This is a genomic window from Chitinophaga sp. NPDC101104, from assembly GCF_050277495.1.
Classification (GTDB): Bacteria; Bacteroidota; Bacteroidia; order Chitinophagales; family Chitinophagaceae; genus Chitinophaga.
In genome coordinates this window covers 3,261,743-3,492,428 of sequence record NZ_JBNNSF010000001.1, presented here as the reverse complement: position 1 = coordinate 3,492,428, position 230,686 = coordinate 3,261,743, and the positions used below count along the sequence as shown (strand labels likewise).

General features: G+C 56.2%; 169 protein-coding genes, 3 tRNA genes, 1 other RNA gene and 1 riboswitch (2 of these 174 cut by a window edge). Of the genes, 83 read left to right on the top strand and 90 right to left on the bottom strand.

Annotated elements, in window-relative coordinates; genetic code table 11:
• Both ACQKLP_RS13950 and ACQKLP_RS13945 read right to left on the bottom strand, forming a co-directional pair.
• Nucleotides 1-991: the 5' portion of a TonB-dependent receptor gene (locus tag ACQKLP_RS13950; RefSeq protein ID WP_427323358.1), read on the bottom strand. The gene continues 1,004 nt to the left of window position 1, outside the view; only the first 991 of its 1,995 coding nucleotides appear in the window; the start codon lies at nucleotides 989-991; its stop codon lies off the left edge, out of view.
• A 2-nt stretch (nucleotides 992-993) separates the two neighbouring features.
• Nucleotides 994-2,310 carry a DUF5074 domain-containing protein gene (locus ACQKLP_RS13945; protein WP_427323357.1) on the bottom strand — a complete coding sequence of 439 codons (1,317 nt, stop codon included), beginning with the start codon at nucleotides 2,308-2,310 and terminating at the stop codon, nucleotides 994-996.
• 173 nt (nucleotides 2,311-2,483) lie between these two features.
• A riboswitch (cobalamin riboswitch) is annotated at nucleotides 2,484-2,685 on the bottom strand.
• 80 nt (nucleotides 2,686-2,765) lie between these two features.
• Between ACQKLP_RS13945 and ACQKLP_RS13940 the strand changes: the two genes are divergently transcribed.
• Nucleotides 2,766-3,602 (top strand): lysophospholipase, encoded by an 837-nt coding sequence (locus tag ACQKLP_RS13940; RefSeq protein ID WP_427323356.1) that lies wholly within the window; start codon nucleotides 2,766-2,768, stop codon nucleotides 3,600-3,602.
• 76 nt (nucleotides 3,603-3,678) lie between these two features.
• On the opposite strand, the gene ACQKLP_RS13935 is transcribed toward ACQKLP_RS13940, so the two are convergent.
• Both ACQKLP_RS13935 and ACQKLP_RS13930 read right to left on the bottom strand, forming a co-directional pair.
• Nucleotides 3,679-4,965 carry an acetyl-CoA hydrolase/transferase family protein gene (locus tag ACQKLP_RS13935; RefSeq protein ID WP_427323355.1) on the bottom strand — a complete coding sequence of 429 codons (1,287 nt, stop codon included), beginning with the start codon at nucleotides 4,963-4,965 and terminating at the stop codon, nucleotides 3,679-3,681.
• Nucleotides 4,966-5,113: 148 nt separating this feature from the next.
• Nucleotides 5,114-6,157 carry an NAD(P)-dependent alcohol dehydrogenase gene (locus tag ACQKLP_RS13930; protein ID WP_427323354.1) on the bottom strand — a complete coding sequence of 348 codons (1,044 nt, stop codon included), beginning with the start codon at nucleotides 6,155-6,157 and terminating at the stop codon, nucleotides 5,114-5,116.
• A gap of 84 nt (nucleotides 6,158-6,241) precedes the next feature.
• On the opposite strand from ACQKLP_RS13930, the gene ACQKLP_RS13925 reads away from it, so the two are divergent.
• Nucleotides 6,242-8,665: a cation-translocating P-type ATPase gene (locus tag ACQKLP_RS13925; protein WP_427323353.1), complete on the top strand. Its 2,424-nt coding sequence runs from the start codon at nucleotides 6,242-6,244 to the stop codon at nucleotides 8,663-8,665.
• 26 nt (nucleotides 8,666-8,691) lie between these two features.
• Here the strand turns inward: ACQKLP_RS13925 and ACQKLP_RS13920 are convergent, their stop codons facing one another.
• Together ACQKLP_RS13920 and ACQKLP_RS13915 are read right to left on the bottom strand one after the other, a co-directional pair.
• Entirely contained in the window at nucleotides 8,692-9,465 is a 774-nt protein-coding gene (locus tag ACQKLP_RS13920; protein WP_427323352.1) for a DUF2490 domain-containing protein, read from the bottom strand.
• Between the two features lie 92 nt (nucleotides 9,466-9,557).
• A complete protein-coding gene (locus ACQKLP_RS13915; RefSeq protein WP_427323351.1) occupies nucleotides 9,558-9,989 on the bottom strand; it encodes a DUF2141 domain-containing protein in 432 nt (143 codons plus the stop codon).
• Between the two features lie 82 nt (nucleotides 9,990-10,071).
• On the opposite strand from ACQKLP_RS13915, the gene ACQKLP_RS13910 reads away from it, so the two are divergent.
• A complete protein-coding gene (locus tag ACQKLP_RS13910; RefSeq protein ID WP_427323350.1) occupies nucleotides 10,072-10,476 on the top strand; it encodes a DUF6496 domain-containing protein in 405 nt (134 codons plus the stop codon).
• Nucleotides 10,477-10,552: 76 nt separating this feature from the next.
• On the opposite strand, the gene ACQKLP_RS13905 is transcribed toward ACQKLP_RS13910, so the two are convergent.
• The 3 genes from ACQKLP_RS13905 to ACQKLP_RS13895 all read right to left on the bottom strand — a co-directional run bounded on the left by ACQKLP_RS13905 (nucleotide 10,553) and on the right by ACQKLP_RS13895 (nucleotide 13,603).
• Nucleotides 10,553-10,735, bottom strand: a complete 183-nt coding sequence (locus ACQKLP_RS13905) for a YtxH domain-containing protein (protein WP_427323349.1) — start codon at nucleotides 10,733-10,735, stop codon at nucleotides 10,553-10,555.
• Between the two features lie 93 nt (nucleotides 10,736-10,828).
• Nucleotides 10,829-11,737, bottom strand: a complete 909-nt coding sequence (locus tag ACQKLP_RS13900; RefSeq protein ID WP_427323348.1) for a UbiA family prenyltransferase — start codon at nucleotides 11,735-11,737, stop codon at nucleotides 10,829-10,831.
• A 93-nt stretch (nucleotides 11,738-11,830) separates the two neighbouring features.
• Nucleotides 11,831-13,603: a response regulator gene (locus tag ACQKLP_RS13895; protein ID WP_427323347.1), complete on the bottom strand. Its 1,773-nt coding sequence runs from the start codon at nucleotides 13,601-13,603 to the stop codon at nucleotides 11,831-11,833.
• A gap of 154 nt (nucleotides 13,604-13,757) precedes the next feature.
• On the opposite strand from ACQKLP_RS13895, the gene ACQKLP_RS13890 reads away from it, so the two are divergent.
• The 8 genes from ACQKLP_RS13890 to ACQKLP_RS13855 all read left to right on the top strand — a co-directional run bounded on the left by ACQKLP_RS13890 (nucleotide 13,758) and on the right by ACQKLP_RS13855 (nucleotide 24,480).
• A complete protein-coding gene (locus ACQKLP_RS13890) occupies nucleotides 13,758-16,247 on the top strand; it encodes a hypothetical protein (RefSeq protein WP_427323346.1) in 2,490 nt (829 codons plus the stop codon).
• 3 nt (nucleotides 16,248-16,250) lie between these two features.
• Nucleotides 16,251-20,738, top strand: a complete 4,488-nt coding sequence (locus ACQKLP_RS13885) for a TonB-dependent receptor plug domain-containing protein (protein ID WP_427323345.1) — start codon at nucleotides 16,251-16,253, stop codon at nucleotides 20,736-20,738.
• A 338-nt stretch (nucleotides 20,739-21,076) separates the two neighbouring features.
• Nucleotides 21,077-21,538, top strand: a complete 462-nt coding sequence (locus tag ACQKLP_RS13880; protein ID WP_427323344.1) for a DUF2589 domain-containing protein — start codon at nucleotides 21,077-21,079, stop codon at nucleotides 21,536-21,538.
• Between the two features lie 47 nt (nucleotides 21,539-21,585).
• Complete coding sequence (locus ACQKLP_RS13875) at nucleotides 21,586-22,299, top strand: DUF2589 domain-containing protein (protein WP_427323343.1); 714 nt, start codon at nucleotides 21,586-21,588, stop codon at nucleotides 22,297-22,299.
• Nucleotides 22,300-22,379: 80 nt separating this feature from the next.
• A complete protein-coding gene (locus tag ACQKLP_RS13870) occupies nucleotides 22,380-23,207 on the top strand; it encodes a hypothetical protein (RefSeq protein ID WP_427323342.1) in 828 nt (275 codons plus the stop codon).
• A 9-nt stretch (nucleotides 23,208-23,216) separates the two neighbouring features.
• The gene (locus tag ACQKLP_RS13865) at nucleotides 23,217-23,810 is read left to right on the top strand and encodes a hypothetical protein (RefSeq protein WP_427323341.1); all 594 of its coding nucleotides are present in this window, start codon (nucleotides 23,217-23,219) and stop codon (nucleotides 23,808-23,810) included.
• Nucleotides 23,811-24,029: 219 nt separating this feature from the next.
• Entirely contained in the window at nucleotides 24,030-24,182 is a 153-nt protein-coding gene (locus ACQKLP_RS13860) for a hypothetical protein (protein WP_427323340.1), read from the top strand.
• Between the two features lie 55 nt (nucleotides 24,183-24,237).
• A complete protein-coding gene (locus ACQKLP_RS13855) occupies nucleotides 24,238-24,480 on the top strand; it encodes a hypothetical protein (protein WP_427323339.1) in 243 nt (80 codons plus the stop codon).
• 128 nt (nucleotides 24,481-24,608) lie between these two features.
• On the opposite strand, the gene ACQKLP_RS13850 is transcribed toward ACQKLP_RS13855, so the two are convergent.
• Nucleotides 24,609-24,682 (bottom strand) — tRNA-Arg (locus ACQKLP_RS13850).
• A 347-nt stretch (nucleotides 24,683-25,029) separates the two neighbouring features.
• On the opposite strand from ACQKLP_RS13850, the gene ACQKLP_RS13845 reads away from it, so the two are divergent.
• The 7 genes from ACQKLP_RS13845 (at nucleotide 25,030) to ACQKLP_RS13815 (ending at nucleotide 35,355) form a co-directional block, all read left to right on the top strand.
• A complete protein-coding gene (locus tag ACQKLP_RS13845; protein WP_427323338.1) occupies nucleotides 25,030-26,994 on the top strand; it encodes a sensor histidine kinase in 1,965 nt (654 codons plus the stop codon).
• Complete coding sequence (locus ACQKLP_RS13840) at nucleotides 26,975-27,616, top strand: response regulator transcription factor (RefSeq protein WP_427323337.1); 642 nt, start codon at nucleotides 26,975-26,977, stop codon at nucleotides 27,614-27,616. Before ACQKLP_RS13845 ends, ACQKLP_RS13840 begins: the two co-directional genes overlap by 20 nt.
• 163 nt (nucleotides 27,617-27,779) lie before the next feature.
• Nucleotides 27,780-28,349, top strand: coding sequence for an RNA polymerase sigma factor (locus tag ACQKLP_RS13835; protein ID WP_427323336.1), 570 nt, complete (start codon nucleotides 27,780-27,782; stop codon nucleotides 28,347-28,349).
• 77 nt (nucleotides 28,350-28,426) lie between these two features.
• Nucleotides 28,427-29,491, top strand: a complete 1,065-nt coding sequence (locus ACQKLP_RS13830) for a FecR family protein (RefSeq protein WP_427323335.1) — start codon at nucleotides 28,427-28,429, stop codon at nucleotides 29,489-29,491.
• A gap of 185 nt (nucleotides 29,492-29,676) precedes the next feature.
• The gene (locus tag ACQKLP_RS13825) at nucleotides 29,677-32,967 is read left to right on the top strand and encodes a TonB-dependent receptor (RefSeq protein ID WP_427323334.1); all 3,291 of its coding nucleotides are present in this window, start codon (nucleotides 29,677-29,679) and stop codon (nucleotides 32,965-32,967) included.
• Nucleotides 32,968-32,994: 27 nt separating this feature from the next.
• Entirely contained in the window at nucleotides 32,995-34,860 is a 1,866-nt protein-coding gene (locus tag ACQKLP_RS13820; protein ID WP_427323333.1) for a RagB/SusD family nutrient uptake outer membrane protein, read from the top strand.
• Nucleotides 34,861-34,884: 24 nt separating this feature from the next.
• On the top strand, nucleotides 34,885-35,355 hold the full coding sequence (locus ACQKLP_RS13815; protein WP_427323332.1) for a DUF5018-related domain-containing protein: 471 nt from the start codon (nucleotides 34,885-34,887) through the stop codon (nucleotides 35,353-35,355).
• A 141-nt stretch (nucleotides 35,356-35,496) separates the two neighbouring features.
• On the opposite strand, the gene ACQKLP_RS13810 is transcribed toward ACQKLP_RS13815, so the two are convergent.
• Nucleotides 35,497-35,570 (bottom strand) — tRNA-Arg (locus tag ACQKLP_RS13810).
• Between the two features lie 129 nt (nucleotides 35,571-35,699).
• On the opposite strand from ACQKLP_RS13810, the gene ACQKLP_RS13805 reads away from it, so the two are divergent.
• Both ACQKLP_RS13805 and ACQKLP_RS13800 read left to right on the top strand, forming a co-directional pair.
• Nucleotides 35,700-36,173, top strand: coding sequence for a 23S rRNA (pseudouridine(1915)-N(3))-methyltransferase RlmH (locus tag ACQKLP_RS13805; protein ID WP_427323331.1), 474 nt, complete (start codon nucleotides 35,700-35,702; stop codon nucleotides 36,171-36,173).
• Nucleotides 36,151-36,810 (top strand): rhomboid family intramembrane serine protease, encoded by a 660-nt coding sequence (locus tag ACQKLP_RS13800; protein WP_427323330.1) that lies wholly within the window; start codon nucleotides 36,151-36,153, stop codon nucleotides 36,808-36,810. Before ACQKLP_RS13805 ends, ACQKLP_RS13800 begins: the two co-directional genes overlap by 23 nt.
• Here ACQKLP_RS13800 and tilS read toward each other — a convergent pair whose 3' ends face one another.
• A complete protein-coding gene (gene tilS / locus ACQKLP_RS13795) occupies nucleotides 36,811-38,175 on the bottom strand; it encodes a tRNA lysidine(34) synthetase TilS (protein WP_427323329.1) in 1,365 nt (454 codons plus the stop codon).
• Complete coding sequence (locus ACQKLP_RS13790) at nucleotides 38,162-38,467, bottom strand: tetratricopeptide repeat protein (RefSeq protein WP_427323328.1); 306 nt, start codon at nucleotides 38,465-38,467, stop codon at nucleotides 38,162-38,164. Before ACQKLP_RS13790 ends, tilS begins: the two co-directional genes overlap by 14 nt.
• Before the next feature lie 111 nt (nucleotides 38,468-38,578).
• Here ACQKLP_RS13790 and ACQKLP_RS13785 point away from each other — a divergent pair, with 111 nt between their 5' ends.
• From ACQKLP_RS13785 to ispE, 4 genes are all read left to right on the top strand, one after another.
• Nucleotides 38,579-39,319, top strand: coding sequence for an electron transfer flavoprotein subunit beta/FixA family protein (locus tag ACQKLP_RS13785; protein WP_427323327.1), 741 nt, complete (start codon nucleotides 38,579-38,581; stop codon nucleotides 39,317-39,319).
• A 45-nt stretch (nucleotides 39,320-39,364) separates the two neighbouring features.
• The gene (locus ACQKLP_RS13780) at nucleotides 39,365-40,336 is read left to right on the top strand and encodes an electron transfer flavoprotein subunit alpha/FixB family protein (RefSeq protein WP_427323326.1); all 972 of its coding nucleotides are present in this window, start codon (nucleotides 39,365-39,367) and stop codon (nucleotides 40,334-40,336) included.
• A gap of 160 nt (nucleotides 40,337-40,496) precedes the next feature.
• Nucleotides 40,497-41,096: a bifunctional nuclease family protein gene (locus ACQKLP_RS13775; protein ID WP_427323325.1), complete on the top strand. Its 600-nt coding sequence runs from the start codon at nucleotides 40,497-40,499 to the stop codon at nucleotides 41,094-41,096.
• A gap of 6 nt (nucleotides 41,097-41,102) precedes the next feature.
• A complete protein-coding gene (gene ispE, locus ACQKLP_RS13770) occupies nucleotides 41,103-41,909 on the top strand; it encodes a 4-(cytidine 5'-diphospho)-2-C-methyl-D-erythritol kinase (protein WP_427323324.1) in 807 nt (268 codons plus the stop codon).
• Between the two features lie 560 nt (nucleotides 41,910-42,469).
• Here the strand turns inward: ispE and rplT are convergent.
• Nucleotides 42,470-42,814, bottom strand: coding sequence for a 50S ribosomal protein L20 (rplT, locus tag ACQKLP_RS13765; RefSeq protein ID WP_126243624.1), 345 nt, complete (start codon nucleotides 42,812-42,814; stop codon nucleotides 42,470-42,472).
• Nucleotides 42,815-42,853: 39 nt separating this feature from the next.
• The gene (gene rpmI / locus ACQKLP_RS13760) at nucleotides 42,854-43,051 is read right to left on the bottom strand and encodes a 50S ribosomal protein L35 (protein WP_109700507.1); all 198 of its coding nucleotides are present in this window, start codon (nucleotides 43,049-43,051) and stop codon (nucleotides 42,854-42,856) included.
• A 456-nt stretch (nucleotides 43,052-43,507) separates the two neighbouring features.
• On the opposite strand from rpmI, the gene ACQKLP_RS13755 reads away from it, so the two are divergent.
• The 3 genes from ACQKLP_RS13755 (at nucleotide 43,508) to ACQKLP_RS13745 (ending at nucleotide 63,016) form a co-directional block, all read left to right on the top strand.
• Complete coding sequence (locus tag ACQKLP_RS13755) at nucleotides 43,508-62,080, top strand: gliding motility-associated C-terminal domain-containing protein (RefSeq protein WP_427323323.1); 18,573 nt, start codon at nucleotides 43,508-43,510, stop codon at nucleotides 62,078-62,080.
• Nucleotides 62,081-62,191: 111 nt separating this feature from the next.
• The gene (locus ACQKLP_RS13750) at nucleotides 62,192-62,590 is read left to right on the top strand and encodes a hypothetical protein (protein WP_427323322.1); all 399 of its coding nucleotides are present in this window, start codon (nucleotides 62,192-62,194) and stop codon (nucleotides 62,588-62,590) included.
• Nucleotides 62,591-62,620: 30 nt separating this feature from the next.
• Nucleotides 62,621-63,016, top strand: coding sequence for a hypothetical protein (locus ACQKLP_RS13745; protein WP_427323321.1), 396 nt, complete (start codon nucleotides 62,621-62,623; stop codon nucleotides 63,014-63,016).
• Nucleotides 63,017-63,062: 46 nt separating this feature from the next.
• Here ACQKLP_RS13745 and ACQKLP_RS13740 read toward each other — a convergent pair whose 3' ends face one another.
• Both ACQKLP_RS13740 and serA read right to left on the bottom strand, forming a co-directional pair.
• A complete protein-coding gene (locus ACQKLP_RS13740) occupies nucleotides 63,063-63,419 on the bottom strand; it encodes a DUF4260 domain-containing protein (RefSeq protein ID WP_427323320.1) in 357 nt (118 codons plus the stop codon).
• Nucleotides 63,420-63,536: 117 nt separating this feature from the next.
• Nucleotides 63,537-64,775 carry a phosphoglycerate dehydrogenase gene (gene serA / locus ACQKLP_RS13735; protein ID WP_427323319.1) on the bottom strand — a complete coding sequence of 413 codons (1,239 nt, stop codon included), beginning with the start codon at nucleotides 64,773-64,775 and terminating at the stop codon, nucleotides 63,537-63,539.
• A 268-nt stretch (nucleotides 64,776-65,043) separates the two neighbouring features.
• Between serA and ACQKLP_RS13730 the strand changes: the two genes are divergently transcribed.
• Nucleotides 65,044-66,228, top strand: coding sequence for a serine hydrolase domain-containing protein (locus tag ACQKLP_RS13730; protein WP_427323318.1), 1,185 nt, complete (start codon nucleotides 65,044-65,046; stop codon nucleotides 66,226-66,228).
• 118 nt (nucleotides 66,229-66,346) lie between these two features.
• On the opposite strand, the gene ACQKLP_RS13725 is transcribed toward ACQKLP_RS13730, so the two are convergent.
• From ACQKLP_RS13725 to ACQKLP_RS13660, 14 genes are all read right to left on the bottom strand, one after another.
• Nucleotides 66,347-67,693: an alpha-L-fucosidase gene (locus tag ACQKLP_RS13725; protein ID WP_427323317.1), complete on the bottom strand. Its 1,347-nt coding sequence runs from the start codon at nucleotides 67,691-67,693 to the stop codon at nucleotides 66,347-66,349.
• 13 nt (nucleotides 67,694-67,706) lie between these two features.
• A complete protein-coding gene (locus ACQKLP_RS13720) occupies nucleotides 67,707-68,900 on the bottom strand; it encodes a DUF4998 domain-containing protein (RefSeq protein ID WP_427323316.1) in 1,194 nt (397 codons plus the stop codon).
• An 18-nt stretch (nucleotides 68,901-68,918) separates the two neighbouring features.
• Complete coding sequence (locus ACQKLP_RS13715) at nucleotides 68,919-70,079, bottom strand: DUF5000 domain-containing lipoprotein (RefSeq protein ID WP_427323315.1); 1,161 nt, start codon at nucleotides 70,077-70,079, stop codon at nucleotides 68,919-68,921.
• 20 nt (nucleotides 70,080-70,099) lie between these two features.
• Nucleotides 70,100-71,956: a RagB/SusD family nutrient uptake outer membrane protein gene (locus ACQKLP_RS13710; RefSeq protein ID WP_427323314.1), complete on the bottom strand. Its 1,857-nt coding sequence runs from the start codon at nucleotides 71,954-71,956 to the stop codon at nucleotides 70,100-70,102.
• Between the two features lie 22 nt (nucleotides 71,957-71,978).
• Complete coding sequence (locus tag ACQKLP_RS13705) at nucleotides 71,979-75,392, bottom strand: TonB-dependent receptor (RefSeq protein ID WP_427323313.1); 3,414 nt, start codon at nucleotides 75,390-75,392, stop codon at nucleotides 71,979-71,981.
• Nucleotides 75,393-75,524: 132 nt separating this feature from the next.
• On the bottom strand, nucleotides 75,525-76,667 hold the full coding sequence (locus tag ACQKLP_RS13700) for a FecR family protein (protein WP_427323312.1): 1,143 nt from the start codon (nucleotides 76,665-76,667) through the stop codon (nucleotides 75,525-75,527).
• 47 nt (nucleotides 76,668-76,714) lie between these two features.
• Nucleotides 76,715-77,317, bottom strand: a complete 603-nt coding sequence (locus ACQKLP_RS13695; protein WP_427323311.1) for an RNA polymerase sigma factor — start codon at nucleotides 77,315-77,317, stop codon at nucleotides 76,715-76,717.
• A 210-nt stretch (nucleotides 77,318-77,527) separates the two neighbouring features.
• On the bottom strand, nucleotides 77,528-77,725 hold the full coding sequence (locus ACQKLP_RS13690; protein ID WP_427323310.1) for a hypothetical protein: 198 nt from the start codon (nucleotides 77,723-77,725) through the stop codon (nucleotides 77,528-77,530).
• Nucleotides 77,726-77,755: 30 nt separating this feature from the next.
• Nucleotides 77,756-80,857 carry an efflux RND transporter permease subunit gene (locus ACQKLP_RS13685; RefSeq protein WP_427323309.1) on the bottom strand — a complete coding sequence of 1,034 codons (3,102 nt, stop codon included), beginning with the start codon at nucleotides 80,855-80,857 and terminating at the stop codon, nucleotides 77,756-77,758.
• A 4-nt stretch (nucleotides 80,858-80,861) separates the two neighbouring features.
• Nucleotides 80,862-81,947, bottom strand: a complete 1,086-nt coding sequence (locus ACQKLP_RS13680; RefSeq protein WP_427323308.1) for an efflux RND transporter periplasmic adaptor subunit — start codon at nucleotides 81,945-81,947, stop codon at nucleotides 80,862-80,864.
• A gap of 5 nt (nucleotides 81,948-81,952) precedes the next feature.
• Entirely contained in the window at nucleotides 81,953-83,194 is a 1,242-nt protein-coding gene (locus ACQKLP_RS13675) for a TolC family protein (RefSeq protein WP_427323307.1), read from the bottom strand.
• 92 nt (nucleotides 83,195-83,286) lie between these two features.
• Complete coding sequence (locus tag ACQKLP_RS13670) at nucleotides 83,287-84,663, bottom strand: sensor histidine kinase (protein ID WP_427323306.1); 1,377 nt, start codon at nucleotides 84,661-84,663, stop codon at nucleotides 83,287-83,289.
• Nucleotides 84,664-84,669: 6 nt separating this feature from the next.
• Nucleotides 84,670-85,359 carry a response regulator transcription factor gene (locus tag ACQKLP_RS13665; protein ID WP_341839575.1) on the bottom strand — a complete coding sequence of 230 codons (690 nt, stop codon included), beginning with the start codon at nucleotides 85,357-85,359 and terminating at the stop codon, nucleotides 84,670-84,672.
• A 30-nt stretch (nucleotides 85,360-85,389) separates the two neighbouring features.
• Nucleotides 85,390-86,364 (bottom strand): cation diffusion facilitator family transporter, encoded by a 975-nt coding sequence (locus ACQKLP_RS13660; RefSeq protein ID WP_427323305.1) that lies wholly within the window; start codon nucleotides 86,362-86,364, stop codon nucleotides 85,390-85,392.
• Nucleotides 86,365-86,437: 73 nt separating this feature from the next.
• On the opposite strand from ACQKLP_RS13660, the gene ACQKLP_RS13655 reads away from it, so the two are divergent.
• Nucleotides 86,438-86,974, top strand: coding sequence for a hypothetical protein (locus ACQKLP_RS13655; protein WP_427323304.1), 537 nt, complete (start codon nucleotides 86,438-86,440; stop codon nucleotides 86,972-86,974).
• Nucleotides 86,975-87,153: 179 nt separating this feature from the next.
• Here ACQKLP_RS13655 and infC read toward each other — a convergent pair whose 3' ends face one another.
• Nucleotides 87,154-87,912 (bottom strand): translation initiation factor IF-3, encoded by a 759-nt coding sequence (gene infC / locus ACQKLP_RS13650; RefSeq protein WP_427323303.1) that lies wholly within the window; start codon nucleotides 87,910-87,912, stop codon nucleotides 87,154-87,156.
• Nucleotides 87,913-88,011: 99 nt separating this feature from the next.
• Nucleotides 88,012-89,955 (bottom strand): threonine--tRNA ligase, encoded by a 1,944-nt coding sequence (thrS, locus tag ACQKLP_RS13645; RefSeq protein WP_427323302.1) that lies wholly within the window; start codon nucleotides 89,953-89,955, stop codon nucleotides 88,012-88,014.
• 201 nt (nucleotides 89,956-90,156) lie between these two features.
• Between thrS and ACQKLP_RS13640 the strand changes: the two genes are divergently transcribed.
• Nucleotides 90,157-90,846, top strand: a complete 690-nt coding sequence (locus tag ACQKLP_RS13640) for an SMUG2 DNA glycosylase family protein (protein WP_427323301.1) — start codon at nucleotides 90,157-90,159, stop codon at nucleotides 90,844-90,846.
• A 3-nt stretch (nucleotides 90,847-90,849) separates the two neighbouring features.
• Here ACQKLP_RS13640 and ACQKLP_RS13635 read toward each other — a convergent pair whose 3' ends face one another.
• Entirely contained in the window at nucleotides 90,850-91,434 is a 585-nt protein-coding gene (locus ACQKLP_RS13635; protein ID WP_427323300.1) for a hypothetical protein, read from the bottom strand.
• A 71-nt stretch (nucleotides 91,435-91,505) separates the two neighbouring features.
• Here ACQKLP_RS13635 and ACQKLP_RS13630 point away from each other — a divergent pair, with 71 nt between their 5' ends.
• The 3 genes from ACQKLP_RS13630 to ACQKLP_RS13620 all read left to right on the top strand — a co-directional run bounded on the left by ACQKLP_RS13630 (nucleotide 91,506) and on the right by ACQKLP_RS13620 (nucleotide 95,440).
• A complete protein-coding gene (locus ACQKLP_RS13630; protein WP_427323299.1) occupies nucleotides 91,506-93,443 on the top strand; it encodes an ABC-F family ATP-binding cassette domain-containing protein in 1,938 nt (645 codons plus the stop codon).
• A 285-nt stretch (nucleotides 93,444-93,728) separates the two neighbouring features.
• Nucleotides 93,729-94,751: a sensor histidine kinase gene (locus ACQKLP_RS13625; RefSeq protein WP_427323298.1), complete on the top strand. Its 1,023-nt coding sequence runs from the start codon at nucleotides 93,729-93,731 to the stop codon at nucleotides 94,749-94,751.
• A complete protein-coding gene (locus ACQKLP_RS13620; RefSeq protein ID WP_427323297.1) occupies nucleotides 94,748-95,440 on the top strand; it encodes a LytR/AlgR family response regulator transcription factor in 693 nt (230 codons plus the stop codon). Before ACQKLP_RS13625 ends, ACQKLP_RS13620 begins: the two co-directional genes overlap by 4 nt.
• Here the strand turns inward: ACQKLP_RS13620 and ACQKLP_RS13615 are convergent.
• The 5 genes from ACQKLP_RS13615 to ACQKLP_RS13595 form a co-directional block, all read right to left on the bottom strand.
• On the bottom strand, nucleotides 95,429-96,469 hold the full coding sequence (locus tag ACQKLP_RS13615) for a rhodanese-related sulfurtransferase (RefSeq protein WP_427323296.1): 1,041 nt from the start codon (nucleotides 96,467-96,469) through the stop codon (nucleotides 95,429-95,431). The genes ACQKLP_RS13620 and ACQKLP_RS13615 overlap by 12 nt on opposite strands.
• Nucleotides 96,470-97,015: 546 nt before the next feature.
• A complete protein-coding gene (locus tag ACQKLP_RS13610) occupies nucleotides 97,016-99,511 on the bottom strand; it encodes a DUF5686 and carboxypeptidase regulatory-like domain-containing protein (protein WP_427323295.1) in 2,496 nt (831 codons plus the stop codon).
• Nucleotides 99,512-99,590: 79 nt separating this feature from the next.
• The gene (locus ACQKLP_RS13605; protein ID WP_427323294.1) at nucleotides 99,591-99,947 is read right to left on the bottom strand and encodes a hypothetical protein; all 357 of its coding nucleotides are present in this window, start codon (nucleotides 99,945-99,947) and stop codon (nucleotides 99,591-99,593) included.
• A gap of 125 nt (nucleotides 99,948-100,072) precedes the next feature.
• On the bottom strand, nucleotides 100,073-101,266 hold the full coding sequence (locus ACQKLP_RS13600; RefSeq protein ID WP_427323293.1) for a trans-sulfuration enzyme family protein: 1,194 nt from the start codon (nucleotides 101,264-101,266) through the stop codon (nucleotides 100,073-100,075).
• Between the two features lie 13 nt (nucleotides 101,267-101,279).
• On the bottom strand, nucleotides 101,280-101,699 hold the full coding sequence (locus tag ACQKLP_RS13595; protein WP_427323292.1) for an OsmC family protein: 420 nt from the start codon (nucleotides 101,697-101,699) through the stop codon (nucleotides 101,280-101,282).
• 160 nt (nucleotides 101,700-101,859) lie between these two features.
• Here ACQKLP_RS13595 and metX point away from each other — a divergent pair, with 160 nt between their 5' ends.
• Together metX and ACQKLP_RS13585 are read left to right on the top strand one after the other, a co-directional pair.
• Nucleotides 101,860-102,882 (top strand): homoserine O-acetyltransferase MetX, encoded by a 1,023-nt coding sequence (gene metX, locus ACQKLP_RS13590; protein WP_427323291.1) that lies wholly within the window; start codon nucleotides 101,860-101,862, stop codon nucleotides 102,880-102,882.
• Between the two features lie 218 nt (nucleotides 102,883-103,100).
• On the top strand, nucleotides 103,101-105,980 hold the full coding sequence (locus tag ACQKLP_RS13585) for a TonB-dependent receptor domain-containing protein (protein ID WP_427323290.1): 2,880 nt from the start codon (nucleotides 103,101-103,103) through the stop codon (nucleotides 105,978-105,980).
• 90 nt (nucleotides 105,981-106,070) lie between these two features.
• On the opposite strand, the gene ychF is transcribed toward ACQKLP_RS13585, so the two are convergent.
• The gene (gene ychF / locus ACQKLP_RS13580; RefSeq protein ID WP_427323289.1) at nucleotides 106,071-107,174 is read right to left on the bottom strand and encodes a redox-regulated ATPase YchF; all 1,104 of its coding nucleotides are present in this window, start codon (nucleotides 107,172-107,174) and stop codon (nucleotides 106,071-106,073) included.
• A 158-nt stretch (nucleotides 107,175-107,332) separates the two neighbouring features.
• Here ychF and ACQKLP_RS13575 point away from each other — a divergent pair, with 158 nt between their 5' ends.
• The 3 genes from ACQKLP_RS13575 to ACQKLP_RS13565 all read left to right on the top strand — a co-directional run bounded on the left by ACQKLP_RS13575 (nucleotide 107,333) and on the right by ACQKLP_RS13565 (nucleotide 110,966).
• Entirely contained in the window at nucleotides 107,333-108,565 is a 1,233-nt protein-coding gene (locus tag ACQKLP_RS13575; RefSeq protein WP_427323288.1) for a nucleoside recognition domain-containing protein, read from the top strand.
• 29 nt (nucleotides 108,566-108,594) lie between these two features.
• On the top strand, nucleotides 108,595-109,854 hold the full coding sequence (locus ACQKLP_RS13570; protein WP_427323287.1) for a YeiH family protein: 1,260 nt from the start codon (nucleotides 108,595-108,597) through the stop codon (nucleotides 109,852-109,854).
• Nucleotides 109,855-110,138: 284 nt separating this feature from the next.
• Nucleotides 110,139-110,966 carry a hypothetical protein gene (locus ACQKLP_RS13565; RefSeq protein ID WP_427323286.1) on the top strand — a complete coding sequence of 276 codons (828 nt, stop codon included), beginning with the start codon at nucleotides 110,139-110,141 and terminating at the stop codon, nucleotides 110,964-110,966.
• Between the two features lie 104 nt (nucleotides 110,967-111,070).
• Here the strand turns inward: ACQKLP_RS13565 and ACQKLP_RS13560 are convergent, their stop codons facing one another.
• Complete coding sequence (locus ACQKLP_RS13560; RefSeq protein WP_427323285.1) at nucleotides 111,071-111,436, bottom strand: winged helix-turn-helix transcriptional regulator; 366 nt, start codon at nucleotides 111,434-111,436, stop codon at nucleotides 111,071-111,073.
• 120 nt (nucleotides 111,437-111,556) lie between these two features.
• Here ACQKLP_RS13560 and ACQKLP_RS13555 point away from each other — a divergent pair, with 120 nt between their 5' ends.
• A complete protein-coding gene (locus ACQKLP_RS13555) occupies nucleotides 111,557-112,204 on the top strand; it encodes a DUF2306 domain-containing protein (protein ID WP_427323284.1) in 648 nt (215 codons plus the stop codon).
• Between the two features lies 1 nt (nucleotide 112,205).
• Here the strand turns inward: ACQKLP_RS13555 and ACQKLP_RS13550 are convergent, their stop codons facing one another.
• The 9 genes from ACQKLP_RS13550 to ACQKLP_RS13510 form a co-directional block, all read right to left on the bottom strand.
• The gene (locus ACQKLP_RS13550; protein ID WP_427323283.1) at nucleotides 112,206-112,502 is read right to left on the bottom strand and encodes a thiamine-binding protein; all 297 of its coding nucleotides are present in this window, start codon (nucleotides 112,500-112,502) and stop codon (nucleotides 112,206-112,208) included.
• 3 nt (nucleotides 112,503-112,505) lie between these two features.
• Nucleotides 112,506-114,029: a GNAT family N-acetyltransferase gene (locus tag ACQKLP_RS13545; protein WP_427323282.1), complete on the bottom strand. Its 1,524-nt coding sequence runs from the start codon at nucleotides 114,027-114,029 to the stop codon at nucleotides 112,506-112,508.
• Nucleotides 114,030-114,167: 138 nt separating this feature from the next.
• Nucleotides 114,168-115,373: a glycosyltransferase family 2 protein gene (locus ACQKLP_RS13540; RefSeq protein WP_427323281.1), complete on the bottom strand. Its 1,206-nt coding sequence runs from the start codon at nucleotides 115,371-115,373 to the stop codon at nucleotides 114,168-114,170.
• Between the two features lie 6 nt (nucleotides 115,374-115,379).
• On the bottom strand, nucleotides 115,380-116,144 hold the full coding sequence (locus tag ACQKLP_RS13535) for a class I SAM-dependent methyltransferase (protein WP_427323280.1): 765 nt from the start codon (nucleotides 116,142-116,144) through the stop codon (nucleotides 115,380-115,382).
• The gene (locus ACQKLP_RS13530; protein ID WP_427323279.1) at nucleotides 116,119-117,324 is read right to left on the bottom strand and encodes a glycosyltransferase; all 1,206 of its coding nucleotides are present in this window, start codon (nucleotides 117,322-117,324) and stop codon (nucleotides 116,119-116,121) included. The genes ACQKLP_RS13535 and ACQKLP_RS13530 overlap by 26 nt, the downstream gene beginning before the upstream one ends.
• On the bottom strand, nucleotides 117,285-118,310 hold the full coding sequence (locus ACQKLP_RS13525) for an NAD-dependent epimerase/dehydratase family protein (RefSeq protein ID WP_427323278.1): 1,026 nt from the start codon (nucleotides 118,308-118,310) through the stop codon (nucleotides 117,285-117,287). The genes ACQKLP_RS13530 and ACQKLP_RS13525 overlap by 40 nt, the downstream gene beginning before the upstream one ends.
• 41 nt (nucleotides 118,311-118,351) lie before the next feature.
• Entirely contained in the window at nucleotides 118,352-119,263 is a 912-nt protein-coding gene (locus ACQKLP_RS13520) for a glycosyltransferase family 2 protein (RefSeq protein WP_427323277.1), read from the bottom strand.
• Between the two features lie 111 nt (nucleotides 119,264-119,374).
• A complete protein-coding gene (locus tag ACQKLP_RS13515) occupies nucleotides 119,375-120,394 on the bottom strand; it encodes a sugar transferase (protein WP_427323276.1) in 1,020 nt (339 codons plus the stop codon).
• Between the two features lie 169 nt (nucleotides 120,395-120,563).
• Nucleotides 120,564-120,950 carry a response regulator gene (locus ACQKLP_RS13510; protein WP_427323275.1) on the bottom strand — a complete coding sequence of 129 codons (387 nt, stop codon included), beginning with the start codon at nucleotides 120,948-120,950 and terminating at the stop codon, nucleotides 120,564-120,566.
• A gap of 518 nt (nucleotides 120,951-121,468) precedes the next feature.
• Here ACQKLP_RS13510 and ACQKLP_RS13505 point away from each other — a divergent pair.
• The 11 genes from ACQKLP_RS13505 to ACQKLP_RS13455 all read left to right on the top strand — a co-directional run bounded on the left by ACQKLP_RS13505 (nucleotide 121,469) and on the right by ACQKLP_RS13455 (nucleotide 141,075).
• Entirely contained in the window at nucleotides 121,469-122,653 is a 1,185-nt protein-coding gene (locus ACQKLP_RS13505) for a glycosyltransferase family 2 protein (protein ID WP_427323274.1), read from the top strand.
• Complete coding sequence (locus ACQKLP_RS13500) at nucleotides 122,650-123,867, top strand: acyltransferase family protein (protein WP_427323273.1); 1,218 nt, start codon at nucleotides 122,650-122,652, stop codon at nucleotides 123,865-123,867. The genes ACQKLP_RS13505 and ACQKLP_RS13500 overlap by 4 nt, the downstream gene beginning before the upstream one ends.
• Nucleotides 123,868-124,089: 222 nt before the next feature.
• Nucleotides 124,090-130,842 carry a fibronectin type III domain-containing protein gene (locus tag ACQKLP_RS13495; RefSeq protein WP_427323272.1) on the top strand — a complete coding sequence of 2,251 codons (6,753 nt, stop codon included), beginning with the start codon at nucleotides 124,090-124,092 and terminating at the stop codon, nucleotides 130,840-130,842.
• Between the two features lie 102 nt (nucleotides 130,843-130,944).
• A complete protein-coding gene (locus ACQKLP_RS13490) occupies nucleotides 130,945-133,131 on the top strand; it encodes a GumC family protein (protein ID WP_427323271.1) in 2,187 nt (728 codons plus the stop codon).
• On the top strand, nucleotides 133,131-134,228 hold the full coding sequence (locus ACQKLP_RS13485) for an acyltransferase family protein (RefSeq protein WP_427323270.1): 1,098 nt from the start codon (nucleotides 133,131-133,133) through the stop codon (nucleotides 134,226-134,228). The genes ACQKLP_RS13490 and ACQKLP_RS13485 overlap by 1 nt, the downstream gene beginning before the upstream one ends.
• A gap of 12 nt (nucleotides 134,229-134,240) precedes the next feature.
• Nucleotides 134,241-135,590 (top strand): oligosaccharide flippase family protein, encoded by a 1,350-nt coding sequence (locus ACQKLP_RS13480; protein ID WP_427323269.1) that lies wholly within the window; start codon nucleotides 134,241-134,243, stop codon nucleotides 135,588-135,590.
• On the top strand, nucleotides 135,587-136,798 hold the full coding sequence (locus tag ACQKLP_RS13475) for a glycosyltransferase (RefSeq protein ID WP_427323268.1): 1,212 nt from the start codon (nucleotides 135,587-135,589) through the stop codon (nucleotides 136,796-136,798). The genes ACQKLP_RS13480 and ACQKLP_RS13475 overlap by 4 nt, the downstream gene beginning before the upstream one ends.
• A 96-nt stretch (nucleotides 136,799-136,894) precedes the next feature.
• The gene (locus ACQKLP_RS13470) at nucleotides 136,895-138,394 is read left to right on the top strand and encodes an O-antigen ligase family protein (RefSeq protein WP_427323267.1); all 1,500 of its coding nucleotides are present in this window, start codon (nucleotides 136,895-136,897) and stop codon (nucleotides 138,392-138,394) included.
• Complete coding sequence (locus ACQKLP_RS13465; protein ID WP_427323266.1) at nucleotides 138,391-139,092, top strand: TolC family protein; 702 nt, start codon at nucleotides 138,391-138,393, stop codon at nucleotides 139,090-139,092. Before ACQKLP_RS13470 ends, ACQKLP_RS13465 begins: the two co-directional genes overlap by 4 nt.
• 11 nt (nucleotides 139,093-139,103) lie before the next feature.
• Entirely contained in the window at nucleotides 139,104-139,901 is a 798-nt protein-coding gene (locus tag ACQKLP_RS13460) for a prolyl oligopeptidase family serine peptidase (RefSeq protein WP_427323265.1), read from the top strand.
• A 16-nt stretch (nucleotides 139,902-139,917) separates the two neighbouring features.
• A complete protein-coding gene (locus ACQKLP_RS13455) occupies nucleotides 139,918-141,075 on the top strand; it encodes an acyltransferase family protein (RefSeq protein ID WP_427323264.1) in 1,158 nt (385 codons plus the stop codon).
• A 53-nt stretch (nucleotides 141,076-141,128) separates the two neighbouring features.
• Here the strand turns inward: ACQKLP_RS13455 and ACQKLP_RS13450 are convergent, their stop codons facing one another.
• The 5 genes from ACQKLP_RS13450 to ACQKLP_RS13430 form a co-directional block, all read right to left on the bottom strand.
• The gene (locus ACQKLP_RS13450) at nucleotides 141,129-146,849 is read right to left on the bottom strand and encodes a PKD domain-containing protein (protein WP_427323263.1); all 5,721 of its coding nucleotides are present in this window, start codon (nucleotides 146,847-146,849) and stop codon (nucleotides 141,129-141,131) included.
• A gap of 348 nt (nucleotides 146,850-147,197) precedes the next feature.
• Complete coding sequence (locus ACQKLP_RS13445; RefSeq protein ID WP_427323262.1) at nucleotides 147,198-148,214, bottom strand: polysaccharide deacetylase family protein; 1,017 nt, start codon at nucleotides 148,212-148,214, stop codon at nucleotides 147,198-147,200.
• An 81-nt stretch (nucleotides 148,215-148,295) separates the two neighbouring features.
• Nucleotides 148,296-149,549 carry a methionine adenosyltransferase gene (gene metK / locus ACQKLP_RS13440; protein WP_427323261.1) on the bottom strand — a complete coding sequence of 418 codons (1,254 nt, stop codon included), beginning with the start codon at nucleotides 149,547-149,549 and terminating at the stop codon, nucleotides 148,296-148,298.
• Between the two features lie 10 nt (nucleotides 149,550-149,559).
• Nucleotides 149,560-150,927 carry a DUF4270 family protein gene (locus tag ACQKLP_RS13435; protein ID WP_427323260.1) on the bottom strand — a complete coding sequence of 456 codons (1,368 nt, stop codon included), beginning with the start codon at nucleotides 150,925-150,927 and terminating at the stop codon, nucleotides 149,560-149,562.
• Between the two features lie 119 nt (nucleotides 150,928-151,046).
• On the bottom strand, nucleotides 151,047-151,868 hold the full coding sequence (locus ACQKLP_RS13430) for a glycogen/starch synthase (RefSeq protein WP_427323259.1): 822 nt from the start codon (nucleotides 151,866-151,868) through the stop codon (nucleotides 151,047-151,049).
• Nucleotides 151,869-151,978: 110 nt separating this feature from the next.
• Here ACQKLP_RS13430 and panC point away from each other — a divergent pair, with 110 nt between their 5' ends.
• The 7 genes from panC (at nucleotide 151,979) to ACQKLP_RS13395 (ending at nucleotide 159,651) form a co-directional block, all read left to right on the top strand.
• The gene (gene panC, locus ACQKLP_RS13425; protein ID WP_427323258.1) at nucleotides 151,979-152,827 is read left to right on the top strand and encodes a pantoate--beta-alanine ligase; all 849 of its coding nucleotides are present in this window, start codon (nucleotides 151,979-151,981) and stop codon (nucleotides 152,825-152,827) included.
• Between the two features lie 46 nt (nucleotides 152,828-152,873).
• Nucleotides 152,874-153,218 carry an aspartate 1-decarboxylase gene (gene panD, locus ACQKLP_RS13420; RefSeq protein WP_341839520.1) on the top strand — a complete coding sequence of 115 codons (345 nt, stop codon included), beginning with the start codon at nucleotides 152,874-152,876 and terminating at the stop codon, nucleotides 153,216-153,218.
• A 29-nt stretch (nucleotides 153,219-153,247) separates the two neighbouring features.
• Nucleotides 153,248-154,264 (top strand): lysylphosphatidylglycerol synthase transmembrane domain-containing protein, encoded by a 1,017-nt coding sequence (locus ACQKLP_RS13415; protein WP_427323257.1) that lies wholly within the window; start codon nucleotides 153,248-153,250, stop codon nucleotides 154,262-154,264.
• Between the two features lie 240 nt (nucleotides 154,265-154,504).
• Entirely contained in the window at nucleotides 154,505-156,655 is a 2,151-nt protein-coding gene (gene ppk1 / locus ACQKLP_RS13410; protein ID WP_427323256.1) for a polyphosphate kinase 1, read from the top strand.
• A 73-nt stretch (nucleotides 156,656-156,728) separates the two neighbouring features.
• Nucleotides 156,729-157,622, top strand: coding sequence for an exopolyphosphatase (locus ACQKLP_RS13405; protein ID WP_427323255.1), 894 nt, complete (start codon nucleotides 156,729-156,731; stop codon nucleotides 157,620-157,622).
• 84 nt (nucleotides 157,623-157,706) lie between these two features.
• Nucleotides 157,707-158,525 (top strand): 3-methyl-2-oxobutanoate hydroxymethyltransferase, encoded by an 819-nt coding sequence (gene panB / locus ACQKLP_RS13400; protein WP_126243552.1) that lies wholly within the window; start codon nucleotides 157,707-157,709, stop codon nucleotides 158,523-158,525.
• A gap of 229 nt (nucleotides 158,526-158,754) precedes the next feature.
• Nucleotides 158,755-159,651 carry a DUF1338 domain-containing protein gene (locus tag ACQKLP_RS13395; protein ID WP_427323254.1) on the top strand — a complete coding sequence of 299 codons (897 nt, stop codon included), beginning with the start codon at nucleotides 158,755-158,757 and terminating at the stop codon, nucleotides 159,649-159,651.
• Nucleotides 159,652-159,658: 7 nt separating this feature from the next.
• Here ACQKLP_RS13395 and ACQKLP_RS13390 read toward each other — a convergent pair whose 3' ends face one another.
• Both ACQKLP_RS13390 and ACQKLP_RS13385 read right to left on the bottom strand, forming a co-directional pair.
• Nucleotides 159,659-160,069: a DUF6691 family protein gene (locus ACQKLP_RS13390; RefSeq protein ID WP_427323253.1), complete on the bottom strand. Its 411-nt coding sequence runs from the start codon at nucleotides 160,067-160,069 to the stop codon at nucleotides 159,659-159,661.
• Entirely contained in the window at nucleotides 160,066-160,635 is a 570-nt protein-coding gene (locus ACQKLP_RS13385) for a YeeE/YedE family protein (protein WP_427323252.1), read from the bottom strand. The genes ACQKLP_RS13390 and ACQKLP_RS13385 overlap by 4 nt, the downstream gene beginning before the upstream one ends.
• A gap of 29 nt (nucleotides 160,636-160,664) precedes the next feature.
• On the opposite strand from ACQKLP_RS13385, the gene amaB reads away from it, so the two are divergent.
• Entirely contained in the window at nucleotides 160,665-162,191 is a 1,527-nt protein-coding gene (amaB, locus tag ACQKLP_RS13380; protein ID WP_427323251.1) for an L-piperidine-6-carboxylate dehydrogenase, read from the top strand.
• Nucleotides 162,192-162,491: 300 nt separating this feature from the next.
• On the opposite strand, the gene ACQKLP_RS13375 is transcribed toward amaB, so the two are convergent.
• The gene (locus ACQKLP_RS13375; protein WP_427323250.1) at nucleotides 162,492-162,995 is read right to left on the bottom strand and encodes a hypothetical protein; all 504 of its coding nucleotides are present in this window, start codon (nucleotides 162,993-162,995) and stop codon (nucleotides 162,492-162,494) included.
• Nucleotides 162,996-163,420: 425 nt separating this feature from the next.
• On the opposite strand from ACQKLP_RS13375, the gene ACQKLP_RS13370 reads away from it, so the two are divergent.
• Nucleotides 163,421-165,049 (top strand): S8 family peptidase, encoded by a 1,629-nt coding sequence (locus ACQKLP_RS13370; protein ID WP_427323249.1) that lies wholly within the window; start codon nucleotides 163,421-163,423, stop codon nucleotides 165,047-165,049.
• A gap of 71 nt (nucleotides 165,050-165,120) precedes the next feature.
• On the opposite strand, the gene rnpB is transcribed toward ACQKLP_RS13370, so the two are convergent.
• The 9 genes from rnpB to bioD all read right to left on the bottom strand — a co-directional run bounded on the left by rnpB (nucleotide 165,121) and on the right by bioD (nucleotide 174,309).
• An RNA gene (gene rnpB / locus ACQKLP_RS13365) (RNase P RNA component class A) lies at nucleotides 165,121-165,491 on the bottom strand.
• 24 nt (nucleotides 165,492-165,515) lie between these two features.
• On the bottom strand, nucleotides 165,516-166,535 hold the full coding sequence (locus ACQKLP_RS13360) for a Smr/MutS family protein (protein ID WP_427323248.1): 1,020 nt from the start codon (nucleotides 166,533-166,535) through the stop codon (nucleotides 165,516-165,518).
• A 36-nt stretch (nucleotides 166,536-166,571) separates the two neighbouring features.
• Nucleotides 166,572-167,021, bottom strand: coding sequence for a DoxX family protein (locus ACQKLP_RS13355; RefSeq protein WP_427323247.1), 450 nt, complete (start codon nucleotides 167,019-167,021; stop codon nucleotides 166,572-166,574).
• Nucleotides 167,022-167,177: 156 nt separating this feature from the next.
• Nucleotides 167,178-168,812, bottom strand: a complete 1,635-nt coding sequence (locus tag ACQKLP_RS13350; RefSeq protein ID WP_427323246.1) for an amino acid permease — start codon at nucleotides 168,810-168,812, stop codon at nucleotides 167,178-167,180.
• An 87-nt stretch (nucleotides 168,813-168,899) separates the two neighbouring features.
• Complete coding sequence (locus ACQKLP_RS13345) at nucleotides 168,900-169,871, bottom strand: polyprenyl synthetase family protein (protein WP_427323245.1); 972 nt, start codon at nucleotides 169,869-169,871, stop codon at nucleotides 168,900-168,902.
• Nucleotide 169,872: 1 nt separating this feature from the next.
• A complete protein-coding gene (rnr, locus tag ACQKLP_RS13340; RefSeq protein WP_427323244.1) occupies nucleotides 169,873-171,945 on the bottom strand; it encodes a ribonuclease R in 2,073 nt (690 codons plus the stop codon).
• Nucleotides 171,946-171,974: 29 nt separating this feature from the next.
• On the bottom strand, nucleotides 171,975-173,075 hold the full coding sequence (lpxK, locus tag ACQKLP_RS13335; RefSeq protein WP_427323243.1) for a tetraacyldisaccharide 4'-kinase: 1,101 nt from the start codon (nucleotides 173,073-173,075) through the stop codon (nucleotides 171,975-171,977).
• Nucleotides 173,072-173,671 carry a 5-formyltetrahydrofolate cyclo-ligase gene (locus ACQKLP_RS13330; RefSeq protein WP_427323242.1) on the bottom strand — a complete coding sequence of 200 codons (600 nt, stop codon included), beginning with the start codon at nucleotides 173,669-173,671 and terminating at the stop codon, nucleotides 173,072-173,074. The genes lpxK and ACQKLP_RS13330 overlap by 4 nt, the downstream gene beginning before the upstream one ends.
• Nucleotides 173,668-174,309: a dethiobiotin synthase gene (gene bioD / locus ACQKLP_RS13325; RefSeq protein ID WP_427323241.1), complete on the bottom strand. Its 642-nt coding sequence runs from the start codon at nucleotides 174,307-174,309 to the stop codon at nucleotides 173,668-173,670. Before bioD ends, ACQKLP_RS13330 begins: the two co-directional genes overlap by 4 nt.
• A gap of 63 nt (nucleotides 174,310-174,372) precedes the next feature.
• Between bioD and ACQKLP_RS13320 the strand changes: the two genes are divergently transcribed.
• The 8 genes from ACQKLP_RS13320 (at nucleotide 174,373) to ACQKLP_RS13285 (ending at nucleotide 181,561) form a co-directional block, all read left to right on the top strand.
• The gene (locus ACQKLP_RS13320; protein ID WP_427323240.1) at nucleotides 174,373-175,731 is read left to right on the top strand and encodes a pyridoxal-phosphate dependent enzyme; all 1,359 of its coding nucleotides are present in this window, start codon (nucleotides 174,373-174,375) and stop codon (nucleotides 175,729-175,731) included.
• Between the two features lies 1 nt (nucleotide 175,732).
• Nucleotides 175,733-176,509, top strand: coding sequence for a helical backbone metal receptor (locus tag ACQKLP_RS13315; RefSeq protein ID WP_427323239.1), 777 nt, complete (start codon nucleotides 175,733-175,735; stop codon nucleotides 176,507-176,509).
• 163 nt (nucleotides 176,510-176,672) lie between these two features.
• A complete protein-coding gene (locus ACQKLP_RS13310) occupies nucleotides 176,673-177,113 on the top strand; it encodes a ubiquinol-cytochrome c reductase iron-sulfur subunit (protein ID WP_427323238.1) in 441 nt (146 codons plus the stop codon).
• 175 nt (nucleotides 177,114-177,288) lie between these two features.
• On the top strand, nucleotides 177,289-178,356 hold the full coding sequence (fbaA, locus tag ACQKLP_RS13305) for a class II fructose-bisphosphate aldolase (RefSeq protein ID WP_427323237.1): 1,068 nt from the start codon (nucleotides 177,289-177,291) through the stop codon (nucleotides 178,354-178,356).
• 128 nt (nucleotides 178,357-178,484) lie between these two features.
• A complete protein-coding gene (gene accD, locus ACQKLP_RS13300; RefSeq protein WP_427323236.1) occupies nucleotides 178,485-179,330 on the top strand; it encodes an acetyl-CoA carboxylase, carboxyltransferase subunit beta in 846 nt (281 codons plus the stop codon).
• A gap of 55 nt (nucleotides 179,331-179,385) precedes the next feature.
• Nucleotides 179,386-179,826 carry an SsrA-binding protein SmpB gene (gene smpB, locus ACQKLP_RS13295; RefSeq protein ID WP_341839496.1) on the top strand — a complete coding sequence of 147 codons (441 nt, stop codon included), beginning with the start codon at nucleotides 179,386-179,388 and terminating at the stop codon, nucleotides 179,824-179,826.
• Between the two features lie 96 nt (nucleotides 179,827-179,922).
• Entirely contained in the window at nucleotides 179,923-181,068 is a 1,146-nt protein-coding gene (locus tag ACQKLP_RS13290) for a tetratricopeptide repeat protein (RefSeq protein ID WP_427323235.1), read from the top strand.
• Between the two features lie 52 nt (nucleotides 181,069-181,120).
• On the top strand, nucleotides 181,121-181,561 hold the full coding sequence (locus tag ACQKLP_RS13285) for an META domain-containing protein (RefSeq protein ID WP_427323234.1): 441 nt from the start codon (nucleotides 181,121-181,123) through the stop codon (nucleotides 181,559-181,561).
• 80 nt (nucleotides 181,562-181,641) lie between these two features.
• Here ACQKLP_RS13285 and ACQKLP_RS13280 read toward each other — a convergent pair whose 3' ends face one another.
• The 5 genes from ACQKLP_RS13280 to ACQKLP_RS13260 form a co-directional block, all read right to left on the bottom strand.
• Nucleotides 181,642-183,819, bottom strand: coding sequence for a peptidase domain-containing ABC transporter (locus tag ACQKLP_RS13280; RefSeq protein WP_427323233.1), 2,178 nt, complete (start codon nucleotides 183,817-183,819; stop codon nucleotides 181,642-181,644).
• A gap of 52 nt (nucleotides 183,820-183,871) precedes the next feature.
• Nucleotides 183,872-185,017 carry an HlyD family secretion protein gene (locus ACQKLP_RS13275; RefSeq protein WP_427323232.1) on the bottom strand — a complete coding sequence of 382 codons (1,146 nt, stop codon included), beginning with the start codon at nucleotides 185,015-185,017 and terminating at the stop codon, nucleotides 183,872-183,874.
• Nucleotides 185,018-185,105: 88 nt separating this feature from the next.
• Nucleotides 185,106-185,570, bottom strand: coding sequence for a ribonuclease HI (gene rnhA / locus ACQKLP_RS13270; protein WP_427323231.1), 465 nt, complete (start codon nucleotides 185,568-185,570; stop codon nucleotides 185,106-185,108).
• 83 nt (nucleotides 185,571-185,653) lie between these two features.
• Nucleotides 185,654-187,291 (bottom strand): acyl-CoA carboxylase subunit beta, encoded by a 1,638-nt coding sequence (locus tag ACQKLP_RS13265; protein WP_427323230.1) that lies wholly within the window; start codon nucleotides 187,289-187,291, stop codon nucleotides 185,654-185,656.
• 26 nt (nucleotides 187,292-187,317) lie between these two features.
• A complete protein-coding gene (locus ACQKLP_RS13260; RefSeq protein ID WP_427323229.1) occupies nucleotides 187,318-187,821 on the bottom strand; it encodes a hypothetical protein in 504 nt (167 codons plus the stop codon).
• A gap of 75 nt (nucleotides 187,822-187,896) precedes the next feature.
• On the opposite strand from ACQKLP_RS13260, the gene ACQKLP_RS13255 reads away from it, so the two are divergent.
• Nucleotides 187,897-188,292 carry a hypothetical protein gene (locus ACQKLP_RS13255; RefSeq protein WP_427323228.1) on the top strand — a complete coding sequence of 132 codons (396 nt, stop codon included), beginning with the start codon at nucleotides 187,897-187,899 and terminating at the stop codon, nucleotides 188,290-188,292.
• A 42-nt stretch (nucleotides 188,293-188,334) separates the two neighbouring features.
• On the opposite strand, the gene ACQKLP_RS13250 is transcribed toward ACQKLP_RS13255, so the two are convergent.
• The gene (locus ACQKLP_RS13250) at nucleotides 188,335-188,655 is read right to left on the bottom strand and encodes a hypothetical protein (protein WP_427323227.1); all 321 of its coding nucleotides are present in this window, start codon (nucleotides 188,653-188,655) and stop codon (nucleotides 188,335-188,337) included.
• A 276-nt stretch (nucleotides 188,656-188,931) separates the two neighbouring features.
• On the opposite strand from ACQKLP_RS13250, the gene ACQKLP_RS13245 reads away from it, so the two are divergent.
• Nucleotides 188,932-189,399, top strand: a complete 468-nt coding sequence (locus tag ACQKLP_RS13245; protein ID WP_427323226.1) for a DinB family protein — start codon at nucleotides 188,932-188,934, stop codon at nucleotides 189,397-189,399.
• A gap of 148 nt (nucleotides 189,400-189,547) precedes the next feature.
• Nucleotides 189,548-190,735 carry a DUF1624 domain-containing protein gene (locus tag ACQKLP_RS13240; protein WP_427323225.1) on the top strand — a complete coding sequence of 396 codons (1,188 nt, stop codon included), beginning with the start codon at nucleotides 189,548-189,550 and terminating at the stop codon, nucleotides 190,733-190,735.
• 3 nt (nucleotides 190,736-190,738) lie between these two features.
• Here the strand turns inward: ACQKLP_RS13240 and ACQKLP_RS13235 are convergent, their stop codons facing one another.
• Together ACQKLP_RS13235 and ACQKLP_RS13230 are read right to left on the bottom strand one after the other, a co-directional pair.
• On the bottom strand, nucleotides 190,739-191,668 hold the full coding sequence (locus ACQKLP_RS13235) for a bifunctional helix-turn-helix transcriptional regulator/GNAT family N-acetyltransferase (RefSeq protein WP_427323224.1): 930 nt from the start codon (nucleotides 191,666-191,668) through the stop codon (nucleotides 190,739-190,741).
• A gap of 247 nt (nucleotides 191,669-191,915) precedes the next feature.
• Entirely contained in the window at nucleotides 191,916-193,016 is a 1,101-nt protein-coding gene (locus tag ACQKLP_RS13230; protein WP_427323223.1) for a helix-turn-helix domain-containing protein, read from the bottom strand.
• A 112-nt stretch (nucleotides 193,017-193,128) separates the two neighbouring features.
• Here ACQKLP_RS13230 and ACQKLP_RS13225 point away from each other — a divergent pair, with 112 nt between their 5' ends.
• From ACQKLP_RS13225 to ACQKLP_RS13205, 5 genes are read left to right on the top strand one after another with little or no spacing between them, the layout of a single operon-like run.
• The gene (locus ACQKLP_RS13225; RefSeq protein WP_427323222.1) at nucleotides 193,129-193,983 is read left to right on the top strand and encodes a pirin family protein; all 855 of its coding nucleotides are present in this window, start codon (nucleotides 193,129-193,131) and stop codon (nucleotides 193,981-193,983) included.
• Nucleotides 193,984-194,003: 20 nt separating this feature from the next.
• Complete coding sequence (locus ACQKLP_RS13220; RefSeq protein WP_427323221.1) at nucleotides 194,004-194,999, top strand: DUF2157 domain-containing protein; 996 nt, start codon at nucleotides 194,004-194,006, stop codon at nucleotides 194,997-194,999.
• A complete protein-coding gene (locus tag ACQKLP_RS13215; protein WP_427323220.1) occupies nucleotides 194,986-196,134 on the top strand; it encodes a hypothetical protein in 1,149 nt (382 codons plus the stop codon). The genes ACQKLP_RS13220 and ACQKLP_RS13215 overlap by 14 nt, the downstream gene beginning before the upstream one ends.
• A 21-nt stretch (nucleotides 196,135-196,155) precedes the next feature.
• Complete coding sequence (locus ACQKLP_RS13210; protein ID WP_427323219.1) at nucleotides 196,156-196,950, top strand: SDR family NAD(P)-dependent oxidoreductase; 795 nt, start codon at nucleotides 196,156-196,158, stop codon at nucleotides 196,948-196,950.
• 58 nt (nucleotides 196,951-197,008) lie between these two features.
• Complete coding sequence (locus tag ACQKLP_RS13205) at nucleotides 197,009-197,683, top strand: SGNH/GDSL hydrolase family protein (protein WP_427323218.1); 675 nt, start codon at nucleotides 197,009-197,011, stop codon at nucleotides 197,681-197,683.
• Nucleotides 197,684-197,766: 83 nt separating this feature from the next.
• Here ACQKLP_RS13205 and ACQKLP_RS13200 read toward each other — a convergent pair whose 3' ends face one another.
• The gene (locus tag ACQKLP_RS13200; protein WP_427323217.1) at nucleotides 197,767-198,774 is read right to left on the bottom strand and encodes a glycoside hydrolase family 43 protein; all 1,008 of its coding nucleotides are present in this window, start codon (nucleotides 198,772-198,774) and stop codon (nucleotides 197,767-197,769) included.
• Here ACQKLP_RS13200 and ACQKLP_RS13195 point away from each other — a divergent pair.
• A complete protein-coding gene (locus ACQKLP_RS13195; protein WP_427323216.1) occupies nucleotides 198,773-199,909 on the top strand; it encodes a substrate-binding domain-containing protein in 1,137 nt (378 codons plus the stop codon). The two genes, ACQKLP_RS13200 and ACQKLP_RS13195, sit on opposite strands and share 2 nt — an antisense overlap.
• Here ACQKLP_RS13195 and ACQKLP_RS13190 read toward each other — a convergent pair.
• The 5 genes from ACQKLP_RS13190 to ACQKLP_RS13170 all read right to left on the bottom strand — a co-directional run bounded on the left by ACQKLP_RS13190 (nucleotide 199,906) and on the right by ACQKLP_RS13170 (nucleotide 205,716).
• Nucleotides 199,906-200,655 (bottom strand): 6-phosphogluconolactonase, encoded by a 750-nt coding sequence (locus ACQKLP_RS13190; RefSeq protein WP_427323215.1) that lies wholly within the window; start codon nucleotides 200,653-200,655, stop codon nucleotides 199,906-199,908. The two genes, ACQKLP_RS13195 and ACQKLP_RS13190, sit on opposite strands and share 4 nt — an antisense overlap.
• Nucleotides 200,656-200,723: 68 nt before the next feature.
• Nucleotides 200,724-201,950 carry an N-acetylglucosamine-6-phosphate deacetylase gene (gene nagA, locus ACQKLP_RS13185; protein ID WP_427323214.1) on the bottom strand — a complete coding sequence of 409 codons (1,227 nt, stop codon included), beginning with the start codon at nucleotides 201,948-201,950 and terminating at the stop codon, nucleotides 200,724-200,726.
• Nucleotides 201,922-203,301 (bottom strand): sugar MFS transporter, encoded by a 1,380-nt coding sequence (locus tag ACQKLP_RS13180; protein ID WP_427323213.1) that lies wholly within the window; start codon nucleotides 203,299-203,301, stop codon nucleotides 201,922-201,924. Before ACQKLP_RS13180 ends, nagA begins: the two co-directional genes overlap by 29 nt.
• A gap of 17 nt (nucleotides 203,302-203,318) precedes the next feature.
• Nucleotides 203,319-204,659 (bottom strand): Gfo/Idh/MocA family protein, encoded by a 1,341-nt coding sequence (locus ACQKLP_RS13175; RefSeq protein ID WP_427323212.1) that lies wholly within the window; start codon nucleotides 204,657-204,659, stop codon nucleotides 203,319-203,321.
• 10 nt (nucleotides 204,660-204,669) lie between these two features.
• On the bottom strand, nucleotides 204,670-205,716 hold the full coding sequence (locus ACQKLP_RS13170; protein ID WP_427323211.1) for a Gfo/Idh/MocA family protein: 1,047 nt from the start codon (nucleotides 205,714-205,716) through the stop codon (nucleotides 204,670-204,672).
• Nucleotides 205,717-206,138: 422 nt separating this feature from the next.
• Between ACQKLP_RS13170 and ACQKLP_RS13165 the strand changes: the two genes are divergently transcribed.
• From ACQKLP_RS13165 to ACQKLP_RS13150, 4 genes are read left to right on the top strand one after another with little or no spacing between them, the layout of a single operon-like run.
• Entirely contained in the window at nucleotides 206,139-207,392 is a 1,254-nt protein-coding gene (locus tag ACQKLP_RS13165) for an Nramp family divalent metal transporter (RefSeq protein ID WP_427323210.1), read from the top strand.
• A 21-nt stretch (nucleotides 207,393-207,413) separates the two neighbouring features.
• Nucleotides 207,414-208,430: an NAD-dependent epimerase/dehydratase family protein gene (locus ACQKLP_RS13160; protein ID WP_427323209.1), complete on the top strand. Its 1,017-nt coding sequence runs from the start codon at nucleotides 207,414-207,416 to the stop codon at nucleotides 208,428-208,430.
• Between the two features lie 26 nt (nucleotides 208,431-208,456).
• On the top strand, nucleotides 208,457-209,494 hold the full coding sequence (locus ACQKLP_RS13155; protein ID WP_427323208.1) for a dihydrodipicolinate synthase family protein: 1,038 nt from the start codon (nucleotides 208,457-208,459) through the stop codon (nucleotides 209,492-209,494).
• Nucleotides 209,495-209,501: 7 nt separating this feature from the next.
• Nucleotides 209,502-210,692, top strand: coding sequence for a M20 metallopeptidase family protein (locus tag ACQKLP_RS13150; protein WP_427323207.1), 1,191 nt, complete (start codon nucleotides 209,502-209,504; stop codon nucleotides 210,690-210,692).
• A gap of 162 nt (nucleotides 210,693-210,854) precedes the next feature.
• Here ACQKLP_RS13150 and ACQKLP_RS13145 read toward each other — a convergent pair whose 3' ends face one another.
• Nucleotides 210,855-211,082 carry a helix-turn-helix domain-containing protein gene (locus ACQKLP_RS13145; RefSeq protein ID WP_341839463.1) on the bottom strand — a complete coding sequence of 76 codons (228 nt, stop codon included), beginning with the start codon at nucleotides 211,080-211,082 and terminating at the stop codon, nucleotides 210,855-210,857.
• 161 nt (nucleotides 211,083-211,243) lie between these two features.
• On the opposite strand from ACQKLP_RS13145, the gene ACQKLP_RS13140 reads away from it, so the two are divergent.
• A complete protein-coding gene (locus ACQKLP_RS13140) occupies nucleotides 211,244-211,480 on the top strand; it encodes a hypothetical protein (protein WP_427323206.1) in 237 nt (78 codons plus the stop codon).
• Nucleotides 211,481-211,636: 156 nt separating this feature from the next.
• On the opposite strand, the gene ACQKLP_RS13135 is transcribed toward ACQKLP_RS13140, so the two are convergent.
• The 6 genes from ACQKLP_RS13135 to ACQKLP_RS13110 all read right to left on the bottom strand — a co-directional run bounded on the left by ACQKLP_RS13135 (nucleotide 211,637) and on the right by ACQKLP_RS13110 (nucleotide 227,363).
• Nucleotides 211,637-212,371, bottom strand: coding sequence for a hypothetical protein (locus ACQKLP_RS13135; protein ID WP_427323205.1), 735 nt, complete (start codon nucleotides 212,369-212,371; stop codon nucleotides 211,637-211,639).
• A 78-nt stretch (nucleotides 212,372-212,449) separates the two neighbouring features.
• On the bottom strand, nucleotides 212,450-224,968 hold the full coding sequence (locus ACQKLP_RS13130) for a gliding motility-associated C-terminal domain-containing protein (protein ID WP_427323204.1): 12,519 nt from the start codon (nucleotides 224,966-224,968) through the stop codon (nucleotides 212,450-212,452).
• 363 nt (nucleotides 224,969-225,331) lie between these two features.
• Nucleotides 225,332-225,712: a nuclear transport factor 2 family protein gene (locus ACQKLP_RS13125; RefSeq protein WP_427323203.1), complete on the bottom strand. Its 381-nt coding sequence runs from the start codon at nucleotides 225,710-225,712 to the stop codon at nucleotides 225,332-225,334.
• Nucleotides 225,713-225,796: 84 nt separating this feature from the next.
• Entirely contained in the window at nucleotides 225,797-226,690 is an 894-nt protein-coding gene (locus ACQKLP_RS13120; RefSeq protein WP_427323202.1) for a helix-turn-helix domain-containing protein, read from the bottom strand.
• Nucleotides 226,691-226,851: 161 nt separating this feature from the next.
• Nucleotides 226,852-226,938: transfer RNA gene (locus ACQKLP_RS13115), tRNA-Leu, on the bottom strand.
• 11 nt (nucleotides 226,939-226,949) lie between these two features.
• Nucleotides 226,950-227,363, bottom strand: a complete 414-nt coding sequence (locus tag ACQKLP_RS13110; RefSeq protein WP_427323201.1) for an iron-sulfur cluster co-chaperone HscB C-terminal domain-containing protein — start codon at nucleotides 227,361-227,363, stop codon at nucleotides 226,950-226,952.
• Between ACQKLP_RS13110 and ACQKLP_RS13105 the strand changes: the two genes are divergently transcribed.
• Nucleotides 227,353-228,564: an NAD(P)-dependent oxidoreductase gene (locus tag ACQKLP_RS13105; RefSeq protein ID WP_427323200.1), complete on the top strand. Its 1,212-nt coding sequence runs from the start codon at nucleotides 227,353-227,355 to the stop codon at nucleotides 228,562-228,564. The genes ACQKLP_RS13110 and ACQKLP_RS13105 overlap by 11 nt on opposite strands.
• A gap of 68 nt (nucleotides 228,565-228,632) precedes the next feature.
• On the opposite strand, the gene ACQKLP_RS13100 is transcribed toward ACQKLP_RS13105, so the two are convergent.
• Nucleotides 228,633-229,190 carry a dihydrofolate reductase family protein gene (locus ACQKLP_RS13100; protein WP_427323199.1) on the bottom strand — a complete coding sequence of 186 codons (558 nt, stop codon included), beginning with the start codon at nucleotides 229,188-229,190 and terminating at the stop codon, nucleotides 228,633-228,635.
• Nucleotides 229,191-229,452: 262 nt separating this feature from the next.
• Between ACQKLP_RS13100 and ACQKLP_RS13095 the strand changes: the two genes are divergently transcribed.
• A complete protein-coding gene (locus tag ACQKLP_RS13095; RefSeq protein WP_427323198.1) occupies nucleotides 229,453-230,283 on the top strand; it encodes a hypothetical protein in 831 nt (276 codons plus the stop codon).
• A 69-nt stretch (nucleotides 230,284-230,352) separates the two neighbouring features.
• Here ACQKLP_RS13095 and ACQKLP_RS13090 read toward each other — a convergent pair whose 3' ends face one another.
• Nucleotides 230,353-230,686, bottom strand: the 3' portion of a protein-coding gene (locus ACQKLP_RS13090; RefSeq protein WP_427323197.1) for a DUF6194 family protein. 80 nt of this gene lie beyond the right edge of the window; only the last 334 of its 414 coding nucleotides appear in the window; its start codon lies beyond the right edge, outside the window — the gene reads right to left on this strand; its stop codon occupies nucleotides 230,353-230,355.

The window sequence follows — 230,686 nt, the reverse complement described above, 5'->3', positions numbered from 1 at the left end:
CCTGTTGGCGGTACCGGTTGTCGATGCGCAACAGTTGCGTATCCGGCGCCAGGTACCGCGTAAAATCCTTTGCGTATTTCGCATTGAGGAGCAGGCTGTAGCGCCGGGAAAGGTCTTTGCGCAATTGCCCCTGCCAGAAAAAGTTGCGGTCCCACTGCCGGTCGATATGCCCGAACACCCCGTTCACCACGAACCCTGGCAATCCGCGTTCGGAACCATAATAATAGAGCCGCGTATGCCATTCGCCGGAAGGCATGCGCCCGTGCAGCGAGGCTTCCAGGCGCAGGGCGTCTACATCGCCGTTCCTGCGCATGGCCGTGGTATCGTAGCCGTTCTCTTTCCGGTACCGGAATTTGTATTGACCGCCGGCATGTACCCATTCCGAGCTCAGCGAAAGCGTTGCACGGTCCGATAATTTCCGATGGTACAGCAAAGATGGATCGAACAGGCCGAACGATCCTCCCTTTATCGTTCCTTTCAAGTGGAAACGCTCACCCGGCTTGAATTCCGGGCGGAGCGGCGTGAGATAAATGGCGGCGGAGGCGCTGTAGTCTTTCGCGGGTTGGAACGTATTGCTTTTTTGCCCGTTATAGAGCGAAACGGCCTGCATGTTCTCCATGGAAAATTTGCCCAGGTCGATCTGGCCGTTCTGCGCATTCCCCAGTTGGATGCCGTCGTAAAACACGGCGGTGTGATTGGTGCCCATCCCGCGGACGTCCACCGTTTTCAAACCGCCCACGCCTCCGTAATCCTTGATCTGCAATCCCGAAAAAAAGCGGATGGCATCGGCGACCGATTGCGCGCCGAGTTTTTGCAAAGCCGCGCCCTGCAGCGTCTGGCCCGGTGAAATCTCGCGGACGGGCCGCGGCGCGGTGATGTGGACTTCCCTTAACTCGCGGACCTTCGCTGAATCCATGCCCTGCTGCGCGGTAGCACTGCCTGCAAGCAGCAGGCAGGCTCCGGTACAGCGGATTTTCCAGTAGGATTTCATGGCTATGGTTGAATAACGGTCATGGCAGGGAAGTACCATCCGTCGTATCGGATCGTTTTCTTCAAGGCGCCGGTTTGGGCGTTGTAGAACAGCACGCGGTTCTCGCTCCCGGTATACGGTCCGTTGATCGTCGTGATCACGAGCTCATCGGTATGATGGTCGTAATTCACGCCGGAGCCGTAGAAATATTGACCGGCGGGCAGGGTGATGAAAGGCGTGGCCAGCGAAGCGGCGTTGCCCACCACATATCGGTACAATTTAGTGCCGTATTGCCAGTTGGCGGCGGGCTGGATGATGAAAATGTGGTCGTTGACGGTGGATGCCGCCATTTGTACGCTTCTCCACGCGCCGAAAGGGTTCACCGAAGCGAACGGCATTTTCACGGAATCTTTTACGAAAGTGGTGGGGTGAACGGACATGAGGAGGGAATCCTTCGCGCCGTAAATCCTCCCGTACTTTCCCGTCACAAAACCGACCGTAGCCTTGAAAGGCTTGCCTGCCACGACATACGTGGTGGCGTTGAGGACGATCATGCCGTCGTTATTGCTATGTGCGAACACGTAGTTCCCGGATTTTACCATGTTGCCGATGGCGCCCGATACGCCGGCGATCTTGCTGCCGATGGCGAGCGACGTGAGGTTGATGGGATAAATGCCGTCGTCTGCCCCGATGAGGCCACGCGTAGCGTCGAGCCCTACGAATGACATCGCTTTGCCGGAAACAGCGTTCTCCACGCGGCCGGTTTCCACGAGCGTGGAAGCGTCTGTCACCACCAGCGGGCCGCCGGCTTTCACGACCAGGTACAGTTTACCGTTATGGATGGCGCCGTATTGCAGGGTGTTCATCACGCCGCCGAGGCTTTTGCCAATGTTTGCGGCATGATATACCCAGGGCACGAGCGTATCCGCGCCGTATTTGTAAAACCATACGCTGCCGGATTGCGTGCCGAACCAGCCTTCGTTGAGGACGAGCACGCCGTTGGCGTATTGCCCGAGCACGGTGATGTTGTATACCGCGGAGTCTTTACCGTGGGGTGTGGAAGCGGCGAAAGTGATTTTATAGTCGCCATGCGCGCGGGGTTTGAAGGTGTAGGTGGCCTTATCGCCGATGGTTTCGCCGTTGAGGGACCAGCGGAAGGAAATCCCCGGGTCCTGCGTGAACTCGGGTTTCAGCTCGAGCTCCTGGCCAACGGCGATGGTTTGTTCCGGTTTGGCGATGTGGACGCTGGGGCCGGAGGGCCTTACATCGTCCGATTTGTTACAGGCGGCTACGGTAGCCATGAAGGCGAGGCCGAGCAGAATGCGTACATGTTGTTTCATATGTTGGTTTATTTGTTTTGAAACAACCATCCGGGAAGCACGCATCATACCCGCAAACAAGTTTGCAAGAGCACGACGCGGGACGATCCCAACGCGCATGGAGGGTTATACGAATAAGAATATAAATACCTGGTAAAAGGCTTTACATCCCTGGCTTTTCACCCGAAAGCGTTGAATGGTAAATACATGAGGCAGGTCTTCTGGCTCTCCTGCTTTACCGGCGTGCCTTCCCTTCTTTTGGAAAGTGGCATGCAGTGATGCCGGTAAATGCGAATGCAGGATTACAGCTACGGGGATAGCTCCGGTTTTGCACCGGATTCCCTTTTAATGCGCGCCCCTGGTGAGGGGTCTGCAACCAAATGCGATGCAAACCTACGGTGTTGGTGGGAATAAAACAAATGATTCGTATCATCGGGGTGTCCAACAAATTTGACTATTGCCCGTTATTAGTGAGTATGCAACATGATTTCACCTGGGAATTCAAGGGCCGGCGGTTCCACGGCATTACCTGGCAGCGGGAGCATTACGATCGGGTTATGGTCGTGATCCACGGCATCGGCGAGCACGTGGAGCGCTACGCGCCGCTGGCGGAATTTTTCAATAAGGAAGGGTACCTGGTAACGGGGATCGATCATTACGGCCATGGCAAAAGCGACGGCAAGCGCGGCGATGCGCTGAAGCTGGAAGAAATTTTCGATTACCTCGAAGCGTTCCTGCAATTTACGTGGGACGCGCACCCCGCGCCCATGGTACTTTACGGGCATTCCATGGGCGGTGGGCTCTTGACGGGCCTGCTTCTCCACCGTCAGCCCGATGTGCAGGCCGCCGTCATATCCGCTCCCGCGCTCCTCCTTCCGCAAAAGCCCAACGCATTCCTGCGGGGTATTTTGAAAACAGGCGCATCCCTCCTGCCCCATTTACGCGTCAAAACCCCGCTCGATATCCAAAAGATCTCGCACGATGCGAACGAAGTGGCGAAGTTTGAAAACGATCCGCTGCGCCACCCTTTCGCCAGTTTGCGCCTCATGCATATTATAGTGAGCAATGGAAGGTGGTGCCTCCGTCACGCCGATCGCCTTCAGATTCCTTCACTGCTCATGCACGGCAATGCCGATAGCTTCACGAGCGTAGACGGCTCTCGCCGGTTCGCGGAGATGGCCCCGAAAAAACTTATCACTTACAAAGAATGGGACGGCCTCTACCACGAAATGCACAACGAGCCCCAGCGCCCGGAAATCTTCCAGTTCATGGCAGGCTGGCTCAGCGCCGTGCAGTTACGTCCGTTGGATTAACATGCCGTTCCCGCAAATAAAAAAGGTGAAAACGGCCCGTTTTCACCTTCTGGTGTTATACCGAAAAATGATTGTTTCAACCCTTCCCCTTCAGGAACCGGTCGAAGTACGCACGGTCCAGCGCCTCCCGGTGGTCCGGGTGCGCGAGGCCGATGAGCGCCCTGGCGCGTTGTTTCAGGTTCTTCCCGAAAAGGTCTGCCGATCCGTATTCCGTCACCACCCAATGCATGTGCCCGCGGGTCGTTACCACGCCCGCTCCTTCCTTGAGGAACGGCGTAATGCGGGAAATCCCCTTGTTGGTGACAGACGGCAGCGCGATGATGGGCTTGCCGCCTTCCGACAGCGATGCGCCGCGGATGAAATCCATTTGCCCACCAATCCCCGAATACTGGTAAGTGCCGATGGAATCCGCGCACACCTGCCCCGTAATATCGATTTCGATGGCGCTGTTCACCGCTGCCACCTTGGGGTTCCGGCGGATGATCGAGGTATCGTTCACATAACTGATGTCCATGACGCGGATGGAGGGATTGTCGTGCACGAATTTGTACAGCTTTTCCGTACCCGTCATGAACGCTGTCACGGTTTTCCCGGTATTGATCTTTTTCCGCGCGTTATTGATGACGCCGCTTTCGATCAGCGGGATCACGCCGTCAGACATCATTTCCGTATGCAAACCCAGGTCTTTGTGGCCCGCCAGGTTGCGCAGCACCATATCGGGAATGGTACCGATGCCTAATTGCAGGGTGGCGCCGTCTTCGATGAGCGCCGCCACATGTTTCCCGATCGCTTCCACCGCAGGTGTAGCCCCGGATGAATAGTCGACCACCGGCAGCGGGGCTTCGTGCCACACCAGCGCGTGGATCCGGCTGATATGGATGAACCCGTCGCCATGCGTGCGCGGCATATTCGGGTTTACCTGCGCCACTACGTATTTTGCCGTATCCACCGCCGCACGGGCAATGTCTACCGAAGTACCGAGGCTTACATACCCGTGCGCATCCGGCGGGGAAACCTGTATGAAGGCCGCATCCAGCGGGAGAATGTTGCGATAGAAAAGTTGGGGGATTTCGCTGAGGAAGATCGGCACGTAATCGCCCGATTCGCTGTTGGACACGGCGCGTGTAGCCGCCGATACGAAAAGGGAATTGAAGTAGAAAGCCTTCCTGCATGCCGGGGCGTCGAAATTGACGTTGCCGAGCGTGGTGATGCTGACCAGTTCCACATTTTTCAGTGCTTCCGCACGGTTTTGCAAGGCCTGTACGAGCAGTTCCGGGGTGGCGGCGCTGCCATGCACGAATACGCGTTGTCCGGATTGAATATGGGCCACGGCCGTGGCGGCGTCTATGTATCGTAATTCCATGAATGGGTTGCGGTTTTGAACAAAATTACCGGAGGAAGGCCCCCGGCGCAATGATCCCCATCGCCGGATACCGTTCCGGGATCATGGGTCGACCTGACAAAAAACAGCCCGGTCCGCCGAAAGCGCCACCGGGCTGCATATTGCCATCTTACAATGTAGCCATATCGATCACGAAACGGTACCGCACATCGCCTTTCAGCATCCGCTCGTACGCTTCGTTGACATAATTCATGTTGATGACTTCCACGTCTGACACGATGTTATGTTCCGCGCAGAAATCCAGCATTTCCTGCGTTTCCGCGATCCCCCCGATCATGGACCCCGCGATGCTGCGGCGGTTCCCGATCAGGCTGAAACCGGCTATCTCCAACGGCGTCGGCGGTACGCCCACGCAAATCTGCACCCCGTTCGTCCGCAGGAGGCTTTGCGCCATATTATAGTCGTGCGGTGCGGAAACGGTATCGAGGATGAAATCGAAGTAATTCCGGACGGATTTAAGCTGCGCCTTGTCGGTCGTGAGCACGAACTTATGCGCCCCGAGCGCCTTGGCATCGGCTTCCTTTTTCGGGCTGGTGCTGAGCATCGTCACTTCTGCACCGAATGCGGCAGCGAATTTCACGGCCATGTGCCCCAATCCGCCAAGCCCCATCACCGCTACTTTATGCCCTTTCCCCACTTTCCAGTGGCGCAGCGGCGAATAGGTAGTGATACCGGCGCAAAGGAGCGGCGCTACGTTGGCCAGCGGCAGTTTGTCGGACACTTTCAGCACAAATGCTTCGTCTGTCACGATCATACTGGAATATCCGCCGTAAGTCGGCGTTTTATGGTCCTGCTCATAGGAATTATACGTGCCGGAAGAGCCGTTTTCGCAATATTGTTCGTTCCCGTCGTTGCAGTTCGAACATTTGCGGCAGCTGTCGACCAGGCAGCCCACCGCGGCCAGGTCTCCCGGTTTGAATTTCGTTACCTTGTCGCCCACACGGGTCACGCGGCCCACGATCTCATGACCGGGCACCATGGGGTAAATGGAATTGCCCCACTCGTCGCGGATCTGGTGAAGGTCGGAATGACACACGCCGCAATAGAGGATATCGAACTCCACATCGTGCGGACCGGGATCGCGGCGTTCGAACGACCAGGGAGCTACGGCAGATTTTGCGTCTTGCGCGGCATAAGCTTTTACTGTTGTCATAATATTTGGATTAGCTTTAAGTTAACAATGTGCCCGACAGGATTGTTGAAGAAGCGCGGGTAAAGGTAACGAAATATCAAATCGATGAAACAGGTTCCACAGACAGATCAGTTTACCGGACTTTCGGCCGCGGAAGCGGAATCGAGGCTCCGGCAGTATGGCAAAAACGTTTTCCGCGTGAAGCAGGTGCCGCGGTTTTTGGTGATCATCTGGAATATGGTCCGCGAGCCCATGTTCCTGCTGCTCCTCACGGCATGTCTGCTGTATTTCATATTGGGGAGCGTTTCCGAAGGATTGCTCATGCTCGCCGCGATTTTGCTCGTGTCGGCCATCGAATTTTTCGAAGAAGCCCGGAGCAACAAGGCCATGAAAGCGCTGCAGGCGTTCACCGCTCCCCGGGCACGCGTGCTGCGCGACGGGAAGTTGCAGGAGGTGGACACGGAAAACATCGTTCCGGGGGATATCCTCGTGCTCAGCGAGGGCGACCTTGTGCCGGCAGACGCAACGCTCCTGCTGGCCAACGACCTTTCCGTGAACGAATCCGTTATTACGGGAGAATCGATGCCGGCGGCCAGGATGGCTGATCAGTCCGTTTTCAGGGGCACGCAGGTGAATACGGGGCAGGCCGTGGCGAAGGTGACCGCTACCGGCAATGACACCGAGCTGGGCAAGCTGGGCAAAAAGGTCAGCGAAACTTCCAATCCCGAAACCATCATCCAGCGGCAGACCTGGCGGTATGTGAAGCGCCTGGCGGTTTTCGGGTTCCTCGCGTTTGCGCTGGTTTGCGTGCTGAATTATATACAAACGAACTCCTGGGCCGAAAGCCTACTCATGGGGCTGACACTCGCCATGGCCGCCATTCCGGAAGAAATTCCCGTGGCGTTTTCGTCGTTCATGGCACTGGGCGCCCTTTATATGAGCCGCCGCGGCATCATTCCGCGCCAGCCGCAGGTGATAGAAAACCTCGGCGCCGTGAACGTGCTTTGCCTCGATAAAACCGGCACCATCACGGAAAACGTCATGCGCGTGGCGGACGTATACGGCGAAAACGCCCTGCAATTCGCAGCCCTCGCCAGTGAAAAGCATCCGTTCGACAGTATGGAAAAAGCGATACTTGAACACTGGGGAAAGCCCCTGCCGGATATGGTGCACGAATATCCCCTGGGCGGCCGCCCGCCGATGATGACGCATGTCTATAACCTCGGCGGCGTCATTACCGCCACCGCAAAAGGCGCCGTGGAGCGCATCGTGCGGGTTTGTAAACTGGACGCGGCCAGGGCTGCCGAAGTTACGGCATATGCAGACGGAATGGCGGCCAAAGGGTTCCGGGTGCTGGGCGTGGCCAGCGCCATCCATGCCGGTGGCGCGTTCCCGGAAGACCAGGACGGTTTCGGCTGGCGGTTCGAAGGGCTGGTGAGCCTGCAGGACCCTCCGCGCAAAAATGCCCGGGAAGTGATCGGGGCGCTGTATACCGCGGGGATCGACGTCAAGCTGATAACGGGCGATTACCTCGCTACCGCGCGCCACATCGCTTCGGAGGTAGGCATCCGGAACCTGGAGCATGCGGAGTCGGGGGATTCGGTAATGGCGATGCGGGAAGACGAACTGAAAGAAAAGGTGAAGACGGTCAATCTGTTCGTCCGCATGTTCCCGGACGCGAAGGTGAAAGTGGTGGAAGCCCTCAAATCCATCGGCGACATTACGGCCATGACGGGCGACGGCGTCAACGACGGGCCGGCCCTCAAAACGGCGCATATCGGCATCGCCATGGGCAAAAAGGGAGCGGATATCGCGCGGATGGCGGCAGACCTTGTCATTACCGACGATAACCTCGACCGGATCCTCATCGCCATCCAGCAGGGCCGGAAAATCTTCACCAACCTGCGGAAAGCGATCCGGTACATTATTTCCATCCACATCCCCATTATCCTCACCGCCACGCTGCCGCTGGTGCTGGGCTGGGCATACCCGAATATCTTCACCCCTATCCACGTCATTTTCCTCGAACTGATTATGGGCCCCACCTGCTCGATCTTTTACGAAAGGGAGCCCGCGGAAGAGAACCTGATGGAGCTCCCGTCTCGCGGGAGCCACATGAGCCTGTTCCGCGGAAACGAGCTGTGGATAAGCGTTGTACAGGGGCTCGCCATTGCTGCGGGCGTGTTGGGATTGTTTCGCTATTATATGCCTTCCCATTCGCTGGAGGAAACGCGGACGGTCGTGTTTACGGCGTTGGTGATGGCCAATATCTTTCTCACCTTTGCCGACCGGTCGTTTTCGGAACATTTCTTCCATACGATCAGGTATAAGAACAACCTGGTGCCCCTGGTGCTGGGGGCTTCCATCCTCTTCCTGTGCATCATTCATTTTGTTCCGGCCGTGCGCGCGCTCTTCGGGATGACGCGCATCCCGCTGCAGGACGGGCTCCTGTGCCTGGGCGTTTCGTTCGCCAGCGTGGCATGGTTCGAAGCCTACAAAGCCATCCGCGGCCCGAAAAAAGCGGCGTAACCGGAATTCGCGTCCGGAAAAACGGATCACTCATCCTCGAAATGATGGGGTGTTTCCTTGCCGGCTGCGGGTTTGCGGCGCGTATCGAGGGTGTAATAAAAGAACAGGCGAATGGTATGGTTGCGGGAATAGGAATTGCCGCCGGCGCCCTGCTGGTAAAGGAGCATATAGCCGAGGTCGTAAGACCATCCCCGTCCGAAACCCTGGCGGATGCCGCCGAACAGCCGGATCTGGTCGAACGTGTTGTATACGACGGATTTCCCGAATTGCACGGCCACTTCATTGGCGATGCTGATCTGCGGGTATTTGGGGTTTTTCACGACGGGGATGCCGAGGCTGATGAGATAACGGAGCCGGTTGGAGAACGCGAAATCGCCCGTAGACTTACCGTTGTCCAGCGTTTCGCGCCAGCGCTGCTCGTTCCGGAAACGGTTGAGCACGCTTACTTTCCCGATGCGGCTGCTGTAGATGATCTGCTGGTAGATACGGTTCTCATCCGCAAATGCGGTTTGGCCGTTGACGGTCGACGCGAGCCACATATGCCCGTAACCCGCTACCAGCGAAAGATTGTCGGCCAGCCAATAACTGGCGCCGCCGCGTACGAAGTAAAAACCGGGATCGGCGATATAATGGGTGCGCCTGACGTGGAAGTCGGCAATAGCGCCCCAGCGTTCGCTGAAACGCATGGTGGAGTTCACGGAAAGCCAGACGTGCTGGTTGTCCGTAATTTGTTTGACGGGAGTTTGCGCGGCTGCAAGCGAAGCGCAGAGGGCCAGGAGCCCGGAAGCGGCGAATCGCATAAAGGAAAACGAGGTTTACCCAATACAACAACCATTGGCCCCGATTGGTTGCGGCGTTCCTGCGCGGAACGGGGCATTCCTTCCACAGTATGCTATTTCAGCTCGATCGTCATTTCCCCGTCCTTTCCGTTCACATCAAACGCCGCTTCGCTGAAAAAGGCCGGTCGCATCGTAGGCCGTATCTCATTGGAAAATCCGTATTTCTCGGTAGGCTTTCCGAAGAAACTCAGGTTCAGGTCTTTGTCGCCATTCTCATCCAGGAACGCGCTGATGGCATACTTTCCGGCCGGGACCCTGTCAAAGGAAACGATCACCTGCCCGATACCGTTCACCGGTACGATCTTCGCGATGGTGGCCTTTTTCGGCTTCATGAAGTCTGATGAGTTGGTGTACCATCCGATATAGACATCGCCCTTTTTGTTTTCCAGGTTGGTGAGCTTGATTTTGTACGTCGCTTGTGCAGCAGCGCCGATGGAAATCAACAGGAATGCGGGAAGAAAGATGAGGTAACTTTTCCGGGTCATACGTAAGTTTTGGGTGGTAATGAAAAAGATGTGCCACGATGGATGGCCTGTCTTTTGTGGCGTTTCCGTTAAAATCAAATATATGGCAAAGTATGGAAAAAAGAGCCAGGATAAGGTGGAACGGGCCATGCATGAGATGAAGGAAGGCAAGCTGAAAAGCGGCCGGAGCGGCAAGAAGGTGACCAACCCGAAACAGGCCATCGCTATCGGTTTGAGCGAAGCGAGGGAAGCCGGCGGTAAGGTACCGAAGAAAGCCGCATCTAAAAAAGCAGCCACGAAATCCACCGCAAAGTCCGGCACAAAGAAAACGGCGGCCTCGAAACCGGGCCCTAAAAAAGGGACGACCCGGAAATCCACCGCCAAATCATCCACCACCAAAAAATCGACCGCCAAAAAAGCGGCATCGAAGCCAGGCCCGAAGAAAGGCTCGACTAAAAAATCGACCGCCAAAAGCGCGACCCGCAAAAAAGCGGCTGCCGCCAGCTGACGGCCCGTGCGGCAATGAGATCGCCGGCCTTATGCAGGCCGGCGATCCAGTTTAAAACAAACCCCGAAATAATTCCTTAATTATGCATCAGTTCCGGTTGACGGATTTTCGCCATCAGCAGGTCCTTGTTTTGCTGTGTCCATTTCGCGATCCTTCTGCGGGATTTCGCGCCTTTGTAAGGGGCATATAAAACGCCCAAAGCTGCGCCTACGATCATGCCGGCGCCGAGCACCGCTGCTGTTTTCAGATTCTTCTTCATAGCGTTCAGTTTTAATCGTTGAATTGATAACACAAATGTACAGGGGCCCGCATCCCCGGGAAATGACCATCGGCAGCCAGCCGCTGATTTTCGTCAGTGCGGGAACAGGCAGATCATGGGAATGGTCGCGATGAAGAGGTAAACGAACCAGTGGTACGTCTGGTCGTCGGCCTTGGGGTCCTTGTACAGCCACAGCCTCAGCGCGATCCCCCAATGCCAGAGTGTCTGCGCAACGAGAATGCCTGTCAGCAGCCAGCTTCCGGAAATTTCGCACCAGGATGCCTGCGACCAGAAAATACAAAAATACAACAGCGGCGAGCCGACGAGGAACCACGCGCTGAGGAGCACCCGGGCCATTTTGTCGCCCACGGCCAGGGGCAGCGTTTTGCGGCCCATGATGGCGTCGCCGGTCTGGTCGCGCATATCCTGCACCGGCAGCCCGAACCCGGCCCAGAGGCTGATGGTGATGATGAACCACCAGGCTTTGGCGCTCACTTCGCCCACGATGCTCCATTCCGCCGCCAGCAGGGTTACCGTGCCCAGCGAAATGCATACCACGTTTTTGGTGAACCAATGGTTGCTGCATCCCCATTTGCAAAGCATCTGCGTCACCACCATCCAGGCGGCGGCCAGCGGCAGCACATGGAGGAACGCGGCCACTACGAGGAAGAGGATGTTATACACCATGAGCCTGCGGCGTGTCTCGGATTCGGTGACCAGGCCCTGGACGAGCGGCCTGTCCGGCTTGTTGATGCGGTCTTCCTCCACGGAATTCACCTGGTTGGCGATGCAGAAAGTGAGGATATACAGCAGTGTGTAGACCGCCGAATAGAAGAAATACTGCGGGAATTCGGACATCGGCCGGCCCACATACACCCAGGCGGCGATGAAAGTGATCATGCAGGGGATCACGGTGTCCCAGATGTCATTGTTGATAAAGCGCCAGATCAGGTACAATTCGCGCATGGAGGCGGTAACCGCCGATTTGCATAGGTAAAACATACTTTTATCAGTGATAGGAAGGTGGAGAATTCTTGTATCACTAAAATTAGCACATTTCGCCAGTAAATCATTGTGTTATCGCTAAAAACGGCACTACTGCGCGATTTGCGCGCGGCGCACGGGCAGGTGTTTTTCGAGGAGGGACTGGAGGTCGGAATACAGGAACGGTTTGACGAGGTAATCGCTCGCGCCCAGGCGCAGCATGCTTTCCCGGGCTTCGTTGAACGCATCGCCGGAGGAAATGATCACCGGCAGATGGCGCAATGCAGGCTGGCGGCGGATATGCTCCAGCAGCTCCGCGCCCTGGATGCCGGGCAGATGGCTGTCGGAAATCACGAGATCGGGGGTGGTGACTGCGAGCATGCGCAGGCCCTCCTCCCCGCTTCCGGCCATGAGCGCCACGGCGCCGGCGTCGGAAAGGTAGCGCTGGAGCACGTGCCGGCTGATAAGGTCGTCTTCCACCACGAGCACGGTATAGCCGTCGAACCGCACGGCGCGCGGCACGGGCGCGGCATGTTCCGCGGGTACCTCGGCGGCGGCGAGCGGCAGGTAAAACCTGAAAACGGTTTGCCCGAGCTGGTTTTCGGCAGATACTTCCCCGCCCAGGCGCTCCGTGAGCTGGCGGGTGATCTGCAAGCCCAGGCCCGTGCCTTCCACTTCGCCGTTCCGCTCCGCCACAAACGGCTGGAACATGCTGGCGAGCTTGTCGGCGCGGATGGTGCCGTCGTTGCGCACCGTTCCCTGCAATCTCCCTTCCTGCCGCGTCATTTCCACTTCCACCAGCGAACCGGCGGGCGCGAATTTCACGGCGTTGGACAGCAGGTTGTTGACGATCTTGGCGAGGAAAATCCGGTCGGTCAGCACCCATTCCGGCAATTGCGGATCGATCCGCAGCTGGATGCGCACGTTGCGCGTGTTGGCGACGTAGCGGTTGATGGCCACGCTGGCTTCGAGGCTTTCGCGGAGCCGGAGCGGTGCGGGATGGGGCTCGTCGAGCATCCCGGCTTCGATCTTGGCGAGGTCGAGCACGTTATTGATGATCTCGCGGGAAAGATAGCTGGCGGCATACAGGTAGCCGATCTCTTCGCGGAGGGCCGGGTCGCCGATCTGCATCTTCCTTTCGTTCAGCAGCTGGGCGATCCCGAATACGGCGTTGAGCGGCGTGCGGATTTCGTGGCTCGTTTCGCGGAGAAACTTCGTTTTCGCCGCATCGGCCTCCTGCAGCGCCTGCAACAGGGCTTCGTTCTCGCGGAGGAACATATCGTTCTGGCGGATGAGGAAATACGTCACGTACCCCATCAGCGCGAGCATCCCCGCCCAGCAGGCCATTTTTATAATGGGCATGTTGGCGGGCACTACGTAAACGGGCGTCACGATCTGGAAAAAATGGTTGGCCTCTACCGCTAACAGGAGCGTAAGAGCGGCCAGCAGGGTGATGAGGCGGAGGGTTTTATGCTTGAAGACGATGAAAGACGCGCCGATGAGAAAGGTCAGCAGAAACGCCGTGATCATTTCGATGGGCATGGCATTGCCGAGGATCGACCCGAAATAGACCGCGAACGTGCAGTGGATGACGAGCGTAGCCAGGCTGGCGAGAGAATACCGTTTGCGATGATTGAGATAAATAACGCCCACCCAGCACGCGCATTCGATGGCAGCGGGGACGAGAATAAGGAGCGAACCGGTATACCAATATAACAGTGACGCCACAACGGCGATGAGGAATGCCGTCAGCAGCGATAGCGTGTTGATGATGACGATGCCCCGTCGAACACGGGGATTTTCGACACCGGCAGTCCCGGTATGAATCCAGCGTTGCAGGATATCCTTCAGTAGGGATCGTCGGCCAGGGATCCTAGTTTCCATGCATGCGGGTTATTGATCAGCTGTGTCTCGCTAATGCCAGTAATCAGTTGTAGTAACAGTAATTGCGTCCAAGATACAATTTTTTTCGACCGCTTTATGGAATCGGGAAAATCGCGGCATCCGTAGGGTACAACCAAAAGCAAATTCCCTGACCATGCGCGCCCTGTTGTTGCTGCTACTGCTCCCGGCCCTGGCCTCCGCCCAGGCCCCCACGCCCGAATATCTCCGGCTGGTCCGGACGGATTCCCTGGCCCAACGCCCTGCACCTCCCGGATGGCGGCCCCTGGCGATCAACCCGGGCAACCTGGTCCGCCGGGTACATGAATCAGACACTTCCATAGAGATCCTCCGGTTCAGGTCTGCCCGGCTTTACCTCCGCGGCAATTACGTCCTCAGCGCCGGCCTCCGCCGCGCCGGGCAACGGCCCGCCCTGCAAAGCGACTGGGCGCAGGGGCGCGCTTCCAACGGCTCCCTCCAATGGAAAGGTGCCGAAACCGGGGAAATCTTCAGCTACGGCCCCGCCCTTTCCTCCCTTGAATACGACGGTCTGTCCTATCCCTACGACCTACACGGCCGGCTCGTGCCCCGCGGCACGGGCAACGGCCGCCCCGCCGCAGCCTACGGCAATTCCATCTTCCGCACCGGCCGTTCCACCTCCCATCAACTAACCCTTGAAGCCCGGGTGGCACGGTTCGACGGGCCTTCCACCGGGCTCCGCGTGGAGGCCGAGCAACAGGAGGAAGCCCTCACGCTTATCAGCAACCGCAACCGCCGCGAAAAATTCGCCGCCTCGCTGCTGTTCAGCCGCAAAGCCTGGGAACTGGATGCCGGATACGCCTATTCCGCCACCAAATTCACCAACCCCAACGGCAACGGTTTCCTGCAATACGCCTACGCCCAATCGCTCCTCGCCCCGCCCAGCTTCGACCTGCGGAACGGCACCGGGAACATGGCTTTCGGGACGGGAATGGACAATCCCTATTTCCTGTTCGACAACAACGGCCAGTTCGCCCGTACGCGGAACCGCTCCGGGAAATTTTCAGCGCAATACAAATCGGACGGGCTCCGGATAATCATAGAACCATCGCTCAGGACCGCCGAAGATGATAACAATTATCAGTTCAGGCCCGGTAGCGGCACTTACCCGGACGGATACACGCTTCTCCGTTCGCAGCGCGACAAATGGTGGCAATTGCGGTCCACCGCCGACTACCGGTTCTTTAACAAAGGCGAATGGAAGCTTTTCGGGCATGCCGATTACGTGTTCAACGACGATCAGACGGGCATCGGCCTGCAGGGAAGCGATCCCGCGAAGCGGTACGACTACCAGCGCAGCAGCCACCGGCTTTCCCTTTCGGCCAAACTGGAAGTGGATGGCGATGATTTGGATGGAGGCCTGTCTGCCGGCTTAACCGCCTACCGGTCGAACACCCTCCCGAAACGGGCGCCGCTGCTGCCCTGGTTCAAGGTGTACGGCGATTGGAACCTTGATCTCGTAAGGTTCACCGGATCGCTGTCTTACCGGAAAGACGCAACGGAGCTCAAGCTGGATGAATCCCTCGCCACCGCGAGCCTTCTCAATATCGAAAGCTATCATTGCGCCGGGTTCATGCCCCGCGCCGAAGTGCCAACCTTCGACGGGCAGCCGGCCATCCGGCACGCGGAATGGAATGCGCGGCTGGAAGCCGTCGTCGAACAGCGTTTCACGATCGGCGTTTCCCTTTTCCGGCGGCAGACAACCGGTGATGTGGCAGCCCTGCCGGCCGGCGACCGGCTCGCATGGCGGCAGATCGGGGACCATGCCCGCAAGGGACTGGAAGCCGAATTATCGTACCGCTACGGGCTGTTCGGTTACTACAGGAAAATTGTCCATTTCAGCAGTTCCCTTCTTTTTTCCACCTGGCGGCATCTCGTCACGAAAGCATACGCTGGTAACGATTACCTCCCGGTAGCAGGGTTCAGGGACGTGTATAAAGTTTTCGCCGAAGGTAATCCGATGGATGCCATCGCCGGCACTTACTGGCTGCGCGACGGGGACAACCGCCAGGTCATCGGGGCGGACGGCTTTCCGCTTCCCGGGGCGGGCACACGCATGATCGCCAATGCAAAACCGGATTTCGTCATGTCGCTGACCAATGGCATCGAATGGCAGTTTTTAAAACTGGAAGCCACGCTGGAATGGCAGAAAGGCGGCGAAGTCTGGAACGGCACCGCGGCGGCGCTGGATTATTACGGCCGCTCGGCAACCACCGGACAATTGAGGAATGTGCGCGATCATATTTTTCCCGGCGTAGACCAGACCGGTCATCCGAACGAAAAGCCCGTCCGTTTTTACGACCCCGCGCAACCGGTGGAATTCAACCGATGGGTACGGTACGGGCCGGGCGGCGTGGCGGAGGATTATATCGAGCCGAACGATTGGCTCAACCTCCGGAAGATCGCGTTGAATTATGACATTTTGCACAACGGCAAACCAGGGAAGATCATGGTGTCCGTCTTCGCGGAAAACCTGTTCCTGTGGCAGGCTTATTCCGGCACCGCGCCGGGACAGTATTTGTACGGACAGGCCGGGTTTTCGGGGCTCGATTATTTCCGCCTCCCTTCGTCCCGCCAGTACGGCGCTTCCCTTCATCTTCAATTCTGATCCATGAGACTGATAATCGCAATACTATCGATATGCTGCATGATGGCGGTTCCGGGCCATGCGCAACTCACGGCGTACGCCAGCGTGAAGCAAAAGGTGTACGTTCATTTCAACCATACTTTCTTTTCGCCGGGAGATGCGGTTTTTTATAAGATCTATGTGACGCGGGGGCAAGACGGGCGACCGTCTTTCCTCTCTGAAAGCGTCCAGGTGGAATGGTTCTCGCCAGATGGAAAACGGATGGTGGTCCAGCAGTTCGCGGTGCGCGACGGATACGCGGAAGGTTCGTTCCATTTTGGCGGGAATGCGAAAGGCGGGATTTATAAAGTGCGGGCGTATACGAACGGAATGCGCAACGAATCGGACTCCACCTGGTTTTCGAAAGAGATCACGGTGCAGCGGGTGGTGGCTCCCAGGATCCTCCTGCAGCTGGACTTCCCGCAAAAAGGCTATGGCCCCGGCGCAACGGTGAACGCATCTTTCACCGCCCGTACCCTCGACGACAAGCCGGTCTTCAATCGCGAAGTGCAGTTTACGGCCATGGTAGACGGGCGGCCCTTTACCAGCGGTACCATTTCAACCGGTGCAGACGGCAAGGCCAACGTGCGTTTCCGGTTGCCGGACGGGCTCCGGTCTACCGACGTGCTCCTGCTGCTGCAGATCCAGATCGATCAGCTGCGGGAAAGCATTTCGAGAAGCGTACCGGTGGTGTTGAATAAAATCGATCTGCAGTTTTTGCCGGAAGGCGGAACTTTTGTAAACGGGTTGCTTTCCGTAATGGCATTCCGCGCGGTAGACGAATTCGGAAAACCGGCAGATGTCCGCGGCTCGGTGACGGACCAATTCGGGAATGTAGCCGCCACGTTCGACACCTACCGCTACGGCATGGGGAAGTTCTCCATCAGGCCGGTCAAAGGCCGGCGATACACGGCCCGGCTCGCCGGCGGCATGGGCGGCGATACTGCTTATCACCTGCCCGTGGCTACCGATGATGGCGCGGTGCTGACCTGCTGGAGCGATAGCCTGGAGCTGGGAATACAGATTGCCGCCAGCCAGGCACGCGCTTACCAGCTCACCGTCCATTCCCGCGAAAAATTATTGAGATCATACCCGATACAACCATTCACCGGATTAACATCCATCGCTATACCCACCGATTCTTTCCCCGCCGGCATCCTGCGCATCCGCCTTCAAACTCCCGAAGGCGCGCCGGTGGCGGAGAGGCGGTTGTTCGTGCGGCGAGACCGGCAGATGATCGTTTCCCTCGTGCCGGAAAAGGAAAAATACCTACCGCGGGAAAATGTCAAAGTCCGGATAAAGACAACTACGCCCGACGGGCAACCGCTGCCAGCGAATATTTCGTTGTCGGTGGTGGACGACAAGCTCTGGACGTTCGCAGACGACCGGCAGGATAACCTGCTGTCGTGGCTCCTCTTCAGTTCCGAATTGCGGGGGAAGGTCGAGGAGCCGGCGTTCTACTTCAAGGCCAACGAACCGCAGGCGCTCCCGGCGCTCGATCTCGTTATGCTGACGCACGGCTACCGGTACTTCGAGCCGGTGCAGCAGTTCCGCGAAACGGGCGTGCAGCCGTTTTCATTCGGGGAAGAGCATTACATCATCGGGGCGGTTTATTCGAAACGGAGGGTGCCGATGAAATGCCGGGTGTACCTGTATCATACGCAAACCCGGAAATGGGCGGCAGCAACGGTCACCGATTCCCTGGGCCGGTTTATATTCGGCGGTGTTTCGCCGACCGAGTATTATTCCGCCGTGGCCGGGCCTTTGCCGCCGGATAGCGCGGCATTCATCAACTTCTTCCATGGTTCCGCATTTTCCGAAGCAAAGCAGATATTCGTGGACCAGGCCAGGGCGCCGCAGCCGGTGGTGGTGCAACAGGTGCCCGCTCCTGCTGTTGCACCGGATACCATCGGGCAGGGTTTCGTCGGGCTGATAAACAATTTGCCGTCATCCGGCAATGCATTAAACGACGTGGTGGTTGTGGGATACGGTGCGGTGATGCGCCGGGAGCACGCGGGGTCGCATATTGTGGCCTTGAACGGTACCGGTACGGTCCCCGGTATGTCGCTGGCCGGGAATCTGCAGGGAAACGTTGCGGGAATAACGGTGCAGGCAGCTGCGAACCCTTTGTCGGGCAACCGTGTGTTCATCCGGGGCGCTGCTACGCTGGCGGGCAACAACGAACCGCTGGTGATCATCAACGGGATGCCGGCTTCCATGGCGGATGTGCAGCAGAATATCGCGGATATTTCCAGTATTACGGTCCTGAAAGACAATGCGGCCACGGCCATTTACGGCAGCCGCGCCATCAACGGGGTTATCCTCGTCAACAGTTCGTTTTATCCCAATGGTTGGAAATCCTTTCCATTGTATAGGGAATCAGCTTACCTGACAGAAGCGTACGTCCGGCCCTCGTCGAATTACAATTACGCGGAAAGGTTTTATACGCCTTATTATGGGGGCAGTCAATATGTGCAGGACGATTTCCGTGAAACGATCTTCTGGGACCCCGTCGTTTTCACGGACGCCAAGGGCGAGGCAACCGTTACGTTCCGCAATTCCGACGCCAATACCACTTTCCGGATGATCGCGGAGGGGATCGGATATGAAGGCTCGCCGGGGCGGACAGAGGCGACCTATGCGGCGGAATCGCGCATTGCGGCGGAGCTGACGGTGCCGAAGGAATTACTGTCCGGCGATTCCGTCATGCTGCAATTGCACCAGAAGAACAACGATACCGTGCCCCATAAGGTGAAATTCAAGCTGGAAGTGCCGGATAAATTTTTGCGGACGAAGACCGATACGTTTTCCGTGACGTTGTTGCCCGGTGTGTCGCGGGTCATGCATATCCCGGTGGTGGTGACGGCGGCGGGAAGCGGGATGATCGTCCTGTATTCGGAATCGGGCGCACGGACGAAGAGCCGGAAGGGATTCGACGTGGAGGCGCGTGAACGGGGATTCCCGGCATCGCGCAGCTTTACCGGCCAGCGGACGGAAAAGCATGCGTTTTCGGCGGAGCGCATCGTGCCGGGGAGCCTCCGGTACACGGCGCAGATTTTCCGGTATACCGATGAACAACTGGAAGAAGGCCTGAAGGCGATGCTGCGGGAGCCGCACGGCTGTTTCGAGCAGGTATCGTCTACCACGCATCCCAATGTTCTCATTTTGGAACTGCTGGGCAATTCCGGGCATTTGCGGCCTGGTGCCCGCAGCAGGGCCATGCGTTACCTGGAACGGGGATACCGGAAACTGGCGGCGTTCGAAACTTCGGAACATGGGTTCGACTGGTTTGGCCATGCGCCGGGTAACACGCTGCTGACGGCGTACGGATTGATGGAGTTCACGGACATGCAGCGGTTCATCCAGGTAGATACGGGTTTGCTGAACAGAACGAAACGCTTTCTGCTGGCCAGGCGCGATGGAGATGGTTGTTTCCGTTTGAAGGATGAAAGGCACTTCAATTCCGGGATCGTCGAAGCGCGGGATGCTTATGTGGTGTATGCCATGGCGGAGTCCGGCCTGGGCGATTCGGTCCTTCGTGAATACCATACTTCCCTGCAGCAGGCGCTGGACGGAAGGAATGCCTATATCACCGGCATTATGGCGCTGGCGGCGCACCGGCTCGGCCGTACCGCCGATTTTCAGCGGCTCGTGGCCAAACTGGAAGCGCTTCCGCGCGAAGGTGCGTCGCCATTCTTTTCCGGGCCGCAATCGCTGGAAGTGGAAATAGCCGCTTTGCGGACGATGGCCTGGAGCCGGATACCGGACCCGCCGATACAAAAAATCGCCCGGGAAATGGGCGTGATCATGAAAAACAAAAGCAGTTACGGGTACGGATCAACGCAGGCCACGGTAATGGCGCTGAAAGCGATCGCGGCATATTCCGCATTGCAGACCGATAGCCTGGAAGGGCCAGCTTTCTTGCTGATCGACGGGAAACCCGCTGTAACCGACGGAAAACCGCAACCCCTGGTAGCCGGGAAACACGCGGTTGAAGTGGTCTATCCCGGAAAAACAGATGGAATGCCTTACCTGGTGGAAGCAACCTGGCGGACGCTGGCGCCACCGTCGTCAGAAAAAACAGTTATCCGCTTGCAGACGAAGTTGGCGCAAGACACGGTGAGCGTGGGCTCCACGGTGCGCATGCGCATCGAAGTGCGCAACACGGAAGCGAAAGAACAGGCGATGACGATCGCCAAAATCGGCATACCCGGCGGGCTGCAATTGCAACCCTGGCAGTTGAAGGAATGGACAGACAAGCAGGATGTGGCCTATTACGAGATCTTCGACGGGTATCTCGTATTGTACTGGAGAGATTTCCGGCCGGGGGAACGCAAAATCCTTTACCTCGACCTGAAGGCCGACTTCCCCGGAAAGTACCATGCACAGGCCGGTTGCGCAGGATTGTATTATGTTCCGGAACAAAAAGACTGGCAGGCCGGTACCGAAATTTCGGTGCTGCCCGCCCAGTAGAAAAAGGACGGCCGCGGTAAACGCTTTCAGGCCGTGGCCGCTCCTTTTCTCGTAGATTTTATTTTTGTGCGAATGAAAAATCCTGTTTAAACTTGCACTCGAATTACGGCGAACGCACGCAGCGCAACCGTAACCCCGAAGATGAGTGAGAAAGCCCCAAATCCGCGTGCGTCCCCCAAAAAACTGTTTTCAAAATCGTCGGATCAACAAAAGCATTTTTTAAGTAACCCCATCCGCCCGGGCGCCATCCGGCCCATAACGTATGGCATCTCATCCCGCAGGACGGAAAGCAACAGGAAGGTTATGCCCGTTCGCATCCCTTCCGGAAAAAGCATGTTATGACCCCAGCAAACGCATCCACCCGCGAATTGCCCGTTTCACAACTGGCATTGCAGCAGATGATTTCCGCACCCCTCCGCGCCATGATGGAAGCGCAAACGGCTTCGGCGCTCGCTTCGGCGGAGCTCGTCCGCAAGATCAGCTTCTACGAGCCCACGCCCGGCCAGCGGGAGATCGCCATGGCGGATTTCACGCACACCCGCAACGGCGAAATACGCGAGATCAGCGTGCCGCTCATTTCACTGGTGCCTGTCCAGACCCTCCGTATCGCCGAAGCGAAGCTTTCGTTCAACGTCAAAATGATCCGGACCGAAAAGCAGAACGGCAGCGTGAAAGCCATGCCGGCCTATCAAAAGAGCGGAGCACGGCAGCAGCATTTCGAAATGAACATGCAGGTTTCCGTGGTGCAGGACGAGCTGCCGGCATCCCTCCTCGCCGAACTGGGCGTACAACCCGGTTAACCCCTTCGCACACCTTCTATTTATTCAATAATTAAATGTCAAAAACAATGGCAAAGATCAATCCGAAAAGCCGTACTAACCCCCGGCCCCGCGTAGCGCCCGCAAGCGCCGTTACCCCCTCCACCCCCGCTGTCAGCGCAGCTGCCGACGTAGCCGCCGCCTCCACCCAAAAACTCGCCCGCGCCGTTTCCTCCGGCCGCGCGCCCATGGCCAAAGCGATCAATACCGACCTGGTATCGCAACTGAACGCCATCGACTTCAAGAAAATGATCGGCGGTCCGCTCCAGGCGGCCGTAGACGCCCAGGTGGCCTCCGCCCTCGCTACCGTGAACTTCATCAATGAAGTCGGTTTCAGCAAGGCCGAAGGCAGCGATGAAAAAGAGCTCATCATGGTAGACTTCACCCACGAAAGAAGCGACGTGAACGAAGCCGGTGAGGAAGTGAAAAAGAAAGTGTATGTGAAAGTGCCCCTCATCGCCATGCTCCCCGTTCCGAGCCTGCGCATCGAGCACGTGATCATCGATTTCAACGCCAAATTGAACTCCGTGGAGTCTTCCAAAGTGAGCGAAGACATCGGCGTGAACGCGGAAGTAAAAGCAGGTTGGGGACCGGTAAGCTTCAAGGTTTCCGCTTCCTATCAGCGCAAATCCGTGACCGGCGTAGAAGTGAAGAAGGAATTCGCACTGAACGTAAACGTAAAAGCCGTGCAGGACGAAATGCCCGCAGGCCTGGAAAGGATCCTCGGCATGCTTTCCGCATAATTTCATACCGGCGCCCGCATCCGGGACTCCGGCACCGGGCGCCGCTTTTTCTCTTTTCGTAGCCTTCAACATTAAGCAACATGTCAAACATCACACTGGCAGATTACGTCGGTTTCATTTTCTCCGAGATCACCCGCGCCCGCGATCATGCAGACCGTGTGGCCAAAGACATGGCGATCGCATATTCCAAAGACGATGTGCTGAAGCATTTCTCCGTTCCCCGGTTCAAGATCCCGGAAATGGAGCTCACCATCCCCGTGCTGATTTCTTCCGCCAAGTTTTCCAACGCCATGGCCTTTACCATGCCGCCGGAAGATTTTGCCAAATACGTCAACAACCGCGTCAATTCCGCCATCCAGACGCTGCTGATCCAGAAGTCGAAACTCGGCCAGAGCCCGGAAAACGTGAAAGACGATGTGTTCGATATTCCCATCTTCCGCCAGCCGGTCGAATACGAAACCTCGCTCGTTCGCACGCGGAAAAGCAAAAAAGCGATCGCGGCGGCCGTTCCTGCGGAAGACCCGGTCGACAAATTTTACCGCCTCCTGAAAGAAAACAGCGAGCCCGCCAGGCCGGAGAACATCGCACAGGTTTGCCTGGCGGAGATGTTCAACGCGCGGCTCGTGCAGTATAACCTGAGCGCGTTCTATAAAGAGCAATATCCCGGCAACGAAATGTTTACCCAGATGGTGGCCGAAGTGGTGACGCGCATCAAGGAATATACGATGGTGACGCAAAGCAAGATGGAAAACCTCCTCGTGAACCCGGAAACCAACATCGTGAAAAACGGCAGCAGCGATGCTACCGTGTTTACCATCAAGGCCAGGATCCAGGAAGAAGGCGTGTTCGTGAAAACGGTGCGCAACGAGGAAACGGGCCAGGACCAGCAAATTGTAGAATTCGAATAAACCGCCGTCATGCAAAGGTTCCATCACCAGATCCGGCAAGACCTCGCCGCCCTGCTGGCTGCGCTCAACACCGTGACCGAAAAATACAGCCGGAAGGATTACGATACCGATACGGCCCTGCGCGCGCTGCTCGACCGCGTGAATGCCGATTACAAGGACAAAGGCCTCCCCGACCGCGAAAGCCAGTTACAGCTGTTGCGGGCGGAATGGTCGGCCGCCGAGAAAGGGCTCGACCCCTGCACGCTGGAAAAAGTGACCGTCCGCCGTGGCGAAATGAAACAATCGGCCATGCTGAAAGTGCTTCGCGGGCTGGAAACCGTGCTGCGGGAAGATTATACCGCGTCGCGCAGCAAACTGGAAGAAGCCGCGGCCATGATCGGGCAGATCATCGTGGCGGGGTTCCAGGAAGGGCTCATCGACGACAAAATGCTGTTATCGGTGAACACCGAAACCGAATACCTCCGGCTCTGGAAAACCCTCGGTACGGACCGCAACATCGCGCTGGGGCAAAAGCGGGTGCTGACGATGGTGAGCCTGCCCGATGTGTTCCTGCTGCTCGAAGAAGTAGTGCCGCCGATGGTACAGGGTGTGGCGAAGTTGTAGAACAACCGTATGCCGCGGGGAAATCCCTCCACAACCTGAGATATCGCTTATTTTCACATATGTATAAATGTTATCAGATAGCGTCCTGATTGTGAGGGGCGCTTTAATTTTCCAGGTAAATACGGGGAAATCGGGGTATATTTGGATACGACCTGATCGCAACGACGTTACGCTCCAGTGAATCAAGCAAGCCGATTACTTCACGTAAAAACGACGCTCATGATTTACGCAGAACTGCCCCGGGCACATGCGCGCCCCGCCCGCTGGACGCTATCTTCCACCCTCATTTCGTGGGCCGTTACTTTTGTATTGTTGGTCCTGGCGTTGCCCATGCTCCGCCAATTGCTGGCATCCTTGTTGATGCGATTGTAATGGATGTTCCTTGGACAAGGGATATGATCATGTGAATTTTTAAACCAGCATCCTTATGACAACCGAACAGTATCACATTCAAATGCATTACGGCGGCAAGACGTTCGAGCTGCCGGTACAGATTACCCTCACCGGCCCTTATTGCAAGATCAGCGCTTGGGTCGAGGGTACGGAGATTTCCTTCACGCGCGACCGCCATTGCGGCTTACGGCCATTGAACCATGAAGAGGACTTCGATGTGCAGTTCCTCTACCAGCTGGCCAATGAGATCGTGCACCAGCGGCCGGTATATAACTGATCTGCATCATACATCTTCCATTATATGTCAGCGCCCGCGGTACTTTACGTGCTGCGGGCGCTGCTTTTTGCAGGAATGGCCGGAAACAAAAAAGGCCTTCAGTTGCCTGAAGACCTTTCGTTTTTTTGTGACCGCGTCAGGATTCAAACCTGAAACCTTCTGATCCGTAGTCAGATGCTCTATTCAGTTGAGCTACGCAGCCAGTCCGTGTTTGACGGGATGCAAAGGTAGGGATTTTTTACAATTGCGCAAATATTTTTTACAAAAGCGTACATTTTTTTTGGGGTGTTCCGGGAAAAGGTACGCCCGGAGTGAATCCGGGCGTGTGACTCGCTGACATCCTGCTTAGTTTGATGAGGATTTTAGTTGCCGATTTAGATTTGGGGGATGATAAATCAGTTATGTTGTCAACCTTGGATGGGATACTACAAAAGTAAGCACCAGGCAAAGCAAGGGCAATCGCCGTAAGCGGGTGATTTTTTCTACCTGTAAACCGGTATTGGGTTGTGCGCCTTTCTGCCGTAGCTTCGTAATGTGGAATTCATCCGTATGATGCGAATCTTTTTCGCCTGCTGCCTCGCGGTGGCCGGCGGTTTACCGGCGGGGGCACAACAATTGAACAGCAGGCAGTACCAGGACAGCCTGCGCACGGCCATTGCCTCAGCCCCGACCGACAGCGCCCGGGCGGTGGCGGCCTTCCAGCTGTCGGAGCACCTCGCCACGCGGGATACCCTGCAGGCCGCATACCTCCTTTCCGAAGGGCTGCAATGGGCAAAAGGCTCGCCGCTCGCCAAAGCCCTCCATCCCTATTACGCCGCCCTCATGGTCTCACAAACCGACCGCGACGCGGCGGCACGCCTGTACCTGCAGGCAGATTCCCTCCTCTCTCCTTTCGCCGACAGCCTCGCGCTCGCCGTACGGTCCAAAGCATGGCACCGCTATGGCGGGCTCCGGCTTTTCCAGGACGATCCCAAACAATTCACGGACATCCTCCTCAATAAAGCCATTCCACTTGCCCGCCGTACGGGCGACAGTACCCTCATCGGGAAGCACTACCTGGGCATCGGCTATGTTTTCCGTAACCAGGGCCAGCACGATGTGGCAGACGAATACATGCGCACCGCGCTGCGCGTGCTGCGCGAAGGCCACTCGCCGCCAGACCAGCTCCTCGTAACCTACATCGCCCTGGCGGAAAATTCCAGCCTGTGGGACCGCAACGCCCGGGCCCCCGAAATGCTCGACAGCGCCCGCACATTGCTCGCACCTTACCCGGATTCCCACCACTGGATAGATTATTACGCGGCGGAAAGCCTTTATTTCAACACCGCCAAAAACTGGACGGCCGCCCTGGAAAGCTTGGGCAAAGGGATCGCCATCGCCGGGAAGCTGCAGAAAAGATACGAGCAGCAACGCCTCGAGCTGCAGCAATATTACGCCCTGCACAACCTCGGCCGGTACCGGGAAGCCCTGGCAGTTATCACCTTTCTCGCCAACCAGCCGGAAATGATGGCGGTGGTCACCAACCGCCTCCTCGTGTACGCCGGGCTGGCGGAAACGCATGCCGCCATGGGCAACGGCGCCACCGCTTACGAATGGCAGAAAAAATACAGTACGGTGAGCGACAGCTTCCATACCAGCCACCTCCGGAACGAGATCAGCGCCATGGAAGTCCGCTACCGCAACGCCGAGAACCAGGAAAAGATCGCCACGCTGGAGGCGAAAGCCCGGCAGGCGCAACTGGCCAGTCGTAACACCCGCCTTTCCTTCTGGCTGCTGGCCGTTGGTAGCGTGCTGGTGCTGGCTTCCGCGGTATTTATCTACTTCCAGTACCGCAACGGGCGCAGGCTGGCTTCGCAGAAACTGAAAGACATGGAACAGCGGCAGATGATCGCCACTTCCCACGCCATGCTCGAAGGCGAAGAGCGCGAACGCCGGCGCGTGGCGCGCGACTTGCACGACGGGCTTGGCGGCATGCTGGCGGGGATGAAGATCCGGCTGTCTGGCTTGGCCGCGGGCGAGGAAAGCGGACCGCTCGACCAGGTGATCGGCCAGCTCGATCATTCGGTGAACGAGCTTCGCCGCATCGCGCGGAACATGATGCCGGAGAACCTGTTCAAGTTCGGGCTGGAAACGGCGCTGCGCGACCTCTGCGAATCGCTATCCACCCCCGCCACGCGCATCAGTTACCAGGCTTTCGGTATCGCTACGGACATTCCCGTGCAAACGCAGGTCACCATTTACCGCATCATCCAGGAAGCATTGGCGAACGCCATCCGGCACGCGCATGCGAAAGAGGTCATCCTGCAATGCAGCCAGAACGGGGATACATTTTTCATCACCATCGAAGACGACGGAAAGGGGTTCGATGTTCCGGCGAAGGAGCAATCCCCCGGCACAGGGCTCTCCAACATCCGCAACCGCGTCCATTACCTGAAAGGCAAACTGGACATCCATTCCGTTATCGGCGAAGGCACTGCCATCAATATAGAAATCCATGTGGAAGCAGACAACTGAACGCACCATAGCCATCGTAGACGATCATCCCGTGGTCATCGAAGGCCTGCGGACCCTCCTGCACGGCACGCCCGGCATCTCCGGGATGCACGCCTTTACATCGGGCGGCGCTTTCATGGCCTGGCTGGGCGGTAACCATGCCGATCTCGTGCTGCTCGACATCATGCTCCCCGATGCCAACGGCCTCGATCTGTGTAAAGACATCAAGCGGATTTCGCCGGAAACCGTTGTGCTGGCCGTGAGCAACCAGGCCGAGCGCAGCATGATCCTCCAGATCCTTCAGAACGGCGCCTCCGGCTACCTGCTGAAAAACGCCTCGGCCGCGGAATTCAAAAATTGCCTCGACGAAGCGTTGAACGGCGGCGTGGCGTTCAGCCGGGAAGTCCGCGAAATACTGGCCCGCCCCGGCCGCGACGAGCTTCGTGCGCCCGCCACCCTCACCCGCCGCGAGAAACAGGTCCTCCAACTCGTCACGGAAGGGAAAACGACCACCGGCATCGCGCAGGAGCTGCATTTGAGCCCGCTCACCGTAGAAACCCACCGCCGGAACATGATGCAGAAACTCGAAGTGAAAAACGCGGCCGAGCTCATCATGGCCGCCGTGCAACGCAAACTCCTGTAATCAAGTTTTACCCGTGCGCCTCATGCAATATTGACCAATTCGAGTACAAAACTCACATACAATCGATTTTTCCGTACACTTTATTTTGAGAATTGGGTGGGACGATGTAGTTTGACGTTATTCTTCCTAACTGAACGATGTAAGTAGAAACGCGCCACGCTACATGGAGACAACAGTGAATATGACCAAATGGGTACAGGACTGCTATAGTTCCTACAGCGCGCATTTCATCAATATGGGGCTGCGGCTGGGTTTCGGGAGAGACGAGCTGGGCGATATCGTTTCCCAGTTTTTCCTGGACCTGCTGGAAAAAAACATCGATCCGCAAAGTATTCAACATCCCAAAACATATCTGTCCACCGCCTTCCGCCGCAAACTGGTCGACCATTATCGCGGTACCCGGCAAGTCCCGAAAGTCTGCGACGCCGGCGTTGCGGAATCCTTTCCCGTTCCCTCCATCCAGGATACGCTGGAAGCGGTACAGTCCAACTCCGAACTGATCTCCAAAATCCGCAAGGCGTTCGATAAATTACCGAAACGCAGCCGGCAGATCGTGTACATGAAATATTACGAGGGGCTGTCGACCGACGAGATCGCCCTGCGCACGGGCCTCGAAAAAAGGACGGTTTACAACCAGCTGCACGAAGGCATCAAGTTCCTACGGAAAGAGCTGAGCGCCGGGGCGCCGGGCATCCATCTCTCTTCCCTTCTTTCCCTACTTCCTTTACTGTAAAAAAAGGTTAAAATTTTTTTCGCGAAAACCGGTAAATCGGCATTCGCCTTCCGTCTATTATGGAAAGGCCACGTTTTATGCCCATGGAATATACTACCGAAGAGCTGATCATCAACGATTCATTCATCAATTATTGTTTAGGCAGGAATGCGGAAGATATCCTTTTTTGGGAAGAGATGGCCCATGCCCGGCCAGACCTGGCGCTCCGCATGCAGGAAGCCGCGGAGATCGTGCTGGGGCTGCATATCATGCTGCAACGGGAAGCGCGCGACGGCATGGATGAAAGCCCGTTCGAGACGGAACGGCGCAGCCCTTTCAGGCGGATATTGCCTTACGCCGCCGCTGTAGCCGCCGCGGCGCTGGTAGGCTGGCTGGTCTGGGGGATGACGGTCCGGCATGGCGGGATGCAGCAGGACATGGCTGCCCTGGGCAAGGGAACGAATGGAAAAGAAATCGCGCACACCTATGTGACGCAGCGGGGAGAACGCCGGTTCTTTGTGCTGCCAGACAGCACCCGCATTTATCTTGGCGCGGGGTCGGAACTCCGGCTGGCGGAAGGTTTTGCGGCGTCGAACCGCGAAGTGCATTTGAGCGGGGAAGCGCTGTTCGATGTGCCGGCCCATGCGGAATTGCCGTTTATCGTCCATAGCCAGGGGCAGGACGTAAACGTGCTGGGCACCCTGTTCAACGTAAAAGCCTATCCTGAAGAAGCGGTCATCGAAACCTCGCTGATCCGCGGTAAAGTGGAATTGGTATTGCCCGGCAGCACGCGCCGCTGGCCGCTGATGCCCAACCAGAAAATGATCGTCAACCGAATGGGCGGCGATCCGGGGATCATTGGCGGAAAGTCCGGGAAACTGGTGCTGCTGCCGCTTTCATATAGCGCCAAAGACAGCGCCGTGATTGAAACGGTTTGGGCGAAAGGGCGGCTCGAAATCGTCAATGAATCGTTCGCCGACATCCGCAAGGAACTGGAAAGATGGTATAATGTAAATATCGAGATAAAAGACAAGGCAGTGGAAGGCTATACGTTCACGGCCACATTTACGCATGAGGACATAGGAGAAATACTGAAGATTCTGCAGCAAACTTATTATTTCAATTACGAGATTTCAGGTAACAAGATCACCATTACCAAGTAGGCAAAAATAAAAATGGAGAAATGGATTCCGGCCATTCCTCCATGGTTCCAAAACAGGACAAGATTTCCTGGCGGGAAAGCTATGTCCATATTTTATCAAAATAAACCAAGATCGAAGGTATGAAAAAAATGCCTGTGTTTACCAGTCCGCCGTTACCACGGTGGCGGATCCAAATTTTGCGTATTATGAAAATCTGCGGCATGCTCATGTTGCTCACCGCCCTTCAGCTATCGGCGAAAACTTTTTCGCAAGACAGGCTGAACGTGGATTTCAGGGAAAAGAAACTCGCGGTTGCGCTTAAAGAGCTCGAAAAACGAACGGAATACCGGTTCGCCTTCAGCAACCAGGTCATCTCAGACAACCTGCGGGTGACCGTTTCCGCCAAAGATATGTTCCTGGAAGACGTGCTCCGGCTCATGTTGAGCAATACCGGCCTGGATTTCGAACTGCTGGACAATAAGCTGATCGTTATCCGCTCCGCCGGCAGCCAGCTCGCCTTCCTCACCGTGAAGGGCCGTGTTACCGACAGCACCGGCACTCCCCTGCCAGGTGTGACCATTGCCGCTGGTAAAGGCATAGGTACCACCACCAATGAAAACGGGGAGTACCAGATCTCGGTAGACGGAAACGGCCAACTGACCTTCAGCTACGTCGGCTTTCTCCCGCAAACCGTGACGGTGAATGGGCGGAGCACGATCGATGTGGTGCTGCGATCGTCGGTAGACCGCCTGTCTGACGTGGTGGTGATCGGTTACGGCAACACCACCAGGCGCAAGCTGAACAGCGCCGTGAGCACCCTGTCTATGGATAACGTGGCTTCGCTGCCGGTGCAATCCATCAACGACGCCATCGCAGGGCGCGTACATGGTGTGATCGTGACCCGCAGCAGCGGCGCGCCGGGCGTGAAAAGCGCCATTTCCATCCGCGGCGGCGGCACGCCGTTGTTCGTCATCGATAACATGCTGCGCTCGCAGAACGATTTCGAGAACCTCAACCCCAACGATATCGAGACCTATTCCGTGCTCAAAGATGCCGCTGCCACGGCCATCTACGGCGCACGCGGCGGTAACGGGGTTATCCTCATCACCACCAAAAAAGGAAAGGCCGGCCAGGTGAACATCAACTATTCTTATAACACGATCTTCTCCCAGCCTACCCTTTTCCCGAAGAAAATGGGGTCGTACGACAACCTGAAAGCCATTAACGACGTCTATATTGCGGAAGGCAAAACACCGCCCACGCACGATACCACCCTGCAGTTTTACAAGGACCAGTCCAAACCGTTCATTTATCCCAACACCGACTGGCAAAAGATTGCATTGAAAGACTTTGCGAGCGAGCAGCGCCATGATCTTTCCCTGAGCTCCGGCACCAAGCTGCTTACCTATTATGCGTCCGGTTCCTATTATCACCAGGGTACCAATCTGCGGACAGACAATAACTACAACGACCGGATCACTTACCGCCTCAATACCGTCAGCGAATTCGAAAAGATCCAGCTGAAGGTAACCACGGGCATCGATGGTTTCGTGGAAAAGAACTCCCTTCCTAACTCCTCTACAGGCAATGGTTACGGAGCGCTGTACTCCCACATCCAGAATAAAAGGCCTAACCAGCTCGCTTATAATGAATTCGGGCTTCCGTCGATCAACACTACAGACAACCCGGCCGTGGAACTTTCGCCGCTATCGGGTTATTCCCGGAATACTTCGCGCGTGTTCAACGGCATCCTCGGGTTCGACTGGGAGGCGCTGTTCCTGAAAGGGCTGCACTTCAAGGCGAACGGGAACTACAACATGTGGAACTCCATGAGCAAATCCTGGAACGCCACGGCGCCCTCGTACACCAACGGGAGCACCACGCCGCTGCTGGGCAACCCGCCTTCCCTGACTTCCGGTCGCGGAGACGGCAGCACCCTGCTGCTGCAGGGTTTCGTGACCTACAATACGACCTTCAAAGGCCACAATATCGAAGCGATGGCGGGCTATGAGCAGGCCAACGACAAAAGCGGATCGCTGTCGGCCACCCGCCAGCGTTACCAGCTGATGTTCGACCAGTACGTGGCAGGGCCTACCGTAGACCAGCTGGCGAACGGTTCTGAATCAGAAAGCGCGCGTGCAGGCTGGATCGGCAAGCTGGGCTGGAATTACAATAACAAATATTACTTGAACGGGACCGTGCGCTACGACGGGAACGACCTGCTGCCGAAAGAAAAGCAATGGGGCACGTTCTATGCATTCGACGGGGGCTGGTCGTTGCTGGAAGAGGATTTCCTCAAAGGGGTACGCGACCGCAAGTACCTCGATTACCTGAAGCTGCGCGGGTCTTATGGCCTTACGGGCACGCTCGACGGTATCGGCGCCTTCCAGTACGTGCCGGGCTACAACGTGAACGCCAACGCATGGGTGCTGAATGGCCAGCCGATGCAGGGCTCCTCCGAGCCGGGATCGCTGCCCAGCACCAACTTCTCGTGGTACAGCATCCGCAGCCACAACATCGGTATGGACCTCGCTACGCTCGATAACCGCCTGACCGGCGCGGTGGATTATTTCTACATGCGCACCACCGGCTACGTAACGGGCGATACCAGGTATTCCGCCACGCTCGGCATCGGCCTGCCGCCGGTCAACTTCGACGATGGCGCGATGCGCCGTGAAGGATGGGAATTCAACCTGACCTGGAACGACAGGATCGGCAAAGACTTCACGTACAAGGTGGGCCTGAACTTCACGAAGTTCGACCAGCTGTGGGAGCGCGCCATCGAGGATACGACGGCGATGAAGAACCCCTATACCCGGTCTTCCGGCCAATCGGCGTTCCTGCAGCAAGGCTACTATAACAGAGGGTTTTACCAGCATAACAGCGACCTGTTGTACGGTGCACGCAGGATTTCGTCGATCAACACCGTGGCCGGCGATCTCGCCTATGAGGATACGAACGGCGATGGCAAGATCGACGGCTCCGATTTCCGGAACCTCGGCAGCAATACGTTCCCGCGGATCAACTACGGCGTAACGCTGGACCTCGGGTATAAGGGCATTACGCTGAGCGCGGTGGTGATGGGCTCCGGCCCCCGCGACCGGTACCTCGGCGACGTGATCCAGGGCTCCTCGGCACAGGGGATCCTGGTGTACGACTTCCAGAAAGATTACTGGAGGCCCGACAATACAGACGCGCGATATCCCCGCCAGGTTTCGGCCAGCGGCGTGAACGGAGGGAACAACTATACCGCAAGCGATTTCTGGATCCTCCAATCCCGGTTTACCCGCCTGAAATACCTGCAGCTGGGCTACGATCTCAAGGAGCGCCTCCTGCGCCATACGGCGGTCCGCCAGTTCAGGGTGTTCCTTTCAGGTACCAACCTGCTCACGATCTCCAACAGCAAAAAATATTTCATCGATCCGGAATCCGATACCAACAACTATGGATATCCCATCCAGCGGACGTTTGCGCTGGGCGTGAATGTAGGTTTCTGATAGTCTGTGCCAGTTAAAAACATCAACATGAAGAAGAATACCATTACCACTTTTACCATATTATCGCTGCTGGCGGCAGCGCCGGCCTGTAAGAAGTCGCTCAATACGCAGCCGTTCGACAAGATCAGTGAAGACGTGATCTGGAGCACCAAAGCCAACGCGGAAACATTCATCTTTTCGACCTACGGCATTATGAACAGCTTCGCCAGCGGCCCCGGTACCGATCCTCGGACGACCAACACCCTTGGTTTCGACGGGATTTACGGCGGTGCGGAAGCCATTTTCACAGAAAGGACGGACCGCAATACGGACCAGGGTTTCAATAACTGGAGCGCCATCCGCAGGTGCAACCAGATCATCACGAAAGTCGGTGAGTCCGCCAATATTTCCGCGGCCGACAAAACCGCGCTCATCGCGGAAGGGAAATTCCTCCGTGCCATGTCGTACTTCAACGTGGCGCGCAGCATCGGCCGGATCGTGTGGATCGACAAGCTGCTGAAGCCTGAGGATGACCTGAAGCTCCCCAGTACGGCGAATCCCACGGAAACATACGCCCTCATCATTAAGGACCTGGAAGACGCCATTGCGGGCCTGCCCACGGCCAAAGTAGCCGGCCGCGCGAACAAATACGCCGCTGCGGCCCTGCTGTCGGAAGTGTGCCTCCAGGCGCTGGCGTATAAAAACTACCCCGCCGCACCGGCCATACAGACCAACGATCCCCTGCTCGATAAAGCCATCGCCAATGCGCAACTCGTGATTAACGAGGGTGGCTATACGATGGAGCCTGATTATGGTGGCATGTTCAACGAAACGAAAGCCACTTCCGGTGAGATCATTTTCGGCATCTACCGCAAATCGATCAACACGAACGTCGACGGTACGCCCATGCAGCTGTTTACGCCCAATATCAACAACGACCGCGTAAACCAGTATGGCGGCAGTCCCGCGCTGAATTCCAACACCGTTTTCGAAGCCTGGGTGCAGCACGGCCCTTCGCAGAACATCGCAGACGAATACCTCGTGAAAGACCAGGCCGATCCGTCGAAAGCCCTGCCCTGGGATAAAACTTCGCAGTACCTCGCGGCGATCAACGAAGGCGTGGCCATTCCCACAGATAAAATTCCCCAGGCCGGCGGCGAAACCGCGGTGAAAACCGGGATGATCAAAGCAGGCAGCACGGAAACGGTATGGACGCTGACCAACACCGGCCGCGACGCCCGCTGGAGGGCTTCCATCATCAGCGATTCCACCGACAGGCATTACGGCGAACTGCTCACCACCTGCATCAAAGGAAATGCGACCCGCTGGATGAAGATCAACGGCATGGCATATTATGTGAGCCTGTCGAACATGTACTGGCGGAAAGGGATGTACACCAACGTGTCGCCCCGCCCCTACGTCGGCATCCCCACGGATTACCATTACGTGGTGACGCGCCTCGGCCGCGTATACCTCAATCTCGCGGAAGCTTACCTGTTAAAAGGCGACGTGCCCAATGCCGTGGCCGCTTTCAATAAAACCCGCGACGTGCATGGCAAATTGCCCCTATCTGCCGCTACTACTGCCGCGGAAGCCTGGAAAGACTATAAAAGGGAAAGAAGGGTCGACCTGGTGATGGAGAACGATTATTACTGGAGCCTCCTGCGCTGGGGCCGTTACGGCGGCAATGCGAACCACGGCAACGTGGCGGGCGGGACCATCCCCGAGCTGACGGAAGTTCCGCGCGTGATGGACATCAGCAAAGACAGGACGGCATTTTCCATCGTACAAGGGCCGTTCTACAGTTCCAACAACGTGCGCAATTTCGATAACACGCGGCGGTACCTGTTCCCCATCGCACAGGGGTACCTGGACCAGAACCCGAAATTCGGCCCGCAGAATCCTAACTGGTAATCAATCCCGAAAAAAGAATCGATCATGAAAAACAACCGACTCATATGGCATGCAGGATGCATGGTGATGCTACTCTTTATGTTGACTTCCTGCCTGAAAAAAGACCTGCCGGAATATCCGCTGTGGGACAAGAATGAAATCGACAACGTATACGTGGAGCACCGGTTCGAAAGCGGCCAGGTGTACAACGGCCAGCCCGTGGTGGCCTACCAGCGCCTGACCGTGGCCAGCAAAACGGTGGACGCGGCCACGAACACGATCAACATCGTGCTGACGGTGCCCGCCGCCAACGGTTCCTTTACGGATGCCGAACGGGCGAAAGTGAGCATCAACAAGCTCTGGGTGTATTTCGATATTTCTACGGCCGCCACCATGCAGGGAACCGGTGGTACCCCGCGCCCGGGAGACCCGGCCAACGCGTCGAAACCGCTGACGTATGAAGTGACGGCCGCCAACGGCCAGAAAAAAGCCTGGACCGTCAACCTCAGTTTTTAAAATATGTTCACTGTAATTTGATAAGCAACGGGGTCGCCTCATGTCTATGAGGCGATTCCTTTTAGGTGATCTACCTGAATCCTAATGTAATGATGAATAAAAATGAAAAACCCTCCAGTTTTCACTGGAGGGTATCTTTTGTGACCGCGTCAGGATTCAAACCTGAAACCTTCTGATCCGTAGTCAGATGCTCTATTCAGTTGAGCTACGCAGCCATTCCGTTTGTATTGAACGGGATGCAAATGTAGGGAAGTTTTTCATTTCTGCAAATCTTTCTCCCGCTTTTTTTCAGCAATTTACATTTTACAATTACTTTTGACGGCAGTAACAAAACGCTGAAACCCGTGAAAATACAGCTTTGGAGCATAGGTAAGGAAAATGATGCGTGGATCGATGAAGGGATTAAAATATTCCGGAAAAGATTGCAGCACTACACCGATTTCGATATCAAACTGATCCCGACGGTGAAGCAGGCGGCGAGCCTTTCGGTCCCGGAACTGAAAAAACAGGAAGGAAAGATCATTCTCGATATGCTGCAGCCGCAGGATTATCTCCTCGCGCTCGACGAGCGCGGAAAAGCGTTCAGTACCCTGCAACTGGCGGATTTTCTCCGGCAGCGCAACAATGCCGGCACGCGCCAGCTCATCGTGCTGATCGGCGGGGCTTTCGGGATCGATGCCGCGGTGCTGCAACGCGCCAATGTGCAGATGTCATTGTCCGACCTGACGTTCCCCCACCAGATCGTCCGCCTTATCATGACCGAACAGCTCTACAGGGCGTATACCGTCCTCAATAATGAGAAGTATCACCATCAATGATTATATTTACGGATTAATTACCGTCCAGCTTATGAGCATTACCCTCATCATCATCGTTATCACTTCCCTCGTTTCCATTACGACCTTCACCCGGCCGGGAGACATGGAGAAGCTCAGTTTCTGGCCTTACCAGGTGAATCACCGCAACCAATATTACCGTTTCTTCACCTCCGGTCTCGTACACCGCGATTTCATGCACCTGTTCTTCAACATGCTGTCGCTGTATTTTTTTGGGGACTATATTTCCTTCTATTTCGAAAGGGTGCTGGGCAGTGTGTATTACTTCCCGCTGCTGTACGTGCTGGGCCTCGTACTACCCGACGTAGCGAATTATTTCAAGTATAAGGACGTATACGGTTACCAGTCGATCGGCGCATCCGGCGCGGTGTCTGCCGTACTGTTTTCCTGCGTGCTGTTCGACCCCTGGCAGAAGATCGGGCTGTATTTCTTCATCCCCATGTGGTTCATCCTTTATGCCGTGCTGTACCTGGTGTATTCGGCGTACATGTCTCGCCGCGGGGGCGACGGGATCGACCATAGCGCGCACTTCTGGGGAGCCGTGCTGGGCCTGGTGTTTCCCATCGTCATCAAGCCTGCCGTGTTCATGTACTTCCTGCAGCGCCTGCTCAATCCCTGATCAGCGGGTTGTTTCCATTTTCAAAACGAGTATCTGCTCCGTATGTTCCGTCACGCGGAAACGGTGGTCCAGGCGCATGCCCATCACCCACACGATCCGTTTGTCCGATTCCAGCACCCACACCTTTTCCTTTTCGGGAAGGGATAGTTTCTGGTCGATGAACAGGCGGCTGAGCTTTTTCTTTTTATTGAGGCCGAGCGGATAGCAGTAGTCGCCCGTTTTCCATTTGCGGACCATGAGCGGGAACGAAAGTTCCGAGGCGTTGAGGTACGCCACATCCGCGTCCGCGGGAATGGGGCGGCCATCGTATTTTTCTTCGCGCAGCGTGATGCGGAAACCCGGAAGCAGCACTTCCCGCTGGCCCGCTTCGATGAGGAAATGCGCGGAAAGGTTTTCCTCCAGGGGCGTAATGATGAGCCATTTGCGGTCGCGGACGATACGGTGCGTGGCGGTGGTGACGAACTTGCCGGGGCCCGCTTCCAGCAGGTGTATGGCTTGCGCGGCCAGGTGGGTATTGCACCCGAAGGGCTTGAGCAGTTCGTACGCGATGGTAGCCAGGGGGCGTACCTGTTTCAGTTTCAGCACGGGGATGAAATACTCCTCCCCTTTTTTCTCCACGAGTTTTTTCCGATACCCTTCCACCGCCTGCTGATATAGCATTTCCGCTTCCCGGAAACGCTGAATGGACGCGCCCGTCTGGCGCACCACGTCCGGATACGCTTCCCGCAGCGGCGGCAGCACATGATGCCGGATATAGTTCCGCGTGTACTTATCGGATGCGTTGGAGCTGTCTTCCACGAAAGCCAGTTGCTCCGCCATCATATATCCTGCAATATCTTCCCGCGTGGCGAAAAGCAGCGGCCTAATGAGCGCGCCCTGTTTCGGCAGGATGCCGTGGAGGCCGGAAATCCCCGTTCCTTTGGACAGGTTCATCCAGAGCGTTTCCACGCCGTCTTGCATATGATGCGCCGTGGCAACGGCGTGCAGGCCGGCCTGGATGCGCAGTTCCTCCAGCCAGGCGTACCGCAGTTCCCGCGCGGCTTCCTGGATGGAAAGCTTCCCGGCGGATGCATATTCGTTTGTGTCGAAATGTTTGACATGAAAAGGGACGTTCAGTTGGGCGGCGAAGCGGCGGACGAAGGTTTCGTCGCGGTCGGATTCTTCGCCTCTCAGCCGGAAGTTGCAATGCGCGATCTGGATGGGGATGCCGGAGGTGTACAGCAAGTGTGCGAGCGCCACGGAATCGGCGCCTCCGCTTACGGCTACGAGAAGTGTGGCGCCGGCAGGCAAGATGGATTCGCGGTCCATGAACGCGCGCAGGGCGGTGCGGAAGCTCGCGGCGTCGAAGGGGTTAAAGGTCTTCATGGGCGGCCTGGAGTTCGTTGTAAGCGTGCATGTCGCGCTGCTGGCGGGCGATGTCCATTCCCTTTTCGTACGTGGCGGCGGCGGCGTCCCGTTCGCCGAGGCGCTCGAGCACTTTCCCGAGATGGAAGTACGAGCCTACGTAGCCGGGGTCTGCGGCCAGGAGGGCTTCGAACGTGGCGCGGGCGGCCGCGTCGTCGTTGATCTTCACGTATTCGAGGGCCAGGGCATGACGCAGGAAGCTGTCTGCCGGGGCGCTTTCAAGAAATGATTTTATTTGTGCGATTTTGTCCATGCGGTCGATTTCTAAGCAATATGTTAAACGTATCGTGGCTGCTGATGGCTGAACCCCTAAATCCCATATATTTGTAAATACTGCATTTTTCACCAAAACCAGTAAACGGATATGAAGATCTTAGTATGTATCAGTAAAACGCCCGACACAACTGCAAAAATAGCTTTCACGGACAATAACACGAAATTCAGTGAGGCGGGAGTGCAGTTCATCATCAACCCGTACGACGAGTGGTATGCACTGGTAAGGGCGCTGGAGTTGAAGGAGACCCTGGGCGCCACGGTGCACCTGATCACCGTGGGCGGTGCCGATACCGAAGCCGTTATCCGTAAGGCGCTGGCACTGGGGGGCGACGAAGCCTTCCGAGTGAATGCCGATAGCCAGGACAGCTTCTACATCGCTTCGCAGATCGCGGCGGTGGCCAGACAGGAACAATACGACATCATATTTACCGGTAAGGAAACGATCGATTATAACGGTTCTTCCGTGGGCGGCATGGTAGCGGAACTGCTGGGCCTGCCATTCGTTTCCATCGCCAGCAAACTGGACGTGAACGGTACTACCGCCACGCTGAAACGGGAGATCGAAGGCGGTGAGGAAGTGGTGGAAGTGAGCCTGCCGCTGGCGCTGAGCGCACAGAAAGGCATGGCGGAAGCGCGTATCCCCAATATGCGCGGTATCATGGCGGCGCGGACCAAGCCCCTGAAGGTAGTGGAGCCCGTTGCGGTGGATGCTTTGACCTCCATCGTATCGTTCGAGCTGCCCCCGGCGAAGGCGGGCGTGAAAATGATCGCGGCCGACCAGGTGGAAGAGCTCGCCCGTTTGCTGCACGAAGAAGCCAAGGTGATCTAAGGCCTACCCTTTCCATTCATTCATTACCAACAAAAAAAGAAGAAAATGTCAGTCATCATATTTGCCGATCAATTCCAGGGAAAAGTTAAGAAATCAGCGATCGAAGCCGTGCAGTACGGCGCCCGAATCGCGCAGCAGCTGGGCATTCCGGCGGTTGCGGTAGCAGTCGGGGAAATCGATAATGCGGAGCTCGCGGCACTGGGCCAGTACGGTGCGTCGAAAGTATTGCATGTGGCGGATGCGCGGCTCAACGAGCCCGAATCCGGCGCGGTTACGAAAGTTATGGCGGAAGCCGTTGGAAAAGAAAACGGATCGGTGATCGTGTTTTCGCACAACTTCGCGGGCCGTTCCATTGCGCCGCAGCTGTCGGCCAAACTGAAAGCGGGCTTCGTGGCGGGCGCCATCGGTATGCCGGATACTTCGGCAGGTTTCGTGGTGAAGAAAAACGTGTTTTCCGGGAAGGCTTTCGCGAACGTGAATATTACTACCGACAAGAAAATCGTATCCGTGATGCCGAATACCTTTTCGTTGAGCCCCGGCAGCGGCAGCGCTTCCGTGGAGGCGTTCGCGGCGGGTTTGAGCGATGCGGATTTCCGGATTAAAACGCTGAAAGTGGAAACCGTGAGCGGCGAAGTGCCGTTAACGGAAGCCGAGATCGTGGTGAGCGGCGGCCGTGGCCTCAAGGGCCCCGAGCACTGGGGGATCGTGGAAGATCTCGCGCATGCGCTCGGCGCGGCTACCGCATGCAGCCGCCCGGTGGCCGACGCCGGCTGGAGGCCGCATCATGAGCACGTGGGCCAGACCGGTTTTACCGTGCGCCCCAATCTCTATATCGCCATCGGTATTTCCGGCGCTATCCAGCACCTGGCGGGCGTGAACGGCAGCAAAACCATCGTCGTGATCAACAAAGACCCCGAAGCGCCGTTCTTCAAAGCGGCGGATTACGGGATCGTGGGAGATGCGTTCGAAGTGGTGCCGAAGCTGACCGAAGCTGTAAAGAAATATAAAGGGAATTAATGATAATGTGCTGACTGCCGCCCGTTCGTACAGCCGCAGCCGGAAAATAAAACCGGCTTCCTGCGCGAACAGCGGCAGTCACGCTTTTTCTATATCGAATATTTTTCTAACTTCACGTCTTATACACGTTTAATTGTGAGCGCTTACGCATAATGACCGTATGAGAAAAATAGAATTGGAAATAGTCGCACTGTCGCACAGTATAACACAAACCCATTCTTATGCCGTTGTACTTGGAGAAGTGAACGGATTGAGAAGGCTTCCCATCGTGATCGGAGGGTTTGAAGCGCAAGCTATTGCGGTGGCGTTGGAAAAAATGCAACCCAGCCGCCCGTTGACCCATGATCTTATGAAAAACTTCATGAATGCGTTTAATATTGAGCTGCATGAAGTGGTGATCAGCAATCTCCAGGAAGGTATTTTTTACTCGAAGCTGGTTTGCTCCAATAACGACGATACCATCGAGATCGATTCGCGGACTTCCGACGCTTTGGCCCTGGCCGTGCGGTTCGGCTGCCCGATCTACACATACGAGAACATTCTCAACAGCGCCGGCATTTTACTGGACGACCCCGGTAAGAAAACCACCAAAGCGGCCGGCACGCCTTCCATTTCCGAGCATGAAAAAGGCACGGAAGACGATCTGAAGGCCCTGAACCTCGAGGAGCTGAACACGCTGCTGCAGGAGGTTTTGGAGCAGGAAGACTACATCCGCGCCATCGCCATCCGCGACGAGATCAACAGCCGTAAAAGCAAATAACCGGAAGTGATCGTTTTTCCCAATTGCAAGATCAACCTGGGCCTGCACATCCTGCGGAAGCGGGACGATGGTTTTCATGACCTGGAAACCGTGTTCTATCCCCTGCCCGTCCGCGATGCGCTGGAAGTGATTACCGCGCCTGCACTGGCTTTCAGTCAGTCGGGTATCGCCATTCCCGGTGAAGCGGCAGATAACCTTTGCATGCGGGCTTACCAGTTGCTGAAGGCCGATTTCCCCGAATTGCCCGCAGTGCATATCCATTTGCACAAGGTGATCCCTACCGGTGCGGGTTTGGGCGGCGGATCGGCCGACGGTGCCTTTACCCTGACATTGCTGAATACGAAATACAACCTGGGGCTGGACGAGGCCCGGCTGATGGGTTATGCCGCGCAGCTGGGGAGTGACTGCCCGTTTTTCATCCGTAACCAGGCGAGCCTGGGGCAAGGGCGTGGCGAGATCCTTTCGCCTTTCCAGGTAGACCTTTCCCGGTACTCTTTTTTGCTGGTGCATCCCGGTATCCATGTGAACACGGGTTGGGCGTTCGGGCAACTGCGGCCGGGAGCGCCGGAAGTGCCGTTGTCGGCCATTGACTGGAAAGACGTAAGCAGCTGGAAAGGGCGTTTGACGAATGATTTTGAGGCGCCGGTCTTTACGAAACATTCGGAGATCGCTGCGATACGCGACCGGATGTACGATACAGGTGCGGTTTACGCGAGTATGAGCGGCAGTGGATCGGCGGTGTACGGGATTTATGAAGCGGGGAATGTGCCGGACCTGAAGTGGAAGGAAGGGTATTTTGTGTTTAGGGGATGATGGGTAGGAATTGTTCCAGGTTATAATGGATGTGGTCGGTTACCAATGGTAACCGATTTGTGTTTTGGGAGGGTGCATAGATACTGGCAACCGGAAAGGCGTCTGGAGTTGGAGGAGAATGGCTGGTTTTGGCTTCACCAGGTGAAGCGCCGCCGGAAAAATTGCATTGGATGCAGGTCCCGGATGGCGGGGATGATTGGCGCGGTTACTTAATCCATTGGGTATTGCCGATCAGGGCTGGAAAATAGCATCGTATGTTTGGCCACCGTCGCGTCGAGCGCGGAGAATACAGGAGTAGAGGAACAGCGCTTGAGCGCTTTTGCAGTGATTGGGTCACCTTCCGCCAATTTTTTACATTTCAGTATGCCAGGAAGGGGCCGAACCAACGGTCTTACCATGAAATTGGCATGAATACTACTAAAAGGGTGTATTTTTGCCGCCGTTTACGGAAAGCGTAGGCGATCGGGTTTGAAAGGATGCCGATGGAAACGGGAAAGTCGGGGGCAATAAAAAAACCGGTCACAATGTAACCGGTTGATTTATAGCGATGTTGAATCGACTTATTTTACAGAAGCTACGAGAGATTTAAAAGTCTCAGGTTCGTTCATGGCGAGGTCAGCCAGAACTTTACGGTTGAGACCAATATTCTTTTCGGTCAGTCTGTGAATGAGCTGAGAGTAGGTCATTCCTTCGGCACGGGCGGCGGCGTTGATACGCGCGATCCACAGTGTCCGGTATTCTCTTTTCTTCAGTTTGCGACCTACGTAGCTATATGTGAGCCCTTTCTCCAGTACGTTTTTGGCTACGGTGTATACATTTTTACGTTTACCGTAGAATCCTTTGGCTTGCTTCAGGATCTTCTTTCTTCTGGCTCTGGACGCAACTGCGTTTACGGAACGAGGCATGTTATGCTTTTTAAAACTTGTTTAACGAAAATTAATGAGTTAGCGAAGTACGAGCATACGCTTTACCAGGTTCAGATTGGCATCTGCTACCAGGCTACTTCCTCTGAGAGAACGTTTCCTTTTGTTTGACTTTTTGGTCAACAGGTGACTTTTGTATGCTTTCGGACGTTTGATCGCTCCGCTGCCGGTCACCGTAAACGTCTTCTTCGCACGGCTATGAGTCTTTACTTTAGGCATCTTACTACGAATTTGGTCTGCAAAGGTAGTTATTTATTTTACAAATAGCGCAAGCAGCATAAAAAAAATAAAATATTGCCGGTACACAGAAAAAAAAGTTAACATTTTTTCCACTTCAATAATCATTTGAAAGTCAATCCGCCAATACTCTATTAACCATACTTAACTTCTATTTTGATGTGTGCCGGTAAATTTATATTTTTGGATATAACCATATTATGATTAATTTTAAATTCAGAATTTCTAAAATTTGTCCATATCGGTATTGACTGAATTTTAACCGAAGCCTATGAAATCGATCCTGTACGCCTATGAAAACCAGCGCCGGACCCAACGTCCCGCATTGTTTCAAACAAATTATCAAGTCGTCTTACCGGCCTTCCGGTTCTGACAACCTCCGCTCCCCTGCCCATCAGCCGGGGAATCGGCATTTCATTCACAAAATTGTTTGCGACAATGAGACGAATTTTACTACTACTATCTATATTACTGTCCGCCGCCGGGATATCACTGGCCCAAACCAGCCTGCCAAGGGTCTTTAACGACGAGTTCGACGCCTGGATGAACGCTCCTGAGGACGTCTGCCTGGACAAATACGCGGCCATCCACGTATTCTTCAGAGGTACACGCAGCACGGACAGCGTCAAATGGACAATCACGCGCCCCTCCGGCTCGGTTTTCGTATACCGGGCCTCCATGGGAAGGCCCAGTCCGATTTTATGGGTAAACAGCCAGGTTACTTACGGTTCCAGAACGATCAATCCCGGGCAATCCATCCTGCTCGACATGAAAGAGGTGGGCACCTATACGATCCGGGCAACGTTATATAGAAGATATAATGGGACCAATTATGTGCGGGAAGTAGAGCAGACCATCTCCGTTTCCGACTGCCCCATCACCAAATGCCTTGGCGACTTTGCGCCTAATACGAACTTCAAAGAAGATTTCGGGACGTTTACGGCAGACGGCCCCCGCCGGCCCGTTACTTCCGGAACGATCGACTATAACTACAATTCCAATCCGTATGTAGCAGGTAACACTAGCAACAATTGGCCTTTGGCCGACGATTGGTATACCGTATATTATAATGCGATACGCGGCGGCCGCCCGGAATGGGATAATGTGGACGACCATACTAACAACGGATTGGGCGGTATGCTAATTGCGAACTCCTCCGAAAAGCCAAAGACGTTCTATAAAAGAGAAGTAAATAATCTTTGTCCCGGCGCGAAATACAATTTTTCGGCATGGTTCATCAACCTCAACTCCCACCAGGTGCTTACAAGTACCTGTGCGGGATATGGGGGCACATACCAGTATGCAGGTGTTACCTTCATCATCAGGAACAAAGCCACCAACGCGATCATCGGCCAGTTTTACACGGGGGATGTTTCTATGGACCTTCGCCGCCTCGACGCCGGCGATCAGCGGCTCACCGGCTGGCAGCAGTTCGGTGGTACCGTTACCTTGCCACCTGGAGTGAAAGACGTAACGGTGGAAATCAAGAATGACAACGACGGTGGATGCGGTAACGACATTGCGGTAGACGACATCGAATTCGAGTTTTGCGCGCCCAAGATCTTTACCTATATCGACGGCGTCGGCACTTCGGATTATATCTGTCCAGGTGCAGGCCTGACCGTGAAAGCGACCATCGACCCTATCGACTACTTCGATAATCCTATTTACCAATGGGAAATGCGCCGTGGCCTCACCGGCACCTGGACGCCCATCACCGCTGCTTCCGGTTATACCGGTATCAGCACGCCGGTGCTCACTATTCCCGAAGGATTGCTGACAGAGCCCAACGTGGATTTTTATTACCGGTTGATGGTGATCGAGAGCGGGAACGTTACGCCGGGTACGCAATGTTATACGCCATCGAGCCCGGTACTGATCGGTGTGATACCACTACCAGACATCATAGTGCCAAAGGATTCGCTATGTAAAGGCGAATCGCTCGTATTGACGGCGGTGCCGCTGGAATCTTCTGCCAACCCCAACGGTTACGAGCAGTTCGATTTCACGGGAAATTATATCATGCCCTGGCCGTCGGGCCCTCAGCCGAAAGACAAGATCCTCATCCAGCCAGACGTAACTTCCACCTACATCGTGGCAGGTACCGCCTATTTTGGTATGGTGGGCAGCGTACCGCGTTATTGTACGCGGCGCGATACCGTAACGATATATGTGGACGAGCCGCCGGTGGTGAACCTGGGGCCGGACACGGTTGTCTGCGCCGGGTCACAGGTAACATTGAATGCTGGTGCGGCCAATGCCGGATATAAGCTTCGCTGGATGCCGAGCACTTCCACCACGCAAACTATCAACGTAACGGCGCCTCCCCTGGACGGCGATTCCATCAAGCCGTACCTCGAAGTCCGGAACGGACAGTGTTTGCGGACGGATACGATCAAGATCACGTCGGTAAAGAACCCCGTGGCCAACATCCAGAACGTGAGCGCGCAGTGTACCGATCCGGTTACCACCACTTACCGTTTACGCAACACCGGTGGTACCCCCGCCGGGAAAACGCCGTATACGGTTACCTGGGAAATCGTAGGTGCCGCCAACGGGGCCAGTCTTACCATTCCTGCAGCAGCCCCCAACGAGCGCGATCTTATCAATATGCCGCCGAACGTGCCCGTGCGCGTACGGTTGACCATATCTTCCAACCTGGCGGATTGTAAAACCGTTTCAGAGAAGGAATTTATTACGTATACCAGGCCCACGGCAACGGTAACAGAGACGGACATGTCGCAATGTTCGCGCACGTTTACCATGACGGCGCAACCCCTCACCGATACATCGCTGATCGGTACCTGGGAGCCCGACATGCTGCCTGCTCCGTTCACCATTCCGGCCAGCGAAGTAAACAACCCCAACGCGGTGATTACCTACACCGGCGCTGCGGGCACTTCCGGCACCGTGAACTGGGTGGTACGTAAACGTAACGGCAATGCGAAAACCTGTCCTGCAGTTACCATCTCCGTAACGCTGCGGTACTTTAACGGCCCGACGGTGACGGTCCCCTCGGTCATCGATGTCTGCAAGGTCACACCGTTTACCTTCCCGCTGACCTATACGGCAACGAACGCACCTTCCCGGTACGACCTTGAGGCGATCGCTCCTAAAATGCCGGGCTTCGTGGATATTAAAGATATGCCCCTGCCCAGCACCACCGGCGGTACCATTACGGTAACCTATCCGGGCACCGCCGCTGCGGGAACATATCGCTTCCGCCTGACGGTGCGCAAACCGGTAGGCACTACCAATGATACCTGCTTCGACGCGAAGGAATTCGACGTAGTGCTGAATACGCCCTCCACCACACCGACCATCGGGGTGTCGGACGGGGACATCTGCGTGGGCGAAACCGTGACGCTGAGCATCACCAGCGGAACCACCGGTTCCAACTCCGAATGGGTATGGTACCGCGGCGATTGCGCTACGGGCGTGGAGATCGGGCGGAACGTAACTTCCATCAACGTCTCCCCCACTGCTACCACTACTTATTCCGTGCGCGCTATCGGCAGTACAACGTGCGGCAACTCTGCCTGCGTGAGCACTACGGTAACGGTGTCGCAACAACCGGCCAAACCCAATGCCGGCCCCGACCAGGAAAAATGTAACGAAGAGCTCTTCCAGCTGGCGGCGTCCGCTCCCAGCGTTGCTGGCGCTGTAGGCACCTGGACGGCGAACCCTGCTTCCGTGGTGTTCTCCGACATCCACAGCCCGACCAGCACGGCAAGGGTATTCGTAGGGACCGTTGCCACGCTCGTATGGACGATTACGAATGGCGCCTGTGCGGCCGTGTCTGACACGGTTATCCTGTCGAATCTCAATCCAATCAATCAAAATATCATACGCGACGACCAGATCATCTGTCCGAATACAGTACCTGCGCAGATTTATGACATCGGCCACCCGTCGAGCGGTACGGGGACCTTCACGTATAGCTGGATTTCGAGCACCACGAGCGCAACGGCCGGTTATGCGATCATTCCCGGCGCCACAGGCGAGTATTATCAGCCCGGGGCGCTTTCGGTAACGACCTGGTTCCGTAGGATCGTAAAATCAGGGGCATGTACGGATACATCCGCTCCTGTTAAGATCACCGTCAGCACCAATCCTCCGACGGTCGTGACCACTCCGGCGAACATCAGCCGCGAGTGCGACAAAACGTTCGACTATACCACGCTGTTCGGCACGCCTACGTTCCAGCACCCGCTGGGACTGACGCTTACCATCACGCATGCCGATGTTACGGTGAACAACGCCTGCGGCATGACCATTACCCGTACCTGGACGGCCGAAGACCCTTGCGGATTGAAAGTGACCACTTCCCAGTCCATCACGGTGACGGACACGAAGAAGCCCGTCCTGCAATTCCCTGGCGGCCGCGCCCCTGTGGATACGACGGTGAGCTGTTCGGCGATCCCGGCGGCGGTAACGGCATCCGCAACGGATAATTGTACGGCAGACGCGGCAGTGACCGTGACGGTGAATACCGTTCGTGATGCAACGTTTACCGGTACCTGCGTGAATAACTATGTGCTGATCCGCACCTGGACGGCGAAAGACAATTGCAATAACCAGGCGGTACATACCCAGCGGATCACGGTGGTGGATACTTCCAGGCCCACCATGACCTGGAGCCCTGTACTGGCCGATACGCTGAATGCGAGCTGTAATGCCATTCCTGCTGCGGTGACGCCTACGGTGAGCGACAACTGTCTGCCTGCCGGGGTGACCGTAAGACTGGATTATACGCAGGATACTATCAGGACCGGGGTGACCAACTCCTGCCAGAACACTTACTGGCTGAAACGTACCTGGACGGCGACTGACGCTTGCGGTAACAAATCCGAGAGGGTCCAGATCGTGAAGGTGGTGGACAATGTTCCGCCGACGATCGTCTGGAGTGGCGCTGCGCCTGCGGACGTGACGGTGAATTGTGACAATATCCCCGGAGCGATCAACCCCACTGCTACCGACAACTGTGCTGCCGCGAATGCGATCACGATCAAACGTGATTCCGTGATCACCCGTTTACCGGGCGATTGCATGAGCAAATACACGATCCGCCGTAACTGGACGGTGACCGACCTTTGCGGTAACGCTTCCACGCATACACAACTGATCACGGTGCAGGATACTACGCGCCCGACTTTGGTTTGGGCTGGAACACGGCCTGCCAACGTAACGGTGAACTGCGATAACATCCCAGGCGCGGTGATGCCGACGGCTACCGATAATTGTACGGCAGCCAACGCGATCGCGATCCGCCGCGATTCCGTGGTCACTCATTTGCCGGGCGATTGCATCAGCAAATACACGATCCGCCGTATCTGGACGGCAACCGACCTGTGCAATAACAGCACTACCTGGGAGCAACTGATCACGGTGCAGGATACTACCCGCCCGACACTGGTTTGGGCTGGAACACTTCCTGCCAACGTAACGGTGAACTGCGACAACATCCCTGGCGCAGTGATGCCGACGGCTACTGATAACTGTACGGCAAATAACGCGATCGTGATCCGCCGCGATTCCGTGATCACCCGCGATCCAGCTGATTGCACGAGCAAATACACGATCCGCCGTATCTGGACGGCTACCGACCTTTGCAACAACAGCACTACCTGGGAGCAACTGATCACGGTGCAGGATACTACCCGCCCGACGCTGGTTTGGGCTGGAACCCGTCCTGCCAATATCACGGTGAACTGTGATAATATCCCTGGCGCCGTGATGCCGACGGCTACCGATAACTGTACGGCAGCCAACGCGATCGTGATCCGCCGCGATTCGGTGATCACCCGCGATCCTGCCGATTGCACGAGCAAATACACGATCCGCCGTATCTGGACGGCTACCGACCTGTGCAATAACAGCACGACCTGGGAGCAACTGATCACGGTGCAGGATACTACCCGCCCGACATTGGTTTGGGCTGGAACGCGTCCTGCCAACATCACGGTGAATTGTGATAACATCCCTGGCGCAGTGATGCCGACGGCTACCGATAACTGTACGGCCGCCAACGCGATCGTGATCCGCCGCGATTCGGTTGTGACGCGCCCGACCACGGGTTGCACGAGCAACTACACGATCCGCCGTATCTGGACGGCTACCGATCTTTGCAATAACAGCACCACCTGGGAACAACTCATCACGGTGCAGGATACCACCCGCCCCACCCTCGTGTGGACTGGTGCGGCTCCTGCCAACGTAACGGTGAATTGCGATAACATTCCTGGCGCTGTGATGCCGACCGCTACCGACAACTGTACGGCGACCAACGCGATCGTCATCCGCCGCGATTCGGTTGTGACGCGCCCGACCACGGGTTGCACGAGCAATTACACGATCCGCCGGATCTGGACCGCTACCGATCTTTGCAATAACAGCACTACCTGGGAACAACTGATCACGGTGCAGGATACTACCCGTCCTACATTGGTTTGGGCTGGAACACGGCCTGCCAACGTAACGGTGAACTGCGATAATATTCCTGGCGCTGTGATGCCGACGGCTACTGATAACTGTACGGCAAACAACGCGATCGTGATCCGCCGCGATTCGGTGATCACCCGCGATCCAGCCGACTGCACGAGCAAATACACGATCCGCCGTATCTGGACGGCTACCGACCTTTGCAATAACAGCACGACCTGGGAGCAACTCATCACGGTGCAGGATACTACCCGTCCGACGCTGGTTTGGGCTGGCACACGGCCTGCCAACATCACCGTAAATTGTGATAATATCCCCGGCGCAGTGATGCCGACGGCTACCGATAACTGTACGGCAGCCAACGCGATCGTGATCCGCCGCGATTCGGTGATCACCCGCGATCCTGCCGATTGTATCAGCAAATACACGATCCGCAGAATTTGGACGGCGACCGATCTTTGCAATAACAGCACGACCTGGGAGCAACTCATCACGGTGCAGGACATTACGCGCCCAACATTGGTTTGGGCTGGAACGCGTCCTGCCAACATCACCGTAAATTGTGATAATATCCCTGCCGCGGTGATGCCTACCGCTACCGATAATTGTACGGCTGCCAACGCGATCGTGATCCGCCGCGATTCGGTGGTGACGCGCCCGACCACGGGTTGCACGAGCAACTACACCATCCGTCGGATCTGGACGGCTACCGACCTGTGCGATAACAGCACTACCTGGGAGCAACTGATCACGGTGCAGGATACTACCCGCCCGACATTGGTTTGGGCTGGAACACGGCCTGCCAACGTAACGGTGAACTGCGACAACATCCCCGGCGCGGTGATGCCGACCGCTACCGATAATTGTACGGCTGCCAACGCGATCACAATCCGCCGCGATTCGGTTGTGACGCGCCCGACCACGGGTTGCACGAGCAACTACACGATCCGCCGGATCTGGACGGCTACCGACCTGTGCAATAACAGCACCACCTGGGAGCAACTGATCACGGTGCAGGATACTACCCGTCCTACATTGGTTTGGGCCGGCACCCGTCCTGCCAACATCACCGTAGATTGTGATAATATCCCCGGCGCAGTGATGCCGACGGCTACCGACAACTGTACGGCCGCCAACGCGATCACCATCCGCCGCGATTCCGTTGTGACGCGCCCGACCACGGGTTGCATCAGCAACTATACGATCCGCCGGATCTGGACGGCTACCGACCTTTGCAATAACAGCACTACCTGGGAGCAACTCATCACCGTTCAGGATACCACCAACCCGGTGCTTGCCTTCGCAAACGGCGCTCCGCGCGATACGACGGTGAACTGCGATGCTGTGCCTGCTACTGTAACGGCTACCGCTACGGATAACTGTACGCCTGCGAACCAGGTGTCTATCACCATCCGCCTGGACACGCTCCGTACTAACAGCGCCTGCATCTCCAATTATCAAATCCGCCGCACCTGGATCGCAACCGACCTGTGCGGTAACACCGATACGCACATCCAGCTGATAACGGTACAGGACACTACCCTCCCCCGTCTCGTTTGGGCGACCACTGCTCCTGCCAACATTACCGTGAACTGCGATAACATCCCCGGTGCCGTGATGCCGACCGCTACAGATAATTGTACGCCTGGCAATAAAATCACGATCCGCCGCGATTCGGTTGTGACGCGCCCGACCACGGGTTGCACGAGCAACTACACGATCCGCCGTATCTGGACGGCTACCGACCTGTGCGGTAACGCCATTTCGCATGAACAGCTCATCACCGTTCAGGATACTACCCGTCCGACACTGGTTTGGGCTGGCACACGTCCTGCCAACGTAACGGTGAACTGCGACAACATCCCTGCTGTAGTGATGCCGACGGCTACCGATAACTGTACAGCTGCCAACGCCATTACGATCCGCCGCGATTCGGTAATCACCCGCGATCCCGCAGATTGCGCCGGTGTGTATACGATTCGCCGTATCTGGACGGCAACCGACCTGTGCAACAACAGCACCACCTGGGAGCAACTGATCTCCGTGCAGGATACCACCCGCCCGACATTGGTTTGGGCTGGCACACGTCCTGCTAACATCACGGTGAACTGTGATAACATCCCTGCCGCAGTGATGCCTACTGCTACCGATAACTGTACGACGGCCAACGCGATCACGATCCGCCGTGATTCGGTTGTGACGCGCCCGACCACGGGTTGCACGAGCAACTATACCATCCGCCGTATCTGGACGGCTACCGACTTGTGCAACAACAGCATCACCTGGGAGCAACTGATCACGGTGCAGGATACTACCCGCCCGACATTGGTTTGGGCTGGAACACGGCCTGCCAATGTAACGGTGAACTGCGACAACATCCCTGCCGCGGTGATGCCGACGGCTACCGACAATTGTACGGCAGCCAACGCGATCACCATCCGCCGCGATTCCGTTGTGACGCGCCCAACCACGGGTTGCACGAGCAACTACACCATCCGCCGGATCTGGACGGCTACCGATCTTTGCAATAACAGCACCACCTGGGAGCAACTGATCACGGTGCAGGATACTACGCGTCCGACGATGGTTTGGGCCGGAACCCGTCCTGCCAACGTAACGGTGAACTGCGATAACATCCCTGGCGCAGTGATGCCGACCGCTACCGACAACTGTACGGCCGCCAACGCGATCATCATCCGCCGCGATTCCGTTGTGACACGCCCGACCACGGGTTGCATCAGCAACTACACGATCCGCCGCATCTGGACGGCTACCGATCTGTGCAATAACAGCACTACCTGGGAGCAACTGATCACGGTGCAGGATACCACCCGCCCGGTACTTGCCTTCGCAAACGGCGTTCCACGCGATACGACGGTGAACTGCGACGCGGTTCCTGCCATAGTAACGGCTACCGCTACGGATAACTGTACGCCTGGGAACCAGGTGACTATCACCATCCGCCTCGACACGCTCCGTACAAGCAGCGCCTGCATCTCCAACTATCAGATCCGCCGCACCTGGATCGCTACCGACCTGTGCGGTAACACCGATACCCATGTTCAACTGGTAACGGTGCGGGATACGACTCGTCCTACCCTCGTGTGGACCGGCGCCCGTCCTGCCAACATCACCGTGAACTGCGATAACATCCCCGGTGCCGTGATGCCGACGGCTACTGATAATTGTACGCCTGGCAATAAAATCACGATCCGCCGCGATTCGGTTGTGACGCGCCCGACCACGGGTTGCACGAGCAACTACACGATCCGCCGTATCTGGACGGCTACCGACCTGTGCAATAACAGCATTACCTGGGAACAACTGATCACCGTTCAGGATACTACCCGCCCGACATTGGTTTGGGCTGGCACCCGTCCTGCCAACGTAACGGTGAATTGCGACAACATCCCTGCTGCAGTGATGCCGACGGCTACCGATAACTGTACAGCTGCCAACGCGATTACGATCCGCCGCGATTCGGTGATCACCCGCAATCCTGCCGATTGCATCAGCAAATACACGATCCGCAGAATTTGGACGGCTACCGATCTGTGCAATAACAGCACCACCTGGGAGCAACTGATCACGGTGCAGGATACTACCCGCCCGACGTTGGTTTGGGCTGGAACGCGTCCCGCCAACATCACCGTGAACTGCGATAACATCCCCGGCGCAGTGATGCCGACCGCTACCGATAATTGTACGGCTGCAAACGCGATCACCATCCGCCGTGATTCGGTTGTGACGCGCCCGACCACGGGTTGCACGAGCAACTACACGATCCGCCGTATCTGGACAGCTACTGACCTGTGCAATAACAGCATCACCTGGGAACAACTGATCACCGTGCAGGATACTACCCGCCCGACACTGGTTTGGGCTGGAACACGACCTGCCAACATCACCGTGAATTGTGATAATATCCCCGGCGCGGTGATGCCGACGGCTACCGACAACTGTACGGCCGCCAACGCGATCACGATCCGCCGCGATTCCGTTGTGACACGCCCGACTACGGGTTGCACGAGCAACTACACCATCCGCCGGATCTGGACGGCTACCGACCTGTGCAATAACAGCACGACCTGGGAGCAACTGATCACGGTGCAGGACACTACGCGTCCGACGATGGTTTGGGCCGGAACCCGTCCTGCCAACGTAACGGTGAACTGCGACAACATCCCCGGTGCTGTGATGCCGACCGCTACCGACAACTGTACGGCCGCCAACGCGATCATCATCCGCCGCGATTCCGTTGTGACACGCCCGACCACGGGTTGCATCAGCAACTACACGATCCGCCGCATCTGGACGGCTACCGACCTCTGCGGTAACGTGGCCCGTTACGAACAGCTCATCACGGTACAGGACACTACCCGCCCGGTACTGGTATTCGCAAACGGTGCTCCGCGCGATACGACGGTGAACTGCGACGCGGTTCCTGCCACTGTAACGGCTACCGCTACGGATAACTGTACGCCTGGGAACCAGGTGGCTATCACCATCCGCCTCGACACGCTCCGTACAGGCAGCGCCTGCATCTCCAACTACCAGATCCGCCGCACCTGGATCGCTACCGACCTGTGCGGTAACACCGATACCCATGTTCAACTGGTAACGGTGCGGGATACGACCCGTCCCACCCTCGTGTGGACCGGCGCCCGTCCTGCCAACATCACCGCGAATTGCGATAACATCCCCGGCGCTGTGATGCCTACGGCTACCGACAACTGTACGCCCGGCAACAGGATCACGATCCGTCGCGACTCCGTGATCACCCGCGCACCGGGAGCCTGCATCAGCAGTTATACCATCCGCCGGATCTGGACGGCTACCGACCTGTGCAATAACAGCATCACCTGGGAACAACTGATCACTGTTCAGGATACCACCCGTCCGACACTGGTTTGGGCTGGAACCCGTCCTGCCAACATCACGGTGAACTGTGATAATATCCCTGGCGCTGTGACGCCGACGGCTACCGACAACTGTACGCCGGCTAACCAAATCACGATCCGCCGCGATTCCGTTGTGACGCGCCCGACCACGGGTTGCACGAGCAACTACACGATCCGCCGGATCTGGACGGCCACCGACCTGTGCAATAACAGCACCACCTGGGAGCAACTGATCACCGTGCAGGACACCACCCGTCCGACGCTGGTTTGGGCTGGAGCCCGTCCTGCCAACGTAACGGTGAACTGCGACAACATCCCCGGCGCGGTGATGCCTACCGCTACCGATAATTGTACGGCTGCCAACGCGATCACGATCCGCCGCGATTCGGTTGTGACGCGCCCGACCACGGGTTGCACCAGCAACTACACGATCCGCCGGATCTGGACGGCTACCGACCTGTGCAATAACAGCACTACCTGGGAGCAATTGATCACCGTTCAGGACACTACCCGTCCGACGCTGGTTTGGGCCGGCACCCGTCCTGCCAACATCACCGTGAACTGTGATAACATCCCTGGCGCGGTGATGCCGACGGCTACCGACAACTGTACGCCTGCCAACGCCATCACGATCCGCCGCGATTCCGTTGTGACGCGCCCGACCACGGGTTGCACCAGCAACTACACGATCCGCCGTATCTGGACGGCTACCGATCTTTGCAACAACAGCACTACCTGGGAACAACTGATCACGGTGCAGGACACTACCCGTCCGGCGATGGTTTGGGCCGGAACCGCTCCTGCCAACGTAACCGTGAACTGCGATAACATCCCTGGCGCTGTGATGCCGACGGCTACCGATAATTGTACGGCCGCCAACGCGATCACCATCCGCCGCGATTCCGTGATCACCCGCAATCCTGCCGATTGCATCAGCAAATACACGATCCGCCGTATCTGGACCGCTACCGACCTCTGCGGTAACGTGGCCCGCCACGAGCAGCTCATCACCGTTCAGGACACCACACGCCCTGAATTCGTATGGAACGGTACCGCACCGGCGAACATCACGGTGAATTGCGATGCCATCCCTGCCAGGGCGATCCCGGCCGCTACCGACAACTGTACGCCGGCCAATCAAATTACCATGGTGTACGACTCCACCATCATCCGTACCCCCGGCGCCTGCGCAAGCAGCTACCAGATCATGCGGAGATGGAGGATCACGGACCTCTGCGGTAACATGAATACGCATCAGCAACTGGTGACCGTTCAGGATACCACCCGCCCGAACATCGTTTGGAACGGCGCCCGTCCTGCCGACATCACCGTAGATTGCGATGCTATCCCTGCAGCAGTGATGCCGGCGGCTACCGACAACTGTACGCCTGCCAACGCGATCACCATCCGCCGCGATTCCGTGATCACCCGCGTATCCGGCATGTGTGTGAGCAATTACACGATCCGCCGTATCTGGACCGTTACCGACCTCTGCGGCAACGCATCCACCCACGAACAACTGATCACCGTTCAGGACACCACCCGCCCCACCCTCGTGTGGAACGGTTCGGCTCCTGCCAACGTAACGGTGAACTGCGATAACATCCCCGGCGCGGTGATGCCGACGGCTACCGACAACTGTACCCCCGGCAACCAGATCTCGATCCGCCGCGATTCCGTGATCACCCGCGCACCGGGCGCCTGCATCAGCAGCTATACCATCCGCCGCATCTGGACGGCTACCGACCTGTGCAATAACAGCACCAGCTGGGAACAACTCATCACCGTACAGGATACGACCCTGCCGAAATTCACCTGGACGGGCGGATTGCCTGCGGATATGACCGCCGATTGCGACGCACTTCCTGCAAGGCCGGTACCGACCGTTTCGGATAACTGTACGCCTGCCAACCAGATCACACTGGTGATGGATTCCGTGATCACCCGCGCTCCGGGCGCTTGTGTGAGCGATTACACCATCCGCCGCACGTGGACCGCTACCGACCTTTGCGGCAACGTGGCTACGCATGTGCAGACCATCACCGTCCGCGATACTACCCGCCCCGTGCTGGTTTGGACCGGTGCCCGTCCTGCCGACGTAACCGTGAACTGCGACGCCATCCCAGCAGCAGCAACCGCCGGGGCAACGGATAACTGTACGCCGGTGAACCAGATCGATATGGATTACCGCCAGGATACGGTGCGCGCTTCCAACGCCTGCGCGAACAGCTACCAGCTGCGCCGCACCTGGACCGCTACCGACCTTTGCGGCAACGCGATCTCGCACGTTCAAACCGTTACTGTTCAGGATACCACCAAGCCTGTGATGGTTTGGGCGAGCCGTCCTGCCAACGTAACCGTGAACTGCGACGCCGTACCTGCCGCAGCTATGCCGACCGCTACCGACAACTGTACGCCGGGCAACATGGTGACCATCGATCTGAAGACCGATACCCTCCGCGCAAACAGCGCGTGCATCAGCAACTACCAGCTGCGCCGTACCTGGACCGCCACTGACCTTTGCGGCAATTTCAGCACGCATGTTCAGCTGGTGACCGTTCAGGATACCACCAAGCCGGTATTCTCCTTCCCGAACGGACAGCCTGCGGATGCTACCGTGAGCTGCGACGCCATCCCCGCCACCCCTGCGGTGAACGCAACGGATAATTGCAGCATGGGCAACCAGGTGACCGTTTCCCTGAAAGTGGATACCATCCGCACATCCGGCGCCTGCGCCAACAATTACCGCCTGCGCCGCACCTGGACGGCTACCGATCTCTGCGGCAACAGCGCCACGTTCGTACAGACGCTGACCGTGGAAGACAGGACCGCTCCCGTGTTCACCATGCCTACGCCTGCGGATGTAACGGTGAATTGCGACGAGATCCCGGCACAGCCCGACCTCACCGCCATCGACAACTGCAGCCCGGCCGGTAAAGTGACCGTGCTGAAGAACGAAAACAGGAACCCGATCCCCGGCGCCTGCGCCAACAACTACCTGCTGATCCGCACCTGGACGGCCATAGACGAGTGCAGGAACGCCCAGACCGTGACGCAGACCATCACCGTAGTAGATACCAAAGCGCCCGTGTTCACCAGCGCAGCACCTGCAGACACCACCGTGGATTGCGACAAAGTGCCCGCCGCACCGAACATGACCGCTACCGACAATTGCAGCACCGGCAACAACGTGACCGTTCGCTTCAGCGAAACCCGCCGCGACATTCCGGGCGCCTGCATCAATAATTACCAGCTGGTCCGCACCTGGACGGCCACCGACGAATGCGGCAACTTCAATACCGTATCGCAGACCGTAACGGTACAAGACACTACGGCTCCCGTGTTCACCAGCCCCGCTCCTGCCAACGCAACGGTAGAATGCGACAAGGTGCCCGCACAGCCCGACCTGACTGCCACCGACAACTGCGCCGGTAATGTGACCGTCGTGAAAAACGAACAGCGCATCGACAGCACCTGCGCCAACACTTATCGCCTCATCCGTACCTGGACGGCCACCGATGTATGCGGCAACAGCACCACGCTCACGCAGACCATCATCGTGGCAGACCGTACCAAGCCGGTGTTCACCACCCCGATCCCGGCAGATACCACGGTGAATTGCGACGCCATCCCGGCACGCCCCGTGATCACGGCCAGCGATAACTGTGCAGGTATCATCAATGTTCAGTTCGACGAAGAACATATCGACATCCCCGGCGCCTGCGCCAATAATTACAGGTTGCTCCGCACCTGGACGGCCAACGACGGATGCGGCAATATCTCCAAAGTGATCCAGGTGATCACGGTGAGAGACACCACCCGTCCCACGTTCATGATGCCCACACCGGCAGATACGACCGTGAATTGCGACGCCGTCCCCGTTCAGCCCGACCTCACGGCTACCGACAACTGCTCCGCCGCCAGCGACGTGACCGTTGTGAAAAACGAGACCCGTGAAAGCATCGCCGGTGCATGTGCCAACAACTACCGCCTCATCCGTACCTGGACGGCTACCGACGCCTGCGGCAACGCCCGCACCGTGCGCCAGGTGGTAACGGTACAGGATACGACCAGACCGGTGTTTGTCCTGCCCGTTCCCATGGATGCGACCGTAGATTGTAACGACGTGCCGGCACAGCCCGATATCACGGCTACCGACAACTGCTCCGCACAAAACCGCGTGACCATTGCGAAGAACGAGCGCCGCGAAGACATCGCCGGAGCATGTGCCAACAATTACCGCCTCATCCGCACCTGGACGGCTACCGACGAATGCGGCAACAGCGCCGTGCTGACACAGGTGATCACGGTACAGGATACCACACGCCCGAACTTCACGATGCCGGTACCGGCCGACGTAACGGTGAATTGCGACGCCATCCCGGCGCAGCCCGACCTGTCGGTAACCGACAACTGCACCGCTACCAGCGCCATCAGGATCGTGAAGAGCGAACGCCGCGAAGACATTACCGGTGCATGCGTGAACAACTATCGCCTGATCCGTACCTGGACCGCGACCGACGAATGCGGCAATATCCGCACGGTGACGCAGGTGCTGACCGTTCAGGACACCACCCGTCCCACTTTCGTGGGCAGCACGCCGGCAGACGCTACGGTAGAATGCAGCGCCATCCCCGTTCAGCCGGACCTCAACGTGACCGACAACTGCTCTGCCAGCAATAAAGTGACGGTAGTGAAAAACGAACACCGTGAAGACATCCCCGGTGCCTGTGCGAACAACTATCGCCTCATCCGTACCTGGACCGCTACCGACGAGTGCGGCAACAGCACCACGGTGCAGCAGGTACTGACGGTGAGGGATACCACCGCACCCGTATTCACCACGCCTACGCCGGCAGACGCCACGGTTGAGTGCCACGCCATCCCGGCACAGCCCGACCTTTCGGCGAACGACGCCTGCTCCGGTACCAACGTGACGATCGTGAAGAACGAACGCCGCGAAGACATCCCCGGCGCCTGCGCGAACAACTACCGCCTCATCCGCACCTGGACCGCTACCGACGAATGCGGCAACGCCCGCACCGTAACGCAGGTACTGACTGTTGTGGACAACACCAAACCCGTATTCAACATGCCTGTTCCCGCAAATGCGACAGTTGAGTGCAGCGCCATCCCGGTTCAACCGGACCTGACGGCTACCGACAACTGCTCGCCCGCTGCGAACGTGCGCATCGTGAAATACGAACGCCGCGAAGACATCCCCGGCGCCTGCGCGAACAACTACCGCCTGATCCGTACCTGGACGGCTACCGACGAATGCGGCAACGCAACCACGGTGACGCAGACGATCACGGTACAGGATACCACAGCGCCTGTCTTCACTAACCTGCCGCCGACCGACATTACGCTGTCTTGCAGCGAAGTGCCCTCGGTACCGGTTATGACCGCAACCGATAATTGTTCCGGCAACAACGTACGGATCGAGTACAGCTTCAGCAAGCGCCCGCTCTCCACCCGTTGCGCCGATAATTACCGCCTGACCCGCACCTGGAAAGCCATCGACGAATGTGGCAACGTGGCCATCGCTACGCAGGTGATCACGGTGATGGATACCACCAAACCGACGTTCACCATGGCCGTACCGGCAGATACCACGGTGATGTGCGACGCACTCCCCGCGCCGGTGAGCATCAACGCTACCGACAACTGTACGCCCAGCGGCGGTGTGACCGTAAGGTTCAGATCTATCCGCGAAACCGTGCCGGGCAACTGCTCTTACCGGATCGTTAATATCTGGACGGCGGTAGACAACTGCGGCAACGCCAACGAAATGCGCCAGGTGATCACGGTGATCGACACGGTGAAACCCGTGATCGCCGCTCCCCCGGCAGACATTACGCTGACCTGCGGACAAGCCATCCCGACAGATCCGATCGCGCTGACGGCGACCGACAACTGCTCGGAAGGCTTCCCCAAACAGGTACAATACACCATCGACCCGTATACGCCTGACCTGTGTGCCGGTTATACCATCACGAGAAGATGGAAAGTGACCGACAATTGCGGCAACGCGGCAGACGACGTGATCCAGCAGATCCACGTACTGCCCTGTCCGAAACCGGAACTGCAGGCGGAAGTGTTCACGAACTGCTCTACCAATCCGTTCATCACCCTGAAAACCAAAGGAGACGTGAACAGACCGGTATACACCCTGGTAGGCGTAACGCCGGCCAATGCGGTGAGCGTTCCGATGACCTCTACCAACCCGCGCTTCAACGTGAACGGCGCTACTTCGGCCTCGTTCGTGGTGCGCGACGGCGTCACCGGTTGTATATCCGATACGGTGACCTACACCATCAACTACCTGCAAATGCCTGTGGTGAACCTGGGCAGCGATACCAGCCTCTGCGGCGGTAACGGCATGGTACTGGATGCGGGCCCGGCCAACTTCGGGTACCAGATCAGATGGTCGACCGGAGAAACCACCCAGCGCATCCGCATCACCCGCGCAGGCACTTACAAAGTGACCGTCAGCAACGGCATGTGCGAAGCGGCCGATTCCATCGAAGTGGGTGTGATCCCGATGCCGCTCATCGATCTGAAAGACACCACCATCTGCCGTGGCCAGTCCGTTAAACTGGACGCTACCGTAGAAGGCAACGCCACCTATCTCTGGAGCACCGGCGCCACCTCGCCCATCATCACGGTGAGCACGCAGGAACGCTTCTGGGTACGCGTCACCAAACTCGGATGTATCACCATCGATACCGTGAACGTAACGGTGAACCCGCCGCCAGACGTAACCCTCAGCAGAGATACGTCTATCTGCCCCGGCCAGTCCGTGATGCTGACCGTCAACACCAACGCAGGCCGCATCCAATGGGCTACCGGTGAAACCAGCAACTCCATCGTCGTGAGCAGGGCCGGTACTTACCAGGTGGCAGTGTTCAGGGACAATTGCGTGGTGAAGGAAGCTGTGAGAGTGAGCGAACGCCCCGACATGAAGCTCGAGCTCGGCCCGGACCGCTACATGTGCCCCGGCAGCAGCATCCTGGTAGACGCAAGGCACCCCGACGTGAACGTGTACCGCTGGAACGATGGCGACCTCAACCCGATCAAAACTATCACCCAGCCCGGCACCTACGTACTCGGCGTACTCGATAAGTACTGCGACCGCTACAAAACCGACAGCATCAAGGTATCTATCGCCGGCCCGCCGACGGTGAACCTGGGCAACGACACGATCATCTGCCGCGGCCGCCGCTTCATGCTGAAAGCCAACGCTACGAACGCCAGCCGTTACCTCTGGAGCACCGGTGCCACCACGGCTTCCATCGAAGTGAAAGAACCCGGTACCTACACCGTGACCGCCTTCAACGATTGCGGCAGCAGTACGGACGAAATCACCATCGATGTGAAAGATTGCGACAGCAAGCCCGAAGTACCGAATGCCTTCTCTCCCAACGGCGACGGCAAGAACGATCTCTTCCGCCCCGTACTGAGAGGCCCGATGTACGAATACGAACTGCGCATCTTCAACCGCTGGGGTGAACTGGTGTACATCAGCAAAGACCAGCACCAGGGATGGGACGGAACGTACAAAGGCCGCCCTGTGGATGTAGGCACCTTCGTATGGTGGCTCACCTACAAGCGGACCACCTTCGGCCCTGCCTTCATCATCAAAGGCGATGTGACCGTAATCCGGTAATTTTTGACAGGAATATATGAATAGAAAAGGCCGTCCTTCCGGGCGGCCTTCTTCTTTTTCTGTAACATTATGTAAGTGGTTACGTTTTAGAGGGATATAATTTCATGCTGTATGAAAATAGCCCCGATCGCCATGCTGCTTGCCGGCGCCACGTTGTTCATGTCGTGGACCTGTTCCAAACCCGGATTCGAACGATCGTCCCGGCCGGCGCGGGTGCTGCGCTTCGAATGCCCGGATACGGTTGCCGCGAATGTTTCCTTTGGTATAACGGTTGCGGCGAGGGTCGCGAATTGCGAGCGGCTGACGATCGCCGCCAATGCCGGCCGCTATGCGCCGGATACGACATGGTTCAGGGTGTTGGCGGAAAAGGAGAACCGGGGCCGGTCGTGCGATACATCGCTGCCGGAGGTTGTCGGTACATTGAACTGGCGGTATAAGTCGCCGGGGAAGCAGTACCTCGTCCTGGAGGCGGGAAACGGGCAACTAATGGATTCCGTATATGTCAAATAAAAATTGCATATTTAGGTAGAATTAATCCTGATGAAGAAAACCTTCCTGCCAGGGCTCGTCGCGGCCTTATTGATGTCCGTTTGGGGATGTGACAAGGAAACAGAAACCGAGCGGGTCGTCCGCCAGCTGGTTGTAACCCGGATGGAAGGGCCAGATACGATCCGTCGCGGCGAAGTGGTAAGCCTGCAGGTGACGGTGCTCGCCGGCGCTTGTGAAGACATCGCCCTGTTGCATTCCATTACCTACGGCGATACGCTGGTCATTTCCAGTTTGGCGGGACGGAACGCCGAAACGCCTGACTGCAGCCAATCGGCAACTCCCCGCAGCCACATGCTTTCCCTGGCCATCGGCGCTCCCGGGCCCAAGTACTTCCGCTTCTACGACGGGTCGGCGGCGGGCCTGATCGATTCGTTATATGTGAAATAGTGCCTGCCGGTAGCGGGCAGACAGCTTTATTCCTTCCGCAGCATGATCACTTCTTCCCGATCCTTCCCAGGTGCGTGTCCTGGAAGCCGGTAGCCAGTTTCAGGCCGTAACCGAACGCACGGTCGAGCGAGGAATGGGCGAATAAGACGATCCCTGCGAACGCCAGGGGCTCGAAAGCGAACCAGGTGCCGGCGAAGTAAGCCAGCAGGGCAACGCCCTTATGATGGAAGAAATTGTAAACCCAGGCGCCGGTGCGCGGGCCGCCCAGGTATCCGAGCATACTCAGGTCGGGCAATAAAAGGCAACCGAAAAACCACCACCACGACAACGTGCACTGTTGTTCGAACATCAGCATGGCGAGCAGGAACATCGCCACTTCCTCCAGTTTTATCAATTTGGACATACTTGTCAGAAATATGCCGCAAAGTTGCGCTTTCTTTCGGAATCCTCACCAAATATTTCCGCATAAAAAAAGCCTCCCGGAACGCCGGGAGGCCTGGTATCGTTGAGACCGGCAAAATCAATACAGCATGCGGGTCTTGATCGTATGGTTGACATCCTTGAGAAGCGAAAACGCTTCCTGGGAAAGCTTGGAATCCACGTCCAGCACCACGTAACCGATCTGGTCGTTGGTCTTGAGGTATTGGCCTACGATGTTGATGTTTTTGGATGACAGCGCGCTGTTGATTTCAGACAGTACGCCCGGCACGTTTTTGTGGATGTGCAGGATGCGATGGGTGTTCTCGATGGCGGGAACGCTCAGTGCCGGCACGGTATGCGAACCGAAGCTGGCGCCTTTTTCGAGGTAATTCAGCATTTTGGAGGACACGTCCAGCCCGATGTTGTGCTGCGCTTCCTCGGTGCTGCCGCCGATGTGCGGGGTGAGGATCACGTTGGCCAAGCCCTGGAGCGGCGTTGTGAAGGCCGCGCCGTTCTTTTCCGGCTCTACCGGGAACACGTCTACCGCTGCGCCGGACAGCTGTCCTTTTTCGAGCGCGTCGCGGAGATCTTCGAGCACCACCACTTCGCCGCGGGCGTAGTTGAGGAAGATCGCGCCTTTTTTGACGTGTTTGAGGGTTTCTTTATTGATCATATCCGCCGTGCTGCGGTTAGACGGTACGTGCAGGGAAATGATATCCGATTGTGAGAACAGTTCTTTGATGGTGCGGATCTGGGTGGCGTTGCCCAGGGGCAGTTTGGTTTCCACGTCGTAATAGAGGACGTTCATGCCCAGTGCTTCCGCGAGCACGCTTACCTGGCTGCCGATGTTGCCGTAGCCGACGATACCGATGGTTTTGCCGCGGAGCTCATAGCTGCCGGTGGCTTCCTTCATCCAGATGCCTTTGTGGGCGGCGGCGTTTTTGTCGGGGATGCGGCGGATGAGGAGGATCGACAGGCCGATCACCAGTTCCGCAACGGAGCGGGTGTTGGAATACGGCGCGTTGAAAACGGCCACACCGTGCTCTGTGGCGCTTTTCAGGTCTACCTGGTTGGTGCCGATACAGAAGCAGCCGATGCCCTGGAGCTTCTTGGCGGCTTCGAGCACTTTGGCGGTTACCTGTGTCTTGGAGCGGATGCCCAGCAGATGGACGTCTTTCACTTCGCGGATCAGGTCCTCTTCGCTGAGGGCTCCCGTGACTTTCCGGGTATTCACATACCCCGCCTCCTTGAACTCTGCCACCGCGGCGTCACTGATGTTTTCCAGCAAAAGGATATTGATCTTCTCTTTTGGGTAACTCGTTAATTTCTTTTGGCTCATGGTGTTGGATATATATCTGCTGATTACAATGCGATGACATTTCCGGTGATGGATTTGTCATCAAAAAGTGGCACAAACTTAGCCTAGTTTGAGTAGAAATCAAATAAAGGCCCTTCGGAATTCGACATTACGCAAAAAAAGCCCCTCTCAATTCGTATTTTTTAAATTATTTTCGCGGATCGTGCCTGTTCGGGCATGAATATTGTTAAGAAATCGATATCAATCAACATATACCAGCAGCATTGAAATGAACGGGTCGAAGGCAATTGTGTTATTAGCCATATCTGGCTTATTTATATATTCCGGTTGCAGCAGCAGCTCCGCCAGCCGGAAAGATGAAAAGAAGGCTCCGGCCAAAACGTCTGAATACACCCTCGGGCTCTCCGAACAAGAGGTACAAGCCATTCTCGCCGATCCCCGTAACAAACGGATCGGCCGGGAAGTGGAAGACCTGATCAGACATCGCCTGCCAGCCTCCTCTTTCAGCGGCGCCGTACTCGTCGCCAAAAAAGGCGTTGTGCTCTACGAACACTACCAGGGCCTCGAAAGCCACGCCACCAAAATCCCGGTATCGGATTCCTCCTCCTTCCAGCTCGCGTCCGTCTCCAAAACCTTCACCGGTATGGCCGTACTGTCGCTCGTGGAAAGAGGGAAATTGTCGCTCGAAGACCCCGTCACCAAATGGTGGCCGGATTTTCCATACCTCGGCGTCACCGTCCGCACCCTGCTCAACCACCGGAGCGGGCTTCCCAATTATCTCTACTTCTGCGACAGCCTGAATAAAGACAAAGCGCATTTTCTCACCAACGAAGAAGTCATCAACCTCATGATCGTCCACAAACCGGCGTCACAATACCAGCCCGACCGGCATTTCAGCTATTGCAACACCAATTATCTCATCCTGTCTGCTATCATCGAAAGAGTGAGCGGCCAGAAATATGCGGATTACCTCCAGCAGACGTTCTTCGGCCCCCTCGAAATGACGCACACTTTCGTGGCAGACCCTACCCTGGCGCCGCGGACGGGTCAAACCGTTTCCCACCTTTCCAACTGGCGTCCGGAAGCGGATAACAGTTTCGACGGCGTTACGGGCGACAAAGGCATTTATTCCACCGTCCGCGATATGCTGAAGTGGGACCAGGCCATCTATTCCGGGAAGCTGTTCAAGCCCGAGACGCTCGCGGAAGCCTACAAGCCGTATTCCAACGAAAAGCCCGGCGTGCGCAACTACGGCCTCGGCTGGCGCCTCATGACGTATCCCGACAGTGCCCGCAAGATCGTGTACCACAACGGCTGGTGGCATGGCAACAATACCGTGTTCTACCGTTTCGTGCAGGACAGTACTACCCTCGTCATCCTCGGCAACCGTTACAACCGCGGCATTTACCAGGCCGTCCGCCCGCTGCGGCAGGTGCTCGGCCATGGCGACGGTGATGAAGCCGGCGAAGAATAAGCCTCCAGTAATTCAAAATAGAGACGCCCCCAAGGTACTTACCTGGGGGCGTTTTCGTGTCTGGCATGGAAATGCCCTACTTAGGCATTTTGTTGGTTATCGAAAAACGGATGTAAGATCAGTTGTTGAGCACCAGTTCCACCACCGGGATTTCCTGGTTGGGCTTGCGTTCCGGGAGCGCGAGCACTACGTCGTCGTTATCGGATTTGTCGAAACGGACTTCCGAATTATCGTGCAGGAACTGGGCGTACTTCACTTTGCCTTTATAGGCCGGCAGCACGAGGGTTTTGCCGTATTCCATGATGTGGACGTACATCCGCTTCGTTTTCGGATTGTACGTGAGCATGGTGCCTGCAGGTGTTTTGAAGCCTTCCGGCGCGAAGGTGCAGTTGTAGATGGCCCTGTTGTTGCTGCGCATCCATTTGCCCATGTTGGCAAGGGCGTCCTGCGCGCGCTCGTCGAATTCACCACGGGCGGTGGGGCCTACGTTCAGCAACAGGTTGCCGCCGTTAGACACGGAACCGATCAGCAGGCGCAGCAGCTCGCGGGTACTTTTCCAGGTATTTTCGTCGCGGTGGTAACCCCAGGAGCCGGAAAAGGTCTGGCAGGTTTCCCAGGCTTTGCCGTGGTACTTGGCCAGTTCTTCCACGCTTACCTGCTCGGGTGTTTCGAAATCCTGTCCGTCGGCATACATCCCCAGGTCGAGGCGGTTATCGACGATGATGCCGGGTTGCAGCTTGCGGATGAGTTTCAGGAGCTCCACGCTGCCCCAGTCGTCTTTCCCTTTGCCGTGCTTGCCGGGATAGGAAAAGTCGAGCCACAGCACGTCGATCTTTCCGTACTTAGTGAGCAGTTCGGTGATCTGGTCGCGCATGTACTGGCGGTACTTGGCCATGTCGCGGTTTTTGTTCAGCACGGCGTACACGGAGTCGGAACCGTCGCGCGGGCGGTGCGGGTGCAGCCCGTCGATGGTGAATTGCGGATGGTGCCAGTCGATCAGCGAATAGTAAAAACCGACTTTCAAGCCTTCTGCCCGGTATGCATCCACGAACTGGCGAACGAGGTCGCGGCGCGCGGGCGTGTTGGTGACTTTATAATCGGTGAATCTGGAATCGAACATGCAGAAGCCTTCGTGGTGCTTGGTGGTGAGCACGGCATACTTCATGCCCGCTGCCTTTGCCTGTTTCGCCCAAAGCTTCGGGTCGAACAGGTCGGGGTTGAACAGGTCGAAATACTTGCGGTAGTCGCCGTCCTGGATCCATTCGTAATGGCGCACCCATTCATGCCTGGCGGGCAGGGCGTACAGCCCCCAGTGGATGAACATCCCGAAGCGGTCGTTCGTCCACCATTCCATACGTTTTTCTTTCTGCGCCGGCGTTTCCCTGCCGATCTGCTGTTGCTGCGCCTGTGCGCCTCCCGCCAGCAGCAGGAGGCACATGGCCGCGTTTCTGAATTGCTGAAACATTGTTCCGGATTAGTTATTGGGTCTGGTAAAGTTTGATCTGTTCGATACGGAGCGTCTGCGCCGTGGGATTGATATAAGTGCCCACGAACCCGAGGCTGACGGTAGTGGGCTGGTTGAGCGTAAAGGTCAGGACGTGGTGCTTGTCGCTGTTATCGCTCAGTTTTTTGGACGTGATGGCCGTGTTGATCTGTTCCACGTCCGGCAATCCGGCGCCCCCGGCCGCAACGGTGAAATACGTGGCTTCCAGGGTGCCGTCGACGTTCTGCTGGAAGGCTTCGAGCCGGAAGGTCCCTTTCGGCAATTGTACCGCCTGCCAGATCTTTCCGTTGATGATCGTGCCGTTACCCCAGATCCAGAGCGTCAGGTAGCGTTTGGCGGCTCCATCGAGCTCATCGGCATTCCCGTTCTTCTTCGCTTCGTCGTTCGATTGCCAGTCTGCCAGAACGGAGAACCGGCTATCGCCGGCATCGCTGCGGAGGAATGGCTTACCTGGATTTTTGATGTAATCGGCGGTAACGTCGAGCTCGCCGATGGTACGCTTGTCGAAAACGGTGAGGAAGGTATCGATGGCCAGGGAATCGGGCAGGTAGCGCGTGCGGTAGCTGAACTCTGAGTTGGGCGCCACTTTCGGCAGAACGGTCACCATTTCCTTGGTCCGGCTGCGGACGATGGTGTCGCGCACCGTGCCGTTCTGATGGGTGTAGCGGATCTGGATGGAATGGATCCCGTCGAGCGTATCCACATCGTTCCAGTGGATGATCACTTTGTCGGACAGCGCTTCAATTTCAGCGAACGCGCGGTTCAGCAGGGAGGTTTCGTACATGGTGCCGTAAGACACGCCGGAGGCGCGGCTGGTGACAGACGGGTTGCCGGCTTTGTCGTAATTCACGACTTCGAATTCGTAGGTGCGCTCGTCGAGCCTGTCTACCACGAACCGCACGGTGTCGATCCCTTTCGTGCGGTTGACGGGCACGGTGGCGGAGTCTCTCCGGTTGTTCCAGTACAGTTTGCTGAAAGCGATTTTCGGGTCGGCGATGAGCAGCCACGATACCTGGACGCGGTTCCGGCCTGCGTGCACGCGCATGGAATCGGCCTTCCCGGTGTAGAGGATCTCCCCTCCTTCCAGGTATTTCTTGTAATCGTCCTGTTTCCGGCAGGCGGCGAAAACGGCCGCTGCGAGGAGTATGATGATGATTGGATTTCGCATGTTGTTCGGTTTTACGGATTACTTGTCATTCCCCCAGAAGCGCATTTCCTGGATGTTGGCGGCATATCCGCCGTCTGTCCAGGTACGGAGGATTTTCACGCGGATGTATCGCACTTTGGGCATGGTGAGCGGCACGTTCATTTGTTCGCCGGCGGCGCCTTTGTCCCGGTCTTCCTGCGAAAGCTGGCCTACCGGCAGGCCGGAGGGTTTGATGAGCGTGTGCTCCAGGAGGCGCGTCCAGCCGTTCCAGCTGCCGTCTGCCGGCGGCGTGGTGGCCATGCCCCAGATCTCGATCTGGCGAACGTTGTTTTGCATGTACAACCATTCGTTGGGCCGCTGCCAGAGGCCGATACGGCTCAGTTGCGCCACTACGCCGAGGTCGAACGTGATCCACATCGGCATGCCGTCCAGCTTGTCGGCGCTATGCCACATGGTGCCGGCCCAGAGGTTGGGGATGGGATAGAATTGCCATCCGTCGGGGATGTCTCCCGGGAGGATGACTTCCCGGAACTTGCTGCGGTCGAGCTGCTTTTCGTACATCGGTACCCAGTCGCCCGTGAGCGTATCGCTGTAATTGCCGTATTGGTCGCGGACGAAAAACCGGAATTCGCGTTTGGTGTCTTCGAATCCGCGGAGCGAGTAATTCGTGCCGACCGATTTGGTGTAGAAGGTGTTGAATTCCTTCATCTTTCCGGTGGAATCTTTTGTCATGGCCACGATGGCGATCTCGGCGCGGGTATCGTTGGTGAAGGAGAGGTTCACGCCGCCGAAGTCTTCGCGTACCTTGAACGTTCTCCGGATCATGAGTACCGGCGGGAGTTTGGGCTCCACTTCCACGTTCACCGGTGCCGATTCCACGGAGCTGCGGGTTACGACGGTGAGTTTGATCTGGTGTTTGAGCGTGTCGCCGAAGCCGTCTACCACGAGGAAGTTGTTGTAGTAGCTGCTTTTCACTTCGCGCGTTTTGCCCGGGCGCATTTCGTAGGTGGCTTTTACGTAGAGCACATCGTTGTCATCGGGCAGGCTATAGGTGATTTTAGCCGATCCGTTGAGGTTTTCGACCAGCACGTTGCTGATGGTGGCCGGGCTGCCGCCTTTGGGGTTCACGGGCTCGTGGGTTTCTTTTCCGCAGGCTGCGGCCAGGAAGGCCGCCGTCAGCAGGATATATGTCATTTTCATGATCTTGCGGTTTGAAGGTTTTACCATCCCGGGTTCTGCACCAGGTTTTCGTTCATGAGGAGATCGTTTTCATAGATCGGCCAGAGGTAATCGCGCATCTGGAAAGACTGGCGCCAGATGAGGCGCGGGCGGTAATAGAATTCCGCTTTTTCCTGGAGCATGTCCCATCCCATGACGGGTTTGTTCAGTTCTTCGGTAGCGGTTTTCCAGCGGCGGAGGTCCCAGAACCGGGCGCCTTCGAATGCGAGCTCGATGAGCCTTTCCTGGTGGATGATGGCGCGGAGGCCTTCTTTGGTGGTATATTTCCCGGGATTGCGGGACCAGTTCGTCCAGGCGTCCTGTACGGTAGGCAGCTTCGCGCGGGCACGAACGCGGTTGATGTATTCGAGCGCCTCGGCAACGGGGCCTTTCGATTCGTTGAGCGCTTCCGCATACATGAGGTAGAGGTCAGACAGCCGCATTTCCGGCCAGGCGTACTGTTCGATATGCACGCTCTGCTCGGCCTGGATCTCGTTTTTCCAGTGGATGAGCTTCTTGGCGTAATAACCGGTTACGTTGTAGTCATAGATGTTTTTCCGGCTTTGCCATTGGCCGAGCTTATTCTCGATATGGAAGGTTTTGTTTTTCATGTACCAAACACCGCCGTCGAAACCCAGGGAAGCATAGAACCGTAATTCGCGGTTGTAATGCAGGCTGGCGGTGGTATATCCTTCCTGGATCAGTTCCTTTTCGGCCGCGGTGGCTTTGCGGAGATTGTACCGGCCCGCATAGTCCCAGTTTTTATCTTCATTGATGGGCACGCCGTGGTCGGTATAGAATTGCTCCGCGATTTTGAGGGTCGGCGCGTAGGATCCCAGCACCTGCTCGTTGGCCAGCCTGTCCGGATCGAGGCGCGGCATGCAGATGCGCTGGATGTTCCATGAAGAGGAGTTCGAATTGCCCCAGATGATTTCGGGGTTCCAGTCTTCGCACACGGCGTTGCGGATGCTCATTTGGGTGGTCATCGTATCGGAAAGCGTGGTGCCGATATCGCTGAAAGTATAGAGCTTGTGCTTGTTCCTGTGCGCATTTTCGATGGCGAGCTTGCAGGCCTCGGCGGCACGGTCCCATTTGGTGGCGTCGTACGTGGTGGAGAAGAGCTTTTCGTTTTCCTTTCCGGGCAGCACGTGATCGGGATTGCCGTTGAAAAGCGGGCTGGCGGCCGTGAGCAGCACGCGGGCGCGGAGGGCCAGTGCGGCGGGCTGCGTGATGCGGCCCAGTTCGGACGACCGGTCCGCGATTTCCGGCGGCAGGTTTTGCGCGGCTTCCAGCATCTGGTTGGAGATGTAGCTGATGACGGAATCCACCGGCGTGCGGCGCACTTTATATTCCTCGTGCGTGGCGGATGTGGGCAGGTTTTTGTCTACCAGCGCAATGGGGCCGTACTGGCGGAACAACAGCCAGTGATAATACGCTTTCAGGAACTTCACCTCCGCGATCCAGCGCATGCGCTCGTAGTCGGGCATGTCTACCACTTTCCCGATGTTTTCAAGGAAAATGTTGCAGTCGCGCAGGGCGCGGTAATTGTTGCCCCAGCCGCTGAGGTAAACCGCGGAGGGCGACATGTACCCCATCGCCAGCTGGAAAGCCCGGTCGTCTATCGCATACGGCCTGATCATCCAGAATTCGTCGCCGCCGGAGATGCCGGGGTTGGTGCTGGGGTCGCTGCTGCGGGGCAGGTAGCTATAGCAGGTGAACAGGTATTTCATGGCCTCCTGCCGGATGGTAAAGGCATTGTCGATCGTAGGCACGTTATCGGGCACTACGTCCAGGAAATTTTTGCAACCGGAGGCAGACAGCATAAGCAGGCAACCGGCGATATATATGAGTTTCTTCATGACATTTCAGTTTTTGTCCACGTTAGAATCCGAGGCTGATGCCGGCATTTACGACGCGCTGTACCGGGTAACCGAGCCCGTTGCCGCCCATTTCCACGTCCCACAGTTTGAATTTGCTGATGGCGAACAGGTTCATGGCGTTGGCGTAGATGCGGGTGTTGGTCATCTTCAGGCGCTTCTGCATCCGGTCGGGCAGCGTAAAGCCGAGCTCCACGGATTTCAGCCGCAGGAAATCGCCGCTGCGCATCCACCAGGTAGAAGACTGGTAGTTATTCTGCACGAAGTAGTTGCTGAGGCGGGGCCAGAAGGCGTATAGATTGCGGTTGCTTTCGCTCCAGTGGTCTTCCGCGATCACTTTCAGCAAACCGTGCTGGCCGCCGCCGTTCTGTACGAATGGCGTAGTGATGTAGGAATCGATCCAGAACGACGAGCGCGCCGATCCCTGGAAGAAGAAGCTGAAATCGAACGTTTTCCAGCCCATGGAAGCGCCGAACCCGTAAGTGATCTCCGGCGTTTGCGGCAGGCCGATGGGCACCGCGTCTGCAGAGTTGATGACACCGTCGCGGTTCACGTCGCGGTACTTGATGTCGCCGCCGTATACCCGCTGCCCGAAATTCTGCTGGGGAGAGTTCAGTACTTCCTGGTCGTCTACGAACAATCTTTCCGCGATATAGCCCCAACGCTGGCTGAGCGGTTGCCCTACCTGCGAGCGGTACGATTCGTTATCCTTATACTTGGGCTCTTCGTTCACCAGCAGTTTGCTCTGGGCGAAGGTGAACGTGCCGCGCACCTGGAGCCAGGCGTTGCGTTTGAATTTGAAGTTGTAATCGAGCGAGAGGTCGATCCCCTTCCCTTCCGCTTCGCCCACATTGGCGCTGATGGGCGCGTTGAGGCCGAGCGTGGTGGGCAAGGTATTCCGCTGCATGAGGATGTTGGAACGGTGCTCGCGGAAGATGTCTGCCTGCAGGTTCAGCGCGTTGAACAGTCCCAGCTCGATCCCGATATTGGCTTTCTGCGATTTCTCCCAGCTGATGAATTTGTTCTCGTACCGCCGAACGGAAACGCCGGGTTTGTATACCCCGTAACGCTCGCCGAAGGTGGCCCCGCGGCCGCCGTCGTTCATGTTTACGTCAGACAGGTAAAAGAAGCGGTCCAGCTCACCGCCGATCTGGTCGTTGCCCACGAGGCCGTAAGTACCGCGGACCTTCAGTTTGTCTACCAGGTGCACATACGGTTCGAAGAATTTTTCCTGGTATACGTTCCAGGCTGCGCCTACCGAGGGGAAGAACCCGTACCGGTGGCTCGCCGCGAAACGTTCGGAGCCGTTGTACCCGAAGTTGGCCTCCAGCATATAGCGGTCGTCGTAATCGTACGTGAAACGCCCGCTCACGCCCTGGTTCCGGTATGGCAGCGAGGTTTGCAGCGTGCGCCCGTTGCCCGTGAGGTACCCGCGGAAAATGGTGATCAGCATCCCCGAAAAGGTGTGCTTGTTGATATTCCTGTTGTAGTTCACGGCAGCTTCCAGGTAGGATGTTGTGCCGGTTACCTTGTCGCTCGGGGAATAACTGAGGTACTCCGTGCCGTTGGTATTGAGGGGCTGCAGGCGCGGGGGCTCGCCGTCGATGCCGGGCTGCAGTTTATAATAGAACGGTTGATACCCGCGCTGTACCTGGAAGGAGGCGAAACGCTCGGTATAGGCCATGACGCGTGCCTGCAGTCCGGGCGTCACGAACTTGAAATCTTGCCGGATTTCCAGCTGGGCGAGCAGGTTGGAGGTGTTGGATTCCTGGTAACCGGAAACGGAAAGGGCATAGGGATTAAAGAACAGGTTGCCACCGTCGCCGGGCGTGCTGCCGTATCCGCGCATCACGGCGCTGCCGAAGAGCGGGTGGTTCAGCTGGGGCGCGTATTCTTTGGGGTACACGGCCGGGAAATCGACCGGGTTGGCCCAAACCGCCTGCGAGAACCGCGTGGCGCCGCCGCCGATGGGGCCGTTATAGTCGTCGAACTGCCCGTAGGTACGGACGATGCCGACCGTGGTGGGCGTCAGGTTAATATTGATGTTGGAACGGATGGAATAGTTGCGCAGCTTGATGTTGCTGTTGAAGTTGTTCAGCTTGTCTACCTTCAGCACACCGTTATCGATGTTGTAAGTACCGGCGATGTAATACTGTGCTACCTTTCCGCCCCCGTTCATGGAGAAGTTGAGGCGCTGGTTGTTGGTAGACGGCTTGATGAGCTGCTTGATCCAGTTATTGTTCGGGTACAGCAGCGGATCGTCTCCCGCGGCCGTACGCTCGATCTTTTCCTGGGTATATGGCAGATCGCCCAGGGGATCGCGGGTGAGCACGGCTTCGTTCGCCAGTTTCATATAAGTGATATTGTCGGCGAATTTGAAGTTGCGGGTGTTGGTCGACAAGGAGTTTTCCAAACGCACGAGGAACCGGGTTTTCCCTTCCTGGCCGCTTTTGGTGCTCACGAGCACTACGCCGTTGGCACCGCGGGCGCCGTAGAGGCTGGAAGCCGTGGCGTCTTTGAGGATGGAGAATCCGGAGATATCGTCGGGCTGGAGGCGGGCCAGGTCGGTGGTGGTAGACTCCATGCCGTCGATGAGGATGAGCGGGTCCACTTTACCGGTACCGAAGGTAGTGATGCCGCGGATGAAGAAGCTGGCATTGTCCTGCCCGGGCTCCCCGCTCCGCTGGTACGAGATCACGCCGCTCAGCCTGCCTGCGAGCATGGTGGTGAGGTTGCTGGTGGGGCCTTTCAGCTCTTTGGGGTTGATAGACGTTACCGCGCTCACCATGCTGCTTTTCTTCTGCGTTCCGTAGGCTACTACCACTACTTCGCCTACGTCCGAAACTTTCTGTTTGAGCGTGATCTTCAGGAGCTTTTCTTCGCGCACCACTTCGGTGAACGGCTGCATCCCGATCATGGTAAAGATCAGGGAGTCGCCTTTTTCCGCGTCGATGGTGAAAGTGCCGAGCGCGTCTGTCAGCGCATTGGCTTTGTTTTGCCTGTTGTGGACGGTGACGCCGGGCAGCACCTGTCCGCTTTCGTCAGACACCATGCCCCTGATCTTCATGATTCGGGCGGATCTGGCGGCGGCGGTTGCTGCGGCAGTCTTTTTCTTCAGCACTACCGTCTTGTCGACGATCGCGAAGGAAAAGGGCTGTCCGTCGAACACCGCGCTCAGGGCTTTTTCCAGCGGTGCGGCAGATATGTCTGCCGTCACGTTGCGGGCGTCTCCCAGCATGTCGAGGTCATAAACGAAGAGGAAGCCGGTTTGCTGGCGGATTTGTTTCATCACATCTTCCAGCGATGAATTCTTAACGTGGATCGTTACCTGTTGTGCGTATGCCCTGGCCTGGAACTGGAGGGAAAGGGCAAAGCACAGCCATAGCAACGTCTTCTGAACGAAGCGTAGTCGTTGCATAAAGGATTAATTTTGGTTGCTCGGAATGAGGAGGCAACAGGAACCCTGCCCGGCGTCCGGGTGGCGGTTTTCCAGTATCTCCGTCGGTTACTTTTGTTGTGTGAAATTCTCTTACGTACTCATGTTAGGTGATCAAGGAATGACTGTTACGGTATTATTGTTGATCTCAAATTGTATGCTTCCGGTCAATTCCAGCATTTTCAGGACGTCTTCTATTTTTTCCGTCCGTGATATGGCGCCGCCGAAATTCTTTCCATCGGTATTTCCTTTGTAAATAATGTCTACGTCGTACCACCGGGCTATTTGCCGCATGATGCCACGAATATTTCCCCTGAATTCGAATCTTCCTTCCTTCCAGGCGATCACCCGGTCGGTATCTGCTTTTCTTACTTTGATGTCGTTTTCCTGCCTGTTCATCACGGCCTGGAGCCCCGGTACCAGCGTGGCTTCCGATCCGCCGCCGAACACCTTTACCCCGCCTTCGAGGAGCGTGGTCTCGATGCTGGATTCGTCGGAATAGGCCATGACGTTGAAATGCGTGCCGGTCACCCGAACGTCCATCCCGTCTGCCTTCACGATGAAAGGCTGCTGGGGCCGTTTCGCCACTTCGAAATACACTTCCCCTTCCACTTCCACCCTCCTTTCGCCGGCGTTGAACACCGTCGGGAAGCGGATAGACGAGGCGGCGTTGAGCCACACCCTCGACCCGTCCGGCAACACCACCCTGAACTGGCCGCCCCGCGGGGTACGGATGGTATTGATGGTGGGCGGCTCGGCGGCGGTGGTATCATAATGGAGTGCGTTCCCGTTCACCTGCGCCATCAGCCCCTGCTGCACGCCGATGGTATCGTTGCCGGCGCGCTCCAGGTCGATCTCCCGGCCATCGTCGAGCACCAGCGTGGCGCGGTCTTTCCCCGGCGATATCTGGGTGCGCGCGGTTTCGGCGCCCGGCTGGCCGTTGCGCTGCGTTTTCAGGAGGAAGCCGATGCCCAGGAGCATCAGCAGCCCCGCGGCCACGGCGGCCCAGGTAAAAATGCGCGTCTTGCGGCGGGGCGTTTCGTCGCGGAGGATTTCGCCCAGCACTTTCTCCGCGCTTTCTTCCGGCATGGCGGCATCATCGTCCAGCCCGTTTTCGAGCATCCCGCCGATCGCTTCCTTCAGCTCATCGTCGTGGCCCGAAGCCGCCACCATATCGAGGAATTCTTTTTCCTCTTCCGGCGTAGCCTGGCCAGACCGATACTTATGGAACAAATGCGCGAATCTCGAAGCTTTCATGAATGCTTGCTTGTGTAGTAATGAGACAATAAGGAAATGAGGATGGGTTACACGACCATAAAAAATAGTTCCGAAGCGAAGGCCGAGGAGAGGATGAGGCCGGGAATGTCCATCCGGGCGGTGCAATATTCGCGGATGGAGCGCATGGCGCGGGCCAGGTGCACTTTCACGGTTTCGGGAGACAGTTGCAGCAGATGCGCCACTTCATGCCGGGGGCGCCCTTCTACCTTGCTGAGATGGTACACCCGCTCCTGTTGGGGCGGCAGCTGGCGGACGGCGTTCTGGAGCACCCGCTCGAAGTCGCGGCCCAGCACCCTTTCTTCGGTGCCCTTGCAGGCGGGCTCGGCATGGAGGATGTCGGCCGTGCGTTCGCGGGCCAGCTGTTTAAGGCTGTTGAATATATGGTTGCGTGCGGTAGTGAAAAGGTAGGCGCGGAAAAAGGTGACCTGGGGAAGGGAGCTCCGGTTGAGCCAGATTTTCATGAAAACTTCCTGTACGATCTCTTCCGCATGGGAGTGGCTGCCCATCAGCCTGACGGCCGTAGCGTAAATACGGTCCCTGTATCCGTGGAATAATTCGGCGAAGGCGGCGCCGTCTCCCTCCGATAACCGTATCAGTAATTCCTGTTCGTGTGTGGTTGACGTGTTCATCACTTGGGATGCTTAACTAAAGTAGTGACAACCACGTAAATGGGTGAACCGTATCTTCTCTTTAAGTGATAGTATTTTCACAAATGGAAAATCCGCCCTGCGTTGGCTATTGATCAGGCAGGGCGGAGAGGATGTTGATACCGGTGGAAAAACTTCCACCGGTGAATGCTATCAACCTATTTATGCGAACTAAAACCTATGACTGGCCTATCAACCAGCTTTTTTAACTGTCTGCTTCTTTTCCGCGTGATGGTGTTTCGCGGTTTTCTTTTGCTCCATTTTTTCTGCTTTCGCGGCGTGTTTGGCCGGCTGCTCTGTTTTAGCGGCGGGTTTTTCCTGAGCGAAAGCTGCTGTCATGCCACCAGTAACGATCATCGCGGCGGCCATCAGAAACATGATCTTTTTCATTGTGTTTGTTTTTTATGGTGAAATAAATAATCAAAGCGTTTTTGCGTATCTCCGCCGGTAAGCGGAGTAGAAAATGAGGGGGAAGATGAGGAGCGTGAGCACGGTAGCCGTGATCAGCCCTCCTATCACCACTACGGCCAGCGGTTTCTGGGTTTCCGACCCGATGCCGCTGCTCACTGCCGCCGGGATGAGCCCGATCGCGGCCATGAGGGCGGTCATCACCACCGGCCGGATGCGCTCTTCCACGCCGTGGCGTATCGCATCGTTCAGGGGCATCCGGGCCTGGAGGTTTTTGTGGAACACCGAGATAAGGATCACCCCGTTCTGGATACATATCCCGAACAGCGCAATGAAACCTACTCCCGCCGAAATCCCGAAGTTGATGCCGGACACATGCAGCGCCAGGATCCCGCCGATGAGCGCGAACGGCACGTTCATGAGAATAAGCCCCGCGTCTTTCACACTGCCCATCATAATGAACAGGATGATAAAGATGGCGATGAGGCTGACGGGCACCACCTGCCCCAGGGTCTTCGTAGCCCGCACCTGGTTCTCGAACTCGCCCGTCCACCCGATAGCATACCCTTTCGGCAACTGGATGCCCTTGTTCACCCTGGCCTGCGCCTCGGCGATGGTACTGCCCAGGTCCCGGTCGCGGACGGAGAATTTCACCCCGATGAACCGTTTGGTATTGTCGCGGTAAATGAACGCCGGACCGGTTTGCGTATAAATGGTAGCGATCTCTTTCAAGGGTATTTTCTTCCCGTTCATGGCCGGCACCATGAGGTTCTGCAGGTCTACCTCGTCTTTCCGGTAATCGGCGTCGTACCGCACGCGGACGTCGAACTTGCGCTCGCCTTCGTATAGCTGCGTCGCCGTTTTACCGCCGATGGCCATTTCGATCACGGCCTGCGCGTCGGCCGTTTTTACGCCGTAGAGCGCCATTTTCGTGTCGCTGAGGCGGACGCTCATCTCGGGCTGGCCGATGTTCCGCAGAATCCCCACGTCCTTGATCCCCCGCACGTCCTGTATCTGCGTGATCACCTGGTTGGCGATCCGGTCGAGCTCGTTGAGATCGTCCCCGTAAATCTTCACCGCGTTGCTGGCGTTGATGCCGGCCACGGCTTCGGCCACGTTGTCGATAATGGGCTGCGAGTAGTTGTACACCACGCCCTGGTATTGCCGCAGGCGCTTGTCCATTTCCTCGACGAGCTGGTCCATTGTGATCTTGCGGCCCCACTCCTTCCTGGGTTTCAGGTTCACCTGGCATTGCACGTAATAGAACCCGCTGGGGTCGGTACCGTCGTTGGAACGGCCCGTTTGCGACAGCACCCCGTTCACTTCCGGGAAACTGCCCAGCTCTTTCCTGAATTTATGGACGAACTGCACGGTTTCATTGAGCGACATGCTCATGGGGAGCTTCGCTTCCACCCACAGCGCCCCTTCATTGAGCTGCGGAAGAAACTCTGAGCCAAGGAATTTCGCGGAACCGAAGCTGGCCCCCATGAACAATACCGCCAGCAGCAGCGACAATTTCTTATGGGAATACGTCCAGTTGAAACCGCCCATCACGATGCGGTTGAAGAAGTTCACCACGGGGTTGTGCTTCTCGCGGACGTTTTTGTTCAAAAGGATGGAGGTCAGCACCGGCACGAGCGTCAGGGTAAACAGCAGCGCGCCGAGCAGCGCAAAACCCAGCGTCCAGGCCAGGGGCGAGAACATCTTCCCTTCCACCTTCTGGAAAGAGAAAATGGGCAGCAGGGAAATGATGATGATGAGTTTGGAGAAGAAAACGGCCTTGCCCAGTTCTCCGCCGGTCTTTTTGATCCATCCCAGCTTGGCCATCCGGTTGAATTTCTCCATCCCGAACTGTTTGGCCCGATGGTCGAGCATCACGAATATCCCTTCCACCATCACCACCGCCCCATCTATTATTATCCCGAAGTCGATAGCGCCCATGCTGAGCAGGTTGGCGCTCATGCCTTTCAGTTTCAGGCAGATGAAGGCGAACAGGAGCGCCAGCGGGATGATGATCCCCACGATGAGCGTCGTCCGCCAGTCGGCCATGAAGATGAACACGATCACCGTCACGAAAATGATCCCTTCCAGCAGGTTGTGCATCACCGTTTCGGTGCAGTATTTCATGAGCACGTCGCGGTCGTAGAAGGTTTCCATTTTAATGTCGCCGGGCAGCACCTTATCGTTCAGTTCCTGTACTTTGTCTTTGATCCGCGCCAGCACTTCGGAAGGGTTCTCCCCTTTGCGCATCACCACGATCCCTTCCACGATATCGTCCATCTCGTTCAGGCCGGCCTGGCCTACGCGGGGGAGCGACGTTTCGCGTACGTTCGCCACGTTCTTGACGAGAATAGGCGTTCCGTCCACGTTTTCGATGATGATGTTTTCGATGTCCTGAATATTGTCGAGCAGCCCGATCCCCCGAACCACGTAGGCCTGGCCGTTCTTCTCGATCACGTCGCCGCCCACGTTGATATTGCTTTGCGCCGCGGCCTGGTAAAGTTCGAGGGGCGTAATGTCGTATTTGGCGAGCTTGATGGGATCGGCGGTGATCTCGTAAATCTTCTCCTGTCCGCCGAAGGCGACAACATCCGCCACACCTGGCACGCTCCGCAGCTGGCGGTCGATCACCCAGTTCTGATAAGTGAGCAGGCTGCGCGAATCGCGATGGGGGCTTTTCAGCCAATACCGGAACACTTCGCCCGTGGGGCCGTACGGCGGCTGCACTTCGGGCTCTACGCCTTCGGGGAGCGATACGTTCCGGAGCATGTTATTGACCTGCTGCCTGGCGAAGAAATCCTCCACATCGTCGTCGAAAATGATCTTGATGACAGACAGGCCGAACATGGTGATGGAGCGCACGCTCGTCTTTTTCTGGACGCCGTTCATGGATATTTCGATGGGCGTGGTCACGAAGCGCTCCACTTCTTCCGCGCTCCTGCCGTTCCATTCCGATACAATAACGATCTGGGTATTGGTCACGTCCGGAAAAGCTTCGATGGGCGTATGCAGATAGGCGACTACGCCGCCGACGGTGAGCACCGCCAGCATGAAGAACACGAAGAACCGGTTCCTGAGCGAAAATCCTACGATATTTCTAATGAATTTGTTCATGCGGTTAGTCGTTCAGGGCGTCGTAAATAAGCAGTTGATTGTGGGAAATCACTTTGTCGCCGGCTTGCAGCCCGCGGCTGATGTAGGTGATATCATTGAGCGATTTGGCAACTTTGACCTCGCGGGTATCGATATTGTTCCGGTCGCGGAACACCATCACAAAATTCTTCCCCTTGTCGAAAATGACGGCCGAGCTGGGAATGGCGGGCAATTCGGCGCCTTCGCGGTATTTGAGCAGCACGGTGGCGAACATTTCCGGTTTGAGGAGCATGCCTTCGTTGTTCAGCCGGATGCGGACCTGCATGGTCTTGGTATCCGGATCGAGCACGTTGTACACTTTGTCGATCTTGCCGTGGAAAGTCTGGTCGGGATAGCTGATGGTGGTCACATCCGCCGGGTACCCTTCCTGTACCCTGGCGATGTCTGTTTCGAAGACGTTGGCCATGATCCAGACTTCGTCGAGCTCGGAGATGGTGAACATATGGGCGCTGTTGTCTGCCCGGAGCTCCATCCCGTTGTTGATGTTCTTTTCGATGATATATCCGCTGATGGGGGCTGTTACGATGGAAGTGGAGCCGCTGCCTTTGCGGTAGAGTCTCATCAGCTCGTTGAGCCTCCCGATTTCCGCGCGGGCTTTATTGCGTTCCTCTTCGGCGTTCAGTACGTCTTTTTGCGTGGAAAGCTGGCTCTGGTAGAGGTCTTGCGCTACTTTGAGGCTTTTTTCGGCGATGGCGAGGTCGGAGTGCGCATCGGCGAGCTGTTTATCGTAATCGGCGATCTCACCGCTCTGGATCACGGCGAGCACCTGTCCTTTTTTCACGTAATCGCCCAGCTGTACTTTAATGTCTTTCACGTAGCCGCTCACGATCGGGTATAATTTGAGCACTTTGCTGAGGTCTGGCGTCACTTTGCCGGAGAGGCGCAGTTCGTTTTCGACGGGTTTTACGGCCGTGGTGTCTATCCTGATGGTGGCCAGCATCGTGTCGCTGAGCGCGAAGGTGGCTTTTTCGGTGTCTTCCGCCTGGGAGTGCTTGCATCCGCCGAAAGCGGCGGCAGCGGCCAGCAACAGGGGGATCGTATATGTTTTCATGCGAGTCATTGCGGATTGTTGAATAATTGCGTGCCGGTAGTGTAGTTCAGCTCTTCGTATGCCAGCACGCGGTCGCTGAGGAATTTATTGGCGTGCAGGATGTGTTCGCTGTAACTGTTGAAATAATCGATGAACTGCAGGAGCGAGATGTTCCCTTTCCGGAAGTTCGCCGCCACTTCTTCGATGAGGCGGGTGTATTCGGCGTTAAACGATTTAAGGTCGGGCCATTCCGTCCCCTTTTCCAGGAACTGTATTTTTTCCAGCGCGTTCGCCACTTCGGCGGAAATGATGAGTTTCTGCTCGTCCAGCTCCGCGGCCTGGGCTTTCACTTCCTGCGCCGAAGCGCGGATGTTGCCCTGGTTGCGGTTCCACAGCGGAAGGTCTACCCCTACCGTAAGCCCTATGAAATTATTGGTGTAGCTCCCCTGCCGGTCGTAAGCCGCGCCGAGGTGCAGATCGGGAACGGCCAGCGCCTTTTGCAGGCGGTTGTTCATTTTGGCCGCTTCCAGCCTGCGATCCGCCACCTGAAGGTCGGGCCGGTTGGCCAGCGCGGTATCCGTCAGGGTGGCGAGGTCGTACCGTCCCAAAACATAACGTTGCAGCACATCCGGGCCGGCATCGGGCGTCACGGGCTCTTTACTGCCCAACAGGAGCTGCAGGCGCAGAGAGGCGTCCATTTCCTGCTGGCGCAGGTCCGTATAGTCGTTGGCGATACCTACCTGCAGGGCTTGCAGTCGGATCACGTCGGCGTGGGCCACGCTCCCGCTGGCGTCTGCGCTGCGATAGGCTTCCAGGATGCGCTGGAGGTTGCTGAGCTGGTTGCGCAGCGTCTTTTCGGACTCTTTCAGGAAAAACAATTGATAGAAACTGCTGCGCAGCTCCAGGCGGAGCGTCCGCATGAGCTCGGAGAAAGCGGCGGCAGACGTAGCTGCGTTCCAACGGGCCAGTTGCACCTGTTTGTTGCGTTTGCCTGCCATCTGGATGATCTGTTCCACCGAGCCCTCGAGCTGTCCACCGCCGCCGATGTGAAAAGGCTGTACCTTGTCCAGGGATCCGAAGCCTAAGGTCCCTGAAAGCGTGGGGTTATCCCATTTTTTCGCCTGGTCCACCAGCGCCTCCGCGGCATTGACGCGGTACCGTTCGGCCAGTAGCCGGAAGTTGCGCTGCAGGAATTCCTGTTCGGCCTGTTGCAGTGTAAGGGAGCGGGCCTCCTGGGAAAATCCTTTCAGGGTCAGGACAAAAATCATCGGGAGAACTATGAGCCATTTCATGACACAAAGCTCCATACCGGGAATTAAACCAGCCTTTAAAGCGGATTAAAAAAGACTTAAAAACAGCATTAAGCAGTAATATGTGGCAATTGTACGGTAAACGTGCTGCCTTCCCCGGGGATGGAGAACACGGTCAGCCGCCCGTCGTGCAGATCGGTGATGCGCCGGCAGATAGAGAGGCCCAGCCCGTGGCCCCGCGCCTGTGCCGCATTGGTGCCGCGGAAGAAGGGCTCGAATATTTTTTCCTGCTCGCCGGGAGGGATCCCGGGCCCGTGGTCTTTCACATGCACTAAAATGTACCGTTCATTAAAATCGAGGATCACCCGGGCGGAAGCGTCTTCGGAAAACTTGCAGGCGTTATCGAGCAGGTTGATGAACAGGATGCGCAACAACGCCTCGTTCCCGTTGCAGGTGATCATTTCGTCCTGCTCCGGCTCGCGGAGGAACTGGATGTCCACCTTGCCGACGGATTTCCATTTCCGCCGTACGAAATCCGCCGTATCCCACAGCAGCTCATCTACCCGTACGGGTGTGAACGCGAACTCGTGGCGGTTCATTTCCGACTGCGCCAGCTGCAGCAGCCCGTTCGTCAGCTCGCTCAATCCTTCCGCATCTTCCAGCACGGATTCCAGCACGGCTTCGTACTCCGGCCCTGTGCGCTCTTTGGCGAGCGTCACCTGCAGCTGGCTGATGATGGCCGCCAGCGGGGTCCGCAGCTCATGGCTCGCATTGCTCACGAAACTTTTCTGGAGGTCGAACGAATGGCTCAAGCGTTGTAACATGGTATTGAAATTCGCGCCCAATTGCGCGATCTCGTCGCTCCCTTTGATCTCCACCCGCGAATCCTGCATGTTGTTGGCGTTGATGGAATCCGCCTGTTCCACGAGCCGGTCGATGGGCTGCACCATCTTCCGCGCGAAGAAATACCCCACGCCCACCAGCAGCACCACGCCCACGATGAGCTCGATAATAAGGATGCGCCGCAGGTTCTGGAGGTTCTGGAAACCGTATTTGTCGAAGGAAGAAACGAGCACAAGCACGCTGATGTTGTCTTCTGTATAATGGATCCCGGCCAGCTCCCCTCCCTGTTGATTGCGGATGAGCGAGCCCTGCTGTTTGACCTGGTCCAGCAGCGCCCGTGGAATGCGCACGGCCGTATCTTTCACGTTCGTATAAAGCAGGTCGTAATTTTCGTTGTATACGAGGATCGTTTCCTGGTAAAGGTCCTGGAAAGTCGTTTTGTCGAGCTTGCGCAGCAGCCCGATCTGCACCTGGTCGTTTTCGATGATGACGCTGCCGATGGAGCGCGCGCGGTATTCCAGGCGCTCGAGGTACTCGTCGCGGCGCGATTTGGCGGAGAAGTAATATGCCAGCACGGCAAATGCGATCAGCAGGAAGGCGGCCGACAGCGTATAGTAAATAGCTATTTTATATTTGATCTTCAAGCGGCGTCAGGGTTCGTCGGACAGGAAATATCCCATCCCCGTTTTGGTATGCAGCAATTTAACGTCGAAATCCTTATCGATTTTTTTCCGGAGGAAGTTGATGTACACCTCTATCACGTTGGTGCCGGTGTCGAAATCGATGTTCCATACTTTTTCGGCGATCGTCATTTTGGAGATGACCTTTCCTTTATGAAGGGCCAGCAGCTCGAGCAGCTGGTATTCTTTGGCGGTGAGGGGGATTTTTTTACCGGCGCGCCAGGCTTCTTTCCGCTCCCGGTCGATTTCCAGGTCGCCGATGGAGATTTTGTCGTTGCGATGGGTGGGCACCTCCGCTCCGGCCCTTTTGAGGAACACGCGGATGCGCGCCAGCAGCTCGCGGAAGTCGAAGGGTTTGACGAGGTAATCGTCTGCCCCCAGTTCAAAGGCCTGCATCTTATCGTCCATCCCGCCGAAGGCGGTCAGCATGATGACGGCTACCTTGTTGTTCCGCCGGCGGATCAGTTCGCAGATTTCGTAACCGTTGTGGTGGGGAAGATTGAGGTCGAGAATGACGAGGTCGTAATCGCCGCTGGTGGCTAGACTTTTGCCCATCCGCCCGTCGTAGGCCACTTCCACCTCGAATCCGTTTTCTTCCAGCCCCATTCTCACGGCGTTGGCGACTTTCACTTCATCTTCAACGATCAGTATCCTTTGCATGGTGCTAATCTAGGAAAAAAGTGGGAATGACTAATGTTTCCGGTTGGGCAGTACGTTGGCGCGGTTCCATTCGATGCGGCCTTCGGAGGGGTGCTTCCTGACCGGGCAATCTTCAATCCCGCAGTGGCGGCAGCTTTCCGGGACGCAGGGGTCTGCATGGATGAAGAACTCCACTTCGTGAGCGTCCATTTCCCGCTTCACGCAATCTTCCATGCGTTTCAGCTCATCGTGCGCCTGGCTCAGCTCCAGGTACCAGGGCAGGGTTACGTGGCAGTCGATATGATAGTTGTTCCCGTATTGCTGTACCCGCATATTATGGACATCGATCCAGGCAGGACGGCGGTTCCGGTCCAGGATCTCCGCCACTTTGTCTACCACCTTCATGTCCGTTTCGTCCATCAGCCCGCTGATGGATTGCCGCATGAGCTGGTATCCCTTCCGCAGGATCAATCCCGCCACCACAACCGACACGAGCGGGTCTATCCACATGAATCCCGTGAACTTCAATACCAGCAAGGCTGCAATGAGGGCCAGGGAGCTGTACGCGTCTGTCAGCAGATGCTGCCCGTTCCCCGAAAGCGTGATGGAGCCGAGGGATTTGCCGGAGCGGATGAGGTAAAGCCCCATCGCCATGTTTGCCGCCGCAGTGCTGCCGATCATCCACAATCCGTTGTCGATCTGCTCGAGTTGCGGTTGTGCAATGAAGTACTGTATTGCCTTGTAGAGGATGAGCACGCCGGCGATGAAGATCATGGCGCCTTCGAAGCCGATCGAGAAGAATTCTACTTTACCATGGCCGTAAGGATGGTTCTCGTCTTTGGGTTTGCCCGCCAGGTATATGCTGTAGCACGCGAAAGCGCCGGCCACCACGTTGATGATGGATTCCAGCGCATCGGAAAGTATGGCGACGGAGTGCGTAAGGAAATACGCCGCAAACTTGGCGACGGTCAGCACCAGGCTCACGCCCAGCGAAAGCAGAATGATCCGTAGTTCCTTCCTGATCAATTGGGTCAGATTTGTTGTTGGTAGAACAAAGAAAACGAAAAAGAGTTAATTGCCGCGTAATTACCTTTGTGAAATGACAATCAGATCGATGCTGCTGGAAGCGCATTCCCGGGCCCAGACGGAAGCCGTTGCCGCATACATTGGCAAAAGCGAGGCACGGTTGAACGAATTGATCGGGCTTTTCCTGTACGATGAATACCGCGTAGTCCAGCGCGCGGCCTGGCCTTTGCGCCTGGTGGCGGAGAAATACCCCCGGCTGGTGGAGCCGCATCTGGAAGCGATGGTCCGCAGGATGGACGATGCGGGCATACCGGTCTCGGTTAAACGAAATGTGGTGGGCATCCTGCAATATGTGGAAGTACCCGAACGCCTGCACGGCCCGGTGATGGACGTTTGTTTCCGGTTGCTGGAAGACGTGGAGGAAACGGTGGCCGTCCGCGCGTTTTCGATGACGGTGCTGGCCAATCTCGCGGTTACTTATCCTGAAATAAAGAATGAGATCGTGCTGCTGATCGAAGACCAGTTACGGGAAGGGGCAACGCCGGGATTTGTGAGCCGCGCAAAGAAAACCCTGCAGGCTTTATCGAAGCCGGGGAATAAAGTAAAGTGAATATTCCAGCGGGAGGATCTTGAAAAAGCTGCCACGGCTATTGTTCGAACCAGAGAAATATTCCGGCGGGATGTTTCCTGATATGGCTGCTTCAGCCCTTGTTCAATTCCAGGAAAAAGAAAGGCTGACCGGAATGCGGGGTGCGCTCCGGTCAGCCAGATATCTCTTTCAGGCAATGATTAGTTGCCGTTGTTGTTAGCGTCCGTATTCGGCTTGGGGGCCGGGGTGGCGTACTTGATCTCGATAGGCCGGCGCACGGGAGGCTGCTGCGGTTGCTGCGGAGCCTGGTCGCGTTCGGGACGCTCGGGGCGTTCGGGACGTTCCGGGCGCTCGCCGCCTTCTTTCGGCTCTTTGGGCGCTTTGGTAGCCTTCTTGCTGGATTTGGGAGCAAAAATGGCGATCATGCGTTTGCCTTCCATGAGGGGCATGCCTTCGAGGGCGCCCACTTCGGCGAGGCGCTCGGCAAACTTCAGCAGGATCAGTTCTCCGCGCTCCTTGAACATGATGGCGCGGCCTTTGAACTGCACATAAGTTTTAACCTTGTTGCCTTCCTTGAGGAATTTTTCGGCGTGCTTGGCCTTGAAGTCGAAGTCGTGATCGTCGGTATTGGGCGTGAAGCGGATTTCCTTCACCTCGCTCTTGTGAGCGTTGGCCTTCATTTCCTTTTCCTTCTTCTTCTTCTCGTAAAGGAATTTATTATAGTCGATGATCCGGCAAACAGGAGGCGCGGCGTTGGGGGAAATCTCCACCAGGTCGAGCTGTTGGTCCTGCGCCATGCGAAGCGCCTCTTCCGTGCTGTAAACACCCGGTTCAACATTGTCGCCTACCAGCCTTACTTCCGGAACGCGGATCATCCTGTTGGTACGGTGCTCCTGTTGTTGTTCTCTTCTGAAGTTGGGGTTTCTGCCCCTGAAATTTGGTCTTGGTCCTTGTTGCATTAAAATGTTTGTTGTTAAAAGAGAATGGTGCTGACGGTGGACTGTTTTAAACCGGCATACCACACATTGGTTAAAATTGTTTTATTAAGAACAAAAGGATTATTCAAATGGTTTACGATTAATCACTTCATCCTGAACCAGGCTAATGAACCCGTCTACATCCAGGGTGCCGAGGTCTCCTTTCGACTGGCGGCGCACGGCCACTTTACCTTCGGTTTCCTCTTTTTCGCCGATCACCAGCATGTAGGGGATTTTCGCCAGTTCCGCTTCGCGGATCTTTTTCCCGATCTTTTCGTTCCTGTCGTCAATTTCAGCGCGAATTTCGGCTTTTTTGAGCAATTCGGCGACTTTTTCTGCATAAGGCAGGAACTTGTCGCTGATCGGCAGGATTTTGGCCTGCGTCGGCGTGAGCCAAAGCGGGAATTTACCGGCGCAGTGCTCGATCAGCACGGCGATGAAGCGTTCCAGCGAGCCGAAGGGCGCGCGGTGGATCATCACCGGGCGGTGCGGCTTGTTGTCCGGACCGATATATTCCAGCTCGAAACGCTCGGGCAGGTTATAATCTACCTGGATGGTGCCCAGTTGCCATTTCCGGCCGAGGGCGTCTTTCACCATGAAATCAAGTTTCGGGCCATAGAATGCAGCTTCGCCGTATTCCACCACCGTGCGCAGCTCTTTTTCGGCCGCCGCCTCGATGATGGCCTGTTCCGCACGTTCCCAGTTCTCTTCCGAACCGATGTACTTGCTGCGGTCTACCTGGTCGCGCAGGGAAATCTGTGCCGTATAATCGGTAAAGTTGAGGCTTTTGAATACGTACAGCACGAGGTCGATCACCTTGATGAACTCGTCTTTCACCTGGTCTGGCCGGCAGAAAAGGTGCGCATCGTCCTGGGTAAAGCCCCGCACGCGGGTAAGCCCGTGCAGCTCGCCATGCTGTTCGTACCGGTAAACGGTGCCGAATTCCGCCAGGCGCACCGGGAGGTCTTTATATGACTTCGGGGACGCTTTATAAATCTCGCAGTGGTGCGGACAGTTCATGGGTTTAAGCAGGAACTCCTCGCCTTCTTCGGGCGTATGGATGGGCTGGAAGCTGTCTTTACCGTATTTCTCGTAGTGGCCGGAGGTCACGTAGAGTTGTTTGCTGCCGATGTGGGGCGTTACCACGGGCAGGTACCCGCTTTCCACCTGGGCGCGTTGCAGGAAAGACTGCAGGCGCTCCCGGAGCATAGCGCCCTTGGGCAGCCACAGGGGCAGGCCCAGGCCTACGCGCTCGGAGAACGCGAAGAGATCGAGCTCCTTGCCCAGCTTGCGGTGGTCGCGTTTTTTGGCTTCCTCGATGAGGGCCAGGTATTCGTCGAGCTCCTTTTGGGAAGGGAACGTGATGCCATAGATGCGGGTGAGCATCTTGTTCTTTTCGGTACCCTGCCAGTAGGCGCCGGCAATGTTCGTCAGTTTTACGGCTTTGATGAAGCCGGTATTGGGGATGTGCGGCCCGCGGCAGAGGTCGGTGAACGCTCCCTGGGTGTAAAAAGTAATGGAGCCGTCTTCGAGCTTCTCGAGGAGGTCCAGCTTATAGGGATCGCCCTTTTCCTTGAAATAGGCGATGGCGTCGGCTTTCGCCACTTCTTTGCGGACATAGGCGTTGTTCTGCTTCGCCAGTTCGTTCATCTTGGCTTCCAGCTGGCGGAGCTCCTCGTCGGAAATCTGCCGGCCGTCCAGGTCCACATCATAAAAGAAGCCGCCGTTTTCCAGCGGGGGGCCGTATCCGAATTTCACTCCCGGGTACATGCTCTCCAGCGCTTCCGCCATGAGGTGAGCAGAGGAATGCCACATGGTAGCCTTGCCGTCCGCATCCGTCCAGGTCAGCAACTGCAGGGTGCCGTCCTTCGAAATGGGGCGGGTGGCGTCTACCACCTGACCGTTAACCTTCGCCGCCAGCACCTTTCGGGCCAGCCCTTCGCTGATGGATTTTGCGATGTCCAGTGCAGTTACGCCTTGCTCATACTGTCTTACAGCGCCATCCGGGAATGTAATGTTGATCATAAATCCTTTTCTCAAATAAAATGCATGCGAAATTACAAAATCCGCAACGAATTTGAAAATCCGCATGAGTTGATTTAAATCAGCGGGATATGAATGCATGCGAATTACGATAATCGGGCTGAAATTACCCTGCAGGCGCCCCGTTCCCGGTCGTTTTTCCCGGGTGCCGGCCAACAATTCCCGTTTCCCTATTTTTGCGGCATGAAAACGATGGCCGACAAGATCATTCACTTCAACACGCATCTCTCCTATTCCGGCAAGCTGCCGCCGGGCATCCGGATCATGAACCCCTTCGCCGAAAATCCCTCCGTCATTCCCGTGATGGAAGCGTTCTACCGGAAGTTTTACGGGGAAACCCACCAGCGGCGGATGATCATCGGCATCAACCCCGGCCGGTTCGGCGCCGCGCTTTCCGGCGTGCCTTTCACGGATTCGAAGCGCCTGGCGGACCCCTGCGGCATTTCGTACCCCGGGTTCAAATCCTATGAAGTTTCTTCCGTGTTCGTGTACGATGTGATCGCCGCCTACGGCGGGCCGGAAGCGTTTTACCGGGATTTCTACATCGGCTCGATGTGCCCGCTGGGCTTCACCATCCGGCAACCCGGCGGCAAGGAAGTGAATTACAATTATTACGACAGCAAAGCCCTCACCGCGGCGGTGTACGGCTTTATGGTGGATAGCCTCCGGAAACAGGTGGAATTCGGGCTTAACCGGGATGTGGCCTACGTACTGGGGACGGGGAAAAATGCCGCATTCGTGCAACAGGTGAACGCGGCGGAAGGGTTCTTCAAAAAGCTCATCCCGCTGGAACATCCCCGCTTTGTCATGCAATACAAGCTGAAAAGCAAGCAGGAATATATTGACAAATACCTTACAGCGTTTGATGTCTGATGATCAGCGCCATGGACCGATCGTATCCCTCGGTTCGGCGCAATCCGCCTTCCCGCCGTAGGGATTGGCGAGCGCTGCGGAATCCCCCAGCCAGAAAGCCCCTTTCCCGCCGAACGCTTCCCCGCACCAGTAATGATATTTCACCCCGTTGACGGAGCCCGTCTGCTGCAACAGGTCGTACAACAGCTCGGAAGCCATCCAGAACGACTGCCGCCGGCCTTCCAGCCCGCCGCCTTCCGCCGTCATGGCCGCCAATTCCGCCGAAATGCTGCCCGCATTCAGTTCCAGGGCGCCGGCATGCGCGGAATCCAATCCGGAGCGGTATAACGGGAGGCTATCGAGCCGCTGGCGCATGAGCCTTGCCGCCGCGTCGGCCAGCAGCGTGTCTTCCCTGGCCAGGGCGTCTGACAGTACTTTATATCCGTCCACCACCCCGCGCAGCGAGTCTTTCAGCACCGCGGGGATCGCGATCCCGCTGAATTCCACGACCGGGTTCTCCCCTTCGCCGGCCGGTTCTTTCACAGGTTGCGTACAGGCCACGGCGGCCAGTAATATCATCCATCCCCCCGACCATAATTTGCTGCCCATACATTCCTTGTTTTCAACAAATATAGATGGAATAATTTGACTATCTTTGCGGGTTTAATATCGATTTCAACATGCTCATCGCACTGCAGGACATCACTTTCGAATTCGGCGCAAGGACCATCGTAGAAGACAGCACCTGGCACATCGTACCCGGCGACCGGGTCGGCCTCATCGGGCTCAACGGGACCGGCAAATCCACGCTGCTGCGCATTATCAACGGAGAATACACCATTTCAAAAGGCAGTCTCAATAAAGGAAAAGACACGACCATCGGGTTCTTCAACCAGGACCTGCTCAGCTTCGAATCGGACGAATCCATCCTGAACGTAGGCATGACCGCCTTCGAAAAAGCGGTGAAAGTCGAAAAGGAGCTGGAGGAAATGACCCGGCAGCTGGAAAACTCTGAAGACGAGGCCCTGCTGATGGCTTACAGCGAAAAACTGCATGAATTCGATATCCTCGACGGCTACAACATCCGTCACAAAACCGCTACCGTACTGGAAGGCCTCGGCTTTTCCACCGCCGACCTGGAGCGGCCCTACAGCGAGTTTTCCGGCGGATGGCGCATGCGCGTGCTGCTGGCTAAGCTCATCCTGCAACAGCCGGACGTGCTGATGCTCGACGAACCGACGAACCACCTCGACCTTCCCTCCATCGAATGGCTGGAAAGATATCTCAGCAATTACGATGGCGCCGTGATCATCGTATCGCACGACCGTTTCTTCCTCGACCGCATGGTGAATAAGATCGTGGAATTGTACCAGCAGGAACTGCACCACTACGCCGGCAATTACGAGGATTATGAAGTGGAAAAGGCACTCCGCCGCGAGCTGCAGCAGCGCGCATTCGAGAACCAGCAGGATTACATCCGCCAGCAGGAACGATTCATCGAACGGTTTAAGGCAAAAGCCTCCAAAGCCGCACAGGCACAGTCGATCATGAAACGGCTCGATAAACTGGAGCGCGTGGAGCAGGTGGATAACGGTCCGTCGAAAATCAGGATGAACTTCAGCGTAGACAAAATCCCCGGCAAAATACTCTGCACGCTCAACGGCGTGTCTAAAGCATACGGCCAGTTGCGCATCCTCCAGAACGCCCGCGCCGAAATCAACCGCGGCGACAAGATCGCGTTGATCGGGGCCAACGGTAAAGGTAAATCGACCCTCCTGCGCGTGATCGCCGGAACGGACAGCTTCGAAGGGGAACGCATCCCCGGGCATAACGTGGTGCCGAGTTTTTACGCGCAGCACCAGCTTGAATCCCTGCATCTCGACAACGAGATCCTCGAAGAGCTGAAAAGCTGCGCCAGCGGCAACACGGAAATGGAGCTCCGCGGCCTGCTGGGGGCGTTCCTGTTCCAGGGCGACGATGTTTTCAAAAAGATCCGCATCCTTTCCGGTGGCGAGAAAGCGCGCGTGGCGCTGGCCAAGGTGATCATCAGCAAGGCGAATTTCCTGCTGCTCGACGAACCGACGAACCACCTGGACATGAACTCGGTAGACATGCTCATCGATGCCTTGGGCAAGTATGAGGGCAGCCTCGTACTGGTGAGCCACGACCGTTATTTCGTCAGCAAAACGGCGAATAAGATTTGGGAGATCGTGGATGGCGAGATCAAGGAATTCGTAGGCACGTACGGCGAATGGGAAGAATGGAAGAAACGCATGGCCGCCAACGCGCAGCCCGTGAAAGCGGAAAAGGAAAAGAAAGCCGCGCCCGCTCCTGCCCCCGTTCAGCCCAAAGCACCGGTCGATAATAACCTCAAGAAGGAGCTCCAGAAACAGCAGCGCCAGGTGCAGAACCTGGAAAAGCAGCTGAGCGATCTGAAATCAAAAGTAGAAAAGCTGGAAGCGGACATGGCCAACCCGGACATTTACGCAGACAAAGTGAAGTTCAAAGCTACCGAAACCAGTTACAAATCGGCAGCTGCCGAGCTGGCGAAAGCAACGGGCGAATACGAGACGGCTTTCGAAAAGGCGATGGAGCTGGAAGATAAAATCCAGGGATAATCCACGTCTGTTACAATATAACGGTCCTCCCCGGCTTGGCTGGGGAGGATTTTTTTTGCAAGATATTGGCCGTTATTACCGGGGTTTCATGGAACAAGTACCACGACCAGCCTTTATTCCAGACTCCCTGGTAAAACCCTGCCCCTGGATTTCCATTTCCAGACATGGCGGCCCTTGACAGGGGGCCGCCTTTCCCGTTGGGAATGATGCATTTCGTCCGGTTTACCGCGCATTTCGTGTAATTCCGGTCCCGGTCAAATTGCGTACATTTATATTAACGGCGATATGGATATCCTGAAAACAATCACCCGGCTGCGGCTGCATCATGTATTCTTCTGGGCCGCGTTCTTTGTGGTGTGGATCACATTGCGGATAGACGATTACCCCGACCTCACGCCTACCGTGCTGGCCGGGCTCCTCAAGGTGCTGTCGCTGGCGGGCGCGGTGTATTTTACCAATTACGTATTGATCCCGAAGTTCCTTTATACGAAGCGCTACGCGGCCTTTGCCGTGAGTTTCACTGCATTGGTGGCCGTTACGGGGTTTGTGGTGATCAGGGTGCTGAACATGATCCTGCGGCCATATGCTTCCACCATCACGCATTGGCCGAACGCTACGTTGAACAGCCAGTTGTACGACGTGTACATCCCCCTGTTTTTCATGGTGGGCGCGGCGGCGGGGATCAAGTTCTACATCGATCAGATCCGGACCGTCCACCGTTTGCAGAGCGCCCTGCGCGCGGGGGCCGAACAGGAATTGCAGTTCCTCCGTTCCCAGATCAACCCGCATTCACTTTTCAACTCCCTCAACACGATCTATTTTCTCATTCATAAGGAAAATACGCTGGCGCGGGAAACGCTGCTCCGGTTCTCCGATCTGCTTCGCTACCAACTCTACGAATGCAATACCGAAAAGATCGACATCGCGAAGGAGATTTCCTGCGTGGAGAATTACCTCGCCCTGCAAAGGCTCCGCCATGGCGCGCAGTACGAAATACATTTCGAAAAGGGCGACGGGGTGAAGGATTTCGACATCGCCCCGCTCCTGCTGATGCCCTTCGTGGAAAATGCCTTCAAGCACATTTCGCATCGTGCTTCGAATGCGGTTCATATCCAGATGGAAAGGGAAAACGGACGCTTCACGTTTACGGTGGAAAATACCTGTGAACCCCGGCCGCAGGGCGCTCCGGGCGGCATCGGGCTCAGCAACGTAAAGCGGCGGCTGGAACTTTTGTATAACGGGAAACACGCGCTCTGCATCGTGCCGGGCGCGCAGCATTTTGCGGTCACATTAACCTTGCAGGTATGAAATTACAATGCCTCGTCGTGGACGACGAACCCCTGGCGCGCCAGGGCCTCCGCGAATACATCGCCGACGTCAGTTTCCTGGAATGGGCGGGAGAATGCGGCAGCGCGCCCGAAGCGGCGGATTTCCTCCACCGCCAGCCCGTCGATCTCCTCTTCCTCGACATCCGTTTGCCACGGCTCAGCGGACTGGAATTCCTGCGTACCCTGCCGCAAAAGCCCCTCACCGTCATCACCACCGCCTATCCCGATCATGCGCTGGAAGGCTTTGAGCTGGATGTGCTCGATTATCTCCTGAAGCCCGTTTCCTTCGAGCGTTTCCTCAAGGCGGTGAACAAGGCTAAAGCGCAATTGAAAGCGGAGCCGCCCGACCATTTCTATATCAAGTGCGAACACCGGATCGAGAAGATACGGTTGGCGGACGTGCTCGTCGTGGAAGCGTTGCAAAACTACATCGCCGTGCATACCGCGCAACGGAAATACATCACTTACCTTACGTTCAGGGCGGTGGAAGAATACCTGCCGGCGGAGCAATTCATCAAGGTGCACAAATCCTATATCGTGGCCGCCTCGAAAATCGACAGCATCGAAGGCAATACGATTTCCGTGGGTGCGCACGAAGTGCCCGTGAGCCGCGCGCTGCGCGACGAAGTCATGGAAAAAATCCTGCAGAACCGCTATCTAAAGCGTTGAATCCCCGGCAGAAGGCAGGCGCCGCTTCCTGCGTTTGTTGAAAAGCATGAGGCCTTTATCGATCCCCTTGCGCATTTCAGCCTGCTGCTCTTCGGGCAGGGCGATCACTTCCGCGCAGGCGTCGCTGCAGCACTTGCTGTACTTTTTCGCGCATTTTTCGCACTGGATGAACAACAGGTGGCAGCCTTCGTTGGCGCAGTTGATGTGATCGTCGCAGGGCTCGCCGCACTGGTGGCATTGGGCGATGATCTCGTCGGAGATGCGCTCGCCCAGGCGGTCATCGAACACGAAGTTCTTGCCCCGGAATTTATTCGGCAGCCCTTGTTCGCGGGCTTTGTTGGAATATTCGATGATGCCGCCTTCGAGATGGAAGACGTTGCTGAAGCCGTGGTGCAGCATGTACGCGGAGGCTTTCTCGCAGCGGATGCCGCCAGTGCAGTACATGATGATGTTCTTGTCTTTGTTGTCTTTCATCATATCCACGGCCATGGGGAGCTGCTCGCGGAAGGTGTCTGACGGTACCTCCAATGCCCGGTCGAAATGGCCTACTTCGAATTCGTAGTGATTGCGCATGTCGATGATCACGGTGTTTGGGTCTTCCGTCAGTTCGTTGAACGCCCGGGCATCGAGGTACTTGCCGCGGTTGTCCATATCGAAGGTGGGATCGTCGATCCCGTCGGCCACGATTTTTTCCCGCACCTTGATTTTCAATACCCAGAAAGATTTCCCGTTATCGTCTACCGCGATGTTGAGGCGGATGCCGTTCAGGAAAGGGATGGAATACAAATGATCGCGGAAAGCTTCGTAGTTGTGCTCGGGGATGCTGACCTGCGCATTGATGCCTTCGCTGGCCACGTAAATACGGCCAAACACCCCGAGTTGGTTCAGGGCCAGGTACAAATCATCCCGGAAAATCTGCGGATCGGAAATTTTGGCGTACTGGTAAAACGATACCGTAACGCGGCGGAAAGTTTCCGCGGCCAACCGTTGCTTTAACTCGGTGGCTGATACTCTGTTGTGTAGTGCCATAAGAGAATTTTAAGGACCAACGCCGGTGGAACAAAATTCTTTAAATAATTGATAATCAATTTGAAGCTTCCTGCCGTTTAACCTGACAGGTTGCAACCGGCGCAAAGGTACGGAAATTTTTTTCGCCGGCCGGGGACGGGACAGCAACCGGCTGTGTTTCAAATCACATTCGTCAAATACATTATTCGTATCGGATGCATGCGGGCAGGTGGCAGTTAAATTATGGCACGCTTTTGGAAAAAGGGATATATGAATGTGAGAATGATTCCCGTGCTGCCCCGATTTCTTAACCCTAAACAGTAACCTATATGAGTATTTACGCAATTTACCTCATCAGCGCCATTGTTTTGTTTTGTCTTTACCGCATTGCAGCTTATCATGCACACAGCGAAGTAAAACTTAAAAAAGCGGCAGGCAACGGCAGGCGGAAAACACTCCGCGTCCGCGCTTAACCGCTTCCCAACGATATCCTTTGGCAAGCTAAAAAAAGGAAAGGCTGTCTCCCGGCAATCGGGCAGACAGCCTTCGTCTTTATACAAATCGTTGCTATTCCACCTTGAACGCACCGCCCAGGATCCCTCCAAACCCAAGCCGCACCCCGATCCGCGTGTCCGTTTGACTTTGGTACCCGGCCACCACATCTACCCGCAGCACTTTGAAGATATTTTCCAGCCCGGCGAAAACCTCCACGTAATTATTGTTCCTGTTCACATAAAATGCATTGCTCCCCGCCACCAGGTGCCACTTCAACCGGTTGAACAGCGGGATGCGGTTGGTGAGCAGGCCGTTGAAATGATGCTCTACGTTGGCCGTGGCGAACAGATCGGCCGTGGTACTGTATTCGTAATACCCCGCGAGCTGAAAGCTGCTAAGGTAGCGGATATTGAGGAAGGTCTGGTTGCCATTGAAATGCTGCATGTCGGGGATGGGGACGGATTGGGCATTGAGGAATCCGCCTAATCCCACATGGTATTTCAGTTCTCCCAATAGCTTGAAATTCATTTCATCTTTCACGTCGAAGTTCCATTTATCGAAATTGGCGTCCATGAAGCCTTTACGGTAGCCGGCAGACAGTGTCGGGTATTTGGAGCCGATGGCCCTCCTGCCCCGCGGGTACTCGATATATTTTTGTCCGGGCTGGAAGCTGACGTTACCGCCGACCGTGAGCACTTTTTCGTTGCCGAAAGGAATGCCCGCCAGGTCTTCGGGATGATTGGGCGTGAAGGATGACCGGTCGCGGTTGAAGAGCGTGAAATCGGTTGTGTTCTCCACGGCGTTGCGGTTTTCGTACAGCGCATTCACGCTGAAGGCGAACGAACTTTCGTATACCCTGCTGAATCCCAACGTCGCGAAGCGGCTTTCGTACAATTTCATGTAATTCTCGCCCAGCAACAAAGTGTAGAGCGAATTCATCACCGGCCCGATCGGGTTGGCGCGGTTGAACTGGGTGATGCGTTTCCCGCCGCCGGCAGTCCAGGTATTCCTCGCCCCGATCCCGCCATCGGGCACCCGCGTGAGCGTGAAGCCCGTGCTGGCCTGGAGGTGCGTGTTCGAAAACCCGTACCGGACGTTGGACAGCCAGGTCAGGTACCGCCGGTTGGGCAGGGAGAACGTGACACCGGGATTGATCTGCAAAGCCACGCCTTCCACCGTGTTGTAGCTCAGGCCTTTTATCAGTCCGGGAATGTGTAGGGTGTGCGACTGCACGGAAGTATCTCCCTGGAACCACCAGCGATGGTCCACGCCTCCCCACAGCACGTCCATCGCTTTTACGGGCTGGGGCCTGGCGCGCAGGGAATCCAGCTGCATGCGGCCCTTCGCAGAATCGCGGCGGGCGCGGGCGGTGCTGTCTTTCACATGGAAATCGCGCTGCTCGTCGGCTTCCAGCGGCAGCGGGCGCACACTGTCCCAATACGGCTTATCCCGCCATTCGGCGTTCTTATCGTATTTCATGATCACTTTGTTGAAGTAACCTTTGGGGAACACGGGATGAAGGTCGTATTTGGAATATACGTTCACGGAATTGGCGGTGATGTCGAACCCGAAAAGTTTCGCGGCGAGGTACACGACCTGGTCTTTCGTGCGCCAGACGTCGGGCGCCACGGGCACATGGGTTTGCCGGATCACGAGCGTGTCTATCAGCTCCAGCTGGTACTCTTTGGTGAGCATGAGATCGGTGCTGTGGATGCGCCAGTCGTCTTCCGTGATATAAATATGCCCGGCGAAAAGCGGTTCGTATTTGCGGCGCGGGATGACGAGGATCTTGTTGACCAGTTTGCCGTCGTCCACGAAAGTCCCTTCCAGCCGGTACTTATAATAGAACAGCGCGTTGTCGGAAATGGGCGAAATGAATCCCCGCGGCCCTACCTGCGTCTGCATGGCTTCCACGTTGTTTTTGTAGAAATTGATGACGGTGGGGATGTCGAACCCGAGCCCGCCGCCGCTGGACCTGCTGGAGATCACTTCGAGCTTCATGTCGGGGTCTCGCCAGGCGATTTTGGTGAGGGATTCGGTGAGCGCCACGATCCCTTTGCCGGAGGAATCCACGCCAATGTCTGCCGGGTCCACTTTCGTACCGAAGAACCGTTTGGGCATGTTTCGCATCCGGGCGAGCATTTTGATATAGGATTCGCAGGTAAAGTTCTTCACTTGCGAGAGGTAATACGGTCTTTTTTTGATGGCTTGCCGGATGATGGCGTATGCAGGGTCTTCCCCGCCCGACTTAACCACTACTTCCTTCATCTGGAGGCTCACCGGTTCCAGCGAGAAATTCAGTTCCTGTGGCCCGCTTCCCGCTTCCACACGTTTCTCTTCCTTCCTGTAACCCATATATTGGCAAACGATGACATGGCTGCCAGCTGGCACATCCAGCACGTAAGCGCCCCTGGCATTGGTAGTGGTACCGAGGGTGGTGCCTTTGATCATGACGGTGGCGAACGGGAGCGGCTCGCCCTGGTGATTGGTGACGACGCCGCGGACGTGGGCGGCGGAGGCAGGGAGTACAAACAGGATCAGCAAAAACGGAAGTACAATTTTCATCATGTGTCAAATGTAACGGTTGGCCTTACACGCGGCTACCCTTTCCCGGGCTTTTAGACAAACTTTAACACACAAGAACAGATCAGGCCGCTTTTTTGGGCGCGGGGCGCAACACGCTCGCCGAAAGCGCGCCCATGCCTGCCACCAGCCCGCCGATGAGCGCCGATGCGGCTACGAGCACCGTGGGCATTTTGCTCCCGGCGATCAGCTCGCTCATCCGGTTCCCCAGGATATGATCGTTCCGGATATCTGCCACCAGCGCCAATGCGCCCCACAGGAGGAAAATGGCCAAAAAGCCGCTGAGGAATGCCTTTCCGGGCCGCTGTTGCCAAACGAGCGCCACGATGAATGCCGCCACGGCAATAGCCCACCAGGGCAGGAAAAGTCCGAGGATGTAGCCCAGCAGGGCGGTCAGAAGGATAGCGAGCACAAAGCGCATGCGGGTGGATTTAAGAGAAATACAGGTAATCGGAAAGGAATTTACACAATTCAGCCACAAATTCACAAAAAAACAAGTTTCTGCGAGTTTGTGGCTGAAGGTTCGAAAACGTGTGCTTCCGTACGTTAGCGGCTGGCGTCCAGCGCCTGCAGCACGTCTTCCAGGATATCGTCTTTATGTTCGAGGCCGCAGGAAATGCGGATAAGGCCCGGCGTGATGCCCACTTTCAGCCTTTCCGCCTCACTGAGCTTGGCATGTGTGGTGGATGCGGGATGTGAAGCGATGCTTCTGCTGTCGCCCAGGTTGGCCGTGAGGCTCAGGAGCTCCAGCTGGTCGAGGAACCGGCGGCCGCGCTCCAGTCCGCCCTTGATCTCGAAGCAAACGATCCCTCCGCCGGAGGACATTTGTTTTTTCGCGATCTCGTATTGCGGATGGGAAGCCAGGAAAGGGTATTTCACCCATTCCACGTGCTCGTTGCCTTCCAGCGCCTCCGCCAGCGACAGCGCCGTGGACGCGTGGCGCTCCATGCGCACGTGCAGCGTTTCCAGGCTCCGGGCCAATACCCAGGCGTTGAACGGGCTCAGCGACGGGCCGGTGCTTCTGCAAAAGGCGTATACTTCGTCCACCAGCTCCTTTTTACCCAGCACGATGCCGCCCAGCACGCGTCCCTGCCCGTCGAGCCACTTGGTAGCCGAATGGGTGACGAGGTCTGCGCCGAATTCCAGCGGCCGTTGAATGGCGGGCGTGGCGAAGCAGTTATCGACGTTCAGGAGCACATTGTGCTTCTTTGCGATTTTCGATACCAGCTCGAGGTCGATCACGTCGAGGCCCGGGTTGGAGGGCGTTTCGATGAAGATCATTTTCGTATTGGGCTGGATCAGGGCTTCGATGGTTTCGGGTTTGGTGATGTCGAAATACGTATGCTGGATGTTCCATTTGGGCAGGAACTTCGTGATGACCGTATGCGTGGAACCGAAGATGGACGCGCTGCTCAGCAGGTGATCGCCGGCTTTGAGGAAAGCCATGAAGCTGCCGAAAATGGCGCTCATCCCCGACGCGGTGGCGAAACCGCTCTCCGCTCCTTCCAGCGCGCTCATGCGCTGGGAAAATTCTTCCACGGTCGGGTTGCTGAAACGGGAGTAGATGTAAGCGTCCGTTTCGTCGGCGAACGCGGCCCGCATGGCTTCCGAATCTTCATAACAGAAGCTGGAAGTCAGGTATAATGGGCTGCTGTGTTCCATGTTCGGCGTTCTGCCGGGTTGTATGCGGATGGCCCGGGTCTCGGGCCGGAAGGTCGGTTTGATTTTTCTCTTTTTCATGTTCCAGTTGGTGTCAGGCATTGAGTTTTACTTCCCAGGTCAGCTCTGTGTTGCCCCGGCGGAGGGTTTCGGCGACGGAGCAGTATTTGTTCATGGACAGTTCCACCGCGCGGGCGGCCTTGTCGGCGTCTACCTTGCCTGCGATATGAAATATGATATGTGCTTTTTCCCAGAGCGACGGTTCCTTGCCCTGCTCCCGGTCGGCTTCGATCTCGATGCGGAAGTCGGTGATTTCCTGGCGCTGTTTCTTGAGGATCATCACCACGTCGATAGCGGAGCAGCCGCCGAGGCCCATGAGCAACATCTGCATAGGGCGAACGCCGTTGTTTTTACCGCCGTTTTCTACGGAGGAGTCCATTAATACCTTGTGGCCCTGCTCGTCCACGGCTTCCATGTTAAACCCGTCGTCAATGCGTTGTAAAGCGATCTTCATATCTCTTGTTTGTTCGGTTTGATGTAAAATTAGCAGATATGCTGCGCTTCAAAGATAAAATATCTCTATGAATAACATACGGATGACAAACGGGGTTCGTCAGCCCGGATTTGTAAATGGGCGTCGACTTTTGTAGGTTTGCGCAAAATTTTTTACACCGTTGTCATTGCAGACCTTTCACAGCCAGCAGCCGTTCAGGCTGGAATCCGGCGCGGTATTGCCGGGGATCGAGATCGCCTATCATACTTACGGGACCCAAAGCCCCACGGGAGATAACGTGGTCTGGATCTGCCATGCCCTTACCGCGAATTCGGATGTGGCCGACTGGTGGACGGGCCTGGTGGGCGAAGGCAAGGTGATTGACCCGGCGCGGCATTTCATCGTGTGCGCCAATATTTTAGGGTCCTGCTACGGCAGTTCCGGGCCGCTGAGCACCGACCCCGCAACCGGGGAGCCCTGGTTCCGGACGTTCCCGCAGGTGACGATCCGCGACATCGTGCATGCGCACATCCTCCTCCGCAAACATCTCGGCATCGAACGGATCGGTTTGCTGGCCGGCGGCAGCATGGGCGGTTACCAGGTGCTGGAATGGGCGCTCATGGAGCCGGAGCGCATCGGCCGACTGTTCCTCCTCTGCACCGGCGCGGCCGAAAGCGCCTGGGGCATTGCCGTGCACACCTCGCAGCGCCTGGCCATCGAGGCAGACGGGAGCTGGGAAGAACCGCGCAGGGATGCAGGCGCCAAAGGGCTCAAAGCCGCCCGCGCCATCGGGATGCTCACCTACCGGAATTATCAGACCTTCATGAAGGCCCAAACCGATCCCGACAACGAGAAAACCGACAATTTCAAAGCGTCTTCCTATATCGTATACCAGGGCGATAAGCTCGTCCGCCGCTTCAACGCGCAATGCTACTGGTTACTGACCAAAGCGATGGACAGCCACAACGTTTCGCGCGGGCGGCATGCCGACGTGGCCACTACCCTTCGCCAGATCGAATCCAAAACCCTCCTGATCGGGATCACCAGCGATATACTTTGTCCGCCGGAAGAACAAATGCTCCTGGCGCGCCACATGCATAACTGCGTGTACCACGAGATAGACTCACCGTACGGGCACGATGGCTTCCTCATCGAATTCGAAAAAATCGGCCGGATCCTCCGCGAATTCCTCGAACTGCGATAATCCTTCCACCGGAAACCAACACCAGATTTTCAGCGATCGTCAAACTACTTTGATGGCGCCGGTCATCCTTGTATTACCCATATTTCTAATTGAAAAATTTTTGGTTTTCAAAAAATAGCTTAACTTCTCTGTATCAACTGATACAATATCATAACCTGTTCATTTTCATTAACCAAATTCCTAACCTGCGCCCTTTCCGATCACCAAATCCAGACTTTATGAAAGTATGTAGACAAAGTTTTTGCTGGCTGGCCACTTTGCTGGTTTTCCTTTGCCAGGCTTCCTTCGCACAACAACAGCAGACCATCAATGGTACCGTGCTGGACGCTACCACCCGGCAGGCATTGCCGGGCGTGACCGTGTCCGTCAAGGGCGCCAATGCGGGGGCTGTCACCAACGCGAACGGTGAATTTTCTGTTCGCACGACGCATAAACTGCCGCTGACGCTGGTTTTTTCCTTCGTGGGCTACTCTCCGCTGGAACAATCGGTGACGGACGCGTCCACTTCCGTGAACGTGCAGCTCAGTTCCACTGAAATCCTCGGGCAGGAAGTGGTGGTGTCGGCCAACAGGACCGCCCAAAGCGCCCTGGAATCGCCGGTGTCCATTGAAAAGATCGATAGCCGCGCCATCAAGGCGATGCCGGCCCCAACGTTCTACGACGCATTGGCCAATATGAAGGGCGTGGAGCTCAGCACCCAGAGCCTCACTTTCAAATCCGTGAACTCCCGCGGATTCAACAGCAACGGTAACACCCGTATGTTGCAGCTGATCGACGGGATGGACAACCAGGCCCCCGGCCTCAACTTCTCCGTGGGCAATATCGTGGGCATTACCGAACTGGATATGGACAACGTGGAAGTGCTGCCCGGTGCGGCGTCTGCGCTGTACGGGCCGAATGCGCTGAACGGGATCGTGCTGCTGAACAGCAAAAGCCCCTTCCAGTACCAGGGCCTCAGCGCCATCGTGAAATCCGGTATCCTGAGCGAATCCGGCAGAAGCAAGGGCACAACCGGTTATTATGACGTGGCCGTTCGCTATGCGAAAGCCTTCAACGATAAATTCGCCTTCAAAATCAACCTCGGATACATCAAGGCAGACGACTGGCAGGCGTACGACGACCGCGACCAGAGCCTGCTGAACGGTTTCGACCTGAAATCCGGCAACCGGAGCAACCCGGGGTATAACGGCGTCAATATTTATGGCGACGAAACCAACGTGAACATGTTCCAGGCGTTGAAGCCGACAGCCTTTACGCCCGGGAACCCGCTGAGCAATGGCATCGCAGCACTGTCGGCCGCAACGGGCGGTCTCATCACGCCGCAACAGATCTACCGCGCATTTATGCCGGACAGCGCCCGGAGTTACGTTTCCCGCACGGGTTACAACGAAAGGGACCTGGCCGATTACGATACCAAGAACCTGAAAGCGAACGTGGCATTGCATTACAAGATCAATCCCAACCTGGAACTGCTCGCGCAGGGCAGCTACGGGACCGGCACCACCGTATATACCGGGGCCGACCGCTATTCCATCAAGAATTTCCGGATGGGACAGTATAAGATCGAGCTGCGGGCGGATAATTTCTATGTGCGCGCATATACCACGCAGGAGCGTTCCGGCGATTCCTATGCCGTGGGCACGCTCGGCGCCGGCATCAACGAAGCCTGGAGCCCCAGCGCCGCCAAGTGGTTCCCGGAATACTTCGGGACATACGCTACCCAGGGCCTGACGACTTTCTCCACTGCCTTCCAGCAGGCGATGGGCAGCGGCCAATCGCCGGCACAGGCTTTTGCTACCGCAACGGCCGCTGCGAAAGGCGGTTCCGGCGGGTTCCACGACGCAGCGCGTAAATATGCCGACCGCGGCAGGCTCATGCCCGGCTCCAAAGAGTTCGAAGACGCGGCCAACAAAGTAAAAGACAAGCCCATTCCAGGAGACGCCAATGGCGTGGGTGCCAAGTTCATGGACAAGACCAACCTGTACCAGGGCGAGTTCATGTATAACTTCAAGAACCAGATCAGCTTCATGGAACTGATGGTGGGCGGTAACTACCGCGTCTATGCCCTCAATTCCGAAAAAACTATTTTCGCGGTAGACGATAACGGCGACGAATTCCGCATCCACGAATACGGCGGTTATGTGCAGGTGGGTAAAAGATTGCTGGAGGAGAACCTCAAACTGAGTGCGGCATTGCGTTACGACAAGAACGAGAATTTCGAGGGGCAATTCAGTCCCCGGCTTTCCGCAGTGTACACTTTCCTGAAAACGCATAACATCCGCGCGTCTTTCCAGACCGGTTTCCGCATCCCGCACACCCAAGACCAGTACATCGACCTGCTGACGCCGCAGGCCCGTTTGCTGGGCGGCCTCCCCTTCCTCCGCGAACGGTACGGGCTGAACGGCCCCAACGTGTTCTCGCTCGAATCCATCCAGGCCGGCGCTCCCAAGCCTTATACTTTCCGGGAGTTCAAGCCTGAAAAAGTGGAGGCGTTCGAACTGGGGTACAAGGCGCTCATTTCCGGTAAATTGCTCATCGACGCTTATGCGTATACCAACACCTTCAAAAACTTCAACGGCAGCCAGGTGCTTGTAAAAGTGACGGCTACCGGCCAGGAAGTCTACAGCATCCCCGTGAACTACGAAAAAGACCTCAAATCCTGGGGTTGGGCGCTGGGGCTGGATTACCGCCTGCCCGCCAACTTTACCGTGGGCGGCAACGTGTCTTACAACAAACTGCGCAACGAAGACGAGCTGGGCGGCTTCCAGGCGATGTACAACACGCCGCGCTACCGCTACAACCTCAACTTCGGCAACCGCAATGTTGCCCAGAGCAATTTCGGGTTTAACATCTCCTGGCGCTGGCAGGAAGCCTTCGTATGGTCTTCCTCCTTCGTGGGGCCGCTGGTGCGGGTGAACAACCTCGGCGAAATCCCCGCCTACGGCGCATTGGACGCGCAGGTGTCTTACCTGTTCCCCAAACCGAAGGTTACACTGAAGATCGGCGGCGCCAACATCACCGGCAAGCAATACATCCAATCATGGGGCAACCCCACGGTGGGCACGCAGGCATATGCTTCCATCGGTTACAACCTCTAGTCATTTTCTGAATTGCCATAATAGCGAAGGCCCCGGTTTTACACCGGGGCCTTCTTTTGTTGTAACCCTCATGATTGCTCAAGAGTATCTTTATACGTTAAAGCGGAAATGCATCACATCCCCGTCGCTAACGACGTATTCCTTTCCTTCGATGCGGAGGCGTCCATTGTCGCGCGCAGACGCTTCGGAGCCGAATTTCACATAATCTTCATAACCGATCACTTCCGCTTTGATGAACCCTTTCTCGAAATCGGTGTGGATCACGCTGGCGGCCTGCGGGGCTTTCCAGCCGCGGTGGATCGTCCAGGCGCGCACTTCCTGAACGCCGGCGGTAAAGTACGTGATGAGGTTCAGCAGTTTATAAGCGGAGCGGATGAGGCGGTTGAGGCCGGGCTCGGTGAGGCCGTATTCGGAGAAGAACAGTTCTTTATCGGTAGCGTCTTCCAGTTCGCTGATCTGCGCTTCGATGGAGTTGTTCATGATGATCACCTCGGCGTTTTCGGCCTTCACGGCTTCCTGGAGCGCCTGGGAGAATTTGTTGCCGGTGAGGATGGAAGCCTCGTCTACGTTAGCCACATAGAGAACGGGCTTGTCTGTCAGCAGGAAAAGATCGGCGATAGCGGATTTTTCTTCTTTACTGAGGCCCAGTTCGCGGATGTTGCGGCCTTGTTCGAGGAATTCCTGGCAGCGTTTGAGGATTTCGAACTCGGCTTTGGCTTTGGCGTCGCCGCCGGTTTTCGCCATTTTCTCGGTGCGGGCGATCTTTTTCTCCACGCTTTCGAGGTCTTTGAGCTGCAGTTCGGTATCGATGATGCCTTTGTCGCCTACGGGGTTGATGGGCCCTTCGTCGCGGAGGATGTTCTCGTCTTCGAAGCAGCGGATCACGTGCACGATGGCGTCTACCTCACGGATGTTGGCGAGGAACTTGTTGCCGAGGCCGTCCCCTTTGCTGGCGCCCTTTACGAGGCCGGCGATGTCCACGAACTCCATCGTGGTGGGCACGGTGCGGTTCGGTTTTACGAGCTCGGCGAGCTTGTCGATGCGCTCGTCAGGCACGTCCACCAATCCCACATTGGGCTCGATGGTGCAGAAGCGGTAATTGCTCGCTTCAGCTTTTGCGCTGTTGGAAACAGCATTAAACAAGGTTGACTTCCCTACGTTCGGTAATCCGACAATTCCTGCTTGCAAGGCCATTTTTCAAAAAATTTGCGCAAAGATATGAAAACCATTCCGTATTTCAGAGATAACCGGGAAAGAGTTACAACCTGCACGTTACATATCACAAAATTATGGCCGGGATGGAATGAAAAGCGTATTTTGGCCGCTTATACCACTAAACCGCAGGACTTTATATGGCCTTAAATTACGTCTGGATCGCATTTTTCGTGATTTCCTTCGCCGTGGCACTGTTCCGCCTCATCTTCATGGGAGACGCCGACATCTTCGGGGCCATGACCAAATCGCTGTTCGAAAGCGGTAAAACCGGAGCGGAACTGGCGTTGGGCTTGACGGGCGTCATGGCTTTCTGGCTGGGGATCATGAAGATCGGTGAGCGGGCGGGTATGATCTCGGTGTTTGCGCGGGGCGTGAGCCCTTTCTTCAGCAGGCTCTTCCCCGGCATTCCCAAAGGTGACCCGGCCATGGGCTCGATCGTGATGAACTTCAGCGCCAACGCACTGGGGCTCGACAATGCCGCCACGCCCATGGGGCTCAAGGCCATGAAGGAGCTGCAAGACATCAATCCCGACAAGGATACCGCCAGCAATGCCCAGATCATGTTCCTCGTCCTCAACACGGCCGGCATCACCATGATCCCCACGGCGGTGATGGCCCTGCGGTTATCGGCGAAGGCCGCCAACCCGGCGGACATCTTCATCCCGACCATGATCGGCACATTCATCTCCTTCATTTCCGGCATGATCGCCGTGGCGATTTTCCAGCGGATCAACCTGTTCAAATTGCCCATACTCGTTTTCATCGGCGGGTTCATCGGCCTCATGGGCGGGCTTTACTGGTGGATGCGCGATATGCCTTCCGACCAGATCGCCACCAATACCGCTATCATCGGCGGGATCGTGATCTTTTCGGTGATCGTTTCCTTTTTGCTGATGGGCATGAAGAAGAAGATCAATGTCTACGACGCGTTTATCGACGGCGCCAAAGAAGGGTTTACGACCGCGGTGATGATCATCCCCTATCTCGTAGCCATCCTGGTGGGGATTGCGGTGTTCCGGGCCTCCGGCTGCCTCGACGTCATCATTAACGGCATCTCTTACCTGGTTGCCCTCGCGGGACTGAACACCGACTTCGTTCCCGCCTTGCCCGTTGGTATCATGAAAATCTTCAGCGGCGGCGGCGCGCGTGGCGTGATGGCCGAACTGATGGACACCTACGGCCCGGATTCCTTCGTAGGAAGGCTCGGCTGCATCATGCAGGGGTCCACGGAAACGACGTTCTATGTGCTGGCGCTCTATTTCGGATCGGTCAATATCAAAAATACACGCTACGCCCTCACCTGCGGGCTCATCGCGGATGCGGTGGGTATCATCGCATCAATCATCATCGGCTATATCTTCTTTCATTAACCATTAAAAACGGAACCAACAACAATCTGATGCAGAAAAAATTCTCCCTTCATGAAGACTGGATCTCGGTGATCCTGGCTTTTGCCGCCATCCTCCTCATTATCCTCGGCGTCAGGCCAGCCATGCCGAAATTCGACTGGAACAGCGGGCAAGACCTGCTCGCGCGGCTGACCGACCTTTCCAACTACGGTAAAATGCTCGCCATGTTCGCCTGGGTGATCGGCGCATTGCTCATCGCCTACATCCTGGGCGGAAAGAAAGTGCCTGCAAGTTTGTTTACCGGCGCCCTCGCCATCTTCGCGGTGTCCATGTTTGCACAGGTGATCACCAGCAACGCGGCCATTAAAGACCTCGGGATCGAGATCGTGCTGTTCAGCCTGCTGCTGGGGCTTTTCATCAGCAACGTCATCGGTTTGCCGGAATGGATCAAGCCGGCGTTGCAGACGGAACTGTTCATCAAAACGGGCCTGGTTTTGCTCGGATCGGGGATCATTTTCCAGGAATTGATGAAAGGCGGCGGATTGGGCGTGCTGCAGTCCGTTGTCGTGGTTTTCTCCGTGTGGTATTTTACGTTCTGGCTTTGCAAGAAATTCGGGCTGGACGATGAGTTCAGGATGATGATCTCCAGCGCAGTGAGCATATGCGGTGTATCGGCGGCCATCGCCACGTCGGGTGCCATCGAGGGAGACAACAAGAAACTGTCGCACGTGATTTCCCTGGTGCTGATCGTCGCCATTCCCATGATGATCTTTATGCCGTACCTCGCGCAGTGGATGCATATGCCGCCTGCGGTGGCGGGCGCCTGGCTGGGCGGTACCATCGATACTTCCGGCGCGGTAGTGGCGGCGGGGACCCTCCTCGGCGAAGAAGCCCTCAAATACGCGACGATCGTCAAGTTCTCGCAGAACGTGCTTCTCGGCGTAGCGGCGTTCCTCATTTCGTTCTGGTGGGCTTATTCCAAGAAAGCGGAGAATCAGCCCCGGCCCGGTCTCCGCACGATCTGGGACCGCTTCCCGAAGTTCGTGCTGGGCTTTATCCTCGTGTCGCTCGTATTTTCGTTCGTCCTTTCCCCCGAAACTGTGAAGTCGGTCAAAGCGCCCATCAAGGAGCTGCAAACCTGCTTCTTCGCGCTGGCGTTCACCTGCATCGGGCTGGAGACGAAATTCACCGATATTTTCAGGATGGAAAATGGGCGTCCTGCCATGGCGTTCATCATCGCACAGGTGTTCAACGTCCTGGTGACATTGGGTATCGCGTACCTGGTGTTCGGCGGTTATCTTTTCAGCTAACGTTATTTGCGGTACATTTCGCGGAAGCCTGCGCCCCTCCGGGCGCGGGCTTTTTCTTTTCATACCGCGGATCCTGCTATTTGCGCTCCCCGATCTTCCATTCATGCCGTAACCATTGATCGCCGGAACGGCTTCCCTCATTTTTGCGCTACGCATATCGAGGCGGACCATTCAACAGGGAAATCCAGCATCCCGATGCCCGGCGCCGGCGTTTCGCGGCCCGGCGCTAGTGCAAGGAGCGGGAATTCGCCAAATTTGCGATCATCCCATCTAAATAACTTGCAATGAAGAACATGACATTCCTGTTAACGCTGGCCGCATCCGGCCTTTTCTGTCTTTCCTGCCAGCAGAGCGGCGGCGCATCCTCCCATGGCGATTCCACCGCGCTGCAAACCGCGGCTGAAGCGCCTGTAGCTTCCGCTCCCGTCAAATATCTCAGGAAATACACCCGCACCCTCGCCGGTGATGAACCCGAAGTGCTCACGTTCAGTTACGGCGCCGGGCACCGCCTCATGGCCGTTAGCAAAGCGGGCGACGAACAGGGCGGCCAGCAATTCGAGTACGATGGCAACGGCCGGTTAACGAAATTGACTTACTGGCACGACGGCCGCCGCCACGTCATCAGCTACACCTATTCCGGTACCGGCGCCACGGGGGACGAACAGGTTTTCGAAGAAGGGGAAACTACGGCCCAAAGCTCCGCTACCTGGACCATCGGCATGCAGAACGGGAAAGTAACTTCCATCCGCAAAACGAATACGGAAGATCCGTCTGAAAATTCGTACCATGTGTACCGCTACGAGGGCGATAATCTCACCTACATTGCATCCATGGCGGCGAACGGGAAAGATACGGCGGGCGTAACGAGTTTGACGTACGGCAGGAAATCGAGCCCCTATGCGGGCATGCGCCAGCCGCTCCTCCACCCTACCGCGCTTTTCTTCCTGCAATCCGCCAACGATATGACTTCCATGGCCATGCGCAGCAAGCAGGTACATGCGGAAATAGTTACGACATATGAATACAAATACGACGCGCAGGGATACCCGGTTTCGGGCGTAGAGAAAGATGCCGGTGATGTTTCCGCGACGTCTGTATACGAATACGAATAGATAAGACCGGAAAATTGGAATTCACGGCGCGACATCGAATTGTGCAAAAGGCACGCTTCGGCTATCGCGCCATCTTTTTTTGCAGTAATATTTGGGTAAGCGGGTTAATTCACTTCCGGTTCAGACAACCGATCCTTGATGACATCTGCATGGCGGAGCCCCCAACCGTCGATTTGCGAGAGGATCGGCAGGAGGCTTTCGCCGAGGACCGTAAGGCGGTATTCCGACTTTTTGGGATAGGCAGTTTCATTTTCCACCGTCTTTTCCACGACGCCGAACTGCAGCAACTCCGCCAACTGCATTTCGATGACGCGCTGCGAGGCTTCCCGGATGTATTTGGCGATGAGGCTGGGGCGGGTCATGCCTCGGTGGATGGCATCCAGGATGCAGCATTTCCATTTGCCGCCCAGTACTTTCATAGCCAGGTAGAGGCCGCAGTCGAGGTCTTCTTCGATTTTTCTCGTATACATAGCGTTATAAATTTACGCCATTCTCCGTAACGCCGTTGCCGCGAACATACCGAATCTTTTATCGGTTATTGACTCCCCTGCCGTTTCCCGTGATCTTTGTGCCGTAGAAAAATTATCGACATGGAAAAAGGAATCGGCGCAGGCGCGCATTTTACGGTGAGTTACAAAGATGTATTGCCCTTCATGATCTGGATCGGGGTATTTTTCATGACCTGGCTCTTCATGCACGGGGCCGATCATTACCTCCAATTGACGCCGGACGCGCTGGGCAGGTATTACGATTACCGCTGGTTTCTCATCGCGCATATCACCGCAGGCGGCGGCGCCCTCATTTCCGGGATCGTCCAGTTCTGGCCGAAGCTGCGCAATTTCAGTTGGAAGCTTCACCGCGCCATCGGTTATCTCTATCTCCTCGCCATCATCGTCAGCAGCCTGTCGGCGCTCGTATTAGCTTCCACGACGGCGCGCAGCATCAGCTGGGGGTACTCATTTACCCTCCAGGTCTGGGCCAGCGTATGGATCAGCGCTACTTTCATCGCCTGGTGGACGGCCTTCCGCCGCCAATTCAAGCTGCACAGGGAATGGATGGTCAGAAGCTACATCGTGACCGTGGCGTTCCTGGTGTCGGGGTTTGCGTTGAAAATACCTTACGTGCAGCAACTGGGCAGTTTCGAGGAAGTGTCTGTGCCGATGTTCTGGATGGGATGGGCCGTTCCGCTGTATGCGTACGAGATCATCCGCACGGGCAGGGCGAAAGGGAAAAAGTGATTCAGTCGTATTTCCCGGTCTTGTCTTCGATGGTGACCGACCGTTCCTGGTTATTCTGGATTTTAACGTAAACGAGCAATTGTCCCGCACCGGCTTTGAAACAGGCTTCCTGGGCCAGGCGCACCACTTCCATCACCTGGTCGTACCGGCCTTCCATAACGGTCTCGAACGGACAAACGCGGTATTTCAGGCCGCTTTGCTGGATGATGGCGATGGCTTCGTCTACTACCGCGTATACTTTCTCCGAGGCCACCTGCGGTACGATCTGCAGGGCCAGGTTCACATGATGCTGATGCATGGTTTATTTTTTCCGGGTGATCACTTCGTATAAATCTTTGCGAATATCCTTCAGATTCTGGACGCTTCCAAATGCATGCAGTTCTTTCAGCAATACGAGGTCTACGTCTGCCACCACGATCATTTCCGTGTTGGGCGTGGCATCGGCCTTTACGCCGGTAACGGGAAATGCGAAGTCGGAAGGCGTAAGCACCGCAGACTGTGCGTATTGCAGGTCCATGTTGTTGACACGGGGAAGGTTGCCCACGCACCCGGCGATGGCCACATAGCATTCATTTTCGATAGCGCGGGCCTGCGCGCAGAAGCGCACACGGTTGTATCCGTTTTGCGTATCGGTGAGGAAGGGAACGAAAAGGATCTGCATCCCCTGGTCCGCCAGGATCCGCCCCAGTTCCGGGAATTCGACGTCGTAGCAAATGAGGATCCCGATCTTCCCACAATCCGTATCGAACACCTTTACTTCGTTCCCGCCCTTCATGCCCCAGCTATACACTTCACTGGGCGTGGGATGGATTTTGCGGAAAGATTCCCAGGTGCCGTCGCGGCGGCAGAGGTAACTGATGTTGTACAGCAGATCGTCGATGACGATGGGCATGCTGCCGGTGATGATATTGACGTTGTAGCTCACGGCGAATTCGGAGAATTTCTCGCGCAGGGGCTCGGTATATTTTGCCAGTCCGCGGATGGCCGCCGCGGGGTCGAGCTGGTTGAACTCGATCATGAGGGGCGCATTGAAGAATTCCGGGAACACGACGAAATCCGCTTCGTAATCGCTCACGGCGTCCACGAAAAACTCCACTTGCTGCAGGAGGCCGTCCATGCTCCCGTAGGTCCGCATTTGCCATTGCACGAGGCCGATCCGCACGGTGGATTTGTTGTAGCGGATGGTGTCGCGGTCTTTTTCATAATAGATATTGAACCATTGCAGCAGCGTGGCGAAGCCTTTGGAGGAGGTGTCGTTCGGGAGGTAATTCCGTAATATTTTCTTGACGATGAAATCGTTGCTGAACTGGAAGGTGAGCGTGGGATCGTAGATTTCCTTGTCCTGCACTTTTTCGAGGTACTGGCGCGGGCTCAGGCGGTCGGCGTACTTTTCGTAGTTGGGAATGCGCCCGCCGGCCACGATGCCTTCGAGGTTGAGGTTCTCGCAAAGAGCCTTGCGCGCATCGTATAGCCTCCGGGCGAGGCGTTTCCCGCGATAATCGGGATGTACGAACACTTCGATGCCGTACAGCGTGTCGCCCTTCGGGTTATGGGTGCTGAAAGTATAATATCCCGTGATCTGTTCGTAGGTGTGGTCGTCCCCGAATTTCTCGTAATCCACGATGATGGAAAGAGCGCATCCCACCACCTTGCCGTTTACGGTCACGGCGATCTGTCCATCGGGAAAGAGCTGTATGAGCCGCTGGATGGTACCTTCCCGCCAGTAACTGCCGGGCATGTCCGCATACGCGCTCATCATGGATTCTTTGAGGTCGCGGTAATCTTCCGCCGTCAGTAGCCTTATATCGATCGTTTCTTCTGCCATTTTCCGCTATTTTGGGTTATTTACACAAATTAACGTTTTTGGCATTAAAAAAGATTGGGCCCGTCGCGGGAAGTTCAAACCCGCAAACGGACCCACAGGCAAGCAAGGCCTGTAATACACCCGTGAATTAAAAAAAACTTATTGCCGTAGCACGTCTTCGATGTAGATGCGCTTGCTGTTGGAGGTTTGCAGAAAGCTCTTGTTCGCTTTCCTGATCTGGAACATCGCTTTCACCTGGCGAAGGAAAACCGCGGGCAGCCAAACCAGCGACGCAATGATCCGTTTGTCGCGGCTCATGACCGCCACGATGGCGAAGAACGTGATGGGGAACTGCGCCAGGATAGCGAGCCACACGATGGAAAGCACAGGATCGACCCAGAAATTCACCACTACCATGAGCAAGGCTGCGCCGATCTGCATGAACAACGGCGGCCGGAGCAGGTTGATGCCGAAATAGATGAGGTTGGGGCTCATGCGCCGGAGGCCGGTACTGAACACGTCCCATCCATATGCGAAGTACTTGAAGTAAGCGTTGATCCAGCGGGTGCGCTGGCGCTCCATCGCCTCCCCGGAGTCGATCTTCTCATCATATACCTTCGCGTCTTCGGCGTAAGCCAGCAGCGGGATCTGCTTCACGATGTCGGCCTGTATCTTTTTATCGAACCCGCCCAGGAAGTTCCGGTAAATGATGCTTTTATACAGCGATAATTCCATGGCGATGCCCAGCCCCCAGATGTTGGCGGAGCAGCCCAGTTCCATGCGCATCCTTCGGTCGATGAAGTTGTAGAAATAGTTCCCCGCCGCATCGAGACAGGCATATGCGCTGTCGGTATTTTTCGCCAGCATATTGGTTTGCACGGCCCGGTGCCCCTTCGCGAAATGACCGTTCAATACTTCCAGGTACGAAGGATGCAGGAGATTGTCGGCATCGAGGATCACGATCACATCGTGTTCCGTTTCGAACTGCTGTATGGCGAAATCGATGGAACGGATCTTTGCGTTGAGATGCGTGGCCGGCACCAGCACTTTCACCTGCGGGTGCGTGATCCCGATATCGGTCTGCTCGCAGGCGTCTGCCACCACGTACACCACGAAATGCGGGTACGTCTGTTTCAGCGCGGAATCCACCAGCGGCGGAATCAGCTCCAGGTTCTTGTGCGCCGTTACCACGATGCCGAAAGAACGAGGCCTGTCTTCCACGGGCGCCGCCGGCTTCCGTTCTCCCCCAACCGCCCTGAAGGCCCGTTTGAGGCCGAATATCAGCAGCAGGATGAGGGGTTGCAGCACGTACAGCGCCAGCACCGCCTGCACGGCCAGCCATGCATAGTAAAGAACATTCGCCATACCTGGTTATTTATGCTTTTCCCAAACGGTAAAAAATCCACCGGTCATGCCCGCCGGCAGCAGGTCCGCGATCTTGCAGTCGAGCCGCTGGAGCGCGGGCAGTTTTTTGGTGATGAAAGAGAACGGGAACACGTCTTCCAGGAAGTTCGCCTTGCCGAAACGTACGATGCGGAAGCGGTTACCGGCAGACATGCGCTGGAGGTCGTTCCGTGAAAAGAACTGCACGTGGTCGAGGTTATCTGCGGCCGATTGGACCGTGGTGCCGGAATATCCCATCGATTTTTTCAGTTTCACGATGAGCTTCCAGGCCCAGCCGTTGCTTTCGCGCATGGCCAGCACCGGGCGGGTCACGAGGAGCTCCCGCGGCCCGTTGCCGTTCGGAACGGTCACGATGAGGATGCCGTCGTCCTTGAGCGACTGGTACAGCACGCGCAGCAGGGCGTCCGGGTCCTGGAGGTGTTCCAGCACTTCGCTGCAGATGACTACGTCGAACAGTGCGCCGGAGGCTACGAGCTCTTCCGCGCTTTTCACTTCGAAACGGGTGTTGGCGTTTCGATTGAGCTCGTTGGCCCGTGCAATGCTTTGCGGGCTGACGTCGATCCCCAGCACCTGGAATCCCTTTCCGCCGAGATGGCGGCTGATGACCCCGTTGCCGCAGCCTACGTCGAGGATACTTGCGCCCGGCGCAAACCTCGACGAGACCGCGTCTGTGATGAACTGCAACCTTTTCTGGTCGGCAGCCCTGTTATATTCTTGCGTTATTTCGCTCATGTTGTTTGCTTGGTTGTCTTGAAACGATACGGAGATAGATGTCTTCGATCTGCCGCGCCATGCTTTCCTGGCTGAACCGGTCTTCGATGGTGGCCCTGGCCGCCCGCTGCAGGAAGTTCCTGTTTTCCGGGTTGAGGTGCAGGGTCGCCAGCGCGGCCGCCAATGCGGCCGGGTTCTTTTCCGGGACGATGACGCCGTTGCCGCCGTGGCGGACGATTTCCTTCGTGCCGTCCGTGGCCGTTGCCACCACCGCTTTTCCCATGGCCATGGCCTCGAGCAGGCCGATCGGCAGCCCTTCCCAGAGCGAAGGCAGACAGTAGATGTCCATCGCCTGGAGGAGCGCCGGAACGTCTGTCCGGAACGGCTGGAACACGACGGCATGTTCGATTCCCAGCGACCGTGCCAGCTCTACCACCTCGGCTTTCAGCTCGCCATCGCCCACCATGAGCAGCACGATATCGCGCTGTGTGCGGAGCAGCTCTGCGAATGCGAGGATGAGCGTTTGCGGATCTTTCTGCAAAGTCATCCTGGCGATGAACCCCACCACGGTTTTATCGGGCGAAATGCCCAGTTCTTTCCGGACGTCGGGGAACTGGCGCGAGGGGTCGAAGATCCGCCGGTCGATGCCGTTGTTCACCACATCGGCTTTGAAACCGGAGAAATGCTTCGTACCGGTATCTCGGTTGGAGGCCGATACGGCGATGTTGGCGGCGGAGGCCGATGTAAGCAGCCGTTCCGACCAGATCCGCAGTTGCTTTTGCACCCGGGGTTGATCGTCGTGGAAAGACCAGCCGTGAATGGTGTAGATCATGGGCCGTTTGCTCCACTTCGCCGGCAGCAGCAGGTTGCTGGCTGCGCGGGAACCATGGGCATGCACGATGTCGATCCCTTCGTCTTCGATGAGTTGCTTCACCGTTTTCCAGGTGGAAGGATCGAAGGCGCGGGTAGACGGGATGACGTGGTGGCTGACGCCCATTTCGCGGAGCCGGTCGATCATGGGGCCTTCCGTGAAGGAAAGCACCACGGGTTCGAAGCGGTCGCGGTCGAGCGCGGAGACGAGGCTCAGCACGTGCGACTCTCCCCCACCGATCAAGCCCTGGCGGATGGCCTGCAGAACGCGTATTTTGCGGTGCTGGTCCATCACGCGGGGATAGTCGCGGGACGGGCAGCTTTTTCCCAACCCTGCGGAAGTTTTTCGTATATCTCGATGTTCTCGAATTCCTTGCTTTTGCGCGCGCCTACCACTTTCGCCCATTCGGCCATCCTGCGGATGCCTTCATCGAGCGATACGCCCGATCCGGCGCCGAAAATGGCATGTGCTTTCGTGTGGTCGGAATAGGCGTGCATCACTTCGTTGCGTGCGGCCAGGTAGTTGATGCTGGGCTCAACGCCGAAGCAGGCGCCTACTACTTTCGCCAGTTCGTTCACGGTGTAGGGCTTGTCTGCACCGATGTTGAACACCTGGTTGTAGGAAGCGGGCGTGTTCACGCTATGCGCGATGGGGATGGCCACATCGTCGATATAGCTGAATGCGCGGGTCTGTTCGCCGTCGCCGAAGATGGTGAGCTGCTGGCCCTGCATGATCTGGTTCATGAAGATGCCGATCACGTTACGGTATTTGTCGCCGATGTTCTGGTTTTCGCCATATACGTTATGTGGGCGGAATACCACGTAATTGAGGCCGAACATTTCGTGGGCGGCTTTCAGGTCCAGTTCCACAGCGTATTTGGAAACGCCGTAGGGATCCTCGGGCATAGGGGTCATATCTTCGCGCATGGGCAGCTGTCCGGCACCATAAACGGCGATAGACGAGGTAAAGACGAAGCATTTTACTTTATGCTTGATCGATTCGTTGATGAGGTTGATGCTGCCAACGAGGTTGTTGTTGTAGTTGAACCGGCGGATGAAGTGCGACAGACCTTCTGCGGCATAAGCGGCCAGGTGGTATACGTAAGTGAACTTGTATTCTTCGAAAAGGCCCGTCACGAGCTGATCGTCGGTGATGGAGCCCTGCACGAATCGGGCGCCTGCGGGAATGTGGTCTTCGAAGCCGCCGCTGAGATCGTCGAGCACTACCACTTCATGCCCCATTTCGAGGCAATGGCGTACTACGTGTGATCCGATAAATCCGGCGCCGCCGGTAACCAGTGAAGTAATTTTAGACATGTTTTGAACTTTTTTTATTGATTAAACGGGTGATGTGTGTATTAAACGGGGGAATATTTGGATTGCGTCAGGTTCCAGAAAGTGCCGCGGAGGAATGATCCGAGATGATCGAATTTTCCTTTCAGCGTGTATTTCAGCACCGATTTGGGAAAGGTCAGGCAGCCGAAGAACAGGTAGAAAGCGGCGAGCTGCCGTTTCGACGTGTTGCGGCGCATGTACAGGATGCGGTTGCGCGTCATGTAGTATACCTTGATGGGGCTTTCCTTTCCCATGGTGATGGATTCCTTGTGGAAGATCAGTCCGTCAGCATTGTAATAGATTTTATACCCGGCACGGAGGATGCGGGCCGACCAGTCGGATTCTTCGTAGTAGATGAAGAATTTCTCCGCGAAGCGCCCTACTTTCTCGATCACTTCGCGCTTTACCATCATGGCGGCGCCGTGCGCGCACCAGGTGGGGCCGGAAGTGTTGTGCTGGCCGTTGTCTTCCTCCTTGCTGCCTACGGCCCAGGTGCGCCCGGTCAGCAGGTTCATCTTATGGAAACCGGCGTACTGGATCACATTGGGGTGATGCCAGAAACGGATCTTCGGGCATACGACGCCGATGTTCGGGTCGGCCCCGAACGGTGCAAGGAGGTGTTGCAACAGGTCTGGCGTTACTTCGGTGTCGTTGTTCACGATAAACACGAACTCGCCTTTGGCGTGCTCGATGCCGAGGTTGTTGCCGCCGGTGAAACCGAGGTTTTCGGGACTGATGATAAGCTTTACATTGGGATAGTTCCCGGCTTCGATCTGTGCTGTGGGATCTACTTTGGAACCGTTATCGATGACGATGGTCTCGAAATTTGGGTACGTCAGTTGCTTCGTCGATTCCAGGAACTCACAGGTAACGGCCGTCTGGTTAAAGTTCAATGCGATGATCGAAACCAGGGGCGCTGTTTTCAGCTGTTCCATATCTGGTAAATTCTGTTTCATTCGGTGTTGTTCGGTGATTCGGTGCCCGGAATCCTTTTCCGGTGGGGTATTTGATATCCGGGCAGGCCCGGTTGTATTTTATTTTATATACTATACGTTGTCTTTCTGCAGGAGCGCATTCGGCGTGCTGGCCAGGATCCACATGTCGAACAGCACGGTGTGCTTCTGGGCGTACTCGATATCCAGGTTGATCCTTTCTTCCACGCTCATGTCTTTCTTCCCCCGTTTCTTCACCTGCCAGAGCCCGGTGAGCCCCGCCGGCGCCATGAACCTTCCGCAATAGCTGTCGGTAGTGAGCGATGCGGCCTCGTAGAGGGGCAAGGGCCTGTTGCCGACCAGCGACATATGTCCCAGCAGCACGTTCAGCAGTTGGGGGATTTCGTCGAGGCTGGAATTGCGCAGGAAGCTGCCGAGGCGGGTTACGCGGGGATCGTTGCTGATCTTGAAGAACACGGGGCCTTTATCGCCGGTATCGTACTGGTTGAGATGGGCCATGTTCTTCACCTGTTGGTCGGCGTCGTTGACCATCGTCCTGAACTTGTAGAAGTTGAAGATGCGGTAACGCTGGCCGGCGCGCCGGGAGATATAGAAAACGGGCCCTTTCGATTCCAGTTTGATGAGCGCGGCGATGAGCAGCAGCAGGGGGCTGAGAATGAGCAGACCGGTCCCTGCGGCGAGGATGTCGATCCCTCTTTTTACATAATGGTTAACGTAGGCGGAAGGAGCTTTGCGCGGCTTGATGTCGCCGGTGGTCTGTGCTGGCCGGGTGGCGAGCGAGCGGAGGCGGATGGCCTGGTCGCGGATGGAAATGAATTCATCGACCGATGTATCGGCCGTTACCACGTTATCGATGCCGCCGGCGGAACGGATCTGCTGGCGGAGCTCCGGCGTAAGCTGTTGCACATATCCGAACATGGGCACGTCTGCCAGCGCATCGAGGGAGCGGATTTGCTTTACCAGTTCAGCGGGCCTCCCGGTGGAGCTGATGTTGCAAATGATATATGACGGCTTCACATCCATCGGCAGCTGGTCCCGCAGTATTTTCGCGGCGGAATGAATGCTGCTGACAACCAGGAGCCGGTCGGGCCTTTCCGGCTGCATGCGCTGCATGAATCCCGGATCGCCTATACAAAGCGCCCAGGACCTTGCCGCGCTCGCAGCCAGGGGTACTACCTTGGTCGTAACTTCTTTTTTTAGGGGTAATGACAAATGGTGAATCATCATGTTCGGATTATAGGTGTTATTCAATAGCTAATAGCGGTAGCGGCGCGGATACGTTTCATCCGTTCGCGGCCATGGGCAGCTCCCGGTTGAGCTGAAACCCGATCTTCTCTATGAGATCACGCGGGTCGAAAGGTTTGTTGATGACGTGGACCACGTTCGGGTGAACAAAATTGACATCGTGCAATGAAATGCCGGTGAGCACCATCACGGGGATGTCGTTGAAAAGCAGGTTGCTGTTCAGGTTGCTGATCAGCTCCCAGCCGTCCAGCCGCGGCATCTGGATGTCGGTAATGATAATGTCCGGTGTGTTGCCGGCTGCGAGCCACATGAGGGCGCTCAGTCCGTCTTCCGCCGTATACACTTTATATTTATGCTGCAACATGGCTTCCAGCAACATCCTGATGTGCACGCTATCGTCTACTACGAGTATAGTCTTCTTCATTGTTTCCTACATTTAGAAAATAAAGATTTAGTTTTCTTCCACTGCGGCGAACAGGCAATAGGCATGTAGCCCCGCGTGGTCATCTTTGATTTTCCAGGGAGGATTTGGTCAGGGTTCCGGGACCATTGCAGCTATGACACAACGCGATGCGCTGGTACTGCGGTACCGGAGGTTAAATTATTGCAGGAATTACTCAGAGGAATGGTTAGAATTATAGGGTCGTACAAAAGCTGAAGTAAAATTATAAGTTTATTTTCAAATCGCGCAAATAAAATTTTTCACATTAGATTTGAAAAGAGGTCGGCAAACAAGGAACATTACTTTCGATCTCTGTACTGATGCAAAAGTACGGCACCCCAAAAAAAATAATATCTGAAATTTGCGAATGCATGCTTTTTTCTCGTGAAATACAGATTATCGATAGTAAACGATGAATTTAAGTAAGTGGACGACCGCAATCGTGATTTGAATATCAGGATTGTTATATAATTTGGCAGCTGAAACGACCCCCAAACCAGATGATCACCATTAAAGTCATATTGTTTATCAGTCTTTTTATCCTGTTCTTCAGCTATATAGGTTACGGAATAGCCGTGGCTGCGGCCGTGCGGCTGAAGCGCATCTTCCGTCGCCCCAAACCCTTGCCCGAAGGCTATTTCCCGGAAACTACGCTGGTTGTGGCCGCGTATAACGAGGCCGGTTTCATCCGCGAAAAGATCGCCAACACGCTCGCCCTCGATTATCCCGAAGGGAAGCTGCATATATTATTTATCACCGACGGCAGCACGGATGGTACCGATGCGATCGTAAGCGCCTACCCTTCCGTCCGCTTGATGCACGAACCGGCGCGACTGGGCAAAACGGCCGCACTGAACCGTGCGATGCAGCAGGTGCATACACCCATCGTTATTTTCTGCGACGCCAATACTTTATTGAACGATCAGGCGGTGAAATGTATCGTCCGCCATTACCAGGATCCCCGCTGCGGCGGCGTGGCAGGTGAAAAGAAAGTGATCGCGGGGGAAGGCGGTGCGGAGAATGCGGAAGGCATTTACTGGAAATACGAATCGCTCCTCAAGCGGCTGGACGCGGAACTTTTCAGCGTGGTGGGCGCCGCAGGGGAACTGTTTTCCGTGCGCACGGAATTGTACCGGCCCGTTGAGAAAGACGTGGTGCTCGACGATTTCATCATTTCCCTCCGGATCTGCGCCGAAGGTTACCGGATCGCCTATGCGCCGGACGCCTACGCGATGGAAAGCCCTTCTGCCGGCATCGGCGAAGAGCATAAGCGGAAGGTGCGGATCAGTGCGGGCGGGTTCCAGGCGATCAGCCGGCTGGGCGGATTGCTGAATTTCTTCAAGCACCCGGTGCTGACGTTCCAGTACCTGGGCCACCGCGTACTGCGGTGGACACTGGCGCCCCTGAGCCTCCCCGTGGCGCTCATCGCCAACATCTGGCTGGTGATGGCGGGGTATGGCGGGATATACACGTTACTATTGGCGGCGCAATGCGTTTTTTACGCGGCGGCATTGACGGGCTGGGCGCTGGCTATGCGCGACATCAAATTCAAACCGGCCTATGTGCCATTTTATTTTGTGTTCATGAATGTGTCCATTTACGAAGGGTTTTTCCGATTTATCCGTAAAAAACAGCAAGCCGCGTGGGACAAGGCGGTACGTGCTCCAACACTGCAAAATTCATGAGTCAGGCACCCCATACAGCATCTTCCGGCCAGGGCCGTATTTCCAGCATGGACGCGCTCCGTGCATTGGCGATGTTCCTCGGCGTGGGGCTGCATGCGGCCATGCCCTACACGTACCGTCCATTTGAGGGATTATACCATGATCCGTATTATGCCGACATTTCGTACGACTATATTTTCTTCTTCATCCATATTTTCCGGATGCAGCTGTTCTACGTTATAGCGGGGTTCTTTTTCCGGCTGTTGTTCCTCAAGATCGGGACCCGGCCGTTTATCCGCCACCGCGCGCAGCGGATACTTATCCCGTTCGTGGTGGGCCTTTTCACGATATTGCCGCTCACCTACCTGCCTTCGGCGGTGGCGCGCGTGTCGGAAGCGGGGATGCCCTGGAATTGGGCAACGGTTTCTGCCGTACTGAAAGATATTTTTACCTGGAGGGGGCCGCTGCACTTGTGGTTCCTGTATTATCTATCGATCCTTTATGCCGGTGGCCTCGTGGTCTACCATTTGATGGGCAGCGGTGCGGCGAAGCGATTATTGCCGTTGAAGTTCATCCACGGTGATTTTTCGCCCGGCGGTATCCTCCTGTTGATGACGGCCGCCAGTTACATGAGCCTGTGGATGTTTGCTTCGCCGTTCGTGGAGTACGCGCCGGGGCTGGTGCCGAAAGTCTCGTTCCTGACGTATTACGGTATTTTCTTTTTTGCGGGATGGGTGTTGCACCACCATATGAAACGGATCTTCCCATTGCTGAAACGATACGCGCTGCCGTTTACCCTGGCGGGCGTGGTGGTAGGATGTGTCGTGGGATGGGCGAAGATCGATCCGGCTGCGCCGGAGGTGAACAGGGCTTTGCTGCAGGCGGGGGCCACTGCAGCTACAATCTGCCTGGTAACGGGCGTGGCCGGTGTTTTTCTGCGCTGGGTGAATGCCGAACGGCCTGCCGTGCGGTACCTGTCGGACGCCTCTTACTGGGTGTACCTGGTGCATGTGGGGCTATTGGGCGCGGTGCAGATGTATATAGGCCAATTCCGGTTCTGGGGGCCGGCCAAATATGCCCTCGCCCTTGGGGTAACCATCGCGGTAAGCCTCGCCACCTACCAGTGGTGGGTACGGTACACGAAGATCGGATTCTATCTGCATGGCCCCCGCAAACGGCCCGCAGTGGGGGCTTTGCCGAAAAGCGACGTACACGGCCGCCAGCCTGCAACTTAAATGATTTGTTAATGCTCTTAAAATATTTGTAATAATGGAAATATTTCCTAGTTTTACATCCTGAATAGAAGCCCCAACCTTATCCTCTCAAAAAAACCTCCACTTTTTTTTAACCGTTTTCCTTCGAAAAGCCGCTCAGTGATTGAGTAGGCTGAAAAATTATAGACTGTCCATTCATTCGCTGGGTAAGTTTCAAATTGAACATACTGAAACACTTACCATATGCGACAATTTTACCTGTTACTATTAGCTTGCCTGCTGGGATTTGCAATTCCCGGCTCGGCACAGGTATTTAATCCCGCTGACCCGGTGATTACCTACAACCCCAACGATCCTCCGGAAACGCCGGCCTGGGGCACCATTTCCAAATGGGTGCGCACCGTCCGCTCTTCCGTGAACTTCACGAACAAAGACTCCTACAAATGCTACTACCTGAGTGGGATGCCTTTCCGCCTGAAGTACCCCAAAACTTACCAGCACGGTGTCAGTGACGGTAAGAAATATCCCATTTTCATCTTCTTCCACGGCCGTGGAGAAGGTGGCGGCATTTATGACAACGAGTATTCCCTGTACCATGGTGGCGGCAAATTCTGTGCTGCTGTCGACAATGGTAAGTTCGATGGATTCATCCTTGTTCCGCAAAGCACTACCGGCTTTTTCGGTCAACCCCAGTACGATTTTGTTAAACAGATTATCGACGAGCTGAAAGCAAACAACAAGCTCGACCCCGACAGAATTTTCGTGAACGGCCTCTCCGCCGGCGGTACCGAAACATGGGAATTCATGTTCCGCTATCCCAAGGAAGTTGCCGGTTTCCTGCCTATCAGCGGTTGCTCCATCGCCTACCGCGACCAGGTAAACGTTTTCAAGAACATCCCGTTGTGGATTTTCCAGGGCGGGCTGGACAACAACCCCCACCCTTCTACCACTACAGCCGTTATCACGGCCGATCAGGATGCCGGTGGTAATGCCAAGATGACCCTCTATCCCAACGGTGGCCACGGTATCTGGAACACCGCATGGGACGAAGCCGATTTCTGGCCCTTCATCGGCCGCCAGCACAAAGCGAACCCCTGGCCCGCATTCGGCCACAACGAATTCTGCCCCGGTGAAACCGTCAGCGTCGTGCTCGGTCTTACCCCGGGCTTCGACGGTTATGAGTGGCGGAAAAACGGTAACGTGATCGCAGGTGCCACCACCTACGAATACACCGCTACCGAATTCGGCACTTACGATGCCAGGATCAAAAGAGGCACCGAATGGTCTCCCTGGTCTCCCACGCCCGTAGTCGTTAAGCAGAAAGAAGCGACCCAAACGCCGCCGCTCTCCATCGCAGGCCTGATGAGTAAAGTCATCCCCGCTGTAGACGGCAAAAACTATGTGGTGCTCACCCTGCCCGAAGGGTATACTTCTTACCAATGGCGCAAAGTAGGCGACCCCGCCATCATCGGTACCGCACAAACGCAGACAGTGAACACGCCCGGTCAATACCAGGCGAACGTGACAGAGAAATTCGGCTGCTCCAGCGAATGGTCCGCTCCTTTCACCATCATCCCCGCCAACGGCCCCAACCCGCCGGCACCCGCATCCGGCCTCACCGCTACGGCCATCAGCAAAACAGCGATCACGATCGACTGGACAGACAATCCGAATGCCGTTTACAATGAAACCGGCTACGAAGTGTACCGTTCCAATTCGGCCGGCGCCAACTATCAGCTGATCGCCATCACGGCTCCGAACGCGGCTACTTATACCGACAATAACCTCTCCCCCAACACGAAATACTATTACGTATTGCGTGCGGTGAACACTACCGCGGCTTCTGCAATAAGCAATGAAGCAACGGCCACTACCCAGGTAGACAACAATCCGCCGTCCGCTCCTTCCAACCTCGCGATCTCCGGCACGTCCACCACATCGGTGAAACTGACCTGGGGCCCGTCTTACGACGATGTGGGCGTATTCAAATACGACATCTACGTAAACAGCCTCAAATCTTACACCGTAGATGCCACGGAAGACGAGTTCACCGTGTTCAACCTGAAATCGGACAGCCTGTACACCTTTGTGGTGAAAGCCCGCGACCTTGCCGGCAACACTTCCACAAGGAGCAACCAGGTGAGCACCCGCCCCGTAGCGAACGGCCTTAACTACCGTTACTATGAAGGCAACTGGTCTGTACTGCCCGACTTCAACACCCTTACGCCGATCAAGACGGGTATCTCCGAAATTCCCGACCTCAGCGTCCGCAACCGCAACGATCAGTTCGGTTTCGTTTGGGAAGGCCAGATCCGCATCCCCGTTACCGGTAACTATACTTTCGTGACTACCTCCGACGATGGCAGCAAACTGTGGATCGATACCGATTACGATAATGCCGCTACGCCACTCGTGAACAACGACGGCCTGCACGGTACGGTAGACAAGGAAGGCACCAAGTACCTCACAGCAGGTATGCACAAGATCGCGATCGCGTTCTTCGAACAGGGCGGCGGCGAATCCATGACCGTTTCCTGGAAGAACACCGCAGGCGGCGTTGGCAGCACCAAGCAAACCATCCCGGCAGAATACTTCAAAGACCTGAACACCGCTCCGGGCGGCACCGTTCCGAAAGCACCGGGCAATATCAAAGCCACCGCACTGTCTTACAACAAGATCCAGCTCACCTGGTCAGACAGCAGCAACAACGAAACCGGCTTTGAAATCTACCGTGCAGAAAGCGCCGCCGGTCCGTTCAGCATCGTAAATACCGCCGCTGCGAATAAAGTAGCGTACCTGGACAGCGGCCTCAACGCTTCCACTGCGTACTACTACCGCATCCAGGCGATCAACAAATATGGTGCGTCCGGGTTCCACCCGAATGAAACCGGCGGGTTCTCGTACAGCGCGTACAACACCGCCACCAACATCTCTTCCCTCCCCAACTTCAACACCTCCACTCCGGTGAAGACGGGCCTGTCGTCTAACGTTACGCTGGACGTACGCCAGCGGGATGATGCCTTTGCACTGAAGTTCTCCGGCTGGATCAATATCCCGACCACCGGTACGTATACCTTCTATACGAACTCCGACGACGGCAGCAAGCTGTATATCGGCAACTATAGCGAACTTAACCTCGTGGTAAGCAACGACCACCAGAACGGCCCGACCGAAAAGAGCGGGACGAAGTTGCTGACCGCAGGCAAATACCAGATCCACGTTACCTACTACGACAAAAGCGGTAACCAGACGCTGACTACCAGCTATGCCGGGCCTGGCGTAAGCAAACGCCTCATTCCCGACTCGATGTACGTGAACAAGAACGCGACGGCCAAAACGCTCGCCATGCCGGCTATCCCGGCTGCGCCGACCGCCCTGGCACTCACCGCGCTCAGCGGCAGCAGCATCCAGCTGAAATGGAACGACAACTCCACCACCGAAACGGCCTTCGACCTGTACCGTTCGGCCAACGACGCGTCCAACTTCCGCCTGTTCACCTCCATCCCTGCCAATGCAGGATCTGAGGCCAACTATACCGATACCGGCCTGTTCGCCAATGTGACCTATTATTATAAGGTGTTGGCGAAAAATGAAGGCGGCAGCTCCGCATTCAGCAATACGGCCAGCAAAGCCACGCTGAACACGGCACCGGCGCTCACCCCGCTCGAAAACCGTTCCGTACGTTATGGTACGCAACTGGTACTGGCACTGACCGCTACCGATCCCGACGGCGAAACCGTGACCATCACTTCCGCCAACGTACCTGCATTCGGCCAGTTCAATACCAGCGGCGGCACTGCCACCCTGACGTTCAATCCCACGCAGGCCAACGAAGGTGTGTACAACAACATCACCGTAACGGCAACCGACCAGCATGGCGGTGTTACCAACTCTTCCTTCAACCTGACCGTTAACGACAACTACTCACCGGTGATCGGGGCTGTTTCCAACGTTTCGCTGAACGAAAACGCTACGGCTAACGTTGCCCTTTCCGCTACCGATAACAACGCAGGTGAAACCGTGACCTGGAGCGCGACCGGCCTGCCGGCATTCGCAACGCTGACGCCTTCCGGCAACAGCGCCAGCATCGCGCTCGCACCGGGCTTCATCGACGCAGGCACTTATGCGGTAACCGTGAAAGCGGACGACGGCAGAGGCGGTATCGATACCAAGTCGTTCACCATCACCGTGAACGATGTGAACCCGAGCAGGACGATCTTCGTGAACTTCACCGATGGTTCTTACCCCGCGCCCGCACCGTGGAACAACACCAACAAACAGCCGGTGCTGAACGATCTGTTCGCCAACCTGAAAGACAATTCAGGCGCTACCACCACTGTAGGTATCCGCGTAACGAGCAACTGGGGCGCACTGGGCAATGGTTCTAACTACTTCGGTACTACAACCGGCAACAACTCCGGTGTGTATCCCGATAACGTGATGAAAACCGCCTACTGGAGCAATACCACGGCGCAAACGTTCAAACTGGTAGGCCTCAACGCCACCAGCAAATACAACCTGACCTTCTTCGGTGCGCGTGCAGATGTGACCGATAACCGCATGACCGACTACACGGTTGGTGGCACCACGGTTTCCCTGCAGGCTGCGAAGAATACCCAGAACACCGTATCCATCAATAACATCTCACCGGATGCGAATAACGAAATTCTCATCACGATGAAGAATGGTACCGGTTCTTCCTGGAGCTACATCAACGCCCTGGTGATCCAGGTGAACTACGACGACGGTAACGCTCCGGCCAAACCGACCCAGTTCGCCGCAACACCGTCTTCCGGTGGCGTGGTACTGAGCTGGAAAGACGTAGCCTTCAATGAAGCTGCCTACGAAGTATACCGCGCATCCGCACCTGCCGGTCCGTTCACCCTGCTGAACCCCGCCGGTGGCAATGCCAACGCTACCAGCTTCACCGACGCAACTTCGGTGGCCAGCACGCAATACTACTATACGCTCCGCGCTGTGAATGAACACGGTCCTTCCGGCTACACCGACACCATCGGTATCCTGACCGGCAACAACAACCCGAAATTCGACAGCATCGGCAACGTAAGCATCAAGAACAACGAAACCTTCACCATCCCGCTGCATGCGACCGACGATGCCGGTGACGTGATGACCCTGCGTTCTACCAACCTGCCGCCGTTCGCTACCCTGACCGACAATGGCGATGGTACCGGCAGCATCAGCATCGTACCGTCTTCCGGAGACGTTGGCCGCTTCGCGAACATCAACGTGACCGCGTCCGACAACCATGGTGGTGCATCTACGCGGACGTTCACCCTCCAGGTGCGTGATAAGAACATCACAACCGTATATGTGAACTTCAACCAGACGCTGCCTGCAGACGCTCCGTGGAACAACTTCAACTCGTATCCCGGCGCCAACGCGGCGATCGCCAACCTGGCCGATGAAACCGGTACCCTGTCCGGCATCCGGATCCAGCTGCTCGATGGCTTCACCGGTACCAATACCGTGGGTTCCACAACGGGCAACAACTCTGGTGTGTACCCGGACAATGTGCTGGCGAGCAATTATTATACGAGCGAAGCTACCGCCCGGAGGATCCGCATCTCCAACCTGAATGCCACTTACCGTTATAACCTGATCTTCCTCGGAAGCCGCCAGGGTAACGATAACAAAAACACGGAATACACCGTGGGCAGCAGCACCGTAACCCTGAACGCGGCCAACAATACCCGCAATACGGTGCAGATCAACGGTATCAGCCCGGATGCTTCCGGCAACATCGACTTTACCGTTAAACAGGCTACCGGTGCAGCTTACGGGTACATCAACTCCGTAGTGATCCAGTACTACCTCGACAATGGTACACCGCTCGCGCCGGGCAATGCTACCGCGCTTGCCAAGTCCAAGACCAGCATCCAGCTGAACTGGCTCGACAATTCGAACAACGAAACCGGGTTTGAAGTATGGCGTTCTACCGACAAGGTGAACTACACCCTTCGCGCAACGGTGGGCAACAACGTGAACACCTATACAGATAACGGCCTCGGCATCGATACCCGTTACTACTACAAGGTGCGCGCACTGAAAGCCGCCATCCAGTCCGATTTCAGCAATATCGCCACTGCGGCAACCTTCCGCAATGCGGTGTACATCAACTTCAACGTGTTCAACCCCGCAGGCGCTCCGTGGAACAACACCAACTCCGCTCCTGCCCAGGGCCTGGAATTCCCGAACCTGAAGGATGATAACAACGAAAATACCGGTATGACCATGGTGATCCACAAAGCCTTTACGGGCGATAACCCGTACGGCATGAACACCGGCAACAACAGCGGTATTTATCCCGACAACGTTATCAGCAGCACGTACTGGGTGGATATCAACGAAAGCGGACAGCTCAAGATCAAAGGCCTGAACCTTGCCAAGAAATACAACTTCGTATTCTTCGCAAGCCGCGATGGCGCGGGCGACCGTACTTCCATCTATACCATCAACGGACAAATGGTTTCCCTGAACGCTGGATACAACATCAACCAGACCACGCAGATCAACGACGTATCGCCCGACCAGAACGGTGAAGTCCTGATCTCGGTAACCGCCGGCGGACAGTCGATCTACGGTTACATCGGCGCCCTGGTGATCCAGTCGTACACACCGGAAGCCAGCCAGATCGATCCGGACCTCATCCTCCAGAAAGCTGCCAACAACAAAGGCGAGCAAATACTGGAAACCAGCGTCAAGATCGATAAGACGTACCCGAATCCGTTCATTTCCAACGTAAACGTAGAGATCATCAGCGACGGCAAGTCTCAAAACAACTTCATCCTGAATGTGACAGACGTTTCCGGCAGATCGGTACACACGAAGATGCTCGGCAAACTGCCCGCAGGCACGCACCGCGTACTCCTCGATATGGGCTCCAACCGCATCCCGGGCGGCCTGTACCTCCTGCAACTGGTAGATGGAAGCAAAATCGTCAACTCGACCAAATTGATTAAAAGCAATTATTAACGATTCTAACCTTTAAAATGATTACCGAAAAAATCCGGGTCAAACCGGATTTTTTCGGGCTTGTCGGATTAAAAAATTTCACACTTTAACAAAAGCATCCATATGGACCTGATTTATCTGCTGAAAGCGTTGTTGAGAAGGAAATGGTTGATTATCATTTGCACTCTGATGGCGGTTGTCGGTGCCTTCTTGTTAACCATGAACCAGGAAAAGCTTTACAAATCCGTTTCCCAGATCGCTACCGGTTTCACCAGTAACGAACAGGTGAAACTGAAAGACGAAAGCTTTAACATTTACGAGATCGACGCCAAGTTCAGCAACGTCATCGAAGCCCTGAAATCGCCGCGTGTATTGGGAATGACCGGTTACAACATGCTGCTCCACGACCTTCAGAACCCCGGTAAGGAGTTCCGCCAGTTGACCCCGGAAGACAAAAACAGCGATGTATACAAGGCCATGGACAAAGACAAGGCCATCAAAATACTCAGCCAGAAATACAACGAGGAAAAGCTCCTCAGCTCCTACAACCCCGAAGAGCGGCAGGTGCTGGAGATCCTCAAACTCTACAAATACGATCTCGAAACTTTCCGTTACGTGCTTTACGCCAACCGCGTGGCGCGTACCGATTACATCGACATCCAGTACCGTTCGGTGAACCCCGAGCTGTCTGCCTATTTCGTGAACCAGATCGTCACCGAGTTTTTCCGGAACTACGAATCGTCCCGCAATATGCAATCGGCGCAGAACATCGAAACGTTGCAGAAGCTCGTTGACCAGAAAAAGAGCGAGCTGGACGGCAAGATCGGCAATATCAAAACCATGGGTACGATGGACGCGTCTGTAGAAAGCTCCAGCAAGCTGGAACAGATCAGCAATTTCGAGAACAGGTTGGCCGACGAGCGCACCTTATTGAATACCGCTACCCTTTCGCTGCAACAGGTAAACGCCCGCCTGGCGGAAATCGACCAGAGCAACAGTGCCGCCGCCGCAAGCGGGAACACTGCCAACAACGAACTGGCGAACCTCCGCAAGCAGATGAACGACGCCCTGAACGAATACCAGGCCAAAGGCAGCAACAACACCGAGCTATATAATAAATACCTCGCCAGAAAGGCGGATTACCGCAATAAACTGGTAGCGATGGCCGCCGTTACGCCCGGTGCCTCCGGCGGCGCGTCCAAAGCCGATCTCCTGCAAAAGAAAAGCGACCTGGAGCTCCAGATCAAAAGTTCGCAACAGAACATTACCGATTACGAGATCAAGGTACGCCAGCTGAACTCCAGCATCGGCGCCGCCGCATCCCGCAGCGCCAACAACCTCGCCCTCCAGAAGGAAGTGGAACTGGCACAGCAGGAATACGAAGGCGTAAAAACCCGTTACGACGCGGCCCTCAACAACCGCATCGCGCCGATGGAGAACTTCCGCCAGATCCTGTATGGCCAACCCGCCGTGGAGCCCGAGCCCAGCAAACGCATCATCATCCTGGCAATGGCCGCAATGGCGATGTTCGTGTTTTGCTGTATCTCCATCATTTTCATGGAATACATCGATCTGTCCATCAAAACCCCTTCCCAATTCCAGAAGGTGACAGACCTGCGCCTCATGGGCGTAGTGAACCGGGTGAACATGAAACGCGTCACGTTCAGTAATATCTTCACCGACGATGCGCTTCCCGCACAAAGCGGCGCGTTCCGCGAACTGCTCCGGAAGCTGCGCTACGAAGTAGGACATAGCGGTAAAAAAGTATTCCTGTTTACCAGTCCGCGCGCCGGCGAAGGTAAATCCACCATCATCAAGGCCCTGGCCCACAGCCTGAGCCTCAGCCACAAGAAAGTGCTGATCATCGACACCAATTTCCCGCATAACACCCTCACGCAGGATTTTGAAGCGAAGCCCGTGCTGGAGGATTTCACGCTCGCAGAAAATGCCAGCATCGAAAAACAGCTGGGCAACATCGTTTCCCCCTCCGGCATCGAAAACGTAGACGTGATCGGCTGCAAGGGCGGACAATTTACGCCTGCGGAAGTACTGCGGCCCGGTAACCTGCTGGAGCATATGAGCGCATTGAAATCGCGGTACGACTTCATCTTCATGGAAGGCGCGCAGCTGAACGAGCGGTCAGACAGTAAGGAACTGCTGAAATATGCCGATACCATCATCGCCGTCGTATCGGCCAGATCGAGCATCAAGCAGACCGACAAGGAATCCATCGACTACCTGGCATCGCTGAACGGTAACTTTACCGGCGCGGTGCTGAACCTGGTAGAGCAACAAAATATCGATCTCTGATGAGCCAAACGCAGAACGGCATGGCAAAGGGCAACAGGCTGGCGTGGATAGATTACGCCAGGGGCATCGCTATCATCCTGGTATTATACCGCCACATCTTCGAAGGGATCACCCGTTCCGGAGTGGATGCGGCCGAGTACCAGTGGCTGGAGAATGCCAATATCATTTTCTACAGCTTCCGCATGCCGCTGTTTTTCATCCTGTCGGGCATTTTCATCGCCAAAAGCCTGGCCAAGCGCGATTTGTCGGGCCTAATCCGCAACAAATTCAGCATCCTGCTTTATCCCTATATCCTGTGGTCGTTCATCCAGATAACGATCCAGTTCGCCCTGAGCGGATACGTGAATGCGGACCGGAGCTGGGCCGATTACGGGTATGTATTCCTGTATCCCCGCCGGATCGACCAGTTCTGGTATCTCTATGCCCTTTTCAACGTGACGGTTTTGTACATCATCGCGCGGGAAAGGCTGAAAATGAAAGTAGGCGCGCAACTGGTGCTCGGAGCGGCGCTGTACCTGCTGAGCAGTTATGTTTCGGTACGGCACATCGACCTGGGCTTCCTGTATGACATTTGCCATTATTATGTGTTTTTCGCCATCGGCGAGCTGGTTTCCAACTGGATGCTGGACCAGACGAAGTATACCATTTACAGCTCCTGGAAACTGTTTTTCGTGCTGCTGCCGGTATTTGTGGGAGGACAGTGGTACTTCCTGCACGCCAATCTCCAGCATGGCAGTACGCTGTACGTGGAAGAATACCAGCCCGTGCTTTTTGCGGCGATCGCGCTGACAGGATGCGCGTCGATGCTCAGCCTGTCGTTCCTGCTGCAACGCTACGATGTGCTGAAGCCCTTGAAGGTGGCGGGTTTCCATTCCCTCTACATTTATGTTTCGCACGTGCTCGTGGCTTCGGCGGCGAGGATGGCGCTTGTCAAAATTTTCGGGATCACCAGCGTGCCCGTGCTCCTGGCGATCTGCCTGCCGCTTGCGGTGGTAGTCCCGATCCTGCTGTACCGCCTGGCGACGCGCTGCGGGGCCTGGTGGCTGTATAGCCTCGAAAGGCCCGTTCCGCAGAAAGTAGCCACCATAAAAAATTGAAGTAAAACCGATATGCCTGCACCTACATACTCATACTGGCTGAAATCCGGCATCTACAGCGGATTGCAGAAGGCCGCCGTCCTTTTGTTCGGAATCGGGAGCGTACTCTTGCTCACCCGCTTCCTGACCAAAGAGCAGATGGGTGTGTGGAACCTCTTCCTCATGATCACCGGCATCATCGAAATATGCCGGCAATCGCTCGTCAAAAATGCGGTGATCAAATACATCAACGGCCATCCCGCGGAATCGCACCGGCATATCGAAGGTGCGGCGCTGGGGCTGAACGTGGTGATCACGCTGATAACGGGGGCCGTGCTTGCAGTGGCCATCGTTCCGCTGGCTGGTGTGTTACAGGCACCGGACCTCGATTTGGTGGTATGGTCCTTCCTGCCGGGTTTGTTGTTGCTCATCCCCTTTTCCCATTTTGAATGGATGCAGAACGCGAATGCAGATTTCAAGGGGATTTTCTGGGCGTATACCTGCCGCCAGGGCACGGCCTTCGGCCTGATCGTGGCGCACCTGGTGTTCCGGGGGCCGGTCGGGCTGCTGGACCTTGTACTGTATTTCAACGCCGGTATAGTGGCGGGAACGGTGGCGGGATGGTTCTTCGCCCGGAAGTTCATTTCCGGCGCGGTGAAATTCCATGTAGAATGGATGGGCAGGCTCTGGCAGTTCGGCCGGTTCGTATTCGCCACCAACATCAGTTCCAGCATTTTCCGCAATACCGACCAGTTCATCGTTTCTTCCCTCATCTCCGCGCCTGCCGTGGCCATGTACGGCGTTTGCCTGCGGGTTTCCAACCTGGTAGACATGCCTTCGCAGGTGCTGGGCGATATCCTTTTCCCCCGCAGCGCCAAAATGATGGAAGGCGGCAACCTGGCCGGCGTGCGGTATTATTATGAAAAGGCGGTAGGCTCCGTTCTCGCCATCGCCGTGCCGGCCAGCATCATTATCCTGCTGTTGCCGCGCTTGGTGATCGGCGTCATTGCCGGTGCTGCGTATATGGAAGCCGCGACCCTGCTGCAGCTGACGATCCTCTATGGGCTGTTCCTCCCTTTCATCAAGCAGTTCGGCACCATCATGGATTCTATCGGCAAACCGAAAATGAACTTTTACGTCATCACCACTACCGCGCTGCTGAACATTCCCATCTGTTACGGGTTTACGAAAGCTTTCGGGCTGCATGGCGCGGCGTACGGAATGATGACGTCCTATTTTATCTGCTTCCTTATTACGCAAGTGTATCTGCGGAAGACGCTGGGTACGAATTTCCTGCGGACGATCGGTTATTCCGTCCGCTTTTACCCGGAAATGTACCAGGTGCTCCGCCAGCGTTTCATCCTAAAACCCGGCTCCGAATGATCAGGAATAAAGATATCATCATCGTGGGGCTGCAGCCCTGGGACATTGAGATCGGCAGCAATTGCAAGAATATTGCCGCCGTCATGGCCCGCAGCAACCGCGTGTTGTATGTTAACCGCGCGCTCGACCGCATTTCCGCGTTCCGCGAAAAAAACGACCCGAAAACGATCGTGCGCAAACAAAGCATCGCCGGCCAGGCGCCCGACCTGTGCAATATCGCGCCCGGGCTCTGGACGCTCGATCCGCGCACCCTGCTCGAATCCATCAACTGGATCCCATTCGCCGGGTTGTTCGACCGGTTCAACCGCATCAACAACCGCCGGCTGGCCGATGCCATTAACGATGCCGCGGCGCGCCTCGGGTTCAGGGACCCGCTCCTTTTTATCGACAACGATTTTTTCCGTGCCTTTTACCTCCCCGAAATGCTGGACGGTATCAGCGGCACGATCTATTATATCCGCGACAATCTCACCAGCCAACCTTATTTCCGTCGCCATGGCGTGCGGCTGGAACAGGCGCTGATGGCGAAAGCGACCCTCGTCGCCGCGAATTCTTCCTGGCTCGCCTCGTATGCCCGCCGCCACAACCCTTCGTCGTTCGACATCGGCCAGGGTTGCGATTTCAGCTGGATGGAAAACGGTAACGGTCCCGCGAACCCGCTTTTGCAGGACAGCGGCAAACCCGTTGTCGGATACGTGGGTGCGCTGATCGCTTCGCGGCTGGATATCCGGTTGATGGAAACCCTCGCCGCCAAACATCCCGAATGGCAATTCGTGCTCGTTGGCCCGGAAGACGAAGCTTTCCGCCAAAGCGCCCTCCATGCCATGGACAATGTGCTTTTCACCGGCAACCGGCCGGCAGCGGAACTTCCATCGTGGATACAGTCGTTCGACGTTTGCATCAACCCGCAGCTCGTGAACCCCATGACCATCGGGAATTACCCGCGCAAGATCGACGAGTACCTGGCATTCGGGAAACCTGTGGTTGCAACGGCTACCGAAGCGATGAACATGTTTGCGCCATATGTTTACCTCTCCCGCAATGCCGACGAATACGCCGCAGCGATCGGGAAAGGCCTGGCGGAAAACGATACCGAATTGCCGGCGCGGCGCCGCGCCTTCGCACTGTCGCACACCTGGGAAAATTCCCTGGCGGCACTGGAGCGCGCACTGGATTCCGTAACGCATAAAACAACTGAAAATGCCTGATAACAGATTTTCGAACGACAGGATCCTCGAGATCATGGTGACCGCGTTCCTCGCGTTCACGATGATATTCCTCTGTCTTAAAATATTGTTCTTCTGATGAAAGCGCTGACCGCATTTATACTTCGGAACCGGACAGTTTCCTCGCTGGTAGACACGCCTTACTTCTGGGTGGCGATGGCGCTGGTGGCTGGCGTGATCGGATATGCCGTGAGCTATATCGATGAGCGCCTGGGACTGGTTATCGCCGCAGGGCTCATCGGCATCACCGTGGCGCTCATCTGTCTTTTCAACACCCGCAACGGCTTTTATATCGTGACCGTGCTGGGTTTCTTCATGTTCTACATCAAACGGTTCGCCGACGATGCCATCCCTATGGGGGCGGTTGGTGATGTGTTGCTGGCGGTGACGTTCCTGGGGATTTACTACCGGAAAACCGTGCTCAAGGAACGCCTGTGGAAATATTCGAGTAACGTCATCACCCTGCTGTACGGCGTTAACTTCGGCTTCCTGATGGTAGAGCTTTTCAACCCGTCGATGTACTCCGTTGCCGGATGGGTGTTCACGGTCCGCAAGGCGTTGAACTTCATCATGATCTATTTTATCGGCCTGCACATCTTCCATTCCCGTAAGGCGATCATCGATTATGTGAAGTTATGGGTGATATTGTCGGCCATCGCAGGGTTGTATGGCTGTTACCAGCAATGGTTCGGTTTGCTCGGGTTCGAAACGCATTGGGTGATGTCTGACCCTATCCGTTACAAACTTTATTTCCAGGGCGGTGAAATCCGGAAGTTCTCTTTCCTTTCCGACCCCACTTCGTTCGGGATCCTCATGGCACACGGCGTCGTGTTCTCCATCATCCTGTTGCTGAACGCGGAAAACAAGCGCGACCGGAAATGGCTCTTCCTTTCCACGGTGTGCATGGCGCTGGGGATGGCGTACTCCGGAACGCGCACGGCTTACTTCATGATCCCGGCGGGATTGTCGTTGTACGTGCTGATGACCATTACCAACCGGCGGACGATGTTTTTCGCCATCGGGTTCATGATGCTGTTCTGCGTACTGATTTTCGGTCCTTTCTACAGCAATGGCACCATCAACCGCATCCGTTCCACGTTCGAGATGTCTGACGATGAATCGTTGAACGTGCGCGACGAGAACCGCGCCAAGATACAGCCGTACATTTACAAACATCCCCTGGGCGGCGGCGTGGCTACCAGCGGTGTGTTGGGCCTGGAATACAACCCCGAGCACCCGCTCGCGGGGTTCCCGCCCGACAGCGGCTACCTCCGCGTGGCTATTGAAACCGGATGGGTGGGACTGATACTGACCTGTACCATTTACTTCACGATCCTTTTTACCGGGGTCCGGAACTATTACCGGAGCCGGTCGAGGGAGTTCAAAATCATATATCTCGGCATCGTAGCCAGCATCTATGCGTATATCATCGCGAACTATGCGCAGGTGGCCATCGGGCAGATACCGGGCGCGCTGTTCTTTTACAGCGCCGTAGCCATCATCGTGAACCTCCGGGGGATCGAGGAGGCGTCAATTCAAAATCAGCATTCAAAAATTTCTAAAACAAATGCAATATGAAAAAGCAAGCATTTATTCTCTCGTTTCTGCTGACCTCCGCGCTGTATTCGATCGCGCAGAATAACCCGCAGCAGGCCCCCAAAAGCCAGCAGGCCATCAAAGACAAACTGGTGGAACTGGCGCTGAACAACCCCGCCATCCGCATCCGTACCGCGGAGCGCGACAAATCCGTGGCAGAGCTGAACAAAGCCAACGGCAACTGGCTGAATTATGTGACCGCCAGCATGAACCTCAACGAAATCACCCTGCGTATGCGCGATCTGGGAGGCAACCAAAACGGCACCCAGCTCTACTATCCCCTGTGGAACGTAGGTATCAACGTACCCCTCGGCTCCTTCATCGGCAAGGCCAACGATGTAAAGATCGCCCGTCGCAACATCGACATCGCCACCGAGCAGCAGGAAGTTGCCAAACGCCAGATCACGGCGCTGGTACTGACCAAATACCAGGACTACGTTACCACCAAAGAGCAGCTCTCCATTCAGCAGGAGCTCAATGACGAAGACCAGGCCGCTTTCGACCAGGCAGAAGCCAAATTCGCTACCGGCGGCGTCACTTATGAACAATACAGCGCCATTTCCAAAAAATACAACGACGGGCGCGTGAGAAAACTCAACCTGGAAAGAGACCTGATCGTTGTGGGGCTCGAGCTGGAAGAAATTATCGGCCAGAAGCTCGAGACCGTAGTAGGAAAATAAATTTCAATTGTATGTCACCGTTCACAAAAAAGCATATTCCCGTTGCGCTCATCAGTATGTTGCTGTTGACGGTTTCAACCGCTGAGGCACAACAAACCAGGGACACCGTTCAGCTGAAAGCCACCGCGTTCAGCACGGTGAGCTCGCTCGTATTCCTGCCGGAAGGCTATCATTCTACGAAAATGGCCTATCCGGTCATCATCTATCTGCACGGTAAAAGCAAGTCCGGGAACGATCTCGGGAAATTGCTGCTGGAAGGGATCCCCTACTGGCTCAACCGCGGAAAGAAAATACGGGCAAAAAACCCGGTAGACAAAAAGTTCTATGACTTCATCGTCGTTTCGCCCCAGGCGCCCAGCTGGGGGCTGAAGCCGGACGAGATCGAAAGGTTGCTGAACGACGTTACCACCAAATACCGCATCGATCCCAGCCGTATCTACATGACCGGGTACAGCGCCGGCGGATGGGCTACGGTAATGGCATTGACGGAGAAGCCCGCGCTTTCCGCGAGGTTCGCGGCCGTGGTGCCCATGTCTGTGTCTACCATCGACGATAAAAACCGGAAGAACTTCAAAATGGTCGCTGATGCGAAGGTGCATAGCTGGTACTTTGCCGGCGACCAGGAACTGCATTTCAAGGAAGACAGCCAGAAATACGTAGACAGTACCAACAAGTACGGCCCCGGTCTGGCGAAGATGACGGTAGTGCCCGGATTCCGGCATCATTCCTGGATTTCGCTCTACGATCCGGCTAATAAACATGGTGCCGGTATGAACATCTATGAATGGATGCTCCAGTACCGCAAATAACCGACGTTACCCAGTAATGAAAGTATACTTTAAAAACCTCGACGCCATCCGCTTCATTGCCGCCCTGCTGGTCATTCTCCATCACGGGCAGTATTTCAAGACGGAACAGGGGGTATCCTCTTGGTCCTGGATGGACTATATGCTGAAAGATACGGGCCGTATGGGCGTGAACCTGTTTTTCGTGCTCAGCGGCTTCCTCATCAGTTACCTCCTTTTCAAAGAGAACAAGGAAAAGGGACGCATCAATTTCAAGAATTTCTACATCCGCCGGATGCTCCGTATCTGGCCGTTGTACCTGGCGTATGGCATTGGTATGATCGTGCTGGCGCCCTGGGTTTTCTCGAAATTGGGGATCGAAACCGGCATCGGGCTCGAAACCACGATCGTCAACCTGGTGTTCCTGCTCCTGTTCGCCGTCAACATCCAGCTGGCCTTTTTCCCTTACAACAAAGGGATCGTGGAAATCACATGGTCTGTCTGCATCGAGGAACAGTTTTACCTGGTATGGCCATTGCTGGTTGCCGCGTTCCGCAACAAACTGAAAACGCTGTTCGTGATTTTACTGTCGATCGGCTTTCTCAGCAAACTGTTGTGCCTGGTGCTGCCCTATTTTTTCCCGGTAACCAGTTTGCAGCTCTTCGGCATCAATTACGTGCTGCTGTTCGACAAGCTGGAGCTTTTCGGGACCGGCATGTTCGCCGCCTGGCTGCTTTTCAACAGGGACCGTTTCCCGCGGTTCTTCCAGGCTGCGTTCTCCCCTGTCGTACAATGGATGATGCTGCTGATCACGGCGCTGGTCGTGTTCAGCGTAGCGCAAATACCCGTGCTCAGCAAATATTATTTCGACCATTTTATTCATGCCTTCCTTTTCGGCTACCTCATGCTGCTGGCCGTTGCCCCAAACAGTATCCTGCACCTGGAGCAACCCATCATGAAGTCTATGGGAAAAGTCAGCTACGGCATTTACCTGTTCCATACACCCGTGTGCCAACTCGTTATGATCGTATTTCTGAAGGTATTCGGCCATACGCCGGGCATCGTTACCTGGGAGCTGCTCTATCCACTCACCTGCGTGGCGCTCACCTGCGGGATCGCTTACCTGTCATATGAATGCTTCGAAAAATATTTCCTCCGGATCAAATCGCGTTACGCGGTGGTCCAGACGCGCATATAACGAAAATGCCCGGCGATAATGGCCGGGCATTTTTTTAGCGGTATGATTCCTGCTTAATATTTGGCTTTCATGATCTTGAAAGTTTCCTGGTGATACGGTCCTGCCTGCACCTGCACAATGTACAGGCCGCCGGGGAATGATCCCATATCCACGAATTTCACCGCGCTGATAATATTCCCGAACTGGTAAGTGCCTTGCAGTGCGCCGGAAAGATTGAAAATCCGGAGGGTTACGGCCTGTTCATCGGGAAGGTTGATCGACACGCGCAACTGGTCCTGCACCGGGTTCGGCGTCAGTTCCACTTTCACCCCGTTGTGGCTGTTATTCCCTTCGAGAACGGTCACCGTCATTTCGTCCGAATCTTCACGGCCATTGGCGTCGGTAACGGTCAGCCTGAAAACGTAAACACCGGCATAACGGAAAGCAACGAACGACTGTGCCGCCGTCGGCACGCTGATATGCACGCCATCGGCTCCTCCGCTCACGAGCGTCCATTGGTATTTGCTGATGGAGCTGCCCGGAGCAGGGCGCGATCCGCCGCCGCTGAGCGTGGCCACGGTTTCGGGGAGCGTGATCTCTTCGTCGCGCCCGGCATCGGCTACCGGCGGTTTTGCCGGCTCAGGATTGACGGTGATGGTGACACGGTCTTTGGACGATGCACCACGGTTATCCGTTACCGTTAGTTCGAAAATGTAGGTGCCTGCAATGGTTAATTGCTGAACGGAAGAATTGGATTGGTTCGGCAGTGTGATCGTTGCCAACGCGGGTCCTGAAACCTGCGCCCAATGCCAGGTTGCGATCGTCCCATCGTCGTCGCGGGAACCCTGTCCGTTGAGCGCTGCAGCGTTTTCCGGCAGTGTGATCTGTTGGTCGGCGCCTGCATTCGCTACGGGAGGCATGTTGGCGGCCGGGTTCACCTGTACGGTTACCGTGGCCGAAGCGGAAAGCCCCTTGTCATCGGTGGCCGTGAGGCGGAATGTGTACGTTCCTGTCTGCGTCAACTGGCGCACCTCCGTCACAGCAGATCCCTGCGTAGCGATCACGGCCGTAGAAGGCCCTGAAACCTGCGTCCAGGCGTACTTTGTGATATTGCTGCCATTCCCGGGGGTAGCGCTGCCCGTGAGTGTAGCGCTTGTCACCGGCAAGGCGATCGTTTGCGCATTGCCCGCATTTACGACAGGCGGGTCGTTGGCAGCGAGCACTTCCACGTCAACCGTGGCGGTAGCGGTCAAACCCTTATTGTCCTTCACCGTTAAGCGGAACACATAAGTGCCGGCCTGGGTGAGACCGGAAACGCCCGTAGTTGCAGCGCCGGCCGACGCCAGCGTTGCGGTGCGCGGCCCGGATACCTGCTCCCAGGCATAGGAAGCGATGCTACTGCCCGATGCCGCTGTTCCGGAACCGGTTAAGGTGGTGGTGCTAACAGGAAGCGTAAGTCGCTGGGATCTGCCGGCGTCGGCTACCGGGGGAACGTTGGCTGGCAGAACCTGCACGTTCGCGGTGGCAGAGGCAGACAGATTTTTATCATCAGTTACGGTAAGCCGGAAAGTATAGGTGCCCGCAGTGTTCAGACCGGTGATGCCGGTGGAAGCTGCGGAAGGATTCGAAATGGTGGCTGTTACCGGCCCGGTGGTCTGCGTCCAGGCGTACTTTACGATGGTGCTGCCGGAAGCCGCGGTGCCTGAACCGTTCAGCGTCACGGAAGTCGTGGGCAGGGCGATGCTTTTGTTACCGCCGGCATCCGCAGTGGGCGGAACGTTGGCGGCGCTTACCATTACGTCAACAGTGGAAGTCCCGGTAAGCCCTTTATCGTCGGTTACGGTCAGGCGGAAAGTATAAGTGCCCGCCGTGTTCAATCCGGTAATGCCGGTAGATGCTGCGGAAGGGCTCGAAATGATTGCCGTAACCGGCCCTGCGGTCTGCGTCCAGGCGTACTTTGCAATGGTGCTCCCGGTTGCTGGTGTGCCCGTCCCGTTCAGCGTCACGGAAATCGCAGGAAGGGTAATGCTTTTGTCGCTGCCGGCATCCGCAGTGGGCGGAATGTTCGCGGCATTAACCACTACGTTGACGGTGGAAGTTCCGGTAAGCCCTTTATCGTCGGTTACAGTCAGGCGGAAAGTATAAGTGCCCGCAGTGCTCAAACCGGTAATGCCGGTAGATGCGGAGGATGCGCTCGCGATAGTGGCGGTAACCGGCCCTGCGGTCTGCGTCCAGGCGTACTTTGCAATGGTGCTCCCGGTTGCTGGTGTGCCCGTCCCGTTCAGCGTCACGGAAGACGTGGGAAGGGTAATGCTTTTGTCGCTGCCGGCATCTGCAGTGGGCGGAACGTTGGCGGCATCCACGATTACATTTGCAGTGGCGGTGGCGGTGAGACCTTTATCATCCGTTACGGTAAGGCGAAACGTATAAGTGCCCGCAGTGCTCAAACCGGTAACGCCGGTAGATGCGGCGGAAGCGCTCGCGATAGTGGCGGTAACCGGCCCTGCGGTCTGCGTCCAGGCGTACTTTGCAATGGTACTGCCGGTTGCTGGCGTGCCCGTACCGTTCAGCGTTACGGAAGACGTGGGAAGGGTAATGCTTTTATCGCCGCCGGCATCCGCCGTAGGCGCAACATATGCGGCCACTACCACCACGTTCACGGTGGCCGTGGCGGTAAGACCCTTATCGTCCGTTACCGTCAGCCGGAAAGTATAAGTCCCGGTCGCGGAAAGCCCTGTAAGTCCCGTGCTGGCGGAAGCCGCGGCGGAAATGCCGGCAGTGGCCGGCCCTGCGGTCTGCTCCCAGGCGTAGCTCGCGATCGTGCTGCCGCTGGCAGCGGTACCGCTGCCGGTAAGGGTGGCGGTAGTTTCCGGCAACCGTACGCTGATAGCGGTACCTGCATTGGCCGTTGGCGCGATGTATGCGGGAAGCACCGTAACCCGGATAACGTCCGATGCGGAAGTGCCCCGGCTATCGGTAGCCGTTAGCCGAAAGTCGTATGCGCCGGCAGCGGTAAGGCCGCTGATGGCAGTATTCGCGGTAGCAGGCGTAGCGATGGTGGCGGTCACCGGCCCTGCGGTCTGCGTCCAGGCGTAAGTGGAAATCGTAGCGCCGGCAGACGCGGTAGCCGTGCCGCTCAGGCTGGAGGTAGTTGCCGGCAGCCGGATGGATTTATCGGTGCCTGCATTTACCGTCGGCGGCGCTGCGGCGTCTTGGACCGTAACCGTCACCTGCGCGGTGGCGCGTGCACCCTTATCGTCGGTCACCGCGAGCTGAAAAACGTAGCTCCCGGCTTTGGTGAGGCCGGAAACCGCCGTCTTTGCCGCGGATGCGGTAGAAATGGCGGGCGTTGCCGGGCCAGACACGAACGTCCAGGCGTAAGTGGCAATTTTACCATCCGCATCTGTTGAACCGGAACCGTCAAGATTGGCGGTGCTGGTGGGCAGCGTGATCGTAATGGCGCTCCCGGCGTTGGCTACCGGAGGCTTGTTCGCCGCGGCGGTCGAGTATTCGTCCGCGCCGGCGTCGAACGCTGCGCCCTGGGGGCGTGCCTGTCCATCGAAATCGTAATTGAAATATGTCCTGAAATCAAGCCCCTTGTCGATAGCGATGGAGCTGGACGTAATATGAAAATCCTTTCCTGCCGCATTTACAAACCCGGCGGCATTGATGTCCTGGCCGGTCACGTTGCCGGTGGTCAGCGCATCGATCCCTTTCTGCACAGCTACGTGGGCAGCGGAACCGGTATTGATCACGAGGTTGCCCTGGATGATATTCCCGGTGCTGATCGTACCGAATGAATTCAATACGCGGATCCCGTCGCGGGCGGAATTCACGACCGTGTTGTTGAGGATGTAAACCTGCAGCGGTTTGAAGTTATGATCGGTGGGGCGGTCGTCCACAAACAGCGCGTCCTGCCCTGTTGTCGTACCGTCATACCCCGCATCTGCGATGATATTGTTGTACACGAGGCAGCGCCCGATGCCGAAAACTTCGAGCGCATTGCCCGTTCCCTTGATGATCTTGTTGTTATACACCTTCCCGTTGCTTTCGCCGCCGAGGATGATGCCGGCCTGCTGGCTTCCCTTGTTCACCGTACCGAAATTATACACGCTGTTGTTGTAAATCTCGACGTTCTCCGGGGCTGATGCCACCTGGATGCCGTCCCAGCCGGTGTTTTCGGTGATGTTGTTATATACTTTCAGGTTGTAGATGCGCGGAGGCAGGAGGTTTTTCATCACGCCGTCGCAAAGGGTCTCGGTGCCGTTGGGCGCCGTGTTCCCGATGTACATCCCTTCGCCCAGCACGTCGTGGATGTAGATATCGTGGATGATCACATTGCGGATCGCGAAGTTCGGGTATTGGTTCATGGGGTCGCAATCGGGATTGATTTTGGCCATGAGCCCCGCTTCGGAACCGGTGATCTCTACGCGCTCGGCTTCATAGTCGGTACAACCTTTCCCCATGGCAAGCCCCGTGCTGAGGCGCTTGCTGACGCCATCGATACGGAAACCGTATTTGTCGGCGCTTCCGGAGCCCGTGATCTTGAAATACTTGACGTTGTTGAAGATGAGGCCGTAGTTACCGCCATCGCCTACACGCACCTGGCCACCGCAGTTGATGAACACGATGGGCTTGTCGGCCGATCCGGTAAAGTTATAAAACTGGATATAGGCATAATTCCCGGCTTTGACGCAAACCGTATCGCCGGGCTGGACGTTGTAATTATCCCCGTTGATATAAGCACCGCCATCCGTGCCCGGGGTGATCACGACTTTACAGTTGGTACAGTCGGTACCGGTAGATGCGGCGTTTACGGTTACATTGGCATAAGCTATGTTCGTTTGTCCGGTAGCGTTAGTAACGGTGAGTGAGAACACGTATTTGCCGGCCAGTAGTTGGCTGACGGTCGCTTTGGAGCTGGTGCTGCCTGCGATGGTGGCGGTCCCAGGCCCGGACACCTGTTTCCAGGCGTAATTGGCGATGGTGCTTCCCGGCGCGGTGGAACCGGAGCCGTCGAGCTGTACGGATGCAGTCGGAAGTGTCAGCGTCACGTTATCGTTTATCACGTCGGCTACGGGCGGAGTGGCCGGAGGCGGTTCTTCGGTGGAGCCTCCCCTTTGGTATTGCAGCATCCATTCATAGATGTTCTGCGATTGATAGGTGTGTTCGGTATTGTAGGCCTTGTCCCAGAAAGTGCCGTCGTGCCCGCCGGGGAACGTCGTGGCTTTCGGTTTTATGGCCGGGTTGCAGGCGGTCATGCGGGCGGTGTAATCGACCTGGTACTTCAGGAATCCGTCGTCCGTTCCGCAAAGCATCCAAACCGCCAGGTTGCTGGCGGCTACGTTACAAAGCCCGGGAAGCTTGGGTTCGTCGATCGGGGCGGAAGAAACGGGCACGATGGCGGCGAGGTTGTCGGAATATTCCTTCCCGGAAGCCACGTAATTCAGGACGCCGTATCCCCCGGCGCTGAGGCCCGTGAGGTAAATCCTGGACGCATCCACCCGGTACAGCCGTTTCATCTCATCGATGAGCTTCTGTATCGTTTGCTGGTTAGCCCAGCCACCCACGATCTGCGGAGAAACCGTAATGAATTTGAAAAGTTTGCCGCCTACGGTGTATTGCATTTTCGCACCGTTGGCGATCATTTTTGGAACGCCGTGCCGCAATACATCATTGATGTTGCCGCCTTCCCCGACGCCATGAATAAAAATCAGCAAAGGATATTGCTGGGTGGTCTGTCCGTAATCGTCCGGCAAGTGCAGCCACGCGTTCAGCGTAGAAGAGCTGTTCATCGTAACGGCGATCTTTGTTTGATCGCCCTGACTGAAAGCCCGCCGGGGCATTACTAGTATTATGGCACAGATACAGATACAGGCACTTAACCGCGCAATTCCAGTTTTCAGGTTCCTCAAGGTGGTCAAAATTTTAAAAATTCATGAATACAAGTAGGGCACCACACAAGACAGTTCTTAATAAATATAAAAATAGGCTCTGCAAAAATAGCTAGAATTCAATGAGGGGGTTAAAAAATACATATATTAATTTTTATATAATCCATGAATATTTCATACATGTATAGAATTAAATATCATTCTTTTGAATCATTTTTGAATTGTCATCATTAACAAAAAATGGTTTTGTCAGCTACGCGTGACAAGATTTCGGCCGGCAGCCTTCCGCAATGCCTCCAAAAGCAGGATCCCTTTCACACAATCCCCGATCGGAATATCGGGCCGCTCGCTGTTGAACCGCTGCAAGATCCGCGGGTCGATGTCGGCCCGGTGGTTCGCCGTTCCGAAAACGAGGTCTACCGCCCCCTCTCCCTCCAAAACCCGGCTGAAAAATGCGCGGGACACCCCATCGTCCGAATGCGGGAAGGCGAACACCCGTTCTTTCTCCCCGAATTGCCCGCAAACCGCGTCTACCGACCCCAGCGTCTGCGCCACCTGTTCTTCCAGCGTAAGCTCCTGGTAATAAGGGTGCTCCATGCTATGTCCGCCGAGCGAAAACCCTGCGCGCACAAGCCCTTCCACCTCTCCATGGTCCATATAAGGCCGCTCCTTCGCGAAAATCCCGTCAAAATCAAGCCCGAACAGCCCGCCCAGCTCATCCGCCAACGCGCGCCGCCGCCAGCCTATTCCCTGGACCGCAGCTTCAAGCCCCGCTTCCCCCGCACCGAGCAACTCCGCAGCCGCTTTTCGCGCGCTGGCCGGAACGGCGCCCGATCGCAGGGCATCCAGGATCAACCCCAATTTAAACCGGTAGAAATGCGTTTTGTTGCCCAGGTAAGCCGGATTGAGGAAAAATACGGCCGGCACGCCTTTGGCCGACAGCATCGGCGCCACGATCTCCGCGATCTCCCGCAACCCGTCGTCGAACGTAAGCAGGAAAGCCCCTTTCGGCAATGGATTTCCGCCCTTCATGGCGCTCACTACTTCCCCCAGCGTTACCGGCTTGAAATGCCGCAGCAGGTAATCCAGGTCCCGGGCAAACGCCTTCCTGTCCTTAAAAGGATAAATGGGCGAAATGTAAGGTACTTCCCTGTCGGAAACGAGGTGTTGGTATGGGAGGAGCAGCGGGCGTGCGGCGGCCTTTTGCAGGAATGAAACGGGCGTCAGGCTGGCCACCCGGTAGAATAATTGCTTGGCGATAGACATGCATGGGGAATTGGACGGGATAAAGATAAAAAAAGGAGACCGTACAGGCCTCCTCTTTTAAAGATATATGGTACCGGAAAATCAGATACCGAAAGCGGCTTTCACCTTCTCAACATAGTCGAGTTTTTCCCAGGTGAACAGCTCCACTTCTAATTGCTTTTCGTTTTTCTTGCCGCGGTTGAACACTTTGGTCACGACTTTATTGTCGCGGCCCATGTGGCCATATGCAGCGGTTTCGCCGTAGATCGGGTTGCGCAGTTTGAGGCGCTGCTCGATGGCATACGGACGCAGGTCGAAGATCTCTTCCACTTTCCGGGCGATCTCTCCGTCGTTCAGCCCCACTTTTGCGGTGCCGTAAGTATCAACGAATACGCCGCAGGGCTTGGCTACGCCGATAGCGTAGGAAACCTGTACCAGCACTTCGTCGCACACGCCGGCCGCCACGAGGTTCTTGGCGATGTGACGGGTAGCGTAGGCCGCGGAACGGTCTACCTTGGAAGGATCTTTACCGGAGAATGCACCGCCGCCGTGAGCGCCCTTGCCACCGTAGGTGTCTACGATGATTTTGCGGCCGGTGAGACCGGTATCGCCGTGCGGACCGCCGATCACGAATTTGCCGGTGGGGTTGATGTGGTAAGTGATCTTATCGTTGAACAATGCCTGCAGTTCCGGTTTCAGCTTGGCTTTCACGCGCGGAATGAGGATGTTGATCATGTCTGCTTTGATTTTGGCCAGCATTTCCTGGTCTTTCCCGAAATCATCGTGCTGGGTAGAGATCACGATGGTGTCGATACGGATGGGCTGGTTATCGTCCGAATACTCGATCGTAACCTGGCTCTTCGCGTCGGGACGGAGATAGGCAACGTCCTTTCCTTCGCGGCGGAGCGCGGCCAGCTCGATGAGGAGCTTATGGGCCAGGTCCAGCGCCAGGGGCATGTAGTTTTCGGTTTCACGGGTGGCATAGCCGAACATCATCCCCTGGTCGCCCGCGCCCTGTTCTTCAGGTTTGGAGCGGTCTACACCCTGGTTGATGTCGGGAGATTGTTCGTGAATGGCGGAAAAGATACCGCAGGAGTTGGCTTCGAACATGTACTCGCTCTTGGTGTATCCGATCTTGCGGATCACTTCGCGGGCGATGTCCTGTACGTCGAGGTAAGCTTCGGATTTAACTTCTCCCGCCAGCACTACCTGCCCGGTAGTAACCAGGGTTTCACAAGCTACTTTGGAGTTGAGGTCATATGCGAGAAAGTTATCGATGAGCGCGTCCGAGATCTGGTCGGCGACCTTGTCAGGATGCCCTTCCGATACGGATTCCGATGTAAATAAGTAAGGCATGAGTGCTAGATTATAATTCTGTATAAATGATCCTGAGTTTGACGTTGGCCGGGGGCGTTGCACTGCCGCCGCCCGCTTTAAGGCGCGGGAGGTCGATCATCCTGCTGGACCAGCCTTCCAATCTGAGCACTGAATTTTCGATCTTCTTCTGCTGGGCAAGCTGCAAATGCCGTGCAATATTAAATTTATATTGAACAACTTTATAGGGGCCAAGATCACTAATGACAGTTTTATTACCTCCGAAATACGCGAGCTCCGGCGATTGCGGGTTACCGTAATCGAAGAGGAAGGAAAGGCTGTCGTGCGTAATGTACCTGCGCAGCATCAGGCGCGAAGGCTCGGTAAACAGATCGTCCCGTCCGGTGGAGCCGCTGTTGATCTCCGTGATCACCAGTTCGGCTTTGTTGATCACCGCATTGGGCACTTCGGCGATGTCGGGAAGGGTAATGTTGGTGTAGATACCGGGCGCTTCCTGGATGTACACGACATTGTCGCCCGCCGGGTTGCCCGTGTTCAGCAGGTTCGCCACTTCCGTGCCGGTGTAGTTGCGCACGAAATAATTGGCGTGGGCACTGCCGTAGGCGTCGAACTTGAAATTCTCCATGAGGGAGTCCTTTTCGGAGTTCTTATAATACACCGTGAGCCGGGTATCGCCGCTGTTCAGGTTGGTGTAGAGCATGGTATTGGCGCCCATGGTGGTGTCGGGCACGATGGCCAGGCCGTTGAGCCAGATGCGGAATGCGCTGTCGTTCTTGAAAGCACCGTCTGCCCGTTGCTGGAACAGTTCCTGGCCGAAGGCGGCGCTCAGGGGGATACGGAGTTGCGGAGCATATTTTACGCCGTAAATGGACAGTGAATCTTTCGGATAAACCGGGTAGATCGTGGCCGTCCCGATCTTTTTGGACGGATCGTAGGAACGGGGTTTGGTGTAGAGGTAATTGGTATCGATCTTGAAGTTAGTCTCGTTCATCCGGTAAACATCCACTTTGAAACCGGCATTGGCGCCGTACCAGGTGGTGTCGCAACCGATGTAGAGCACGACCGAATCGAGGACCCAGCCGGTACCCTGGAACGTGAATTCCGATTTGGGGAGGCCAAGCTGCGTGTAAAGGAAGCCGTGCGATTTACCGAAGATCGGGTCTCCCCCGATGGTGCCCAGTACGCCGGTGTAATATCCACCGCCGGTCCTGATGCTGGAATCTGTCCGGAAAATGTTGTGCGTCTTCAGGTTATTGATGGTGGTGTCTTTTACGACAACCTTGTCTGAGCCGGGGATGAGTTCCTTGCCGAGGACGGTAGCCTCATTACAGCCTGTAAAAGCATAAAGGGCGGCGAGGCAGGTGGCGGCGAAGCCCAGGGTCCTGAATTGAATCTTCACGTAATTGGTTTGTTCGGTTTGTTGACTAACTAAATAGAAAAACTAAAAATAAAAAGTTTGCCTGTATAACGGGCATGCCGTCAGCAGTTTTAACTTTTCATTTTTAATTTTTCCCGGACTTATTTTACGCCTAACAGCTGATGATATAACTGGAGATAGTCCACCAGGTCTTCGTTTTCCTTCTTGTAAGGCAGGATGATCTTGCCTTTTTCCGCCTTCACTTCGTCCAACGTCTTTTTATCGACCTTCTCCCCTGCCAGCACCACGGCGTCGGCGAATTTGGCGGCACCCCGGTTCAGGGCAGCATTGGTACCGTCTTTATACAATTCCAGGTCTTTTTCCTTGATCTGGTTGCTGATGATCGCTTTCTTGATAAAGGTAGCGCCCAGTTTATCCTTGAAGCTGTTGGGCTCCATGGAAAATACCGTTTTGGTCTGCGCGAAGACCGGCTCCTTCTTGTAGGCCGTTTTCAGGTAAACGGGGATGAGCGAAGTCATCCATCCACTGCAATGGATAATGTCCGGCGGCCATCCGAATTTCTTCACGGTTTCCAGGGCGCCTTTGCAGAAAAACACCATCCGGGCCGCGTTGTCATCGTAAAAAGTACCGTCGTCATCCGCGAAAACGCCTTTCCGCTTGAAATAATCTTCATTGTCCAGGAAGTAAACCTGCAGGCGCGCGTTCGGAAGCGAGGCCACCTTGATGATCAGCGGGTAATCATCCCCATCGATTACGATGTTGATGCCTGACAATCTTACCACTTCATGTAATCTGTGCCTCCGTTCGTTGATATTCCCAAACCTCGGCATGATAACCCTCACTTCCAGGCCCGCCTCATTCGACTTGATCGCCATCTTATTGACCATGTTCGCATACTCTGTCAAATCCAGATAAGGCGACATTTCCTGGGCAATAAAAAGAATTCTTTTCTTTGTGGACATTTATTGCTGATTATTAATGCAGTTATTTTTAATTTGGCTTGCAAAACTACGAAATTTTTAGGTAATACTGGCCAAATTGTCACTTTTAACATCCTTTTAAGCAAAGGTTTATGTATTTATTCAAGCGGGCAGCGGATCTCCGGGAGGCGCTGGGACAGGAAAAAAAGGCAGGAAGACGCATCGGGTTCGCCCCCACCATGGGCGCCCTCCATCAAGGGCACATCTCACTCATCCAGGCCGCAAAAGAACAGTCAGACATCGTGGTAACGAGCATTTTCGTCAACCCGACACAGTTCAACGATCCGAAAGACTTCGAAAAATATCCCTCCACCCTTCAGCAAGACATCCTCCTCCTCACGGCCGCCGGGGCCGATTATCTTTTCCTGCCCTCCGTGGCGGAAATGTACCCCGAAGGCGTGAACGGCTCCCATCCCCATTACGATTTCGGGTATATCGAATCCGTACTCGAAGGCGCCTCCCGCCCCGGGCACTTCCAGGGAGTTGGCATCATCGTCCATAAATTACTGGACGCCGTGGAGCCGGACGATCTGTTCATGGGACAAAAAGATTTTCAACAATGCATGATTATCAAACGTTTATTGGAGATCACCGGAAGTAAGGCTAGATTATATATATGTCCTACCCTCCGCGAGCCCGACGGCCTGGCCATGAGCAGCCGCAATATGCGCCTCACGCCGGAGCAGCGGGTTACCGCGGTGGAAATCAGCAGGACGTTGCAATGGGTGAAAGACCACCTTCACGACCGCCCATTCCCCGAACTGCGTGCGGAAGGCCTGGCAAGGCTCGAAAAGGCCGGGTTCGTACCGGATTACCTCCAGCTGGCCTCCGGTTCCGACCTCCGCTTGCTGGAGGCCCCGGAAAACGGGCCCATGGCTATCCTCGTGGCAGCCAGGCTGGGAGATATCAGGTTGATAGACAATATGACGGTCGGGCGCTAGGTTATTTCCCGGAAATTCCTCTACCTTTGCGGACTACACCAGAAATATGCTGATCGAAGTATTAAAATCGAAGATCCACCGCGCGGTTATCACGGAAGCCAATTTGAACTACGTGGGCAGCATCACCATCGATGAAGATCTGATGGATGCCGCCAACCTGATCGCTAACGAGAAAGTCCAGGTCGTGAACGTCAACAACGGCGAGCGCCTCGAAACGTATATTATCAAGGGCAAACGCGGCTCCGGCGTGGTTTGCATGAACGGTCCGGCCGCACGCCTCGTTGCCGTGGGCGATATCGTCATCATCATTTCCTACGCCACCCTCGATTTCGAAGAAGCCAAAAAATTCGTGCCCATCGCCGTTTTCCCGAAAGAAGGCAATAAATTATAGTCCGTAACCCGCACATTCCCCCTGTTATTATGCCGAAAACGCTCAAAACCATCATACAGTTCGCTGTTTTTCTCGGGCTTGGCATATTAATTATCTGGTGGACGGTGCGGGGCTTCACGCCGCAGCAGATCTCGGAGATCAAAAGCGCCATGCGCCATGGCAATTACTGGCTCCTCATCCCGACCATGATCCTGGGCATCGGCAGCCACTGGGTGCGCGCCATCCGCTGGCGGCTCCTCTTTTCCCCGCTCGGTTACGCGCCCAAAAAACTCAATACCTTTTTCGCCGTCATGATCGGCTACCTCCTGAACCTGGCCGTTCCCCGCCTGGGAGAAGTGGCCCGTTGCGGGGTACTTTCGCGGTATGAAAAAATCCCCGTAGACCGCCTCGTGGGCACCATGATCGCCGAGCGCGCCATCGACCTGCTTTGCCTCATCCTGCTGCTGACCATAACGGTGCTCATCCAGGTGGACGTGGTCGGCGCTTTCGTGAGCGAGTACATCTGGACGCCGCTCTCTGCCAAATTCACCGGGGTGCCGCTGCTGACCTGGGGGATCGTAGTGGCGGGAGGGCTGCTTTTCGTCATGCTCGTGGCCTGGCTGCTGCGCCGGTTCAAATCCACCAAAGCAGGCATTTCTTTCCGTAACCTCCTCCGAGGCATCGTGGAAGGTATCCTTTCCGTCGGCAAACTGCGCGACAAAGGCTGGTTCCTCTTTTATACCCTGCTGATGTGGGCGCTGTATTTCTCACAGGTATACATCGCATTCTGGTGCATGGAAGAAACGATCGGCCTGGGCGCAAAAGCCGCCATGTCTATCCTCGCTTTCGGCAGCATCGGCATGATCGCCACGCAGGGCGGAATCGGCGCATATCAATACATCGTCCAGCAAATCCTTGTGCTGTACGGCATTTCCGCCACCATCGGCTTCGCGTTCGGATGGATCATCTGGCTCGCACAAACGGCCCTGATGCTCGTGCTCGGCTTCGGAAGCCTCGCCGCCATCCCGCTTTTCAACAAAAAGCCCGCAGCACCGCAGCAGCCCTGATCTTCATCGACAGGAAACCATCTTACCACCTTCACACCATTCATGGTTTTTGATGCAGCAACCCTGTTGACCGGCATGCACTTTGCGCCGGAATGCTTTCATTTGCGCAACAAATGAGGGTGGAAATGCGTAATTTAATGGTAAGTTAACACGGCACGGACACCCGGCGACGGGGTTTTCCTCATTTTTGCGAACATTATTTTCCTGGCCTTGCCAACGCTCCAAAAATCATGTGCATCTATGAGAACGGACTCTACAGCCGCCGCGGTATTACCGGCGCCCCTTAAACATAAAGCGGTGAAGAAGACGACGAAATTGAAATCGGTCCTTTCGAAGAAGAAGACCATCATAAGGGACATCAGCTGGCTTTCCTTCAACGCCAGGGTATTACAGGAAGCGGCAGACACTACGGTGCCGCTGTATGAAAGGATCCGCTTCCTCGGCATATTCTCCAACAACCTCGACGAGTTTTTCCGCGTGCGCGTAGCCACCCTCAAGCGCATGGTGGCCTTCGGCCGCAGCGCCCGGATGCACCTGGAAGAAAATCCCGAGCTCATCCTCGAAGAGATACAGGCCACGGTGATTTCCCAGCAACAGGAATTCGACCGCATCTGGAAAGAGATCGAAGAAGAACTGAAAAGCGAACATATTTTCATCCGGACGGAAAAACACCTCAACCGCGAACAACAAAAATTCGTCCAGAATTACTTCAACGACCATGTACGGACCAATATCATCCCCCTCATGATCGAATCCATCCCCAACCTGCCCTACCTGCGCGATAAATCCATCTATCTCGCCGTGGTACTGGCCAAGGAGGATAATTCCGTGCGGCAGACGTATGCGCTTATCGAAATCCCCACCACCGTGCTGCCCCGATTCCTCATCCTGCCCAGCAAGGAAGGCGAGCACGATATCATGCTCATGGAGGATGTCATCCGGTTCAACCTCCCGCATGTATTCTCGTATTTCGGATATGATAAATTCAGCTCGTCGATCATTAAGGTAACGCGCGACGCGGAGCTCGATATCGATAACGACATCGCCACTTCCCTCATCCACCAGCTCGAAAAAGGCATCAAGGCGCGCCGGAAAGGCAAGCCCGTCCGCTTCATTTACGACAACCAGATCGACCCCTACCTCCTCGAATTCCTCATCCGCCGGCTGGGCCTTTCCCGGAAAGACAACCTCCTGCCCGGCGGGCGTATCCATAATTTCAAGGACTTCATGGATTTCCCGGAAGAAGTCTTTACCCGCGAGCGCATGCGCCGCAAAACCCTTATCCATCCCCTGTTCCAGAACGTTCCCAGCGTGATGAGCGTGATCCGCGAGCAGGACGTGATGCTCCATACGCCCTACCATTCCTTCGACACCATCATCGATCTTCTCCGCGAATCCGCCATGGACCCGCAGGTGACCACCATCAAGATCACCGCTTACCGCCTGGCCCGGAACAGCCGCATCATCAACGCCCTCATCAACGCCGTGCGCAACGGCAAACAGGTAGTGGTAGTACTGGAACTGCGGGCCCGGTTCGATGAAGAGGCCAACCTGAAATGGAAGGAAAGGCTGGAGGAAGAAGGTGTGAAAGTGCTGTTCGGCGTTCCGGGGATGAAAGTGCACGCCAAAATCTGCGTCATCAAGAAACGCAGCGGCAACTCCACCGTGCAATACGGTTTCGTGAGCACCGGCAACCTCAACGAGCGCACGGCCAAAGTGTACGGCGATCATTGCCTGCTGACGAGCGACAGGGGCATCATGGCCGATATCAACCGGATATTCCGGTACCTGGAAAGCCCGCGGCACGACGAAAAGATCCTCCAGCAATGTAAAACCCTGCTGGTGAGCCCGCACAACATGCGCAAATCGTTCATCCGCATGATCGACAAGGAAATCCGCAACGCCCGCAATAAGAAAGCGTCGGGCATTACACTGAAGATGAATTCTTTGTCGGACGAGATCATGATCGACAAACTCTACGAAGCCGCCAGGGCGGGCGTGGAAGTGAAACTGATCATCCGCGGTATCTGTTGCGCCTATACGTCGAACAAGAAATGGAAGAAAGACATCGAGGCGATCAGTATTGTGGACGAGTACCTCGAGCACGCAAGGGTTTTCATTTTCCATAACGGCGGTCAGGAGAAGGTTTTCATTGCTTCGTCCGACTGGATGGTCCGCAACCTCGACCACCGCGTGGAAGCCGCGGTGGAGATCGTGGACCCCGTGATCCGGCAGGAGCTGATCGAGATTTTGAACATACAGCTGCTGAGCAACGTGAAGGTCAGGATACTGGACAACGAGCAGCGGAATGCCTATAAGCACGTGCCGGGCCGGAAGGTCCGCGCCCAGCTGGAAATCTTCAAATACCTGCACGACAAGACGTATAATTGATGCCGGAATCGTGGAAATCCATGTGTTTTAATATCTTTGACGCATCGGTACACCAAAACCGGGACCTGACGGAATGAAGCTTGCAGCTATAGATATCGGATCGAACGCGGCGCGCCTCCTCATCACGGAAGCGTCGCCCAAGGCGAACGGAGAAATGGATTTCACGAAAGTCAACCTCGTGCGCGTGCCTCTCCGGCTGGGGATGGACGTTTTTGCCACGGGGGCCATCTCCGAAAAGAGGGCCGAAAGCTTCGTCAACACCATCAAAGCCTATAAACTGCTGCTCGACGTTTACGAAGTCAAATACCTCAAAACGGCCGCTACTTCCGCCATGCGCGACGCGGCCAACGGCGCGCAGATCCTCGAACGCGTGAAACAGGAAACCGGCATGGAGATCAAGGTGATCACCGGGCAGGAAGAAGCCAATTACATTTACGAGAACCACATCGCCGAAAACCTCGACAAAACGCGGGGCTATCTCTATATCGACGTGGGCGGCGGCAGCACCGAAATGACGTTTTTCAAGGGGAACAGCCTCGTTTTCAAGGAGTCGTTCAATATCGGTACCATCCGCCTGCTGCAGGGGAAAGTGGAAGAAAAGCACTGGCAGCAGATGAAAGACTTCCTCCGGCAAAACCTCAAAAATTCCGGGCAGCTCGTGGCCATCGGCTCGGGCGGCAACATCAACAAAGTATTTTCCCTTTCCAAAAAGAAAGAAGGCAAGCCGCTCACGCTGGACCAGCTGAAGGATTATTACAAGGAATTCAGCAGTTTTTCGGTGGAAGAGCGCATCCATCTTTATAATCTCCGCGAAGATCGTGCAGACGTGATCGTGCCGGCGTTGCAGATATACGTGAACGTGATGCGGTGGACGGATATCGAGGAGATCTACGTGCCCAAGATCGGCCTGGCCGACGGGCTCGTTCGTTCCCTCTACAAGGAGATTTCCGCACTGGCCCGACCGTAGATCAAAAAAATATAGGCAAATCCGGTAAATATTCCAAACTTTGTGCCGCTCCGGGCATTGGGCCCGGCGTAAATACGTAATGCAATGTCTGCTGTAAACAAAGAAATCAAACGCATCACGACGCATGTGCTGCAAAAGATGAAGACGGACGGAGAGAAGATTTCCATGCTGACCGCTTATGACTTTTCCATGGCCCGGATCTTTGACGACGCGGGCATCGACATCCTGCTGGTAGGCGATTCCGCTTCCAACGTGATGGCCGGTCATGAAACCACGCTCCCCATTACCCTCGACCAGATGATTTACCATGCCGCTTCGGTAGTGCGCGCCATCAAGCGCAGCTTCGTGGTGGTAGACCTTCCCTTCGGTTCTTACCAGGGCAACTCGAAAGAGGCGCTCGTGTCCACCATCCGGATCATGAAAGAGACCGGCGCGCATGGCGTGAAGATCGAAGGCGGTGAAGAGATCATCGAATCCGTGAAAAGGATCATCAGCGCCGGGGTCCCCGTCATGGGCCACCTGGGCCTCACGCCGCAGAGCATCTATAAATTCGGCACCTACGCCGTAAGGGCCACAGACGATGCCGAAGCCGAAAAACTCATCCGCGACGCGCAACTGCTCCAGGAAGCCGGCGCTTTCGCCATCGTACTGGAAAAAATCCCCGCCCAACTGGGCAAACGCGTAGCCGAAGCGCTCACCATCCCCACGATCGGCATCGGCGCGGGCAAATATGTAGACGGACAGGTGCTCGTGATGCACGATATGCTCGGGATCAACAAGGAGTTCAAGCCCCGCTTCCTCCGCCGCTACCTCGATCTGTACGACCAGATCCTGGGCGCCACCAAACAATACATCACCGACGTCAAAGGGAAGGATTTCCCCAACGACAACGAACAATACTAAGGCCGGGCGCTTTCTTCGAACAAAAAGTGGCCCCTCCGCAGGAGGGGCTTTTTTTATGCGCAAGCCCCAAATTCCACCGCTTTCGTTATATTCGCTTCCGTGAACGCCATGATCAACATACAACTTTCCCTGCTTTCGTACCTGCGCAGCACCTGCTCGCACGTGCCATGATCCCGGCGACCGACCCCGCCATTCGCATTCACCAAAACTTTTTACAAAATCTAAGCTGATGACAACGCTGGAAACAGTATTGAACGGACTCATGAGCCGTTACCAGGAACGCGTTCCCGACGTGGGCGCTATTATCAGGGCCATGGTCCGTGAAGGGATTATCGAAAAAGCCGCCGACATCGAAAACGATCACATCGCTTTCCGCACCCTTGGCGTGCCGCACCTCGGTATCCGCTCCCTCGAAAAGATTTTCCTCCATTACGGCTACCGGAAAATGGATTTTTACAACTTCCCGGAAAAGAAACTCGACGCATATTGGTATGCGCCGCCTTCCGATAAACTGCCCCGGATCTTCATCTCCGAGCTCCGCGTGAAAGACCTTTCGGAAAAGGCGCAGCAAACCATCCGCAGCTACACCGACGAAGTCACTTCCGACCCGGTAGACGCCCTGAACCTAGACGACGCGCAAGCCGTAGACCATTTCCTCCATTCCGGCCTCTGGCGCACGCCTACCCTCTCCGACTACCGCCTGCTCGGCGCGGAAAGTGAATACGCGGCCTGGGTGATCTACAATCGCTATTACCTCAACCACTTCACCGTCAGCGTCCACAACCTGCCTGCCGGATACAATACCATCGCGGATTTCAATGCTTTCCTGGAAAGGGAAGGCTTCCGGCTCAATGATTCCGGCGGAAAGATCAAAACCAGTCCGGACAAGGGTTTGCTGCAAAGCAGCACCGTTGCGCGGATGATCGAAGCGGAATTCGACGGCGGCGAGAAACAGGAAATCGCGGGATCGTACGTGGAGTTCGCGGAAAGAAGGGTACTGCCGCAGTTTGCAGGCCTCGCGCCCGCGGATATCCGCAGGGAGCACCGGCGCGAAGGGTTCGAAGCCAACAACGCTGACAAAATATTCGAAAGCACCTATTCGGCGCAAACAGGCAAGAAGGATTGACGGGCGGTTAGTGCGGCAGGCGGTCTTTCCATTTGCCGTACGCCCAGGTGCCGGCAATGGCGCTCAGCAGCGTGATGAACACCACGGTGAAACCGCTGCCGATCTGGGCGAAAATCGGCCCGGGACAGGCGCCGGTGATGGCCCAGCCCAATCCGAAGATCAATCCGCCGAAAACATTGCCTTTGGTGAACGGCTTTTTCCGGACAACGATCTCCTCCCCGCTCATGCTGCGCCACCCCATCTTACGGATGAGCAGTACGCCCAGCATAGCCGTGAAGATCGCGGAGCCGATCACACCGTACATGTGGAAGGATTCCAGCCGGAACATCTCCTGGATGCGGAACCAGGAAATCACTTCCGCTTTTACGAGGATAATGCCGAAAAGGATGCCGGCGATGCCGAATTTCAAGTTTTTCATAAGAGCAGCCAGCGCATGAGAGGTGGAAGAATGAGGTGCGTCATCGCGAAGCCGCCGGCCATAAAACATACGGTTGCTACGAGCGACGGCCATTGCAGGGTGGAAATGCCGTATATGGAATGGCCGGACGTGCAGCCACCGGCGTACCGGGTGCCGAAACCCACGAGGAAGCCGCCGGTAACGAAAAACAACAGGCCGGTGCCGTTAAAGGCATTGCCCCAGTTGAAGATATCGCCAGGCAATATTTCATCGAACTCCTGCACCCCGTTAGCCTTCAGGGCCGCTATGGTGGAGGGGTTCAGGGCCACCGGCTCGCCGTTGCCGAGAAACAGCAGCACCAGCAGGGCGCCCAGGGCAATACCGCCGACGAACCAGAGATTCCAGCTTTCTTTTTTCCAGTCATACTGAAAAAACGGAATTTTGCCGGGAAGACAGGCCGCGCAGATATGCCGGAGCGACGACGAGATGCCCAGCGCCTTGTTGCCGATCAGCATCAGCAGCGGAACAGACAGGCCGATGAGCGGTCCGGCGACGTACCACGGCCAGGGAGACTTTAAAAAGTTCATGAACGAAATTTACAAAAAACACAAGCAAGATGGAGCAGATACTGCAACAATTCGGTATCGCCGGCAGTAACAGCGGCGTATCCACCGGCAGCAACATATTGAAAGCCAACGGTGCGGAGATAACTTCCCATTCACCGGTAGACGGCAAAACTATCGCAAATGTGACTTGCGCTTCGCGGGAAAATTATGACGAAGTGATCAAAACCGCCCAGTCGGCCTACGAAGCCTGGCGCATGTGGCCGGCGCCCCGCCGCGGCGAGGTGGTACGGCAGGTAGGAGAAGCCCTGCGCGCCAATAAGGAAGCCCTGGGCCGCCTCGTTTCCTACGAAATGGGCAAAAGCCTCCAGGAAGGATACGGCGAGGTACAGGAAATGATCGACATCTGCGATTTCGCGGTAGGCCTCAGCCGCCAGCTGCACGGGCTGACCATGCATTCGGAGCGCCCCGGCCACCGGATGTACGAACAATGGCACCCCCTGGGCATTGTAGGCATCATTTCCGCCTTCAACTTCCCGGTGGCGGTATGGAGCTGGAACTCCATGCTCGCGTGGGTTTGCGGCGACGTCTGCATCTGGAAGCCCTCCGAAAAAACACCCCTCACGGCCATTGCCTGCCAACATATCGCCGCAAAGGTGTTTGCCGCCAACGGCGTGCCGGAAGGCGTTTCCTGCCTGGTAGTAAGCGATCGCGAGGTGGGCGAATGGATGTCGGCCGACGGGCGCGTGCCCCTCGTTTCCGCGACAGGCTCCACCCGCATGGGTAAGGCCGTCGGCGCGGCTGTGGGCGCAAGATTGGGCCGCGCGCTGCTGGAACTGGGCGGAAACAACGCCATCATCATTTCCAAAGACGCGGACCTGGATATGTCGCTCATTGGCTGTGTATTCGGCGCCGTGGGTACCGCAGGGCAACGTTGTACCTCTACCCGCCGGCTTATCATCCACGAGAGTGTGTATGATGCTTTCAAAACCAAACTGGTGAAGGCTTACCAGCAACTGCGCATCGGCAATCCACTCGACGAGCACAACCACGTCGGGCCGTTGATCGACAAAGACGCCGTTCGCGCCTATGAAAAAGCCATCGAAGCCTGCAAAAAGGAAGGCGGCAAATTCGTAGTGGAAGGCGGTGTGCTCGAAGGGGCCGGTTACGAATCGGGTTGTTACGTGAAACCCGCCATCGCCGAGGTGAAGAACGACTACCAGATCGTGCAGCACGAAACGTTCGCGCCCATCCTTTACCTCATCAAGTTCTCCGAACTGGAGGAAGCCATAGCATTGCAGAACGGCGTGCCGCAGGGGCTTTCGTCGGCCATCATGACGCTGAACCTCCGGGAAGCGGAGCAATTCCTTTCGCAGGCGGGCTCCGACTGCGGGATCGCTAACGTTAACATCGGTACGAGCGGTGCGGAGATCGGCGGTGCTTTCGGTGGCGAAAAAGAGACCGGCGGCGGCCGGGAAAGCGGCTCCGACGCCTGGAAGGCTTACATGCGCCGGCAGACCAATACCATCAATTACAGCACGAAACTGCCGCTGGCACAAGGGATCAAATTCGATTTCTGATTCCCGGTAACAGGTAAACATACGCATCCCTCCGGGCCCCTGGCCTGGGGGGATTTTTTATGCATTTCCTTGCAACGCTGCCTCAAAAAGAAAATTGAACGGGAAAACCAGCCGAAAATGGCTTAAAGGATCATCAACCCGGTATCCAGGCAAAAAAGGTGTGAGGGAAACACGAAAAAAAGGTGTGACGGGCAAGAGAATAGCGGGGTTGGAGAACCCCGCTTTTTCGTTAAACGGAAACCATGCTTATGAGAAAGTGCGAGTTGCAGGGTGCAGACTTCGCACTCTCTGAGCCAAATATTACACTTTTTTTTGAAAATTCATATTCAACTTTTGTGCTACCGCTTCACCTTTATATAAAATATTGACGATCAATACCTCGCCAAACGCGCCTGTATTGGGTTTCAGCGATTTTTCCTTTATTCCGAGCATTTTCGACATTTTTTCGATACTGCCCGCTTTGGCGCATACCACGATCGTTTTGCCGGCATTTTTCTCCAGCATCACCCCCAGAATGTGCTCCATGACAGGCTCGTCATCGTCGCAGGCATCCCGGAAATAGGTCACCTCCTGCCCTTTCGACGCCGCAAGCGGTTTGACGGTTTCTACAAGGCAGGGATTGTAAGGCGCGTACACCGCGCTGATCGTCTCGCTTTCAAGGAAATTGACCAGCAGGCCGGCCTGGTCGCGGCCTGTGGCGGTAAGCTGCCCTTGTTCCTGTTCGGCGCAGTTGACGAAAATGACCGTGGTAGGCGCACGGCCGGGGCCCGGATCGGGCGGACTGGCCCAGAGAGCCAGTGTCATCAGAATGGTTTTAATCATGGCGGAAGATTTGGTTTATGAAAAAACTTTACATAGAAGTTGATGATTTCGTGAAGGAAATGTTAAACCGCTCCGGTTTTCCAGCGAAAATGAGAATCTTTGCGGCTTTTATGCGGATATGGTGAAATTACACAATCTGTATGGCGGATACCAGCGGTATGTGATCAATGGGCCATTTGAGGGGGTGAATCGGGAAGGCTGGATAAGGCGGAGGGACGTACTTGCCTAGTTGCGGTGCAGACCAATAGTCCGCCCGCCAAGCCACTCACCACATCCCGGTAGCTGTTGTAACGCATTTACCATATCTTTAACGAATTGCGGTACCTGAATTGCAAAACAATCTGGAAAATTTGAACAAAACAATGAAAAGCATCTGCAGAGCCCTGGCCGTTGGAGCAAGTGTAGCCATGTTGATTACTTCTGATGGATACGGACAGTCCAAACCGTCCGTTCCCCAAAACTGGCAGTTGCTGAGTTACGGGACAGACAGTGTGTACGGGATCGGTGTCGAAAAGGCATACCGCGAACTGTTGCAAGGCAAAACCGGCAAAACGGTGATCGTAGCCGTGATCGATTCCGGCGTGGACACTACGCACGAAGACCTTCGCCCCATTCTCTGGAAAAACCCCAACGAAATCCCGGGTAACAATATCGACGACGACGGAAACGGTTATGTAGACGATATCTACGGCTGGAACTTCCTCGGCGCCAAAGACGGATCTTCCGTAAAAGAAGACTCCGACGAGGCCACCCGCGAGTTCTACCGCTACCGCCGCCTCTACGGCAACCCTGACTCCGCCCTGAAGCCCGGCTCGAAGGAATATGCTTACTGGACGCGCCTGAAAGACCGCAGCCAGAAACCTTCCACTCAGGCGAAAACCGATTACAAGATGATGCTCAAAGTGCAGGAAAACCTCCTGAAATGCGAGTCCGTCCTCTCGGAATTCCTCAAAACCAACGACTTCACCAAAGAACAGCTCGATACCCTCAAATCTTCGGATTCCGACGTGATGTTCGCCCGGGGGTTCGCCCTGCGCCTGCTCGGCAGCACCGGCGAAGAAGGTATGACCTACCAGGCCCTCAAAAACGACCTGGGAGAATACATCAAGGAACTGAAAAAGAAAGCCGAAGTGACCGGGGCGGAACCGGTAGATAAACGCACCACCATCGTGGGCGACAATATCAACGACATCAACGACCGCTACTATGGCAACGCCGATGTAATGGGCCAGTTCGCTTTCCATGGCACGCACGTGTCCGGCATCATCGGTGCGGCGCGCGGCAATGGCGTTGGTATGGACGGTGTGGCCGATAACGTGCGCATCATGACCGTGAAAGTAGTGCCCGAAGGCGACGAGCGCGATAAAGACGTGGCGCTCGGCATCCGCTATGCGGTAGACAACGGCGCGCAGGTGATCAATATGAGCTTCGGCAAGGGTTTCTCTCCCCAGAAACAGTGGGTAGACGACGCCATCCGCTATGCGCAGGAAAAAGGCGTGCTGCTGGTACATGCCGCAGGTAACGACGGCGCCAACAACGACGAAACGGAAAACTATCCCAAAGATACTTTCGAAGACGGCAAGGAAGCAGACAACATGATCACCGTGGGCGCTTCTTCCAACGGCCGCGTAGGCAGCAAGATCGCGGGTTTCAGCAACTATGGTAAAAAGGAAGTGGATGTGTTCGCCCCCGGCGTTCAGATCTATTCCACCGTTCCCGGCGGCGACAAATACGGCAGCGCCAGCGGTACGAGCATGGCTTCGCCCGTTGTGGCCGGCCTGGCGGCGATGATCCTGTCGTACTACCCCGACCTGAGCGCGCGCCAGTTGAAGCAGATCATCGAGAAATCGGCGACGCCCCTTCCCGGTGGCGAAAAAGTGAACAAACCGGGCGCTAAGGACGAAGAAGTCGAATTCTCGGAGCTTTCCAAATCCGGCGGCATGGTGAACGCTTACGAAGCCATCAAGCTGGCGGCCAAAACCAAAGGCGAGAACGTGAAAAAGAACAAAGCCAAAGTGAACCTGAAAAAGGACTGATTCACGGCAACGTATAAACGGAAACCGGGCGCACCCAATCGGATGCGCCCGGTTTTTTTTTCGTGTTTACGTCACCCGGCGAGCTTGTAAGCCGGATTCTGTACGCCTGCCGAAGCAAACGTTGCTGCCATTTATCTGCGACGCACATCACGGTGCGCCTGTATCTGCCTACCCTCGGTCATCAGGCGGGCCGCCTTCAATCGACCGTATACATGGCATTTCAGCACGCAAGGTTTACCCCTGGTAGCGGTTGCCCGCCACCAGCGTGGGCTCTTACCCCACGTTTTCACCCTCGCCCCGGATCGCTCCGTGGCAGTTATTCTCTGTGGCACTTTCTGTACGCCCGTTTCCGGGCGCCCCACCCGTTAGGTGGTGCGTTGCCCTGCGCTGTCCGGACTTTCCTTCCCTGCATAAAGCAGGAACGGCAGCACCACTGCGCCGGGTGACGTAAAAACGAGCTGCAAAATTACTTAAAAAATATCTCTGTTGCCCCGTAACCGTAGAAAGGATGGTACTGATTCACGAAGAATTTCACTTCCGGGACGGTTTTCAGGATGTCGTGCAGCTCATCGCGGAGCTTACCGGTACCCACGCCGTGGATGATGATCATGCTGTGCAGCCGCTGGGAAATGGCCAGGTCGAGATAATGCTGGAACTCGTTGAGCTGGATGGCGAGGATTTCCAGGGGCTTGAGATCGCGCCAGTTATCGGCCAGCCGGTCGATGTGGAGATCGATCTCGTAGCGGGCGTCCAGCCTTTCGGGCGACTTGAGCTGGCGGACGTCGGTCAGGGTATTGAGTTTCTTCTTTTCCTGCGGCGTGAACCCGAACGAGTCGGTTTCCTGGCGCGGGGGGTATTTGATGAACAATTCGTACTCGATAGTGGCCTTGCCTTCCTCCCGCACTTTCTCCAGCTGCTGGAAGAGCTGTTTCGCCTTGATTTTCCAGGTTTTCGCCAATTCGGGGGCCAGGGCCAGGTCGGCCTCCTTCGGCTGGAATTTGAACTCGAAACGGGCTTTATCGTTGAGCTGGTCGAAATTGAGGTCGGCCAGGTAGATATGCTGCTGCGCGGGCACTTCCTGTTTCAGTTCGAGGAACAGCGTGTTGTTCAGCCAAATCTCGAAGCGGTAGGTGTAGGCGCGGTTGGTTTCGTTGAGGAGGTGGAATTTGAGGGTATCCACGACATCGTCCCACCCGTCGTGGCTCCAGACGGGCAGCATGGTGAGGAAAACACCTCTTTCCGGCTTGTTGACCTTGGGCTGGGGTTTTTCCCGTTTGATTTCCTCCCCCGGCGTGCGCTTGGGCGGCAGCGGGGCCTGTTTCTGGGTAAACCGGTGGAAATAGGGGAAATCGATCTGGTCGAGGTACACGGGGAATTTGGTGCCGCCTACCTCAACGAGCACCATTTTATCGTTGATGATATCCAGCACAGTCCCTTCTTCTTTGGAATGGAGCAATAGTATCTTGTCGCCTACTGTATATTTCATAGCAGGCAAAATTAAGCAAAGGTGCGGTTACTGCAATCAGGCGGCGCTTTTCTCCGGGTGCGTACGCATGTATTCGTCCACCGAAACCCTGCCGCTGCCTTCAACGAGGAAGAACAGCAGTCCGAGCAGCACTACAACGGAGAGGCTCATTTCGGGATACACGCTGAATAGATTTGTGGAAGAATTGATGAAAAATACCGCGCCGATGAGCACCGGGAGGTTGGCGATGACGCCTACGCGGGTAAGCAGGCCCAGTGCGATGAACAGTCCGCCTACGGTGTGGGCAAAAACGATGTAGTGAGCCAGCCAGAACGATACCGCGGTCAAAAATGGCTGTTCCGCGATGCGGGATTTCAGCAGATCGATGTTATCGACGAACTGAATGCCCTTCCACATGAGGAACAATCCCAGCAAGATCCGCAAACCGTCCACCCATTTGGGATGATGATTGTCACCCCAGCGTTCTATACGTTGCAGGAGGTTCATAACGAAAGTTTTAGCAGTGAAAAGAACTCTCCCTGAAGTTACGAAATTTCCATGCCATTGGATGTAAATCCTTTGCTATGGCTGTTTGCGGCATTAAAAACGGCAAAAGGCGGCCAAATCGACCGCCTTTTGCATATCAGATTGTTTATCAGTTTATTAAGCTTTCTTATCGGCCAATTTACTTTTCCAATATCCATACAGGAAATAAATCGCCAGTCCCACGGCCATCCAGCCGAAAAACACCACCCAGCTGCGGACGGGGATTTCGATCATGAGGTACAGGCAGCAGAGCATGCCCAGCACGGGAATGAGCGACAAACGCTTGACGATCGTAAGCAGGGTGATGATGGTGGCCAGGATGTAGAAAATGACGTACAGCACATGGTCGTGGTCCATCGCGGCGATACCGCTGAAGCTCTCGGCGATCCGGTCGCGGAAGAACCAGGTGAACACGGCGAAAATAACCGGCACTATAAACAGGCCGTTGATGTAAGGCAGATTGAACTTCTTCTCTCCTTTCGGCACTTTCGGCAGCATGAGCACGCCGCCGCAAACAAGCACGAATGCGAACAGGGTGCCGATGCTGGTGAGGTCCGTCACGATGCCGCTTTCCACGAACAGTGAAGGAATGGCCACGATCACACCGGTCACGATGGTCGAAAAACCGGGCGTATGGTATTTAGGATGCACTTTGGCGAACTTTTTCGGGAGCAGCCCGTCGCGGCTCATGCTCATCCAGATGCGGGGCTGGCCGATCTGGAACACGAGGATCACGCTGGTGGCGGCGATTACGGCACTGATGGAAATAACGTAGCCGATGGTCTTCATATTCAGTTTGTCGAACACATACGCCAGGGGGTCGCTCACGTGCTGGAACTCGGAATAATGCACCATGCCGGTGATCACGAGCGTCACCACCACGTAAATGATCGTGCAGATGATGAGGGAATAGATCATGGCGCGGGGCATGTCGCGCTGCGGATTGGCGCTTTCCTCCGCCGTGGTGGAAATGGCATCGAACCCGATATAAGCGAAGAACACGGCCGAAACGCCCATCAGTACGCCGTTGAAGCCATTGGGCATGAAGGGCTGCCAGTTGTCGGTATTGATATGGAACATCCCGATGGCGATCACCACGAGGAGGATCACGATCTTGAGGCCCACCATGAAATTGGCGCTTTTCTTACTTTCATGGATGCCTACGTACGCCAGGATGGTCACGAGCACTACGATAATGAAAGCGGGAATGTTGAGGATGACGCGCCAGCTGCCGATGAAGGGCGCGGTGTTCCAGGCGTCTCCGGCGGCGGCTTTGGCGGTATTGTAATCGGTGGTGAGGTATGCGGGGAGATGGATGCCCATCCCTTCCAGGACGTTGTTGAAATAACTGCTCCAGGAAATGGCCACCACGATGTTGCCGATGGAATATTCGAGGATGAGCGCCCAGCCGATGATCCAGGCGGCCATTTCGCCGAAGGTAACGTACGAATAGGTATAGGCGCTCCCGGCCACGGGTACCCTGGAAGCAAACTCGGCGTAGCAAAGCGCGGTAAAGCCACAGGTAACGGCGGTGAGGAGGAACAGGAAAATCACTGCAGGCCCTCCATTAAAAGCCGCCTGCCCGATCGTGGAGAAGATCCCCGCCCCGATCACGGCCGCCACGCCCATCAGCGTGAGGTCGCGTACGGTGAGCACCTTCTTCAGGCCCGACATGTGCGCGTCGCCGTCTCCGGCTTTTGCTTCATGGAGAATGCTGGTCAGGGATTTTTTCCTGAAAAGCGAGTTAGACATTTGTTGCGTTTAAGGGTTGATATTAAAAAAGCCGTTACTGACGGCCAAAAACTGTCAATAACGGCCAAATATAAAAATAATCCTTACTCAATGTTGCCGGACGAGTAGAAAATCCGCCAGTTCGCGCAGGGGCTGCTTCCGGCCGGAGATCACCGCGATGGCGTCCAGGTGCTCATAAGCGATCTGGGAGAAACGTTCTTTTTCCTTTTCCGCCCAGGCGTCTACCCGGCAATCGCGGAAGATCTGGAGCACGGAGGCTACTTTATCCGCCGGACTGCTTTCCAGCAACTCGTGCAGTTTCTGGCGTTGCGTGCCGTTACAGAGCTCGAGGGCTTTGAGGAGCAGGAATGTTTTTTTGTTGACGAGAATGTCTCCGCCCTGCTGCTTGCCGAATTTATCCGGGTCGCCGAATGCGTCGAGGTAATCGTCCTGTATCTGGAAGGCGATTCCCACGTTCTTGCCGAATTCGTACAGGTGTTGCTGGTTCCCTTCGCTCCCGCCGCCGCAAATGGCGCCCATCTGCAGACTGGCGGCCAATAGCACGGAGGTTTTCAGGGCGATCATGTTCACGTAATCTTCATACTTCACCTGTTCGGGCGCCGTTTGTTCCATATCCATATCCAGCTGCTGCCCTTCGCATACTTCGCGGGCGGCGCGGTTGAATACGGAAACGATCTTCTGGCGGTACTTTCCGGCGATTTTGTTGAGATGTTCGTAGCTGTGGATGAGCATCACGTCTCCCGCGAGGATCGCTGCCGAATCGCTGTATTTCGTATGGACGGTGGGCATCCCTCTGCGCAGGGGCGCCTTGTCCATGATGTCGTCATGAATGAGCGTGAAATTGTGGAACAGTTCCACTGCGTTGGCGGCATGGAAGGCGTCCGGCTCCAGGTCGGCAAAGAGCTCGTTGCCCAGCAGGCAAAGCACGGGCCGGATACGCTTGCCCCCGATGCCCAGGATGTACTGGGCGGGATCGTACAGGTTGGCCGGGTGTTCGGGAAATTGTCTTTGACTGAACTGCTGTTCGAATTTCGCTGATAATTCTTTGAATGAGTGCATCTTACTTCTTTTTCTTCCTTGATTTATGTTGCGGCGCCTTGCCTGTCTTCTTCCTGTTATCGCTCCGGTCGTTCCGCTCCGTGCGTTCGCTACGCCCGCCTTTCTTGAGCAGCGGCAGATCGCTGCCTTCTTCCACCAGTTCATAATCGAGCTGGCGTTTGGCCAAACTGGCGGACACTACGCGGATGGTCACTTTGTCGCCGATCCGGATGCGCTTGCCGGTCCTCATGCCTACGAGGGCATAATCGGTCTCGGAATGCCTGTAATCCTCCCGCAGCCCATGCACGCTTACCAGGCCTTCGCACTTCGCGAAAACGGTTTCCACCCAGAAACCGAAATGCGCCACGCCCGAAACGATGCCTTCGAACGTTTCACCGATGAAATCCTGCATGTATTCCACCTGCTTGTACTTGTTGCCGGCCCTTTCGGCTTCCATGGCCTTACGCTCCATGTCGGAGGAGTGCTTGCAGCGTTTTTCGAGCTGCTTGTCGGGCTTGATGTCTCCCGCCAGCACCTGTGCCAGGATGCGGTGCACGAGCACGTCGGGGTACCGGCGGATGGGCGAGGTAAAATGACAGTAGTACGGGAACCCCAGGCCGTAGTGCCCGATGTTATCGGTCGTATAAATGGCCTTGGCCATGGTACGGATGCCGAGGGTTTCCAGTACATGCTGTTCCGGTTTCCCTTTCACCAGCGTGAGCATCTTGTTGAAGGAGGCAGCGATGGTATCGGGGCTCGTAGCGTCGAACTTATAGCCGAATTTACCTGCAAATACGGCAAAAACGTGCATTTTTTCTTCATCCGGCGTATCGTGGACCCGGTATGGGAACGGAACGGGATGGGTATTCACTTTCTGTTTTGAGACATATTCCGCTACCGTGCGGTTCGCCAGGAGCATGAGCTCTTCGATCAGCTGGTGCGATTCGTCGCTTTCGTTGATCTTCACGCCCACGGGCTTGGCGTTTTCATCCAGCTGGAAGCGGACTTCCTGGCTCGAGAAATTGATCGCGCCGTCCTTGAACCGCGCGGCACGCAGCGTCTGGGAAAGTTTGTTCAACAGCAACACTTCTTCGAAATACGGTCCTTCGCCGGTCTGGATGATCTCCTGCACTTCCTCATAAGTGAACCGGTGGCGGGAATGGATGATGGTCCTCCCCATCCAGTACTGCTTCACTTTCGCCTTGTCGTCTATCTGGAACACGCAGGAAAAGCACAGGTGGTCTTCTTGCGGCCGCAACGAACAGAGCTCGTTGGAGATTTTTTCCGGCAGCATGGGCAGCACCCGGTCTGGCAGGTATACCGAAGTGGCGCGGTGCTCCGCTTCCTTATCCAGTGCGGTGCCGGGCTGCACGTAATGGCTTACGTCCGCGATATGCACGCCGATTTCCAGCAAGCCGTTTTTCAACCGGCGGATGGAAATGGCGTCATCGAAATCACGGGCGTCTACGGGGTCGATGGTAAAAGTGAGTATTTTGCTGAAATCCTTGCGGCCTTCGCGGTCTTTGGCGCTCAGCTCGCCCGCGCCCGGCATGGCGGCCAGCTCGTCGAGCACATCTTTAGGCCAGTTCAGCGGGAACCCGCTTTCCACGAGGATTTCCTTCATGGCCAGGTCGTTGGCGTTGGTAGCGTCGAGGATTTCGACGATCTCGCCAACGGGCTTGCGGCTTTTTTCGCCCCATGCCACGATCTTGACAACCGCACGATCGCCGTCTTTGGCGCCTTTGAGGGAATTTTCGGGGATATAGATATCGGGGAGCCAGCTGCCTTTTTCGGGCAGCAGGAACGCGAATGTCTTGCTCAGCTGGATGGTACCGGTAAATTCGGTCTTTTTGCGGACGAGCACGTCCGTCACATGCCCTTCCATCCTTCCCATGCTTTTGCCCTGCCGGATGACGTCTACGAGTACTTCATCGCCGTCCAGGGCGGAATTGAGGTTTTTCTGTTTCACCATGATGTCACTCTCCAACCCTTCCACTACCACGAACGCCATGCCCGAGCGGGTGACGTCCACGATGCCTTTATAGGTCTTCTTCTGGCTACTGCTTTTCTGTTTCTTTTCTTTCTTCTTGGTCATTTACATGATTTTAAGGGGTTGCGGCGCGCCTACGTTCCCGCAGGGTCTTCATTCGCCGCCAACAATGCATTTTCCGTGTACCGGGTAACGAACCGGTCGAAAGCCGGGGCTTCTCCGAAGAGAAAAGCCACTTCCACCGGTATAACGGTAAAAGGCAGCTGCATGTTCGCGATGATGTCGCGCAGCAGGTTCAGCCTTACCGCATCTTTTTCCGTTGTTACGATATAAGCGGGGCCATCACCATCCATGTGCCCCAGTTCCAGTTGGATCTTTTCCAGGTCGTTCCGGTTGTAATAATAATGGTCGGGGAACGACAGGAGGCTTACGTTCCCGTGCCTTTGCCGCAAATGTTGTACCAGCGGTTCCGGACGGGCTATCCCGCAGGCCACCAGCAGCTTCGCGTTCTCCGGAATAAGGACGGGCTCGCCGGTGAGCATATCGGCTGGAACGCCGTACCGGAGCGTGGTGAAGTATAATTCCTGGTGCGGCAGCGGGTTGATTTCTTTCCGGATATTTTCTTTTTCGGCGACCGAAAGACCGGCCGGACATTTCGACACAATGATCCCGTCTGCCCGGTGGTATCCCTTCCTTCCCTCCCGTAACCTGCCCACCGGTACTACATGGTCGCGGGTAAAAAGGCGGCTGTAATCGGTCACCATCAGGTTGAGGCCGGGCTTGATGGAGCGGTGCTGGAAGGCATCGTCCAGCAGGATGACCTCCGTATCCGGCCGGTCGCTCATGAGCTGCGGCACCGCCAGCATGCGCTCTTCGCCCACGCAAACGGTAATGTCGGGGTACTTCAGGTGGAACTGCATGGGCTCGTCGCCTATATCCGCAGCCGTAGTTTTGGCCGCGGCGAGCTGGAACCCTTTCGTTTTGCGGTTGTAACCGCGGCTGAGGGTGGCCACGCGGTAGCGGTCTTTCAGCAGGCGGATGAGGTATTCCACATGGGGCGTTTTGCCGGTGCCGCCGACCGAAAGGTTGCCCACGGCGATGGTCGGCACGCTGAATTCCACGGAAGTGAGCATGCCGGCGTCGTACAGGCGGTTGCGGACCCAGAGCACCAGGCCGTAGAGCAATGCGAAGGGATAAAGGAGGAAGCTAAGATATTGCCACAAAGGACTATTCATCGTTTTTCGTCTTTAAAGTAATATACCTTTTCTGGGGTGACGGCCGCCCGCAGCGGAACATCGCCATCCCAGGCGTCTGCGATCGGCCCCGGGAGCGGCCCGAAGAGGCTGAGCCCCACAGAAAGCACATCTGGCTTGCATTGCCGGAGAAACCCGTCGTACATGCCCTTGCCATATCCCACCCGGTGCCCGGCTTCGTCGAAAGCCAGCAGGGGAACGAAAACCACGTCGAGCAGACGGGGTTGAACGGGCTCGCCGCCTTCCGGTTCGGGAATGCCGAGGGCGTTTTCGATGAGCTGCGTGCCGGCGTCCCACACGAAATGCTGCATATCGCCGGTGGCGATGAACGAGCGGGAGAGCACGAGTCTGGCGCGGGGGAATTGCGCGCGGAGCCAATCGGCCAGGGGCCATGTATCCACTTCGTTTTTGGCTGCGATGGGCAGGAAGAGGTGGATGTAGGAAGGGTCTCCGAGCGCCAGTCTGCTACATTGCGCCATGAGTGCGGCGTTCAGCTGTTGCATCGTTTCCGGCGAAAGGGCTTTTCTTTTGGCCAGGTATTCCTTCCGGATGGCCTGTTTGGCTGCGGCGGTATTCATCGGGCCAGGAGTTCTAGCAATTTGGGGCGCATCGCTTCGGCTTCGAGGGCCACGAAGGCTTTATCGAGCCGCGGCGCTTTCGGGATGCGGGTGATGAGCGGATAACGGCTCCAGGCCACCACATCGTCTTCATTGGTATGATGATCGCCGCTGAAAATCCATCCGGTCACGTTAAGTCCGGCGCTACGTAGCGCCATGGCCGTGAGAAGGCTATGGTTGATGCTGCCAAGATAATTCTGCGCCACTACGATCACCCGGGCGTCGAGCGCACGGGCCAGGTCGAGGAAAAAGTAATTGCCGTTGAGGGGCACCATAAGCCCGCCGGCGCCTTCGATCACCAAAGGTCTCCCTTCCTGCTGCAACTGCCGCGCACGCTCCAGTATCCGGTCTTCCTGCACCACGAGCCCTTCCGCCCGGGCCGCCAGGTGGGGAGACGCGGGCATGGCCAGGCGGTACAGCTCTTCGTGCACGGTAACCTGCGGCGAAGTGAGGGACCGTACCGTTTCGGTATCCGTTCCGTCTTCAAAGCCCGCCTGCACCGGCTTCCAGTACTGCGCGCCCAGCGCTTCCGCCACACAGGCGGACGCTACCGTCTTTCCCACTCCGGTGCCGATACCGGTTATGAAGATATTGTTCATGGAAGCAAATATAAATCATCATTCGGCCAATTACCTTAAATTCGTTTCCCAAGCACCAAGATTATGAAGTACTGTGAAAATATCCTCGAAACGATCGGCCATACCCCACTGGTCAAACTCCACCGCGTAACGGCCGAACTGCCCTGCCCCGTGTTCGCCAAAGTAGAATTCTTCAACCCCGGCAACTCCATCAAAGACCGTATGGCACTGAAAATGGTGGAAGAAGCCGAGCAGAAGGGGCTGCTCAAGCCCGGCGGCACCATCATCGAAGGCACTTCGGGCAATACCGGTATGGGCCTGGCGCTGGCGGCCGTTATCAAAGGATATAAATGTATTTTCACGACTACCGACAAGCAATCCAAGGAAAAGGTCGACATCCTCAAGGCCGTGGGCGCCGAAGTGATCGTATGCCCCACCAACGTGCTGCCCGAAGATCCGCGGTCGTATTATTCGGTATCCGCCCGCCTGGCGCGGGAAATTCCCAACAGTTTTTACGTCAACCAATACGATAACCTCGCCAACCGCGATGCGCACTACGAACAGACCGGCCCCGAAATCTGGGAACAGACGGGAGGAAAGATCACGCATCTCGTTGTGGCCACCGGCACCGGCGGTACCATCACCGGAACGGGAAAATACCTCAAGGAACAGAACCCCGACGTGCAGATCTGGGCGGTAGACAGCTACGGCTCGCTGCTGAAGAAATTCTTCGATACCGGCGAAATCGATATGAGCGAAGTGTATCCTTATATAACCGAAGGCATCGGCGAAGATTTCGTGCCCAAGAATTACGACATGAGCGTGATCGACCATTTCGAAAAAGTGACCGATAAAGACGGGGCGGTAATGGCGAGAAGGATTTCGAAGGAAGAAGGGATTTTCGTGGGATACTCCGCCGGATCGGCCGTGGCAGGGCTTTTGCAGCTCAAAACACGGCTGAAGGCAGACGACGTGGTGGTGGTGGTTTTCCACGATCACGGATCGCGGTACGTGGGGAAAGTATATAATGACCAGTGGATGATGGAACGCGGGTTCCTCGACGTCAAAACCGTGCGCGACGTAGTGAACGGCCGCCGGAACCTGCCGCTGGTGACGATTTCGCCGGACGACCGCGTGAGCGAAGCCATCGGTAAAATGAAGAAGTTCGACATCGAGCATTTGCCCGTGCTGCAGGACCGCGAATTGATCGGCGCCCTTTCTGAAGGCGGATTGTTCAGCAAACTGATCGATCAGCCCGACCTGAAAGAGCAGCCCGTGCGCAACGTCATGCAGAAAGCCTATCCCGTAGTGGCGATGGATACGCCCATAGAAAAGCTCACCGTATATATCAATAAGGAAAACGGCGCCGTGCTGACGCAGGACGATTCCGGCAATTATCACATCGTCACCAAATACGATATCATCCAGGCGCTGGGGAATTAGCATGCGATACACAGATCAAATCGGGCATACGATCTCGCTGGACGCGCCGCCGGTGCGCATCGTGTCGGTAGTGCCCTCGCAGACGGAGTTGCTGTACGACCTGGGGGCCGATGTAACCGGCATCACCAAATTTTGCGTGCATCCGGAGTCGTGGTTCCGTGAGAAAACGCGCGTGGGCGGCACGAAGCAACTGCATATCGATAAAATCGCGGAGCTGCGGCCAGACCTCATCATCGCCAATAAAGAAGAGAACGAGCGGGAGCAGATCGAAGCCCTGGCGCAGAGGTTCCCCGTTTGGACGAGCGACATTCATACGCTCGAAGAATCCCTCGAAATGATCTGGTCCCTCGGCGAAATCCTCGATAAAAGGACAGCTGCCGGCGAAATCGCAGGCCGGATCAGCGGGGGATTTTCGTCCATCCGCCCCCTCTACCCTTCCGTTCCCACGGCTTATTTCATCTGGCGCGACCCGTGGATGGTGGCCGGCGGCGATACCTTCATCCACGACATGCTCCGCAGATGCGGGCTGCGCAATGTTTTCGAAGACCTGCGCCGGTACCCGTCCGTTACGCTTCCGCAACTGGCGGCGAGCGGGGTCAAACGCGTACTGCTCAGCAGCGAGCCCTATCCTTTCAAGGCGAAACATATCGAAGAAATCCGGGAATACCTGCCGGATGCGGAGATCGCGCTGGTGGACGGAGAAATGTTTTCCTGGTACGGCAGCCGGTTGTTGCATGCGCCCGCGTATTTCAACGAGCTGCTGGATATTTTCCGTTAACCCTCTCCCTTTTTCAAAAAAAATCCTCTAAACAATATCTGCTGCCAGCAAGGGTTTCGAGCTGCCAGGCATTCCTTTTCCCGTTATTCCCGCCATCATTTTTCCGGGACAGGCAACCGCATGGCAAAACCCGCCGTAACCTTTTTCGAACAACCTAATCAATATGGAAAGAAGAGATTTTCTGTCCGGCATGGGCGCCACGCTGGCGGTGCTCTGCGCAGGCGGTCTGGCGGCTTGCGGCGGGAAGGGCGACGATCCTGCACCGGTGAACCCTCCCGGCGGTGGTGGCGGCGGCAATGTTAAGCTGACCGTAAACCTGGCCAACGACCTTACGGCTGTAGGCAGTTTCATGATCGGAAGCGGCGTAGTGCTGATACGCCTGGCTGCGGGCAACGTGCCCGCGTCTTTCGCAGCGTTTACCAGTACCTGTACGCACATGGGCTGCACGCTGTCTACCTACAACGCCGGCAAGATCGTTTGCGGCAGTACCTGCGGGCACGGAAGCCAGTTCAATACCGATGGTTCCGTGGCCAATGGGCCCGCCACCAACCCGCTGCCGAAATACACCGTGAACATCAATGGGAACACCCTGACTGTTACCTGATGAGCTTGGGGGCCGGATATTCCGGCCCTTTTTCCGTCGGCAATCCAAACGAATTTGCGTGCCCGGATGAATGAAAACAACGCCGAACGCCTGTTTCAGGCCATAAGTTTAGAGAAATCTAAAAATTGAAATGCCTATATTTGCTTTCCTTTAAAATTTAAAAGTTACATCGTCTATGGGAAAGTACAAAGCCGGCGTATTATTCGGCGAAGAGCTGGAAGCGCTCTACAAGGATGCCAAGGATAGCGGATATGCCATGCCCGCGGTAAACGTAGTAGGCACGGATTCCGTGAACGCCGTTCTCGAAACCGCCGCAAAAGTGAACTCTCCGGTGATCGTCCAGTTTTCTAACGGCGGGGCGCAATTCTTCGCGGGGAAAGGGATGCCGAACGACAAGCTGCAGGCCAATATCTCCGGCGGTATCTCCGGTGCAAAACACGTACATGAAGTAGCCAAATACTACGGCGTTCCCGTAGTGCTCCATACCGACCACGCCGCCAAAAAATGGCTGCCCTGGATCGACGGCCTGCTGGACGCTGGCGAGAAGTTCATGAAAGAGAACGGCCAGCCCCTTTACAGCTCGCACATGCTCGACCTGTCGGAGGAGCCCATCCACGAAAACATCGAAATTTCGAAGAAATACTTCGAAAGAATGAATAAACTGGGCATGTCCATCGAAATCGAACTGGGCGTTACCGGTGGTGAGGAAGACGGCGTAGACAACTCCGGCGTTGAAAATTCTCTCCTTTACACCCAGCCCGAAGACGTGGCCTATGCTTACGAGCAGCTCAGCCAGGTAGGCCCCCGCTTCACCGTTGCCGCCGCTTTCGGCAACGTTCACGGCGTGTATAGCCCCGGAAACGTGGAGCTCCGTCCTGAAATCCTGAAAAACAGCCAGGAATATATTGAGAAAAAATTCGGCACGGCCACCAAACCCGTTTATTACGTGTTCCACGGCGGTTCCGGCTCTCCCAAGCACCAGATCGCCGAAACCCTTGGCTACGGCGTTATCAAAATGAACCTCGATACCGACATGCAATGGGCGTTCTGGGAAGGCATCCTTAAATATTATAAAGACAAGGAAGGCTACCTCCAGGCCCAGCTCGGAAACCCCGAAGGTGCGGACAAGCCCAACAAAAAATACTACGACCCGCGCGTTTGGCTGCGTAAAGGCGAGGAATCTTTCGTGAAACGCCTCGAAGAAGCTTTCACAGACCTCAACTGCATCAACCGTAACGCATAGTTTACAGGTTGTTATGATATGTTAAAGCCCCCCGATACATTCAGGGGGCTTTTGATTTACGGAAAAATTTAATTTTATCGTATCTTGCACCACTAATCTTTAATCTAATTACTTAGTACACATTCTGTATGAGCTGGTTTAAGCGAATTAAACAGGGTATTTCCACCAGTACCAGTGAGAAGAAGGAGGCGCCGGACGGTTTATGGCACAAATGCCCGAAATGCAAGAAGACGACCACCATGAAGGATCTGAAAGCGAATCTTTACGTTTGCGATAAGTGTAACTATCACAACCGTATCAATTCGCCCGAATATTTCGAGATCATTTTCGACGATAATAATTTCGAAGAGCTCTTCACTAATATCTATCCGAAAGACTTCCTTGGCTTCAACGATCTGAAACCTTATGGCGACAGGTTGAAAGACGCCCAGAAGAAATCCGGTCTCTCCGACGCCATGCGCGCCGGTGTGGGTTTGGTGAACGGCAACGGGCTCGTAGTGGCCTGTATGGACTTCAACTTTATCGGCGGCTCCATGGGCTCCGTGGTGGGTGAAAAAATCGCCCGAAGCATCGATTATTGCATCCAGCACAAGCTTCCGTTGCTGATCATCAGCAAATCGGGCGGCGCCCGTATGATGGAAAGCGCGTTTTCGCTGATGCAGATGGCCAAAACCTCGGCCAAGCTGACCCAGCTGGCCGCTGCCCGTCTCCCCTACATTTCCTTGATGACAGACCCCACCACCGGCGGCGTTACCGCATCGTACGCCATGCTGGGAGACATCAATACCGCCGAGCCCGGCGCCCTCATCGGCTTCGCCGGCCCGCGCGTGATCAAGGAAACCATAAAGAAGGACCTCCCGGAAGGGTTCCAGAGTGCGGAATTCCTCCTGGACCACGGGTTCCTCGATTTCATCACCGATCGTAAAGAGCTGAAGAACAAGCTCGGAACATTGCTCCAGCTGTTCAAACACTAAAACGATATTCCCCCGGCCGGCTGCCCACGCAGCCGGCCCATTTGTAACCCTCGACATGGCAGAATTAAGAAACAGATCGGCTTATTTTGAATACGCGATAGAAGATAAATACATCGCCGGATTGGTATTGACCGGGACCGAGATCAAATCCATCCGCGGTGGAAAGGTGAGCTTTAACGACAGCTTCTGCTATTTCTCCAAAGGCGAATTATTCGTCAAAAGCCTGCACATCGCCGAATACAAATTCGGCACCTACGCCAACCACGATCCCCTTCGTGAACGTAAACTCCTGCTCCAGCGGAAAGAATTGAAGAAGATGGAAAAGAAAATCCAGGAGCGCGGATACACCATCATTCCCCTCCGGATGTTCATTACCGACAAAGGTCTCGCCAAAATGGAAATCGGCATCGGGAAAGGTAAAAAACTGCACGACAAGCGCGACAGCATCAAGGCCCGCGAGGTAGACCGTGAGCTCCGCCGCAATTTCAAAATCTGACCCCGCTATGTTAAAACCATCATAATTTTCCTTTTGTTATCCGATGGGAATGATTTGGCGTGCCGTTTGAATATATAAGTTCGTAAACACAGCTATATGTTGAAGTATCTCCGTTACCTATCCGTATGCCTGCCGGCTGTTATCCTCTTTGCCTGCAAATCCGGCGAAAAACTGTACAACCAGGGCCGCTATTCCGCTGCCGTCGAAGCTTTCGTGAAGAAGCTGCAACGCCGCCCGCAAGACGAAACCTCCCTCCGGCTCCTCCCCGCCGCCTACGAAGCGGCCAAAGATTTTTATGAAGGCCGCGCCAAACAAGCGCTCGCTTCTACCAATCCCCTGAAATGGGAAGACGTAAAGAACGAATACCGCTCCATGCAGGCGCTCTACAATGTTATCCGCAGCTCCCCCGCCGCCAACTCGGTCGTGAAGCCCAAAGATTACAGCGCCGCCATCGCCGCTTCGGGCGAAAATGCCGCTGAAGTTCGCTATGACAGGGGCATCCAGCTTCTCGAGGAACGGAACAAGGCCGCCGCCAGGCAAGCCTACGACGAGTTCGACGCCGCCCTCCGCCTCAGCCCCAATTTCCGCGACGCCGCCAGCCTGAAAGAACAGGCCTACCAACTCGGGCTCGTACATGTGGTAGTGAGCGAAATCGATGTCCGCTCGTCTTACTTCCAGTTTTCCGCAGACCAGTTCCGCGATGCGCTCGTGCGCAACCTGGAAGACCGCCGCATCAACACTTTCGTGCGGTTTTACGATGAAAGAAGGGTGCGTGGCGAAAAGGATTTCCATCCCGACCAATACATGGAAATGCGGTTTATGGACTTCATGGTCGGACAAACTTATGTAGACCGCTCCCAGCGCGAAGTTTCGAAAGTAATACAGGTGAAGGGCAACAAGCCCGACAGCACCGGCAAATATCCCATGGTAGACATCACCGTGAAGGCGACCATCTTCGTCACGAGGAAAACCGTGGAATCCAGCGGCTTGCTCGACTACCGGATCATCGACGTCAACAACGACCGCATCCTCCGGCAAGACCGCCTTCCCGGTTCATTCACCTGGCAGAACCAGTTCGGCACTTTCCGTGGCGACGAGCGCGCCCTCAGCGATGCCGACAAAGGCCTCATCCGCGGCCGCGACATTCCCCCGCCGCCCCCGCAAGACCTTTTCCTCGAGCTGACCCGTCCGATATACGACCGGCTGGCGCGGGACCTGCAAAGTTTCTACAGCCAGTATTAAAAATGTAACTTTTTGAGGCCGGTATTGTTATAAAAGGAGAAAAAGATAAGATATGAATAGAATACTGACTTTTTGCACCGCAATCGCCGCAACGGCTTTCATGGCGGGATGTTCGAACGCCAACAAAGCCACGGGCGGCGCCAATAACGAAGCCGACCTGTATAAAACCTGGCGGATGGTGGAAGTGGACGGCCTGCCCGTAGACACTGCCGGCCTCATGCGCCCCGCGGAACTCACGTTCCAACAGGCAGACAGCCGCGTGCATGGTTCGGCAGGTTGCAACATGATCACGGGAGGCTTTAAGCTGGAGGCGCCCAACAAGATATCTTTCACGCCAATGGCCGCCACGAAAATGATGTGCATGGGCAAAATGCAATATGAAGACAAATTCATCGGAGTTACCGACAAAATAAAAACCTGGACCGTTGTTGACGGGGTATTGACCCTGGGAGACACGGACGGCAAGACACTTGTCAGGCTAATGGCTAAGTAAATGCCTGACTGATTTGGACATCGGAAGGCCCGCGTTATGCGGGCCTTTTTTTATTGTTAATGGATGAAAAACCGGGACGATCAGGCCAGCACCGCCTGGTGATGCTGCCACAGTTTTGCATACACGGAATTGTTGGCGAGCAGCTCGGAATGCGTCCCCTCTTCCACCAACTTCCCCTCCTGCAGCACTACTATCTTATCCGCGCTTACGACCGTACTGAGCCTGTGCGCGATCACGACGATCGTTTTGCCCTGGTCTCTCAGTTGCTGCATGGCATCCTGCACATATTGGTCGGATACGGAGTCGAGGGACGAGGTGGCTTCGTCGAGGATGAGCACCTGCGGATCGCGGTAAAGCGCCCGGGCAATGGCGATCCGCTGCCTTTGTCCGCCGCTGAGATTGACGCCATGTTCACCGAGCGGCGTATTGAAGCCTTCTGGCAGTTTTTCGATGAACTGGAGAATGCCCAGCATTTTGCAGACGTGGAGCACACGCTGCACGTCCGGCTCAAACTCGCCAACGGCGATATTCTCCAGTACCGATCCTGCGAAAAGGTCGATCTGCTGCGGAACGGCAGACACCTGCCTGCGGAGGCTGTCGTTATCGATATACCGGATATCCAGCTGGCCGATGAGAATGCTTCCTTCCATCAACGGGTAAATATTCTGTAAAAGCGCCATCAGCGTCGATTTTCCGCTACCGCTCTCACCCACTACTGCCGTGATCCGGCCATGCGGGATATGCAAATCGAAATGTTTGAAAACCTCCACCCGCGTGCCATACCGGAAACTTACCTTTTGAAAATGGATGTCGCCGATCATGTCTGGCGTGAGCGCAACCTTGTTGGCGGTTTCCTCCTGCTCGAGGTCCATGATCTCGAAAAGGCGGTCGGCCGCGATCAGCGCATCCTGCATGCTGCGGTTAGCCCCGATGAGGCTCATCGCCGGACCAGTAAAGTACCCGATCAGTGCGTAGAAAGACAATAGTTCGCCCGGACTGAGCTGCCTGTCCATCACGAAATACGAGCCCGCCCACAGCAGGATCACCACAAACGCATTGGTCACGAAACTGCTGGCGTTGCCGAGATATAAATTGGTAACGGACGACGAAAAGATCGTTTTGAGCAACCGCACGAAGCGCGCTTCCGTTTTGATATTGGCGAATTCCTCCAGCCCGAAGCGTTTGATGGTGGCCACGGAATTCAGTGATTCCACCAGCTGGCTCCCCAGTTCCGCGTTGTCTTCCATCAGCTTGCGCTGCATTTTTTTGTTGACCTGGTTGCTGATCCAGTAAATGAGGCCGTAAACGGGAAGGATCGCCAGCACCAGGAGCGCCAGTTTCCAATAATAGGTAAACATGAGCGCGAAGGAGAAGAACACGATAAAAACGTTCACCACCAGCCCGATCGCCACATCGTTGATAAACACGCGGATTTTTACCGCATCGTTGATCCGGGACGTGATCTCGCCCACCCGCATCGTATCGAAAAACTGTTGCGGCAGGCGGAGCAGGTGCTTGTAGTAGCCGAGAATCAGCTGCGCATCTATCTGCTGGCCGGTTTTCAGGGCAAAAACGCTTTTGACGTGCCCGATGAACAATTGCAGCAGTAAAATGAGGATCATGATGATACCGAGGAGGTTCAGGAGATTGCGGTTCCCTTCCACCAATACGTTATCGACTATTTTCTGTACATAAATGGAAGTGGACAGCCCCAGTATCGTATAAATGATGGCCCCGAACAAAGCCTGCGCCACCACGGTGCGATGCGGCCGGAGCAGGAACCAGAACCGCGCCAGGTGCGAGGTGCGCTCGTTGCCGGCCCGGAAATCGTCGCCAGGCATGAGGATCACCAGCACGCCGGTCCACATTTGTTTGAAAGTATCATGCGGGATGTGATGGTATTGCCCGTCTGCCGGGTCCATCACCGTCACGTCCGTTTTGGTGACGCGATAGATCACCACATAATGATGCAGCACACCTTTCACGACCACATGCGCGATGGCGGGCTTGGGAATATTATACAATGCTTCGAACGGGCCTTTCACGCCCTTGGCCTGGAAGCCCAGGCGGGTGGCGGCTTCCACCATGCCGAGCACATTGGTGCCTTTGCTGTCGGTAGCGGCCAGCTGGCGGATGCGGGCAACGGGTATTTCGAGGTTGTAGAATGCCGCGACGGAGGCCAGGCAGGTGGCGCCGCAATCGCTGAGGTCCCGCTGGCGGACGCGGGCGCTTTTTTTGAGTCGGGTGTTGGTGGACATGGTGCTGTATTTTCCGGTCTGGACGGGCTTTTCCTGTCTGGTTGGGATATGTTTAGTGCTTCGCGATAACATTCGGGTTCATCCAGTCGTCCGTTTTATCGTACAGGAGCTGGAACAGGCTGCGGCGGGTAAGGAGGAACCTGGCCTGGAGGGTCATCCCCTTTTTCAGTTGGCCTTTCACGCCTTTGGCGGTAGCCACTTCCGTGGCGGCGAATTTGCAGCGCACTTTGAATACGGGCTGATTGTCGACCAGTGTGAAGTCGTTATCGACGCTCTGCACCGTTCCTTCCACCGAGCCCCATTCATTATAATTAAATGCATCCACCTGGAAACGGACGGGCATGCCGGCTTTGAGATAGCCGATGTCTTTGGGGCTCACGAGGCATTCGGCCACGAGGTTACTGTCTGGACTGATAATGCCGATCATTTCCCCGGTTTGCAGGTAACCGCCGGGATATTTACCGTTGAATTGCTGGATGGTGCCGCTGACGGGGGCTTTGATGAGGTTCCACTCCTTCTGTTTTTCCAGCTGCTCTGCGTCTGCCTGCAGCCGGTTGCTTTCCATGCGGAAACGGCTGAGCTCTTCCGCCCAGGCGCTTCGCTGCTGCTGGACGGCCGAACGGTAAAGGGTAACGGAGCGGTCGTATTCGTATTGTTTGTCGCGCAGCTCCTTTTCGGCCACCACTTTGTCCGCATACAGTTTTTTATACATCTCCAGATCGCGGCCGAGCTTGTCCATCGTAGCCTGTTGCTCGCTGATGGCTGCCGTGAACCGGCTGTATTGTTGCTGGTACAGGGCTGTCCGCGGAGCACCGCCGCCGGTGGAAAGGCGCGCCAGATCGGCGATATAGGCCTCGCGCTGTTGTAGTTCGAAGGAAGCCTGGGAGATTTTACTGTTGGAGATATCTTCCTGCAGCCGCAGGATGAGCTGTCCTTTTTCGACATGCGAACCTTCGCGGACCAGTACTTCGGCGATGGTGCCGGAAACGAGGCTGCGCAGTTCGTTCTTTTCCGCAACGGGCCGCACGATGCCGGCGGATTTCACGGAAACGTCCACATAAATAAACGGAAGTGCCAGCAGGCATACGAGCACTGCCAGCAAAACGGAAGTGTAGATCATCTGGGACCGCACATGCACGCGTGGTAACCACGACATGGCAGAATGCTCGATGACCGCGACGGGAAAAATCTGAGGCATGGTCAGGATTCAAGGTTCAAGTTGAATGCCCGACGGTTCAAATAGTTAATTGCTGTAAGACGAGACTAATTTACTATATTTTCCGGAATTATTCTCCCAGTTCGTAACCGGTATCTACGAGGAGGTTGCCGCCGTCTGCGGCAGCGGTGGCCAGCTGGTCGCAGCGGTTGTTTTCGGGGTTGGAAGCATGGCCCTTGACCCAGTTGAACCTGATCTTATGTTTGCGGTAAAGCGGGATGAAGCGTTCCCAGAGGTCACGGTTTTTCTTGTCTTTAAACCCGGTTTTGACCCAATTCCACAGCCATCCCTTTTCGACGGCGTTCACGAGGTACTGGCTGTCTGTATAGATCTGGATGGAAAGCCCGTCGCGGGTAAGCGCTTCCAGTGCCACGATCACCGCGAGGAGCTCCATGCGGTTGTTGGTGGTCATCCGGTAGCCGCCCGACATTTCGCGGCGGATGTTTCCCCAAATCAAAACGATGCCGTATCCTCCCCTTCCGGGATTTCCCCTTGCCGCGCCGTCGGTATATATGATCAAATGCTGATTCGTCAAAGCCTGGATTTTAAGGGAGCAAAAATAACGGAATTATACATCAGTCGATGGCAGAATTCCATCACTCACGCGCCCCGCCCCCGCTACACCTGGATAACCCCGGTCCTGAAAGCCTCTTCCACCGGTGCGAGATCCGTAGCTTCGAGGCACCTGGCGATGGTTTCACGCGTTTTCCGGGGATCGATGATCTCGTCTACCCACAGGCGCGCCGCGGCGTAATAGGGCGTGGTCTGGCTGTTATACCGGTCGGTAATTTCCTTCAGTAGCTTCGCTTCGGCTTCAGGCGTGATTTCCTCCCCTTTCGCTTTCAGCGAGGCCACCTGGATCTGGAGCAGCGTTTTCGCGGCCTGTTCCCCGCCCATCACGGCGATTTTGGCGTTGGGCCAGGCGAAGATGAAACGGGGGTCGTAGGCTTTGCCGCACATGGCGTAATTGCCCGCGCCGTAAGAATTCCCGATGATCACGGTAATTTTGGGGACCACGCTGTTGCTTACGGCGTTCACGAGCTTGGCGCCGTCTTTGATGATGCCGGCATGTTCCGATCTGCTGCCCACCATGAAGCCCGTCACGTCCTGCAGGAAAACGAGGGGGATTTTTTTCTGATTGCAGTTCATGATGAAGCGGGCGGCCTTGTCGGCCGAGTCGTTGTAAATCACACCGCCCATCTGCATTTCACCTTTCTTCGTTTTTACCATTTTCCGCTGGTTGGCCACGATGCCCACGGCCCAGCCTTCGATTCGGGCATATCCGCAGAGGATGGTTTTACCGTAATCTTCCTTGTATTCTTCGAACACCGATCCGTCCACGATCCGGTGGATCACTTCGCGGACGTCGTATGATTTGGAACTGTCGGCGGGAATAAGGCCATATATTTCATCGTCGCTTTTCTCCGGCGCCACGGGCGCGATGCGGTCGAACCCTGCGGAGGCGGGCTTGCCGATGCGCGACACGATGTGGCGGATGCGCTCGATGCATTCTTCGTCGGATTGGAATTTATAATCCGCGATGCCTGAAATTTCGGTATGGGTAACGGCGCCGCCGAGGGTTTCTGCGTCCACATCTTCGCCGATGGCGGCTTTCACGAGGTATGGACCGGCCAGGAAAATGGAGCCGTTGCCTTCGACCATGAGCACTTCATCGCTCATAATGGGCAGGTAAGCCCCTCCGGCCACGCAACTCCCCATTACCGCCGCGATCTGCGTGATGCCCATGGCGCTCATTTTCGCGTTGTTGCGGAAAATGCGGCCGAAATGTTCCTTGTCGGGGAAGATCTCGTCCTGCATAGGGAGATATACGCCCGCGGAGTCTACCAGGTAGATGACGGGCAATCTATTTTCCATAGCGATTTCCTGCATCCGCAGGTTCTTTTTGCCGGTGAGCGGGAACCAGGCCCCGGCTTTCACGGTCATATCGTTGGCCACGATCATGCAGAGGCGGCCGCTCACGTAGCCAAGTCCGGACACGGTGCCTCCGGCCGGGCATCCGCCGTGTTCGGCGTACATTTCGAAGGCGGTGAAGGCGCCGAGCTCGGTGAAGGTGCTGTTGGGATCGATCAATTTGGCGATCCGCTCGCGGGGCGTGAGCTTGCCGCGCTGGCGGACTTTCTCCAGTGCCTTTTTCCCTCCGCCCTGTTCGATGACCGCCAGCCTTTGTTTCATGGTGCTGACCAGCAATTTCAAATGATCTTCGTTCCGGTTGAATTCCATCTGCTGAATATCCATAATGTGGCTTTGTTTAGAGATTCAATTTAAGGGAATTTGGGGGAATGGGCGCCGGGTGGTGGCCGTAATCCTTTTTTTCTCCGGGTTTTCCGCTTTTCGGCTTTGGTCCTTCTCCTGGGGGGCTTCCGCTTGCGTGAGCTCAGCTGGTTCAATACTAATATTCCTAAAAAAAAGAGGGTGCCTCCCAACCCCATCCAGAATTTCCTTCCATGCCTGTTATCTTCCCGCAACACAAAATCATAACCGGGGAGCGCGCAAACGTTGACCGTGTCGCCAACAGCATATTTGCCGCTTTTAAATTCACTCCGCATGATCGGAAGTGAATATTCTTTTGAATTATAGGCGACGTCGATAGTTGAGCGGCGGGAATAGTCTTTGGGGACAGGTGTTACTACCGCCTTTTCCAGCGTACCGTTCCAGCCGATATATAATTCCTGAAAGCTGTCATATGTATACCAAATCATCAATATAAGGAATAGAAAGACCGTCAATTCGCCTGCCATACTGCCTTTCGAATGCATTTTCTCCATCTTCTCAACAAATAAAACTTACAAATTCTTTCGCCGCATTTTTCGCCGTTGGCGAGGCGAAATCCGTTTGGCGGGTTGAAGGCCCTGGGCCTTTTCTGTAGCGGCTTCCCGCCATTTCCAATAGTAATGTGCGGATACAAAAGTAACAACGGTAATAAAAACACCAAGCATGGCATACATGAAGACGTCGGGACGTTCATGGAGCCGCAGCACGACATCATAATCGGGATTATATTTAACTTCGACGGCATCTCCGGGCTGGAAAACGCGGTTTACACATTCTTCCCGGCTGATTTTCATGGAGAATGCCCGGCCATCCAGCTCGATATCTGCCCTGTTGTTGCGGTTGGAACAATTCCGGTTTACGGTAACGACCTTTGCCTGTCTTACCGTCCCGAACCAATAAACGTTCACCTCTTTCCAGATATATCTGACTATCAGGAAAAGGAAAAATACACAGACGACATATAACCATCTACCGGATCTCATTGATCGAATATTTATCAAAATTCCTTATGGCAGCGGAAACTTCCCGGTTTTACCGCGTTTCGAGCGGCGACGGGTACGATCGCGCTGCGCAGCTTTTTCGTTATCTTCTTCGTTCTTACTTTTACTCTTTCCGCTTTTTCCAATGAAGTTAACAGCCAAAACGAAAACCATCGTGCCTATCACAATATATACACCGTGCCGCGGATCCTGGTCTGGATACAGGATCTCACTGTGGTCGGGATGCCAGCGAACGGGCACTGCCTGGCCGATCCGGTATTTTCCTTCCCTGCATTCTTTCGCGGAAATATGGATGCTGTGTACTTTAGCGTGGATCAGCAGGTCCATGTTCGAATGTTTATTGCATCTTCTGGAAACACGTGATACAGTACCGTATACCACCGTTCCGTTCCGGTACACGTAAAACGCTTCTCCGAACATCCAGAAATAAACGATCCAAACAAGAAAGAATATTCCGAAAATAACGTATTCAAATAAAGTCAATTTCATGGTTGCAGGCGATAGTCGTTGGGAACGAGGATGATATGTAAAGTAGTGTTAAATTTGGACAGTCCATGGAAGGACTGGAACATTAATTGTACGATTACCCTAAAATCTAACCATATGTCTTTACCCGTAGTGCTGTCCGAAGCCTTGCAACACATTTACCAGGGCCAGCCCTGGCTCGACGTCACCTTCATGGAGCACCTCCGCGAGCTCGACGCCGCGCAGGCCTCCCGCCGCTTCGACACTTCGCATAATATCTGGGAACTGGTCAACCACATTATTTTCTGGCACCAGAACGTAGACCGCAAACTGAAAGGTGAAAAACCGGAGCAGGAAGGCGACCTTCCGGACTTCTATTTCCCCGAAAACCACGGCGAAAACAACTGGCAGGCTACGCTGCAGCGGCTCGACCATTCCATCACGAATATGGCCGAAACCATCCGCAATTTCCCGGAAGAAAAACTCTACTCCAACGTGGCCAATACCCAGCACAACGCCTATTATTATATCCAGGGCGTGCTGCAACACGCGGCCTATCACCTCGGCCAGATCGTCCTGATCCGGAAGTACGCTGAAAACGAATAAAAAACGCCGCTGAAAAGCGGCGTTTCTCCTAGGAAATGGTTAAAAGTACCGTTACCGGTATCGTACACGAAAATATATATTTATTTTAAAATACATAGGATTATTTCACGCGCTGGAAATTGGTTATATTCGGGTATAATACTATGCCATGGAACTCCAAAACCCCGCCCGTGAACGGGTCTATTCCATCGACGTACTGCGCGGCATCGTGATGATCGTGATGGCGCTGGACCATGTCCGCGACTTCTTCCACACAGGCGCATTATCGTCTGACCCCCTGAATCCCGAAACCACGCATACCGCATTGTACCTCACCCGCTGGGTGACGCATTTCTGCGCGCCGATCTTCGTGTTCCTTTCCGGCATGTCCGTTTACCTCATGAACGGCAGAAAAACCAAAAGCGAGATCAGCAAATTCCTGTTAACGAGGGGCTTGTGGCTGATTTTCGTGGAGCTGGCGATCGTTTCCCTTGGATTGTCGTTCAACCCGCTGTACAATATTTTCTTTTTGCAGGTGATCTGGGCCATCGGCATCAGTTTCGTCATACTTTCCGGGTTCGTGTACCTGCCCTGGGGCGCCATTCTCGCCATCGGTGCGGTCATCACCCTATCCCACAATATCCTGGACTTTTACGAAGCGCAGCCAGGCTTCCAGCCTTCGCCGTTGTGGTCGTTGCTGCACCGGCCGGGCGCAGCGTTGCCGCTGTTCCCGGGGCATATCGCTTTGGTGTTGTACCCTTTCCTCCCATGGGTGGGCGTCATGTTCTTGGGATATGGCTGCGGACGGGTGTTCGCTTCCGGCGTTTCCCCGGCGATGCGGCGCTCCGTGCTGCTGACGGCGGGCCTGGGGATGGTGGGGCTGTTCTTCTTCCTGCGGGCGCTGAACGTGTATGGTGATCCTTTGCGCTGGGACGCCTGGCCTCAATTATCGCAAACGATTTTCTCCTTCTTCAACGTGCAGAAATACCCGCCGTCACTGTTGTATACCTGTATCACCATCGGACCGGGGCTCCTGGCGCTGGCGGCGCTGGAGCACGCGCGCAACCGGTTTACCGCCGTTTGCAAAGTGTACGGCAGTGTGCCTTTCTTCTATTACGTGTTGCATTTCTACCTGATCCACGGGTTGACGGTAGTGGCGTTTTTCATCAGCGGATACGGTGCAGACCAGATCGCAGACCCGAATTCGCCGTTCCTCTTCCGCCCGATCGCTTTCGGATATCCGTTACCGGTAGTCTACGCTATCTGGATCTTCGTCGTGGCCGTTCTGTACCGGCCCTGCAAGCGGTTCGCAGAATACAAGCGCAGCCATCGCAAATGGTGGCTGAGCTATGTGTAAGGATCAGAGATCGCATTCATAGCGCTCCTCGAACAGATCGTGGCCCCACAGCTTTTCGGGGACGGAATCCTTTTTTTCGAAGCCCCACTTTTTGTACAGTGCTGCCGCCGTGGTTTGCTGGTTAGTGGTGAGCAGGTAAACTTTCCTGAACCGCTGCTCCCGGCAGAAGTCCATGGCCCGCTGCATGAGGGCTTTCCCCAAACCGATGCCCCTGAATTCCGGCCGGATGAGAAACCACCGCAACTGCGCCTCCTTCCCTTCCCGGTGCTGGATCGCCACCACGCCCGCCATCCTGCCCATGGATGATGCCACGAAGATACGGTCGCGGCGGGGATCGAACGCCCGTACGTAATCGTGCAGCGTTTCCAGGACGTATTGCTCGAAACGGACGTCGTACCCGTATTCTTTCCAGTATAATTGGCCGTGAAGGGAAATGATGTCCCCCAGGTCACCGGGCATCAGCTCCGTGCGGATCTCCACCTGTTCCAGGGTGATTTCACTGCCCGGCGCGCCCAGCAAGCGGCGCAGGTCGCGCATGGACGCGGCGATGGTTTGCTGATCGGCTGGTGGAAGATGGGCCAGCATCTGGCGGATCTGGTCGTCGGACAAGGTGCCCATTTTCGCCATGAGGCGCCGGCCGCGGTCGGACAGTGTGAGGTAGCTGGAGCGGCCGTCTTCCGGCAGGGGATGTTTCCACACCAGGCCGGCTTTTTCCAGTTTGCGGAGGATGCGGCTGAGATAGCCGGCATCGATCAGCAGCGCTTCGCGGATGCCGGTGGCGGTGGTTTGGCGGTTGAAGTTGATTTCATACAACACCCGGATTTCCGTGAGGGAATATTCGCTGTCGAAGATATGCTGCTGCAAAAGCCCGAGCTGGGCAGTGTAAAAACGGTTGAATTGCCGGATGTCTGATATGATTTCGAGGTCTGACATCGATTGTAAATTTACGGCAAGATATTAATTTCGTTGCTTTTGTCAAACATATTGGTTGACTTAATCAAATTTCTCATTGAATGTTCGCGTATTTCTACGGGAAGATTCGCGTATTTGTTACCTGCGGCTTGCGGGGAGGAAGGGTTTACTTTGTGGAGCACTCAACTATTATACGTGACCCGTAATCATTAGTAGCATTATTTGAGATGGATTGGCGAGGCCTGGTTCTCCGGGCCTTTTTTCATGCTCATGGCGCTTGCTGCCGCCGCTGGAACTCCCTGGGCGAGCAACCCTCGACCGCCCGGAAGGCGCGCTGGAAAGTTGGCTGGGAATTAAACCCGCATTCATAGGCGATGCCGGTCAACGTGAGATGCCGGCTCGAGGGGTCCATCATCCGGTCTTTGACCGCTTCCACCCGCCAACCGTTCAGGTATTCATTAAACCCTTTCCCGATACGCCGGTTCAGCACGGCCGACAATGTTTTCACCGGCACCCCGATCCGGGCGGCCAGCGTGGCGGCGGTCATTTCAGGGTCGAGGTACAGTTGGCCGGACGCCATGGCCTCGTGCAGCGCTTCGGCGCAGCGGGCCACTTCATCATCCCCCAACTGGTCGAAATAGGAACGCGCCTGTTGCTGCTGTGCGGCATAAATGACACGGGTCCTGTGATATCCGGCGAAGCCCATCCAGTAAACGAATACCACGAGCAGCACCTCGATCGCCGTATATTTCTGCAAACCCGTGGCCGGCCATATCATGGGCGCCACCACCGTTGCCACCCAGAGGAAAAGAAATACCCCCATCACGCCGGCCAGCGTTTTCAACCAGCGCCCTTCCTCGTCCATCAACCCATTCCGCATGCGCAGCCACGCCCGCACCGACAATAAGTAATATGCCGCAAACCACAATACGGACAACGGTTCCGCGATGCGATCGAACGCCGTGTTCAGCCCTACGATCCATTTCGGGTACTGCCAGCCGATAACGTACAATCCCCAACACACCAGGAACCCCGCCCTGATGGCAAGGGCCGTCCATACCACAATGAAATGGCGGCCGGCAAACGGCGGCCTTCCCTCCTTTCCGAACGACCGCACATACAAATACAAGCACGGCCCTACCGCGAAAATCAGTACGAAAGCAAGTACATCGAAGACAAGAATATCCGGGTACAGGCCAGACGACCAATGCAGCGTCTCGAACCCGTTATAGCTGAAGATGAACATGAAAAAGGCCAGCATCCGGTTCTGGAAGCGGTTTTCCGTCCGGGCCAGGAGGAGGGATATCCCGAAAAAAAGGGCCTGCAGCGCACCGAGCAGGACGACTAACGAAAAGAGATCGATTTTCATGGCGGGTAACACGGCTTTAAAGATAATCCGTTTCCCGACATCCGCAGTGGGCAACAATTTTTTTTGCGTGCTGCAAACCCCTACATTTGTTACCTCCATAAAACTGAAACCCATGAAGAAGAACATCGCCCATGTGCTGACGGGCAGGGCCAAGCAGATTACCCCGGAGGAAACGGTGATACAGCCGCTTCCACATAAAGATTTCAGATTCGCCAATCCGTTTATCGTGATACATCATATCGGGCCCGAAACCATTGCGGCGGGTTCCGAAATGCGCATTCATCCGCATCCGCACCGTGGTTTTTCGCCGGTTACGTTCATGATTTCCGGGGAAGGGTACCATATGGACAATGCCGGCCATTCCGGCACGATCCGCGATGGCGGCATCCAGTGGATGTTTGCGGGGAAAGGCCTCCTCCACAGCGAAGGCCCGACGAAAGAAATGCTCGCCCGCGGCGGTAACTGGGAAATGATCCAGATCTGGCTGAACGTGCCGAAAGCGAATAAGTGGGACGAGCCCTATTACCAGGCCGCCACGGCAGAACAGCTGCCTTTCGTGCTGGAGCAGGAAGGCGTGGCGCTACGGCTGGCCAGCGGTGAGGTGGACGGGAAACGCAGCCCCATGAAAAGCTTCACCCCTGTTACCGCGATCATCGGTACCATCGCCGCAGGTAAAACCGTGCAATTGACTGCCAGGCCCGGCGATCCGGCGCTGTTATATGTTTTCCGCGGAGAAGTGACCGCCAACGGAACGCCTGCCGCCATGCACCAATTGTATGTTTTCGATACGGCCGGAGACGAGATCGAAATAACGGCCGGATCCGACGTAGGCATCCTTTTCCTAACGGGCGAGCCGATCAACGAGCCCATCGCCGCGAAAGACAATTTTGTCATGAATACGGCCGAAGAAGTGGAACAGGCCCTGGAAGATTACCGGAACGGCGTTTTCGGCAAACTCGAATATTGATCCCTCACCAAACCCCACCTATGCAAAAAAATTTCATCCATCAGCTGGCAGACGAAGGGCTGCTGAGCGAAACGGAATGCCTCCGGCTGGAGGCGCAACAGGGCAGCCGGATCTTTTCCCTGCACTGGGAACTGAAGACCTTGCTGTACCTGGGCGTGCTGCTGCTGAGCGGCGGCCTGGGCACATTGATCTATAAAAACATCGACACCATCGGCCACCAGGCTATCCTGGCAGGCATCGGGCTGCTTTGCGCCGCGTGCTTCTGGTACGCGAACAAACATAGCGCCCCGTTCACCTGGGAGAAAACCGAATCGCCCAACGCCTGGTGGGATTATGTGGTGTTGCTGGGCTGTTTGCTGTTCATTTCGTTCATCACCTATCTGCAGGGGCAATACGAAGTTTTCGGGACGCGGCTGGGCAGTGCCACTTTCATCCCGATGGTGGTCCTGTTCTTTTGTGCTTACTACTTCGATCACCTGGGCGTGCTGAGCCTCGCCATCACGAACTTTGCGGCCTGGCTGGGGATCGCCATCACGCCCATGCATCTGCTTTCCAGCAATGCATTTGGCACGGAGCGAAGGCTCATCGATACGGCACTGCTCATCGGCCTGGTGCTCACCGCGGCGGGTTATGCCAGCAGCCACTTCAAAAAGAAAGCGCATTTTTCGTTTACGTACTACAATTTCGCCATCCATGTTTTTTGCATCGGCGCGTTATGCGGTATGTTCTTCGAAGACGGGATGCTGTTGCTGTACGTGCCGGCGCTGGTGGCGGCATTGGCTTTCTATTATTTCCTTGGCGTGAGGTTGCGGTCGTTCTACTTTCTGCTCATGACGGTGATTTACGCGTACATCGGCCTGGGGTACCTTGTCATATTTACGCTCGTACAGGCAATGGATTCGCTGGAAATGGGCGTGCTGTACCTTTCCATCCTGTACCTGATCGTTTCGTCCATCGCCATGGCGCGCATCCTCATCCACCTCAACCGAAAACTGAAATCACATGCTGATCTATAACACCGCCGAGCTCGACAATACCCTCATCCGCCAGGAGGCCGACGACGCGAAAGACGCGGGTGTGATCGCCCCGGAAACCGCAGAGCGGATCAAAGCGGCGCATCCATATACCCTGTACTCACCGAATATTTTCGTGCGCATCGGGCTGGGGCTCGCCACCGTATTGTGCGTGCTGCTCGCCACCGGTTTGTTTTTCCTCCTGATGATGGACGGCGCGATCCGTTCGATAGAAGCATTTTTCCTCGTGTGGGGCGTGCTGGCTTATGGTGCGCTGGAACTGTGGATGTCGGGCCACCGGCATTACCGGTCAGGTGTGGACGACGGGCTTACCTGGGTTTCGATAGTGTATATCGCCGGGGCGCTGGTCGCACTGATGGAAAACGACAGTCCGATCGTGCTTTTCACCTTATTGACGGCGCTCGCCGCCTGGTATACGGTCCGCACCTCCGACCCCGGTATTGCCCTGTGCGGGTGGGTTTGTGGCATCATGATCGTGGTGTATACCGCCATCTCCTATATACCCGGGGCCCGGTATTTGCTGCCTTTCCTTGTGATGGGCCTTTCCGCCGGGGCATATATGCTGTTCAGCCGGATGCAGCGGAATTTCCGATTCCGGCATTACGATCTTTGCCTGGATGTGTTGCGCCTGGCCACTTTGGCTACGCTGTACCTCGCCGGCAACTATTACGTGGTGCATAACGCCGGCATGGAATTGCTGGGAATGGAAGGTGAACCTCCGCTCCCATGGCTCTTCTGGACGCTATCGGTCGCCATTCCGCCCGTATATATCTGGATAGGGCTCCGGCGGAAAGACAGGATCCCCCTTGCCATGGGGCTCATTCTCATCGCTGTGGCCGTTTTCACGATAAGGGCGTATCACGCCGTTATGCCTATAGAAACGGCCATGGTGCTCGGCGGGGTCTTTTTGGTAGGGGTTTCATATTTCGTGCATCGTTACCTCAAAACCCCGAAACACGGGTTCACCACCGAAGCCATGCATACGCGCAGCTTCGGCGCGCAACAGCTGGAAGGGCTGATCATCGCCGAAACGATGCAGCACGCTCCCCAGGCCGGGGAATCTTTCCAATTCGGCGGAGGTTCCGGCGGCGGTGGCGGCGCCAGCAGCGAATTTTAGCACTTTAAAAAAACTGTGCATATGGATTTACAATTGAAAGGAAAAACCGCATTCATCAGCGGCAGCACCCAGGGAATCGGGTTCGCCGCCGCCAAGCTTCTTCTCCAGGAAGGCGCCACCGTCATCATCAACGGCAGAACGGAGGCGCGCGTTAAAGAGGCTGTGCAGAAACTGAAAGACCTTGTCCCCAATTGCCCTGTTTCCGGCATCGCCGCAGATTTCACCAAGCTGGACGACGTGGAGCAACTGATGGAAAAACTCCCTTCGATAGACATACTCGTCAACAACGCCGGCATCTTCGAGCCCAAAGCATTCGAAGACATCCCCGACGAAGACTGGTACCGCTTCTTCGAAGTGAACGTCATGAGCGGCGTGCGGCTGTCGCGCCACTTCTTCCCGAAAATGATCGCCAACAACTGGGGCCGCATCATATTCATTTCCAGCGAATCGTCCATCATGATCCCCAGTGAAATGATCCATTACGGCATGACGAAAACCGCCCAGCTCGCGGTGAGCCGTGGCCTGGCGGAACGCACCAAAAATACGGGCGTAACCGTCAACACGATCCTCCCCGGCCCTACGAAATCGGAAGGCGTGGTGGACTTCCTTGCCAAACTGGCGACGGAACAGGGCGTTTCACCGGAAGAAGCTGAAAAGAATTTCTTCCGCGACATGCGCCCCAGCTCGCTCCTGCAGCGGTTCGCCGACGTTTCGGAGATCGCCAATATGATCGCCTACATCGCCAGCCCGGTTTCGTCTGCCACCAATGGCGCGGCCATCCGTGTGGAAGGCGGGTTGGTACCGACGATATATTAACGCTGGCATGGATAAGGACTTTTTACTATTTTGTTGGTCCATAAACATTTCAGCGATTATGAAAAAACTATCCATGCTTCTTTTTGCCCTGGGCGCCGTGGCACTACTGTCTGCCGGGGTTGCGAAGAAGAAGAAAAAAGTCATCTTCTTCGGGGATTCCATCACGCAGGCCGGTGTTGGCCCGGAAGGGTACATCACACAGCTGGGCGCCATGTTGCAGCAATCGCATGCCGGCCAGTATGAGCTCATCGGCGCAGGGATCGGGGGAAACAAAGTCTACGACCTCTATCTCCGCATGGAAAAAGACGTGCTCGAAAAGAAACCGGACGTGGTCGTGATCTATGTGGGCATCAACGACGTTTGGCATAAAGCTTCCAGCCGCACAGGTACGGATTACGACAAGTTCGGCGGTTTCTATCGCGCGCTCATCAAAAAGATACAGGACAACGGCGCTAAAGTGATCGTATGCACACCTTCGGTAATCGGCGAAAAGAAAGATGGAGATAATGAACAGGACGCGGACCTCAACAAATACAGCGACCTGATCCGCTCCATCAGCAAGGAACAAAACCTGCCGCTGGTAGACCTCCGCAAGGCGTTCCTCGACTACGAAGCCGCCAATAATAAAGATAACAGCGAGAAAGGCCTGCTCACCTCCGACCGCGTGCACCTCAACAAGGAAGGCAACGCGTTCGTGGCGAACCAAATGGCGAAAGCGATTACGGGGCTTTGATCTGCCATACATTTCTAAAAAGCCGGGCTCGTTGGGCCCGGCTTTTTTGTTTCCGTAAATAGCTGATAATTACGACTGCTGTATTATTCTGCGGGCCTTCGAAGCACCGCCCCCTCCGCAACAGGCTCCCCGAAAACCGGCATCCCGTCTTCCGACCAGCTGAACTTCTGCATACGGGGAGATCGTTTGCCGCCGCAGCCCCAGCCCGGCTGGGAATTGGCGTGATAGAGGATCCAGTCTTCCTTACCGTTGGGGCTTTTGAAGAACGAATTATGCCCCGGCGACCAGACTTTATTCGCTACCGAAGTTTGGAAGATCGGTTCGGGATGCTTCGTCCAACGGGCGGAATCCAGGAGACTGCCTTTTCCTGAGAAACGGAGCAGCCCCAGGGCGTAATGGTCCGTCCAGCAGCCGCTGGCGGAATATACGATCATGAGTTTTTTGCCGTGCATGAGCGCCTGCGGACCCTCGTTCACCGTTACTTTCTGTCCGCTTTTCTCCCATTCGTGTTCCGGAACGGACAAGCGCACCCGTTTCGAAGAAATCGTCCAGGGATTCTTCATTTTTGCGATGTAAATATCCTGTTGCTTGTCGGCATCTCCCTCCCAGCCCGACCAGATCATGTAGAGTTCTTTTTTGTATTCGAAGATATCCCCGTCGATCGCCCATTTGTTGGTAGCGTCGGTGACCTGGCCCTTGAAGGTCCAACTGCCGGTCATGGGATCGGGCGACGGGTTTTCGAGGACGTACATGCGATGCTGCACATTCTTTCCGCCGGTGGCGGCGAAGTAAGCATACCATTTCCCGCGGAGGAACTGCACCTGGGGCGCCCAGATGTCTTTCGACCAGGCATTGTTCCCGGTAGGTTTGTAGATGGTGACGTGCTGGGCGGACTTGAGGTCTGCCAGGTTGCGGGTCTTCCACAATACGATCGAGTTGGCCGTGGTGTGGGTGTAATAATACCATCCATCCTTGAAATACGAATACGGATCGGCGCCGGAAGGCAGCAGTGGATTGGTGAACGTGGAATCCTGGGCCTGCGTGCCGGCAACGGTGGCGAGCAGCAGCAGGGAAATAAACATGGTTTTCATGTCCCCTAAAATAAAATATCCCAATCAATTCTTTTTCACTACTTTCGGGTACGTACACGTACACTATAACTCCATGAAAGGGAAACAACCAGATCAGCCCGGCGGCGTCAAGGAAATAGCGCGGCGGGCAAAGGTCTCGATCGCCACGGTAGACCGGGTCATCCATAACCGGACGGGCGTATCGGCCAAAACACGCGCCAGGATCGAGAAGATCATCCAGGAACTGAACTATCAGCCCAATATCATTGCGAGCCGGCTGGCATCGCGCAAAGTATTGAACCTCGCTATATTGCTCCCGGCGGTTTCTACGGAAACGGATTACTGGGAAATCCTCCTGGCGGGCGTTTCCCAGGCCGAAGACGAAATCCGGCAGATGGGGGTCCGCATCGAACGGTATTACTACGATTTCAACGACCGCACTTCCTTTCCCAAAGCCGCCAGGCAACTGCTGAAAGGGCCGCTGGACGGGGTTTTGCTGGCTCCGCTTTTTGTAGATGAAGCCACCGCTTTCTGCGCACAGCTGCAGGAAAAGAACGTTCCCTACGTATTCATCAACTCCGACATTCCCAGCCTGGGCAGTCTCTGCTACGTAGGCCCGGAGCTCTTCCGCAGCGGGTACCTCGCCGCGCACCTCATGGCTTATTGCCTCCAGCCCGGCGATAAAATCCTCATGGTGAATATGACGAAGGAAATCGAAGGATTGCATCCCCTGTTGCGGAAAGAAGAAGGGTTCAGGGCGTATTTCGGTGAAAAACCGGACAGGATCGTCAAAACCGACGTTCCCGAAAGCAACGGGAAAACCATCGAAAGGAAAGTAGCGGAGGCCCTCGCGGCGGACGCGTCCATCAAAGCCATTTTCGTCACCAGTTCCCGCGTGCATCTCATCGCACAATTCCTGGAATCTGCCGGGAAAAAGGACATTCTGGTGATGGGGTACGATTTCCTCCCCGAAAACGTTTCGTGGCTCCAGAAAGGCATGATCGATTTCCTCATTTGCCAGAAACCCCAGGAACAGGCCTATCGCGGCATCATGACGCTGTATCAGCACCTCGTGCTGGGCGCGCCCGTCGAAAAGGAACATTTCATGCCGATCGACATCATCACCCGCGAAAACCACATGTATTATAAGAACTAGAGCAGCGCCGCACTGTCTTTGTCGATGAAAAGCACCGCCCGCGGATGGTTTCGCAAGATCGTACTGGGATGTTGCGGGCTGACGGGCGATCGCAGCGTGTGCCTTACTGCTTCCGCCTTTGCAGCTCCGGGCACCATGCAGTAAATCCACGTACCCCGGAACAACGCCGGCACCGTAAGCGTCAGCGCATGCGTGGGCACTTCGCCGATAGATGCGAAACATCCGTCGTTCACCTGTTGTTGCCGGCAGGCATCGTCGAGATCCACCACCTTCACCAGTTTGGGATCGTTGAAATCCGCCACGTGCGGGTCGTTGAAAGCGATGTGCGTATTCTCCCCCACTCCCATGCAAACGATATCCGTTCCGCCGTTCAGCAACCCTGCGTACCGCTCGCATTCCGCCTGCGTGTCCTTCGTTTGTCCGTCGAGGTAATGCACCGTTCTGAACGGCACAAGGCCGAAAAGGCGCTCCCGGAGGAAGTTTCCGAAGCCCTGCGGCGCGTTGGCGGGCAGGCCGATGTATTCGTCCATATGGAACGCGTGGATGCGGTGCCAGGGAATGGACGGATCTGCGCGGAACGCTTCCAGGAATTCCAGTTGCGAAGGCGCAGCGGCGAAGATCATGCTGATGTGTGATCGGGATTGCAGGAGCGCATGAACGCGTCCGGCCACCGCAGCCGCCGCGGCAGCGCCCATCCGGCGCCTGTCCTCAAACTGGTGTACATTGATTCGTTCGTATGTATGCATATGTTGACAGGTTTTAATGCCGGACGGCGCTCTGTGGCTGCCGCAGCGGTGGTATCGTGGTCTGTTTTCTATACTTGTGATGGTAAGCGCAGTACCGACCGGGCGTTTGCCGCGCGATGCAGGATCTCTCCGCCGCGGATCACCGTATCGATGCGCACGTCTTCGTCGAACAGCACGATGTCTGCGTCTTTTCCCGTGGCGAGCGAGCCTTTCCTCCCGGAAACCTTCATGATGGCGGCGGGCGTGGCGGTCATCATGCGCACGGCGTCGGCCATCGGCACATCCGCCAGTTTTACCATGTTGCGCACGAGCCGGTCGGCCGTGGCCACGCTTCCCGCAAACTGCGTACGGTCGGGCAGTTTCGCCACTTCATCTTCTATGATCACTTTCAGTCCGTTTTCCCGGCTGCCGAGGATGCTTTCGCCCGGGGGCATGCCGGCGGCGCGCATGGCGTCGGTGATGAGGGCGGTCTTTTCCGGGCCTTTGAATTTGTAGACGAGCTTGAGCAGCGCGGGCGGCAGATGCACGCCGTCGGCGATGATTTCCACGGTCATATCGTCGAGCAGGAACGCGCTTTCGATGACGCCGGCGTAGCGGAAGGCGTTCCGCCGCGTAACGCCCGACATCGCCGAATAGAGGTGCGTGGCATGGGAATACCCGTGCTCCCAGGCCTCGAGCATTTCTTCGTAAATAGCATCGGTATGCGCTACGGCTGGCAATATCCCCCTCTGCCGGAGATAATCGCCGAAAACGAGGGCGCCCGGGAGCTCGGGGGCGGCGCTCCAGCGCACGACGGACGTCGTATCCGCCAGCACGGACGCGTATTCCGCGGGGTCCGGGTTACGGATGTAGCGCGGATCTTGCGCGCCGCGCTGATTCATGGCGAAGTATGGCCCTTCCAGGTGAACACCCAGGAATTCCGACCCTTTCCGGTTGAGCGGATGGGCGGCTTCATAGGTGGAAATGGTGCGCCGCAGGCTGTCGGTATCGCTGCTGAGCGATGTAGGCGTCATGGCCGTGGTGCCGTACCGGATATGCGTTTCGGCTACCTGCAGGAAAGATGCCGCGTCCCCGTCCATAAAATCCGCATCGCCGCCGCCATGTACATGTATATCGATGAAACCAGGCGAAATATACTGTCCTTTCGCATCGATCTCCACGGCGCCGGAAACGGGAATATCGTCTTCCGCCACCGCCAGGATGCGGTTGCCCTCCGTCAGCACCGTGCCGCCGTTGATGATGCGGTACGGCGTAATGATCCGGCCGTTAACGATTTTTATCTTCCTGGAATCCATATTCGGGAGTTGAAACAACGGGCCGGCGCAACAGCGACCAGCTGCGCACCAGGTGCCCGTAAAATGCATAATACATGAGGTAAGCGTAACAGGGCAACAGCACCCAGTAAGCGCTGCGCTCTCCTGCTATGTCCGCGAAAAAACCGTACACCAGCGGCAGCACCGCGTTGCCGCAAAGCCCCATGATGAGGACCGACGCGCCCAGCTTAGTAAAGCGGCCCAGCCCATCGAGCGCCAGCGGCCAGATGCCCGCCCAGACGAGCGAATTGGCCAGGCCCAGCAACACCACGAACCAAATGGACACATCCGTTTCATGTCCGAAAACGTTCACCATGCCGCGCATGTTCACGATGCAAACCGTGAGTACCGCGCCCAGTACCGTACAGAAACGGAGGGCATTCACCTGTTTTACGAATTTCGGGATGAGGAGGATGCCGATGAAATACCCCACGATCGTAGCGCCCAGCGTATACGACGGGAACGTTTTGGCTTCGAGGAGCGGGATGCCCATGGACCCGGCGTAGGAAATGATCGTATCGATCGCTATGACCTGCGTACCTACATGCAAAAAGATCGCGACGGCGCCCAGGATCAGATGCGGAAAATCGAAAATGCTTTTCTTCCCGCTGTTGACGGCCGCAGTTTCGGTGCTTTCGTTTTCCGTATCGATCTCCGGCAGCGGCGAATACCGCACCACGAGCCCCAGCAGGAACAATACGCTTCCCAGCACGGTGTAAGGAATAATGACCCGGCGGATGAACGCATCCAGCACGGCAGCCCTTTCGGCTGCGCCCATGCCCGGCAACGTTCGCTCCAGGTCGGTATCCGACACCCGCAGGATCACCGCGGCGAAGATCAGCGGCGCAATGATGCCTGCGAATTTATTGCAGATCCCCATTACGCTGATGCGTTGCGCGGCAGACTCCTTCGGCCCGAGGATGGTGATGTAGGGATTGGCAGCCGTTTGCAGCACGGCCAGCCCTATACCCAGGGTGAAAAGACCCAGCAGGAACAAGGGGTACGCCCGCATGAGGGCCGCCGGCACGAAGAGAAAAGCGCCCAGCGCCATCGCCCAGAAACCGATCATCATCCCCCGCTTGAACCCGATCGACCGCAACAGGTACGACGAAGGAACGGACATCACCAGGTAAGAAATATAAAACGCGAACGTTACGAGGTACGATTGCAGGCTCGTCAGTTCGCAGGCGATCCTGAAATAGGGAATGAGGATGGCATTCACCCACGACACGAAGCCGAAGATGAAAAACAGCATCCCGATAATAAGGATGGATATGCGCGTATCCCGCCGGCTCAGCGAGCCGGGGTCTACCTTGCCGGTATTTGTCCGCATCGGTCTGATTTACGGGTTTACACTGTTGGTTCCCAGCCCGGCTGGTACGTCCGTTTCCATAATTTCTGCGCGGCTGCGTTATTCTTGATCCGTCCGTTGGAAGGGTCGGTATGCAGCGTGCTTTGCGTGCGCAGCGCGATGTTGCCCAACTGGCAAAGCAATGTGCTCTGATGGCCGCTGAGGATGTCGCTGTTGAGCGGCGCCCCGCTGCGGATGGCGGAGAAAAAGTTCTGGAAATGCAGCGCATCCAGCGCTTCGGCGGGATTGGTAAGGTTGCGCGCGTCGATCTTCATATCGTTTTTCACGTCTTTCACCACTTTGCCGTCGAGGTCGTAAATGGTATAAGCATTGCCGTCGATCATGAGCGAGCCTTTATCGCCGTAAAACACGACGCCGACGGTGTTCCCTTCCAGGGGTTTCCCGTTACAGCTCCGGCCTTCCCAGGCCATGCTGCTGTTGTTGCCGAATTCGAGGTTGATGACCTGCGTGTCCGGCGTTTCCCAATCGTCTTCATAACGGTACCTGCCGCCGGCGGAAGACACGCGGATGGGATAATCCACGCCCATACCCCATCGCAGCAGGTCGATCATGTGGGTGCCGTTGTTGAGGGCTTCGCCTGTCCCCCAATTCCAGAACCAGTGCCAGTTATAGTGGATGAGGTTATCGCGGAAAGCCTTGCGGGGCGCGGGGCCTTGCCAGAGTTCGTAGTTCAGCCATTCGGGAACGGCGGTTTCCTTTCCGCGGCCGATCGACTGCCGGTTGTTGGTATACCATCCTTTCCCGAAATAAACGCGGCCGATCGCGCCGTCTTTCAGCTCCCGGATGCCTTTGATGACATTGGGCCAGGAACGGCGCTGGTTGCCCATCTGGATCACGGATTTGTATTTCTTCTGCGCGGCAACGAGCAGTTCGCCTTCGTGCGGATTGTGGCTGCAGGGTTTTTCGAGATATACGTGCTTACCGGCTTTGGCGGCGAGAATGGCGGCGGGCGCATGCCAATGGTCGGGCGCGGCGATGATGAGCGCGTCCATATCCTTTTGCTCCAGTGCTTTCCGGAAGTCCGGGATGTTGGCCGGCTGCTTTTTCTGGATATCGTTGACTTTGGCGATGCACTTTTCGCTGGCGCGGGTATCGACGTCCGAAACGGAAACCACTTCGCAATCGGGCTGTTTGGCATAATTCTGCGCGAGGGCCAGCCCTCGGGCGTTCACACCCATCATACCTACCCGGATGCGCTCGTTGGCACCGATGATGGAAGCGTAACTTTTGGCGCTGAAGCCGGGGAGGATGCCGCCGGCGGCCAAGATGGCCGTGCCTTGCGCGGTTTTCTTCAAAAACGATCTGCGTGTATTTTTCATAAGGTGGATTTTATGGGTGGATGTATGATCCCTGTTTGCGTTTCCTGGCGCGGTCGAACATGGCCGCCACGGTAACAGGTGCGCCTTTCCTGCGCTTGCTTTCGTCTGCCGCATCCATGAAGGCGAGGATTTCGAGGGTCGCTTCACGGGAAACGGGCGGCTTTCCCGTCCGGAAGAACTCCGCGATCCGCAACAGTAGCGGTTCGTAGCCTTTGTATGGTCCCAGCGGCACGATGCTGTTCTCGCCGAAGGCGTTGCCGCCGTAATCCTGCTTTCCGCCACGGATGCCCCGGTACGTACCGATCCTCCCTCCTTCCCAAACGCCTACCACTACGTCGGCGTCGGCGGTGGAAGTACGGGAAACCGTCTGGCAGCCGGTCCCCATCACGGTGCAGAGCATTTCCACGCCGTGGATGCCGTACCAGTAGAGGTCGGGATGCGTTTTTTCGAGCGCACAGGGACTGAAGGTTTCCGCACCGAACACTTTGCCGATGGAGCCGCCGGCCACGGCCTGCACATTATCTACGTACCGCAGTGACGAAGCGGAGAACACGGGTGCGTTATGCTTTTCGGAGAGGTTGAAGATTTCGATGCCCTCAGCCAGGGATGCGGCCAGGGGCTTGTCTATGAATACTTTTTTGCCGGCGCGGATGGCGGGAAGGGCTTGCCGGAGGTGGGGCCGCCCGTCGTTGGACTCTACCATCACCACGTCGGATTTGGCGAGGAGCGCGTCCATGTCGGAAACGATTTCCACGCCGAGTTTCTTCAATTCTTCCACGAAGCCCGGCATGCGTTTCTGGTTGTTCTCGATATCGGGGCTCGCTTCGGGGAGCGCTGCCATGATGCGGAAGCCCTCGAGGCCGGGCGTCACTATCTCTTTGTTGAAACTTTTCGCGAAGGCGACGGCGTGCGAAGTGTCGCAACCGATGATGCCGATGCGGACGGGATCGGCGGCGAGGGCCATGGCGCGGAGCGACGGGCTGGCGGCAAGGCCGGTGGCGATGCCTGCGGCGGTTATGGACTGGAGGAACTGTCGGCGGTCGTAGCGTTGATGCATGGTGGAACTTTATCTGCTGGTATTGTAATTACGCTGTATGTAGATCTGGTCTGCAAGGATTCCGGTAATCCGGGTACGTACCCGTAACCCATTCCTTAAAAACGGCTGTCATGCAACCGTTATCCGTAAAATACCCTGCAACATCGGGTACGCACCCGGAAGTTAGTAATTTAAATCGGATTATTGCAAGGAAAACGGGGAGGAAAAAAATATTTTGTCCCTTCCCATATATTAATGCCTCCCCCCTTCCGGAATATCGGGCAATGGTGAAATTTATTTGCAAAATCCGGAATTGACTTGTACTTTCGGGTACGTACCCGGTTTTCATCCACGTATTTCTGAAATCTGCTCCTGCAAAGTAAAGCAGGCGCCGTGTACGCACCCGTAAAAACACAACCAGGTCATCGCATAAAAAAACGTTTATGGAAGATTCGACAGCCACCGTCCGTTCCACCGCTCCCACGCCCGCCGCCAGTCGCGGTAAAGCCTGGTTGCAGGCCATTGGGCCAGGCCTTATCACGGCGGCGCTCGTGTTCGGCCCCAGCAAGATCACCGTTGCCTCCATGATGGGCGCCAAATATGGCTATGCCCTGCTCTGGCTGGTGGTGGTCGCTATTTTCTTTATGATCATTTTCGCCGTGATGGCAGCGCGGGTCGGCATCGCCACCAGTGAATCCGCCCTCACCACCATCGGAAAAAAATGGGGCAAGGGCGCGCGCATCGCCATCGGCGTGGGCGTTTTCCTCGTGTGCGCTTCGTTCCAGGCGGGCAACTCCATCGGCATCGGGATCGCCGTGGGCGAAGCTACGCATACGGCACCAGGCATCTGGGTGATCGTGTTCAACCTCGCCGCGATGGTCATGCTTTTCTTCCGCAGTTTCTACAAATCCCTGGAAAAGGTCATGATCGCGCTCATCGGGCTGATGCTCCTCGCCTTCTGCACCACATTCTTTTTCACCCAACCTTCCCTGCCGGATGTGGCCAAAGGTTTTGCGGTGCCTTCGCTGCCGGAGGGTTCCCTGCAGCTCACCATCGCCTTTATCGCCTCGTGCTTTTCCATCGTGGGCGCGCTGTACCAGGCCTACCTCGTCCAGGAGCGCAAACGGATCAATCCGCAGGCCCGGCAAACGGGCCGGGAAGCCATCCCGGGCATGGTGATCCTCGGCATCCTCGCCGCCATCGTGATGTCGTGCAGCGCGGCGGTTCTGCATAGCCGCAATATCAACGTCACAAAGGCGACGGACATGGCCATCGCCCTCGAGCCGATCTTCGGCAACTTCGCTTCGGCGCTGTTCCTTTCCGGCCTTTTCGGTGCCTCCTTCTCGGCGATGATCGGCAACGCCGCACTGGGCGGCACTTTGCTGGGCGATGCGCTCGGGTTCGGCGGCTCCCTGCAATCGGGTAAAGTAAGGATACTCATCGGCGTCATCATGGCGCTCGGGGCCACGGTCGCCCTATCCTTCGGGAAACTGCCGCTGGAACTGATCGTGCTGGCGCAGGCGGTCACCATTTTCATCGTTCCCTTCATCGGCGTGGCGTTGTACCTCGTCGCCAACGACGAAAAGATCATGGGCCCCATGAAAAACCCGCCGTACGTAAAATTCTTCGGCGCGCTGGGCCTCATTTTCATGTTCATCCTCGCCGCCAGCAACGTCAAAACATTATTCTTTTCATAATCAATTCGCAAACTATACGACATGGACGCAATATTTTCCACCGTTGAAGAGCTGCTGAAGCCTTCCGAAGCACTGGTAGCAGACATCGCGCGCCTCGAAGGCGACATCCTCATTCTCGGCGTTGGCGGCAAGATCGGCCCCAGCCTCGCCAAACTGGCCAAACAGGCCGTAGACGCATCCGGCGTTCCCCGCCGCGTGATCGGCGTGAGCCGGCTTTCCGAGCCCGGCCTCCGCGAAGAACTGGAAGCCGCCGGCGTGGAAGCCATCGCCGCCGACCTGCTGAACGAAGCCGATCTCGCCGCGCTGCCCGACGTTAAAAACGTGCTCTACCTCGCCGGCACCAAATTCGGCACCACCGGCAAGGAAGCCTTCACCTGGGCCATGAACGCCTATCTCCCCGGCCGCGTGGCGGAAAAATACCGCAACTCCCGGATCGTGGTGTATTCCACCGGCAACGTATATCCCCTCGTACCCGTGTACTCCGGCGGCGCAGACGAAAGCACGCCCGTCGGCCCGGTCGGCGAATACGCGCAATCCTGTCTCGGCCGCGAGCGCATCTTCGAGCATTTTTCGCAGCAATACGGCACTGAACTGCTGATCTACCGCCTCAACTACGCCAACGATCTCCGGTACGGCGTGCTCCTGGAAATCTGCAAATCCGTCGTGAACGAATCGCCCATCGATCTGCGCATGGGCCATGTCAACGTAATCTGGCAGGGCGATGCGAACGAATATGCGCTCCGCTCCTTCCTGCATACTTCCGCTCCCGCGAAATACCTCAACATCACGGGCCCTGAAACGGCTTCCGTTCGCTGGATCGCAGAGGAATTCGGCAAGCTGGCCGGCAAAACGCCGCAGTTCGTGAACGCGGAACAGGATACGGCTCTGCTCAACAACGCCGCCGAAAGCTTCCGCCTGTTCGGCTACCCGAAAGTGACCCTGCGCGACATGATCCGCATGACGCTCGAATGGTACCAGAGCGGCGGCGCCACCATCAAAAAACCCACCCATTTCCAGACCCGGACGGGCAAATTCTAAAAAACACAACTACGATTCGCATACATATGGACGCATCCATCAAATCACTGCTTTACAGCGGCACGGTCATTCCTGCCCATCCGCTGGCACTCACGGAAGACCGGCAGCTCGACGAAGCCCGCCAGCGCCGGCTTACCCGCTACTACATCGCCTCCGGCGCAGGTGGCGTGGCCGTAGGCGTGCACACCACCCAATTCGAGATCCGCTGGCCACAGTATAACCTCTACGAACGCGTGCTCCGGCTCGCCGCCGAAGAGATCGATAAAGCACAGCTCAGCCGTCCGTTCATCCGCGTGGCCGGGATCGCCGGGCCTACCGCACAAGCCTTGAAGGAAGCCGGTATCGCCAGGGACCTTGGGTATCATATCGGGCTCGTAAGCCTGGGGGGACTGAACGACTATTCCGAATCCCGGCTCGTTGAACATGTGGCGGCCGTGGCGGAGGTGATACCCGTTTTCGGATTTTATCTCCAACCTTCTGTAGGAGGTCGTATATTGAGTTACGATTGCTGGCGCCGGATGGCCGACATTCCCAACCTGCTCGCCATCAAAACGGCTCCGTTCAACCGCTACCAGACGCTCGACGTGTTCCGCGCCGTCTGCCATTCCGAACGTTGCGACGAAATCGCGATGTATACGGGGAACGACGATAACATCGTGGCCGACCTGCTGACTACCTACCGCATTCCCGTGAACGGGAAGATCGTGGAAAAACGTTTCGCCGGCGGATTGCTGGGCCACTGGTCGGTTTGGACCAGCAAAGTGGTGGAGCTGTTCAACCAGATCCGGTCGAACCCCACAGATATGGGCCTTTTGAGCACCAATATCGCGGTGACGGACATGAACGCGGCGCTGTTCGACCCCTCCCATTCCTTCAAAGGCTCCATAGCCGGGCTGCATGAAGTGTTACGGAAACAGGGGTTGATGGAAGGGACCTGGTGCCTGAGCGATCATGAAGTGCTGTCGCCCGGCCAGGCAGAAGAAATCGAAAGGGTGATGCGCGAATACCCGGAACATACCGACGATGAATTCGTGCGCGCGTTCCTCGAAAAGGACAAAATTTAATGCATATATGCTGAAGGAAAAGATCCGGGACATCGCCCGCAGTTTGCAGGACAAGGCCGTTGCCACGCGCCGGCACCTGCATGCCAACCCGGAACTATCGTTCATGGAAGAGAAAACCGCCGCATTCGTGGCCGCAAAGCTCGATGCGCTGGGCATCCCGTACGAAAAGATGGCGGGTACGGGGCTCGTGGCGATAATCGAGGGGACGAAAGGCCCGTCAGACGCGGTGATTGCGCTGCGCGCCGACATCGATGCGCTGCCGATCACAGAGTTGAACGATGTGCCTTACAAATCGCAGTCCCCCGGAGTCATGCACGCCTGCGGGCACGATGTCCATACCACTTCGCTCCTGGGCGTTGCGGAAATCCTGCTGCAATTGCGGCACGAATTTTCCGGCCGGGTGAAGTTCATCTTCCAGCCCGGCGAGGAATGCATTCCCGGCGGGGCGAGCCTGATGATCCAGGAAGGCGTGTTGCAGAACCCCGCGCCTGCGCGCATTCTGGGGCAGCACGTTATGCCCGAACTGCCGGTGGGCAAGATCGGGATGCGGGCGGGGCGATATATGGCCAGTGCCGATGAGATCTATATCGAAGTGTACGGAAAGGGCGGCCATGGCGCTATGCCCCACACCACCGTAGACCCCGTGATCATCGCCAGCCACATGATCATCGCGTTCCAACAGATCGTGAGCCGCAACGCCAATCCTACCATGCCGTCGGTTTTATCGATCGGTAAAGTGATCGCTGACGGCGCGCACAACGTCATACCCGATAAAGTAATTATCGACGGTACCTTCCGCACGCTGGACGAAACCTGGCGCTTCGATGCGCACGACCGGATCCGTAAGCTGGCGCATGCCATCGCGGAAGGAATGGGCGGAAGCTGCGATGTGAATATTCGTGTAGGCTACCCCGTTTTGATCAACCATGAAGCATTGACGGCCGAAGTGCGTGCGCTTACGGAAGAATACATGGGCGCAGACAATGTGGTGGACCTTCCCATCTGGATGGCCGCGGAAGATTTTGCGTCTTATTCCCAGGTGGCCGACGCCTGCTTTTACCGGTTGGGCGTGGGCAACGAGGAACGCGGCATTACGTCCGGGCTGCACACCGCAACTTTCGATGCCGACGAGCGATCGCTGGAGATCGGCGCCGGGCTGATGGCCTGGCTGGCACTGCGATCGCTGGGCGCTTCGTAAAACCGTCAATATGCCAAAGTTTATATCCGGCCGCGTCTCAAGATGCGGCCGGAGTTGTTTTCGATCCAGCCAACTAACGCGGTCATGCAGAACGGAATCCGTTCCGGGAACAACTCAAACTTGTTTGTATAAATGAGGGGAAGAAAAAGTTGGGCGATAACCCTACAAACCCTGGAACAATTCACTGAGTGAAATACCAAGTTGTTTGACGATGGCACTGAGGGTGCTGATAGACACATTTACCTGCCCGGTATCTATCCGGTTGATTTGTGCATGGCCAATGCCGGCGCGATCCGCGAACTCGCGGTTGCTCATGCCCGTTTCTTCGCGCAGCCGTTTAAAGCGCGCGCCGAGGGCTTTCAGCAATTTATCGTCCCGGATTTCATCCATCCGGCCAAATTGAAGAAAAGCAGAAAATATATTGACCTCGTATGTGAGGCTGCGTGCATTTTTTCACTTATCTTGCTATAAATATCCAGCGCATCAGGCGCTTGCGGCAATTGAATGCTGCGCCATTTTTTGGGCGTTTCCCTTTGACCTAAATCTTGCTCATGGAAAATAACCCGGCCACGCAATTGAAAAATATCCTCGAAGCATTTATCGACAGTCTAGCTGAAGATGGCATCACACATGCATCTATCAGTGTTAGCGGCCCTGTGCATCTTTTTCAACCCGATCTTTCCCGCCAGGTGATCCCCGCCGGCGATAAAATGTATGTGGTGCAACATTACCGGCCCCACGCCAAAATCCCAGCAGACATCATGCTCCGGCACGACGATGGTAAATAATCCCATCGTCCCGCAAAGCTATCCCCGCTCCTCCTGAAATCCGCTGGGCATCCGCCCATCACCAGTGAGTACGGGCATAAAAAAGGCCCCCTGGCACAGGGAGCCCATTTTTCATATCGTATTTCCACCACGACAAACCCGCAGTGGCGTTATCTGTCAACGCGATACGGCTGCGCCGGGAAGCGCCGTTTTTCTCATCACTTCCAGCATCAATCCCCCGAAATCCACCGGCACCGGCGAAATCCGCCCGGTGTTGAAACTGAGTCCCACCGTACCGGGCGGCGGTACCATTCCTCCCAGCCCGAATCCTGATACGGAAAAATATTCCACCGCCTGTTCTTCTTTCGGCCGTATCGTAATATGCGCTCCGCCCGCGCCACCTTTCGATAGTTTCAATTCATTGCCGGCCGGCGTTTCATACCGCAGCCACGCATTGGCGGGAATATCCGTATCCTCCCCGTTCACTTTCACGGGCATGGGTTTGCCTTTATTCCCAAAAAGATAAACGACGTTCTTTTCCATCCGCGCATCGTTCCGGGCGATCGCGGCTTCGTCGGCAAAGTAGAGATCGAGCACCAGCACCGGCTGCGTTGAGTCCGAGTCCTGGAAAGACCGGAATATGAACGCATTCGCACCGGTTTTACGGCTTTTCACCAGGCAACCGAGCCAGAGCTCGTAAAGGTTTTTCCCGCCGTTCATGGCGGTGCCCCGTGCCTGCAGTGTGGCTACGTAAGTGAGGCCCAGCGTGTCATCCGCCACTGACCAGTAATGAAATGCATTGGATTTACCGTTTTTCCGGAACGTCTCCGATTTGCGGAGGAACTCCATTTTTTGTGCATAGGATTGCGCGCAGAGCAGGAACATGCAGCTAACGAGGTACAGGCGTTTCATCTGAAAAAGGGGATTTGCTGTAAAATAAGGAAAACCCGCGGCAAAGCGCGGGTTTTCCGGAAGTTGAAAAGTATAGCACTATCTCAGCAGTTCGATCCATCCTTTCAGGAGGCGTGTTCCCGTTGGGGTTTTCAGTTCCAGGATGTAATAGTACACGCCTTCGCTGAGGCCGCCGCCGTCCCAGGTATTGTCGTAGTTCTTGTTCTGATAGATGAGGTTGCCCCAACGGTTGTAGACCGTCAGCACGGAGCCCGGGTACCGCTGGATGCCCGGTATCTTGAACTGGTCGTTCCGCCCGTCGCCATTCGGTGTGATGGTGTTGGGGATGAAGATATCGTCTCCCGTAACGGGGATCGGCGCAATGGTAAAGCGGTTGTCGCTCAGGTCGATATCGATTTCCCTGCCTTTGATGCTCACGCTGTTGACCACGGCTTCGCCGTTCAGGAGCTTCGCGGTGAAGGTCGCCGTTTCGGTGGAACCGTTCGCCATGGCGGGGATCGTCCAGATGATAATGCGGCCGTTTTCACGGAAGCTGATGAGGCCTTTGCTGGCTGTCAGCGAGATGGGATCGCTCAGCATCGCTGCAAGGGTATCGCGCAGTTCGATCTGCGTACCGCCGTCCGGGCCCTGGTTAGAGGCGGTGATGGTAAACTGGATGATGCCTCCCACGCTCAGGGGTTGCGGCGCCACGGCGCTCTTCATCACCTTCAGGTTCGCATACTGCTTCGTTTCCACGATCACTACTGACGTGTCCGGCGTGGAGATGTCCGGCGGGCCCGTAATGCTGGCGGCGTTGCGTACCGTTCCGGTGTCTTTCAGCGTGAGTTGATAAGTCCAGACTGCCGTCTGCCCTGCATCCAGCTGCCCGGCATTCCAGGTCAGCAAGCGGGTGCCGGCGTCGAAGGAGGCGGTGCCTTGCGGCGGTGCGCTGAACACAGGATCGGAAACCAGTCGCGCTGCCGGGATGGTGTCTACCACAAATACCGGGCTCACCGCAGCTGCGCCGTGGTTCGTAGCGCGCAGCGTGTACGTCAGCGTTTGGCCGGGGTAATACGGGCCGTTCGGCGGCGCCACGGATTTAGCGATCTCCAGCCTGTTTTTCTCAACGATGGATGTGGTCACCGATGCGCTCCGGTTGTTCGAGCTATCGCTGTCTTCCATACCCGTTGGTGTATTTACCCAGCCCGTGTTCACCGCGGTGCCAGGCTGGCCTGGCGCGATGCCGGTGATTTCCAGGACAACGGAACCTCCGTTCGGGAATGTCCCGATCACCGCTCCGGCGATCTGTCCATTGAGGGAAGTCTGTACGTTCGCCGCGCCTCCGGATGCAGACACCACGCGCACCGCCAATTGGCTAAGGTTCGCCGCCAAGGTATCTTTCACGGTTGCGCCATCCGCTGCTGAGGGCCCGTCGTTGAAGATTTCCAGTTGATAAGTGACCGTTCCGCCCACATACACCTGTGCCGGACCGGTTTTCGTGATCCGCAGATCGGCGATCGGATCGGTATCGATGATGACGACAGACGTATCAGGCGTTGAAATATCCGGCGGCCCCGTGACGGACACAGCATTGCGTACCGTGCCGGTATCCTTCAGGGTGAATTGGTAGGTCCAGTCCAAGGTCTGTCCGGCGTTCAGCGTGCCGATGTTCCAGGTCAGTAACCGGGTGGCCGGGTCGAAAGACGCGGTGCCCTGCGGCGGTGTGCCGAATGCAGGATCGGTAACCAGCCTTGTCGCCGGGATGGTATCCACCACCGTCACCGGGCTCACCGCTGCCGCACCGTGGTTCGTGGCGCGCAGGGTGTACGTCAGCGTTTGGCCGGGGTAATACGGGCCGTTCGGCGGCGCCACGGATTTAGCGATTTCCAGCCTGTTCTTTTCAACGATGGTAGTATTCACCGAAGTGCTCCGGTTGTTGGAACTGTCACTATCCTTCAGGCCCGTTGGCGTATTTACCCAGCCCGTGTTAACTGCGGTACCAGGCTGGTCCGGCGCGATGCCGGTGATTTCCAGGACAACGGATCCTCCATTCGGGAATGTCCCGATCACCGCCCCGGCTATCTGTCCATTGAGGGAAGCCTGCACGTTCGCCGCGCCTCCGGATGCAGACACCACTCGTACTGCCAATTGGCTCAGGCCTGCCGGCAGCGTGTCTTTCACCGTGGCGCCATTGGCTGCCGCGGGGCCGTCGTTGAAGATTTCCAGCCGATAGTTGATCGCTCCGCCCACGTATACCTGTGCGGGGCCCGTTTTCACGATCCTGAGATCGGCCAGCGGGTCCACATCGATAATAACGGTGGATGTATCCGGGGTGGAAACATCCGGCGGGCCCGTCACCGAAGCCGCATTCCGTACCATGCCGGTATCTTTCAGTGTCACCTGGTAGCTCCAGCTCACGGCCGAGAACGGGTTCACCAGCCCTGCATTCCACGTCAGCACACGGGTTGCGGGGTTGAACGTAACAGTTCCCTGCGGCGGCGCACTGTATACCGGATCGGTTACGAGCGATGCGGCGGGCAGGGTATCCGTTACCTGAACCGGATTCACGCCGCGGCTGCTTTCATTGCGCGCGGTCAGCGTATATGTCAGCGTTTCTCCCGGGTAATAAGGCCCGGTAGCCGGACTGATCGTTTTATCGATGGCGAGCTTGCTCTTCGCCAGGATGAAGGAAGTAGCCGTACTGATGTTGTTGGAGCTGTCGCTGTCGGGAACGCCTGCAGGCGTAAATATGAGCCCTGCATTCACGACGGTCCCCGGCGTTACGGCCGTGGCCACGATCCGAAGCGTGGCTTTGCCGCCAGGAGGCAGCGTGCCGATGGTCGCCATCACCGCATTGCCGTTCACGCCCGTCGAAATCCCCGCAACGCCGCCGCTGCTGGAAACCACCGTTACCACAGGGTTTGCCAGGCTGTTCGGGATGGTATCGCGAACAATGGCGCCGTTGGCCGGCGATGGGCCCTGGTTTTCGATTTCGAGTTCGAACAACATCGTTGAGCCTTCATAGGCTTCGTGCTGGCTTGTTTTGCGGATCGACACATCGGCGAGCGCCTTGATAATGCTCGACACCGTGTTCGAAGAAATCTCCCCTTGTCCGGGTGTCATGAGATGCGCCGTGTTCAGTACGGTGCCGTCCGGCGCATTGGTCCGCACGGTGCCCGTTACGAGCACGGTCAGCGAAGCGGTGTCCGCCGCCGGGAAGTTTGCCGTCACCGTAACAATGTTCCCGGTACCGCTCTGGCCGTTGGTCACAACGGCGCCTTTTCTCGTAAGCACCGTCCATCGCACATTTTCGAGCACATCGGGGATCGTGTCTATCATCGTTACGCCGTTCGCATCGCTGGGGCCGGCGTTGGAGAAACTGATGGTATAAGTCGCCTGCGCTCCGCGGCTCATTTCTGCCGGGCCGGTTTTCGTGATCGACAAATGCGATTCCGAAGTGACCTGGGTTGAAACCGTAGCATTTGCCGGCGGTACGCCCGGCTCTGCCGGTGTGGCCGTAGCCGTATTTACGATCGTACCGATCGCATTCGGAGCAACGATGCCGTCTACAGTGATGATGATGCCGTTGGCTACACCTGCCGGAATATCGGCGGTCACGGCTACGTTGTTCGAAATCGCGCCGGTCCCGCTCACCACGGTGGCCTGGCCATAGGGCACGGCCGTCCAGAAAGTATTGGTAATAACCGAAGGCACCACGTCCGTAATCACCGTACCGAGCGCATTGCTCAGTCCCTGGTTGCTGACGCGGATGATATACCGGATAGGCTGGCCCGCCACGACAACTGCCGGACCGCTCTTTTCGACCACGATCCTCGGCTCCACTTCCACCCTGGTAACCACCGTGGCCGTATCTGCAACTGCGCCCGGCTCTGCCGGCCGGATGATGGCCGTATTGAACAGCGAATCGCGGTAATCGGGCAGCAGCGTGCCGTTGATGGTAAGCGTAACGCTATGGCCGGCGCCGGGCGGGATGGTAACCGTCATATCGATCGGGCTGCCGGTGCCGGACGTCGGGCCGGTAATCTGCGCGTTACCGGTAACCGCGGCCGAATACGTTACGTTGGTCACGGCGGCCGGTACGGCGTCCAGGATATGCGCGTCTTTAGCGAGGCTCGGGCCATTGTTGGTAGCCGTTACTACCCATGTGATATTGGATCCCGCCACAATGCTGGCTGGCCCGGATTTGGTGATCTGCACCTCGGGCTGCAGCGTGACGAGGGTTTGTACAGAGGAGGTGTCGGGATTGCTGCCGGGCTCCGACGGAATGACGTACGCCGTGTTCAGGAGCGTGCCTGCGAACGAGGAGTCTACCCTTCCTTCCACAAACACCAGCATAGACGTTCCCGCAGGCATGTCTGCCGAAATATTCACGTTATTACCTGTTCCCGATTGCCCGGAATTCACCACTACGCCTGCATCCGCCCTCGCCACGATCCACTGTGTACCGTGTATGTTGGCCGGCACAACATCGGTAATGCTGATACCCTTATTGCTGCTCGGCCCTGCGTTCGAAACGTTGAGCGTATACCCGATGAGCTGGCCTGCATGCAGGGTAGCCGGCCCGGATTTCACGATCGACAAATTCGCTTTCCGGTCGATGACGGTGTTCACCGGCGGAGAAACCACCGGAACATCGCCCGGTTCGCTGCCTGCGAGCGTAGCGGTATTCACCAGCGTGCCTGTCGCGTCTTCAGCCACTTCGCCACTCACAATGATGGTAATGGCCGCACCCGGCGTGGGGGGAAGATCCCCCGTTACACGGATCTGCGGACCGCTGCCGGTGGCGCCCGTGGTCACCGTTGCGCCGTTCACCGCCATAGCCACCCAAACCACGTTGTTCAGCCTGCTATCTATCGTATCGGTGATCACCGCGCCGCGGGCATTCGCCGGACCGGCATTGCTGGCGGTGATAACGTATTGCATGACGTCCCCGGCGGTGACCCTTGCCGGGCCGTCTTTCCGCACCTTCAGCGCCACCTGCTTGTCCACAACGGTGACGGCCGAATCGGAAATGGACGGAATGCCCGGTGTAGACACCACCGCGATATTCTTGATGGTACCGGCGAAGTCGGGATCGATGGTGCCTTTGATGCCGATGATCACGAGGTTGCCCGTGCCGCCGGGGATGTTGGCGGAAGTAGCCACATTATTGCCCGTGCCGGTGAATGGCCCGGTGATGATGGCGGCGCCCGAAACGGTTACATCCCATTTCACATTGGTGATTTCCGGCGGTACAACGTCGTTGATATTTACACCGGTAGCGTCTGACGGGCCGTTATTGATCACCACGACATCGTACGAAATATCGCTGCCCGCCTGCGCGGTGGCCGCGCCGGTCTTGCGGACGATCAGTCCTGTCAACTGGCCGACGCCGGTGATAACGACGCTCTGGTTATTGGGCAGGTTGTAATCGGTGATATCGTTCGGCGTCACGGAGGCGAGATTGGTGATGGCGGTACCGCCTGCCGTGGGGTTCACGATGCCCCGCACTGCGATGACGATAAAATTGTTCGCCTTGCCCGGACCGATCTTCGCTGGCAGGCGGATCAGGTTGCCGCTGCTGTCTATCCTTGCGGAATCGAGAATAGATGCATCGCCGAAGGCTTCGGCCGTCCAGGTCACGTTCGTGATGGCAGCGGGTATCTGGTCTTCGATAAGCATATCGTCGCTGCCCACTTTACCATGATTGCGGATCACCATCACGTAGTTGATCACCTCACCCGCATTCACGGCCTGCGGTCCGGATTTCTGGATGGAAATATCGGTGGAACGGTTGACGGACGTGGTTACGGAGCTTTCCTTGTTCGAGCCTGCGGTTACGCTGGCCGTATTCACGATGGTATTCCCCGCGCTTTCCAGTACTACGCCCGCGATGTTCAGCACGATCGTATTGCCCGTGCCCACCGGTATGTCTCCCGTTGTAGACACTGCGTTGGTGGCGCCCGATGTGGCGCCCGTCACCGTTGCGGTACCGGTTGCGGTGGCCGTCCAATCGTATACGCGGATGGAAGCGGGAACATTATCTGTGATAATGGCGCCGGTGATATTGCCCGAGCCGCCGTTGGAGATCACCGCGCGATAACGGATCGTATCCCCTACGTTTGTGATCGCCGGCCCGGTTTTACCGATGCGCACCACGGGATCGTTGTCGATCACGGTGATCACGGTAGATGAATTGTCGGCCGGGTTCGGGTCTGTGGCGTTGCTACCGGCCGGCAGGTTGATGCTCGCGGTATTGGAGATCGTGCTGCCGTTCACCATCGCAGGAGACACTACGCCCCGTACGATCACTTCGATAAAGCTGGCCCCGTCTGTAGGCATATCGGCCGTCAGCGAGATATTATTGGAGTTACCGGAAACCGGCGTCAGGTTGGTTACACTGCCCTGTGCCGTGGCGGTCCAGGTAACGTTCAGGATGCTCGCCGGGACAATGTCCTGGAACACGGCGCCGAAAATCTCGGTAGGCCCGTCGTTATAAGCACGGATGATATATTCGATCGGCTCACCGGCGGCTGCATTCGCCGGCCCGGCTTTTACTACCCTGAGATTGGCGACCCTGTTCACGAGCGTAGTGACCGAAGCCGTGTCGCCACCGACCGGCGTGGTAGACGGATCATTCAGCGCGATGGCCGTATTGGTGAACGTAGTGCCGGTAAACGCGGGATCGAGCACGCCGCTCACCAGGATGGTGATGATGGCGGAAGGATCGGGCGGGATGCTGGCCGTTGTCAAAACATTGCCGCTGCCGGAAGCCGGCCCGGTAAGCGTTGCGCCGCCACTGCCGCTTGCCGCCCAAACCGCTTGCAGGATTTGAGGCGGCAGCACGTCTTTGATCGTCACATTATCTGCACGGCTGGGTCCGTCGTTGGTAACGCGGATGACATATTCTCCCGGCGTACCGGCTTCCGTCACCGCCGGGCCCGATTTTTCAATCCTGATCCTCGCCTGTTTCGTAGCGTTGGTAGTTACAGAAGATGTAACCGGCGGTGTATTGGGCTCGGCCGGGTCTGCCACGGCCCTGTTGGTAAAGGTGCCCGCGAAATTGTCTGCCACCTGGCCCGTGATGGTGAAGGTAATTTCGTTCCCGGAGCCGGCCGCAATGTCGCCCGTAGCCGCCAGGATATTACCCGAACCGGTGGCGCCGGTCAGCACGGCAGCGTTGCCGGTGGCGGAGCTGGTCCAGGCCGGGTTGATGATATTTGCCGGGATCGTATCCCGGATAACGATGCCCCGCGCATTGGAGGGCCCGGTATTGGAAATGCGCACCCTGTACACAATGGTGCCGCCGGCGAAAATACTGGAAGGTCCGGTTTTGCTGATGAGCACGCCCGGTACCTTGTTCAGCACGGTCACCACCGTATCCGAGTTCACCGGTTTGCCGGGGGCTTCGTCAGAAACCGCCACCGCGAAGTTGCGGATCGTATCGATCGTTGCATCCGGGCGGATGGAGCCCGTGATGTTGACGGTGATCATTCCCTGCACCGCCGGGATGCTGCCTTTCACCAGCAGGCTGTTCCCCGTTCCCGAAGCGCCGGCCGTGATGGTTGCGCCGCCCGTTGCGGTGGCGAACCAGGCCGTATTCGTCAACACTGCGTTCAGCGCGTCGGTGATCTGCACTTCTTGCACGGCCGAGGGGCCTCCGTTGGTCACGATCAGCGTATAACTGATCGTTTCCCCGGCCGCCGCAGACGCAGGGCCGTTTTTCCGCACCATTACCGATGTTTCGCGGGTGACGGTGGTTGTTACCTGCTGTGAGGTAACGGGTTGCGCATCCGGCTCCGCAGGCGTTGCCGTTGCGGTATTGGTGAAGCTGCCGCTGAACAGCGGGTCCACAATTCCGGTAACCGTTATCAGCACCACGTTGCCGGCGGTATTGCCTCCCGGGATGTTGGCCTGCACGGCCAAAGTATTGCCCGTTCCGGAAGCGCCGCCGAGTATCGTGGCGGCCCCCTGTCCCACCGCCGTCCAGCTCGCATTGGTCACCTGCGCCGGAATGAGGTCGGTAATCGAAACGTTTTGCGCGTCAGACGGTGAATTGTTGCGGACGCTTATGGTATAAACGATCTGCTGCCCGGCCGACAACTTCGCCGGCCCCGTTTTCTGGATGATCAGTTCAGGGATGCGCTGCACCACTACCGTTGCCGTATCGGAAACGGCGGAAGCGCCCGGCTCCGAAGGCGTTGCCGTGGCGATGTTCTCGATCTGCCCGGATGTTGCGGGGCTCGTTTTCCCTTTCACCGTAATGAGGATGCGATGCACCGGGCCCGCCGGGATGTTGGCCGTCACCGACACATTATTCCCTGTTCCTGTGGCGCCACTGGTAACAATTGCCAGTCCGCTGCGGCTGGCCGTCCAGCTCACGCCGCTGATCGAAGCGGGCACCACGTCCGTAATCACGACGTTCTCCGCCGAAGCGTTGCTGGTATTAAAGACTTCGATATTATAAATGATGCTGTCTCCAGCCAAAACCGTATCTACTGCGGATTTGATGATCCCGAGCACGGGGACCCGCTGAACGGTCGTGACCTTGGTGGATGTATCGCCCGTACTGGAGGTGCCCGATGGCGTAACGATAGCCGTGTTGGTGATGGTGCCGTCGAAATCGGAACTGATCGTACCGGTGACGGTGATCCTGACCAGGTTATTCTGCCCCGCATCGATGTTGGCCGTCAAAGAAATATTATTGCCCGTTCCGGTGGGCGAGCTGGTGATGATGGCATTGCCCGATGTTACGGCAAACCAGGTGGCGCGCGTAACCGAAGCCGGCACCACGTCCGTCACCGTAATGTTCCGCGCATTGCTCGGTCCGGCATTGCCGACCGTAATGACGTAGGTGATCTGATCTCCGGCAGAAGCGTTGTCCGGCCCGGATTTATCGATCGTCAGCGTTGCACGGGAAGTTAATTCCGTCACCACTTCGTTGGACGTAACCGGTGAAGTGCCCGGCTCGGAAGGCGTTACCGTGGATGTATTGCGGATAACGCCGGTGGCGCCGGGAACGATGGTGGCATGCACAACGATCGTGATCGTGGAGCCCGCGTTCATATTGGCCGTTACGTCGATGGTATTTCCCGATCCGGAGGCGCCGCTCACGATCACTGCCGTGCCTTGCGTAACGGTGGCGGTCCAGCTGCCATTGGATAGGCCAACGGGCAGCAGGTCGTGGATCACTGAGTTGGAAGAATTGGATATGCCGGTATTGGAAACGGTGATGGTATAAGCGATCTGCTCGCCGGCAACCGCGAACGCCGGCCCGGCTTTCACGATCGTCAGGTCCACATCTTTGGAAACGACGGTGGATTCGATGTCCGAAACCGGGTCTGCACCCGCTTCCGAAGGCGTGGCAGTAGCCGTGTTGGTGAGTGTTCCCGAGAAATCGGGGCTAACGGTGCCGTTTACACGGATCACGATACGGTTGGAGCTGCCGGCCGGGAAATTCCCTGTCAACCTAACCGCATTGCCCGTACCTGAATTGCCGCCTGTAATGGATGCAACACCTTCTGCAGTGGCTGTCCACTGCACCTGCGATATCTCGGCAGGCACGTTGTCCGTAATGACGGTGTTCACCGCATCGCTCGGGCCATTATTCACGACCACGATCGTGTAGCTGATGGGGCCGCCTGCTATGGCCGTATGGCTCGCAGGTCCCGATTTGTCGATCAGCAACCCGGGGCTGCTGATAATAAGCGTAGATGTGGTATTCGACTGCGAGGGGCCTACCGTCGGCTCGGAAGGTGTAGCCGTTCCCGTGTTTTCGATCGTTCCCGTGGCGTCCGGGTTCACCGTTCCGGTAACCGTTACATATAAACGGCCGGTATCGCCGGCAGGATAATTCGCCGTTATGCTGACCGTGCTTCCCGTTCCCGTGGCGCCAGAAACGATGCTCACCATTCCGGTAGCCACCGCCGACCAGCGCACATTGCTCATTTTCGGGGAGATCACATCGGTGAAGACCGTATTTTCCGCATTGCCCAAACCGGTATTGCCAACCCGAACCCCGAACGAAATCTCCTCACCCGCAACCGCCGACGAAGGCGCACGTTTCAGCACCTCGAAGAATGGCCGCCGCACCACCGGCACCGTCACCGTGCTGGAAGCACCGTCCGGGTCCGGAATGTCGGGCGAAGTGGCCGTGGCGGTATTGGTCAGGTCTCCCTCAAAACCGGGGTCGATCTTCCCTTCCACCAAAATCTCGATCGTAGACGCGCCTACGGGAATATCCGCATTCACGACGATCGACCGGCCTGCAGACTGGTTGCTGAGTATCGCGGCCGATCCGGTTGCCGTCACATGTATGTTTGCGGGAATGAAAGCAGCGGGAAGATCGTCGCGTATGAGCACCGCCGGGTTGTTGCTCGGTCCGGCGTTGCGCACCACGATCCTGTAGGAGAAATCCTGCCCGGCGATATACGGCCCGTTTTCCACCACCGTTTTTTCGATCTGGATATCGGCCTGCTGCACGAATCGCAGCACTACCGTGTCCGTCGACGGCGGGCAATTGTTATTGGCGACCGTCCATACCAGCGTGGCGCTCGTGTTCGGTGCAAGTGTGGCCGTGGTGAAGGGGTCCTGGGTATCTCCCAGGACGGCATTGCCACTGATGACCGTCCAGGTACCGGCGCCATTCGTGGGGCTATTGGCCTGGTTGACGAATTTCCCAGAATTATATTGCGTTTTGTCGGGACCCGCGTTCGCAGGCGTTGGCTGCGCTTCGATCCCGATCGTCACATCGTCAGAAACAGGCGGGCATCCGCCGTTGGCGACCGTCCACCGCAGCACGTAAGCCCCTGGCACCAGACCGGAAACGGTTGCCGTGGCGCTGTTCGGGTCGCTGAAAGTAACGCTGGAAGGGCCGCTCACCATCGTCCAGGTGCCTTGTCCCACCGCAGGCGGAGTGGCCGCCAGCTGGGTTGACGTTACCGCACAGAGGTCCTGGTCGGGCCCGGCCACAGCAGGCGACGGCGGTGCGTCGATGGTCAGTGAGAATGGGTATGCGGGCGAGTTACAATTGACGCCCGATTTGTTGAACGTGATCGTAAAGTTGTAGGTGCCCGGCGCCGTTCCGCCGGGAATGGCCACAGGGATGGGCGATGCCGGCAGGCTGGCCAGCGTTACCGGCTGAAACCCCGGCAGGTTGGCGCTCGTGATGGAATAGCGGTCCGGGCTGCCGGAATGAATGGTATAAGGGAGGTTGACGGATGTGGTGCCCTGGCAAACGGGCGCCAGGCTCCCGAGCGTCATCGCCAGTTCGCGGTCTACCGACACGGTGAAGATATTCGAAACGCCATCTCCCTGGCACCCGGCAACCGAAGCGGTCACGCGGTAGTCGCGGGGCTCGGTAAGGGCGCCGGTATTGAGTGAAGACCCGGTCTGGCCGGGCATTACAGACCAGTTACTGGCGCCTGCGGGGCTCGACTCCCAAACATAAGTGAATCCTGTAGCCGGGGTCCCCGTTCCGGCTTTCGGCGTAACGGTGGCCGTAAGCGTAGTGGAGGTATTATAACAAACCGGAGAATTCCCGGAAATAGCGACGCTGTAATCGATCACCTTCACTTCCAGCGGGTCGGACACTACCCGGCAATTGGCGTTATAGATCTCCGCCTGTCCGCCGGCGGCTTCTACCCTGTATTCAAAGCCGGCCTGCGCATTGGTAATGGGGAATGTGCGCTGGTTGCTGGCGCCGTTGTTCACGACGGTGCCTATGTTTTCCCAGTTGGTGGTGCCTATCTGCCGGCGTTGCAGCTGGAAGTAATACGACGAATAGCTGCCCGCGGGCAGTGAAACGCTCACACTTGTATTTCCGCCGGCGCAAACCGTACCTGCGCCCTGGGTAAAGGATATCGGGGGGCCGCAGGCGGCGAAGGCGATATCGTCCAGCGCAAGGTCGTTACCGTTGCTATTCGGCGTGTTGCTGTAAATACGGAGGATGATGGAGCTGGTGGTAGACGGCATCTGGAAAAGGCCCGCCAGCCGCACCCAGGTCCCGGGCGACTGGTACGCTACCTGCCCGGTAGACACCTGCGTGAGCGGGGTACCGTTGGGGTTGTTCGCATCCATGATATCGAAGCGGAGGCTCGGGTTAGCTACGCCCCTGCTGGGGTTGATGTTCATGATCCAGGCGGAAAACTCGAAAGTGGTGCCTGCGCAAAGCCCCGTGATCGTGCGCTCATAGAATCTGCCCGGCGTAGCTTCCGCGTCTACTACCATGCAGCGTCCGGTAAAATCGCCTGTGGTATGGTCTGGCCGGTCAACGAAATAGGTGTTGTTGTATCCCCTTGTGGTGTTACTGATCACGTATTGCCCGGGGTACGGCCCCATGGGCCTGCCGCCCAGGCCGGGATAATACTGGATGTAGGTCGTCATCCCCGCCGGAAGCGCGGGCCCCAGCGAGGGCCGGGCGGTGGAAGGTGCTGTGCCGAAGGTTTCCAGGAAAACAGGGTCGCCCAGGGAGCCGGTGCACGACTGTCCCCGCAGGTTCCCCGACAATGCCAGCAATAACGCGGCAGGTAACAGGGCCCGGAGGGCGGCGGACAAGAAACCCGGCAACTTGGCCCGGGAAGGAACACTAAGTTTCAGGATACGTAACATTCTCGCCATACGACTAACAGGATTGGATTCGTTTGCTATAACCTGACCGGAACCGGCCTAATCGGGGCAATCTTTCGGGTAACACGGGTGTATTCGTAGGTTCCGGTATTATCTCAAATCATAGGAATCAACGCATTAGGTGGCGGGATTGTTTAAAAGCGGTGATTTTTTAACCTCGCGGGAAGGGAGCCTCCTCTGGCCGGCGCATCCTGCGGCGTTCGGGTTGGGGCATAAAAAAGCCGGGCAGGATTGCCCGGCTCCATCAGTTTTGGAAACGTTTTTTTGTGCCAAATTAAGGCCCGAAGGTAAACCGTTCCCCGTTCGTTGCCGATGGGCCAAAACCCATCATATTAAATTACCCGGGATCGCCGGCTATACCGGTTGGCGATAGGAAAGCTTGTCGATCAGCAGCCATTTCCCGTCCAGCTTCACCAGGTTGAACCGGTCTATAAACCGGAAGGTGGGGAAAGTCAATTGTACGAGGGCGGATGCGGTGTCCCCATCCCAGGAATAACTGAGCATTTCAGGCTGGCATTCCTGAACAGGCGCGTTGGCGACGGCATCGAGGTATTGCGCGACCGTCCACGCCGCCAATTTTCCATCTACCACCATTCTAATGAAAGCATCCGGGTGAAAGGCGCGCCGGAGCCGTTCGGTGTCTTTGGCCGGGCGGCCTTCCAGGTAATCATTAATGGGAACCAGGATGGATTGTTTTTCCGCTTCCATCGCTGTCTTGTTTGCTGTAGTTTCCATACGTCAGGCTTTTGCGTTGCTATAGCGAAATTATGCAGGCGTACGATGATGCAATACGACTTTTCAATCGGATACTTCTACAATTCAAACCGCATGTTTCCTGAGCGCATTGGGTGTGGTGCCGGTGTGCTTCTTATAAAAGCTATTGAAATAACCGGGATACCGGAACCCAAGGCAGTAGCCGATCTCCGACACCGGCCAATCCGTATTGAGCAGCAGGTCGTTGGCTTCCAGGAGTATCCTGGCGGCGATGTGCTCCGTCGTTGTTTTCCCGGTAAAATCCCTGACCATTCTGTTCAGGTGATTGGTGTGCAGGGAAAGTTGCCTGGCAAAGTCATTTGCGGAGCGGAGCTGCAGTTCCTGCCGGTTCGATTCGATGGGGAATTGCCGGTCCAGAAGCTCCAGGAACAAGCCGGTGATCCTGGCGGCGGCGTTCAGGTCGCGGTCGTAATCCCCGGCGGGTTTCATTTTTAAAGCGTGGTGAACGATGAGGTGAAGGTAATTGCGCAGTACATCGTCTTTGTGGACATAATGCTCCGCATTCTCGCGCATCATGGCGGTAAAGAAGGCCGTGATCTCGGCTACGCTGGCTGCATCGGGAAAAAATACCTTATCCGTTTCGGTCTGGAACATGGGCAGGTGGGTCAGCAGGCTTTCCCGTTGCCGGATGAAGGCCTGGTTGAAAATACAAAACCAGCCGCCCTGTTCCGATGGGTCGGGTATCCAGTTGTAGGGGATCATGGGGTTGGAGAACACGAGCGCCGGGCGGTCGATATAAATGGACCGATGGGCGTAATCGAGCCTGCCCGTCCCCAGGACCAGCGTCACTTTATAATAATCCCTCCGGCGGAAAGGCGTGGCGTTGATGCAGGCGGCGCGCTCAAAAACATTGATATGCGGCCTGTCTGTCGCGATCTTATCCGGCGGCAGGTAATGGATACGTTCATAAAAGCCTGAAATGTCTTCCCGCTTGTGCATGGTATAAATTTACAGCATACGAACCGATCGGTTATCCGGATTGAAAAATTCTTCCGGGCGATGACAGTCGGGTAAAATAGGAAGGGATGATCTGGAGAATATGGAAAAGATTATCAGAAATGAAAAAAGCCTGACATCTCGAAGGATATCAGGCTTTTTTTTGGTGCCCAGAACAGGAATCGAACCTGCACTCCGTTGCCGAAACAAGATTTTGAGTCTAGCGCGTCTACCAATTCCGCCATCTGGGCATGCGACCGGGTTATGAAGCCTTATCGCGGGTTGCAAATGTAGAAATTCTTTGTTGAATCCGCAATAAATATTTTAGCTTGACGAAACATTCTTTCAGCAGGGTGATTTGCCCCTGGCTGGCGCGGCTGTTCTCAAAGGCTGCCAGCGCGGGCTCCACGTCTTCGGCCAGGTGCTGCATCCACCCGGAAATCCTGCTGCCCAATTGCAGCACCGCCGCTTCGTCCCCGCTATTTTCCAGTTCGAACAACTGGCTGTTCAGTTCGAGCATCTCCGACATGAATATTTCCGGCAATGCGTATTTCTCTCCGGGGCCCATCAGCCCCTCGAATCGTTTCAGTACCTCCATCTGATTTTGCAAAAAAGCAAATTTACAGTAATGTTGCAGCATTCGATCCAAACACCAATAAACAATCATGGCTTCCATTCAAATCGGACTGATCCGTGAAGAGAAAATTCCGCAAGATAACCGCGTCGCGTTCACCCCGCAGCAATGCCAGTGGATCCTTTCCCGTTACCCCACCGTGCAGATCACCGTGCAGCCCTCGCCGCACCGTGCCTTCAAAGACGATGAGTACCGCTCCGCCGGTATCCACGTTGCTGAAGACCTGTCGCATTGCGACATCCTGCTCGGCATCAAGGAAGTACCGAAAGACAGGCTCATCCCCGGAAAAACGTACCTTTTCTTTTCGCATACCAAAAAACTCCAGCCCCAGAACCGCGAAATGCTGCAAACCATCCTGGAACGCAACATCTCGCTCATCGATTACGAATGCCTCGTGCATCCCGACGGGCAGCGCATCCTCGGGTTCGGGTTCTTCGCCGGCGTCGTAGGCGCGCATAACGGCCTGCTGGAATACGGACGGCGGACGGGCCTGTTCGATTTCAAGCGGGTATATGAATGCCACGACTTCCAGGAGCTGATCACCCATTATTTCGGCGTGAAGCTCCCGCCCGTCAAGATCGTGACCACCGGTTCCGGCCGCGTGACAGCGGGCATCCTGGAAGTAATGGGGCTCCTGGGCATCAAATACATCCCGCCCGACGAATTCCTCATCAACGAATACGCCTACCCGGTTTACACCCAACTGAAAGCGGGCGAGCTGTACCTCCGCCGTTCCGACAAAACGTACAGCCGGGAAGATTTCCACGCCCATCCCGAACAGTACGATTGCAAATTCCTGCCCTACGTTACCTGTTCGGACGTGCTCATGAACGGGATTTACTGGGACCAGGATATTGCGCCGCTGTTTACCTGGGACGACCTGGCGAAGGAGAATTTCCGCATCCAGGTGATCGCCGATATTACCGACGACCAGGGCGGTTCTGTACCCTGCAACCTGGGAGACGCTACCATAGAAGACCCCGTGTACGGCGTTCACCGCACCAACCGCGACAGGATCGCACCTTACGATAAGGAAGGCGTCACCATGATGTGTGTGGGCAACCTTCCCAACGAGCTTCCGCGCGATGCATCACAGTTCTTCGGCGACCACCTGATGAAATATGTGTTCGACGACCTGGTGAACGGCGGCAGCGAAATGATCCAAAAAGCGACCATCGTGGCCAACGGCCACCTCACCGACCGTTATGCCTACATGAAGGCGTATGCGGAGGGGAACGTGTAACGGCCATTCCAGATACTAAAAAAGCCCCGGGCGTTTATTCCCGGGGCTTTTACAATATCTATTCCCTGCTAAAGTTTGCTGTACCGCAACACCACGTGCCCCGATTCCAGGGTCCTCGTTTCCTCCAGCTTCAAAGCCAGTTGGTCCGGCAGTTGCGCGGTATCGAACAGGCGCCTCCCCGCTCCTGCCACCACCGGGTGTATCACCACGATAAACTCATCCACCAGTCCCAGCTCCAGCAATTCAGCAGACAATGCAACGCCGCCGGCCAGGATGCCTTTACCGGGCTCATTTTTCAACCGGGTTATTTCCGTGGCCAGATCGGTTTTGGCGAGGCGGGAATTCTGGTCGTCTACACGCTCCAGCGTCCGGGAGAAAACGACTTTCGGGATTGCGTCGAACGCTTTTGCGAAATCGAGCATAAACTTTGTGGGCGCCTCATTGCTTTTTGCGATATCCGGCCAGAAAGGCACCATCAATTCATAAGTGATCCGACCGTATACCATCAGATCGACTTCCCCTAAAAGCGCTGTAAAGTAATCATGTACCTCCACGCCCGGGGTTCCTTTGGTATGGGAACAACAACCGTCCAGGGTCATATTGATGGCGAAAATGAGTTTTCTCATGGGATAGCATTTGTTTGTTGCCACTCAAGTTAAGCAATTCGGTCAAGAACGATGGCCGTTAGCTGATCAGGAATACCGCCTCACTACAATAACCCATCAAATTACTGGGTAATACGGCATTTATTTCAGATATTGTTATCCGCCGGCACGGTCCCGGCACTGCTTATCTAACGCCCGACCTGAATTTGAACCGAGAGCAGCCGTAGGGAACGGAGGCGCAAACTGGCAACCAAAACAAGTGAAAGACCTGAAACAGCCGCATATGAGCAAAATTAAATTCCTATCGCCCGTCCACGTCAAAAACAAGATCCGATTGGGTAGAAATCACGATGGAGGTTACGTTGTGTACGAGAAAGCGATCCAGCACACCGACCGGCTCCTGACTTACGGCGTTGGTTGGGAAACCTCCTTCGAAGAAGATTTCAATTCCCGCACCGGCAAGCCCGTCCTCATGTTCGACCCCACCATGTTCAACGGCGAATACGTGAACATGCGGCATTTCGCGAAACTGATGATCTCCTTCCGCTTCCGGAAGGCTAAAAGATACCTTTCCACCGCCAAGAAATGGAAAAAGAAACTGACGGAGCTCAATGAAAGAGACATCGTGTTCGTAGACGAAGGCATTGCGCCGGAAAAGAACGGCAAATACAATTCGCTGGAACAGCACATGGAACAATACCGCCTTTTCGACGAAAATGTGCTGCTGAAAATCGATATCGAAGGCGGGGAATACGGGCTGCTCGATCATCCGAAGTTCCTGGCCTGCCTCGGCCGCGTTAACCAGCTGATCTTCGAGTTTCACGACCTGAAAAACAGGCTGCGCGAAGTGGAAAGCATCCTGCGGCTCCTGGAACGGGAGTTCACGCTCATTCACGTGCATGGCAACAACTATGGCGATACGTTCTATTCCTACGAGTTTTCCGGCAGCGGCACCAACGACGTGCTCATCCCCGATGTGCTGGAGCTCACGCTGGTCAGGAAAACCGTGCTCCAGGAGTCGGATATCGTTCATGAAGACGAATCCTATCCCGTTCCGCAGCTCGACTTCCCCAACAATCCGCAAAAGAAAGACATCCCGATCCATTTCGTTTGATCGGCATAACAACAATATTCCGGCCGTCCTGCCCCGCATTGTCCGTGGCAGGACTGTCGCGTTTCAAGCCTATCCCTGCGGGTGCTTCTTTTCAAACCGCCGCTTCGCAATGCCCCAGGCCTCTACCATCAGCCTGCAGGTTGTCTCCTCATTTTCTCCTTCCGGGTTAAGAATACAGATATAATGCTGCGCGGCGTAGTGCGGATGCGGCAGGAACCGGTCGAGCACGGCGTAGTCCCATTCGGCGGAAGGCTCTGGGAACATCCCGGCGAACGTTTCCTTCAACACTCCGATGTTCACCCGGAACACCCCTTCCCTGCTCAATTCCGACACATGATCGTATTCGTTGTCGGCAATGGCGATGCTTACGAAGGGAAGCAGCTGATCCGTCGAATAGAAATAA

What these genes read in the sequence shown, in the direction of transcription:
- ACQKLP_RS13945 (WP_427323357.1), bottom strand. Translation starts at nt 2,310, where the DNA reads ATGAAACAACATGTACGCATTCTGCTCGGCCTCGCCTTCATGGCTACC.
- ACQKLP_RS13940 (WP_427323356.1), top strand. Translation starts at nt 2,766, where the DNA reads ATGCAACATGATTTCACCTGGGAATTCAAGGGCCGGCGGTTCCACGGC.
- ACQKLP_RS13935 (WP_427323355.1), bottom strand. Translation starts at nt 4,965, where the DNA reads ATGGAATTACGATACATAGACGCCGCCACGGCCGTGGCCCATATTCAA.
- ACQKLP_RS13930 (WP_427323354.1), bottom strand. Translation starts at nt 6,157, where the DNA reads ATGACAACAGTAAAAGCTTATGCCGCGCAAGACGCAAAATCTGCCGTA.
- ACQKLP_RS13925 (WP_427323353.1), top strand. Translation starts at nt 6,242, where the DNA reads ATGAAACAGGTTCCACAGACAGATCAGTTTACCGGACTTTCGGCCGCG.
- ACQKLP_RS13920 (WP_427323352.1), bottom strand. Translation starts at nt 9,465, where the DNA reads ATGCGATTCGCCGCTTCCGGGCTCCTGGCCCTCTGCGCTTCGCTTGCA.
- ACQKLP_RS13915 (WP_427323351.1), bottom strand. Translation starts at nt 9,989, where the DNA reads ATGACCCGGAAAAGTTACCTCATCTTTCTTCCCGCATTCCTGTTGATT.
- ACQKLP_RS13910 (WP_427323350.1), top strand. Translation starts at nt 10,072, where the DNA reads ATGGCAAAGTATGGAAAAAAGAGCCAGGATAAGGTGGAACGGGCCATG.
- ACQKLP_RS13905 (WP_427323349.1), bottom strand. Translation starts at nt 10,735, where the DNA reads ATGAAGAAGAATCTGAAAACAGCAGCGGTGCTCGGCGCCGGCATGATC.
- ACQKLP_RS13900 (WP_427323348.1), bottom strand. Translation starts at nt 11,737, where the DNA reads ATGTTTTACCTATGCAAATCGGCGGTTACCGCCTCCATGCGCGAATTG.
- ACQKLP_RS13895 (WP_427323347.1), bottom strand. Translation starts at nt 13,603, where the DNA reads ATGGAAACTAGGATCCCTGGCCGACGATCCCTACTGAAGGATATCCTG.
- ACQKLP_RS13890 (WP_427323346.1), top strand. Translation starts at nt 13,758, where the DNA reads ATGCGCGCCCTGTTGTTGCTGCTACTGCTCCCGGCCCTGGCCTCCGCC.
- ACQKLP_RS13885 (WP_427323345.1), top strand. Translation starts at nt 16,251, where the DNA reads ATGAGACTGATAATCGCAATACTATCGATATGCTGCATGATGGCGGTT.
- ACQKLP_RS13880 (WP_427323344.1), top strand. Translation starts at nt 21,077, where the DNA reads ATGACCCCAGCAAACGCATCCACCCGCGAATTGCCCGTTTCACAACTG.
- ACQKLP_RS13875 (WP_427323343.1), top strand. Translation starts at nt 21,586, where the DNA reads ATGGCAAAGATCAATCCGAAAAGCCGTACTAACCCCCGGCCCCGCGTA.
- ACQKLP_RS13870 (WP_427323342.1), top strand. Translation starts at nt 22,380, where the DNA reads ATGTCAAACATCACACTGGCAGATTACGTCGGTTTCATTTTCTCCGAG.
- ACQKLP_RS13865 (WP_427323341.1), top strand. Translation starts at nt 23,217, where the DNA reads ATGCAAAGGTTCCATCACCAGATCCGGCAAGACCTCGCCGCCCTGCTG.
- ACQKLP_RS13860 (WP_427323340.1), top strand. Translation starts at nt 24,030, where the DNA reads ATGATTTACGCAGAACTGCCCCGGGCACATGCGCGCCCCGCCCGCTGG.
- ACQKLP_RS13855 (WP_427323339.1), top strand. Translation starts at nt 24,238, where the DNA reads ATGACAACCGAACAGTATCACATTCAAATGCATTACGGCGGCAAGACG.
- ACQKLP_RS13845 (WP_427323338.1), top strand. Translation starts at nt 25,030, where the DNA reads ATGATGCGAATCTTTTTCGCCTGCTGCCTCGCGGTGGCCGGCGGTTTA.
- ACQKLP_RS13840 (WP_427323337.1), top strand. Translation starts at nt 26,975, where the DNA reads ATGTGGAAGCAGACAACTGAACGCACCATAGCCATCGTAGACGATCAT.
- ACQKLP_RS13835 (WP_427323336.1), top strand. Translation starts at nt 27,780, where the DNA reads ATGGAGACAACAGTGAATATGACCAAATGGGTACAGGACTGCTATAGT.
- ACQKLP_RS13830 (WP_427323335.1), top strand. Translation starts at nt 28,427, where the DNA reads ATGCCCATGGAATATACTACCGAAGAGCTGATCATCAACGATTCATTC.
- ACQKLP_RS13825 (WP_427323334.1), top strand. Translation starts at nt 29,677, where the DNA reads ATGAAAATCTGCGGCATGCTCATGTTGCTCACCGCCCTTCAGCTATCG.
- ACQKLP_RS13820 (WP_427323333.1), top strand. Translation starts at nt 32,995, where the DNA reads ATGAAGAAGAATACCATTACCACTTTTACCATATTATCGCTGCTGGCG.
- ACQKLP_RS13815 (WP_427323332.1), top strand. Translation starts at nt 34,885, where the DNA reads ATGAAAAACAACCGACTCATATGGCATGCAGGATGCATGGTGATGCTA.
- ACQKLP_RS13800 (WP_427323330.1), top strand. Translation starts at nt 36,151, where the DNA reads ATGAGAAGTATCACCATCAATGATTATATTTACGGATTAATTACCGTC.
- tilS (WP_427323329.1), bottom strand. Translation starts at nt 38,175, where the DNA reads ATGAAGACCTTTAACCCCTTCGACGCCGCGAGCTTCCGCACCGCCCTG.
- ACQKLP_RS13790 (WP_427323328.1), bottom strand. Translation starts at nt 38,467, where the DNA reads ATGGACAAAATCGCACAAATAAAATCATTTCTTGAAAGCGCCCCGGCA.
- ACQKLP_RS13785 (WP_427323327.1), top strand. Translation starts at nt 38,579, where the DNA reads ATGAAGATCTTAGTATGTATCAGTAAAACGCCCGACACAACTGCAAAA.
- ACQKLP_RS13780 (WP_427323326.1), top strand. Translation starts at nt 39,365, where the DNA reads ATGTCAGTCATCATATTTGCCGATCAATTCCAGGGAAAAGTTAAGAAA.
- ACQKLP_RS13775 (WP_427323325.1), top strand. Translation starts at nt 40,497, where the DNA reads ATGAGAAAAATAGAATTGGAAATAGTCGCACTGTCGCACAGTATAACA.
- rplT (WP_126243624.1), bottom strand. Translation starts at nt 42,814, where the DNA reads ATGCCTCGTTCCGTAAACGCAGTTGCGTCCAGAGCCAGAAGAAAGAAG.
- rpmI (WP_109700507.1), bottom strand. Translation starts at nt 43,051, where the DNA reads ATGCCTAAAGTAAAGACTCATAGCCGTGCGAAGAAGACGTTTACGGTG.
- ACQKLP_RS13755 (WP_427323323.1), top strand. Translation starts at nt 43,508, where the DNA reads ATGAGACGAATTTTACTACTACTATCTATATTACTGTCCGCCGCCGGG.
- ACQKLP_RS13750 (WP_427323322.1), top strand. Translation starts at nt 62,192, where the DNA reads ATGAAAATAGCCCCGATCGCCATGCTGCTTGCCGGCGCCACGTTGTTC.
- ACQKLP_RS13745 (WP_427323321.1), top strand. Translation starts at nt 62,621, where the DNA reads ATGAAGAAAACCTTCCTGCCAGGGCTCGTCGCGGCCTTATTGATGTCC.
- ACQKLP_RS13740 (WP_427323320.1), bottom strand. Translation starts at nt 63,419, where the DNA reads ATGTCCAAATTGATAAAACTGGAGGAAGTGGCGATGTTCCTGCTCGCC.
- serA (WP_427323319.1), bottom strand. Translation starts at nt 64,775, where the DNA reads ATGAGCCAAAAGAAATTAACGAGTTACCCAAAAGAGAAGATCAATATC.
- ACQKLP_RS13725 (WP_427323317.1), bottom strand. Translation starts at nt 67,693, where the DNA reads ATGTTTCAGCAATTCAGAAACGCGGCCATGTGCCTCCTGCTGCTGGCG.
- ACQKLP_RS13720 (WP_427323316.1), bottom strand. Translation starts at nt 68,900, where the DNA reads ATGCGAAATCCAATCATCATCATACTCCTCGCAGCGGCCGTTTTCGCC.
- ACQKLP_RS13715 (WP_427323315.1), bottom strand. Translation starts at nt 70,079, where the DNA reads ATGAAAATGACATATATCCTGCTGACGGCGGCCTTCCTGGCCGCAGCC.
- ACQKLP_RS13710 (WP_427323314.1), bottom strand. Translation starts at nt 71,956, where the DNA reads ATGAAGAAACTCATATATATCGCCGGTTGCCTGCTTATGCTGTCTGCC.
- ACQKLP_RS13705 (WP_427323313.1), bottom strand. Translation starts at nt 75,392, where the DNA reads ATGCAACGACTACGCTTCGTTCAGAAGACGTTGCTATGGCTGTGCTTT.
- ACQKLP_RS13700 (WP_427323312.1), bottom strand. Translation starts at nt 76,667, where the DNA reads ATGAAAGCTTCGAGATTCGCGCATTTGTTCCATAAGTATCGGTCTGGC.
- ACQKLP_RS13695 (WP_427323311.1), bottom strand. Translation starts at nt 77,317, where the DNA reads ATGAACACGTCAACCACACACGAACAGGAATTACTGATACGGTTATCG.
- ACQKLP_RS13690 (WP_427323310.1), bottom strand. Translation starts at nt 77,725, where the DNA reads ATGAAAAAGATCATGTTTCTGATGGCCGCCGCGATGATCGTTACTGGT.
- ACQKLP_RS13685 (WP_427323309.1), bottom strand. Translation starts at nt 80,857, where the DNA reads ATGAACAAATTCATTAGAAATATCGTAGGATTTTCGCTCAGGAACCGG.
- ACQKLP_RS13680 (WP_427323308.1), bottom strand. Translation starts at nt 81,947, where the DNA reads ATGAAAACATATACGATCCCCCTGTTGCTGGCCGCTGCCGCCGCTTTC.
- ACQKLP_RS13675 (WP_427323307.1), bottom strand. Translation starts at nt 83,194, where the DNA reads ATGATTTTTGTCCTGACCCTGAAAGGATTTTCCCAGGAGGCCCGCTCC.
- ACQKLP_RS13665 (WP_341839575.1), bottom strand. Translation starts at nt 85,359, where the DNA reads ATGCAAAGGATACTGATCGTTGAAGATGAAGTGAAAGTCGCCAACGCC.
- ACQKLP_RS13655 (WP_427323304.1), top strand. Translation starts at nt 86,438, where the DNA reads ATGACAATCAGATCGATGCTGCTGGAAGCGCATTCCCGGGCCCAGACG.
- infC (WP_427323303.1), bottom strand. Translation starts at nt 87,912, where the DNA reads ATGCAACAAGGACCAAGACCAAATTTCAGGGGCAGAAACCCCAACTTC.
- thrS (WP_427323302.1), bottom strand. Translation starts at nt 89,955, where the DNA reads ATGATCAACATTACATTCCCGGATGGCGCTGTAAGACAGTATGAGCAA.
- ACQKLP_RS13640 (WP_427323301.1), top strand. Translation starts at nt 90,157, where the DNA reads ATGAAAACGATGGCCGACAAGATCATTCACTTCAACACGCATCTCTCC.
- ACQKLP_RS13635 (WP_427323300.1), bottom strand. Translation starts at nt 91,434, where the DNA reads ATGGGCAGCAAATTATGGTCGGGGGGATGGATGATATTACTGGCCGCC.
- ACQKLP_RS13630 (WP_427323299.1), top strand. Translation starts at nt 91,506, where the DNA reads ATGCTCATCGCACTGCAGGACATCACTTTCGAATTCGGCGCAAGGACC.
- ACQKLP_RS13625 (WP_427323298.1), top strand. Translation starts at nt 93,729, where the DNA reads ATGGATATCCTGAAAACAATCACCCGGCTGCGGCTGCATCATGTATTC.
- ACQKLP_RS13620 (WP_427323297.1), top strand. Translation starts at nt 94,748, where the DNA reads ATGAAATTACAATGCCTCGTCGTGGACGACGAACCCCTGGCGCGCCAG.
- ACQKLP_RS13615 (WP_427323296.1), bottom strand. Translation starts at nt 96,469, where the DNA reads ATGGCACTACACAACAGAGTATCAGCCACCGAGTTAAAGCAACGGTTG.
- ACQKLP_RS13610 (WP_427323295.1), bottom strand. Translation starts at nt 99,511, where the DNA reads ATGATGAAAATTGTACTTCCGTTTTTGCTGATCCTGTTTGTACTCCCT.
- ACQKLP_RS13605 (WP_427323294.1), bottom strand. Translation starts at nt 99,947, where the DNA reads ATGCGCTTTGTGCTCGCTATCCTTCTGACCGCCCTGCTGGGCTACATC.
- ACQKLP_RS13600 (WP_427323293.1), bottom strand. Translation starts at nt 101,266, where the DNA reads ATGAAAAAGAGAAAAATCAAACCGACCTTCCGGCCCGAGACCCGGGCC.
- ACQKLP_RS13595 (WP_427323292.1), bottom strand. Translation starts at nt 101,699, where the DNA reads ATGAAGATCGCTTTACAACGCATTGACGACGGGTTTAACATGGAAGCC.
- ACQKLP_RS13585 (WP_427323290.1), top strand. Translation starts at nt 103,101, where the DNA reads ATGAAAGTATGTAGACAAAGTTTTTGCTGGCTGGCCACTTTGCTGGTT.
- ychF (WP_427323289.1), bottom strand. Translation starts at nt 107,174, where the DNA reads ATGGCCTTGCAAGCAGGAATTGTCGGATTACCGAACGTAGGGAAGTCA.
- ACQKLP_RS13575 (WP_427323288.1), top strand. Translation starts at nt 107,333, where the DNA reads ATGGCCTTAAATTACGTCTGGATCGCATTTTTCGTGATTTCCTTCGCC.
- ACQKLP_RS13570 (WP_427323287.1), top strand. Translation starts at nt 108,595, where the DNA reads ATGCAGAAAAAATTCTCCCTTCATGAAGACTGGATCTCGGTGATCCTG.
- ACQKLP_RS13565 (WP_427323286.1), top strand. Translation starts at nt 110,139, where the DNA reads ATGAAGAACATGACATTCCTGTTAACGCTGGCCGCATCCGGCCTTTTC.
- ACQKLP_RS13560 (WP_427323285.1), bottom strand. Translation starts at nt 111,436, where the DNA reads ATGTATACGAGAAAAATCGAAGAAGACCTCGACTGCGGCCTCTACCTG.
- ACQKLP_RS13555 (WP_427323284.1), top strand. Translation starts at nt 111,557, where the DNA reads ATGGAAAAAGGAATCGGCGCAGGCGCGCATTTTACGGTGAGTTACAAA.
- ACQKLP_RS13550 (WP_427323283.1), bottom strand. Translation starts at nt 112,502, where the DNA reads ATGCATCAGCATCATGTGAACCTGGCCCTGCAGATCGTACCGCAGGTG.
- ACQKLP_RS13545 (WP_427323282.1), bottom strand. Translation starts at nt 114,029, where the DNA reads ATGGCAGAAGAAACGATCGATATAAGGCTACTGACGGCGGAAGATTAC.
- ACQKLP_RS13540 (WP_427323281.1), bottom strand. Translation starts at nt 115,373, where the DNA reads ATGGCGAATGTTCTTTACTATGCATGGCTGGCCGTGCAGGCGGTGCTG.
- ACQKLP_RS13535 (WP_427323280.1), bottom strand. Translation starts at nt 116,144, where the DNA reads ATGAGCGAAATAACGCAAGAATATAACAGGGCTGCCGACCAGAAAAGG.
- ACQKLP_RS13525 (WP_427323278.1), bottom strand. Translation starts at nt 118,310, where the DNA reads ATGTCTAAAATTACTTCACTGGTTACCGGCGGCGCCGGATTTATCGGA.
- ACQKLP_RS13520 (WP_427323277.1), bottom strand. Translation starts at nt 119,263, where the DNA reads ATGGAACAGCTGAAAACAGCGCCCCTGGTTTCGATCATCGCATTGAAC.
- ACQKLP_RS13515 (WP_427323276.1), bottom strand. Translation starts at nt 120,394, where the DNA reads ATGCAGCGCATGCAGCCGGAAAGGCCCGACCGGCTCCTGGTTGTCAGC.
- ACQKLP_RS13510 (WP_427323275.1), bottom strand. Translation starts at nt 120,950, where the DNA reads ATGAAGAAGACTATACTCGTAGTAGACGATAGCGTGCACATCAGGATG.
- ACQKLP_RS13505 (WP_427323274.1), top strand. Translation starts at nt 121,469, where the DNA reads ATGATCACCATTAAAGTCATATTGTTTATCAGTCTTTTTATCCTGTTC.
- ACQKLP_RS13500 (WP_427323273.1), top strand. Translation starts at nt 122,650, where the DNA reads ATGAGTCAGGCACCCCATACAGCATCTTCCGGCCAGGGCCGTATTTCC.
- ACQKLP_RS13495 (WP_427323272.1), top strand. Translation starts at nt 124,090, where the DNA reads ATGCGACAATTTTACCTGTTACTATTAGCTTGCCTGCTGGGATTTGCA.
- ACQKLP_RS13490 (WP_427323271.1), top strand. Translation starts at nt 130,945, where the DNA reads ATGGACCTGATTTATCTGCTGAAAGCGTTGTTGAGAAGGAAATGGTTG.
- ACQKLP_RS13485 (WP_427323270.1), top strand. Translation starts at nt 133,131, where the DNA reads ATGAGCCAAACGCAGAACGGCATGGCAAAGGGCAACAGGCTGGCGTGG.
- ACQKLP_RS13480 (WP_427323269.1), top strand. Translation starts at nt 134,241, where the DNA reads ATGCCTGCACCTACATACTCATACTGGCTGAAATCCGGCATCTACAGC.
- ACQKLP_RS13475 (WP_427323268.1), top strand. Translation starts at nt 135,587, where the DNA reads ATGATCAGGAATAAAGATATCATCATCGTGGGGCTGCAGCCCTGGGAC.
- ACQKLP_RS13470 (WP_427323267.1), top strand. Translation starts at nt 136,895, where the DNA reads ATGAAAGCGCTGACCGCATTTATACTTCGGAACCGGACAGTTTCCTCG.
- ACQKLP_RS13465 (WP_427323266.1), top strand. Translation starts at nt 138,391, where the DNA reads ATGAAAAAGCAAGCATTTATTCTCTCGTTTCTGCTGACCTCCGCGCTG.
- ACQKLP_RS13460 (WP_427323265.1), top strand. Translation starts at nt 139,104, where the DNA reads ATGTCACCGTTCACAAAAAAGCATATTCCCGTTGCGCTCATCAGTATG.
- ACQKLP_RS13455 (WP_427323264.1), top strand. Translation starts at nt 139,918, where the DNA reads ATGAAAGTATACTTTAAAAACCTCGACGCCATCCGCTTCATTGCCGCC.
- ACQKLP_RS13450 (WP_427323263.1), bottom strand. Translation starts at nt 146,849, where the DNA reads ATGAACAGCTCTTCTACGCTGAACGCGTGGCTGCACTTGCCGGACGAT.
- ACQKLP_RS13445 (WP_427323262.1), bottom strand. Translation starts at nt 148,214, where the DNA reads ATGTCTATCGCCAAGCAATTATTCTACCGGGTGGCCAGCCTGACGCCC.
- metK (WP_427323261.1), bottom strand. Translation starts at nt 149,549, where the DNA reads ATGCCTTACTTATTTACATCGGAATCCGTATCGGAAGGGCATCCTGAC.
- ACQKLP_RS13430 (WP_427323259.1), bottom strand. Translation starts at nt 151,868, where the DNA reads ATGTCCACAAAGAAAAGAATTCTTTTTATTGCCCAGGAAATGTCGCCT.
- panC (WP_427323258.1), top strand. Translation starts at nt 151,979, where the DNA reads ATGTATTTATTCAAGCGGGCAGCGGATCTCCGGGAGGCGCTGGGACAG.
- panD (WP_341839520.1), top strand. Translation starts at nt 152,874, where the DNA reads ATGCTGATCGAAGTATTAAAATCGAAGATCCACCGCGCGGTTATCACG.
- ACQKLP_RS13415 (WP_427323257.1), top strand. Translation starts at nt 153,248, where the DNA reads ATGCCGAAAACGCTCAAAACCATCATACAGTTCGCTGTTTTTCTCGGG.
- ppk1 (WP_427323256.1), top strand. Translation starts at nt 154,505, where the DNA reads ATGAGAACGGACTCTACAGCCGCCGCGGTATTACCGGCGCCCCTTAAA.
- ACQKLP_RS13405 (WP_427323255.1), top strand. Translation starts at nt 156,729, where the DNA reads ATGAAGCTTGCAGCTATAGATATCGGATCGAACGCGGCGCGCCTCCTC.
- panB (WP_126243552.1), top strand. Translation starts at nt 157,707, where the DNA reads ATGTCTGCTGTAAACAAAGAAATCAAACGCATCACGACGCATGTGCTG.
- ACQKLP_RS13395 (WP_427323254.1), top strand. Translation starts at nt 158,755, where the DNA reads ATGACAACGCTGGAAACAGTATTGAACGGACTCATGAGCCGTTACCAG.
- ACQKLP_RS13390 (WP_427323253.1), bottom strand. Translation starts at nt 160,069, where the DNA reads ATGAAAAACTTGAAATTCGGCATCGCCGGCATCCTTTTCGGCATTATC.
- ACQKLP_RS13385 (WP_427323252.1), bottom strand. Translation starts at nt 160,635, where the DNA reads ATGAACTTTTTAAAGTCTCCCTGGCCGTGGTACGTCGCCGGACCGCTC.
- amaB (WP_427323251.1), top strand. Translation starts at nt 160,665, where the DNA reads ATGGAGCAGATACTGCAACAATTCGGTATCGCCGGCAGTAACAGCGGC.
- ACQKLP_RS13375 (WP_427323250.1), bottom strand. Translation starts at nt 162,995, where the DNA reads ATGACACTGGCTCTCTGGGCCAGTCCGCCCGATCCGGGCCCCGGCCGT.
- ACQKLP_RS13370 (WP_427323249.1), top strand. Translation starts at nt 163,421, where the DNA reads ATGTTGATTACTTCTGATGGATACGGACAGTCCAAACCGTCCGTTCCC.
- ACQKLP_RS13360 (WP_427323248.1), bottom strand. Translation starts at nt 166,535, where the DNA reads ATGAAATATACAGTAGGCGACAAGATACTATTGCTCCATTCCAAAGAA.
- ACQKLP_RS13355 (WP_427323247.1), bottom strand. Translation starts at nt 167,021, where the DNA reads ATGAACCTCCTGCAACGTATAGAACGCTGGGGTGACAATCATCATCCC.
- ACQKLP_RS13350 (WP_427323246.1), bottom strand. Translation starts at nt 168,812, where the DNA reads ATGTCTAACTCGCTTTTCAGGAAAAAATCCCTGACCAGCATTCTCCAT.
- ACQKLP_RS13345 (WP_427323245.1), bottom strand. Translation starts at nt 169,871, where the DNA reads ATGCACTCATTCAAAGAATTATCAGCGAAATTCGAACAGCAGTTCAGT.
- rnr (WP_427323244.1), bottom strand. Translation starts at nt 171,945, where the DNA reads ATGACCAAGAAGAAAGAAAAGAAACAGAAAAGCAGTAGCCAGAAGAAG.
- lpxK (WP_427323243.1), bottom strand. Translation starts at nt 173,075, where the DNA reads ATGAATAGTCCTTTGTGGCAATATCTTAGCTTCCTCCTTTATCCCTTC.
- ACQKLP_RS13330 (WP_427323242.1), bottom strand. Translation starts at nt 173,671, where the DNA reads ATGAATACCGCCGCAGCCAAACAGGCCATCCGGAAGGAATACCTGGCC.
- bioD (WP_427323241.1), bottom strand. Translation starts at nt 174,309, where the DNA reads ATGAACAATATCTTCATAACCGGTATCGGCACCGGAGTGGGAAAGACG.
- ACQKLP_RS13320 (WP_427323240.1), top strand. Translation starts at nt 174,373, where the DNA reads ATGAAGTACTGTGAAAATATCCTCGAAACGATCGGCCATACCCCACTG.
- ACQKLP_RS13315 (WP_427323239.1), top strand. Translation starts at nt 175,733, where the DNA reads ATGCGATACACAGATCAAATCGGGCATACGATCTCGCTGGACGCGCCG.
- ACQKLP_RS13310 (WP_427323238.1), top strand. Translation starts at nt 176,673, where the DNA reads ATGGAAAGAAGAGATTTTCTGTCCGGCATGGGCGCCACGCTGGCGGTG.
- fbaA (WP_427323237.1), top strand. Translation starts at nt 177,289, where the DNA reads ATGGGAAAGTACAAAGCCGGCGTATTATTCGGCGAAGAGCTGGAAGCG.
- accD (WP_427323236.1), top strand. Translation starts at nt 178,485, where the DNA reads ATGAGCTGGTTTAAGCGAATTAAACAGGGTATTTCCACCAGTACCAGT.
- smpB (WP_341839496.1), top strand. Translation starts at nt 179,386, where the DNA reads ATGGCAGAATTAAGAAACAGATCGGCTTATTTTGAATACGCGATAGAA.
- ACQKLP_RS13290 (WP_427323235.1), top strand. Translation starts at nt 179,923, where the DNA reads ATGTTGAAGTATCTCCGTTACCTATCCGTATGCCTGCCGGCTGTTATC.
- ACQKLP_RS13285 (WP_427323234.1), top strand. Translation starts at nt 181,121, where the DNA reads ATGAATAGAATACTGACTTTTTGCACCGCAATCGCCGCAACGGCTTTC.
- ACQKLP_RS13280 (WP_427323233.1), bottom strand. Translation starts at nt 183,819, where the DNA reads ATGTCCACCAACACCCGACTCAAAAAAAGCGCCCGCGTCCGCCAGCGG.
- ACQKLP_RS13275 (WP_427323232.1), bottom strand. Translation starts at nt 185,017, where the DNA reads ATGCCTCAGATTTTTCCCGTCGCGGTCATCGAGCATTCTGCCATGTCG.
- ACQKLP_RS13265 (WP_427323230.1), bottom strand. Translation starts at nt 187,291, where the DNA reads ATGGATATTCAGCAGATGGAATTCAACCGGAACGAAGATCATTTGAAA.
- ACQKLP_RS13260 (WP_427323229.1), bottom strand. Translation starts at nt 187,821, where the DNA reads ATGGAGAAAATGCATTCGAAAGGCAGTATGGCAGGCGAATTGACGGTC.
- ACQKLP_RS13250 (WP_427323227.1), bottom strand. Translation starts at nt 188,655, where the DNA reads ATGGACCTGCTGATCCACGCTAAAGTACACAGCATCCATATTTCCGCG.
- ACQKLP_RS13245 (WP_427323226.1), top strand. Translation starts at nt 188,932, where the DNA reads ATGTCTTTACCCGTAGTGCTGTCCGAAGCCTTGCAACACATTTACCAG.
- ACQKLP_RS13240 (WP_427323225.1), top strand. Translation starts at nt 189,548, where the DNA reads ATGGAACTCCAAAACCCCGCCCGTGAACGGGTCTATTCCATCGACGTA.
- ACQKLP_RS13235 (WP_427323224.1), bottom strand. Translation starts at nt 191,668, where the DNA reads ATGTCAGACCTCGAAATCATATCAGACATCCGGCAATTCAACCGTTTT.
- ACQKLP_RS13230 (WP_427323223.1), bottom strand. Translation starts at nt 193,016, where the DNA reads ATGAAAATCGATCTCTTTTCGTTAGTCGTCCTGCTCGGTGCGCTGCAG.
- ACQKLP_RS13225 (WP_427323222.1), top strand. Translation starts at nt 193,129, where the DNA reads ATGAAGAAGAACATCGCCCATGTGCTGACGGGCAGGGCCAAGCAGATT.
- ACQKLP_RS13220 (WP_427323221.1), top strand. Translation starts at nt 194,004, where the DNA reads ATGCAAAAAAATTTCATCCATCAGCTGGCAGACGAAGGGCTGCTGAGC.
- ACQKLP_RS13215 (WP_427323220.1), top strand. Translation starts at nt 194,986, where the DNA reads ATGCTGATCTATAACACCGCCGAGCTCGACAATACCCTCATCCGCCAG.
- ACQKLP_RS13210 (WP_427323219.1), top strand. Translation starts at nt 196,156, where the DNA reads ATGGATTTACAATTGAAAGGAAAAACCGCATTCATCAGCGGCAGCACC.
- ACQKLP_RS13205 (WP_427323218.1), top strand. Translation starts at nt 197,009, where the DNA reads ATGAAAAAACTATCCATGCTTCTTTTTGCCCTGGGCGCCGTGGCACTA.
- ACQKLP_RS13195 (WP_427323216.1), top strand. Translation starts at nt 198,773, where the DNA reads ATGTCCCCTAAAATAAAATATCCCAATCAATTCTTTTTCACTACTTTC.
- ACQKLP_RS13200 (WP_427323217.1), bottom strand. Translation starts at nt 198,774, where the DNA reads ATGAAAACCATGTTTATTTCCCTGCTGCTGCTCGCCACCGTTGCCGGC.
- ACQKLP_RS13190 (WP_427323215.1), bottom strand. Translation starts at nt 200,655, where the DNA reads ATGCATACATACGAACGAATCAATGTACACCAGTTTGAGGACAGGCGC.
- nagA (WP_427323214.1), bottom strand. Translation starts at nt 201,950, where the DNA reads ATGGATTCCAGGAAGATAAAAATCGTTAACGGCCGGATCATTACGCCG.
- ACQKLP_RS13180 (WP_427323213.1), bottom strand. Translation starts at nt 203,301, where the DNA reads ATGCGGACAAATACCGGCAAGGTAGACCCCGGCTCGCTGAGCCGGCGG.
- ACQKLP_RS13175 (WP_427323212.1), bottom strand. Translation starts at nt 204,659, where the DNA reads ATGAAAAATACACGCAGATCGTTTTTGAAGAAAACCGCGCAAGGCACG.
- ACQKLP_RS13170 (WP_427323211.1), bottom strand. Translation starts at nt 205,716, where the DNA reads ATGCATCAACGCTACGACCGCCGACAGTTCCTCCAGTCCATAACCGCC.
- ACQKLP_RS13165 (WP_427323210.1), top strand. Translation starts at nt 206,139, where the DNA reads ATGGAAGATTCGACAGCCACCGTCCGTTCCACCGCTCCCACGCCCGCC.
- ACQKLP_RS13160 (WP_427323209.1), top strand. Translation starts at nt 207,414, where the DNA reads ATGGACGCAATATTTTCCACCGTTGAAGAGCTGCTGAAGCCTTCCGAA.
- ACQKLP_RS13155 (WP_427323208.1), top strand. Translation starts at nt 208,457, where the DNA reads ATGGACGCATCCATCAAATCACTGCTTTACAGCGGCACGGTCATTCCT.
- ACQKLP_RS13150 (WP_427323207.1), top strand. Translation starts at nt 209,502, where the DNA reads ATGCTGAAGGAAAAGATCCGGGACATCGCCCGCAGTTTGCAGGACAAG.
- ACQKLP_RS13145 (WP_341839463.1), bottom strand. Translation starts at nt 211,082, where the DNA reads ATGGATGAAATCCGGGACGATAAATTGCTGAAAGCCCTCGGCGCGCGC.
- ACQKLP_RS13140 (WP_427323206.1), top strand. Translation starts at nt 211,244, where the DNA reads ATGGAAAATAACCCGGCCACGCAATTGAAAAATATCCTCGAAGCATTT.
- ACQKLP_RS13135 (WP_427323205.1), bottom strand. Translation starts at nt 212,371, where the DNA reads ATGAAACGCCTGTACCTCGTTAGCTGCATGTTCCTGCTCTGCGCGCAA.
- ACQKLP_RS13130 (WP_427323204.1), bottom strand. Translation starts at nt 224,968, where the DNA reads ATGGCGAGAATGTTACGTATCCTGAAACTTAGTGTTCCTTCCCGGGCC.
- ACQKLP_RS13125 (WP_427323203.1), bottom strand. Translation starts at nt 225,712, where the DNA reads ATGGAAACTACAGCAAACAAGACAGCGATGGAAGCGGAAAAACAATCC.
- ACQKLP_RS13120 (WP_427323202.1), bottom strand. Translation starts at nt 226,690, where the DNA reads ATGCACAAGCGGGAAGACATTTCAGGCTTTTATGAACGTATCCATTAC.
- ACQKLP_RS13105 (WP_427323200.1), top strand. Translation starts at nt 227,353, where the DNA reads ATGGCTTCCATTCAAATCGGACTGATCCGTGAAGAGAAAATTCCGCAA.
- ACQKLP_RS13110 (WP_427323201.1), bottom strand. Translation starts at nt 227,363, where the DNA reads ATGGAAGCCATGATTGTTTATTGGTGTTTGGATCGAATGCTGCAACAT.
- ACQKLP_RS13100 (WP_427323199.1), bottom strand. Translation starts at nt 229,190, where the DNA reads ATGAGAAAACTCATTTTCGCCATCAATATGACCCTGGACGGTTGTTGT.
- ACQKLP_RS13095 (WP_427323198.1), top strand. Translation starts at nt 229,453, where the DNA reads ATGAGCAAAATTAAATTCCTATCGCCCGTCCACGTCAAAAACAAGATC.